Raw genomic sequence first — 230,686 nt, forward strand, 5'->3', positions numbered from 1 at the left:
GCGTATAGCTTGCAAAATAGTTCTCTAGTGCCTCTATTTCTCGTTTATTGCGGATAGAGCGCATTGTATGAAGGAAAGTGCGTCGTGTTTCCCTCCAACTACGTTTGCCGTAAATCTTACGACCTCGCTGCCATTGTGTTTCTAAATATCCCATCTCAAACTCCTATCCACTAAAAAACTACCAAACCTTATCATTACTTATCAGTGGAGTGTAAATTATCTATAATCGTAACTAATTCATCTGCCACACGATCAACAATGAATCGCTGTTCCACAACTTGTCGTGCCTTTGTGATGATATTTGGCAAGTTTACAGCATCACTCATCACATGTTCCATAGCTTGTTGTAAGCTGTGTTCATTCAGCGGATCTACAATAAATCCAGATTCACCATCGTCTATGATTTCTCGTTGAGCCCCAGAGCCACTTGTAATGACTGGTACACCGCAATACATAGCCTCACAAATAACGAGACCAAATGCTTCACGCGTTATCGTTGGCAATAGTAAGCAATCTATGGATCTATATAAACCTTCAATATCTCGTGTAAAGCCTATAAATTCAACGTAAGAATGCATTTGATGTGCATGTATATAATCTTTTAATTTCTTAATTTGATCCTCTGTACCAGCCCCCGATATAATCAATCGAACATCGGGATTGTTTTGATGAATCTGTTCCAGAGCACTTAAAATCAGATACAAACCTTTCCGTTCTGTTATACGCGCACTATATCCAAAGGTTCTAACCTTATATTTCATGGGAACAGCATCCGAAAAGGACTGGAATCGGTTCGGATCAATACCATTATATACAACATGGTATTTGCTAGTATCCTTAATAGCAGGCGTCATAAGATCGTCATAAACAAGTTTAGACACACAAACGAAGGCATCTACTTGTGCATTGATCCATCTATGATATATATCTGTTTTACCAGGTACAAGATTATGCTTTATAAACACCAATTTAGCACCTGTTAACTGCTTAAGAGCAATACAGAATAAGATATATTTACCAGAGTGGCATACAATCGTATTAATCCCCTGTTCTTTCATCTGTTTAGCCACGGCATTAACAGATAAAAAACCCTTCAAGGTATAGAGATTGGCAGTCATCACATGGCCCACTTGGGCATACCGAGATTGCATATCTTCATTCGATTGGTCCACTAAGATATACGCAGTCCTATGTCGTTGTTGTAATTGCTTACAAATATCATATACATATTGTTCACCGCCACCCCAAATTTTGGCGCCTACAACATTGATTATAGACATAGGTTCCTCCTATCATACACATATAGTAGCATCTATTGATGTATACGAAATACTGATTACATATACATCAATAGACTATTATCATTTAATTATACTATGACTTATTCATGCTGTCTTCGTGATTAATGAGCCACATAGTCAACATTGTCCAATCTCGCGCATCGTCCTCATGATTATTAATAGGGCGAATTGGCTCAACCGGTTTATAGGACGGTATGTTGCTTTCACCATAATCCATACGAACATCGCCCATCATATGAGGCGTAATCCATTGATATGGTGTAACTAATGTATCTGGCTGTTCATCAAACAAGGACGGTACGATGGAATAATATTCGAAACCCTTTGGCGCAATGGCTTCAATAATGGTAGGCATGAGGCTCATATGCGTGCCAATTGGCGCCGTAATCATATCCTTGGTGAAAGCAGGGTGTTGTAACAGCCCTACCGTACAGAATGTATCGCGCAAGGTATAGTCTCGTTGAATTAAGGATGTATTATTCAAAGAGCCAAATAGATTAGAGTGGTCACCGGTGACAACGAATAAACTATCAGGAAATGCCTCTTTCATAGCATTAACAAAGTTAAAAATCGCCTTATCACTATAGCGATAGGTAGCCAATTCCTTATTGCGTTTCTTGTTGGATTTTAAATCATCTCCAAGGTTTGGCATAACCTGTTCAGGATCATAATCTAATAAGGAATCCTCCATTTTATAAGGACCATGATTGGATGTAGTATAAATAAAATGGAATGTAGGATGTTCTAAAGATTTGATTTCCTTTTCAATATGTTCTAAAAATACATGGTCATAAACGCCTACCCAAGTCTTAGGGGCATCAGGGCCACAAAAAACAGAAGCACTTTCTACACGGTCAAATCCTTGAGCCTTACCAAAGTGATTAAAGTTACCATACGATGCATTACCACCATACCAGTAAATCGTATCATAACCTAATCGCTTCATTTGAGATACCAAAGAAGTCGGCAATGGTTCATGCCAGAAGGATTCCCGTTCATTGATTTCCATGCCCGCATCATAGACACCAGATAACAGACTCACAATGGATGGACGAGATACATTACCGGCAGGCAAGAAATTAGGTACTTGCGCCGTATGTGGATTATCTTTAAAATCCCATAAACCAGGACATATATTGAGATCCTTATAAGGTTCATCGAGAGACCATTGTGGAATACTTTCACCAACAACAAAGAATATATGTTGTGGTTTATCAATACGAGGACCTGATGCAACGCGTTTGAATGCATGAAGCGGTGTATTCAAATCCTGCCAAGAATCTTTATATTCCTTAGGAACAATACGGTGAATCGCGTCATCAATGTCCTCAGCAGATGCGGTATATTCATCACGAAGTGGATGTTTTAGCACCGTTTCTAAGGCACATAAATCTGGCACTGTAGCACGAGCAAAGAATATATCCTCTTTTACCACTGTAGGAATCGTATCCCATTCTGGTTTATCATCATGAGATAAAGTTCCACCATAGCGGAACCAATAAAACCCCAAAACGGAAGCAGCCACAAGACCTATATTCCAAGCTACAGTAGACCAAGTTCCTTCAATAGTTGGATAGGGTATAGATGGCAAGGATAAGAAGAAATCCCCCATGTACCAGGATATAAACGTAATAGGAATCAATCCTAAAATGACGAGAATTCCTCGATCTTGATTAAAGAATACATCAATCAAATTACGTTTCTCTGCATGATTTCCATAATGAACCATATAGTTATACGTATCATGGAAATGCTTATAAAAAATCATTTTTCCTGCAAAAGCTACGTAAAGTATGCAGGAATAAATAGTTAATCCCACTAACCGTACAGTATCTTCTATTTGGTGATATCCATCAAATAATAATGCAGGAAGCGTCACCAATACTAAGGGTAGTAAGAATACATAAGCATCAAAATCCATGCCCCACCAAAAGCCATAACGCAATGAACCTAATACAGATTTCCAGCGTCCCTTCCATGTAGGGTAAGGATTATATACAATCATGAATATGATTCGAAAGATGGTGCTCAATATAGGAGCCCAAAGCATTAGTTTTATATTTTGTTGTAGGGATAGAAAAAATTGTTCACTCATTCATACTTCCATATCTACTTCAAGAACAATAATTCCCCATAGCAATCTACTATACTAAATTACTGATTATAATTGCCCATTAGATTTGTTTAAATAATATAATTTTACATATTTCGTCATGGTGTACATCATATGGTAAATAGATAATAGAAAACCTATTTTTCCATCTAATATGCCACCTTGCAAAATATATATCTTAAAAAATGCCCATGTTGGACGCAATATAATATCCCCTAAAAAACTACAAGATTTCCCTTGTTCCTTGTACTTGTTGGCCGCTGCTGTAGTGTATTTATTGAACTTTTCAAAGAACTGATGCCAGTTATCATAAGTGTAATGGTACAATTTGCCTTCTAATGTAGCTTGTGGATAGGGACTGATAAAAGCTTCATGAACAGCACCTTCTACAGTTGCACCCTCTCGAGGCATCAATCGTAACACCTTATCAGGTCTCACCACACCATGGGTTGCCTGATTGTGATGGAATAGATTATATCTTCGTAACCAATAGGCCTTTGGCTCTCCTTTTATAGATTCTTGGATTGATTTTGCTAATTGAGGAGATACACGCTCATCCGAATCTATAAATAGAATCCATTCAGAATGTGCTTGAGATATACCAAATCTTCGTTGTTGTGACCAATCTCCATTCAGAGGATGTGGTATAACTTTAGCCCCCAAGTTAGTAGCAAGAGGTACTGTTTGATCTGTACTTCCATCATCAATAACTAATATTTCATCAGCAAATTGAATACTTTTAATACAATCTACAATATGTTTTTCTTCGTTGCGAGCTAAGATAATAGCCGTCACAGTGCTCATAGATCATCCTTTAACTTACAAATCCCGTTAATTTACTATGTAGGTAATATGGTAGATACAAATATGATATCTACCATATGTATCGTATACAAAAATTATTTAATACTATCTCCGTGCTTGATACGCCATGCCGCTAGTTCGCGCATGTTCTTAATCACATCACCATAGGCTTGAGGCATATTTGTGCCTTGTTCCATAAGTTTTCCACTGTTATCTAGATATAGTCTATGGTTAAAGACAAATTCCTCTTGTGTAAACAAGCTTGGCACCATCGCTTCATAGGTTTGACCAGGACGACCTACAAGTTCTGCCAAGGTTGGAATGATTTGAATGCTCATGCCAAAAGCGTTTGGAGCGAGCCAATCTTTATGAATGCCGCGACCGTAGAAGATAATCGGAATCGTAGACGCCACATTAGGACTTACTTCACGAGCAAAGGTAAATCGTTCGCTATGGTCACCAGTGATGACAAAGAGCGCAGACGGATCTGCTTTTTCTTCCCTAGCGATATATTCGCCCATCACGTGGTCTGCGTACCAAATATGACCCATTTCGTTCAATTGCTTTTCAGTTTCTGCAATTGTATCAGGCAAATGGCCTTTTACCTTATTCACATCATAGCCTTCTTTAGCGACATTGACGCTATATGGAGGATGATTAGAGGTTGTCATGATGACATTGAGGATTTTTTCCCCTCTATGTTGATCCATGTACGCGGAAATGGCTTTAAACATATCCTTATCCGCTACACCCCATGCATTGCCTTCTTCGCTTGGCATTTCAGACGCATCATGGAATTCATCAAAACCTTGAGACAAGACGAAGTTCTTCACATTTTGCCATGTACTAAATCCGCCGTACCAGAATACAGTTTTATAGCCTAGCTTTTTCATAACAGAACCAATGCCTAAGCCATACGGTTGTTTGAAACTTTCACCTTCGTAATTAGGATATAGACCTGTGTCAGGCATACCTGTTAGTAAACCATTGATAGCAGGCATCGTGCCTGTACCTTGGGCAAGAGCGAGCTGCGTGCTCATCGCTTGAGGACTGGCAGCGTATTTACGACCTTGTTCAACGAGGTACGCACCAGGTTCATTGTATTCAGCGAGGAATGGCCACAAACCATAGGATTCACCGAGAACGATATTGATGGACTGTGGTTGCTCCGCTAAACGCTCTGTCGTAATAGTTCTTGTGAAAGAACCATCAAAATCCTTACCATTAAATGTACCACCAATGGCACTGATTTTTTCACTCAATTCTTGAGGGGTTAAGTTGATAACCTCTAACTCCTCCGCGCGTTTTGCAATACTTTTAACACGATAAAGAGCCTGCACATCGTCGAGAATAGTTTCATTTAATAGATTAGAACTGAGGCGTGCCGCACTTTCCCAGTTGATAGAATTTGTATAGTTAAAAGCACCACCAAATCTAAAGAATAGACCTAATATACCAATAACTACAGTCAATCCAATGCCTGTAATCCATTGTGTTTTCTTAGTCTTTGGATACCAAGTAGGACAAACTAATTGAGTATCAACGTAATCACTATATTTCTTTGTACCCCACGCCAAGAATTTAACGAGGAAATAACAAAGGGCTGCGCTCAACACAACGGCTCCAACGATGTACATGAGGGCGTTATATTCATTAATCGCCGTATTTACAATGGCGCTGATATCATCATTTTTACCATTGATGAGCATCGCATTATAAGAAGAATTAAAAATCTTATAGAACGGAATGCGTCCCAAAAATAAAAATGTTAACAATACAGTGGCAATAGAATACACAACCTGTTTAATGCGCAAGGATGGCCATTTAGGTACAAAGGTATGTACCAATGTGCCTCCTAAAAAGCCTAGTAAACACAAAGAACCGACGGTCTTGAGACTCAATCTAAAGCCTAGCCATAAGGACGTAAGGATATTCTCCATCGTCACAGATGCTAGTTGTGATTGAAATACTGCAAGAAACACGATTCTAAATGCAGTCAATAAAGCAGAGAAAAAGATAAACACCTTAATCTCTGTTCGTATGCCTTCAAATAATCGTTGCCATCGGTTCATCATTAACCCCTAACTGTTGTATCTTATAACTCTAACTATTAACCTAACACTACATAACTATCAACTATCTTGGATATTTCTTACATTTAGGCCCCTTACATCGTTTGCATTTACCGCATCCGCGGTCGATAGTCCCAGCACTTGCCGATTTCTTAGCACTAGTACTCTCCTTGGCCCCCTGTTCATAGGCCTTACTATTCCATACGGAAACTATCGTTTTTGCTTTTTTTCGGATCCATCCTTTTTGGATTTTTTATCCTTTTTCTTGTCTTTATTCTTATCTTTTTTACTGAAAGTATCGCCTAAAAAGACTGTTTTTAACTTATCATTTAAAACCTTAAGCTTCTTTTCAGCCTTGTCTTTCTTTTTCTTTAACTTATCTTCGGATTTAGAATGTTTGTCTTCCTTAGACTTTTTATGTTTTTTGTCCTTTTTATCCTCTTTAGACTTTTTATCATCTTTGGACTTTTTATCATCTTTGGACTTCTTGTCACCCTTAGATTTCTTATCTTCTTTGAATTTTTTATAATCCTTAGATTTTTTAGATGTATCGTCAGTTCCATTGATACGCGCCCATTCATCATCTACGCGTTTCAATTGCTTTTTAAGAAGCTTTTCCATCTTCTTATTGGCTTTATCTGAATCTAAGCCAGACTTACCGAATAATAAAGCATTTACTGCTGTATATGGATCAATAGAGGACATATCATTTTCATTTATATCATCTTTTCTACTAGATGCATCCTTATTTATATGGGATGTTTCTGTATCTTTAGATTTTGAAAGTAATACTGAGTTTTCCGCATCAAATGGATTTTCTTCATCTAAGTGATGGACTTCTAAGCTTTCCACGCCATCTAGTGGATTTACATCCATATGCTCTACAATGTCTTCATCAAGGTCCGATATCTCATGTTGGGAGCTTTCACCAGATCCTGTAAAAAGACCGCCCATAGAATGCAATTCGTTCAATTTAATATGGTTCATGCCCACTGTAGAATCATGCTGCACAGGAATATCCGATAATTGGACCTGTTCCATAGCGTATACATCATTATTATGACTAGCACCCTTGCCAAGATAAGATCCATCAGAAATGATGATATTCTCTTTATCGTCGCCTAATACATTGCCAAACAAATCCTCTTCAAGAGAATCATAGGTATGCAACATGGACATCCGTTTTTGAACCTCTTCAATTTGATTCCACAAATCAACAAGAGAAGATGTATAGTATATGCGTTCCTTAACCTCTAAATAAGCTTGATAAACAATAGCCAATTCAGTTTCATTGAGTCCCTCTTCGGCACCAATTTCTTCAATCATTTGTTGAATTTGTTGATCTCGATCATATCGTTTAATTAAGGCCTTGCGAATACGTTCAATCAATGCTGTATCGATGATTTCCACGGGTACCTCCATTCTTCAATACACTCAGCCCTATCCACTATATTAGTGCATACGAATCAATGTATAGAACCATAAAAAATAATTTGATTTTATAATCTCTAATATATTATTATAGCAGAATTTATAGGCTTTTTCCTTAATAATATGGGTGAAAGTTCCTTAAAAATAGAATAAAACCTCAATTTGAATTATGTCCTAGTCGTACAAATGTAAAACTGCAAATACAATTATTCAAAATGAGGTTTCTTATATAGCTTATTGTATTAAATTTTTGTGCTGAAAATGTATATAAAATGACATATTTTTATATAAAAATATGCATAAAATCTAATGTATCAAATAGTATATATCAAATCCTAAAATAGATTTACTGAATATACTAAAATTCGTTCTTTCTCATCATTTTCTTCAAAGAGATCACTACAATCAATGGGTTCTTCTTGTTCTAATCGCACATGATTATTCAAGAAGTTTTCTACCTCTTCGTTAACATAGTAGAAAAAAAGCTTAATCTCCCGAGGATGATGGTACAAGGAATCAAAGATATTCCCTAAGACGCGCTTAATCGTATGGAGCGCAAAGGGATTAAAGAAAAAGCATCGATCTGCTTGAGCTGGCAATTCATAGAGCGCCGCATCACCGTGCACAAAACTCACACGATTGCGCGCTGCTGGGCTTTCACCATTGATCAAAGCCTTTTTATATAATCGTTCATCGTATTCGATGCCGATGGAATGACAGCCCGTTTGGTAAGCCATAAAAATGCTAACACGGCCCTTGCCACTGCCATAGTCGATGAGGGTATGTTTCTTGCGAATATGACCACTATTCGCCAAGCGCTCTAGGACGCAATAATCAGTCGGCTCATACGGATGATGCTCCGTATCAGACCGACTATCGTCACGGCCTGCTGTCTTTATTTGTAAAACCTGTTCCCATTCCTGTTCACTTGTCATATGTAGTTCCTATTAATATAATTATCTATCTTATATAAGCCATACTATTGGTAATGACTAGTCATATCTTATATATTATATGTATCTAGTATTATTTACAAATAATAGTAAATTGTGTAATATAATAATAGATAAAGGAAATAAATATTTTGTAAGCATTTTAATGCATGCAAAACAAAAGAGGAGGGTGGCAGCCCTCCTCTTTTTGTGCTATGTGCTTGTTACAGTCTGGGGCGGTAACACCTATAGTATATAACAAAAGTACCCTTTTGGGTGCTTTCATTGTATACAAACATTTATTGATGCCAATATGGTATACTAAAGAGTAAGATTTCTATTTTTCTCATGTGCAGAATTATATAAAAAGGAGTATTTACTTACATGGACAGTGATCTGACCTTAGATTTTATAATTATCGTCGTATTAATCATCGCCAATGGCTTGTTCTCTATGACGGAATTGGCCATCGTCAATGCGAAGAAACGAAAATTAGAGGAAATGGCCGAAGCAGGCAACGAGCGTGCTAAAAAGGCCTTTGAATTAGCAGAAAATCCAAACGAGATGTTCTCTACTATTCAAATCGGTATTACCCTCGTCGGCGTTTTAACTGGTTTGTACTCTGGTGCGACCTTCTCTGGTCCTCTAGAGGAAGTATTGGTAGCTAATATTCCTAGCATCGCTCCATATGCAGCTTCTTTGAGTTCTTTCCTCATCGTTGCAATTATCACCTATTTATCCCTCGTTATTGGCGAGCTCGTGCCGAAACGTTTGGCCTTAAATAGTCCTGAAAGCATCGCCGTAGTAGTGGCAAAACCAATTTATTGGCTGTCTGTAGCCTTAAAACCAATCGTTAGCTTCCTCGGCGTTTCTACAGAATTCCTCTTAAAATTACTAGGCGTGACTGTGAAAGAAGAGGCTCCTGTTACAGAGTCCGAAATCAACAAGATGCTCACCGAAGGTGTTGCTATGGGTGCGTATGAAGAAGAAGAACCTATCCTCGTAGAAAATATCTTTCATCTAGCAGACATGAATGCTGGAGACATCATGACACCTCGTACACAGCTCAAATGGATTGACCTTAATGGCACAGAGGACGAAATTATGGAAGTCCTCAAAAATGCTAACCATTACCGCATTCCTGTAGGTACCGATTCCTTGGACGAACTAAAGGGTCTCGTAACTGTATCTGACGTATTGGTACAGATCATGCAACGTCCTAGCGAACGCTCTATTCATGATATTATTGAATCTTGTTTGAAAGAACCATTACTCATTCCAGAATCCATTACGCTCATGAAATTATTGAATGTACTCCGTACAGAAGGCGTTCATGAAACGATCGTTCTCGACGAGTACGGCGGTTTCAGCGGTCTTGTAACCTTACATGACATTATGGAAGAAATTGTAGGTCTCATGCCTTCTGGTGAAGAAGAAATCAAGGAAGAAGAAAATAAAATCGTCGAACGTGAAGACGGTTCCTGGCTTGTAGATGGCCTTCTCGACGTAGACGAATTTAAAGAATTCTTCCACATCGATGAAGAATTACCAGGCGAAGAAAAAGACTTGTACAAAACAATGGGCGGTCTATTAAATGTTCTCTTTGGCCGCATTCCAAAAGAATTAGACAAAGCAAAATGGAATGGATATACCTTTGAAGTTGTAGATATGGATAACACCCGTATCGATAAGATTCTTGTAACCTATGAAGAACCTATCGTAGTACAAGAAACAGAAGAAAAAGACTAATACCTACTAATCTATAAATTTGTGAGTATTGTAAATTTTTAAAGAGTGAGTTCTCCTATGGAGGACTCACTTTTTATATATACCCCTAGCCGTTTATATATAAATATAGTATTATTAAATTGTATAAAATATATAATTAGACCTAATAGCGCTATTATCTAAAATAACTCTAATAGCTAAATTAGATCTACTTTCATAAAATATATCGTCCTATGATTACTAATGTGTAGTTCTGTGTCATAGGGCTTATGTGTGGTATAAAGGAGAGATTCTATGAATCAAAAAGTCATAGCAACCATAGGAGCCCTCTTAATAGGGACTGCTATAATCAGTGGTTGCGGATCTGAAAAACAATCTGAGGATACTAGCCTCAAGGTGCGCACCATCACCATCGGTGAAGAATCTGGTACTACTAGTGCTGGCTATGCAGGCACTATCCATAATAAAACGGAAACAAACTTAGCCTTTCAAATCGGAGGACGCGTCATCAATAAATTCGTCAATGTCGGTGACGCTGTACAAGCAGGGCAAGTGATTGCTCAAATCAATGGTTCTGATACGGCGGCGCAGGTGCAAAATGCTGAAGGGGCCGTAAAAGCGGCTCAATCAGCATTCGAGTTAGCAGAAACGAATGCCAACCGATACCGCGAGCTTTATGCACAACAAGCGATCAGTAAATTGCAGCTAGACCAAGCGGAAAACCAATTGAATGCGGCCTCTGCTCAACTACAACAAGCACAGGCAAGCCTCAATTTAAGCAGCAATCAAAATAGCTATACTAATTTGACCGCCCCTGATACAGGTATTATCACAGCTTTTAATATTGAAACAGGACAAGTTGTAGCAGCCGGTCAAAACGTTGGCACCTTAGCGGCTGGTCACGAACCAGAAGCAGTCATTGCCCTTCCTGAACAAGAATTGGCAAAGGTTCATGTGGGAAGTCCTGCCAATATTACATTTTGGGCTCTACCAGATATAACCGTTCAAGGTGTAGTCCGTGAAATTTCACCAGTTCCTGACCCTGTAGCGAGAACGTATACCGTAAAAATTGCATTACAAAATGCACCTAAAGAGGTACAACTAGGCATGACGGTCAATGTTAATTTATCTACTACAGATAATACTAATATTTCTATTCCATTGACGGCTCTTGTAAAAGATTCTAATGGCAATAATGCAGTGTATATTATCCGAGATAAGAAGGCTCATCTCGTTCCTATTAAGACTGGTGAGTTTGGTAAGAATTCAGTCATTGTTACATCTGGTTTAGCTAAGGGCGACATTGTCATCACCGCAGGCACTCAACAATTACAAGAAGGGACGGCGGTTAGTCAATGAAACAATTTAACTTAGCCGAATGGGCCCTCAAACACAAGTCCATTATCTACTACTTCATAGCTGTGCTACTCACCTTTGGTATCTTCTCATACAACCATATGGGACGTATGGAAGATCCAGACTTTACGATGCGCACCATGGTTGTCGGCGTTGCTTGGCCCGGGGCTTCCCCACAAGAAATGTCGGATCAGGTAACAGACAAATTAGAAGAAAAACTGCGCGATCTTCCGGGCGTAGATTATACGAAATCTTTCACAGATGGCAGCAAATCAGTCATTTATATTAATCTGAAAGAAAATCTACCATCTGACAAAATCCGTCCCGCTTGGGAAGAAGCACGGAACATGATCAACGACGAATGGAAATCTCTCCCACAAGGTGTTCAAGGGCCGACTATCAACGATAGATTCGATGATGTATACGGTATTATCTACGCCATAAGTGGCGATGAATTCTCCTATGAAGAAAAGCGACAACAAGCGGAAGACTTAAAACGTCAGCTTTTATCTGTTCCTAATGTAAAAAAAATCAGCCTCATTGGGGTTCAACAGCAAACTCTTAATGTAACGATTAATAAGGATAAATTAGCATCCTATAAAATCAGTACACAACAGCTATTAACAGCTATCAAACAACAAAGTATGATGGTTCCAGCTGGTATGATTACGACGGATACAAATAATGTATATCTCCGCGTTAACGGCCTATTCGATAGTCCGCAAGCCGTGCAAGATATGCCGATTCGCATCAACAATCAAACCTTGCGCTTAGGCGACATGGCTGATGTAACCATGACCTACCAAGACCCTAGCAACCCTCAGTTCTACTATGAAGGTAAGCCAGCTATAGGCATTGCCATCTCCATGGATGCAGGGGCTAACAATGTAGAGTTTGGTGAAGCTATCGACAAAAAGCTAGCAGAGTTGAAAAAAACCATACCTGCAGGTCTCGAACTCGATCAAGTATCTAATCAGCCTCATATCGTTAAGGAATCCATTGGCGACTTCTCCCAATCCTTATTTGAAGCCATCGCCATCGTATTGCTTGTAAGCTTTGCATCTCTTGGCTTGCGAACAGGATTAGTTGTAGCTCTTACCATTCCAGTCGTTGTATCTACAACATTTATTTTGATGTATGAAAGCGGCATTTATTTACACAAGGTTAGCCTGGGTGCCCTCATCTTGGCACTGGGCCTTCTCGTAGATGATGCCATCATCGTTGTAGAAATGATGAGCGTTAAGCTCGAAGAAGGTTGGGGTCACTTTAGATCTGCTACCTTTGCTTACCAATCGACAGCATTCCCTATGCTATCTGGTACGCTCATTACCTGCGCTGGATTCTTGCCATTAGCATTAGCACAAGGTATGGTAGCAGAGTTTACAAAATCTCTATCTATTGTTGTATTTATGGCTCTCATCCTATCTTGGTTCGCCTCTGTTCTCGTCAGCCCTGTTCTCGGCTATAAAATCATCGAAAACAAGGCTCCAAAACCTGAATCAGAATGGACTAAACGAGACCATATCATGCACAATCTCAGTGTTACATTCTATGATAAATTTGAAAGACTATTACATTGGGCCTTAGGTCATCATAAGGTAGTATTACTCATCACCTTAGGTGCCTTTGTGTTATCGCTACTTTCACTACCATTGATCAAGCAGGAATTTTTCCCATCATCAACACGTAATGAAATTATAGTATCCATGCAGTTTCCACAAAGCTCATCCATCGAGTACACTGCTAACCAAGCAAAACTCATCGATGAACATTTACAAGGTGACGAACGTATTGCAACATTCACATCCTATATTGGACAAGGTTCACCTCGTTTCGTCCTTACATTAGAACCTGAATTGCAACGAGACAATTTCTTACAATATGTAATCGTTACAAAATCCTTAGAGGATCGAGATAAACTATATAATGAATTAACATCGTATTTAAATACAGAATTCCCATCAGCTCTTGTAAATGCTCAGTTTGTACAAATTGGTCCACCTTCTAAATATCCAGTCATGCTCCGCGTTTCTGGACCTGATCAAAAGGTGGTAAAAGAAATCGCCAATAAGGTAAAAGACAAGATGCAAGGCGACAAGGATTTGCATAACATAGCCTTTGACTGGCCAGATACAGAACCAGTAGCAAATATTCACATCGATCCTAACAAGGCTCGCCTACTCGGCATCGATAGCTATGCTGTATCCTTACACTTGCAAAGTTTATTATCTGGCACTAAATCTGGGGAATATTACGAAGGTAATCAAACAATTCCTGTTACATTCCGTTTAGGAGATAATGAGCAACACAACTTAAGTGCTCTATCCTCCTTACCGATTCAAACAGGCAATGGTTCCTACGTACCACTTAGCCAAATTGCAACTATCACTATGACGCAAGAGGATGGTATTATCTGGCATCGAAATATGATGCCAACTATTAGCATTCACGCCAATGTAAAAGCCGGTGTTTTAGGCAATGCGAAAACAAAAGAGGTTTATAAATCCTTACAAGACATTCGCGATTCCTTGCCTACAGGATATACCATTGAACTTGATGGAGCCGCTGAAAAGAGCGTCACAGCCGTACAAAATCTAGCAACACCAATGCCAATTATGCTCTTTGTGATCATGACAATCCTCATGTTCCAATTGAAGCGTATTGCCCTTATGTTCATGGCTTTGCTCACAGCACCTCTCGGATTAATCGGCGTCGTATTGGCTCTGAATATTACGAGAACACCATTAGGCTTTATGGCTATTCTAGGTATCATCGCCCTTTCGGGTATGATCATCCGTAACTCCATTATCTTGTTAGACCAAATTGAAATCCACAAAGCAGAAGGACAAAAACCACTTGAAGCGATTATCAATTCCGCTACACTTCGTTTCCGCCCTATCATGCTCACCGCTATCGCAGCGATTTTGGGCATGATTCCTCTTATGGGATCTGTATTCTGGAGCCCACTTGCCATCGCCTTTAGCGGCGGCTTACTAGTGGCAACGGTACTCACACTCATCGTATTGCCAGTTATGTACGCAAGCTGGTATAAGATAAAATAATGACAAATATTTCTAAATTTGTAAAAGCTAGTATATACTAGTAATTTTATTTACTTAGCAAAAATCCCCTAATCTTTGTAAAAGCTATATGGCTTACACATTGATTAGGGGATTTCTTTTATTACCTATTAAACTACTACAGCTGTGCCATTGCATGTAATCATAAGCATGCCATTTTGTGCACCTACTGTGCTATATTGGAAGGATACTCCAATAATAGCATTAGCACCCAATTTAGAAGCTCGTTGAGACATTTCATCAAGAGCTGCTTGGCGCGTACTCATCAAAGAATCTTCATAGCTGCCGCTACGGCCACCAACGATGTCGCGAATGCCAGACATAAAATCTTTCACAAAGTTACGACCTTCTACGACCTCACCAAATACGATACCTTTATACTCTTGAACTGGTTTGTTTTCAATATGCATAGTTGTAGTAATAATCATAATTGTATCCTCTCTAATTGACTACAATATATTTTGATTTATTATAGCAAGGCTTTCACAGAAATACAATAAAAAAAAAGACCTGTTCACTACATTCATAATGAACAGGTCTAATTATATGTTTTTATCGATCAAAATCGCGGTCTAGATTAACTTCTTTCAATGGAACAAGTTTTGTTTTCTTGATGTATTTGTAACCTAAGTATACTGCGAAGAAGATTGGCAATCCGATATACGCAACGGATACGCCATACCAGTCGATTGTATCGCCTGTGAAAGCGGAGTAGTTTTGACCAGCAATGATGATGACGCAAAGAATGAACGCCAAGATTGGGCCAATTGGGAACAACCACGCTTTGTAAGGTAATTCTTTAAGATCTCTACCTTGTGCAATGAAGGCACGGCGGAAACGATAGTGAGAAACAGCGATACCAACCCATGCGATGAAACCGCAAAGACCGGAAATATTAACAATCCAAGTATATGCAGTACCTTCGCCGATGAAGCTTGTAAGGAATGCAAATAAACCGATTGCTGTAGTTAAGATTAACGCTGGTACTGGAACACCACGTTTATTAAGCTTACCGAAGATTTTTGGTGCTTGTCCTTCTTTAGCAAGTGCGTACAGCATACGCGTAGAAGAATAGAGACCAGAGTTACCAGCACTGAGTACTGCCGTTAAGATGATAGCATTGATAAAGCTAGCAGCAAAGGCAAAACCAAAGCGGTCGAATACGAGTGTAAATGGAGAAATAGATACATTCTCTACACTAGAATTCAATAGGTTTGGATCAGTGTACGGAATTAAGAAACCGATAACTATGAAAGCACCGATATAGAACAATAGAATACGCCAGAAGATTGTATTAATCGCTTTTGGCACGTTCTTTTCAGGGTCTTCTGCTTCACCAGCGGCTACGCCGATAAGTTCAGTACCTTGGAAGGAGAAACCAGCCACCATGAAGATAGCGAGGATAGATTCCCAACCACCTACGAATGGTGCTTCCCCTACTGTCCAGTTCGCAAATCCTGGAGATGTGCCTCCAATGCCAAAGATGAGCATAAAGCCACAGAATAGGAATACGAATACAGTAATAACCTTGATGCTAGAGAATACATATTCACTTTCACCAAAGGAGCGAGTCGATAAATAGTTCAAGCCGAATAAAACGAGCAAGAACAGAGCAGACCATACAATGGCAGGCACATCAGGGAACCAATATTTCATGATGAGTGCCCCTGCTAAAACTTCAGCAGCCAATGTAATAGCCCAGTTAAACCAGTAGTTCCAACCTAAGGCAAAACCAAAGGCAGGGTCTACATAGCGTTTTGCATAAGTCCCGAAGGAACCTGGAATCGGCAAGTACGTCGCCATTTCACCAAGAGATGTCATGAGGAAGTACACCATGATACCGATGAGGCCGTAAGCTACAAGCGCACCACCAGGGCCTGCTGTACTTACAACTTCACCACCAGCTACGAATAAGCCGGTACCGATAGCGCCACCTAAAGCGATCATATTCATATGACGCGCCTTTAGGGAACGTTTTAAATGTTGATCTTTATTAGAGGTAAACTCTACATTATTGTTTTCAGCCATGGGTCACCTCTTACAAATCTAGATTACGCACGTATTTTGCGTTATCTTCAATAAATTTACGACGAGGTTCTACCTTATCGCCCATAAGAACTGTAAAGATTTTGTCAGCTTCGATGGAATCTTCTAAGCTAACTTGTAAAATCGTACGGTTTTCAGGGTTCATTGTAGTTTCCCATAATTGTTCAGGATTCATTTCACCTAAACCTTTGTAACGTTGGATTGTAATACCATCGCGGCCTACTTCATCAAGTTTAGCTGTAAGCTCTGCATCAGAGTATACATACCAGTGAGATTTACCCTTCTTGATTTGGTACAACGGTGGTTGTGCAATGTAAATATGACCTTCCTCTACCAATGGTTTCATATAGCGGTAGAAGAATGTTAATAACAAGGTACGGATATGAGCACCGTCAACGTCCGCATCTGTCATAATAATAATCTTGTTATAACGAGATTTTGTAATATCAAATTCTTCACCAATGCCAGTACCGAAAGCAGTAATCATGGAACGAATTTCGTTATTCGCTAAAATCTTATCAAGGCGCGCTTTTTCTACGTTAAGGATTTTACCACGCAATGGCAAAATCGCTTGGTAACGACGGTCACGACCTTGTTTTGCAGAACCGCCCGCAGAATCACCTTCGACTAGATAAATTTCAGTCATAGATGTATCTTTTTCAGAGCAATCTGCCAATTTACCAGGAAGGCTAGATACTTCCAACGCATTTTTACGTCGAGTTAAGTCGCGGGCTTTACGAGCGGCCTCACGAGCACGGCTTGCCATTGTTGCTTTTTCGATGATTTTCTTCGCATCTTGAGGATGTTCTTCGAAGAATGTTCTAAGACCTTCAGATACGATAACATCTGTAATACCTTTAACTTCGCTATTGCCAAGTTTAGTTTTTGTTTGGCCTTCAAATTGAGGTTCCAATACTTTTACAGATACAACAGCTGTCAAACCTTCACGTACGTCTTCACCGGAAAGGTTGGACTCATTTTCCTTGATCAAACCAGCTTTACGGCCATAATCATTGAGGGTACGAGTCAAAGCAGCACGGAAACCAGAAAGGTGAGTACCACCATCAATAGTATTAATGTTATTTACAAAGGATAACAAGTTTTCGCTGTAGCTATCGTTATATTGCAATGCTACGTCTACAACTACGTCGTCTTTTGTGTTTTCAATGTAAATTACAGTTGGGTTTACTACTTCTTTATTTTCGTTCAAGAAGGTAATGAAAGAACTCAAACCACCTTCGTAGTGGAAGCTTTCAACACGAGGTTCCTCTTGGCGCAAATCGCTCAATGTAATGCGAAGGCCTTTATTAAGGAATGCCAATTCTTGTAAACGAATTTTCAATGTATCAAAGTTGAATACAGTAGTTTCAAAGATTTCAGCATCTGGCTTGAAGATAACAGTAGTACCAGTACCTTCTGCTTTACCGATTTCGTGCAACTCGGAAGTTTTATGACCACGAGCAAAGGAAATCTCTTGAACGATACCATTTTGAGATACTTGAACCTTAGTCCATTCACTCAATGCATTTACTACGGAAATACCTACGCCGTGAAGGCCACCAGAAACCTTGTAGCCGCCACCGCCAAATTTACCGCCAGCATGCAATTTTGTTAATACTAACTCTACCGCAGACATACCGGATTCATGCATCCCTGTAGGGATACCACGACCATCATCGACAACAGTAATGCTGTTATCTTTATTAATGGATACTTCGATATGTGTAGCATAACCTGCGAGCGCTTCGTCAACAGAGTTATCTACTACTTCATAAACGAGGTGATGTAAACCGCGAATGGACGTACTACCAATGTACATACCAGGGCGTTTACGTACCGCGTCAAGACCCTCGAGAACCTGTATATTCTGAGCGCCATAATTTTCTTCAGGCATGAAACAAACTCCTCCTAACAATCTATCACACTGTACTGGATTGAAATTTGGTACAACACATGTACAGAATAAATCTTATCTCTTTATTATACTATAAAACTCGTCAATTCGTCTCATTAAAGTCTTAATACTAATACCAGATCCATAAACGCAATCATCAGTGACCACATAGGTCTTGATCTGCTCCTCTGGTACCATGGCGATATACTCTAAGCTTTCATAGTGATGAATAGGACTTTTATGGGATTTTCCGCCCTTGGCATGCACCATGGTAATGATGGATTCGATAGGCACGGAAACGGTATCCCCAATATGAACGTACATAGGAATGCCCCCTCTACTTTTCTAATGTCCCATTTAATGAATCAATTTTCCGCTGTTCTTCTTCAGCAAGGAACTTTGATCGATATTTATTGCACAAATTAATAACGTGCTGATCCGTTAGCTCATCAGGCTTCTTATGAGTGATAAGCATAGCCACCATATACATATGACGGCGATTGATAGATCCTTTGTAAATTTTATCTAAGTAAAAGTATATGCACTCCCTCATGGCTTCTGCAAAATCTGGGAAGGTACATTGTATAAACTGCTGACAGTCACTGTATTTAAAATATGGATACTTTCTAATAACAGACTTAATTTCTTTAATATGAGCGCGATGTAATTCATATTCACAGGTCGGACAGATTTCTTTTTTAGATTCCATATGCATGCCGCATCGCTTACAACGATGATACCCATGCTGCTCTAAATAGATTTCACGCTTTCGAGCCGTAATTTGTACTTTTCTGAAAGCAGCTCGTAATTCTTCATTATCTGTTTTCTCTAATGATTTATCGATGGCTTCTACATCTTCTTTTGAAAGTACGATATCTGCGAAATTAATACGTTTTGTAATAATCTGTTCATCAGGCAATGAAATAGATGTATCAGTATTTGCTTTCACATAACTCTGACGTTTCATAATAAAGCGAATATCTGTGATGACCTCTTGATGGTAATACTTGTTTATGGCCTCGATGATACGCCGTTTTTGCATCTGTAATTCTTGCATCCACATGGAATTATCTGCACTGATAACCATATCTGGAGGCTTGATAGACACAATTTTCGTATGGTCCGCAATGACATCGCCCACTACATGACGCCACTTGTGAACGAGGGTATTTAATTTATATTGTTCTAGTAAATTCAGTTCTGATAAGGCCTTTGGTAAACAAAGATCAAGGCTGTCCATACTGAACCGTTCCCCCTTCACAAGAAATAAATTGTACGGATTTCAAATCTTTAAAATCGTGAATATCTGTAGTAGTAATAAATGTTTGAATACGTTTATGAATAAACTGCAATAAATTCGCTCGTCTCGACTCATCAAGTTCGCTCAATACATCGTCTAGTAAAAGAACTGGATATTCCCCAACCTCGGACTTAATAAACTCAAGCTCACTCAACTTTAAGGACAATACAGCTGTTCGTTGCTGACCTTGAGATCCAAATTTCTTTAAATCCATCGCATCGGAAAAGAATCGTAAATCATCACGATGAGGACCTACGCTAGTGGTCATCCGATGACGATCCTGCGGCAACGCTGCTTTGATGCGCTCGTAAAAGCCTTCCTTTGTATATTCTAACGAACCATTATCCATGTAAGGCTGTTCATAACCAATGGTTAAATTTTCGAGACCACCTGTTAGTTTACGATTCATCAAATCGATGAGAAGGTTGATTTTCTTCAAGCTTTCTAACCGTTTCTTTACGATAAAACTCGCCATATCGGCTAATTGCAAATCCCATTCTTCAAGAGGAATGTTCTGCTTACCTCTATATTCTTTAAGGATCGCATTCCGCTGCTGTAATAACCGATTATACTGCATCAACTGATGATAATAGGTAGCGCTAGTCTGAGAGATTTCCATATCGAGAAAACGTCTACGTCCTGACGGTGTGCCCTTGATGAGCTGTAAATCTTCTGGACAGAAGATAACTGTATTTAATGTACCAATCAATTCTTTTTGAGATATTTTCGTATCGTTTAAGCGAATATCCTTAGGACCTTGGCGGAATAACTTAATATTTACCTTTTGTGGCGTATCCTTTTTCTCGAACTTTACAACAATGCCTGTTTCTTCGGCATTGAACATGAGCATATCTGACGTATCATTGGTCCGATGGCTTTTACCAATGGTCCCCACATAAATCGATTCAAGGATATTCGTCTTACCAGCCCCATTGGTGCCATGCAAAACGATAATCTCCGGATTGAATTGAATCGTTACATCCTTGTAATTACGAAACTGGAATAATTGCAGTGAGTCAATTCTCACCGATTATGCCTCCTCTTGAGTAATTACGAGATCTACATCGAGACCTTCACAAGAAATCACGTCCCCAACGCGACACTTCTTGCGCTTCTCTGTCACAACTTGACCATTCAAAGTAAGGATGCCTTCATCGATAAAGGATTTGATTTGACCACCTGTTTCGATAATGCCTTCTAACTTCAACAACTGATCAATTTGAATGTACTCCGTATGAATGGGTACCTGCTGTTGCTCTTTCATAAAGTCCTCCTATAGTGGACAAATTATAACTATGTGGGAATTAGGTAACGATGACTTTTAATCATTATTACCTAATAAAAATATGTATATTAATTCATTAAGCATTAGTACGAACTGGTGTTACTACGTATGTATAGTTCGGATTATTGTCTTGGCGAATGACAACTGGACCGTTTTGTTTTAAGAACAAATGAATGTTATCGCCTGTGCTGTGGCGCAAGATGTCAGAGATATAGCGACCATTGAAGGAGATTGTGAAAGGTGTACCTTTAAATTCAACAGCTACGTCTTCTTTAGCCATGCCGATTTCAGTATTTTGAGTAGACAATGTTACATTGCTTTCAGACCAATCATAACGAATTACGTTATAGCTGATGTCTTTAGCTAATAAGGATACGCGGTCAACAGCACCAGCGAATTCGCGGCGGTCGATAACAGCGCTAGAATCGAATTGGGAAGGAATAACCTTTTCATATTCAGGATATGTGCCTTCGATCAAACGAGAAATAATGTAAATAGATTCAAAGTTGAACACGATTTGTGTGCGGTTCCAAATGATGTTGATCATCGCTGGATTATCTGTTGGTAACAAACGAGATACTTCAGCCAACGTTTTTGTAGGAATGATAGCGCGCATTGGCGTAGTTGCTGGTTCATCAATGGTAATTTTCTTAACAGCCATGCGGTGTGTATCAGTAGCAACCATTGTTACTTCGTTTTCTTTAATTTCAAGAAGAGCACCAGTAAATACAGGGCGGTCTTCGTCTGTTGCAGCTGCGTAGTTTGTTAAATCGATGAGTTCTTTCATAGCAAAGCTATCGATGTTCACATGATCTTGGTCATGTATTTGTTCAACCAAGGAGAAATCATCTGGATGTAATGTTACGAGGTTAAATTCAGAAGAACCAGATGTGATTGTTAAAGAATTGCCATCTTCTGGTTTGTAAAGCTCGATTGTATCACCAGGTAATTTGCGAATTAATTCTTGGAAGTAGCGGGAACCTACAACTAATGTGCCAGGTTCTTTAATGTCGCCGTCGATAGTTAAACGAATACCAAGTTCAAAATCGTTACCTTGCAATTCTACTTGACCATTTTTTGTTGTCATGTAGATAGCGCCTGGTAAATTGGAACTTGTTTTATTTTGAGATACCTTTTGCAATACGTTGATTGCTTTTTGGAGATTTGCTTTTGGGAATGTAATATGCATTTATAACTCCTTTATGATTTCCATATAATGTAGAAGCACTAATAACTTCTCGTCTTGTTTGTAATTTTCTATGTTTGCTATCGTAGATGCTCTATAGATATTCTACGATAGATCTGTTTCTACTGGTTTTTTGATTGTTTGTTAGTTTTAGTAGTAGTAATAGTAGGGGCCTGTTCATATGTGTAAAAGTGAATTGGCGCTACTAACTGTGCGATTTCTCGGTTGTGTATAACTATGTTGATAGTTTGTAACTACTTATCCACATATTCACAGTAGAGTGCGGTTTTTAGGATATCCACAAAGTTACGCACAATATATCCACAGAGTTATCCACAGGTTGTTAATTTCTGTTTAATTTCAGAAATCATGTTCTTAGTTTCTTCGTTTCGTTCAATTTCCTTCGTAATTTTATCGTACGCATGGAGAATTGTCGTATGGTCACGAGAGAAGGCTGTTGCGATTTGCGGATAACTTTCATTGATCATATCACGGCATAAATACATGGCAATTTGCCGTGGGAATGCGAACTGTGCCTTACGCTTCTTACCGAGCAAGTCTTGCTTTTTAATATTGAAATAAGAACTTACAAAATTCTGGATGCTTTCAATAGTGACCATGTTCACCTCTTCGGTGTGAACGAGGCCAGCCAAGGCTTGTTTAGTGTATTCTAGGTCGATAGATTCGAGACGTTGATCGATGGATGCGGTACCGATTAATTTGGTGAAAGCACCTTGCAATACGCGGACATTTTCACTAAATTGTAACGCCACGTAGTTGATGGAGTCATTATCGATGCGGATAATGCGATTTTTCTTATATTCTCGTTCCAGCAAAGATCTAAAGATGGCAATGCGTGTTTCTAAATCTGGATTTTCCATGGTAGCAATGTAGCCAGCTTGGAAACGAGAACGAAGACGGTCTTCAAATTGCTCCATATCATTTGGCATCGTATCAGAGGTGAGGACGATTTGCTTGTTGTTATTTAATAACTCATTAAACGTATTAAATAGTTCAGTTTTTGTACTTTCACGACTTTCAAGGAACTGAATATCGTCAATCATGAGCACGTCGATATTGCGGAACGTGTTGCGGAATAATTTACCTTGGTTACGTTGCAATGTTTCGACGAAAATGTTCATAAAGTTTTCGCTCGTAATGGACATAACCTTCATGTGTGGATGATTTTCCTTGATAGCATTGCCGATAGCGTGCATCAAATGCGTTTTACCTAGACCTGATGGACCGTAGATAAAGAGCGGATTATAGTCGCCGCCTGGGAACTCAGCTACATTTTGAGCCGCCCCAAATGGAATGCGGTTTGCGTTGCCTGTAACGTAGTTATCAAAACGGTACGCTGGATTAAGGTTAGATAAGGATAAATCTACAGGTACATTATCAGATTGTAATGTAGGTGTTGTTGTTTCAGTCGTTTTAGTAGGCGCTACCATTGGTTCATCTGGAATATTCACAGGCACTGGTGCGCGGTCGATATAGACAGGCTCTTGATACACCGGTGTGTAAAACTCATCTTGTTGAGCTTTTTCCTCTACCACAGGCGGTAATGGCATCGGTGGAGCTACTACAGGTGCATCATCGATGAGATTTTCATCAACAAAGGTAGTATCTACACTCTCTTGATTGAAATCGAATAACACCATATCCCGATGGGAACCGATAACCGTAGTAATCGCATCCTGTAAAGCCTTGCTGATCTGTGGCTGCTGATCGATTAAGTTTTTAACAAATGTTTGCATGACCCCAATATGGATCGAATGACTGTCGAGAGACATGGGAATCAACGATGACGTGACGCGCAAGTACAACGCGTCAGGCAAATGTTGCATGTTCTTTTTCGCCTCTTGCAATATATGTTCCCATATATTATTCAAATCAAATGATTGCATGACGTGCCTCTTGTGTATAACTATTGCGATAAATGTGTATAACTTTAGGAATAATGTGTATAACTATTGTGAAAGCTGTGGAAAAACCTGTTATTCCTGTGAATAACCTGTGCACAACTTGTGAATAAGTGAAAACAAAATTCTCTTCCAACCAGATAATAACTGACTTTATAGATTACACAGGTCAAAAGAGAAAAAATGTGGATAACCTTAAAAGTTATCCAACAAAAACTTATAAAAATATATACTTTTTCCTAATTTCAAGTATGATTGTACCAAAAAATAAGTAATTTGTCATTCAATCTGTGGATAACTTTTATAAACTGTTTGTAATGTATATTTTAAATTTCTTTGGGTATATCTATTACTTTTGGGGGAGGACTGAAAACTACTTTTATGGAATTACAATTTGTATATGAACCATTTTTAACTAAGTAACGATGATTTATAAATCTAATTTTGATCCATCAATTTTTATATTTGTTTCTAGATTACTTTTAGGAAGGAATTGATACTAATTTTCTCGCTCCATTCTGACGCAAGTCGCTTAAAAATTAGTATCAATCCCCTTTCTAACAATAAAAGATAACCATGTTAATAAATAATAATTGTGGAAAAGTAATCTAGAAACTATCCAATCATCGTTAACAAACAATAAACTTCTGTTCATAAAACAAATTGTAATTTCATATGGCGTAGAGGGAAAAGGGAGAAAACCACATCTATTCCCTTTCACCTTAAGTAGAGATCAAAACGTAAATTTTCCAATATATAAAAATATTAGAGTTGTGAGTTCTTGTATTGCTAATAATTGATGTTACGTTTACATCGTGTAGTGGTGTGTAAGGTGAGATTAGGATTTACTTAGGGAGGGAATATAGGGTCCTTTTGAGCGACTTTACGTGTCGTATGGAGCGATGAAGGAGTCCTATATTCCTCCCCCTGGAAACGTAACATCAATTATAGGATGAAATGAGTGATAGAATTATTATAGAAATACAAGAACTCACAAGCAGAATGCCTTTATTATATTGACAAATTTACGTTTTAACTCTATAATTACCCTGTTATGGTATAAGTAAAACAATACAAAATGACGAGGAGGTGTTTTACTAATGAAACGTACTTACCAACCAAATACTCTTTGGAGAAAACGTACCCATGGTTTCCGTGAACGCATGAAAACTATCGGTGGCCGTCTCGTTTTAAAAAGAAGACGTGCAAAAGGCAGAAAACGCTTATCTGCATAATATAATAGCTGTTAGGCAGGAGAAAAAACTTGGCGCTGCTGCCAAGTTTTTCTATTCTTAGGACTTAAGGACAATGCATATGGATTATTGCCTCGAAAAAGCAAGACGACTGACGCACAATAATGAATATCGCCTTGTGTATAAGCACGGTAAATACGAAGTAGGCCGTATGTGTGTACTCTATCGTATGCCCGTGGCGAAGCAATCTACGCGCATTGGTTTTGTAACCGGCAAAAAGGTTGGTTGTGCTGTTGAGCGCAACCGAGCTAGACGGCTTATGAAAGAGGTGTATCGCCTCAATCAACATTCCATACGCGAAGGGTATCATATCGTAATTGTTGGACGTGGCCCTCTGAAAAACGCTACCTACGAAAAAGCGGAAAAGGAAATTTTGTATCTCTTGCGAAAAAGCAAATTGTTGATACAAAATGATAAATAGGACCACAAGTTAGAGGCTTTGGTCCTTTTTTGTGTATATGGAGGTTTCCATGAAACGCTGTATAACTACGCTTTTACGACTTTTAATTAGGTTCTATCAGCTTGCCATATCTCCCTTAAAACCTGGATGTTGCCGTTATTATCCGACATGTTCCACATATACTCTACAGGCCATCGAAAAATATGGTCCTTTGAAAGGTAGCTGGATGGGTTTAAAACGCATTCTTCGCTGCCATCCTTTCCACAAGGGTGGCTACGATCCAGTGCCATAATCTATTTTTGATTAGGCTGGTTTTGCGTTCTGTGAAAGCAACTTTCACAAAAAACATCTAGCATAGTTTTGGAAATACCTGAGCATCTGTATGGATGAAATTTAGACCATACCATAACGATATATAGATGCGCAAAGGACGGTTTCGGACTGTAAGAAAAAGGAGAAACAATGGAATTCTTAAGTAGTATATTCCACCCTATCGTTGAATTGATGACTACATTGGTAACTTATGCGTTCCAATTAACTCAAATGGTAGGCTATCCAAGCTACGGTGTGGCTATTATCCTTTTAACAATCGTTATTAAAGCGGTTTTGGCACCACTTACTGTAAAACAAATCAAATCCATGAAGGCTATGCAAGAGTTACAGCCTCGCATGAAAGAATTGCAAGATAAATACAAAAACGATCCTGCAAAACTGCAAGCGGAAATGGGTGCATTGTACAAAGAAATGGGCGTTAACCCATTGGCTGGTTGTTTGCCTCTATTGGTGCAAATGCCATTCTTGATCGCTATCTTCTACGCTTTACAAGGCTATCCATACGATCAAAACTATGTACAATTCTTATGGCTTCCTAGTCTTGGGGAACCAGATCCAATGTATATTTTGCCAGTATTGAGTGCATTATCTACATGGATTATGTCCAAGCAAACTAGTAGCGGTGCAACTGGTGCTGCTGCGCAACAACAAAAGATTATGACAATCTTTATGCCTTTATTCATTGGTTACATCTCCCTTAACTTCCCATCTGGCTTAGTTATTTACTGGATCGTATCCAATGTATTCCAATTTGTGCAACAACATTTCATTTACAAAAGCTTAGAAGCTAAGAAATAGGAGACACTATGGAATTTATCGATGTATCTGCTAAAACCATTGAAGATGCCATTGCCAAAGGCGTAGCTCAATTGGCTGCAGAAGGCCAAGAATTGGTAGAAACTAAAGTATTGGAACAACCTTCTAATGGCTTCTTGGGCATTGGTCGTAAACCAGCAGTTGTTCGCTTATTCTTCACATCTGTAGCTAAAACTGCTACTCAAGAAGAAGTAGCTCATGTAGAAGAACAATCTGTAGCTGTTGCTTCCAAGCCGGTAGCAACAAGTGAAATAGAAGTACAAGATGCAGTAGTTGAAACTTCTGAAGGTGATGTTGTAGAAAAACCTTCTAAAAAGGAACTTTCAAAAGAAGATCAACAAGAAATTGCTGAAAAAGGTAAACAATTCCTCGATGATATGTTTACACAAATGGGCCTCACTGTAGTTATCGAAAAAATGATGACTAAAGATAAGATTACATTCCAAGTACACGGCGAAGATTTAGGTATTTTGATCGGTAAACATGGTCAAACATTGGATGCTATTCAATACTTAACAAATCTCGTGGCTCACAAGGATGTATCTGGCCACTGCCACATCGTTGTAGATGTGGAAAATTATCGTTCTCGTCGAGAAGAAACATTGGTGAATCTCGCGAAACGCTTGGCTTCTAAGGTGAAACGCAACCGTCAAAAGGTTTCCTTAGAACCGATGAATGCTTTTGAACGTAAAATCATTCATACTGCCCTTCAAGGGGATAAAAACGTTGTTACTAACAGTGAAGGGGACGAACCGTTCCGTCACGTTGTGATTACGTACAAAAAATAATATAGTGGTGCAGCTTTCAAGTGACTGAATTCTCGGTTGCTTGAGGGCTGCTCCCTTTATTCTTTAGGTTATGGTGAAAGCTAACCTAAGTTAATCTTCGCATGCAAAGATTAGTTTAGTTTAACTTTCACAGGCGAAGAACATATACAAAAGCAAATACTAGATAATGGAAATACGGAGATATGTATGTATATAGATGATACAATAGCGGCCATTGCGACGCCGCCCGGCATAGGCGGGGTTGGTATTATTCGGGTCAGCGGCAAGGATAGTTTTCCTATTGTAAATAGCCTGTTCAAGAGCGCTGGCACCGTTCCTTTGATGGACCGCCAAAATAGAACGATACAATACGGGACCATTGTGGACCCTGCAACGAACAAGACCATCGACGAGGTTCTTGTGTTATTAATGAAAGGCCCTCATTCCTACACGGCAGAGGATGTGGTAGAAATTCAGTGTCACGGCGGTATTGTGCCAGTTCGACAAATCTTGAAATTGCTCGTAAATCACGATGTACGCATGGCTGAGGCCGGCGAATTTACGAAGCGTGCCTTTATGAACGGACGTATCGACCTCACTCAAGCAGAGGCGATCATTGATATTATTGAAGCAAAAACAGAGGACTCCCTCTCCCTCGCTGTATCCCAGCTGGACGGTACAGTTTCGTCCTTTGTAAAAGATGTGCGTGAACAGCTCATCGCCATGATTGCTCATTTAGAGGTAACTATCGACTATCCAGAAGAGGATATTGAGGATGTAACGAGCCAAGAGGTTCGGGATCAGCTAGAGCCTATTTTGAAAGCTATGGATAATTTGTTGTCCACAGCGAACACAGGTCGCCTTATTCGCGACGGTATTACGACGGTTATTGTAGGCCGCCCAAATGCAGGTAAATCGAGCCTTATGAACGCTCTCTTGCGCGAAAACCGTGCTATCGTAACGGATATTCCGGGGACGACGCGGGATAGTATTGAAGAATATATGACCGTAGAAGGCATTTCTTTGCGCCTCATCGATACGGCAGGTATTCGTGATACACAAGATACGGTAGAAGCCCTCGGCGTGGAGCGTGCTCGTGATTATATCAACAAAGCAGACATCGTGCTCTGTGTTATCGACGGGTCTACTCCATTACTCCCTGAAGAAATCGAAATTTTGACCTCTGTTAGCGGTTTGAACACTATCGTACTCCTCAATAAGTCCGATGTGGCACAAGTCGTTACAGACGAAAATATTAAAGAACACGGTAACTTTACAGCTATTGAACGAATCAGTGCTAAAGAAGGTGAAGGCTCTGCAGTTCTTTCCAAATGGGTGCAAGAACTCGTCTACGGCGGTCGCGTAAAACAAGACAATAGCGCTATGATCAGTAACGTGCGCCACATTAGCCTCATGGAACAAGCAAAGGCACAAGTCGAAGAAGCCCTCTCCTCCATCGACATGGGCATGCCAGTAGACTTTGTAGCTACCGATTTGCGCAGCGCCTGGGAACTACTTGGGGACATCACAGGCGATACCATCCGTGAAAGCATGATCGACGAACTATTCAGTAGATTTTGCCTTGGTAAGTGATTTAAACTTTCACAATAAGATAAGTAACAAATATAAGGAATTCAATTGATATGTACACAGTAGATAATTATGATGTCATTGTCATCGGTGGTGGTCATGCTGGTTGTGAGGCGGCCCTTGCCGCTGCCCGCATGGGTCATCGCACGTTGATGGCGACCATCAGTTTAGATAACATTGCGCTTATGCCATGTAATCCTGCCGTTGGCGGTCCTGGTAAAAGCCATCTTGTTTATGAACTTGACGCTTTAGGCGGTCAAATGGGTATTAACGCAGATGCTACGGCTATTCAAATGCGTATGCTCAATATGGGTAAAGGCCCTGCCGTGCATTCCTTGCGCTGCCAATCTGATAAAATCAAATACCAACATTTGATGAAACAAACCATTGAAAATACAGAGAACCTCAATGTTAAGCAAATCATGGTAACAGAGCTTAAGGTTGAGGATGGCAAGGTAACAGGTATTGTTACAGAACTTGGCGAATTCTATGGCGCTAAGGCTGTTATTCTTTGTACAGGTACCTACTTGAAAGGTAAAATCCTCATCGGCGATATCGATTATGTAGGTGGCCCAAATGGTCAACGCGTAGCAGAACATTTCTCTCAATCTTTACTCGACAATGGTATTGAGTTGATGCGCTTTAAGACTGGTACGCCAGCCCGTGTAGATAAACGCACACTTAACCTTGAAAATATGGAGGTTCAAGAAGGCGATACACATCATCACTCCTTCTCCTTTATGGATGAATGGATCAATCGCAATGAAGACGTATGTTGGTTGACCTATACTAACAAAGAAACGCACGAAATCATTACGAGCAATATTCACCGTGCCCCTATGTATAGCGGTAAAATCGAAGGTGTAGGCCCTCGTTACTGCCCTTCTATCGAAGATAAAGTAGTGCGCTTTGCCGATAAAGAACGTCATCAATTATTCGTAGAACCAGAAGGTACTAGCACAAACGAAATGTACGTGCAAGGCATGAGTACGTCTCTTCCAATGGACGTACAATATGCATTCCTTCGCACCATTCCAGGCCTTGAAAATGTTGAAATCATGCGCCCTGCCTATGCTATTGAATACGATTGCTTAAACCCAACACAATTAACACCAGCCCTTCAAGTAAAACATATTGAAGGCCTCTACTCTGCTGGTCAAGCTAATGGTACATCTGGCTATGAAGAAGCCGCTGCACAAGGTCTAATGGCTGGTATTAATGCTGCTTTATGGCTTGAAGGTAAAGAACCGTTTATCCTTGCTCGCTCCGAAGCCTACATCGGTGTTCTCATCGATGATCTTGTAACAAAAGGTACAAACGAACCGTACCGCATGATGACAAGCCGTAGCGAATATCGTCTATTGCTTCGTCAAGACAATGCAGATATGCGTCTTACTGAAAAAGGGCGTGAAATCGGTCTTGTAAAAGATGATCGTTGGGCTAAATTTACAGCTAAGAAAGCTGCTATCGAAGAAGCTATGGACATGTTGCGAAATACACCTGTAAATCCATCTAAGGAAACACAAGCCTTGCTTGAAAGCTTAGGTACAGCACCTATTAGAACAGGTATACATGCTTATGATTTAGTAAAACGTAATGAACTTTCCTATGCTATCGTAGCGGATGCATTTGGTTTGAAACGCTATACACCTGACGTTGAAGAAGCTGTCGATATCTCCATTACCTACGAAGGTTATATTAAAAAACAAATGGACCAAGTCGATAAAGTTCGCAAACTAGAAGAAAAAATTCTTCCAAAAGAATGGGATTACACACAAATTAAAGGTATCTCCCTTGAAGCTCAACAAAAGCTCAATAAAATCCGCCCTCACTCCATCGGCCAAGCAAGCCGTATCTCTGGCGTATCCCCGGCGGACGTGTCTGTTCTGTTGATTCAACTAGAACAATACAATAGAAGTAAATAAAATATGTGATTGCATACAAAAAGCTAGTTAATCTTATGATTAACTAGCTTTTTTTGTAAATGTATGTATATTTATATGAATATTTATAAAATCCTTATTATTCTATCTATAAAATATGTACACTAGAGAAGTACATTAAGTGTACATTCAGAATAGACAAAATATTCTATAAGTGAAGAAAAGTTCATGGTAATAAATTAGAAATAAACTATGAAATTTGTTTGATGAAAAGATGTATAAGGAAACTGAAAATAGATGTGGTAAAAGGTTAACAAAATAGGTTTACAATTATTGATCGATTGGATGGTAAAGAAATTTTGATTTACATTGAAATAGGATAGTGATTTGGAAATTTAACAAAAGGTTGAAAAAGCAGGTTAAAAAGATGGACCGATTTCTCAATTAATTATTTTAAATGATAATATAGGTATAGTATTTCTTCATTACCCTATTTTATGTTATGTAGTTTATATATTTTTGTTTATAAATGAGAATTAATTGAGAATATGCTATAATATAAAGAAAAATGACTTAAATATTTCGCTTATATGGTCGTTTTATTAGTTTTCGTATATAAATTTATATAAAATAGATTAAAAGCGCCGTATAACGCAAATTTTTGAGTTTTATAGCATCTGAAAATCGAAATACTATTTTGATATCTCATATATCGTTAAATACATAGTTTTGCCTATATGATGTGTCATATGACATGAGTTTTGTTACATATATGTGGATTACTTTTACTATTATATAAATATCAAATAATTTATTAGGAGTACTTATGAAAGAGAAATACGATGTGCCTATCGCACCGGAGTCTGAATTTGTTTCATACATGATGGAGCAAATGAGCCAATTTGGTTTGCCTTGTACGGAAGAGCAAGCGAAGGACTTTTATGTGTATTATGCGCGCATGATTGAAACAAATAAATATCTCAACCTCACCGGTATTACAGATATGAAAGAGGTCGTTGTTAAGCACATGATCGACTCCCTCTCCTGCTACGATCCAAATATTATTAAATCCGGCATGTCCATCATCGATGTTGGTACTGGCGCAGGTTTTCCTGGAATTCCATTGGCTATATATGACCGTAGCCTCAAGGTTACGCTGTTTGACTCTTTAAAAAAACGTCTTACCTTCCTCGAGTCTGTTATGGATGAGCTTCAATTGACGAACTGTACTACCTTACATGGTCGTGCAGAGGATCTTAGTCATCAAGACTATCGTGAAAGCTTCGATATTGCTACGAGCCGTGCAGTGGCACGTTTACCTATTCTTCTAGAATGGACTGTTCCCTATGTTAAAGAAGGCGGTTACGTAATTGCTTTAAAAGGCGCTATATACGAAGAAGAAGTGGGAGAATCTAACAAAGCGCTCAGTACATTGAAAGCTAATATTGAAGAAGTACGAACCGTTACTCTACCGACCTTAGATGATAAACGAGCAATCCTGTACATCAAAAAAACAGGTAAAACACCAAAACAATACCCACGTAAACCAAAAGAGATTAAAGACAAGCCATTGGTATAACAAAAAAGAGGATGCAAATCTTAGATTTGCATCCTCTTTCTTTTTTCCTAGCCTATTAAATGATGTCGTTTACAACAAAATTATATATTTCGTTCACTATATAAGTCGGATATGAAGATAAATAGAACACCTTTCCCTAAGGCCGACTTAGTTCACTATGGAGGTCGTGGGAAAGGTGTTCTATGTTAATCTCAGAATGACCTATACGTGGTCGATGATATGTAATGTTGTATCGATATCATTTAAAGGCATAATATGTACGCCTGCAGCGATTTTTTTGATTTGTTCCAAGGTTTCAATAGCGATTTCTGTACCCGCTTCTTTTCCGCCCTTTTCTACACGGTCTAGGATTTCTTGTGTAAGGTTAATCCCAGGCACTTTTTCATGTAAATATGTAGCCATTTTGAAGCTTTTAAGTGGAATTAAACCAAGCATGATAGGCACATCAAATTCGGACATTTTGTCGATGTAACGTTTTGCTTGTTCTAAATCGTAAATTGGTTGTGTTTGTACGAAGTGCGCACCATTTTTAATTTTAGCTGCCAATTTTTGACGTTCAATTTCTAAGTCTGGCGCACCAGGATTGCCAGTAGCGCCGATGTAGAAGTTTGTAGGCTCATCTAAATCATTACCTGCCAAGTCCTTACCAGCATTTAATGTTTTAGCGATATTGAGCAAGCCCATACAGTCTACTTCAAATACGGATTGTGCAAATGGGTGGTCCCCATTATCTGGTTTGTCACCAGTAAGGGTTAAGATGTTATTTACGCCAAGTGCTGCAGCGCCTAGTAATTCGGATTGTAAGCCTATGATGTTACGGTCGCGGCATGTAAGGTGGAAGATAGTTTCGATGTCTTTATTATGTTGTAACAAATAGGACAAGGAAATTGGGCTCATACGCATTTTAGACATAGGGCTATCAGCGATATTAATAGCGTCAACCTTCCCTTTTAAACGGGCTGCTTGATCAAATACTTTTTGAGCAGAACTACTTTTCGGTGGGTCTAATTCAACAGTGATGGTGAACTTCCCTTGTTGATGTTTCTCTCTTAGGGTCATCATGTACCTCTTATCTATTCTTATAGTGAAAGCTTAATTCCTTAGATGTATTACGTGATTTGTAATATCTATAACGTTCATTTAAGAACGTTTATTTAAGATGGGCTTTCACTATATTTATGAGTAATGAAAGTAAAAAATTATTTCTCTAAAGTTTCAAAGTAATCGTTAGCGTGGTTAACGGCTGCGATACCGTCTTTAGCGTAGATATCTGCGCCCGCTTGGTCTGCGTAGTCTTGAGATACTACGGCGCCACCTACCATAACCTTAGTGTTAAGGCCTGCGGCACGGATTGCAGCGATTGTGTTGTCGATTTGAGGCATTGTTGTGGTCATCAAGGAACAGATACCAACGAGAGCCGCTTTGTTGTCTTTAATCGCTTGAACGATGACTTCTGGGTCAACGTCTTTGCCGAGGTCGACGATTTTATAACCATTGTTTTCAAGCAAGGCCGCTACGATATTTTTACCTAAATCGTGGATGTCACCTTTAACAGTAGCTACAACGACTGTACCTTTATCTAGACTTTCACTAGCAGGAATAATTTCTTTAATGGTGTTGAAAGCAGCCTGCATTGTTTCAGCAGCAAGCATTACTTGTGGCAAGAATAATTTACCAGAACCGAACTTGTCCCCTACTACGTTCATCGCTTCAGATAAACCTTTTTTAGTAAGGTCTAATGGATCAATACCATCGGCTAATGCTTTTTTAACAAGATCTATAATCGCCTCTTTTTCCCCTTGCTCTACGCAAGCGCGGATATTAGCGAGTGGATCATTACTGTCGAAAGATTTCTTTTCAGGACCTTTTGGAGCAGCGTTACCAGGAGCACTTGTTTCGTCTTCGTAGCCGTATTCTTTGATGAATTGAGCAGAACCTGGATCCCAACCTAATAATGTAGTGCTTGAAACAAACGCTTTTTTCGCTGGATAGTTTAGAGGGTTCATAATAGGTGTAGTTAAGCCACATGCTAAAGCCATTGTTAAGAATTGACCGTTCAAGTAAGGGCGTTGTGGCATACCGAAGGAGATGTTGGACAAGCCCATTACTGTTGGGAAGCCAAATTTCTCTTTATATAACTGTAATGTACGCAATGTTTGGCGTGCACTATCTTCACCGCTAGCAAGTGTTAACACTAATGGATCAAGTAATAAGTCATGAGGTTGAAGACCATAGCCGTAAGCACGATTTACGATACTTTCAGCTAAAGCAACGCGGTCTTCTGCTTTTTCAGGTAAGTCGCCACTGCAGATTGGCAAGCAAAGCAAAGCAGCACCATAACGTTTAGCTAATGGCATAACGTGTGTGATGGACTCCTCTTCCCCATTTACGGAGTTGATAAGAGCACGACCTGGGTAGTTTTTAAGGGCTACTTCCATAGCTGCTGGATCCAATGTATCGATAGATAATGGAGTTTCAACAAGCATAGATAATTCGAAGATAGCACGCTCCATCAATGGAGTTTGGTCCATGCCAGCTACGCCCATGTTTACGTCGAGGATATCGGCACCTGCTTCTACTTGGTCTAACGCATCGCGTTTTACACGGATGAAAGAGCCATCGCGTAATTCTTGAGCCAGAACTTTACGACCTGTAGGATTGATACGTTCACCGATGATAAGAGGTTTTGTATTGTGACCTAACTCTATCAATTTAGTACGGCTTGTAATGATTGTTTTAGGTTCAATATGAGCACGTTCTTTAGGTGTATGTGCTTTTACAGCGTCGGAAATAGATTGGATATGAGCTGGTGTTGTACCACAGCAACCACCCACATAGCTTGCACCTGCATCTACGATTGGAATCATCAATGGACCCATTTCTTCTGCTGTAAGTGGGAATACAGTTTGTTTGTTAATTAATTGAGGCATGCCTGCATTTGGTTGACAGCTAATTGGCAAGTTTGTAACGCTAGCGATTTCCTCAATAAGTGGTGTAATTTGTTCAGGTCCAAGGGAACAGTTGATACCGATGATATCTGCACCCATTGCTTCTACGATAGTAGTTGCTACTGCAGGTGGTGTACCTGTAATAGTACGACCGTCTTCACTGAAAGAAAATTGACAGATGATTTGTACATCTTCTTTTGTCTTCCTTGCTGCTTCACGAGCGTCAAGAGATGCTAATAAAGCGGCACGCATTTCTTGTACGTCAATGATAGTTTCAATGATAATGAAATCTACGCCACCTTCAATCAATGCATCTGCTTGTTCACGGTACGTGTCATAAATAGAATCAAAGCTCATATTGCCTAATGGTTGTAAGAAACGACCTGTAGGACCCATAGAACCAGCTACACGGGCAGATGGTTTAACCTCTGCAATAGCTTCTTTTGCTACTTTTACAGCTGCAATATTGATTTCTCTTACGCGATCTTGTAAGTCGTAATCTTCTAACTTAAGACCACAAGCACCGAATGTATTTGTAGTAATAACATCACTGCCATGTTGTAAGTATTGAGCGTGAATATTCTTTACTACTTCTGGTTTTTCTACGTTAAATAATTCTGGACAATAGCCCTCTTCCAAGCCTGCAGCTTGAAGCATTGTGCCCATAGCACCGTCAAATATATACATAAAAATCTTCCTTTATCATCCTAAATTTTAAAATGTTTCACGTGAAACATTATTCTGTTGGTTGGCCTTTCATGGCGATACCAGAGGCTTCAGCTGTCGTTTTACTACAGCCCTCTTCTCCTTCATTATTAGTGGTTACAGATGCCTTTTCTGGTAATTTACGAGATGCACAATCCTTTTGGGAACAAGATGTGCAACCACGCTTTGTATTGATATCTTCATTAGCTGGCATTAAACCAATGATAGCTGTTACCGACTTACGTGGGAATAATAAATAATTTTCTGTAACTTGTAAGCCAATCATCTCTGTTTTAATGATTTTAGCTAATTGTGGCTGAATTTCTAGTGGCCAGTTACCATAACCAGGGCTAAAGCGCCATGTTGGTTTATAACCTTGCTTTTTAGCGATGGTATTGATAACTTCGTTAACTTGATCAGCTACTTGTTCTACTGCTGTAGTAGCCGCTGCATCAAGCAATAAACCTACAGTGTAATTACCTTGTTTAAAAAGCTGTTCACTGCGAATTTCTACATCTTCACCTACTGTTACGCCTAATACATAGACCTTTGTAGATTTTTCTAAGTGTTTTTCGATGATTGAACCTTCAATTTTAAGCGGTGGATTGCTTAAAATTGTCTTTGTTTCTGCATCATAATCATATTCTTGATATACACCTTTAGGTGTAGCTAATAATTGGATTTCCTTACATGCTTCGTCTACATATTGTTGTGGAAAATCCTCAGCGTGACGAAGTCCTGCGTATCGTTTTACTTCTGCTTTATCGATGGCAGGAAGCATTCCGTTATAGATTGGCATGGAAACGCCTCCTCTTCAAAAATAAAAAGCTCTGCGTATCCGTAGAGCGTGTGTGCTTACTATTATTTATATATTTAGATCATGTAATATAATCAATTTAACTATATTAAAGATAATCAATCTAATTACTATCTAGTTAATAGTATATAGATATGATGAAAGCCTGTCAAAGTATATAGGGCCTGTATTCTCATATAATTTAGTGGTGTGTTGATATAACTTAAAGCTATATCAAAATATATTTTAATCCTAAAAGTTATCATTGGTAATGTTATAGATAATTTAGAATGTTAGGATACTTAATATTACTGTAGTTTTATATTAACTTGTTTCACGTGAAACAGTCTTATTACTTTGTCTATAAATTTTGCTCAATATATTAAATTTTATTTTAGTAGTAAATTTTGATTAATAATTGTAATCTTAATAATGCTTTGTAATGAATTGTTTTTCTAAATGATTTATTTTTACTGACTAAATTATTTTCATTGGTCTAATTTTGATTTCTAATTAATTGTTTTAGATAAATTTTGAATGAAAAAATTTTTGTGTAAATTTGGATGATTGGTATATGTTTATATACCAAAGTGATTTTTTCACTATAAAATTTTTAGTATTAAAACTATATGTTAAGGGAGTAAATTTTAGTATTTATTTTTTATTAATTATAAATGTTTCACGTGAAACATTTACGTATATGTTTTAAATCAAAATTTTATTATGAAAAAGTAAAGATAATTTGTTTCACGTGAAACAATTAAAATTCTTATAGTAGTTTTTGAGAAATACAAAATAAGGTTTAAAAATAAGATTTAATCATATTATTTGCTAATATGTAAATGTGTGTATTATTAAATAATGTAGTTAGTGAATAAAATATAGATATTTTTCTGGAATTTGATTTGTAATTACCGTAATTATCGTTGTTTTATGTTATAATTAAAAAGAAATATTTTGAACGAACATGTGAGGTGAATTAAGTGGGCAAAGTGATAGCTATTACTAATCAAAAAGGCGGTGTTGGTAAGACGACGACATCCGTGAATTTGAGTGCTTGTTTGGCTGATGCTGGTAAAAAAGTATTGCTTGTTGATTTAGATCCACAAGGTAATGCTAGCTCTGGTTTAGGTATTGAAAAAGATGATTTAGAACTCTGTGTACACGATGTTCTAATCGATGGTGAACCTATTGCTGATATTGTTCAGCCTACAATGCTTAAAAAGCTATTTGTAGCGCCTGCAACAATTCAATTAGCTGGTGCAGAAGTGGAACTCGTTTCAGTTGTTTCACGTGAAACAATGTTGAAAAAAGCTTTGGCACCAGTACGTGACGAATACGATTTTATCATTATTGACTGTCCGCCATCCCTTGGTTTGCTAACATTAAATGCCTTTACAGCGGCAGATAGTGTACTAATTCCGATTCAAAGTGAATTCTATGCATTAGAAGGGGTTAGTCAATTAGTAAAAACTATAACAATTGTGCAACAAACATCTAATAAAGATCTTGAAATTGAAGGTGTGTTGTTGACTATGTTTGATGGTCGTACAAATTTATCTATTCAAGTTGCTGATGAAGTGAAAAAATTCTTTGGCAATAAAGTATATAAGACTATTATTCCACGTAATGTACGTCTTAGCGAAGCTCCAAGTTATGGTGAACCTATTATCGTATATGATCCAAAATCTAAAGGGGCAGACGTATATACTAAACTAGCTAAAGAAGTGATTAAAGCTTCAAAAGATAAATAGTTTAATAGTTCAATAGATAGCTAATTGTTTAGTTAAATAGATAGATAGCTAGTTGTTTAGTTAAATAGTTAAAATGACTAGACTAATACCTGGTCTATTAAATAAATGAGTGCTATAAATTGATATATAATCGCATATGTAAGGTGAGAGAGGTTAGTTATGCCTAGAGACGTAAAAAGTAAGAAAAGTAAATCATCCGGCTTGGGGAAGGGCCTTGGAAATTTAATGAAGGTAGATACGGTAGAGTCTGTATTGCCTGAAAAGGAGATTCATGAACTACCAATCTCCGAGTTAGTTCCTAATGCAGATCAACCTCGTAAAAGTTTTGATGAAGATAGTTTAGCAACATTAGCTGAATCTATTAAAAATCTTGGTATTTTTCAACCAATTGTAGTACGTAAACAAAAGAATAAATATCAAATTGTAGCTGGTGAACGTCGTTACCGTGCTGCTATCATTGCAGGCCTTGAGACTGTACCAGTTATTGTAAAGAAATATAATACAGAAGAGATGACAGAAGTGGCCCTCGTTGAAAATCTACAACGTGAAGGATTGGATCCAATTGAAGAAGCTTTGGCATACCAAGGTTTAATGGATACGTATAAACAAACTCAAGAAATGATTTCTGCTCGCCTAGGTCGTAGTCGTTCTTATATTGCAAATATGGTTCGTTTGTTAAAATTATGTGATTCTGTACAAAAAGATCTCATCGAAGGTGACTTAACAGTAGGTCAAGCGCGTCCATTGTTGGCATTGCGTAGTGCAGCGCAACAAATTGAAGCTGCTGAACGTATTAAAGAGGGCGACTTAAGTGCTCGTCAAGCAGAGGCCCTTGTGAAGTCTATGCAAAATAAGACACCTAAAGCGAAGGCTGCTAAGCCGCAAAGTACTGCAGAGGTACGTGCTCTTATGGACCGTTTAAAACTAAGCTTAGGATCTCCTGTAAATATTAAATTCCGTGCTGGTAAAAAGGTTCAAGGTAAGATTGAAATTGCTTTCTCCTCTGAAGCAGAATTAGAACGTCTCATTGCTTTTATGGATGGTCAAGATAATACAGACGATACTGAAACAGTAGAATTTAGAGTATAATTGATATACTTAAATTCGAATCGAATTATGTGAATTTAGTAATGACAAATAGATAACAATTCTGTATAATATAAATACAATTTACAATCCACGGTGAAAGCGTAGTCTACGGACTGCGCTTTTACTGTATATAAGGTATTTTATTGAGTTATAATAATATTGTAAGATAACTTAGAGATCATAATACATGTTGTAAGATGATTAACTATATTTTGTAAGAAATACAAATGTTAAGTAACAAGGATAGACAATGGAACAAACACCTAAAGCAAACCGCGTTCATATAGGCTTTTTTGGTCGTTGTAACGCTGGTAAGTCTACATTGATTAATATGTTAACAGATCAGCCTGTATCCCTTGTATCTGAGGTGGCAGGAACAACGACAGATCCAGTGAGCAAATCCATGGAGATTTTGCCATTAGGTCCTGTGGTGATTACCGATACAGCTGGTATAGACGATACAACTGAATTAGGTATATTGCGGATGGAGAAAACAGAAGAGGTTGTGAAAAAGATCAATCTTGCTGTTTATGTGCTTCGTACCGATGAAGAACCAACTACTGATGATATGCATTGGTTAGGCCTATTAAAACAAAATAATGTGCCTATTGCATTATTTATAAATGAAATCAATGCAGAAATTGACAAAGAAAATAATAAAGAAAATAACATAGAAAATAAAACAGATGCATCTACTTATGTAGAAACTCATAAGGGATTATCTGAATTAGTTACTGTCATTGGTTCAGCTGATTTTACATCTAAAGCTAAACGTTTAGAATTACTTGATCTCTTGGGTGGGTTAACACCACTTGATGTAGAAGGGGATCAAACTCTATTACAAGGCCTAGTAGAAGAGGGGGATACTATAATTCTTGTATGTCCTATCGACAGTGCAGCACCAAAGGGCCGCCTTATTTTGCCACAAGTTCAAACGATTCGTGAAATATTGGATTATAAAGGCTTAGCGTTAGTGTGCCAAACAGAAGAATTACCTGCTATGATTAATTCTCTTAAATATCCACCCAAGATGGTTATCTGTGACTCGCAAGCTTTTGATCGCGTCGATGAGTTAACACCTGATACAATTCCGTTGACATCATTCTCTATTTTGATGGCCCGTTTTAAGGGCAAATTACAAGATTTAGTAGCTGGTGTAGAAGCGATTAAAAATTTGAAATCAGGTTCTAAGGTGCTTATCAGTGAAGGTTGTACACATCGCCGCCAATGTGATGATATTGGTACTGTAAAGATTCCTAACCTTCTTAAGAAGCAAGGCCATACAGATTTACAGCTAGAATTTACTAGTGGAGGCGCATTCCCAAAAGAGGTATCCCAGTATGATTTAATCATCCATTGTGGTGCTTGTATGCTCACACGCCGCGAGGTGTTACGACGCATTGAATGTGCCGTTGTACAAGGCACACCAATCGTAAATTACGGTGTACTCATAGCGGCTCTACATGGTATACTAGAACGAGCGATAAGCCCATTTATTGACGAAATAAAAGAGTAGGTATAATTAATCTATCATTACACATATTAAATTAAATTGTATGCAGTCATTTAACTTTCACAATAAGAATGGTATAATTAAGTGTTGGAGTTTGAATGATTGTATAGGAAGGAATATACATGTTCGAATCGATTCAACCGTGGATTGGCATGGCGACCATCGTCCTTGTAATAGCGTTGTTAGTGTATTGTGTAATCTTGCACATTCGCTTAGGGAGCCTTAAAAAGAAATATGATTTCTTTATGCAAGGGGACAATGGTGCGAGCCTAGAACGTAAATTATCTGTAGAGGTTAGCGAAATTCGCGATGCTGCTAAGGGTCTTGAGACTATGATGACCGAGCAAGCGGCAATCCGCAATATTCAAAGCAATACGATACAAAAAATTGGCTTTGTTAAATATAATGCCTTTGAAAATATCGGTAATGATTTGTCTTTTGCGCTTACATTGCTTGATGGCAATAATAACGGTATCTGTATCTCCAGTATTTACGGTCGTAGCGAATCCCGTATTTTTAGTAAACCTATTGTGAAAGGTAAAAGTCTCGTAAGTCTTTCACAAGAAGAATTAGAGAGTTTGAACGAAGCGTTGGGCGAGCGCACCAATGAGGAAGCGTTAACGAGCGCCATCGTTTCTAAATAAGGAAGGTTTGTATTGAAAGTACCGGCATTTATTTCAAACAAAGTTGAAAGAAATGGTGACAACTGCATATTGACATTAACAACCAAGCAAGCGAAGGTTGCAGCTATTGTAAGCTCTATCATAATTATCGCCGCATTGGTTCTCGGTATTTGGGGCATCGTGCGCCAAGCTGAGGTTGTACAATTACGTCAACAGACACAATTACAATCTGAACAGCTAAAATTGTTACAACAAAAGACAGATGTTTTAGATAAGAAAATTCAAAATTTAAATCAAATTAGCGAAGAAAACAAGCAAATGCTGAAGGGCGCTGAATCTGGCACACCATCTCAAGGTGGCGGGGACGGTAGCGACCCAAAGCAGCCAGCCGCTGATGAAAGCGAAGTAAAGACGCTAACAGCGGCACAACTATCAGCTCGTCTGTCCAAAATGGACAAGGACGCACAAAAATTGCTAGTTAGCTTCTATACAATGCGTAATATCCTTCGTGATGGTGGGGCGCAAGACCTTATGGCTATGCAATCTATTAACTTCTCTGCTGGCTCTGGTGGTGTTACGAATAATACTACACCAAGTATCTGGCCGAGCAAGGGCGTTATTACCTCCCCATTTGGTAGCCGTGTGGACCCTGTAACGGGCGCTATCGGTGCATTCCACGAAGGGGTAGATATTGCGGATGACTATGGTACACCAATTGTAGCTACTGCTGCGGGCGTTGTAACCTTTGCAGGTTATACAGAAGGCGGTTATGGTAACCTCGTTGAAATCGACCACGGCAACGGTTTCGTAACCCGTTATGGCCATAATAGTGCTGTATTGGTAACCGTAGGTATGAGCGTAAAACAAGGTCAAACAATTGCCTTGATGGGTAGTACTGGTAAAAGTACAGGTGCCCACGTTCACTATGAGGTACGCCTCAATGGATCTCCTACTGATCCTATGATTTTCTTACCAATTAGCAACTAAAATAAAACATAATTCATAGAACAAAGAACTTGTTATGCGTGCAAATGCACTAATAGCAAGTTCTTTTTCTTTATTTTTGCATATATATATTGTAAAATAAAAGTATATGAACGGAGGTATATCTATGAAGGCCTATGTACAAGTTTATACCGGCGAAGGCAAGGGCAAAACGACCGCTGCTATCGGTCTAGCTATCCGTGCCATCGGTGCTGGCAAGAAAGTCCTCTTTTTGCAATTTATGAAATCTAAAGTATATAGTGAACATACTATTTTACCTACCTTACAGAATTTAACCTTAGAAACCGTGGGTAAGCCATTCTTTATCATCAAAGAAGGGATGAAAAGCAAGGATGAACTCGCTAAATGGGGCGATGAAGTCGTTGTCTTTGAATCCGGTAATCCACCAAAGGATTATGTAGCGCTCATCGAAAAAGGATACGAACGTGCACTAGCTGCTATCAGCAGTGGGGAGTACGATCTCGTCGTTCTTGATGAATATAACATGGCGCTCTTCTTTGAACTCATTACATGGGATAAAACAAAAGCTTTGCTCGATGCTCGTAATCCGGAAACGGAACTTGTATTTACGGGCCGTGGGGCTCCTCAAGAATTAATCGACGAGGCAGACCTTGTAACGGAAATGAAAGAGGTTAAACATTACTACCTTCAAGGCGTAATGGCTCGAAAAGGTATTGAAAACTAATCATAGGTACACCTAAGGAGGTGATGTGGTTGAGTACAGTGGCTATTGTGGCTCTCGTTATTGTGGCCATCATTGCAGCACTCATCTTGATTATCCTACTGACACCAATCACATATAGCATCGAAGTTGACGGACGCTCGCCATATCGAGGCGAGGTGCGTGTCAAATGGCTGTGGCGTGTATTTTCACTGCATCTAGCGTATTTACAGGACAAACCATTTTTTAAGGAATTATATATTTTGGGCATGCTCAAGATTGGTCCTGTGAAAGACTATGAAGAATGGCTTGAAAATCGCGTTGACGAAGAATACCAAAAAGTTGTGGACGAAGACGATGATATGTCACAAGCAGAGGCCTTTGCTAAGGCGATGCAAGGGGGCGGACAAGGCCCTTCTGCAAGCTCTAGTGGCACTAGCTTTGACGATTTGAAGAGCTCTCATCGTTCTGACGCTACCTTTGGTGATGAAGAATCACCAGGGGCTGGTAGATCTGAAAATCCAAATGAACGCATTGAACGTCCTGAACAAGCTTCTAAGGATATGGATGCACAGGCTCGTGCTGATCGGTATGACTCAATTCAGCAAGATCCAACATCCCATATTAAAAGCGATGACGAAACAGTGAGCCGCGTTACTTTCAACAGTGACGGTTCCATTAAGGAAAAGGTATTTACGAAGGTGAAAGACCTCAAAACGACGGTTAAACATCGTTTTGAAAAACCAGATCCAAACGATCCGGTAGCATCATTCAAGTCTAAAATTCCTACATTCTGGTTCATGAAACATGTACAAAATACAGAATTATGGCACCAGCTATTCCTTGTTTCGAAGCGATGCTATGACCACTCTAAACCACGCGACGTGGCCATAGAAGGTCGATTTGGTATTGGTGACCCATATCGTATGGGGATTATCGCATCTATGCTGTACAGTATTTGGCCTGAGCAAGCTGAGAACATCGAGCTCGATTATGTAAATTGGGTCGGTGAAGGTAGTGGTCATATTAAAGGGCGCATCATTTTAGCTGTCATGGCTTGGCATGGTACAAGATTCTTGCTATCTAAACCAATGCGTTCCCTATTGGGTGAAAGCGCTCGCGTCTTCTGGGTTAAACGGAAGGAAGCTAAGCAGTTAGAAAAGCTGAAAGCCGAACAAGGTCAAACAGCGTAAGGATATATTAAGTCAACTAAGTAAATGAGCTGTATTAAGACAATATATAAGGTCTACAAATAATGTATATGTCATATAGAAGTAAATACATAGTATAAAAACCTAAGTATTGAACGTACAGCAATGATACTTTCACAAAAAGCGGAGGTACTGTGATGGAAAACAGTAATGTAAAAGAGAATTTGGAAGTCCTATTCGAGAAATTCAAAAATATGATTAAGGTGGAAACTGTAGTAGGCGAAGCTGTGCAAATCGGTGATACTACACTTGTTCCATTCGTAGACGTAACATTTGGTTTTGGTACTGGTACAAACCACAACACTGCTAACAAAAACCACGAATGTGGCGGCGGTGGCGGCGGTGCCAAAATGGAACCAAGCGCTATCCTCGTTATTAAAGGCGAACGCATTGAGTTGTTCAACATTAAAGGCAACCCTTATAGCAGCAGCTTTGATCGTCTTATCGGTTTGGTGCCTGACCTCGTGTCCAAATTGAAATCCGATAAATACATTTATTTGAACGATGAACAATAATTCGACGTCGAATTATAAATAATAGGTGAAAGCCGTAATACCCACATGTGTGCTCTGAATATGTCCGTAGCGACTGTAATTTTAGCTTCAGGGTATGCTTGTGGGTATTATTTTAACTTCTATAGACTTTCATAAGCATTTCATAGGGCTTTATTATGCTATGTAACATAGTCTTGTGAAAGTTAGAGAGATTTGTTATAGTAAAAATAGTACACTATTGGATTGTATAGTGACACTTTTAATCGAGGAGGATTTCAGATGAAATTATCTAAAAAATTAACTACCCTAGCTATCGTTGGTGCTATGTCTGCTACTGCTGCAGTAGCAAGTGCTGCTAACATTGGCTTAGTAAATATGAGCCAAGTAGTAAATAGCTACCCTGGCTATGGTGCATTAGATATGAAAATGCAACAAGTAGACGCTCAATACCGTCCACAAATTGAGAAAAAAGTACAAGAAATTGAAAAAATTCAAGATCAAACTCAAGCAGAAGCTGAATTTAATAAATCCGTAGCTCCATTGCTTCAAAAAGAAAACGATGAAATCAACAAAATTGCTCAACCTATGATGCAAGCAATTCACAATGCAGTTGAAAGCATTCGTGTTGAGAAAAAAATGGATGTAGTATTAGATGATCCATACACAATTCGTGCAGCTGACGCTAACAGCAAAATCGAGAACATTACTAACGAAGTAATTAGCCGTCTTAAAAAATAATACGACTAAACATGACCCCTTATCTAATCTCGGATAAGGGGTTTTTGATTTAAAGGACTTTTATAGTAAGATAGAGAAATATATTAACAGAAGTAGTCTGTATAGAGATAACATATGGTAAGCATTATATAGGTGTTTCTTTAAAATAGATTAGCTTATTTCAACTAAGGAGTGAGATCTAATGAAAGATTTTAAAGCATTAGCCACAGAGCGGTATTCAGTACGAAAATTTGATACGAAGCCCGTTGAGCAAGAGAAGTTAGATATCTTGTTAGAGGCAGTGAGATTAGCACCTACGGCTCATAATTATCAGCCGCAACGCTTACTTGTGTTGAATACGACAGATAGTCTTAATAAATTAAAAGATTGCACTAATGGCCACTTCAATGCACCGTTGGCAATTATTGTTTGTTATGATAATACAGTGAGTTAGAAACGGGAATATGATGATGCGGATATGGGTGTAGTAGACGCTAGTATTGTAGGTTCTCATCTCATGTTTACTGTGGCGGATATAGGTTTAGGAACAACTTGGATTGCTCATTTTGATCCTGCTAAGGTACGAGCAGCCTATGCATTGCCAGATCATATCATTCCTGTAGCGATATTCCCAATCGGTTATCCTCATCCCGATTGCGTACCTGCACCAGGTCATACAAAACGCTTTGATGTAAGTGACTTTACAATCTATAATTCCTTTTAAGTGATGCGGCATTGTTTTAGTGCCCTAATCATTTATATAATGTATTATTAAGAATAGAGTATATTAGAGAGAGAGAATATGTTAAAAAATTTAGTAAAAAAATTCTTTGGATCACAAGAAGCGGTGTCTACAGGTGCTGAGACATCAAATGTTTTATCTTTATATGCACTACAACATGCTGAGCATTTTAAATCTATCTCATCAACTGACGAATCAGAGATGTTTATTGATTTAAATTCCGTACGAAGTGTGGAGCATAATCCTCCAAACTATACCTTGCTATTTAATATATATCTTGTTGAATATAAAAAGAAACATACTATTGAGTGGGTTGTTACGGCAGACTATGATTATGAGTATTCTGTTAGTTCGATTGTGAAAAAGGAAAACCTAAAAGACTGTTCTCGTGAGCAGGCTAAACCAATTATTGTTAAGCATAAAGAACAAGAATCTGGTATAAAAGGGATTGCTCGAGCGACTAAGTATTATGATTTTGATGGTAACTTAGAAACAGATCTTAAGGCTATGAATGTGAATGTTAAGCATGAAGGTGCCTTTGAGTACGGCGACCCATTTTATACAGCGGCGCACTATGCATTTGATAGGGCGTATCATGTGTTCTTCTAACTGAAAGATACCGATTAGAGAATACATAGATTAGATAGTACATAGTTTAGATAATACATATAAAAAGGACAGTTGATCAACTCAACTGTCCTTTAGTGTTTTATTCAGGTTTATGGATAAGGTTTACTACGAATTCGCTGTCTTCAACGAGTGTTGCTTGGATGTAGTTGTCGCCGTTGAATTCCAATACTTGGCCTGGTACAAGTACGTGTTCTTCAGTTTCGTTAAGGAACACTTGTACTTTACCTTTTACTACTGTAAAGATTACGTTTGCTTCTGGGTGATTGTGTTTTTCAACTTGTTCACCAGCTTTTCCGCCTTTTTTAACGATTACATAGTTAGGACCTTGGAATAATAAACCTAATTCTTGATTAACTGTGCCTGCCATAATAGACCTCCTAATTCTAGCTTTTTATGTTTTGAAAGCTGACGCTATCACTTAATTAAATTAATTTGTGTAATTACCTTATATTTACATTATAAATGATATTACTTATCAATGCTGTGCCTATAGCTACAGTTTTGTAAAAATATATAGAAAATTTCAGATATGAAAAAACGAACGTAAAATTTTACGTTCGCTTTTTGTCCGTTTTCGTTCGTTTATAGTCTCTAAACAAACGGAATGTTATGTATTTATTATTTATTTTTTCTTGATTGTATATAAACGTGTGCCGTTTTCTTCAGTCGTTACAAGTTCAAAGTTAGGATCTACCGCTTTTACAAAGGCTTCGAACCATGTTTGGTAAGCTACAGCCATGAATTTAGGGTCAACGCCCGCTGTACGCCAGTAGCCTACTTGTAATCTGTGGTCACCAACCCATGTGAACTCATCTGGGCTTTCAGAAACCACTTGGTCACCGCCATCGCAAGGCATGCCATTTACGTAGAAGTTTTGCAACGCATTGTAAATCGCTGGAGCAGTGTGTTCCTCAAGATTGTCTTGAGCCACAACGCCACATGCTTGACCTTGTACTGCGAATGCATCAAGAATAGCTGTTACTACATGTACTGCTTCGTCGCCAGAGTTAGTATCAAGCAAATCTCTGATGAAAGCTGCTTCGCGAACAGATGCGATGTTGATTTGGTTAGCCAACCAACCATGGATATTGCCGTGGTCGATGATGTTTTCCAGTGGAATGCTTGGATTGATTGGTTCTCCGTATGTATCTACGGAGATAGAGTGCAATTCCTCTGCCAAATCATCAACAACTTTAGTTGTTTTTTCTAAAATCAAGTTTTCACGCTCAACGAGCAATTGAATTTTACGATATAACCAGTAATGGATGTGACCTAAGAATGCGGACATATTAAGCTCCTTTTCGTGCTGTTTCTAATTTTTGAACTAAATCGTATACATTAACACCGTGAATTTCTGCAGCTTGCCATAATGGCTCAGCTGTAGAAGATGGGCAACCAAGGCAACCCATACCGATGCTTTGTAACACAGGCACGACATTTGGATATGTATCTACGATATCGCGAATGATTGTGTCTGGTGTAATAGGGGCACCTGCTTCGAGGCGTGGTGCTTCTGGTTCAGGGTCATTGCCATGACCAGGTAAGAACACAGCTGGTTCATCGGATTTGCTTTCAGCTGGAGCACCTTCAAGGTCGCCCAATACAGCTGCTTTGAAAGCCTCTAAACCAATGCGGTCGATGAATTCGCCCATGCGCTCGATTTGTGCGTTTTCTTTATAGTATGCAATGATACGATCTACTAATGCAAGAGCTTCTTTTTCAGTTGCTACCTCTGCGATGAGGTCACCAATGCGTGGATGAGCACCGCCGCTACCGCCAGCGTAAACATTCCAGCCCTCTACCGTACCGATAATACCAACATCTTTCATGCGGCTTTCAGTACAAGAGTTAATACAACCGGCCACGCCGATTTTCATTTTACTTGGCATTTCTTGAGATAAATATTTGCGTTCAAGTTGCATACCTAGATGTACGCTGTCTTGTTTAGCACGTTTACAGAATGTAGTGCCAGGACAAATTTTTACGCTACGCACGCGGTTAGAAACCATGTACGCTGGCTCCATGCCGAGCATTTCCCAAGCTTTATCTACGTCTTCTGCTTTCAAATTGGTAATCATAATGCGTTGGCTGCCAGTCAATTTAAGAACGGCACCGAACTCATTGGCTACGTCGATATATTTTTGTAATTGTTCTGGTTGAATGAAACCTGCAGGAATGCGAGGTGTAATTGCATAACGGCGTTGGCCGTTTTTAATGCGTTGTAAATTTGCTGCAATTTGTGCCATGTTAAATCCTTTCTCGAGCCCTCTCTGCGGAGAATAGTGGCTAAAACTACTTAGTTAATCTATGTGATTCTTTATATATAATCTTTACACGCCATTGGGTTTTGTGAAAGCTTCGCACGTATACGAACAGCGTGATGAGATCAACTAGGCGATGCCTCATCAAAACCCGGCGTAACGATCAGTACGGGTATTAAATACTGACCTGATGTTCCTAGTATAAACTATTTTAACACGTAATAATGTAACCTAAGCTACAAAAATGAAAAATTTCAATATTAATTATTAATAGCATAAATGATTTTTGATACTACATAGTGTTATTAAATTTACCCAATTGGTAAATTATTTATTTACATTTGTATTTGTAGAGGTATAATAGAATTAACCTACTAGGTAAATTATTATAAATGGCCATTTATATTGTATCAACCATTCACTATGATTTGAGAGAGTCGGTGACATATTGGATATACGATATAAGAATAATAAGTTAGAAACAGTTTGTACAGATGCAAACTTTGCTAGGCGGGAATATGGGCGTGAGATGGCACGTAAAATTCATTTAAGAATTGATCAACTTCGTTTTGCTACATCTATTCAGGATTTGATTTTAAATGGTGTAGGTCGGTGTCATAAGTTGGTTGGGGATCGCAAAACTCAATATGCCATGGATTTAGTACACCCTTATAGACTTATTTTTATACATGTTGATGGAATGTTTCACGTAGTGGAGATTCAAGAAATTATTGATTATCATTAGTATAGGAGATATACATATGAAGATATATGAGAGTAAAACTTTTATTGCTATACCGCCTGGAATGACAATAAAAGAGGTTTTAGAAGATAGACATATGTCCCAAAAAGAATTAGCTACACGAATGGATATGAGTGAGAAACACATTAGTAAGCTCATTAATGGAGAGGTGCCACTAACGCAGGATGTGGCAATGCGTCTTGAACGGGTATTTGGTGTAGAGGCAAGTTTTTGGAATGGATTAGAAGCTAATTACAGAGAAAAGATATTAAAAGTAGAGTACGAAAACTCTATTGATGAAGAAATTAACTTTGCGAAACCTTTTGGTTATGCCAAGCTTGCACGTTTGGGTATCGTGCCAGAAACAAAAAAGGCAGCTGAGCAGGTCAATAATCTACAAAAGTTTTTTGAGGTAGCTTCTTTAAAACATGTGGCTGATGAAATGATTATGCCCTTAGTATATGAAAATATTAAGGATATGGAGCCTGATAAAAAGAGTGCGATTTATACATTGGTACAAATCACGAAAGGGAGGGCACGCTTTGTAGAGGTAAATCCCTACGATGCAGAGTTACTAGAAAAATTTATACCAAAAATTAAGGCTCTATCTAGTGAACCTTTAATTGCTGTGAAAGAGCCGCTCAAGGACATGTTAGCAGCATGTGGTGTGATTATTGTGTATTTGCCAATTATTGATAACATAACCTCCACATGTATTACATATTCCAAAGGAAACTCCATTGTTCTTGGTATACCAACGGAAGATTCTGATGCTTTTTGGACGTTATTAGGAGAAGCTTTACATAATTTGTTAGAACGAGATTATCCACGTAGTAGTCGCAAATACCGTAATAATGACCCTGTAACTGTAGTGAATTATTAATTCATTTTTGTAAATAGTTAAGGTGTAACTCTTAGGTTTTTCTTAGATATTACTTTTTAGGCTTTTCCTAGGTTTTTCATCATACAAGTTATAAGGACTTTAATACTACAATCTGTAAGGACTTTCAAAGTACAATCAGTAAGGATTTTCAAAGTACAATCCGTAAGACTCTCATCCTGTAACAAAATAGCGTATAATAGACACATAGAATATTCTTGATATAGGAGTACCAATGAAAGTCCTTTACGATACAATTTTAAAAGCAAAATATACAGGTCGTCCGAACCGTTTTGTGGTGACCTTAGATTTAAATGGTGAAAGCGTGCTCGCTCATTTGCCCAATCCTGGTCGCATGTGGGAGCTCTTGTTCACCGGTGTAACGATGTACATCGTGCCTCACGATAAGCCTGATGCAAAAACGAAATATCGCGTGGTCGGCATCGAGCGCGATGGCGTCGTGATTATGCTCGACACAAACTATAGTAATGATGTAGCGCAGCATTTGATCGAAAATAAACTCATCCCTGGATGGGAGGAGTGGCGTGTTGTGAGACGGGAGTATACGGTTAAACTACATGGCACATCATCACGGTTTGACTTACTCCTTACCAATGATAAAGGCCATGAGTTCCTGTTAGAGGTTAAGTCTTGTACGCTATTCTCCAAGACTGGTGCCATGTTCCCTGATGCGATTACAGAACGTGGGCGCAAGCATTTATTACATTTGAAAGAATTGCAAAATGAAGGGTACCACACAGGTGTTTTATTCCTCGTACAATGGGATAGGGCGCAGTGGTTCTTGCCAGACTACCATACTGATTTGGAGTTTGCTAAAACCTTTAAAGAGGTCGCAACTTCTTTAGATTGGAAAGCCGTTGCTGTAGCGTGGGATGAGACTTTTACCATGCCTACTGTAACCCACGAATGTTCTTATCCGAGTAGCATTCTCGATACAGAGGCTCACGATAGCGGCGTGTACGTAATGGTTATGCATCTCGACCATGATTTAGACCTTGAGATTGGATCTAAAGGGATGATGCATTTCAAGGCGGGGTACTATATGTACGTCGGCTCTGCGAAGGCGAATTTAACGAAACGCATTGAGCGCCATAAACGAAAACGTAAGAAAATGCACTGGCATCTAGATTACTTCCGCGGTCACTGTGAAATGATCGGAGGTCTGCCAATTCGAACTAGCTGGGCTGATGCGGAATGTGCTCTCGCTGATGCGGTCCGCGGCGTTGCCGAATGGGACGTGCCTAAATTTGGATCCTCTGACTGTGACTGTAAAAGCCACCTATTTGGGATGACGGAAAATCCGATACATAATAAGGAATTTATGGATGTAATAGAGAACTATCGAATGAATAAATTGGATGCGCTAGTTAAGTGATTGTTGTTAATGGCGAATAACCGAAAATAGTATGGATGGGGCCCGAATACAAATATGCTAGATTGTTAAAAAAGGGATTCCCTTATCTCTTCGCTCCATAGTGACCTAAGTCGCTCATCAATAAGGGAAGCCCTTTTTTATTACGTTATATGTGAGTCCGTCCCATCCATACCTATGTTTTCTATTAACTAGTTGCTTCAACTATTAACAACAAAAGCACTTTTCCTTTCGCATGGGGCGAGGTCCCTGATGGGGAAAGGGTGTGAAGTAGAGTATCAACAATCAGCTGATGTTATCAATGATTGTGTCTGCATATTTGATATGAATACTTGATACAAATGGGGAAAAGAGAGAGGTGTGGTTGTGTATGCCTGTGTTTGTTAGGTTTGTGTTGTTGGTTTTTGTGTGTGTTTGTAGTGTTGTATTGGGTGGTTGTACTTCTTCGCGGTTAACGACGCTCGATGCTGAGCCGTATACGCCGGATGATGTAAAGGCAATGGTTGAGAAGCATTTTGCGTCGTATCATCCGCGTCTAGTGTTGCAGGCTTCTGAGGTTGTTACTACAAAGCCTTATAAGCACTATGAATATACGTTTTTTGATGAGAATAATGGCATTGTCTTTACTGCGCGTGCTTCTGTTGAGGTTCCTCAGTTGCCTATTCCTGGTGGTCAACGGGTTACGAACGCAGAGTATAGGTATGCAGAGGCTTATTTAGATCGCTTGAATAGTGAGGTAGCACTGCTTGCTGCAAAGTATAGATTTCAGGTAGCTAATGATGAGGAGCGTAAGGCGCTCATCAGTGCTAAACTCATGCGTCCAGAGGGCAATAGTACAGCGCCTTTGTTTGATGAAGGGGATTTTGTATTTCTTAATCAAACATCTAATGGTGCTGGTGTAGTGGGTATGTTAAGAGACATATATTCTCTATATAAACCTAATGGTGACGAGACCTTAGTAAGTAGCGTGTATGGCCGTAAGGTTAGCTTTTACTATTTACCAAATGGTGAAACAGACAAGAGCAAGGCTCTGTACCTAATAAGTTTTAAAATTAGAGGGCGGGAAGATTGGCGAGATACCTTAATGAGTGGTGTTGGTTATCAAGATAAGAGTTCTGAGCAGATTGAACGAGACATAATTACCGTTGTTGATCGGGAAATACAACAGGCTGTGCGAGGAAAATAGGTCAGGGAGAGGTGTATCTATGAAGCAGTTGATTAGGTATATATCATTAGTTGTTGTGTGTATTTGTACATTTTTATTGAGCGGTTGTTCTTTTGTGTGGACGACGGAGAATGGTGATCCTGCGACGCCAGAGGATATCAAGGCTAGTGTGGAAAAGGAGTTTGCTGTTGTTCATCCTAATCTTGTTCTCCAGTCCTCTGTAGTGGAACAGGAAAAACCGTTCCAGCGGAATGTGTATGTCTTTTATGATGAAAGCAACGGTTTTTCTTTCACTACGAATTCTGTGGTGCAACGCCCAACCTTACCGGTTCCAGGTGGTGAAAGATACACGAATGCTAATTTTGCCTATTCACAAGAGTATTTAATTCATTTGAACGCTGCTTTGGTGGAACGTGCTAAGCAACATGGCCTGCGAATGGCGACATATGAGGAAGTTTTAAAGCTAAAGAAATCTGAAGCAACACGTGTAGCAGGTACTAATCAGATACCTCTATTTAGATCCAATGAAATTATCTTTGTAGATAAGTCTGTAACGGGTGAAGATATTCTAACCTTTATGAAATCCATATATAGCGAATATAAACCGCAAGATAATCCAGCACTGTTACATCCTCGCGCTGATAGACACGTTGGCATTTACTATTTGCCAAAGGGGGAAGAGGACAAAACGAAAGCCCAGTATTTGATCGGCTTTAGGTATATGGCAAGAAATGATTGGAAAGAAACCATGCTAACAGGCATAGGCAGTACTGGTAAAGATACTTCGGCTGTAGAACGAGACTTTGTTAAGATCTTGGACCATATGATATTACATGCAGCTCATTAAATAAGAAGCTGAAATAGCTTATAAGTATTAAATAAAATAAGATATAAATATAGAGGGGGGATTATATGACATCTTTAGAAAATGCGATTACAGGAAATGTTATTGTATATCAAGCAGAGAATGAATCTGTTTCTACGAATGTACTATTTAAAGATGAAACATTTTGGATGACACAAAAAGATATGGCAAAACTATTTGATGTCAATGTTCCTGCTATTAGTAAGCATCTGAAGAATATATTTGAAAGTGGAGAACTAGTTATATCAGCAGTTATTTCCAAAATGGAAACAACTGCTGAAGATGGTAAAATTTATCAAACTAATTTTTATAATCTCGATGCTATTATTGCGGTAGGTTATCGAGTGAATAGTAAAAAGGCAACTCAATTCCGGATTTGGGCAACAGGCGTTTTACGGGAATATATTATCAAAGGATTTGCTCTTGATGATAATATGTTAAAAAATGGACGTACTTTTGGGCAAGATTATTTTAAAGAATTGTTACGAAGAGTCCGTTCAATTCGTGCTAGTGAACGTCGTATATATCAACAAGTGACAGATATATTTGCTGCGTGTGCAATCGATTATGATGCACAATCACCTATTACTAGAGAATTTTTTGGAACGATACAGAATAAGTTTCATTATGCTATTACTGGTCAAACTGCTGCAGAGATCATTCATAGTCATGCAGATGCTACAAAGGATCATATGGGATTGACTACGTGGGAATCTGGACCGGAAGGGCGGATTTATAAAAAAGATGTAATTGTAGCCAAAAATTATTTATCCGTTGAAGAAATTGAACAACTTGAGCGAACGATATCCTCATTTTTTGATTATATAGAACGTATCATCGAACGTCGTGAAACATTTACTATGAAAGCGTTTATTGAAAGTGTAGATAAGTTTTTAGACTTTAATGAGTATCAAATCCTAACAAACAAAGGACTTATTTCTATGACACAAGCACAGAAGAAAGCTGTTAGTGAATATAAAACGTTTAATACACAACAGAAAGTAATTTCTGATTTTGATAAGTTTGTGAAAGAACATAGTTAATAATAAAGGGTTTATAGCGTTTAGCCCTTAAAAATGCTATAATATTATGATGTATTATAATCAGTGTTAGTAAAATGAGGTGAGATTGTGGCAGACCAACAATGGTCCCACGGGAATATTCATCCCGTTCAGATTGATAAAGAAATGAAGAACGCTTATATCGATTATGCGATGTCCGTAATCGTAATGCGTGCTCTTCCAGATGTGCGTGATGGCTTGAAACCAGTTCATCGTCGTATTTTGTACGCGATGCACGAAACAGGCATGACGCCTAATAAACCGTACAAGAAATCCGCTCGTATCGTCGGTGACGTACTCGGTAAGTATCATCCACATGGTGATAGATCCGTTTACGACGCGACTGTACGTTTGGCGCAAGATTTCAATACACGCTACCTCTTGGTAGACGGCCACGGTAACTTTGGTTCTATCGACGGCGATAGTGCCGCTGCGATGCGTTATACCGAAGTACGTATGGCAAAAATTACTCAAGAAATGCTCGCTGATATCGACAAGGAAACTGTTGATTTCATGCCGAACTATGATGAAAGCTTGCAAGAACCAACAGTATTGCCAGCGAAGATCCCAAATCTTCTCATCAATGGTTCCAGCGGTATTGCCGTAGGGATGGCGACAAATATTCCACCGCACAACCTTAACGAAGTATGTAATGGCCTTACTATGCTCATCGATAACCCAGATGTAACTGTGGAAGAATTGATGACACAAATCAAAGGTCCAGACTTCCCGACAGGGGCGCTCATTTTGGGCCGGGAAGGCATTAAAAAAGCGTACTCTACAGGTCGTGGTAGCGTAAAAATGCGTGCTCGAGCAACCATTGAAGAAATGGCGAAGGGCAAGCATAAAATCGTAGTGACTGAGATTCCATACCAAGTTAACAAGGCTCGCGTTATCGAAACGATTGCAAACTTGAGCCGTGACAAGGTTATCGATGGCATCACAGCACTTCGCGACGAATCTGACCGTCAAGGTATGCGTATCGTTATCGAATTGCGCGCTGATGTGCAACCAGATATCGTACTTAACAAATTATATAAACACACTCAACTTCAAGAATCTTTCGGCGTGATTATGCTAGCTCTCGTGGATGGTCATCCTCGCGTATTGAATTTGAAAGAAGTATTGGGTTACTACTTAGATCACCGCCTCGATGTTATCGTACGCCGTACTCAATTCGAGCTTAACAAAGCCGAAGCGCGTGCTCACATCTTGGAAGGCTTGTTAATCGCTCTCGACCACATCGATGAAGTTATCGCTACAATCCGCAGTTCCCAAACTGACGAAATCGCACGTAACGCATTGATGCAAAAATTCGGGCTTTCAGAAAAACAAGCAGTAGCCATCCTCGACATGCGTCTACGCCGTTTAACAGGCTTGGAACGCGAAAAAATCGAAGAAGAATACAAGGAATTGTTGGCATTGATCGAAGATTTGAAAGCTATCTTGGCTAGCGAAGCGCGTCAACGTCAAATCATCAAAGAAGAACTAGAAGATATGAAGAAGAAATACGGCGATCCTCGTCGTTCTGAAATCACAATCGATACGTCCGACCTTGATGTAGAAGACCTCATCGCTGACGAAGAGATGGTTATTACCTTGACTAAACAAGGTTATATCAAACGCATGAACGCGAACGTATATCGCAACCAACATAAAGGTGGCGCTGGCGTTATCGGCATGAAGACTAAGGAAGATGATTATGTAACGCAAATTATGCATGTTCGTACGCATAATACATTGTTGTTCTTCACGTCCACTGGCCGTACATACCGCCTCAAAGCATACGAAGTGCCAGAAGCAGGTTCCCGCAACTCTCGCGGTACTGCTATGGTTAACGTATTGCCACTTGCTGTAGGCGAATCTGTTACAACTATGATCGACCTTGAACGTATCCATGAGGATGTAAACTTATTCATGGTTACTGAGTTCGGCGTTGTAAAACGTACAGCTATCGAAGAATATCGCAACATCCGTCGTTCTGGTCTCAATGCTATCAACCTCGACGAAGGGGATCGCTTGATTTCCGTTAGCGTAACGACTGGCAACCAAGATATCTTGATTGGTACTAAATTGGGTATCGCTATTCGTTTCAGTGAAAGCGATGTTCGTCTCATGAAACGTGCGGCTCACGGTGTACGCGGTATTAAACTCAATACTGGCGACGTAGTGGTAGGTGCAGGTGTTCTTAATGCTGATGAAAGCGAAGCTCAAGTGTTTACGATCTCCGAAGAAGGTTTCGGTAAACGCAATGATGCGGAAGCTTATACATTGCAAAAACGCGGTGGTAAAGGTTCTAAGAACTTCAAGATTACGAACAAAACAGGGGACGTAGTATCCGTAGAGGTTGTTCATAACGATGACGAAATCATGCTTATCTCTGAACAAGGTAAGATTATTCGCTTCAACATGAACGATATTGCTGTTAAAAAAGGCAAAGCTATTTCTGGTGTGAAAACACAAAACCTCGACGAAGGTGATAAAGTAGCTAGCATTGCAGTTATTCCAAGTTCTGAAATCGAAGAAGACGGAACTGAAGAATAATAAGCCGAAGAACATTAAGCTCATAAGTTCATAAGCTAACGAGCTAAACAAGCTATAAGCTAATGAGCTAGAGCATACTATAAGTCATATAATTATGTAATTAAGATACAAATATGTAAGTAACTATGGGCGGCCATCTTAGATGGTCGTCTCTAGCGTTAAGGAGTTAGAAATGAAAAAATGGTTAGCTGCCTTGTTAGCAGCAGGGGTTTTATTTGTAGGTGGCTTTGGTCAAGCGAGTGCCGCTGATTGGTATTATATCGATGCTGATGCTGACGATGCAGCATGGTTTATCGACAACTCTTCTGTATATAAAACAGATGATGCGGCAACAGTACTTGTTAAAATTAACAATGTAGAAGGCTTCACATACATCTACACAGTACGTATCGATCGTAAAGAAAAAACATGGACAGAACTTGATACAACAGTATACAGTGCTGCAGGTGTAGCATTGTTGTCCAGTAAAGAAGCACAAAAACCTACGAAAATTGAAGAAGATACCATGGGCGCGGAAGTTATGCAGGCCCTATGGGGAAAATAATATATACCTTTAATACGTAAGTAACGTAGCCCTTCATCAAAAAGCCTCCAAAGCGAGCTAAGTCGTTTTTTGATTGAAGGGCTACGTTTTCTTTATGTAAAGCCATATTAGTATTTTCCTCATAGGGGCCTTGCTAGACGTTCCTAGAGGAATAAGCTGAGTCGTTTTCAGAATAGTTCGGGGCTTTCTGTTTTCTTACTAATCTAACAGGGCGAATATCAGCCTTCAAATCCATTGGATTATTTAAAGCCTATAGGGGCATCGCTAGACGTTTCTTAGGGGTTCTATATAATTTATGCATTTAATAGAGTTTTTATTAGTAATATGCAATTATGGTGTTATAATGAAGGCGTAGGGAATTTATGGTATGCAGATTGTATAGTTATTTGAATTTTATAGTCAGGAGAGAATAGTTATGAAGAAATGGTTTGCTTGTTTAGCAGTAGCCGGTTTGTTATTTAGCGTTGGTGTGGGCGTGTCTCATGCTGAAAGTTGGTATGCATTAGAAACAGATCAAGCCGGTCGTACTGGTTACATCGATAATGATTCTGTTAATAAAAATGATGCTCAAGCTACATTGCGTTTGAAGATTGTAGATCCTAATGGAGATCACTCCATTTATACAATGACATTCAATCGCGCTGATAAAACAGTGCAGCTCATTGATGTTACAACATATAACCCACAAGGCTATATGATTGGCTCTGAAACATTAGCAAATACAAAAGTACAAATACAAGAAGGAAGTAACCTAGATCACGTGTATCACTTGATTTGGTAAATTGTCTTTCATAAAATATTTAGTTTCATCGAATATACTAGATTTCGTATTCTTGTATTTAAATCGAGAGGTAAACATATGAAAAAAACATTGGCAGCTGTTTTGGCAGCAGGCGCTTTATTGATTGGTGGCATCGGTAGTGTTGATGCAGCAAATTGGTATACTGTTGGTACTGATAGCAATGGCATCACTTGGTCCATCGATAACGATTCTGTTAAAAAAGATGACAAAAAAGCAACTTTGGACATCAAAGCTATGGACTACGAAGGTTACCACTACATCGTAACTGAAGAGTTCAACCACAAAAAACGCGAAGTAAAAGACGTTAAGGTTACTCTTTACAATCCAAAAGGCGAAGTAGTAAAACAAGAACAACCTAGCAAATCTACTCGTAAGGTTGAACAAGGTACTCCTGCATACGCTGTATACACACTTATCTGGGGTGACAAATAATCTGATCCTCCGAGGGTTATGATTTTTGGTGAAAGCCTACATACGCACGTTCTCATTTGAGGGCGTGCGTTTTTTATTTACCTTTAATTCCCTAAAATTTGGTGAATTATTTATTCATTCGTGGTACAATGGGAATATTATTACGCATTTTTGTAAGTTGTGTCTTATTGAAATATGCTTACGCACAATGTTATGCAGAATGCCATGCGCAATATTATGTCATCTAGAGAGGGTTGATTGATCATAATTTTACGCAAAAGTGTGACATTTCTACATAGTATAAACTTTCACTATAGCGTATACTAAAGGTAAGATGTGGAAGTACGCCTTGAGCACAGTGCTCTGTAGTTTGGCCTATTTCTTTTAAAGGTTTGCTAGTTTTAGTTTGTTAGAGGAGGTCCTCATGTCTCAATACGAATTTATCGATAAACGCGTGCCGATTGCGCTCGACAATCCATCCATTTATCACGACATTTCTAAGTGTAAAAACTGTACGTTATGCCGTCGCGCTTGTGCGGACGTAATGAGCGTACTCGACTACTACGATCTCGATGCAAATGGCGACGTGCCTGTATGTATCCACTGTGGTCAATGTGCGGCTGCATGTCCATTCGACTCCATGCATGCTAAATCCGAGCTTGAAAAGGTGAAAGCAGCTCTTGCAGATCCTGAGAAAATCGTTGTTATTCAAACAGCTCCAGCTGTTCGTGTAGCTATCGGCGAAGGCTTCGGTTACGAACCAGGTACATTCCTTGAAGGTAAAATGGTTGGTGCATTGCGTGCATTAGGTGCAGACTATGTAGTAGACACTAACTTTGGTGCGGACTTAACTATCATGGAAGAAGCATCTGAGCTTGTAGAACGCCTTAAAAATGGTGGTCAAATTCCTCAGTTCACAAGCTGTTGCCCAGCGTGGGTGCGCTTTGCGGAAATCTACTTCCCTGAATTGATTCCTAATTTGTCTTCCACACGTTCTTGTATCGCTATGGAAGCAGCTATGATTAAAACTTACTTTGCTGAGAAAAAAGGCATTAATCCTAGCAATATCGTATCTGTATCTGTAAACCCTTGTACTGCTAAAAAAGCAGAAACAAAACGGGAAGAAGAAAATGCAGCGGCTCGTTATCACAATGACGAATCCCTTGGCATGGATACAGATATTTCCATTACCACACGTGAGTTCATCCGTTGGATTCAAGAGGAAAACCTAGACTTCAATGCTATTGAAGAATCCCAATTCGATGACTTAATCGGTATGGAAACTGGGGCCTCCATCATCTTCGGTAACACTGGCGGTGTTATGGAAGCAGCTATGCGTACAGCATACAAGCTTATCACTGATAAAGAGCCACCTCCATATGCTTTGACACACCTCGAAGACGTTCGTGGTATGGAAGGCGTTAAAGAAGCCACTGTTCAATTAGGTGATGCTGTAACCTTGTCTGTTGCTGTAGTGCATGGCGGTAAAAACACACGTGACTTCCTTAATGCCTTGAAAGATAGCGATAAACACTATGACTTCATCGAAGTTATGGCTTGCCCAGGTGGCTGTATTGGTGGCGGCGGTCAACCGCGCACTAAATTGCCTCAAGCTGTGAAAACTAAGGAAGCTCGTATTGGCGGTCTTTACGAAGCTGATGCGAACTACAAATGGGTTGCTTCCTATGAAAACCCAGAAATCCAAGCATTGTACAAAGATTTCTTAGGCGAACCATTGGGCCATAAGGCACACGAATTATTGCACACACATTACACAGACCGCAGTGCTGTTCTTGGTGATCGCAAAGACGTAACACCTGAAACATGCCCAACATCCCCTAAATATAAGGGCTAATCGTATTACCATGTAGCTAATTCGATCAGTACGAGTCGGTTCGAATGTAATCTGCCGATACGTACATCTATTCGAATGTAATCAGTCGATACGTACATCTATACATTGGCGTGATTAGACTGGTATATGGGTAACTAACTGAACATACATAAATCCTACGGGTCATGAGTGACTTGATACTTGTGTAGATATTGACTACTGAGTGTCAGCTTACATGCGATTCGTAGGATTTTTATATTTATCCTTCTTATAGTTTTGTATATGTTATATGTATGGATCTCATAAGGCACTAGATTGTGACTGTATGTACTATCATAATGATTTCATATCAATGGATTGTTTTGTATAGTAATTGTTACTGTTACTTTATAACTTTATTATGATAAATTAGTATAGAAAATTAGCTTTCACATGAGGAAAAGATGAATTATATAGTGTATAATATATAGAGAAGTAATGTGTAAGAGAGTTCAGCAAGGAGTTTTGTGGAGAGATGAACTTGTTTTTACGGCGTGCCTTATGTGGCATAGCCTTGATAGTCGCCGCCATCGGTACTGCGGGATGCCAACATGAGAGTCAGGCAGAGCAGGAAGAGGTACGAACTGTATCGTATCGGGCCGTCATGGAATCAGACAAATCTGTCCCTGAGAAGGTGAACACCTGGCTTGGGGCTATGTCTCAAGAGGACAAGATAGGCCAGCTGATGATGATTAGCCTTCACGGCAGCACGGTAGGACAGTCCCAAAAGGACGTCATCAGGAAATATCGTGTGAGCGGCGTTATGCTAACAAATGAAAATCTAAATAATAAAAACCAAGTGAAAGCTTTCACCAGCGATATCATGCAAACGGCCACAACGGCGAGTATGGTAACGCCATACATCGGCATCAATCGGGATAAGGTGTTGCGTACGAATGAAAGTTTCTTGCGCTTGCCAGAGCCAAATCGTTGGGGCCAACTACCGATGGAACGGATCATCAATTTAGTGACTCGATCGGCGATCGAAATGCGGGATATGGGCTTTAACCTCATTGTGGGACCAAATGCAAACCTAGGGGTACCGAATGTGTCCTATACATCTGACCCTACGTGGGCAGGGCATATGGATTTGGCCATGGCGGAGCGTTACCAAATCAACCACATGTGGTTTGGCTATAACTACTTCCCAACAGTGAGCCTTGGTGATGCATCCTTTGAGACCGCTAACGATGCGAAGGCCTATTTGAACAACAACGATGTGTCCGTATTTAAACGCCTCATTACACAGACGACAGCGAATACGTACATGCTCGTCATAAGCCATGTACAAATCCCTGCCATCGATAATGAACACCTAGCGAGTAACTCGAAAGCAATTATAACAGACTGGCTACGACACGAGCTAGGCTATAACGGCGTGGTTATGACCGACCGTGTCGATGTAGGGGCCTTGCAAGCAAACCAAAAGATAGGAGACTTTGCAGTTAACTCCATCGTAGCAGGCAGTGACCTCGTCCTTCTTGATGCGGATACGGGGCACATCGATGAAGTCCATCGCGCACTTACGCAAGCAGTGGCGAATGGAACCATTTCAAATGACCGACTCAATGATGCGGTTAAGCATATTTTGCTTATGAAGATGCAAACTCAAATGCAACAATAAAGAAATAACTACAACAATAAAGAAACAACTATAACAATAAAGAAACGACTCTATAAATATCCTTATTATATACGAATCATATGACGTGCTATACCTTATGGTAGGCACGTCTTTTTATATGTGTTGATTATGGAAAAAAATTATATACGGAATATTGTATGTTGGCGTGATGAGGATAGACCTATAAGAATATAGTAAATATAAGGGCTTTTACAATCGAATGAGTAAAAAGTAAACCATTAAATAAGTATATTTTATGCGTAAAAAATTTAACATAATAAAAAGTCATGTTAATAATATGAAAATAAGTTTATATTTGTTTTAAATTTATGATATAATAATCTCCATAGAATGTTGGAGGTGAGAGTATATGAATTTTGTGGGACGTGCTGAAATTATTGAGAGTATCCAGTCCCGTATTGCGATGAATCAAATGAGTTTGTGTGTTGTGTACGGTCCGCATCGCAGTGGCAAATCCTATGTGGCTTCCCAGCTTGTACGACGTCATAAGGCGTTATACTTGGCAGGTCGCATGGCTAATGAAGCAATCCATGTAGCCGATATGAATCGAGCTCTTGAGGCACGTTTTGTTCCTACTGATGTGCAGAACAAATTTGAACCAATTACAAGTTTACAAGAGGCTTTTGAGGGCCTCTTTGAAGATAGTGTGAAAACGCCTCAGACTGTGGTGATTGATGATTACCCTTCCTTGGTAGAGGCTGTACCACAGTTTCCTATTTATTTACGTGATTTGTTAGATACCTATAAAGAAACGAGCCATTTGAACATCATTTTGATGGCGAATGGATTAGAGCAACTCGATGGCCGTATCATTGGTGAGCGTAGCTTAATAGGCTCTTATGTATCAGAATACTTCGAGGTGAAACCGTTCTCCTTGGTCGATATGAAATCCTTGGGGCTTCACTATGCGAAGGATGACTTGCGTACCGTATTCGCCGTAACAGGTGGTTTGCCTGCGTATGTGCATTACTTTGATAATGGTGAAAGCATCGATACGAATATCATTAATTTGTTCTTCTCTGTATCGGGTGCCCTATTTGAAGAAACACAACATATCTTACATCGAGATATGAAAAATATAACAGGTGCTAACGCTATTCTATCCGGCCTTGCTACCCTTGAAAGACCATACTACGTGGAGCTTTTACAAGCTAGCCAAATTAAAAGTGGCACCTTTACATCTCGTTTAAATGACTTAATGGCGATGGGTCTAGTAGGTCGCATCCAAGCGAATAGCCGTGGACCTGCGAAATACGCAGACTACCACTTCACAAATAGCATGTTCCATTTCTGGTACCGCTATGTGTATAAATACTGGGGCGACATCGTGCGTGGCAACGGTGCAGACGTGTACCAAACCTACGTAAAACCACAACTGAAAGACTTTGTGGAAGCTTCCTGTATTGCAATTTAATCAGATAATTTAAATATAAGATACTCGTACTGTTTTATTGTTAGCGATTATTTTTATTTTCTGCAATTACCTATTAATGTGTATAGTATGGTATTTCAGAGATAGAAATTAATGCTAGATTATAATAGAATATGACGGAATTCTAAGGAATTGCTAATTTGTCAAAATCCCCTTTTCACGCTATTGTGTAGATAAGCGCTATGCCATGGCAGGAAAGGGGATTTATGTTATACAAAAACGAAGAACCGTTAGTACAACGAACCTGTATTAAAACTGCAAGCTTACAATCGGAGATATTAGTTACTAGAAAATCAGTATCTGAAAAAGCACAATCTAAAAAAGGACAATCTAAAAAAGCACAATCTGAGGAGCTATTACCTGCGGAAAAAACTTCTAGCGAAGTACTTTCTAAGGAACTAAAGTACAAGGTTCCAGAGGAGTTGAAATTACAGACCCTCATTTGTGGGCATCAGGTATTAACATCCTTATCGGATAAAAGCCTTGTGTCGATTTGTCAAAATCCGAACATGCGAATTCAGACCGTTGGATATCAGCCGTGGTCTGTTGATGAGCTGCGCCATGATGCGGCACAAATAGAGCTCTGTCGCAGGTATCGACCACTCATCTTGCACTATACGAATCGGACTGGGAACCGCGAGTTTAGGGAAGATCTAGAGAGCTATCTATGGGCTATACTTTTAGAATCCATTTATAGCTTTGACCTGAAAGGGGCTGTACCGTTCCCTGGCTTTGTGAAAGCTGGTATTAGATATGGTTATATGCGGTATTGGAAACGAGAACGGTTACGTAATCATCGTGAGATTCACATTCCAGACCGCATCACCGAAGATGGAGAAGTCACGTTTGGTATGGATATCTTCTCGTCTGGAGAAAATATAGCGGACATGATTATGACTGCCGATGAAGAACAACGACTACGTGCTCGTCTTGTATGGGCTCTAGGCAGATTATCTCAAGATCAACAAGACCTATTGCGTCGTGTATACGGTGAATGTAAAAGTCTCGTATCCGTTAGTGAAGAGCTGAACTGTAGTCGCCAAGCTATCCAAAGACGTCATGAACGAGCCCTTCGGAAGCTGCGCAGATACCTAACGACGGACTTTAAGAAACTACGAGTACACTAGATACGAATACAATAGGGCTATACATTCACTAGAGATATACACGTATTAGAGTTATATACATATGAGATTCTTAGAACTCTGAATCGATTAGAATATGTAGTGTAAACATATGAATATTAGTCTATTAGAGTCTAGTTCGTATTAAATAATATGTGTTAATATAATTTAATTTCTTATTTATATTCTGATTTTCGTATAATTACGTTAATCTCTATTTACAGATATACATAAAATATGCAATTCTCAATTTAAATGAGAAAATAATGACACATATAAGTAATCATTAGTTTTACAAGATCTTAAAGTCTTTAATTTTACATAAATTTCTATAGTTTTGTGTATATATTTACAAATTATACAGACTGATATACAATTAAATCAACAGCAGATTAAAGCATGCGAATCTGCTTTCACAGAACACGTGTTCATTGTATTGTTGAAGGGAATGTTCCTAATTAGAGTGGAGAGAATTCCTATGATAACACATGATGAATTAACAGATATGATGGCCGCTCGGCTATCTAAGGGAGAGGATTTGGATTTGATCTATACGAATCCAAAGAACCATATTGTTTGTTTTATTCCTACTTATGAGCCTGGTGGTGGTGACAGTACGAAGTGCTATTTCGTAGATGGCCGTGAAGAACTGGTCTGTCTGCCGATGCGCACCATTACGCGAGAGTTGGCGCTACAGGAAGGGTTGAGGCCCAATTATATTATGACCAGCGACGGTCGGCGTAGTAGCTATACATCGCCTAAGACCTATGGTCCGCATCTAACCTTTGCCCATATCAAATGTCGGCGCCCTATTGGCAAAGACGTGGTGTACGGCCTCTTTAACGTGGCTATACCTTATGAATATATCGTTACGGAAGGTCCGGAACCTGATACGAGCTATATTCACGTGGGGAACTTCGCACCGATTCTGGTGTATCAATCCCCGCGTCACGTCAAACACAAACTGAACGAAGCCATGCTAGAACACTGCAACTACGTGCGCAAAATGCTAGCCCGCATCAAACTCAGCCAAAACCCACAAGTCGTGGCCGAACTATTTATCGCCTGGAGAGACTTAACGAGATAAGGATTAGTTAGGTGGTGAAAGTAGGGTTAAGAGGGGAGAGAAAAGGAGGAACTATAGGGAGAAAAATATAATACGGAAAATAAGGTGATCATAAATACACAAGACGTTTCAAACACTTGATTATATTCCAAGAAGAACCACCCCTGATTGGGGTGGTTTTATTTTGTTATTATTAATCTAAAAATCCATTATTATACTAAATAATAACTATCCATTAAAAATCTGTGCATATTTAATAATTATTAAAGGTATTTATAATGAATTAATTGAATTTTGACATCAAAAATCCGATAATATAATTAATAATGAAAAAAGTGTGAAGTTGTTGTAGTCGTTTGTGTAAGGGGTTTTATTGTGGGCTTTTTTAGATTTAGACGATCTATAAAGATTGCACCAGGAATTAAAATTAACCTTAATAAGAAAAGTACTAGCCTTACTATTGGTCGTAGAGGAATTCATACGACAATAAATGGATCCGGCGTTCGGAATACTATAGGGCTTCCAGGTAGTGGTCTTTCCTATACCTCATATCAAAAGTTTGATAATAATTCAGTTAATACAGGAATTCCTTATATACGTGTCTGTCCTAATTGTGGGCATAATATGAGAAAAGCTTGGATAAACTGTCCTAAATGTAGTTTTAATTTATTATCTTTATATAGTAAAACAGAAGCTAATATATCTGAAAACTCTAATGGAGAAGATGTAAAACAAAGCAATATGGATTTAAACACTGCAGAAAATCCTAGTAAAACTGAGACTGGATGTGGTTGTTTAATCATTATTTTTGTAGTTTTTGTTATTTATAGGCTTTTAAGTTGATTATATATTCATAGTTATAAAAAGTGAGGGTTATTATGAAAAAGTCTAAAAAAGCGTGGTTAACATTTGTCACTGTTAGTTCTTGGGTATTAGCGCAATTGGGGTTGCCTACTGCTGCACAAGCTTGGGCACCTTATTCCGATGATTTGCAAACTCTTGATCGTAATGGTGCAGTCAATCTTAATAAGTTTAAAGGAACTACGTTTAAGTCGAAAGATAGTTTACCCCAAAAACAAATATTTGATAGTATTGATGGTATTTTTTCTAATGATTTAGTGGAAATGGCACATTATAGTCATAGATCTCATTCTTCCCATAGATCTCATTATTCTCACTACTCTAGTTCTTATGGTCGTGGAGGATATTCTGGTGGATATTCGAGTGGTTCCTCAAGTTCTTCAGATGAAGACTATGTTGCACCTGCACAACCTACAGATGTTCTCCCAATTGCAGATATACAAAAACAACTTAATGATTTAGGGTATTCTGTTGGAATTGTAGATGGTCAAAAAGGGCCTAATACTGTTCAAGCTATTAAGAATTTCCAAATAGAATATGGGTTACCTGTATCTGGTATTGTGGATTGGCAAACAGAGGCATATTTAAATAGTACTAATATTAATATTGTTCGGGCTGGATTACAACGACATGGTTATAAGTTCTCATCTGGTAGTGGTCGTACACAAGATGTTGTTGCAGCTATATATGATTTCCAAGCTAGACATGGATTACCACAAAATGGTCGTATATATTTAAAAATGAAACAAGCCTTGGGTGTTTAGTATGGCAAATTATTTTATTAGAAAAGAAAATGATTTCATTTATTTTGTTGAATTGAAGAAAGAGTTTTATGAACCTAAAGCTGTTATGTATGCAGCGAATATGTTTACAGATCAGTGCCATATTAAAGTTGATGAAGTAGACTTTGATACTGTTGGTGTTTGGTTTAAGTTAAAATTAGAGGCTGATAAAGACAAGTTGGAAAAGTTAATAGGTGACTTTTGTAATGAAGCATTAAAAAAGCAGGTTCAAATTGACTTAGATGATAGATTCGGTAAACTTAGAGAGATTATTTATCATAAAGCTTTTGATAAAGCAGGAGGGATAGACTAGTGTCAGCACTTCCTGAATTACATTATTTGCCATTTGGATTTACAGAGTTATCAAATGGGATAATGGTCTTAGTTAATCAAGGTGGAGAACATTTATTTATAAATTGTGATGACTTCAATCATATATTAGATAACGATATTGATAGAGAATCAGACTTTTATTTTGCGTTAAAGGATAAACAGTTTTTAGCAGATGATCACGACCTTGAGATTCAACTTGATGTATTAGCTAACCAATTAAAAAGCAGAAAAGCATATTTAGATGATTTTACATCATTACATATGATTGTTGTAACAGCACGGTGTAATTTTAACTGTCGATACTGTCATGCTAGTAGTGCAAATGAAAAAGAGCACGATTTAGATTTAGACTGGTCTACTGCAAAGTATATTGTGAATAAGATTTTTGAATCTCCATCCCCAATTATTAAAATAGAGTTTCAAGGCGGTGAACCCCTATTAAATTGGTCTATAATTAAAGATATTGTAGAATATGCAGAGATAGTAAACCGGATTGCTAAGAGACGATTAGAATTTGTTATTTGTACTAATTTAACACTGGTTACTAAAGATATTTTAGAATATTGTAAAAGTCATAAGATTGCAATCTCGACATCTCTTGATGGAAATCAGGAGATACAAAACTATAATCGTAAGCCACGAGGTCCTATTGATGGGTATAAGGTGTTTGAAGAAAAATTAGCTCTGACTAGGTCTGTTCTAGGTCAAGATGGTGCATCACCATTGTTAACTGTTAGTAAGACTAATTTAAATAGTTTGCCTCTTGTTGTTGATGAATATATTAAACATGATTTTCATGGAATTTTTATTCGTGCTTTAAATCCTTATGGTAACGCTGTAGATAATGTAAATACATTAGGCTATTCAACAGAAGAGTTTCTCAAAGCTTATAAGAATGTTTTGAACTATATTATTCAAAAAAATATAGAAGGGTATCATTTTATTGAGTATTATGCAGCATTATTATTACAACGTATTTTGACACCTTTTAGTACTGGATTTGTCGATTTGCAATCTCCGTGTGGCAATATCATAAGTGGTGTTATTTACGATTATAATGGCTATGTTTATGCCTCGGACGAAGGGCGCATGTTAGCACGACGAGGAGACAAACGGTTCTGTTTAGGTCATGTGAAAGCTAATACTTGGAATGAGCTCTTTAAAGGTGATATTGCTAAAGAGGTTGTTAAAGCATCCTGTGTTGAATGTTTACCTGAATGCGCAACCTGTGCATATCAATTGTACTGTGGTGCAGATCCTGTACGATATTATGCGGAAAATGGGACTCTTGAAGGGCATCGGCCAAGTAGTAGTTTCTGTCAAAAAACTAAAGGTGCTTTAGACTATATTTTCTACTTACTAAGTTTAAACGATGATAGAATTAATAAAGTCTTTTGGTCGTGGATTAATTATTGAGGTTGATAATGTTAAGTACAAAAATTGAAGGCATTAATATCGAACAACCCTATATAGGTAAAGTGTATATAGAAAATGATTTGATTATTTGTAAGAATAGTCAGCTTACAGTAACACTTTCACCAAATGACTTTCTTAATTATGAATCAGGCGATATTGTCTCTATTATGCCAGATGGGATTGTTTCTGTTTTATATCGTACTAGTTGGCAAGATTTAACACTTTTTATTACAAATCAATGTAATAGTGCTTGTATTATGTGTCCTCAAGTCTGTGATAATTCTGGTCATTTTCTAGATATGAATTTACAAATACTTGAATTAAGACCCGAGAATGTAAAGCATATAGGTATTACTGGTGGAGAACCTACTGTTTTTCCTGATGTAGTTGTTGAGTTGCTAGAACAGGTCCATAATATTTATCCAGATACTCCAGTCTCTTTTTTAACTAATGGTCGTGCATTTAAAAATATGAAATTAGTTGAAAGAATTACGAGCATTGGTCATTTTAAATTACTTTTTTGTATTCCTTTGTATGCAGCAAATTATGATCAGCATGACTATATTGTTGGTAGTAATGGCGCATTTGTAGATACGATTAAAGGGATTTTTAATTTATATAGAATGCGGCAGTTAGTAGAGATTAGAACAGTTTTATTCAGTAAAACTATGGGTAATATTAAGCTACTAGCTGATTATATAGCTAGGAACTTACCATTTGTACGACATGTTGCTATTATGGGCATGGAATATAGTGGATATGCAGCGAAAAATAGCGAGGAATTTTGGATCGATCCTTTTGATTATAAAGATACACTTGATTCTGCGGTATTATCATTACATAGACGAGGTATGATGACATCAATTTATAACATACCTTTATGTTTGCTGACAGAACGTGTACGATTTTTAGCAAGAGATAGTATCTCTGCTTGGAAAAAGACATATCCTGTTAGTTGCAATACTTGTAGTGTAAAAGAACAATGCTGTGGTATTTTTGAAACATCTATCAATATAAGTGAGCATATTATGCCTTTGTAAAGATATAAGTATTGAAGTTTTGTTAAATTAGGTGAAGTTTATGAAAATTAAATCAATTTTTGTTTTAACTTAGTTATGCAAAATATTTAAGACATAAAAGTAAGGAACCTACTTAGTTAATGTAAGTAGGTTCCTTACTTTTATGTAGTTTTGAGTGTAGTATACAGTTTTATTTGTATGTATTATAGACTTTAAATTTTAAAAACGATATGAGTTCATTATAACTACACGTATAATAGCTTAAATATAAACCGTATGAGAATAAAATTATTGTTTTAATTAAGAGGAGATTTAGTAGTGGATTGGATTGTTGGACATCTCGAATCAATAATTGGTATGTTAGTTACAGGGATAGTTAGTATATTCGCCATGTATAAAGCTAATAACCAGAATTATCAGTTAGCTTTTTATCAAAAGGTAATCGACAAAAGATTAAAGGCCTATGAATTGGTTGAAGAACTATTAGAGAAGCTTGATATCTTTGATGCAACGACAGAACAAATGTACTATATCTCTAATCCTATATTAATAAGAGATTTAATACCTTACTTTTCTTCTGTAATGAAAATGAGAATATGGTTGAGTAAGGGAATATTTGATTATCTTAATTTATTAAATTCATTACTAGTCAGCTATTTATATTATATAAATGGAAATAAAAAGGATAAGCTGATAATATTTTTAGAGGATTTTAAGGAATTAATAAAGCCGTTAGATTCTAAATTTGAGAAGGCTTTTAGCAAGGCTGATAATGATGAGACTATACGACTTTTAGTTCAGCATCTTTTTTATTATCAATTCAACAATTACAATTGTCGTTGATAGAGGACTATAGTAATCTTCATAAAGCTCCTAAGTTTTTTAAGTGTCAAAGAAAAGCATATTTAAAGAATGATCATAGAGAATTAAAAATAAAACTGAACAATGAAGAAAACTATAAGAATTAGGTATTTAGAATGAACGTAAAGAATATCGAGAATACTGATTATGAGCTTTAGACCAATCTAATATATTTATTTACCGCTTAGAATTGATTCTAGGCGGTATTTTATTTTAGGTGAAAGAATAAATTAAGATATTTATTTTATAACTATTTACCGCTTGTTTTAGATGAAAAAAATATGAAAAAGTACTATAATTAATTTATTATACTCGTATTTTTATTAGTTGTGTGAGGAGTTATTCATGAAATATTGGGAGTTCCCGGGTGGATTTGGTCTTACACCTACCGGGTCTAATGGTGCAGGGATAGAAACATTCTTAGATAATATTCCTATGTCATTAACTCGTGAGGTTTTACAAAACTCTATTGATGCTCATCAAAAAGGTCTTGATGCGCCTGTTCGTGTTGAGTTTAAATTTGAAACGATTCAGGCAAAAGAAATTTTAGGTGAAAATGAATTAATAAATGATATTTTGCCTAAAGCTGAACGTTTTTGGAAAGAGAAGAATAATGCAGATACATTGCATTATTTAGAGACCTTTAAGTCGGTATTAACTAGTGAGACTATCGATATGCTAGTTATTAGTGACTATAATACAACAGGTTTAAATAATAAGAATTTCGCTTCCCTTATTGAAGGTGATGCGTATTCTGAAAAAAACGATGAAACATCTGCAGGGAGTAAAGGTATTGGTAAGGCAGCACCATTTGCTGCATCCAATTTGCGTACAGTCTTTTATAATAGTAAGTCTACTAATGATGGAAATAAATTTGCAGGCGTTATCAATTTTGTATCTTATCGTGATGATGAGAAAGTCTCTTTTGATGGATCTACGGCTAGTTATATTACACAATCACGAGGACGTTTGTCTAATGATATCGAGGTACCAGTGAGATTTACGCAGAATCGACAAGAGTATGGTACAGACTTGTTTGTAATGGGTTTAAAGAAGATAGAGAATTGGAAGGAAAAAATTATTTTAGCGGTCCTCAATAATTTTCTTGTAGCTCTTCAGAATAATAAACTTGAAGTTATTGTTGGTGATGAAAAAATTAATCAACTGACATTATCAGACTATTTGAAGTCTATTAAAGAGACCTTAAAAATTGGTGAATATAATCTTTCTACGGATGAAAGAAATACTTTCTACAATACGTACTCTTATTATTTAGCGCTTTCATCTGAGCATAAAAAAATCTTTACTATTCCTGAAGAATGGATAGAAGAGTATTCATTCATAGAAGATACTGATAATGCCAATTTATATTTAGTGTTAGATGAAGAACATCCTACAAGACGAGTTCTTCAAACTAGACGAAGTGGTATGACTATATTTGAAAGAAATCGTATTAATGGGTCCATTCCATTCTCAGGTGTTTTCTATGCTACAGGTCATAAATTAAACGTTTTCTTGAAAAAGTTAGAAAATGTTAATCATGATAATTGGAGTACAGATCGAGAAGATGATAGTAATCGAAAAAAATCGGAGCAATTCTTAAAGGCCTTATATCATTGGTATAAAGCAAAAGTTGAAGAATGTTTTGGTGGTGAAGATGGAGAAGCTATTAAAGCTTTTGGCTTAAATGATTTGCTGCCTATGATGGCACCTAAAGATGGGGATGCCGATAAGACTGAAGATAGTGGTATTACTTCACGAGTTAGTAATGTTGCAATTAAAGAGAAAGCCTCTAAGCCGAGTGTCACTGATGAGGATTCAGAGTCTAAAACATTAGACCGTATTATGACTGAAATTGAGTTAGGAGATGGTGATTCTACAGGTTCCGGTAGCGAACGTAAAGGTGAAGGTGGAGGAAATTCTTCTGATAACCAATATGGTCATGGTGAGGATGAGCCAGGCGAACAAGGTGAAGTGGATGGTGGAGATTCTAGTGTAAGTGTTAAATTTACTGAAGTAAATAATCCAGATTATTTAAAGATGAAGATTATTGATGTAGATTCTGACAATGGAATGTACCGATTAATTGGTATTACGACTAAACGTAAGAATCGCTTAGGTTTTTCCTTCCAATCTATTGGTGAGAATGGAGTTGCCTATAATAAGACTATAAAAGAAGTAAGCTCAAATAGTGGAAATCTAGTTAAATTACATGGTTCTAAAAAGTTTAGTGTAGAAGACTTAGAAATCAATAAACGATTTGTTATAGATTTTACTATCGAAGATCGTATGCGTGTGAAGATGAAAGGGGTTACATATGAACTTAAAGGCTGATTTATTTCCATATCCTGTTTTAACCCCTGAGTTAGATGATTATCTCGATAATAATAGTTTTGATGCTCAAATTAATGTGAACCCTGAAAGTTCAGGTGTTATTTCTGTTGCCGCTAGTTTTAAACTTGATAATCAAGGCTTAAAAAAATTGGTGGACTCTGGTAATGCTCGTTATGCACTTCATGTGGAAGGTGTAGCTAGTAGTTATCGTAAATTATGGATTAATAATGAGGATCAAACTTTCATAAGAAATACTATATTTGAAGAGGATATTCGTAAAAAGCTACAAATCAATGCTATGGTTATTGCTAATGCGGATATTGATAACTATTCAAATATTAACTTCAATGATCTATATTATGATGAAGACTATGCGGTTACAAATTTAAAAAAAGGTGATATTTTAGCTTTTTTACCTACTAAAGAAGTTGTAATAGATCTTGAGTCTGGTCGTAGTGGAACTGAGTCTATATTCACTGTAGCACCTCATAACGAGCCATATATGAATGTAGAGCTGAGCGGAGATACTATTGTTTTAAATCTTCCTACAGAGGTATTTTCTATATATAAACATTGTGGAAATAGCATTCAATCTAAAGAATATTTTATTTCACTCTTCTTTATTCCTGCATTAACCTTTGTGTTATCAGAAATTAAGAATAAGAATGTATCAGAAGATTTGGATTGGTATCAATCTATAGATGCCCTATTAACGCAAGAAAGAATTAATCTAAATAATGAAAGTACATTAGCTATAGCTCAGCGGTTGTTGAATTGTCCGTTGATCAAAAGTGTGCATGATAAGTTTGCTGGAGACGAAGTAAATGACTAGATATATTAAATATGTAACGGATGAATTTCTAAAAGAGTTTAAAAATGAATTCCTTGTAAAGTATGCGCACCTTTATAAAAGTAATGATATAGATAAATTAAAAGCTATTTTTTCTGATCCTAATCATGTTATAGAGACAAGTATCGAGTACGAGTATGAACCATTGGAGGTTGAACCTAAGGAATATGATGCGGACATTGTAAGACGTAATATTAGACGTGTATGGGAAAGCCTTAAGGTATTAACTCCAGTTCAAGCTGAAATGGAGAAAATTTGGGTTGCATTAGCCCATACAGATTATCTCGATTATCAGATTGGAATTTTTAATAGCCAAATTGTTAATCCTGATAAGAAAAAGCGTGAAGAATCTAGTTTGAAGTCACGTACTATTTTTGTTAATGGTGCAAAACGATCTTTAGCTATACATAATCTTGCGATTTTATGGTGGTTGGCATATTACTTTAGAGATGATCAAAATATAGAGGCTCCATATCATTTAATAGACTTTTTTGTGTCTACTCCATATCGTGGTAATGCGGTAGCTCTTTTATCTAGTAATATTATTTCTAATAAAGAAATTGCATTAGGTATTTTGGAAGCCGTAAAAGTTCTTGTAGAAGAAAAGGGTATGGTGGTAAACCGGTACTCTTATTCTGAAGCCGGTAAAATCTTAAACGAGGTCGGTGGTGTTAGAATTTTAGACACTCTCACCCGTGAAGAAGTTAAAGCCATTCTAATTAAAAACCTTCCTAATTCACAAAAGATTACATTTAATATCAATATTAAATCTAGTAATAATTTATTAGTAGCAAATAACTCTATATTCTAATTTAATAAAGATATAGGTGGAGTAAAAAATTTTTACCGTTGATGAGATTTAGCGCTAACTTGTTTATATTAAGGACAGAGATAAAAATTTGCTAAGGGTTTTAGTATTAATATTTGATTGGAGGAGTATATATGTCAACATCTATTCAGGTTAATAAACAAAGTGTAACTGAGCTCTTTGAGAGCGCTAAAAAAAAGCCATTTCTTATTCCAGAATATCAAAGACCATATGCATGGGAAGAGGAACAGGTAGATACTTTGTTTGAAGATATTTGGGACTATTCTTTAAATTATAATAACAATATGAATGATAATTATTTTTTAGGAAGTGTAGTTTCATTTGATAATGAATCTGGTAATCAAGAAATCATAGATGGGCAACAACGTATCACTACATTATTTCTTTTATTGAGAGCTATCTTACATAAGTTAGAATCTATGTCTTCTGGAAAAGAAGTTACATTTTTAACGAGTCGTGTAAGCTCTTTAATTTGGACAACAGACCCTTTAACTGGTGAAGCAGATACTAAGAGTGTATTATTAAAATCAAATGTAATTAATAATTTAGGAAATCAGATACTTCAAGATATACTAATAACAGGAATCACTATTGATGGCAATAAGGATAATTATAGCAAGAATTATAATTATTTTTTACAAAAAATAGAAGGTAAGTCTACGCAAGAGCCTTTCAAAATTTTCAACTTTATAGTGGCATTATTAGATGGATGTATATTATTGCCAATAAAAGCAAACTCTCAAGATACAGCATTAACGATATTTTCTACACTGAATGACCGAGGTTTAGCTCTTTCTGATGTAGATATTTTTAAGGCGCAAATGTATAATAATTTACCTAGTCAAGCGAGAAGTCATTTTATCACTAATTGGCAAAATTTAATTGAGTTAGCTGATCAAGGGGGAGAAAATATTCAAAATCTATTCTATTATTATATGTTTTACTTAAGAGCTAAAGATGATGATAAAAAGACAACTACACCTGGTTTAAGGAAGTATTTAGGACAGAATAAGTTTAAGGCTATTAAGTCGCCAGTTATTATGGATGAACTTAAATTGATCGGTGAGTTTTGGTCTGCCTTAAAGGGGCCTAATCAATCTATTGTATGGGCTAATAATAAAGAGATAAAAAAATTTATAGATGTATTACGTTCATATCCTAATGATTTTTGGAAATATCCAGTTGTAATTTTCTATTTGAAATATCATAAGGATATAGATTTTGTTAATAAATTCAAAGTATTTTTGAAAAAACTATCGGTAGATGCAATAATGCCTTATATACTAACACCAACAGCTAATGCGATTAAGCCAGCTATATTGAAGTTAAATTCAAGTATTATTCATGACGCAAAACCTAAGTTTGAATTTAAAGTTAATATGTCTGATGTAAAAGCCCGTTATAAGGACTTACCTAACAATGCAGTTTCATTAATTTTAAAGTTATTAGTTTATCGTAAGCAAGATGAACTTTTGCCAGAAAAATGGCATATCGAGCATATTTTTCCTAAGAAGTATGACTCTCAATATTTTAATAGTAGTATAGAGAGCTATATAGAAATGATAGGCAATAAAATCCCTCTTGAATCTAAACTCAATATTCGTGCAAGTAATAATTTCTTTATAGAAAAGCGAAAAGAGTATGCGAAATCTAAGATTAAAGTTGTTAATGAGCTAGGGAATAGTCATAGCTCGTGGGCTCAAGCTGAAATAGAGTCTAGAACGGATCGGATAGCAAACACTATTAGTGATCTTCAGAAGGATTTTACTTTAGAATATGAGCAAACAGTATTTTAATTAAATATTGATTCTACATGGAATTATAGTAAAACAAAATAAAAATATAGTTAACGTTATTGATAAGTTCGTGTAGAGTCATTCCACGAAAATATATACCTTTTAAACTTAAGGTTATGGTATTGATTAAATTTCTAATTCACAGAAATTCTTAGAGAACCTTCCTCGAGTCGTTAGAGTACAATAAAGTTACAGGTGAACTTGTTGTACCTGGATTATTTTAAAGTAAAGTTGTTTTAAAATTTACTTATGCTTTTTCTATAAAGTTTTATACCGCTTAGCTTAAAGGCTAAGCGGTATTTTTATATTAAAATTAAAATTTCGGATTTTACATGCGTAACATTTGCCCCATCTCTCTTGTTATAGTATAGGTGTAGAGTTATCGTTTATCCTAGTTTGTTGTTGAGTGAGGTGGCATATATGGACGTCTTAGTTAGACCTCAGCTTAATAGTGTTGTTCAGTCATATATAGGTAAGCAACTCATGATAGTTGTGCCTAGCCAGTGCGTAAAGCAAGGGGCTGATACGGAGGAGCGAACCAATCATTTAGCTATTAATAGTCAAAAGATATGTCGATTAGGTGCTAACAATCAAGCGGTGTTGGGATTGCCTTATTCCTACACAACAGGCCGTGATTGGAATCGTCATCGTATTCGTGGGCTAGTCGGTGATGAAGCTTTGGGAATGGAGCTCATTTGTTGGAGTCCTGATAGATTAGAGGACTTGCAAGAGGTGGCAGCGTGGTATGTGCAAAAACATGATGTTAAACAGGTCTTGTTTATTTCCTTAAAGGGGAAAGCTAAAATTTGGAATTATGAGAATAATCGGATTACTGGTCATATTAGATTAGGTTTATTCCAAGCTGAGCATATAGAAACGTACGGACAGACATTAGTGGACGATTCACATAGTACAGATCAGGTATATGTGTGTCAGTCCATAGAGGATGAGTATCGTCAAGTTCGTGCACCTAATTGTGGCCGTAGCAATCTAGAGGACTTCGGTCAGCTTTCTAATCATTTAGGAGCAGATCATATTCTCTTCGTTCCAGCTATTAATCATCAGGTAGAGAGCCGTACAATGCAGCAGTATCTTGCTTTTCTTGATGTGCCTTATGATAAGGTTAATCATTTCTTTTCCTCGAATGATAGTGCATTATATTACGTTCTTTACGTTCGTCATTGTAAGTTAAAGCTAGTACTCGATGTATTACAGTTGTTGGTTGATGATAGGGATAGAAAACCACTACTATACGTAACACCAGAAGGTAACCTCTATAAATTACGACGTGATATGAGCATATTACAAAGCTGTGGAGCATTCTCTAGAGCGTCTTATGAAGCAATATTTACCGAGTCATATAAAACAATCCTAGAAATACAATTAGATACGGATTTTCAATATCATCGACCTAATATGTTCACTAGAATGGGCGGGGCGATGGTGCTGGGGCAGTTAAGTGATTAATTATTCTTTCATTACAAGTACAATTGCTATCTAGATTATTCACTAATTTATGTTAAATAGGCATTGATGAACTAGATAGCTATTAGATTAGTCAGTAATAGGCTTGGATTACAATTTAACCTATTTTGAATAATTGATAATTTAATACACGAATAAATAAGGGCTTTACCCCAATGGATGGGGTAAAGCCCTTATTATATGCCTATATTATTATGGTTCCTATATTACTAGCAAGTTTTAATGTTACAATAGCTATAGATTACGTATCGTTCTTAGTGTATACATAGTTTTATAGTAAAAGGATGTTGTATGTATAATGTAACAATTACGACGACAGGCATATTCGATGAAATTCGACCATCATTGTTCCCTCTTGTAGAGGGCAAGGAAGGGATTACGTTCATAAATGCTTTGGAGTATAGTACGGATGATATTTTGCCTTTTGAAGAGGGCGATGATATTACAGATAATGGTCTTGAGATTGAGTTAGAGCATGAACGAATTCGCTCCTTTGTGGCGGCTCTTTGTGCAGAACATGGTAAACCGTATAACGAATTACGAGATGAGTTCGTAAAGGCTTTGCCTGAGTTTATGCTGGATGGTACCTATAAAGGTGAAGAGCTACTTTCAACCAAGAGAAGAGGGAGTTACAATGTCCATGTCTTGTACAAGAGCGAGCGTGGACGGGATTTACTATTCCAACGCAATTATGGTGATATAAATGGGCTTCTTTACTTATCTGACCATATGGTGGGATATTTAATAGAGTCTTTATATGGTAGGAGCGGCATTTTTGGAATGGCAGCAGGAGCACAGCGTATTACCACTCCTTTGCGATGTTATACCATTCATCAAGCAATAAATCGCGTTGATAGATATTATTTACCTGAGTCGATTGCAGTTCAAGCCTTAGATAATACATATTCTATGGATGAATCGAATCGGTCTGAGTTCCTGCTGATTGCTGATGCACTAGGAGCTTATATGGTGCAGGCTATGCATGGTCAGACAGAATCTGAACAGCTAGATACATTGTCCAAGGATCCATTTTTCCGCAAAGTTTGTGAACCTGTTCATCGATTTTATAGGAATTTGACCAATGATGCCATCATTTCTGTATATGATGAAAGCAATGACTGGACTGATAGCTTGTTACATGATTATATATATAATCTATATGATAGATTCAGTGAGGGGATAGACTACTGGGAAGAAGGAAATGAAGGTGTACTTGGTTACGTAAGGCATCGTATACTGAGTCCTTTGGCGGATGATCTTATTAGAGAACTATCTCAAGAAAAGCTACGCGTCGATTTATATCCTGGTTTTGATAAAGCTAGAGCGTATTTTGATTTCTTGGTGCCTTATACTAGCCATGCAAAGAAAATGCTTATACACATAGGCGTTAAAGAAGATGATGATTATCCTGATAATATAACTAATGCTGAGAATATCGGTGTAGATCTATTGTCTCATAAAGGTGCTCAGTTAACGGTATTGGAACGTATATATTGCCTTCTAGATGGTTGTTATGAGGCTGTTCGACGATACCAGAATTATGAAGTACTAGTTTCTATCGTCGATGCTTTGGATGCAGCTATCGGTGAGGTAGATATCGAATCTCCTGACTCTTGGCAGGCTGAATATGTGCAGAGAGTATCTCGCCTATCTAAATGGTATCGCATGTTAGGTCATGCTTTCATCGGCAATGATACCTATCAGAATCTATTGGAAGAACTCATTGCCGCGCAGAAACAAACGCCATTGGTTCATGAGCCGTATTTCAATAACTATATTTGTGATGTAAGCTGTCAGGACAATGTCTTTAATCTTGAATGCTTGCAGTACTTATTATTGCATCATGATATTGAAATAGGTGATTGTGAAAGCTTTGAACAGCGTATTCAGTCTATTGATCATCCGTATTTCAAGATGCCTTTTAAGGCATATGGGCAAATACACAACTTGCTAGATATAGAAACTAAACTCAATAGTAATGATATTGTATATTTCTTAGTTCTTTTGAAATCAATTCATCGTTTCTACCTAGATCAATTAGACCGAAATCTATGGAATGAATTGCTCCGATTATGGTCTATGTATGGTAAACGAAATTTCCAAGACTATTACGCAGAATGCTTATGTGCTAAGTATATGGCTGTGCTTGCTATGTACATGGGAGATAGAGAGGTGGCAGAACGAATCAAGCAAGATTTACACACCAGCTTTGAGAGGGCAAGACATTGGCGTGAGCCTGTACCAAGTGATTATAGTTGGTCCACTTTTGCTTTCTATACGATGGCTCAAATCGACGAAGCCCTTGGTCATCTAGATTCAGCGCAAGAGTACTATGATAAAGCCTATATTACACATGCCTATACACAAGATTGTTGGGCTTACTATGAAAGTAAATGTAACAGCCTCTGGAACGGAACTCAGTCATCAATAACTGAAACAAAACTTACAGCAGCTAGTAGTCAACCTGTCGTAGTCGTGACGAAGCCTAATTTTGAGTCTATTATACAAGAAAATAAAGGGACATTCTCCACCATTGGTGAATATAAAGAATTTTTCCATACACATATGATTTGTCTATATATGTAAGTATATGTAAGGTAATAAAAAGACGCTCTTTTAGGGGAGCGTCTTTTTATTATTAAAATGAATAAATAATGAAAGTTTATCAAAGTTAATCATTGAAATAAAAATAAGCTAAGCTTATAATTGTAGTATATTGTGAAATACTAGGTTAGTATTGTTTTTTGTATATTTATAGGTAGTTAGACCATACTATAAGGGATTGTATGGCTAATGTTTTACTATGAATTCAGGGGAGTAATTATGAATAAGAAGTTGTTAGTGTTAGCTGGGATTATGTCTGTATTGTGTGCAAATGGTTTAACGGTCCATGCGGATTCTACTGTTTCCACGAATAGTGAAAATTTGTTAGTTAATAGGAGTACGAATGCAGATGGTTCTACGAATTATGAAATTTCGATGACGAATTATCCTACATACCAAGGGACGTTTATAGGTTCTGGTGGTGATATTAACCATGGTATTCGCATCGAATCTGATGGTATATCTATTAGTGATACGGTAGAAGAGAATGCTGGCCATCCTGATGATCGTCATTCGCGCATTGGTGCGGGTTACTTTGATATGTATAACGGCACTCATGAGCTCGTTTGGTTAGAGGATTATGGTTTGGCCATCCTCGATCGAAAAGAAAATAAATACATGGCTCAGATGGAGCCTAAAACTTTTACCATGAGCAATGTACAAAGTGGTGATAAGTCTGAGCTCAGTACAGATGGCACGAAGATTGTGCACTATGATAATGAGAACAGCACTGAATACAATACGAATTATGGTTATAACGGGGTGACCATCACGACTACCGATGGGGACCATGATAATGAGAAAACGGTGTCTCTTACTAACAAAGGCCTAGATAATGGGAATAATAAAATCGTAAATGTGTCTAAGGGTGAGGTTTCCAAGACGTCTACTGACGCTATCAACGGTAGTCAGTTGCACGAGGTGAAAACGCAGGTCGATAACAATACGAATCGCATTTCCACGCTTGAAAATAACACGGTTAACATTGGTGACAAGGTGCTTAATAACGCCAAGTCCTATACGGATCGTCAGGTGTCCAAGGTGGGCGCTGCCTCTGCTGCCTTGGCGGGGCTTCATTATCTGGACTACAATCCAAACGATAAATGGTCCTTTGCCACTAGCTTGGGCCACTATAAACACTCCACGGCTGGCGCTATCGGTGCGTCCTATCAGCCAAACGAAAATTCCATGGTTCACGCTGGCGTTACCCTTGGTGGTGAAAGCATGTTTAACATCGGTGCTTCTTTCAAAGTGGGGGAACAAGATCCGACACTTAAAACAAGCCGCTTTGAAATGGCTAAACAGATTAAAGACCTACAAGCCGACAATGCATCACTGCGCGCAGACAACGACGAACTACGCGCTGAAGTAAACGAAATTAAAGCAGCGTTACAAAAATTACAGTAATTGTAGTATTTATAATAGTCACATAAGTTATATAATAGCTAAGCTTTACGCTTGGACCATACATAGGCACGTTCTCGAGGATATAGTATACTTATACTAATGAGAGAACGTGCCTATTATTGTTTGAGAGGTGTTGTATGAAACTAAAAAGTACTTTGTTGAGTTTGGCTGTGGTAGTAGCTTTCACTATGCCTATTGATGCGGCGCGATATACTGTGCCTGAAGGACAGCCGCCTGTACCAGGGGCCGACGCTAGTATTCCGGATACTGCATATCAGAACTATCGTTATGGTGAAGCTCTGAATGCTAATGCGAGTGCAATTATTTTAGCGCGCAAGCACATATATGAAATGTTAGATAAGCAGGTTCAAGAGAATAAAAGGAATGTAGAAGACGCAGAACGTTGGAAAAAAGCACATGATAAATCTATGGATATATCTTCTCATGAATCTACGGTTATCTTGCTGCACGAAGGTGAGCATCGGGCTAAAATGACAGTGCCTATTGGTGTTACTGGAAGTTTTTATAAGGAATCTCATAAGAAGGATGGGATAGCTTCTTTTGCCGGTGAAAACAGTGCTATTACTGGGCTTGTTAGTTCTAGTGAAAGCTTTGTAGATGATGCAGCTTATAAATCGGCTAAACAAAAGGGTGCGTTTAATTATCCTGGTATTACGAAAGGGTATTGGAGTATAACAGATAAATATTATGGTGAGAATACGCCTTTAATGTTGGCTGCTGTTACGTTTGATAAACAACCAAACCACAATTATGTGGCAGCGCTTGGCCATATAAATCACCCAATTACTACTAAGGTAGAGAGTACAATGGCTAATTTTGTAATACCATCACTACAGCCAATAGATGATGTAGATCGTACAAGTGATGCTGTTACATGGGGGAATGTAACCTATCGTTTGCCTAAGGGTATGCAGTTACAATCAGAAATGAAAGAGGGGCCACATGCAGAAGGTCGTGTATATGAGGGACCAGAAATGAGGTTGGTTGTAACAAGAGGTCCTATACAGAGAAAAGATCATCCAATGGTTGCATATCCTAAACGTGTTTTTAACGATATTCTTTATAGATCCTCTAAATTATTGTTACAAAATGTACCAATCCAATCTGCGATGGTGTTGAATAATGGTATTCCTACATATATCATGGATCAATACAACCCTGGTAAGCTATCACGTATACTCCATTTGATACAAGATGATGAATACTCATATGTTATGGTATTGTCGTATAAAGATGGTAAAACTAAATACAATCATCTAAAGTTACGCAATATGATGGAATATTTAGACTTTAAAAATGCTAACGACCTAAGAAGTAAGATAGAAAAGAAGACAAAGAAATAAGCAAAAGACCGTACCAAAAGGTACGGTCTTTATAGGATTGCCTTTGGGGCATTAATAGCGCTTATTTGTCTCACAAAAGACAAATAGCCCTTCATTTCCACTAATCCGGAGATTAGTATAAAACGAAAAGGCCATTTCTCAAAATCTTATGTTTTCCGAGATGAGCCTGACGTAGCTACTCGTCTGGCTATCTATTTATATTATAGTAAGGTTATGATATATCGTCAAATTATGATGAATACCTGTATAGCACACAATTTGATGATGCCGTTGTAAAATAAGAGACTTATAGCGCTTATTTGTCTAGAAATAGCAAAATAGCCCTTCGTTTCTTCGGAAATTAGATAAAACGAAAAGGCCATTTCTACATGTTTATATGTTATTAGAGATGAGCCTGACGCAACTACTCGTCTGACTATCTACTTATATTATAGGGATAAAGATATATATCGTCAAATGGAGATAAACCTTATAAATATCAATTAGAAGTAACTCATATATACTAAATTATAAAATTATTAATAATAGGCACGACCTTATTTGCATAGTATACTTATGCTAATAAGGTTGTGCTTATTTTGTTGTAATGTGAGAGAAGAAAAAGAGAGGGTTTTATGTTACGTAAAAGTGTAATTATGATGGCACTAGCTACTGCTTTCACCATAAATGTAAGTGCAGTACAGATCGAAGTGCCAGCCGGACAGCCGCCTATGCCTGGAGCAGATGCGAGCATTCCTGCCAATGCGTATGAGAATTATCGTCATATTAATGAGGTAGCGGAGAAAAAAGCAGAGTCATTTAGTCAATTTATAAAATCAAAGCCTACAAATCCTCCATCTTCCTTCGATAAGCTAAATTCGGAACATCCTGGTTTTGCTAAGGTTTTGGAGCTTGCAGATTATTCGCAGTCTACAGTTGTATTGATTCATGAAGGGGATAAGAATATTAGATTATCCGTTCCAAATGTTAGCTTCCGTGGTGATGTTGTAGAAGCAGAGGCTGGGAAAGGGCCGTTATTTGCCGTTCAAAGTCTCAGTACATTTTTAGTAGTAGGACCACCTCATGGGAAAGAGCTTAGTAAATATGCTGAAGGTGAAGGAAAATATAATTATCCAGGGTTGAGGAATGCATCTTGGAAGTTTATGTCAAACAATTCTCGCATAATGTATACGGAATTTACTCTGAATGATACAAAGACAACGTATGGAATTACCTATGGTGGCTGGGTTAATACAGAAGATCCATATCAAAACAAAGCACCTGAGGTGGTGATGAGTAATTATATTATTCCATCCATAGAGTCTTTATCTAGCTTGGATAATTATAGCCAAATTGAGCATTGGGGCAATTATAGCTATCGTATTCCTAAAACGGCTAAATTAATCAGTGAAACCGTTGAGGATGGAGCATATGATGTGAGACTATATGAAGATACAGGAGCTAAAATACGGATAATACGTAGCTCAATCAAGGACAAAAAGAAAGATGTAACGATTATTAAGATTCCAATACTATATTTTTTATATAAATATGGTGACTTAGAAACACCTGCACAATACGCAGTAGTATGGAATAATGGGATTGCAGGTTCTTTGATTGATTCCTATAAGCCTAATCGTGAATCCTATCTCCGTCATGTTGTGAGAGATTCTGTTTACGTTTACAGCTATCGTATTAATTATGATGAAAGTAAAACGTCTTATACACATAAACAGCTAAGAGATATGATCGAATACGTAGGCTTTGATGATGCGGCAAAGTTACGAAAAGAGTCACAATGGCGGGAAGAAGAGGCATATAAGGAGAGGCTTGAAAATAGCTCAATCTTTATTCCATGGTATATGGAATGGGTTAAGCTGTTAAGTAAATAAGCTGTATTTGACTATTTAGTTTGAGAGAGGTTTTATGGTTCAACGTATTTTAATGCTAGCCCTTGTGTTGCTAGCTTTCACCATGCCTACAGAGGCAATTACCTATCAAGAGTTGAAGACGTCACCACAGTTCAAGTTGGTTCATACTCGATCGATGAATGGTTCTATGGAGAGTGGTCGCTTGTATATCTATTTGAACACGTATTCCATTGAGGCTCTTCGCTATGCACCGCCACAGTATTCTTTGCGCGGGACCTACTATGTTGTGATGGATACGTCTTATCAATCTACTATCGATGAGAGACAGCTCACCGTGGATTATGATACTAACTATTCGTTAGCAACCCTTATTCATTCGTCTCGTATAATGAATCCGAGCCCATCTATGATGGCTTTGATTGAGGCTAGTGAAAGTAAGTCTGGTTTAGCTATGACAGAGGTAGATGTGGCGAAGTATACCTTTGATGGGGCGACGAAGCCAATGCATTATGTGAATGATACGCGTAAGTTCCCACTTAATCGTAATAACACTATTATGTATGATATAGCGGATGCTATGTTTATGTCCGTGTATCAACAGCATTTTGATGATATTGTGGTACAGTGAGGTGGACGATGAAACGCATGTATTTACTTTCACTATGGTTATTAGCCTGCCTCGTATTGCCCATGAAAGGGCAAGCCGTATCACAAGCTGAGTTATTAAATCCGGGTCGATATCTACATGTCAACTCTAGCGTTGACTCTGGTCGTGGTGACGGCAAATACTTGGATCTCAGTTCTATTAAAGCTATAGATGCACCCGATGGTCATCGACGTGTAGAAGCGACTATTTATGTGTTAATGCCTGCATCAAATCTTATTCAAGGTATTAACCTGCAATATGATTATGATTTAGAGCGATCTTTGCGTCGTTTGGTTACTGTTCATGAAAAAGGCTTACAACAAGGGGCTAACACGCCGTATATTTCTATTTGGCGTGCAAAACAGGAAAACTCTGGTATTATAGGGACCGTTAACGGTGGTATGGCTTTTAATAATGAAGGTAGAACACGGCGACAACGACTTCAAAAAGAACACTTAGAAGCAATGATATTACCGCCTGAATTTGGCATGGAACGATATACAATAGCAAATATAATCTATCAAAAGGCCTATGGAGTGGCCTATGATGATGAGCGGTGATAGGTTATGAAGAGTACTAGAATGGTTAGAACAGAGAATAGAATTAAATTGATGATTAAACTTATTTTAGGTCTCTTGTTAAAGTTTGTCCTTTTACTTATTTGGGGAGTCTCTCTTTGGGTCTTTTATAAGTTACTGTACGATCGATATGTATTAGAAGCGTACCCATTAGGGAATTATCTTCCCCTATTGATATTTACCTTTGGGAATATTTGGATTTTGCCGTGGCTCATTTTGTGGTGTAAAAAACTATATCCAGCATTTGATAAACCTACTGTGTACTATAGAGTAAAAGCTTGGTTCATTTCTTTAAAAGAACGATCCCATGTAGGGGTGCTAATCTTTTATAGCATAGAGTTTCTTATAAAATTATGTTTGCTAATCTATGGCACTATTATAATGCTAGCTTGTATTATTATAGGACCAGTGCTATTGGCAATCATTAGCATGATATGTCATCAGCTTTTAGATAATATTATATAAAATTACTAGTTTGAGTTGTTTACAAGAATGTTTAGGAGAGAGGCTATGAAAAGGAAACTTATAGTTATGGGGTTTGTTATAGGTCTGCAATTGGTAAGTAGCTATAATTATGTGACAGATGCAAGTTGGCTGAGCAAAACTTGGGACCGTCTTGAAACAAATGCAGCAAAACAGTCTTATGATTGGCCAAAAACTGAGCAATACACTCATTATGCGGGTGGACAAATTGTAGGGGATACCTTGCCAGAAGAGGATATGATGATTCTTGGGGTTTCTTTAGGCAATACATTTGATAGCGTGAAAGCTAGTCTAGGTCAACCAACTAAAGAGACGAGTAGAGGAATTACTTATGGTGGTGTTACATTTGGAAATTTAAAAATGGATGGTGTAGGGCCAATTGTTACATATATGATGATCGAAAATCGTGATGCCGCTACACATAGAGGCATTGCCGTAGGTGATTCTATGCGAAAAGTTCTCAATGTATATGGTAGACCTGATTTAGTGGATTCTAATAATCGATGGTTTTATGGGAAATATCGCTATCGGACTGATATTATGCATGGTATACAATTTGAACAAAAAGGCGATAAAGTAAGTAAAATCATAATTTATAAGTAATTACATTTTTACTACCTATGAAAAAAGCCGAGCTTTTAATTCTTTGAATTAGCTCGGCTTTTATTAGTTTAAGCTAGTTATTTGAACTTAGTTTTGCTTCTCTTAAATTGAGTTGGGATTAAATTCATAAAGTTCTCATCTGATGTGAACGCTATGCTATAATTAGATTATGCTTATATGTTTTGATAAAGGGGAAGTAAAGAATGAATAAATTTAAAGTGCGGAGTGGTGTATTAGAAAAAATTATGCAAGAGAAATTCTTGTCTGTTCTTGAGCTATCTAAAATAAGTGGTCTCAGTCGGCCGAGTTTATACAGTATTATTAATGAAAAAGTATCTTATGTTCGAGTGGCAAATTGTAAGAAATTAGCAGAAGCACTAAAGGTTTCTGTCGAAGATATTTTTTATGTAGAAAATAGTAATAGATAATGTTATAGGGGAAATTAGTAGTTTATTTGATAGGGGTAAAGGCATATGAATTATTGGATAGTAAGTGCTGATTTAAAAAAGTGGAAAGCTGAATTTGCAATGACTGATCCAAGTTTTCAAACATGGATAGATTGGAAAGAACCGATTAATTACAGTTGTTATTCTAAATCTAAGAAGCCTAAATTAAAAGGTAATGTTAAAAATCTTGCTGTAGGAGATGTTGTTTTAATTTACGCTAAGGGGAAAGAGGTTATTGGTGAAGGGGAGATTGCTAGTATAGCTAACAATCAAAACTCTATAGCCCCGGGAGATTATGTGACTATTACACCTCATGTGGTCTTTAATGCTCCTATCAAAATTGAGGATATCATAGGTAATAGGTCAGAAAAATCCTTTCAGAATGGATTTGGTGAGATTAATAAAACTGAGTATAAGAATTATAAAAGAGCTATGGCACTTTCAGGGGCTAAGGTAGTAAGTAATTTTAACAAAAGTAATCTTTATGACTCTGTTTACCTGCCTAAAGTTACTATTGATAAAATATTAAACTTGTTGAACCGAAAAAAGAATATTATTTTGCAAGGACCACCTGGGGTTGGGAAAACATATCTTGCAAAAAAAATTATAGAGTATCTTACAGATAAAAATAATTTTACTTTTGTTCAGTTTCATCAAAGTTATTCTTATGAAGATTTTATAATGGGGTATAAACCAACTGAATCTGGTGGATTTGCATTGCAAGAGGGTAAGTTTTATGTTGCTTGTAATGAGGCAAAGAAACTGCAAAAGATAGAAGGTAAGAATACCGCCCCATATGTGTTTGTGATTGATGAAATCAATAGGGGGAATATTAGTAAAGTTTTTGGCGAGCTATTAATGTTAATAGAAAATAACTATCGTGAAACATCTATTACACTTGCCAATCAGAAGGAGTTTTACGTTCCTAATAATTTATATCTTATTGGTTTAATGAATACAGCTGATAGGAGTTTAGCAATGATAGATTATGCATTGCGTCGTAGATTTAGTTTTGTAACAATTGCTCCTGTTTTTGAGGGGCTAGAAACCAGTGATTTTGGAAATTGGGATACCTATGATAAAGGTGATGATAAGCAGAAAAAATTTGCGCAGTTTCTTAAGTCAGAACAACTGGATACAGGTTATGCTAAAAAGTTAATTAAAGAGATTATAAGTTTAAATCATACGATAAAAGAGGAGTTAGGCGAAGGTTTTGTAATAGGACATAGTTATTTCTGTAATCTTGCAGATGATAATATTCCTGTTTCTAAAAATCGCTTAGAGGAGGTTATTGAATTTGATATTGCTCCATTATTAGAGGAATACTGGTTTGATAATCTTGAAAGGGCTAACGAACTAAAGGATGGTTTGCTTAATGCTTTGAAATAGGTGCAATATGTATCTTTATAAAACTATACCTATAAAAAATGTGTTTTATATGCTCTCATATATTAGTAATTTGAGGTTTGATGCTACAATTCAAGGTGACTTTACTAAATCTGACAAGACCTTATTTGAACTTTATATTGATTTATTTTGTAATGAATTGAAACAATTAGTACAATCAGGATTATACAAAGATTATATTAATTATGATGATGTGATATATACTGTTCGTGGCCATATTGAGATGAGTGAAACCGCACGATTGAAAAGTCGAGGAAGCAATGCAGTTGCTTGTAATTTTGACGAGTTTATTACTGATTCTTCATTTAATTCTATCGTCAAATCGGTTATTGAGCTGTTGCTTTTTAGAAGTGGTAAGTTAGTCACACTAAACCAGAAGAAAAAGCTACATCTTTGGGGATGCTATTTTGGAGATATTTCGTCTTTATCGTTACAAGCAGTAGATTGGAGTAGCATAGTTTATAATCGACAAAATATTAGATATCGAATGATATTATTTTTGTGTCAATTAATTGTAGAGTGTCTATTATTTAGCACAGATAAAGATGAGTTTGATTTGCCTTTTATTAATCAGGTTCTTTTATATAATATTTTTGAAAAGTTTGTATATCAATATTGTAAAGCATATTGTAAAAGTACATATAATAATGTCTATATCTCACACGAACCGATGAATTGGTGCTCTGAAAATTTAGGTCCTTTAATGCCTAGAATGCAACCAGATATTTTAATATATAGTGATGATAAAGCATTGATTATAGATACAAAGTTTTATGAGCAAATATTAGTTTCTCGAAATAGTACTAGTAAAAAAACCTATAGATCTAGTCATTTGTATCAGATTTTTACTTATATTATGCACTATAGTTATAATAATCCTCACCTAGATACTAGTGGGCTGCTATTGTATGCAGGAACAGAAATGGAGTCGCAATCAGAATATAGGCTGCAAACTCACAAAGTTTGTAATAAAAGTCTTGATGTAGAAATCTTAGATCTTTCTGTAGATATACCTAAGATTAAAGAGCAGTTAAATCTAATGATACAGCGTTATTTCTCGTAATAAAAAGTTTTTGTATCCTTTTATTGTTTAAAATCGGATATATATATAATAGGCACAGTCTTATTTGCATAGTATACTTATGCTAATAAGGTTGTGCTTATTTTATGTTGTAAATTTAGAGAGGTTTTTTATGTTGCGTAAAAGTATAATCGTGATGGTATTAGCAGCTGCTTTCACCATAAATGTAAGCGCTGTACAAATCGAAGTTCCAGCCGGACAGCCACCTATGCCAGGTGCTGATGCGAGTATTCCTGCCAATGCATATGAGAATTATCGGGCAGGTAGCTTGAGTAATGTGGGGGCTAGTGATGTTATAAAATTACATTCTGAATCTGATAAGCGTATGGAAATGTATAGAACTGACTGGGGACTAACACAAGATGAAGTCAATCAGATAGCAAGCGATTCTGAAAAGATGATGGATTTACTTGTTAATGAGTCTGCAGTTGTGTTGTTGCATGATGATCGTAATAATATCCGAGCATCTGTACCTGGACTACTATTAGCAAGTAAATATTATCCAAAACGCAGTGATGGTGAACGGTTATCTATTGTAAGAGAGAATTCCATGTTTTTTGCAATCGGCACGAAGCCGAATTATGATGATGCTTTACGTAAAATAAAATCAGAGCGAAAAGGGGAATTCATATATCCTGGTATTTCACATGGCAAATGGGCTATTGAAACAGAGTCTTTTGGCGAAAATACGCCTGCTATGGTTGCCGTAGTTGGTTTAGATAATCAGCCAAATCAAGAATATATGATAGGCCTTAGCTACAAAAATTAGCCCGTTACCGACAAGCTTGAGCGTGTTATGAGTAATTATGTAATTCCGTCGATTCACTCTTTAGATGATATGGATCAGTATAGTGAAAGTATCAACTGGGATAATCTCCTGTATCGCATTCCTAAAGGCCTTAAACTAACAGCACAGAAGTCATTAAAGGACTCTGCCGAAATAAGGGACTATCGTGGATTAGGTATGCGACTTATTGTGGCTAAGAAGCCTGTAAAAGTAGATGATAAATATATGTATTCTTTTATTAACGAAATTTCAGAAGTAAAGCCAGAAAGTCAAAATATAGGTGATGTACCTATCCAATCAGCATCTGTTTGGAATAATGGTGTTCCTAGTTTTTTGGTAGATAACTATCAACCAGGCAAAAAGTCTTTAATGCATCGGTTTTTACGAGATGACAAGAATGTATATATTATGAGTTTAGTTTATACTGATGGAGCTATACCATATTCTCATATTCAGCTGCGTAATACAGTAGAATATTCTGACTTTGCAAATATTGAAACATTGAGAAATAAGGTAATCCGCATTCAAAGTCAAGAAAGAATGTAATACGAAAATTATTTTCATATTAGTGAAAATGCCTAAAAAGAAACTTGATGCGGATCCAAGCTTTAATCCGTGGTATATGAAATGGATTGAAATATTAACTCAATAAGAACTTTAGTGTTAAAGTTTTTATGGTGTTAGATAGGAGAGAGGCAATGAGTAAACTCAAGTACATCAAAATTATATTAGTGCTTTTGCTTAAGGCTTATCTTGTTTATCTATGGATTAACTGTGTAGAGACTTTTACTCAGCTACTCTATTATATTTATGCATTGAAAGTATCTTCATTGGAGCAGTTCGGCCTATTTCTATTCTTTCTCTTTGGTAATATATGTTGTATTCTGTGGCTTGTTTTATGGTGTAAGCGATTACCGCCAGCTTTTAACAAACCAAAAATATATTATACAATTAAAGACTGGATACGATCCAAGAAACAAGAAGCACCTATCTATAAAGTCCTATTTGGCAGTTTATTGCTTTTGCTAAAGCTATGTCTTGTAGTGTATATCTTAATTGCTGTCTCTACTGTTTTAAGCATTCCATTGATAGATTATTAGTCTATTTCAAAATTTAAACACACTAAAAAACCGAGCTACTTTGTTTTAGTAGCTCGGTTTCTGTTTGCATAGTATACTTATGCTAATAAGACTGTGTTTATTTATTTTGTAAAAGTTTAGAAAGATAAGAGGTTATATGTTACATCGATTTTTAATAACTCTAGGGCTTATGCTGGTTTTCACCATCCCAGCTCAAGCAATCACGATTGAGAAGCTCACGTCTCAGCCGCAGTTTAAGCAGGTATCTCAGTTTGTATCGGATATTCCTAATATAGACGAGCGTGGCGCGTCCTATATTGACGTGAATACGGTGAAAGTAATCGGTTTTGAGCCGCCTATTTATACAATCAAGGCGACGGTATATAAAGCGTATCAGTGGAATGATGAGAAGGTGATTACCGTTAAGGACATGACTTTCACCTATGATAGTAGCAATTCAGCAGCTAGTAAGGTCTATCGGGCGCAACAGCAAGGGAAAACGGCGATTAATACTGATGCGGGTGCGAATATGGATATGAATGAAGATATGTGGTCTAATCCAGGTATTATGCGCGATGAAGAGGAAATCAGTCGCTTTGGCTTTGATGGAACGCCTCGGCCTATCAATCGTGGTGCCTTTCTGCGCAGACCCGTTGTGAAAGATTCTCTAAATAAAGAGTTTTACGATATCGCTGATGCAGTGTATTATGAAGTATATAAGGAACATTTTGATGAGGTTATTGTTAATTAAATTCTATGTTCGGAGGTTATTATGAAAGCATTTGAAACAAAAGATTATAAGGCGTTTACCATGTTTGAGGAACGTTGGGCTCTTGTTACAGCGGGTACGCTTGATGATTTTAATACGTGTACAGTTAGTTGGGGCAGTATGGGTAACATGTGGGGCATGCTTGGCAATGATATATCTACCGTGACTGTGTACATTCATCCAGCTCGCTATACTCAAGAATTCATGGCGAAATACGATACTTTTACAGTTAGCTTATTCCCTAACAGCCAGCGTAAGGCTCTTGGCTATTTAGGCTCTCATTCTGGTCGCGATGAAGATAAGGTTGCCAATTCTGGTTTAACACCAGTGGCAGTCGGTGATGGAGTGACCTTCAAAGAAGCAGATTTAACATTTGTATGTAAAAAGTTATATGAACACCAATTCGATGAAGCTCATTTGGCAGATAAAATAAAGGAATATTATGCAGCAAACCCTACTGCCTATACTCAAGCTGGCAAAGATCGCTGGGAACCGCACTATATGTACATCGGCGAAGTAGTTGAGGCTATAGAGAAGTAGACAATCTATTTAATACACAAAAAAGGCAGCCCTTAGGAGCTGCCTTTTTTGCATTGTTTATCAAAAGAAAGTGAGACGGTATTTACTACCTGTATTTATAATAACATAGGTCATGGGCATAAAATGCCACATAATATTGATACAAATTCTTAGTTTTAATTTTAGTTCTTTATTTTGGTTTTATGTTACTTTGTATGCCGCATTTTTTTTAAGGGATTTATCAAAATAAGTCATAATTTTGATGAAAAATTAGTATATATGAGTCAATAGTGAGGAATAGCTTATATAGTGGGTTCCTTCAGTGAGAACTACTATAAATTGTATATTTTAGCAAAATTTTGTGAATTTTAACCCCACAAAAAGGCCAAAATCTGATATAATAATAGTATAGAAATCGATGTATAAAAGGACTAAAAATTGTGTGTGAATTGATGTTTTTAGACTCACCTTTGGACCTAAAAATATCCGTAGTTCTTATAGTTAAATCGATGCGATCGGAACGTTGTATATATGAAACGACTACGCAGATGCGTAGTTTTCTTATTTTGTGTTTGGTATAGGTAGTCCCATGAGTGTAGTAAAGCCCTTATTATGGCTATTAGAACCGTATATCGTATATAAAGCCTATTTGTGGGCCCTCCGCTTTATAGCACATCCAGTGACGTGGGAAGGCGAAATAGATTTATTTTCCTTGACCTTAACGGTGCTACTCATCCTTGATGCGGTGGCATTGCCATTGGTGATTTTATATTGCCCTGGGTTGAACCATGGCAAGCGCGTTCCTGATTGGATTCGCCGCTTAGGTACGCCTATCTACATCATTCACAATTGGCTTGATGGCAAGGTTGGCGGTGGTACATCTACGCCGATTGTATGGTTACGCAGAACCTTACATTCCCTATTGTTATTTATCTATTTGCTAATCCCGCTCTACGTAGGTGGTCATCTCGTGATGGGCCTCGTAGTGGCTCTCATGTATGATGTCCTCGTGTGGGCACATGGAGGTGTGTGATGGCGACTTGCGAGTGGCCTACTACGCCTTTGTATCAGGCCTATCACGATCATGAGTGGGGGCGGCCTATTCATGATGATCGGTTGCAGTTTGAACATCTCTGTCTTGAAAGTCTCCAATGTGGCCTCAGCTGGCTTACGATTTTGAATAAACGAGATATTATCCGAGGCTGCTTTGATCATTTTGATATTGATACGGTTGCTAGTTATGGTGAAAGCGACGTAGAGCGAATCTTGCAGACCGAGGGTATGCTCAAGTCTCGACCTAAAATTGAGGCTATCATCAATAATGCTTCTGTTTTTAAAGATATTCAAGATGAATTTGGTTCGTTTTGCAACTATATCTGGGCTTTCACAGACAATAAAACTATTATTTATGAAAGTCACCCTGATGGAAATATACCTGCGAAGAATGGCTTGTCCACGCGGATTAGTAAGGACCTAAAGAAACGAGGTTTTAAGTTTGTAGGCCCTGTTACCATCTATTCCCACCTGCAAGCTAGTGGTCTCATCAACGATCATGGCAAGGACTGTCCTTGTTTTGACGATATTAATGCAAATGCTGATATTATTCGACTACCTGTGGATGGTGAGAATTAATATAGTTCTTATTATTCTGTATTTAGCGTTATATTTCTTTACTTGCTTTTCAATGTCTGTTGTAACGTATTCATATAATGATTAGTTAACAATAGTTTTTATACATAATTCATTTTACAAAGTTGAATTTGTGTTAAACCGCACCTTAAGGTGTATACTATAGTCGATGGAAAGATAGCGTTCCATCATATGTCGGCCCGCTTTATATACAAACACATATATTCTCTCTCTCCAAAGCGGGTCTCTCATATACTTCTCTCTCAAAGCTATAAACACGACATAAAGCCTCTATCCTTTACTGGATAGGGGCTTTTTGCTATATATCGGAATGTTAGATTGTATGTCACGACAAATTGATTTATTTCGATATAGTTGATATACTGATGATGAAATAAGCATTTACTTTCACAATTTAGAAAGGAAGATATATGATTGGTTTGGGCACGGCCATTAACATTGGCCTCATCATAGCCGGCAGCTTGTGCGGCCTCGCATTTGGTCGGTTTATGAAAGAAAATTTGAAACAGACGCTCATGATGGTGAGCGGCATTATCGTTCTCCTTCTTGGGATGAGCGGCGCCATGCAGTATATGCTAGTTATTGTAAACGGCACGCTGCAAACGACGGGGCCTATGCTCATGATTATTAGCATGGTGGCAGGCGCTGTAATTGGCGAGCTTATCGACCTTAACCGTTGGATTACTGTTTTTGGTGACTGGGTGAAAGCAAAAACTGGTAACACTGGTGATCCGCAGTTTACGCACGCTTTTATTACAGCATCCCTTACATTTACAGTGGGGGCCATGGGCGTACTAGGCTCTATTCAAGACGGCTTGACGGGTAACTATCAAACGCTATTGTTGAAAGGCATCCTCGACGGCATCATCGTTATGGTTATGATGTCCTCTATGGGCAAGGGCGCATTGTTCTCCTTTATTCCTGTAGGAATTACCCAATGGATTATTACAGCTATGGCTCACATCGCTGCGCCTCTAATGACGCCGAGTGCTATCGATAACCTGTCCTACGTGGGATCTATTCTGATCTTCTGTGTCGGTATTGACCTCATCTGGCCTGGTAAAATCCGTATTGCCAACCTGTTGCCAGCCATCTTTGTGGCTATGGGGCTTACATTTTTGCTGTAAATAAGTGTATATCATCTGAATTTCCTCAGTTAGGATATCAGTTATATTATATTTACTAAGCTATATTAGCTCTTTATTTGCTATAACTTACTACATCTTATGAGACCTATATTCTCTAACCGTTTCGCATTGATTTATATGTGAAACAGTAGGGAGTATAGGTCTTTTTTTGTTATAAAACTAGGTTATTAATATTTTGTATTATTTCTTTTGAGTTCCCGTAAGATCTTTTTATATTTCTGATTATAAACTTATATTACAATCAGTTACGTTCCGAAATAGGTGACCAATAGAGTCAGACCAACAGTAGGATTTGACTGATATCTTAGAGAAATCTTTTACCGAAATCATTTATAGAATAATGTTATTCCACAATATACTCGTTTTACAGGTATATATTATTGAAATATACCTGTTTAACAGGTATAATCAAAGGAGAGATTCTATGATTATCGGATTTAAGGATAAAGAAACAGAACGCATTTTTTATCGTGGATACTCACGACGTTTACCGACTCAGATTCAAAAAATAGTATTATTAAAATTACGTATGTTACATGCTTGTCGGACTATAGATGATTTTATGGTTCCACCTGGTAATCGTTTTGAGTTTTTACAAGGTGATCGACTTGGGCAATGTAGTATTCGTATTAATAAGAAATATAGAATATGTTTTTGTATAGATGAAGATTTTAATTTATATGATGTGGAAATTGTAGATTATCATTAAGGAGATAAAAGTATGAAGGAACTAATCCCAGTACCTAAAATGAGTGAGGTTCTACATGAAGAATTTATGCAACCATTGGGGCTAAGTGCGTACCGTGTTGCGAAGGATATTATGGTTCCTGTATCACGAATACAAGAAATTCTTCAAGATAAACGAAAAATTACGGCAGATACAGATTTACGATTGTGTAAATATTTTGGCATGTCTAAAGGGTTTTTCTTAAGATTGCAGATGGATTTAGATTTGCTTGAAGCAGAGGATACAGAGGGATTACAAACTGATTTAAAAAATATTATATGTATTACAACTCAATCTATTACTGATTGATAATTTTCGATATATTTGGTACACTTAATCTATAAATAAATCGTTATAACATTATGTATTACTATAAGGAGACGCTATGTTATTCGTTGAATATCCTAAATGCACAACATGCAAAAAAGCAAAGAAATTCTTAGATGATCATAATATTAAATACACAGATCGTGATATTAAATCTGAAAACCCTACAGCAGAAGAAATCGCAGCTTGGTATCCACAATCTGGTAAAGATTTGAAAGCATTCTTTAATACTTCTGGTATGATTTATCGTGAACAACAATTGAAGGATAAATTGCCAAACCTTAGTGAAGAAGAAAAACTAGCTTTATTAGCATCCAATGGTATGCTTGTAAAACGTCCTATCTTGGTTCTTGAAGACAAAGTTCTAGTGGGCTTTAAAGAAGCAGAATGGATTGAGGCGTTGAAGCTCTAATTTTATAACTTGGGTCAAAGCCCCCTATCTCTAAAAGCCTCCATAGCGAGCTAAGTCATTTTTAGAGATAGGGGCTTTTCTTTTTATATGAAATTAGCATCTTCAACTAGGGCCTATTGAAGAGTTTCCAAAGCGAGCTAAGTCGTTTTTAGGGACCTGTTCTTTCTACATCTAATAAAGAAATAAGAGCTTTCAACTAGAGCTTTAAAGGGAGAGGTCATTTTTATGATTTTACTCTTTTCCTATTTTGTAATGGAAATGCAGTTCTTTATTATTTATCAAAAAAATTAATTTGTATATAGTTTGTATGTTTTGTATAATATTTACATTGTAGATATACCCCTATGGGTACATAGAGGCTACATTACCTCAGGTATATACAGTTTACATTACCTTAGGTACAAAGTGTTTTAAATTACTTTAGGCACAGAGAGTTTCAAATTGCTTAAGGTATAAAGAGTTTTAATTATTATTGTGTTGTTTTGTGTTTTATTTCCGGAGTAAGCAAGGCCGGTTCTAGTGTATAGAGAGGTCCATATGAAGTTTTTACAGTCTTTATCAGCGCAGGTGTCGCTATTTACGCAAGGTGCTATTTTGGCACTAGGTGTTGTATTTATCCTATTAGATGTAATCACAGAGGTGCTAAATCCCGTAATTGACTTGGCGTGGGTAACGGTTCTAGTTTGTGGTTTACCACTATTTATTAACAGTGTTCAAAGTATTTGGGAGCGTTTAGAGATCCATGCTAATTTCCTCATTGTAGTGGCCATGGTGGCGCTCATTTCCATTGGCGATTATCATACGGCGGCCTATGTGGGGCTCATCGTACAGGCTGGTTTCTTCTTGGAGCAGCTTATTACGGGTGAGTCACATTACACTGTAGATAATGATATGCTTCCTATGATGCCATCTCAACTGGTGGCATTGCGTCAGGGTATTAACAATTATTCGTCCGTCATTGTTGTAGCTGTATTGCTATTGTCTATGGGTTCCTTTGCATTGACACAGGATTTCATACATACTGTAACCTTGTTATTGGTGCTATGCCCATGTTCTTTGGAACTTATTTTAGTAGCGCTCATGATGGGATCTCTTGTGGATGATTCATCTCCTGTATCGGAGCTTTCAAAAGTAACAAAGCAGTCTCATTTAGGTCTACTCATCGTGTCCATTGTGTTCCACGTTGCTATCATTGGTGCTGGTGTATTTGGTCTTATCGATCCTGTTACGGCCGTTGCATTGCACGGTTTGGCACGACTTGGTCTCGTGTATAATTTGAAAGTTTTAAATGGTTCTTTGTGTGTAGCATAGAATTTAGTACAGTATATATTTTAAGACATAATAAAATCCCCTAGTAAATAATATGTGTCCAGGAAAATAGGTACATATTATACTAGGGGATTTTTATGTTCATACAACAGCTAGCTGTAGATTATTCTTTTGCTTGGGATTTATCACCAAGTGTGAGAAGTAGGAATACGATAGCGAGGATACATGCACCAACGAGGGCCACGAAGCCGCCATCCCAACCATAGAGGTCAACCATGAGACCCATGAACGCACCAGCACCAGCGGAACCGATGAGGTAACCAAGAAGGCCTGTAAGACCAGTAGCGCCACCTGTTGCTACACGTGGTACCATGTCTGCTGCTTGAAGGCCGATCATCATAACAGGACCGTAGATGAGGAAGCCGATAGCGATAAGTGCTAAGTTATCGATAAGGATATTGCCTGCTGGGTTGAACCAGTAAACAAGGATTGCCAAGATAACGAATAGCATGAAGCAGATCGTAGCTGGAGCGCGACGGCCGCGGAATACGCGGTCACTCAAATAGCCGCTTACGAGCATGCCTGGAATACCAGCCCATTCGTATAAGAAGTAAGCCCAACGGGAACCTTCTTTTGTAAAGCCTTTTACAGCAGTCAAATAAGTAGGCGCCCAGCTTACTACGCCGTAACGGATGAAGTATACAAAGATATTTGCAATTGCAAGATACCATAAGTATTTGTTATGCAAAATATATTTGTAGAATATTTCTTTGAAAGTAGTTTTATTTTCATCTTTTACTTCAGTTGCTACTGTTTCGTGTTTATATTCCTCGATAGGTGGCAAGCCACAAGATTGAGGTGTATCTTTTAACAAGAAGAATGTAACTACAGCTAAAACGATAGAAATAAGAGCAGGGAAGAAGAAAATACTATGCCATGTACCAAATAGATAGATACCTAACGTAGCGAGAGGTGCGATGATACCGCCACCAAGATTGTGGGATACGTTCCACCAAGACCACCAAGCACCGCGTTCAGAACGGGAGAACCAAGTTACCATATTTTTCGCATATGGAGGATAGCCCATACCTTGGAACCAACCATTTAAGAAGGCAAGTACGCACATGATAGGAATACTGCTTAAAACACCAGGTAAGGTGCCGAATAATAACATAACTAAAGCACTGAGCAATAGACCTACTGTGGAGAAGTATTTTGGGTTAGAGCGGTCAGACGCATTACCCATGACAAATTTACTTATGCCGTACGCTACGGATAAGAGGGTCATGACAATACCAAGATCCGCTTTAGTGTAGCCGTACTCAGCAATCATGTACGGAACAGCCAAACTAAAGTTTTGGCGGATCAAATAGAATGTAGCATAACCAATAAAAGTACCTGCAAAGACTTCTTTGCGAAGACGTTTGTAGGTGGAATCGATTTGCCCCTCTGGTAATCGTTCAGTATGAGGAGCTGGAGAGAAAATCGACATCATCACACATCCTTTCTACAAAATGCCATTGTAATCATACCATGTATGACCAAAAGTCGACTATATTTTATTTTTAATTATGATAAATAGTTATTTTAGTGCACCATTATGGGACAAGCGCATAGGTTGTTAGACATTAAAATATCTTCTATTTAAAAATCCATTTGATTATCAAGATTTATGAACGATGCGCCAGCCCTTAAGAAATTTGATGTAGGTATCGACATGGGCGGTGTAGGCAGTGATATTGCTGTAGAAGCAGCAGATATCGTTCTTGTAAAAGCAGCTCGTAAACGCGTGTTTGAAGGGTAATTAAAATTCATCCACTGATTTGATTGATAAGGCGTCATGAGCTAAAACGTAATATAATCAATAAAATAGCGCTATCAATTCTGATAACAACTCTGTATGAGTAGTGGAATTGATAGCGCTTTTATTTTGCTTTATTGTGTATATGCGAAGCTCTTGATGTTACATTAATCTACATATGTCACTTTGTAGCCTTTTGGCTCAATTTCACGGCGGTTAAGGCCGTTTGGTAAGTCTGGATAGCCGATAGCCAAGCTAGCGTAGACTTTTTCGTCTTCTCCAAGACCTAGCTCACGCATTTTAGCTTGGATGCGTTCGTTGTCTTGAAGATGGCGGATTTGGTTAACCCAGCAGCTGCCAAGGTCGAGCTCGTTGCAAGCAAGCATCATGTTTTGCATTGCACATGACACGTCAGCAAAGTTGTTGGCATAACTTGGTTTGCTAGCCAATACGATAAGTACAGGCGCGCCATAGTTAAATACAAACTTGCCTTCTGCGGACATTTTGATGATATTCACCATGTAAGGTAATGTATTTTCTGTAATCGGCATTTTGCCGTATTCCTCTTGAACGAGTGTTACTAACTCATTGAGTACATCTTGGTTCGTAATGACCATGAAATGTGTCAATTGTGTATTACCGCCAGATGGAGCACGGCGACCAGCATCGAGGACTTGATCGATAAGTTCTCGAGTTAATTGATCAGCTTTAAATTTACGCGTACTATGACGTGTTTTGATACATTCTAAGGTGTTCATATAGTCCTCCTATTATTAATCTGCTTTATATATTATTTCTTTTATTATACTATATGACATAAATCTAGAAAGAAATTTAGAATGAGCTTTAGAAAGAAATTTAGAATGACATTTAGAAAGATCTCTAGAAGGGATATGCTAAACGTCTTGAAGAAGCGATGTCCGCATGTGGTATTGAATTCTAATATAAAAAAATTTATTAATAGGTTCACAGTTTTATGGTGTGATTTCTGCCCATAAATTCTATAGATTTACTCATTTTTTTAATAAAAAAGAAAAAATATATTAATTAATTGACAAATTTAAAAATATCTGAACAAAGTAGGTTTTTTACGTTGACTGCTTGCTGTAGAATTGTGTACAATTAATTTGTAGATTATTGTGTGCATATGGAGGTAGAATATGGCAGAAATTGGCGTACTCGAAGGTTACAAACATAAAGAAGACGTACCTGATGCAGAGTACATGAGATTAGAAAACCAATTGAGCTTCCCACTTTATGTAGTGGCGAAGGAAATTGTTAATGCATATCGCAGTCACTTAGATCCGTTAAATTTGACATATACTCAATACATCGTAATGATGGCATTGTGGCAATATGGTGATTTGTCCGTTAAAGAACTAGGCCAAGTATTGCGCCTTGATTCTGGTACATTAACACCACTTTTAAAGAAATTAGAAGCAAAAGCATTCTTAAAGCGTAAGCGCAGCCGTCAAGATGAACGGGTAGTAATGGTAACCCTTACTGATACAGGTAAAGCATTACGTGATGAAGCAGTTCATATACCACGTCGCTTGTCTGAAGCTGCAGGCCCGATTTTTGACGTTGAAGAAACACGTCAAATGCGTATGTTGCTTAACAAATTGTTAGAAGCAATCGATAACGCAAATGCTAGAACAGTAGAAAATAGTAAGCGCTAATGTAGCGTACTCTAGTAAGATCTCATATGCATACATTCTGTAATTTAATATATCTAATATTTTCATAAAATGTGATATACTATACATATAACGTATTGTGCTGAGGTCATGTGAGAGCATGACCTGTCGTGAGATGCCGAAAGGCAAAAAGGAGAGCATTATGAATAAAAATTTATTAGGTGCATTTGTATTAGCCGGTACATTATTAGTTGGTGGCGTTGCTAATGCAGCAAACTGGAATGGTTTAGCTAACTATCCAGAGGTTCCAAACAGTGCAAATGGTTCTGAAACATACTTCTTCGATAAAGCATCCCAATTCAGTGGTATTGATAGTAGCCGTAACTATGTATTCGGCATCAATGTAGTGAACATGCATAATAACCAATATGGTGAAGCTACATTGTTCAAATACATTGTTCATCCAAGTTTGCATACTGTATATCGTTTCGCTCCAGATGGTCAAGCTTACCAAATCACTCCTGGTTCCAATGAATACAATATGTTCTTGGCTGCTTGGAAAGAAGTATACGGTACTGACTTCTCTTTCCCAGCTTTATAATTTGATGGCGCAAGCCGTAATAATTACATAACTATTGCTGGTGAAAGCTCCTTTGGACTTTCACCAGTGTTGTTTATGGAGGTTTCCTATGTCTAAATCTGAATTTGCTCAAGCTTATACGGAGCGCATGTTCCCTGATATTGCGGCCCCTGCAGGTTATATTGATCCTGAGTTTGAAGTTTTATTTGATAATTTTGCATTCGATGAAGTTATCACTGAAGAGGGGCGTAATGTGCCTGCCAAGGATCGCTTCTTGGCTATCCTTGCTACATTAGTAGGGGCATCTGCTGTGGATGAATATGCGTTGATGCTACCGGCAGCACTTAACTTTGGCTTGATTCCCGATGAAGTAATCGAGCTTATTTATCAAGCTGTGCCATATCTTGGCATTGGTCGTGTGCGTCCATTCTTTAAGGTTACAAATAAGATTTTTGACTATCGAGGGGAAACTGTTGCGGATCCATCTCGCAGTACAATTACTGCTGCATCTCGTCTTGAAAAGGGCGTAGAAAAACAGGTGGAAATTTTTGGTGAATCTGTGCGTCATTCTTACGAAGAAGGCCCTGAAGATACACGTCACATCAAAAAGTGGCTTGCTAATATGTTTGGCGACTATTACACGCGTAAAGGCTTGAGCGTGGCTCACCGCGAAATGATTACCTTTTGCTTCTTGGCCGCTCAAGGTGGCTGTGAACCTCAGCTCAAGGCTCACGTAGAAGGGAACTTGAACGTAGGGAACAGCAAACAATATTTGATTAATATCGCCTCCCAATGCGTGCCGTACATCGGTTATCCACGCACCTTGAATGCCCTTCGTTGCATTCAAGACGGCTACACCGCATGGGAAGCTAAACAATAAAGGAGTTTTATGTTTGATTTAAATCCGATACAGATATTAGCTAGTATTCCTGCTATTATCATCGTTTTTTCTGTCTTTGGATATGCAGAGGCCAAGGTAGCTACCTGGTTTGGCGATCCAACACCTCGGATGGCGGGGCGCCTTACATTATCTCCTTTGGCACACCTTGATTTAATAGGTACAATCTGTATCATTCTAGTTGGCTTTGGCTGGCCTAAAGGGATGGCTATTAATCCGTCTTATTTTAAAGACCCACGCCGTGATATGAGCCTACTTGCTTTTGCAGGTCCTATAGCAGGCCTGATTACAGGGTTCGTATTTACTTTCATATACGTACTTTTGGGTAATTTGAATCTTATGCAGTCCCCGGGTTTACCGATGGTTATGCAATACATTATTTTGTATAGCATCGGCCTTTCTATTTTCTGCTTAATTCCATTCCCACCATTACCTGGTTTTAATATCATTTTGCCGTGGCTACCGACAGAATGGCAAATTAAATATTACCAATTAGGGATGATTAACTTGATTTTCTTTATCATCCTTATTAATACACCGATTATTTCTATGGTAATCCGCCCATTGCAACAAACAATTTTCAAAATTTACTTTGCAATCATTGGGACGATTTTATAAATATATTTGGTGAAAGCCTCTACTGTATAGGTGATAAATCTATGGTAGAGGCTTTTTTGTGTTATAAGTATGAACAAAATTATGGTTATATTTATATTAAAAACTATCGATATAGTTCTTAATATATGATATACTGTGTTTAGAAATCGTAAATTTTCGATGTATTAATATTACAGTGTATTATTAGATACTATGGATAGAGTAAATTGATTCACGATATCGATATGTAAATCAATACACTAAATCGATACGTTAATCGATATATTAAACTAATATAGTATATAGATATTCAAGTGAATAGAAGAGGAATATATATGGATTTTGAAGAAAATCAAGTGCCAGAGGCGATTCTGGACAAGCTTACAAAGGTGTGTACATGCCGTAGCATTACACGTAAAACGATTAAAGAAGCCATTTTGAATGGTGCTCATACATTTCCTGAGGTAAAAGAAGCAACTCGTGCTGGTACAGGTGCTTGCGGTGGTAAAGGCTGTGGCCCTCGCATCGTAAAGCTCTTAGCTGAAATGAAAGAACAAGGCAAAATTTAAGTTAACTATTTAGCTATTTAACTTAAATATTTAACTCAAACATATAACTTATATAAAGACTATTACTTCAAACCAATACGGTATATATTCGTAGGTTTTGGGTGGTAGTCTTTTTTCTGTTTTGGGGAATAGTCTTTTTTGGCGCTCCCAATTCACCAGATGTTTTGGCGATGTTGGGGTTGTCTTTATTATTTGATATACTATACATAATACTTTTTAAAGATTTTGGAGGTATATATGTTTCGACGTATCGTAGCAGCTACGATGATTGGCGCATTGGCGCTTACAACGGGCTGCGGTTTACATAATCCATTTACTTCTAAGGCGGAGCCTGTAACCTATGAGTCCGTGGAGCAGAGCGAGCTTTCACCAGAGGAAAAGGTGGACAAATTAGTGGCTAATATGTCCGATGCAGATAAGGTAGGCCAATTGTTGATGATTGGCATTCACGGCAAGACCTTGAATGATGATGCGAAGTTTATGCTCAATGAGTACCGCGTGGGCGGCATCATCTTGTTTGACCGCAATATGGAGTCCAAGGATCAAGTGAAATCGCTCATTACAGATATTAATAAAACTGGTAAAAGCGCCGGTTTAACACCATTGTTCATCGGCATCGACCAAGAGGGGGGCGCGGTGGCGCGCATGGAGGATCAGCTCATCAAGGTTCCTCCTGCAGAAGAATTAGGTAAAGAACCTATTGAACAAGCGGTATCCTTGGCAAAACAGTCTGGTACGGAACTAAAGGACTTGGGATTCAACATTAACTTTGCTCCTGTAGCAGACTTGGACTTAACCTATGGCCGTTCCTTTAGCACAAATCCTGATGAGGTCGTACGTTATGCTAGCGCTGTAGGTAAGGCTTATGATGAAGCTGGTTTATGGTATTCCTATAAGCATTTCCCAGGCATTGGTAAAACAGATGTAGACTTACATGCGGATACCAGTGTTGTGCCAGTGTCTAAAGAGACTTTGTTGAATGAAGATACGAAGGTATTTGTAGACCTCATTAAGCAGTCTAAACCGAATACCTATGCAATTATGGTGTCCCATGCCATGTATCCTCAAATCGATCCAGATCATCCATCTAGTTTGTCTAAAGCGATTATTACTGATTGGTTGCGCAAGGATATGGGCTATAACGGCGTTGTCGTAACAGACGATATGGACATGGGCGCTCTTGCAAAACACTACACCTTCGGCGATATGGCGGTTCAATCTATCTTGGCTGGTAGCGATATCTTGCTCGTATGCCATGAGTACGAACACATGCAAGAGGCGTATAATGGCCTTATGAAAGCTGTAAAAGATGGTCGCATCTCTAAAGAACGACTCGATGAATCTGTTAAACGAATCTTGCTTATGAAAATGAGCAGAGGTATGTAAGACTGAGATAATCTTGTATTCTACATTCTGTATAAAAATATATAGTGTATACATAAAGAACTATCAAGGATTTTAATAAACCGATAGAGAATTAATAAGTAAAGTGATTCTCTGTCGGTTTATTTTTTTGTATAGTTTGTTTTGTTAGGAGTGAATTATATGGCTCGCAGAATTATGTTGAACGGTACATCCTATTTTGGACAAGGGGCAATTCAGGAGATTGTGAACGAAATTAAGAATCGCCATTTCAAAAAAGCCCTCGTTACATCTACGCCAGATTTATTTGAATTTAAAGTGGCTACTAAGGTAACAGATTTACTTGATGCGGCAGGCATCGATTATGAAATTTATGATGGCATTAAACCAAATCCTACTATCGAAAACGTAACGGCTGGCGTTGATGCTTGTAAAGCAGCTGGCGCCGATGTTATCGTTGCTGTTGGTGGCGGTAGCCCAATCGATACAAGTAAGGCGATTGCTACTATTATTACGAACCCTGAGTTTAGTGATGTGCGCAGCCTTGAAGGGTTAGCGCCTACTCAGAACCCATGCTTGCCAATCATCGCTGTTACTACTACATCTGGTACGGCTGCAGAGGTTACTATCAACTACGTTATTACAGACGTTGAAAAGAACCGCAAATTCGTTTGCGTTGACCCTCATGACATCCCAATCGTAGCTATCGTAGATCCTGATATGTCCGCATCTATGCCGACAGGCCTTTGTGCGGCAACAGGTATGGATGCTCTCGTGCATGCTGTAGAAGGGTATATCACAAAAGGTGCGTGGGAACTAACTGATATGCTTCATTTGAAAGCTATTGAAATCATCGGTCGCTCCTTGCGCAGTGCTGTAGCTGGTGACTTCGGAGGCCGTGAAGCTATGTCCTTAGGTCAATACATTGCAGGCATGGGCTTCTCTAACGTTGGCCTCGGCATCGTTCACTCCATGGCACATCCATTGAGTGCGGTGTACGATATCCCTCATGGCAAGGCTTGTGCCATGCTTTTAACAGCAGTATTGAAATTCAACGCTCCTGCAACAGGCGAAAAATATCGTGAAATCGCTCGCGTTATGGGCGTTCCTGATGTAGATGGAATGAATCAAGAAACATATCGTCAAGCTGCTATCGACGTAATTCAAAAATTAGCTGATGATGTAGGCATTCCTAAATCCCTTAGCGAAGCAGGCGTAAAACGTGAAGACATTCCATTCCTCGCTGAATCTGCTTTCAACGATGCATGTACACCTGGTAATCCACGAGATGTGTCTTTGGAAGAAATTATTGGTATCTATGAATCCATATTCTAAGGAAGTAAGAGCTTGATGATATATAGTATTTTATGGCCTGAATGATTTAAGACTATAACATCATATTGATACATGATTTGTAGGTCTAAATAATTTCCTGGTCTAAATGATGCAAAGCTCTAGCCCTGAGGGTTTTACATCTTTAGTGCCTTTACATATTTCAGATGCCTCCGAATATGTAAAGAAAATACATTTATACACTTGCTTAACAAAACTAGCCGTCTCATTGTAGAGGTGGCTAGTTTTGCGTTTGTATTGTTGTCTTGTAATTAGATAACTGACGTTGTATGTAATCGTTTCTTGAAAATGATGGTTTACATAAGTATACTAAGGATATGAATACATAGTTTATGCACGAGTGTTTAAATTTTGGCTAATGCTAAGGAGGAATGGTATGAAGCTATGGAAATTTAATAAGCGCAGTTCTACCTTAGCAGATATGTCCATGAACCGTATGTTGTTAACGGAGCTCATTGCAAAGGGCGCTCTTGTGGGCGTGATTGCAGGCTTTTGTGGTGCTACGTACCGTTATTTAATCCTTGAGTCAGAGCATATTCGTTGGCATTTGATGGATGGCATTACCATGGAATGGGCCATAGGCTGGCTAATAGTGATGGTTATCTTTGCCTTTATCGTCGACAGATTGCTCGCATGGGCCCCATTATCGGGGGGCTCGGGTATTCCTCAAATTGAAGGGGAAATGTTGGGCCTCTTTGATATGAAACCGTATCGGACGTTGGTGTCGAAGATGATTGGTGGCGTATTGACTGGTTTTGCCGGCTTTTCAGTAGGCCGTGAAGGGCCAGCCGTACAAATCGGCGGCTCTGCCGGTAAAATTGTATCCTATTGGATGAATTCAGGGTTGCGTGAGCAGCGCATCTTGACTTCTGCTGGCGCAGGGGCGGGCTTAACGGCTGCCTTTAGTGCGCCCGTATCGGGGGCAATGTTCGTCTTTGAAGAGGTTCATAAAAGTTTTTATCCTTACCTTGTTGTGCCAACCTTTGTGGCCACATTAATTTCTAACTATATTACAGTTAGTATCTTTGGCCTCGATCCCGCTCTTGGGTTTTCAGTAACTTCAGGTGTACCTCTTGAGTACTTTCCAGTGCTTCTTATGGTTGGGCTTATCATGGGGCTCTGTGGGGTGCTCTTCTGCCGCATGATCTTTGCGTTCAAGAAATTCTTTGAGTGGCTTAAATGCTCTCGGTTCTTGAAATTAGCCCTCACCTTTGTGACTGTGGCCATCATCGGCTATGACTCGCAACTTCTTTTAGGTGGTGGCAATGATCTGGTAGGACAGCTAGCCTTTCAATCGCATGGCGTATTGCTCTTGGGTGGTATCGTACTAGGTAAGATTTTACTTACCACCTTCTGCTATGGCAGTGGTGCTCAAGGGGGCATCTTTTTGCCTATGCTCGTTATTGGGGCCTCTGCAGGTGCCTTCTGTGAAAGCGTACTTTCAACGTTAGGCATTATTTCTCCTGATTTTGTACCACAATTCGTTATTTGTGCCATGGGTGGCATGTTAGCAGCTGCGATGAGAACTCCGATTTTGGCGATATTACTCGTCCTTGAAATGACGAATAGCTTCTCCAATATTTATGCCATCGGTATTGTTACACTTGTGGCATACCTTGTGGCAGAGCTTTTAAAAGAACCACCGATTTACGATTCCTTATTACAAGCCATGAGTGGGCAAAGCCATCTAGAATCTGTACAAACCTTCTTCCAAACTAAGGTGCCTGTTGTGGCAAACTATACAGAGGTGCAGTTACAAGACTTGGCATTGCCAGATGGTACATTAATCGTAAGTATTCGTCGCAATGGAACATACATTGTACCTCTTGGGGATGTGAAGCTTGAACCAGGTGATGAACTACAAGTTTCGTGTGAACGAGGTCGATTAAAAGCAGCGAAAGACTTTTTCCAATCGAATGAGTTATAGAAAAGAGATATCTCCAATCTAAGTAAAGGGAGGCCTTATTATGCTGGATAATATTATAGTATTTTATATATTCTTTACCATAGTCGGCTTTTTAGCGGCTATGCTAGGCACCATCATTGGTGCCGGAGGGGGCCTTGTGTTCGTTCCTCTCTTCATGTACTGGTTCCCTGAGTGGTCTCCATCCATGATTGTAGGGACATCGCTCTTTTCCGTTATGTGTAACGCCGTTTCTGGATCTATTGCGTATATTAAGCAGAAAAAGGTGCTTATCAGTGCAGCCATTGTCTTTAGTTTAGCTACCTTACCAGGAGCTATTTTAGGGGCTCAAATGTCTGGTTGGTTTTCTGGACAGGGCTTTATGTTTGCCTTTGGGTGCTTTATGCTATGCGCTTCTGGTTTGATTGGGTTTAAAAATTTCCGTAAAGGGGAACGAAAGGAAGAAAGCCTTACCCTTGATCAGCTAACATACAGTAAGCCTATCGGTATTAGCATTAGCTTTTTTGTAGGTTTTATCTCCAGTATCTTTGGTATTGGTGGTGGCCTTATTCATGTGCCGGCCTTAATTTATCTCATGGGGTTTCCTACCCATATGGCTACAGCTACAAGCCAATCCATTCTTGCTGTATCTACAATGATAGGCGTTATAACCCATTTATTGGAAAATCATATCGTATTTAGTATTGCTATTCCTACTAGTATTGGCGCTATCTTTGGGGCCCAAGTAGGGGCGCGAATTGCTAAACGGTTGAAAGCAAAATCTATCCTTGCCCTTATGAGCGTTGCAGTCTTTGCACTAGCTGTACGTCTTATTCTTAAGTCTGGTATTTTGGGATAATATGGCTTCTCTGATGATCAATAGAAATTCGAATGCTATACTTCTTATGTTCTAGTTAGTATGAACCGATAGATTTGATATGTTTACTATAAGCCCTCTAGTGGTTGCTCGAAAGAGTTATATCGCTAGAGGGCTTTTTATGTGAAAGTGAACGATTATTAGTAGGTGAATCTAAAAGTTATGATTAAAAGTCATACTTAAATATAAATGAGAACGATAAAATTGAAATAAATGGAAATATACAGTTTTATGTATAATTTATGTAAACTATTTCCTATAGAATTATATACACGATACATCAAGTTTTATGGGTAATTTGGCGTTCATTTATTATAGAGTTCTTTAATTACTAAGTAAACAAAATAGTTTTATTTTAATATGTGAAAAAATGAGTACATGATAATGCCACTGAGATGCACTTTCAAGTAAAGAAATAAAAAAGCCATGAATATCGAGAATTATTAGGAGACATATAATTTATGCATAATTATAGTAGTGAGAATGAGAACGGCGTATACTAAATATAAGACAAATTCCTTAAGAGAGGATAGGAGGATATACAAGTGAGTACGCTTATAAAAGATTATGAACGTTTTGCCAAGGAGGCAAAAGAGATTTGCAAAGATCGTGTCTATACTGATCATTTACGTCGTTATGCATATGGTGTTGACGCGTCCTGTTATAGCTATTTACCAAAGGTTGTTGTAAAGGCTGAGGATGAACGGGAAGTAAGACGCCTTATTCGTTTGTGCCAACAATGTGGTACACCATTTACATTCCGTGCAGCTGGTTCTTCTTTGTCTGGTCAATGTTCCAGTGAAGACGTGCTCATCGTATGTAATGATGGCTTCAAAAAAATGGAAGTTATCGACGATGGCAAGGCTTTAAAATGCGAATGTGGTGTTATTGGTTCCGATGCGAACGATTTATTGAAACCTTATAACCGTAAAATCGGTCCAGATCCTGCTACACTTGCAACAGCATTAGTAGGCGGTATTTTGAACAATAACTCCTCTGGTATGTGCTGTGGTACGGCTCAAAACTCCTATAAAACAATCCGTTCCATCCGCGTTGTATTACTAGATGGTACTGTTCTCGATACATCCGACAAAAAATCTATTGAACAATTCCTTCGTGAAAAACCTCAAATGGTTGAAGATATCTTGCAATTGCGCAAAGAAATCTTGGCTGATGAAGAATTGACTCATTTGATTCATCACAAATACAAAATCAAAAATACTACAGGCTATGGCTTGAACTCCCTTGTTGATTTCGAAGATATTATCGACATCATCAATCACTTGTTCATCGGTTCTGAAGGTACATTGGGCTTCGTATCTGAAATCGTGTACAACACTGTTGAAGACGTACCTCATAAGGGTTGCGGTCTTATGTTCTTCAGCACATTGAACGATGCATCTCTTGCGGTTGTAGCCTTGGCTAATATGGGACGTGAAAAGGTTGTTGCTGCTGAAATGATGGACTATCAATCCTTAAAAGCAGTTCAAACTCTTGAAAATGTACCTGACTTCGTTCGTGAAGTACCAGAAGGTACAAGTGCAATCTTGTTCCAAACTGAAAGCTATTCCAAAGAAACTGTAGATGAAAACTTAGCTTTCATTAAAGAACAATTGAAAGATATCCCAACAGCTATCCCAAGTCTTTATTCTCAAGATCCTAAAGAATACGATTCCTGGTGGGCAATCCGTAAAGGTATCTTGCCTATCGTTGGTGGTCAACGTAGAAAAGGTACTACTGTTATTACCGAAGACGTTTGCTTCCAAATTGAAGACTTTACTAAAGGCATTGAAATGCTTACAGAATTATTCCACAAATACGATTTCGTTGACGGTGGTGTAATCTTCGGTCATGCTTTGTCTGGTAACGTTCACTTTAACATTACACCTGACTTTAGCGACCCTAAAGATACTAAGAACTTCGGCGATTTGGTAAAAGAAATGTCCGAACGCGTATCTGGTTTCGGTGGCTCTTTGAAAGCCGAACATGGTACAGGCCGCATGGTAGCACCGTTTGTTGAAATGGAATGGGGCCGTAAAGCATACGAAATCAATCGTCGTATCAAAGCTATCTTTGACCCTGAACGCATCTTGAATCCAGATGTTATGATCACTGATGATCCAGATGTGTACAAGAAAAATCTTAAAGCTCAATGCGTTATCGACGATGCTTTCACAATCTGTATGGAATGCGGTTTCTGTGAAAAACATTGTCCAAGCCGTAATTTAACATTGACTCCACGTCAACGTATCGCATTGTTGCGTGAAACTAAACGCCTTGAAAACGAAGGCAACTTCACATTGGCATCTGAACTTAGAAAAGGCTACGAATACTTCGGCGTAGATACTTGTGCTGCTTGCTCCATGTGTAAAGGTCTTTGCCCACTCAGCATCGATACTGCACAAATCGCATTGTCCATGCGCCGTATCGACCCACCTGCACCAGAATTGGCTAAGAAAATCTACGATAACTTCTCCACAACACTTCAAATGTGTCGTGCTGGCGTAAGTCTTGAAGGCATTGCTGGTTCCATCATTACACAAAAAGCAATTTCTAAGATTACTGAAGGTTTACATGGCGTAACAGGTGTTACACCATATGTTCCTAAAACAACTCCTAAGGCTAATCGCTACAAATTGAAAAACCGCATCAAACCAACTAACTTTGAAAAGGTTGTATACTTCAGTACATGTGCTAACCGCGCATTCAAACCTAACCAAGGTTATGACGATGATCGCAGCTTGCAACAAGTTGTAGAAAGCCTCTGCAACAAAGCTCATATCGATATTATCTATCCAGAACATATCGAAAACCTCTGCTGTGGCTTGAGCTTTGAAAACTACGATGACGTTCATGAACGGGCTGTAAAAGATTTGCACGATGCATTGATGAAAGCATCTCAAAATGGTAAATATCCAATCGTGATCGACCATAGCGCATGCTTCAACCATGCTTTCAAACATATGCCAGACTTAGAAATCAACGATATTTCTGAATTCTTGTGCAAATACGTAGTACCTCATCTCGACATTGAAAAATGCGATGAACGCGTTATCGTACATAAACAATGTAAGATTAAATCTTTGAACAAATCTCAATACATTGAAGACTTGGCTCGTCTCTGCACAGACCATGTATTCAATATCAAATCCTTCGCATGCGATGGCTTTGCTGGTCAAAAAGGTTTCTTCACACCAGAACTTAATAAATCTGCCACAAAAGACCTTGCAGGTGAAATTGCTGAATACGGCGCAACACTAGGCGTAAGCTCCAGTTCTACATGTGAAATTGGTCTTGGTGAAAACGGTGGTATCCCATTCGTAGGCGTTGCATTCCTATTAGACCGTTGCTCTAAAGCTAAAAAATAAGATTTATAACATTACCTACCATATAACGAAAAAGGACGAGTTACGGCTCGTCCTTTTTTGTATATAGTTTTGGTATAATTGTAATGGTAATTAAAAAACTATGTGCTAGTATTTAATGAATTATATGATAGTGCTATATAATGTAATGATAGTAAATAGTCGATTATGTAATTGTATTAAATGGCTAATATAGAGGTATTGTATGAAATATATTCTATTATGTATTTGTTTGCTTAGCTTATTAGGGTGTGGCACAGATACTAAGACTCAGCAAGATACTAAACCTACAACAACAGCTAACGAACAAGCTAAAACAGAGCAAGATGCTCGTGTTATGGCCGCTAAGCAAGCTCTATCCTCTGGTGATTATGCGAAAGCTATCGAGGAGGCAACAGCTTCTATTAAGGATAATCCAAATAATACAGACGCTTATTCGGTTCGTGGCTTTGCTACGGCTTTAAATGGAGATACTACTAAAGGTTTAGCAGATACTAAAAAGGCTTATGATTTAGACCCAAATAATGTAGCGAATTACTACAATATGGCTATGGTGTACAAGTTGCAAGGTCAATTAAATGAGTCTAAACAATGGTTTGAAAAGGTATTAGAAAAGGACTCTAGCAACACTTGGTCTGTATATGGTATTGCTACCATTTATGCAGACCAAGGGGATGATACTAAGGCCCTTGATTGGCTTGAAAAAGCAATTAAAATTGATCCATCTGTGAAAGCCGTAGCCGCTGAACAAGACCATTTCGAACGCTTTCACAATAATGCGCGATTTAAAACATTAGTAGGCTTATAGATATGGATGTAAAACAGATGATTCGCCTTGTTATAAAGGTAGTAGGATTTATATATTGGTTTGTTTTTCTATACCTTGGTGGTCTAATGGTCGTAGACTGGGCAGGGTTTATGTCCCAACATAATATAGAAACACCTCTCTTCCTTACATATTTAGTGTTTGTAGGTTGTTTTGTAACGCCGTATATTATGCTGTACTGGACGAAGCTGAATCCTAATGCGAAAGCTCCATTTTGGGTGCGCCATCTCTCCGAATATATGGCGCGATTAGAAGATCGTCATAGTATATGGTTTGATGTATTATATGTACTAAAATTATTGCTCTATTTCGTAATAATCCTGTGGATGCTTTGTATCATATTACTCACCTTAGCAGTTATTGCGTGGACAGTAGTTCTAATTTTGCTAAGCAATTGATGATGTAAATTTACATTGTTTTCTCCACCAATGCTTCTTGTAAAAGCTGAGAAAAATTAATCCCCTTAGCTAGTGCTCTATCGTTAAGCCAAGCAGGAATGGTTAAGGTTTTTTTTACGGACTTACTATTTTTAGCTAAATCTATATCTGTTTGTACTAGCGTAGGATAGGTTGTATCCGTACAAGGTAAGTCGCGAATAGATGTAGGGGTTGGTAAACTTTCTCCATCTTCTAAGGCTCCTAAAATATACAGTTTCATTGCCTCTTGTGCATTAGTTACAAGCTCTGTTAGTGTTGAGCCCGTACTACTTGTATATTCTAAGTCTGGAAACTCAGCCCAGAAACCATCAGCGTCATCATGGATTATAGCAGGGTATATAAATTTCATAGGTCCTCCTTATTTTAGTCCTGTTCGTTTTAGAATAGCATGTAATAAATCTGTAGGAACATCTTTTCCATGTACGGCAATGACTTCCACTTGATCATCTTTTTTCAAACGATGATGACTACCGCGTTGCCGTACATCCTTCCAACCATTTTGTAGAAGTAGTTTAAGCAAATCTTTGTCCTTCATAGGCTCTCCTTTTATAGTAACACGTATATACGTATAAAACAATCAACAGGAGTATTACTTATCTCATCTGTAGTCTAGCACCGTTTTTAGCTATATAGTGGTGACCATTGGTCACCTAGGTTCCTATTAGTCACTTGACAAACTAGATGTATGATTTATACGCATTAATTCTATTTATATAAGTCACATTAGTATATAATTAAGGTATATAAATCGGGTTGTATATTGATGAAAGGAGAGAATTCATCATGAAACCATTGGGGAAACGGATTGCAATGGCTGTGGTGTGTACGGCCACATTGACATCTCCCTTGTTGTTGAGCGGTTGTAGTATGTCAGAACTATGGCAAGGTACTGAACAGAGTCGCAAGGAAATTGCGCAACGGTCTGAGCAAGATCAGGTGCAGTTATTTAATCAATATGTGAAAGCTGTAAGCCGATTTAATCGCATGGTTGTAATGTTTGATTATGCGAATACTCCAACGGTTAACGAGTTAAAAGCTGGGCAGCATTTAACTGTATTTAATACACCAAACTTTAAGCAACTACAAAAAGAATTAGAAGAGGCTAAGCAAGCAGGTATTCCTTATGATGAAATGAAGGAGCCTTTAGATAAGCTGCTTTCAAAATTGAACGAAATTACACCGGTAGCAGAAGAGCTTGATGCATACTATAAATCTAAAGGGTATACCACAGATAACTATGCTAAGGAGCAACTATTAGGTCCTAAATATGTTCAGCTGTATGAACAATTTATTCCTATTTATGCTGACTTTGATAATATTATGCATAAAATCAATACGGATCGATTACAACAACGGTTACAACAATTGCGCGATGCAGGTAAGAAAAATGCAGCCGCTGCACAAGAGGTTTCTTTGCGACTTACTGCAGTCTTAGAAAAGCTAGATAGCGAAAAACAACCAGATGTAAATGCTATCAATCAAGAATTGCAAGCCATTGGTGATTTAGCAAATGGTATTTCTAGCCCTACGTATGACTCTGTTAAGACCTCTGTAAACTCTACGATTGGTGCCATTCGTACCTATATGGGATCCAAACAAGATAATGATTATAAACATATGGTTGAGGCCTATAACCGTTTTATCTCCAATATGAATACAACCAATATGAATGAATTGGATCAATAAGCAAGCTAGAAGAATAGTGTGATAAATTAATAGGCATATATAAGATATAAAAAGAAAGCTGTATCGAATGAGGATATCATTTGATACAGCTTTTTTTATGTTTATAGCCTAGTTAGAACAAAAGTTATTGGTAGTTTATTATATTTTCCTTATGGTTGTAATTCGATTGGATAGGGAGAATAGCACGAGAGCTACCCAGATACAGCCAAAAGCGATGAGTTGGGCTGTGCCAAAGCTTTCACCAAAGTAGAAGATAGCCAAGAAAAAGCCCATAGTTGGAGATAGGTATTGTAAGAATCCTAGCACGTTAAGTGGCAATAAACGAGCCCCATAGGAAAAAAGGATAAGGGGCACAGATGTAGTAAGACCTGAACAAACGAGGAGTAGACCGGTGGGGGTCATGGTTTCAATAAAAGACCATGATGTAGTATCTACTGTTAGCACATACCATAGAGCTATAGGTGTAATAAGCCACGCTTCCATCGCAATACTCGAAAATGGATGGATGGTGAGACGTTTTTTGATAGCCCCATAGAGACTAAAAGTTACGGCTAGTACAATGGAAATAATCGGTAGCGATCCTAGCTCATAGGTCATGATAGATACACCCAGTACGGCGATGGCGATGCTTAATTTTTGTGACCATAGCAAGGCTTCTTTATAGATGACGATACCTAGCAATACATTGAGTAGTGGATTGATATAGTATCCGAGGCTAGTATCGAGAACGTGTTGGTTGGTAACAGCCCAAATATAAGTGAACCAATTGACGCTAATAAGGGCAGCCGCCAATAATAATAGGCCGAACTGTGAAAGATGTGTGCGCAAGTGTTGAATATCGATGCGCAGTTGTTGGCGGCCCATAGCAAGGATGATGAAGATCATCCAAACACCAGACCAGATGATGCGGTGTGATAATACTGAAAAGGAAGAAACTTGATTAAGTAGTGCCCAATATAGGGGGAGTAAGCCCCAAATTAAGCAGCACAGTAAGGTGGTACTGAGCCCTTTTTTGTTTATATCATTCATAATGCAACCTCCTCTTATTGATAGCATTATTATATCATGCTGATAGCTGATAGCTGATAGCTGATAGCTGATAGCTGATAGCTGATAGGGCGTAGGTAGGGGTGAATTTGCTATTCAATGGTCAATTAAAATACATGCATGCATTTAAGTTATTTTATATATGCATTAGTTATAACTTGAAATTTGTTACTTATGATTAACTGTTATGTTCATTGACTTTGTGCATAATCTTACACTATATTGGACTTAGAACAACGAATATAGAGAATAGGTGTCGCAAGACTTAATAGAGAAATCGGTAGAAGCCGATGCGGTCCCGCCACTGTAAGGACGAGCCTGCTTTCATTCATGTCACTGGAGAAATCTGGGAAGGCGAAAGCGAGGCGATGAGCCCGAGCCAGGAGAACTGCCTATTTGATAATCACCGTTATGTACCTACGAGCGATAGGAAGGGGATTGAGGTATGCTGGTTTCAGTGTTTTTTGGCGTACCTTTCAATAAGAAACCTTACGTGTCACTTTTGGGTGGCACTTTTTTTGTTGCCCTTGAAAGTGGCTGTTAAGCATATGAATCAGGCTTCATAATTATAGAATTAATGGACACAGATTTGAGGTTGTTGTGATCCAAATACAGGAAAGCTCGTGTGATGTATATGCATAACAATTCGCAGGTACGGTGCGCTGTTTCTCGGTATGGTTTCGAGTTGAAAAGGAGGCACATATATGTCTGACAAAAAGACTTCGAAGGACGCAGAACGCGATCTATTGGCACCTGTATCCTTTGACGAATTTGAGAAACCTACGTATGAACAATGGCAGGCTGAAGTTGAAAAGGCGTTAAAAGGTGGGGACTTCCACAAGAAGATGTTCACTAAAACCTATGAAGGTATTACGTTGCAGCCAATTTACACACCTGCACTGCATGGGGAAAAGATTCCAAAAGGCATATACCCTGGGGCAGGCGAGTTCCTACGTGGCACTAAGGCAAGTGGTTATATTAAAGAGTCTTGGGGCGTATCCCAGTACGTAGACGATTCCTTGCCTAAAGATGCTAACCATGCAAGTTTATACGAAATTGTAAAAGGCGGCACCATCCACAACATCCGTCTTGATGAAGCGACACGCCATGATCAAGATGTGCAAGTAGGCGCATCCGTTGGCGTTGGCGGTACATCCTTGTCCACCATGGATGACTGCAAACAATTGATCGAGCGTTTCAATCTTAAAGAAAATCCTTTATATATTGAAACAGGCGCTTCTGCGGCGATCTTGCTTGGTATGTTGGCAGCCACTGTGAAAGGCTCTAAAAAACAAACAACTGACTTAAAAGGTCTTGTTGGTGCAGACCCTGTGGGCGTTTGGGCTAAAGACGGTGCATTGCATATTTCCTTAGATACAGCTTTTGATGAAATGGCACATACTGTTGTATGGGCTAAAGAACAAGCTCCAGAGCTTAAAACAGTGCTCGTGTCTGGTGATGTGTACGCTAATGGCGGCGCTAACGATGTACAGGAAGTGGCTTACGCATTGGCAACGGCTGTTTGCTACGTGCGTCAACTGGCACAGCGCAACATCGATATTCACACCATCGCTCAGAGCATGATGTTCACATTCTCCATGGGCGCAAATTTCTTTATGGAAATCGCTAAATTGCGTGCGTTGCGCGTACTTTGGGCTCGCATCATGGAAGCGTTCGGCGCTGAAGAAGCAGATCGTGCAGTTCATGTACACGGCAGAACATCGGCTTTCACAAAAACTGTATACGACCCATATGTAAACTTGTTGCGCAATACGACACAAGCATTCTCTGGCGTTGTAGGCGGTTTGAACAGCCTTGAAGTATCTCCGTTTGACCAACCAATTCGCAAAGCGGATGATTTCTCTCGCCGTATTGCCCGCAATATCCAAGTTATGTTGCAAACTGAATTTGAGTTGCGCCAACCTGTGGACCCTGTAGGCGGTTCCTGGTACGTGGAAACATTAGCTGCTGAACTATGCGAAAAAATCTGGTCTGAGTTCCAAACAATCGAGTCTAAAGGTGGCATCATTGCCGCATTGAAAGAAGGCTATCCTCAAGCTCAAGTGAAAGCCATCCTCGATGAACGCTTTAAAAACCTTGCATTCCGTAAGGACGTAGCAGTTGGTAACAATATGTATGCGAATATGACAGAAGAGTTACTTGATCCTAAACCAGAAAATCAAGAAACATTGTGTCAAAAACGAGCTGCTCAAATTGATGAGTACTTGGCAGGTGCAGAGGCTGATGCGGTTGTAAAAGCACAGGCTACTCTAGAAGCAAGTACAACAGAACCAGGTGCGTTGATTGGTCTTATTGAGCTTGGGGCATTACAAAAATTGACAATCCGCCAAATCCGTAAGGCTTTAGATGCAGGCGATATTTCTTCTGAAACAATCGAAGCAATTATTGCACATCGCTGGACTGAACAATTCGAAGCCCTCCGTATGCGCACGGAATCGTATAAACAACGTACGAAAGATAATGTGAAGGTGTTCTTGGCTAATATGGGCCCAATCCCTCAACATAAACCTCGTGCGGACTTCTCCACAGGCTTCTTCGAAGTAGGTGCTTTTGAAGTGATTAAAAATGACGGCCATGAAACTACGGCTGATGCGGCGAAGGCTGCTCGTGAAAGTGGTGCTGATGTTGTGGTTATCTGTTCCACAGATGATACATATCCTGAGTTAGTACCACCACTCGCTAAAGAGTTGAAAGAAACTATGCCGAATGTAACAGTTATTTTGGCAGGGGCGCCTCCTAAGGACCTTGAGCCTGTATACCGTGAAGCTGGCGTAGACGACTTCATTTCCGTTCGTGCAAATTGCTACGAAATCTTACATACGTTACAAGATAAGAAAGGGATGTGAGCTCATGTTTAAAAATCCAGACTTCTCCTCTCTTGGCTTGGGATCTCAGTCGCCGACATCTCGCGATGCATGGCTTGCTGAACTTCAAAAAGAAACAGGAAAAAGCTTTGAAGATTTATATAATACAACAATGGAGCAAATCCAACTAAAACCTCTCTATACAGAGATGGATTATGAAGGGATGACACACCTTGACTATATGGCTGGTGTACCTCCATTCTTGCGTGGACCTTATTCCACAATGTACGTAACTCGTCCTTGGACAGTACGTCAGTATGCTGGTTTCTCCACAGCAGAAGAATCCAATGCGTTTTACCGTCGTAACTTGGCAGCGGGCCAAAAAGGTTTATCTATCGCCTTTGACCTTGCCACACATCGTGGTTACGACTCCGACCATCCTCGCGTAGTAGGTGACGTTGGTAAAGCGGGTGTTGCGGTAGATTCCATCCTCGATATGGAAATTCTATTCTCCGGTATCCCTCTCGACCAAATGTCCGTATCCATGACAATGAACGGCGCCGTATTGCCTGTTATGGCGTTCTACATCCTAGCAGGTGAAGAACAGGGCGTTGATAAAAAGGTTATGGCTGGTACGATCCAAAATGATATCTTGAAAGAGTTCATGGTACGTAATACCTATATTTACCCTCCAGCTACGTCCATGCGTATCATCGGCGATATCTTTGCGTACACATCCCAGTACATGCCTAAGTTCAACAGTATCTCCATTTCTGGCTACCATATGCAAGAAGCGGGCGCTACTGCGGACATCGAATTAGGTTACACATTGGCTGATGGTCTCGAATATATCCGTACCGGTGTAAACGCAGGCCTTCACGTAGATAAATTCGCACCACGGTTGTCCTTCTTCTGGGCAATCGGTAAAAACTACTTCATGGAAGTGGCAAAAATGCGTGCGGCACGTATGTTGTGGGCTAAGATTATCAACAGCTTCGGCTCTGAAAATCCTAAATCCATGGCACTTCGTACACATAGCCAAACATCTGGTTGGTCTTTAACAGAACAAGATCCATTCAACAACGTAGCTCGTACATGTATGGAAGCGATGGGTGCTGCTTTGGGCCATACGCAATCCCTACATACAAATGCGCTTGACGAAGCCATTGCGTTGCCTACGGACTTCTCTGCACGTATTGCACGTAATACTCAGCTTTACATCCAAGACGAAACTAAAGTATGTAAAGTTATCGATCCATGGGGTGGTTCCTACTATGTAGAAGCGTTGACTGATGAATTGATCCGTCGCGCTTGGGGCCATATCCAAGAAATCGAATCCCTTGGTGGTATGGCGAAAGCGATTGACACAGGTCTTCCTAAGATGCGTATCGAAGAAGCTGCGGCTCGTCGCCAAGCTCGTATCGACTCTGGTCGTGAAGCGATCATCGGTATCAACAAATATCGTCTAGATAAAGAAGATCCATTAGATATCCTCGACGTAGATAACACGGCTGTAAGGGAAGCGCAAATTCGCCGTCTCGAACAATTGCGTGCTAACCGTGACGAAGACAAGGTTCAATCCTGTCTTGAAGCGATTACAAATGCTACAGAATCTGGAGAAGGCAACTTGCTTGCCCTTGCACTTGAAGCCGCTCGTGCTCGTGCATCCTTGGGCGAAATTTCCTTCGCTGTTGAAAAGGTATGCGGTCGTCATAAAGCGGTTATCCGCTCTATTTCTGGCGTATACTCCAGCGAATATGAAGATGATGATGTAATCAAAGAAGTACGTCAAATGGCGGATGATTTCGAAGAACTCGAAGGTCGTCGCCCTCGTATCATGATTGCTAAGATGGGCCAAGACGGTCATGACCGCGGTGCCAAAGTTATCGCTACATCCTTCGCGGATATGGGCTTTGACGTAGATATTGGACCATTGTTCCAAACTCCAGAAGAAACAGCACAAGATGCGGTGGACAATGACGTTCACATCGTCGGCTTCAGTTCGCTTGCGGCAGGTCACAAAACATTGTTACCTCAACTTGTAGAAGAACTCAACAAGCGAGGTCGTGGAGATATTTTAGTTGCCATCGGCGGCGTAATCCCTGCTCAGGACTATGAGTTCCTACGCGAACATGGCGCAGTGGCTATCTTTGGCCCTGGTACAGTTTTGCCAGTAGCGGCGAAAAAATTACTAGAAACATTGACTAGTCACGTTCAAGACGAGTCTCATGACTGATAACAAACGGCCTACTCCGGATGAATTGCGCAATACACAGGATGCTACTTTTACCACTGGTGAAGGTAAGGCGCCAGAATTAGGTGTAAAAAACGCAAACGCCGAGGGTAGTACGTATCGTCCGGACTGGGTGCCAGAAGATGCGAAGAAAGATGATACCTTTGCGTGTCACGTGATGAAAGGCGTCAAGGAAATGCACGATGGCCTCTTGTCTAGCTCCGCTCATCTGGCTCCGTCGGTACGTCCCGTACAGCGGCGAAAGAAATTAACTGTCGCTGATTATGTACGCGGTATCGAGCAGGGGGACCGCGTTATACTTTCACGGGCTATTACATTAGTAGAAAGTAATAATAAGGAACACTTTAAATTAGCTCAACAAGTATTACAGGCTATATTGCCTCGTACGGGCAAGGCGTTGCGCATCGGTATTACCGGTGTGCCTGGGGCCGGTAAAAGTACATTTATTGAAGCCTTTGGTAACATGCTCATTGAAGCTGGTTACAAGGTTGCCGTACTCGCCGTAGACCCTACGAGTCAAGTCACAAAAGGCAGTATTTTGGGCGATAAAACGCGGATGGAAACATTGACGAAACATCCTGAAGCCTATATCCGTCCATCGCCTGCTGGTGGTACACTAGGCGGTGTGGCTCGTAAAAGTAGAGAAACGATGCTACTTTGCGAGGCTGCTGGGTACGATATTATTCTCGTCGAAACCGTAGGGGTTGGGCAAAGCGAGGTTACTGTGCGCTCCATGGTAGACTTCTTTATGCTCATCGTCTTAACTGGTGCAGGCGACGAATTGCAAGGCATCAAAAAAGGTGTTATGGAGCTGGCTGATGCTATTGTGGTCAACAAGGCTGATGGGGACAACCTCAAGCGTGCTCTCATCGCTCGTAGCGATTACGATCGTATGTTACATTACATTCGTCCCGCTACGGAAAAATGGAAGACCCAAGCCTACACATGTTCAGCAGTTACAAAGGATGGCCTCGATGAATTGTGGGATGTAATCCAAGAATTTGCTGAACAAGGTAAAGAGAATGGGGTATTCTTAAAACGCCGTCAAGAACAATCCCTCCGTTGGGTACGCGATATGATTGACGAACACTTGCACAACCTATTCTTTAACAATGTAGTCATTCAAGGTCGTATGGGCGAAGTCGAAGCAGCTGTTTTAGACGGTGAAATGAGCGAATCTCAAGCCGTTGAAGAATTAATTGGAGTTTTTGACAAGTCCATTAAATAAGTAGATAGCTATATACCTATTTGATAAGATGGCATAACTTATCTATTAAGACACTCCGATTAGCTATCATACTGACTTAGATATATAAGATGTATCTATCCATAAAAGGCATAGTATCAAAACTGCTGTTGGTGAAACAAGTAGTAAGATGCTGTGCCTTTTTCTATGCCGATGAAATCGTATTCATGAAATAAATTTCATATATTTATACTTAATACTTTCATATATATCATATATGATATATAATTTAATCATAGATTGTTACTTGTGTGTAATTAAAAAGAGAGGGTCATTATGAAACCACTAGTAAAGAAAATGCTAACAGTAGTATTGTGCGCATCAACTCTAACAGCACCATTATTCTTGACAGGATGTAGTGTTTCTAAGGTTGCCAATAGCGTACAACAAGGTGTTCAAAAGAAATCACAAGATGACGTTAAAGTGTTTAACAACTACATTAAAGCCGTTGGCGATTTTAACAGTCATACAGTGCGCTTTGGCTATGCTATCGGTCCAGACATTCAAAAACTAAGAGAAGGTCAACATTTAACAAGCTTTATGTCACCACATTTTGATTCTTTACAAAAGAACTTACAAGCCGCTAAAGATGCTGGCGTGCCATATGATGATATGAAAGAACCTTTAGATAATGTATTGGCTGTATTAAAGGATATTGTACCAGTAGCCAGTGAATTGGATACGTACTACCAAACTAATTCATATCAAGCAGATAATTATGCTAAGGAACAACAATTAGGACCTAAATACGTTCAATTATATGATCAGTTCTATGCAGCGTATAATCAACTAGACGCAGTAATTCACAAACACAACACAGAAAATCAACAAGAACAGTTGAAAGAACTTAAAGAGTCTGGCAAGAAAAATGCAGCGGCAGCTCAAGAAGTTCATTTACGTTTAACTGCTTTATTGGATGGCTTTGAAGAGGGTAAACAAATTGATGTAAATGCAGCTAACCAAGAGTTACAAGGCATCATGGACGTATCTAATAGTATTACTAGTTCGGAATATAACAGCACTAAGAATTCATTAAATACAGCTATTGGTAGAATTCGTACATTCTTAGGTGACCAAACAAATGACCATTATAATGATATGGTTGAATCCTATAATCGCTTCATTGGCAGTATGAATCGTTTGGATATGAACAAACTTGATAAATAATATCTAATGGTATATACCGTTTCGTATAATGTTAGAGAGGATCTTAAAATGAGTAAAAAAATGTTGTTACCCGTTGGCGTAGTTGTTTTAATCATAGGTGTTATTATCTTATTGTTGAATCCAGATCCAGCTGCAACAAATTTAGAAATTGCAAGAAATGCTACTAATGCACGAGAGGCAGCTAAAGCAATTTCTTCTAACAATCAAACTTATGCTTGGATGTATTCCATCGGCATGTTCTGTAGTGGCTTTGGCTTGTCCTTAACAATCGGTGGCATACTTGTAAAATTCCTTAAAAAAGACTAATAAATCATACGAATGTAATGGTTATGCTATGGTTATGCTATGGTTAAATCATGACGGAATTTAGGCTTGGCAAAGGAAAAATAGAAGTAGAGTAGAAGCAGAATAAAAGCAAAATAAAAGCAAAATAAAAGTAAACTTAAAGGCTATACTAATATGTGTATCATCATTAGTATAGCCTTTTTTTGTCTCATACATATTTTTGGATGCCTTAAAACATGATATAATAAAGGTTATTGGGGCCTAGAGGGTAAAGGCTTTTGGAGGTTAGTATGAGTAGCATAGCGCATTTATTTGTAGCTGGTGGATTTGTTATGTATCCGCTAGTAATTTTTTTGCTCTTTGCATTGATGATTGGCATTGAGCGTATCATTTTATATCGTAAGTTTACAAAGGACTTGCGTCGTTTTAATAAGGTGTTAGAGAAGAATCAATCTTGGGTCATGTTACCAAGTGTTCTGGAACGCGACACAGAGGAGCTTGGCTCCTTATTTGCTCGCGCTATGCGCAGTGCAAAGAACTATAATGGTCTAGAAAACCGTTTGCAAGACGTAGTATCTTACGCCGATGAGCGTTTAAAACGCGGCCTTAGCTGGCTCAGCATGATTGTAACGATGGCACCGTTATTGGGCCTATTGGGTACAGTGCTGGGTATGATTCGCGCCTTTGCTGTCGTAGGTGGCGATATTGGTGCGCCTACCATCATTACAGGCGGTGTATCCGAAGCCTTGGTAGCAACAGCGACAGGCCTTACAGTAGCAATTATTGCGCTCGGCTTTCACAGTTACTGTGCAGCAAAGGTAAACGATTCTATTACTACATTAGAGCATGAGTGCGGCAACATCCTCGATGCGTACAACGAGGAACATGATATATGAGACGACGCACATTAGGGGTTAAAAAAGAACCGACAATCATGATTATCCCTATGATCGATATCGTATTTTTCTTATTGGTATTCTTCATGGTTGGCACGCTGTACATGAATACAGAGCAACAAATTCCGCTCAATTTGCCATCTGCATCGACATCTACAGCAAAATCTATTGAGCCTATTACAATTACGCTCACCACAACGCACACGCTATATATCGACAATCAGGAAATCTCTTCTGACCGCTTGGCTGAAGAGGTACAATCTATCGTGAAGCAGGCACCTCGACAAGCTTTTGTCATTCGCGCATCTAAGGATGTTTACTATAGCGAGGTTATCGCCCTATTGGACATGCTCAAGGTGAATGGTGCTAAATATATTAGCGTTGCCACAGAACGGAAGTGATTCTATGTTTGAATCGCATTATTTGAAACCGTTTATTGTGTCCTTGGGGATTACGACTATGCTGATTTCTGGTATGGGCCTTTCTTTGCGGGGAATGGCAGGTACAGGTGCCGCCCATGATGCGGCGGAAATTAGCTTTAATTTGCCTGATGATGGTGAAAGCGATACAGGGGTTGAAGCTGTTGATACTGAACCGAAACCAGCGGAAAAACCTATGGAAAAGCCACAGGATGTAACTCCAGAAGGTGCGGCACTTAAGGCGAATTCCTCGGTGGATGAACGCAAGCAAGAGGATGAACGTAATAAAGCGTTAAGTGAAAGTACAGCCGCATCTACTGTGCGCCGAGAATGGGCCGTTCCAAAGGCTATTGAATCGGAAACGAGTAGCAGTGAACAAGCGGTAGTTACACACGGGGCTGATTCTAAGGATGGAAAATCCTCCAAGAATAATAAAGCGCCTATCGGTAAAAATATAACATCAGATCCGAATGCAACTGAAAATGGGTTGCCTGAATCTAGTGATTTATCCTTCTTATCTGATTTAGCATTGAGTCTATTGACGCCAGGGCAACAAGCGCTTTTACAAAAACCCGATATTAATCCTCATGACTATTTGCGGACTGTGCAAGAACAGGGACGAGCATCTGCCGTAACAGGCAAGGTGGTAGTACGAGTTAACTTTGATGTTAACGGTAATGTCATCGTTGGCGAACATACGCCACTGATTGTGGACGATGTACCACCAGCTGTACGAGACGAAGCGCTACGTATCATCAAAAGCAGTGGATCTATCGTTAATCGACGGGGTGAACCTGTTTACTTAGCAGTTCCCATTATTCTAGGACAATAAAGAGGCATATCTCATACAAATGTATGTAAGATATGCCTCTTTTGTTATGCGTGTTATTTTTGTTTTGCTATTTTATTTTACAGAATAATTTTGAGTTCCTATACGTATGTTATTTATGTAGTATTAAGTATTTGTTAGTCTTGATTAATAAGCATTGTCTTAGTGGAGTTGAATACCGCAAGGTATACGATGGCGCCACCGATAAATAATGTGATTTGCATAGGTGCACTAAATTGATCCACACGCCATAAAGCGAAAGCGTAGAAGAACATAGTCACTAGCATGATGAGGAATGCAATGATAACGCGTACATTGGTGTTAACAGCTAAGGATGTAGTGATGCGAGATTTGTTGAGTATCACATAAATTAAGGACACAATGATATCTGCTGTAAAGATGGAGAATACATAGTTGAGATCAAACTCTCCAAATAGAACTACAGCCAAGCCGATAAAGCTGAGTCCAAAGAATAAGCGTAATAGTATACCTATAGTATTTGATTCGTTGCGCTGTGCACGACGCTCTTTGCGATTTAAATTTGCCATGAAAGCCTCCCCATAACGGACATAGTTGTCTTACTATTATCATAAAGCTCAGTTATAAATAAGCTATTCTTCATAATAGGTTTAGTCTGTATGTTTATTATATATCACAATGTACAGCTATGATACAGTATTAATAAATTTATTTATTGCTATATTGCTATATTGCTATATTGCTATATAAAGGTATAAAGAGAGAGTATGATTCAAGTTCTTCTAACCTACATCGTTAATGTTATTATTGTATTTATCTTTTTCCCAATTTTAGAGTCTGTAGTTCAATATATATATCCTTTTTCTTGGGCTTGGCTGATGAAACCGCTACAATTAGCGGATAAGCTAGAGGTGTATATTGTTATAGCCGTTGCTTTACCTATTATTGTGGCTATTGGATTGTTTTTGCCTCCTTTTAGCTGGATTGCTCATGCCATGCAAGGTGAAAGAAAACCAACAGCGGAAGAATCGGCCTATCTGGAACCATTATTTGAAAAACTATGTAGCTATAGTGGGGTAAAACGTGATTCACTTACGGTACGTATGCGTAACGATGAGGATATCAATGCCTTTGCTTCTGGAATCAATCATATTACCATATATACAGGGGCCTTGCGAGCGTTAAGTGAGGATCAATTGGTAGGCGTTTTGGCTCATGAATTAGGCCATTTACGTCATCGCGACACCATCTATTTAACAATAACCTATGCTATGGATCGACTAGGGCAATTGATTTTAAATTTTGTCATATTGCTGAATTTTGCTCTAAATATACTGGCGATTATCCCCATTGTTAACATTGTAGTTCGCATTATTCAATTAGCCCTTATCATTATGATTACGGCAGTGGAATATATATTACAGTTACCAAAGTGGATTACCTATTATTTTGATAGCCGTCGTCGTGAGTATGCTGCTGATGCGTACGCTGTATCGATTGGCTTGGGCCGAGAATTGCGGGATGGACTCGTTTCATTGGGCCTTGCAACTGACCAAATTGGCATCCTTGAAAATGGAGAATTATATGATCGTGAAAGTACGGGATTTTTTAGTCGGTTGTTTATTACCCATCCAAAAATGATTAAACGAATTCAGCGCATCGATGAAGGTGTAGAGGTATACGAGCTGAAAGAAAGTCTTATGTGGAACCGACTGTTAAGGAAGTAGGCACCCATATCACATAGAGGCAAAATAGAATCCTTACTATAGAGGCTTTTACCTGTAAATACGAACGATTAGCAAATTTAATATAATTATCATTCGGAATATTTAGCTCCATTCATTGAATGGAGCTTTCACATATGGTACAATTATCCTATAAGAAATCTAGCTTTTATCATGCAAAGGAGACATCATGATACCACGTTATACACGAGAAGAAATGGGCCATATTTGGAGCGAGCGCAACGAGTTCGATACAATGTTATTAGTAGAAACATTGGCATCCGAGGCGCAAGCTGAGTTAGGTGTTATCCCTAAAGAAGCGGCTAAAGCCATTCGCGAAAAGGGCAATTTCGACGTTGAGCGCATTCATGAAATCGAAAAGGAAACAAACCACGATATCATTTCCTTCGTAACAGCAGTAGGCGAATATGTAGGTCCTGAAGCGGCTAAATACATTCACCTTGGCCTTACATCTACTGACGTTAAAGATACAGCGCTTGGTTACATGATGAAACAAGCATGCGATATCTTGATTGAAGACTTGAAACGTTTGCATGAAGTATTGCGTCGCCGTGCAGCTGAATTCAAATATACACCTATGATTGGTCGTACTCATGGCATTCACGGAGAACCAACTACATTTGGCTTGAAATTAGCATTGTGGATGGCCGAAGTAGAACGCGACATCGAACGCATGGAACATGCTCGTAAAAGCGTAGCTGTTGGTAAATTATCTGGTGCAGTTGGTACATACTCCAACATCGATCCATTCGTAGAACAATATGTATGCGAAAAATTAGGCCTTGAACCTGTAAAAATCGCTACGCAAGTCGTACAACGTGACCGCCACGCTGAATTATTGTCTACTATCGCTGTTGTAGGCGGTACATTGGATAAAATTGCGTTGGAAATCCGTCATTTGCAACGTACTGAAGTGCGCGAAGCAGAAGAATATTTCAGCCCTAAACAAAAGGGGTCCTCTGCGATGCCACATAAACGCAACCCTATCACTTGTGAAAGAATCTGCGGCATGGCGCGCTTGCTTCGCGGTTATGCTCAATCTGCTTACGAAGACCAAGCTTTGTGGCATGAACGCGACATTTCCCATAGCTCTGTAGAACGTGTTATCTTACCGGATGCAACAATTGCATTGAACTACATGCTTCACCTTACAATCCGTACCATCGATAAATTGTTAGTATATCCTGAAACAATGCTTAAAAACCTTAACCTTACAGGCGGCCTTGTATTTAGCCAAACAATTTTGACTCACCTTGTAGACAAAGGTGCAGTGCGTGACGAAGCATACCGTTGGGTTCAAAAATATGCTATGGAACGCTGGCTTGAAGGCAAAGATTTCGCGACAGGTCTTAAATCTGATGAAAACATCAAGAAATATATGACTGCTGAAGAAATCGATGCATGCTTCGATCCGCATAAATTATTGAAACATGTTGATACAATCATGGCTCGCTTTGGCCTATAATTGTAGGGTGCTTCCCATATAACATATGAAAGACTAGGGTAGGTATAGACCAACAAGCCTATGGCACATGCATTAGGTGTTGGCTATATCTGCTCTTTTTATTTTGGACATAATTTGTTATTTACACTATTTCGGGCATAAACATAAGCTAGTTCCCTAGTAAGCATCTCTGTATCTTAGGGAAAGTTAGCTGTTGTATTAGGAGGTTATATGAAACGTATTATACGAAAGTACGGACCGCCCATTTTTCATTGTATTAATGATTTTGGTCAAGGTTCGTTGGCCGCATTGATTCCGTTTTTTATTGCTAACTTTGGCCTTAATTACTATCAATCGGCGACCATTATTTTCTGTAACACCGTGGTGGCCTCTATTGCGCAGCCTGCATTGGGCTACGTGGCCGATCGGTGGCGCGTACCTTGGTTCATTCCTGCCGGCTTTACGGTGACTCTCGTGTCCATTAGTTCTATGGCACTAGCTACGAGCTATGAAATGATTCTCGCCCTGTCACTTTTAGCTGGCGTAGGGGCCGCACTATTCCATCCTGAGGCGGCGCTCCTTGTGAAGCGTACGCAATCTCATGAAATTGGTAGTGCTATGGGGCGCTTTGCGGTAGGTGGCAGCGCTGGCTTTGCACTGGGGCCGCTTCTTGCTGGTGGTGTGTACATCTTTGGCGGTCATTTTCTTTGGCTATTCACGGTGATTGCTTTGATTGGCGTATTACTTTATGTGTATGCCTTTACAGACTCTAGGGATACCGATGCGATTGGTGAAAGTAAAAATTCTGATAAATCTACCAGTGCGGGTATAAATGATTGGGCGAGCTTTGGTAAGCTGTTCTTTGTCATAGCTTCTCGATCTATCCTATTCTCTGTGCTATCTATCTTTATTCCTATCTTGTACATTACCGTTATTAACGGTGAAGCTAGCGCCTCTAGCTTGGCTCTAACCATGTACTTTGCAATGGGCGCAGTCCTTACCTATATGGGCGGGGCTTTATCCGATAAATTAGGATTCCTGAAAACGGTGCGCTTAGGTAATCTTATCTTCTTGCCATCCGTTTTAGTATTTATCTTTGTACCAAATATATGGGGCTTTTTCGGTGCTATGATACCGATGGCCTTTGGCGTATTCTCACAATATGGACCAATCACCGTACTCGGTCAAAAATACCTTGCTAAAAATGCAGGATTTGCATCGGGAATTACCTTAGGCCTAGGCATTACTTTAGGTGGCCTTGTAGCTCCGTATATAGGCCATTTAGCTGATATCTATGGTGTGCAAACAGCTTTGATGACATTGATACCTGTAGGACTTATGGGGCTCCTCATGAGCCTGTGTCTTAAAGAACCAAAATAGTGCTAGTACAATAAAAAGAATAAAAATGTAGAGATTTCGACTAACTAAAATAGAATATTTTGATTAGATAAAATGTCAATATATGGGAGGTGACTAATGGTCACCTCCCATTTGTTTACTTTCGAAGGTTAGATATTTATATTGGTTATAGTAAGACTTTGACTTTCAATATCTTTACTAGATATATGTTTTAACATATAATTTAAGTGAAGATTTCTTCTAGTATTAGGAGGAATATGATGGATACATTTTCTGTAGTCTTTTATGAAACTCTAAGTGGAGAAAAGCCAGCAAAAGTATTCTTAAATGAGCTTTCAGATAAGCAACGAGCTAAAACAATTCGAGATCTAAAGATACTTGAATTATATGGCAATCGCTTGAGAGAGACTCAGTCTAAACATTTAGAAGATGGTATTTATGAGTTGCGAACGAAGCAAGGTTCAAATATTTCTCGGATCTTATATTTTTTCTTTGTAGGCAGACGAATTGTATTAACAAATGGTTTTGTAAAGAAGTCTATGAAAACACCTAAAAGTGCAATTGAACTAGCTGTTAAATATAAACGTGATTATATTGAGAGGTATACATAATATGGAAACGTTAGATCAATATTTAGAGAAACAATTAAAAAATCCGAAGTTTAAAAAAGAGTGGGATGAGTTAGAGGATGAATATCAAATCATTCAAAATATTGTAGAGGCTCGTCTCGCAGCTCACATGACTCAGATGCAGTTATCTGAATTAACAGGTATTACCCAGTCTGATATTAGTAAGATTGAAAATGGTAATGGAAATCCTTCTTTGAAAACTTTGCAGAAAATAGCGCGTGCTTTTGGGAAGAAACTAAAGATTGAATTTGTATAAATACTTTCACAGAGTCCGAACATTGTTGTATAATGTTAGTGAATTATTTAGACTTTCACATGGAGGATATAGATATGGCAACAAGTATGGTTATCGGCACTCAATGGGGTGACGAGGGTAAAGGTAAGATCGTTGACTGGATCGCGGAACGTGCGGACGTTGTAGTGCGTAGCCAAGGTGGTAATAACGCAGGTCATACTGTTGTAGTAGATGACAAAGCATTTGCGCTTCGCCTTTTACCAAGTGGTATTTTGTATGATAACAAGCAAAATATCGTTGGTACTGGTGTTGTAATTGACCCTAAAGTATTGTTACAAGAAATTGAAGGCCTTGAAAAACAAGGTAAATCTGCAAAATCCCTTCATATTTCTGATCGTGCACATGTTATTATGCCATATCATATCGCTTTAGATAATGCAGAGGAAGCATCTAAAGGGGATGCTAAAATCGGTACTACCAAAAACGGTATCGGTCCGTGCTATGCTGATAAAATTAATCGTATTGGCATCCGTATTTGCGATTTGTATGATTTGGATACATTCAAACAAAAATTAGCATACAATGTAGAATTCAAAAACAAAATGCTTACTAAGGTCTATGATGCAGAACCTGTTAACTATGATGAAATCTTAGCGGATTACATCAAATATGCTGAAGCATTGAAACCATATGTAACAGATACTAATATTGCTGTTCTTAAAGCAGTTCAAGAGGATAAAAAGGTATTGTTCGAAGGAGCGCAAGCTACTATGCTTGACCTTGATCATGGTACATATCCATTCGTAACATCCTCTCATCCAATCGCAGGTGGTGCCTCCACAGGCGCTGGTATTGGTCCAAACTACTTGAAAAATATCTTCGGTGTAGTAAAAGCTTACGCAACACGCGTTGGTGCAGGTCCATTCCCTACAGAGCTTCTTGATGAAACTGGCGATAACCTTCGTGAGCTTGGTCATGAGTTCGGTACTGTGACTGGTCGTCCTCGTCGTTGCGGCTGGTTAGACCTTATGGTTGTAAAATACGCTGCAGGTCTTAACAGCCTTGATTACCTTGCAATCACTCGTTTGGATATTCTTGATACTTTTAAAGAATTAAAAATCTGCGTAGGTTACAAATTGAATGGTAAAGACGTAGAAGGCTTCCCAGCTAACTTGAAAGATCTTGAAGCGTGCGAAGCTGTTTACGAAACATTACCAGGCTGGGAAACTGATATCTCTGGTATCCGTAAATACGAAGACCTTCCTGAAAATGCTCGCAAATATGTAGAACGCATTGCAGAAGTAACAGGCGTACCTTTGGGTATCGTATCTGTTGGTCCTAACCGTAATCAAACTATCGACTTAGTAAACGTATTCTAAGCTATACTAATTTGATATAGTACAAATGATTGCATTCGATAGCATCGATGTAGTGGTATAATTTCTAAAATTTTACTGCTATACAATCGATTTATAGAATTATACAGATGAGGCTCCTCTAAGAGGAGCCTTTTGTAATGAAATGAATTAGACTACAAAAAAAGTATAATATATCTAATCCTTTCGGTTGCTAATATGGTGCGGTATATCGAAGTATGCTATAAGGTTATCGTAAAAGGTGTATATCGAAAATTCTATAGAAAAATATTGCATAAAATCTTTATATATACGGTTTGATGTATAACTAAATAAATCTATGAGATGAAAATTTATTTAAAATATTCATGATATACAAACTATGACGTGATTAAATCAGTTTATAATGTGGTAAAAATTACTCATCTATATGAAAATGGTATTCACAATAAATTATTAAGATACAAATATAAAGAAAAAAATAGATTTACATTAAGAAATAGTATATAATAGAGTGAAGAAAGTAGATTGATATTTTTTGATACGGATTTGAGGAGTTAAAGATATGGTTGAAGTTTCTTATGAACGTTTAGCTACGATTTTTAAGGCATTAAGCGATGAAACAAGATTACACATCATCGATATGTTGTCTTGCAATGAATTATGTGCAGCTGATATTTTAGCTAGCTTCAATTTGTCTCAATCTACGTTGAGCTACCACATGAAAATCTTAATTGATGCAGGTGTAGTTAACTCTCAACGTAATGGCTTATGGACTCGTTATTCCATTAATGAAGCTACATTTGGCGATATTTTAGAGATCATCCCTCAATTATATAAATCTAAGGATGAGTGTATTTGCGCACAAATTAAATACTGCCGTATTTCTGAGCACGAAAAAGAAGCGTAACAATGAGACGATGGATTATGCATGTTGATATGGATGCATTTTTCGCGTCCATCGAACAATTGGATCATCCAGAATATAAAGGCCACCCCGTAATTGTGGGTGGTCTTTCTTCACGTGGTGTCGTTGCTACTTGTTCCTATGAGGCGCGCAAATATGGTGTTCATTCCGCCATGCCTATTTCACGGGCTAAGAAACTTTGTCCCGATGGTATCTACGTATATCCTCGGATGGACCGTTATAAAGAGGTATCCCAGCAGATTTTTTCTATTATGAGAGAATTCACTCCTTACATTGAGCCTCTATCTATCGACGAAGCCTTCCTCGAGGTGAGCGGTATGTCTACTATGTACAGTGGCCCTAAAGCGCTTGGCCGTGCTATTAAAGACCGTGTATTTGAAAAAACTGGACTCATCATCTCTGCAGGCTTAGCACCGAACAAATTCCTTGCTAAACTAGCTTCCGATTTAGATAAACCAGATGGCCTTGTAGTCATACCTTACGGCCGTGAAAAAGAAATCTTAGCTCCGTTACCGATTAAACGCATTTGGGGCGTAGGTCCTCGTACGGAGAAAATCTTGAAAACAGGGGGCTTTCACTTGATGCGTCATATTCAAGCGTTGCCTGATGAAAGCAGTTTAATTCCCCTCGTAGGCAACCAGGCGCGCCGCATATGGGAACTAGCGAATGGGATTGACGATAGACCGGTGGAAACAGATCGTAAAATACAGTCTATCGGAGCTGAAGAAACCTACGAAGAAGATTTAACGGATGGCAGTGCTATAGAACTAGAGTTTAGATACTTTGCGAACCGCTTATCAAAACGATTAAGAAAACGGAACCTCTTAGGTCACACCGTGTCTATTAAGGTTCGTTACGATGATTTCACCACCGTATCCCGCCAAAAGCGGTTAGATACGCCATCGGACCATGAGCATGTGTTCTTTGAAACGGCTTTGCTCTTATGGAACAAACTGATGCAAGATAAGACCAGTAAAAAACGGAAAGGCACAAAGAAAGACATTGAAGTGTTAGGAGCTACTACGAAGGTTAAATCTACAAATTTAAAATCTATTAATTCAAACTATAGTAGTTCAAACTATGGTGGTTCTAGTGAGATTGCCTTTATGGATCCTCCGGGTCCTATCCGTTTATTAGGCCTTACCGTGAGTGGTCTCGATGAAGAGGTGCCTATGCAAGATAGTCTTTTCGAATCACCTAAAAATGAGACTGAAAATAAACTAGCTGGTGTATTGGATTCCTTAGAGTCTAAGTTTGGTGAGACAGCTGTTATGAGTGGGGCTCTATGGCAGCGCTTTCACGGAGACAATGGAACGCGTAGAAAACGATCGGAACTCAAGTCTGCAGTAGATGCTCGTGGAGATGCATCGTCTAATCCGGCAGATGATACACGGCCTAATACAGTGGATGATACAGCCACCAATGAGGACGCACAAGCTACTGAGCCGAAGGCCCCTAAAAAATTCTGATGAACTCATATTGAATACTTTCACTAAAGTATTTGTTCATGTTACAATATGAATATAGTGTTAATAAATTACCGCAAGAGAGGTATAGATATGAGTTTATTTCGTGTAGCCATTCATTATGGCATCAACAGCAATGGTTTCTTGTCCTATGACACAGAAACAAAAACAGTGTCCGTAGATTTACCTGAACAAGAGTGGGCTGATAAGGTTATCGCTTACTTGAACAATGAACATGCCATCGAGCATGCTACAGGTCTTGATACATATGAACGATTGAATGTAAAACCATTAGAATCTTTGGATAATCTCAAATTAGCTTTAACACGCATGTGGGAAGCTATTGACGTACAAGTCGACTGGAGCCGTCCAGCGTAAGCAAAACGACATAAACAAAATGCACCTTGTATCCTAATATCGTAGGAACAAGGTGTTTTTTTGTCTTATTTTGGTAGATTCATATGCAATAGATTAACCTAGTTAATCATAAGAAATAGTGATCCACTAGTCAGATATAATACGTGGGTTCTCAATTTCTCGCTTTAAATGATAGAGTGTATACACGATTTATACAGAATTAGTATTGTTTTGTTTTAAAAGATATGATAAACTAAAAACAGATTAATAAATAATGATTATCCGCTAGTAATTATCTTCTAATAATCATTATTTTCATTAAGATGATATGAAGTATTAAATTATGTAAAGACAATTATTATTTTTTTTCTAAGTAGGAGACAATAATATGAGTGATGAAAAAAAACTAACGACAGCTTTTGGCGCTCCTGTACCGGAGAATCGTAATTCTGCAACAGCAGGCAAACGTGGTCCTGTATTGATGCAAGATGTTTGGTTGATGGAGAAATTAGGCCATTTTGCGCGTGAAGTAATTCCTGAACGCCGCATGCACGCAAAAGGGTCTGGTGCATTTGGTACTTTCAAAGTAACAAATGATATTACTAAATATACAAAAGCAAAACTTTTCTCTGAAGTAGGCAAGGAAACACCAGTATTTGTACGTTTCTCCACAGTTGCAGGCGAACGTGGTGCCGCTGATGCAGAGCGCGATATTCGTGGTTTTGCTGTAAAATTCTATACAGAAGAAGGTAACTGGGACCTCGCAGGTAACAACACACCAGTATTTTTCATCCGCGATCCATTGCAATTCCCTGATTTGAACCGCGCTGTAAAACGCAATCCGAAAACAAACCTTCGCGATGCAACAGCAAACTGGGACTTCTGGTCTAGCTTGCCAGAAGCCATTCACCAAGTAACAATTGTAATGAGTGATCGTGGTATTCCTAAATCCTACCGCACAATGCACGGTTTTGGTAGCCATACATACAGTCTCATCAATGAAAACGATGAACGCGTATGGGTTAAATTCCACTGGGTTTGCCAACAACCGATTGAAAACCTCTCCAATGCTGAGGCGGCTGAGCTTGTGGCTAATGACCGTGAAAGCCATCAACGCGACCTATTTGATGCTATTGAACGCGGTGATTTCCCTAAATGGAAATTATGTATCCAAGTGATGACAGAAGAGCAAGCTAACAACATGCCATACAATCCATTTGACTTAACAAAAGTATGGTACCACGATGAATTCCCATTGATCGAAGTAGGTGTAATGGAGCTTAATCGCAATCCAGAAAACTACTTCCAAGATGTAGAACAATCTGCATTTGCACCTTCTACCATTGTTCCAGGTATTTCTTTCTCTCCTGATAGAATGCTTCAAGGTCGTTTGTTCTCCTATGCCGATGCACAACGTTACCGCCTAGGTGTTAACTACCATCAAATTCCTGTTAATGCACCTAAATGTCCTGTAAACAGCTACCATCGTGATGGCCAAGGTCGTGTGGATGGTAACCATGGCTCTACAATTGGCTATGCACCTAACAGCTTCGGCGAATGGGCTGAACAACCTCAATTCAAAAACCCTGGCCTAGACGTATCTGGTGCAGCATACCAATACGACTTCTACGAAGACGATTCTGACTTCTACACACAACCAGGTAAGTTGTTCCGTCTCATGAGCCCTGAACAACAACAAATCTTGTTCGAAAATACAGCAGCGGCTATGGATGGCGTACCTGATTTCATTAAAGAACGCCATGCAAAACATTGCTACCAATGCGATCCAGCTTATGGTGAAGGCGTTGCTAAAGCATTGGGTATGAACATCGATTTCAGTGACGTAAAATAAATAGTACTATAGATGCTATTTACATAATATAGATACTCTATCTGAATAATACAAACAATTAAAAGAACTTCCTTAAATTAAGACGAAGCCCCTCCTTGCTATGTAACTCATAGTAAGGAGGGGCTTTTGTCGTGGTGAGTGCATTTAAATATCGCTAATCAAATTTCTTATTAGTTAAGTCCTGGTACATAAGCTTAGCAATTTCATACTGTGGATTGCCGGCTTGCAATTGGTGGGATGGTAGTTTGAATACAGCTTCAGTTCTTTCCTCTTTCTTGATATCGATGCCTTTTACATCTTCGGACCGACTTATGGAAATGGTATGTGTTGTTGGATTTATGAAGTATGCATTTACATCGATGCTGAAAGCTTTGTTTTCGTCTTTTCTCATGATTACACGTAGAATCATAGCTGAAATAGCAGTAGTGCCATCTTTTTCACCTAATAGCTGCTTAGATGTATAGTCCACATAATCTGCATAGACATAAATATCGCCTGGCTTTGCATTGTCATAATCTTGTGTATAAGCCTCTACTAAACGCAAATCGAGTTGTCTGCCGAATGGTCTAGAGAACATTTCACTTTGTAATACGCGTGTTTCACTAACAGGTGGATAGGACGGTATTGGTGTTAAACCTTTTATCATATCTGTGCGTGTTTCATCTTTTCTTTTAGCCTGACGTTCTGCAGTAACCTTATCTAAGCGTTTACGCTCCCTTAACATGGCCTTCTCTTGTTCTTCTTTTGTCTTGTATGTTTTTACAGCTACGACACGGTTGCCAGCCATAGTTACTGTTGAATAGATAGGCTTACCGTTGGTAGGTTTTCCCTTAGAAGCATTAAGCGTAGATTGTACCATAGCTGGTGTTGCGCTCTCGATAGATTTTTTTAACTCTGGAAGATTGGAGTAATCCATCTCAATCACTGCAGAGTCTGTACTTTCAGTTGGCTGGATAGGTGTAGCCCCATACGCAGATGATATAGCCAATATAGCTAATAGTGAACTGGTAATAATCGAACGTTTACATAGTTTCATTACATATACCTCTTTTTATAAGAAATCTCTAATACTATCAACAATCGTATTATAGCATGGTTCTCGTATAGATAGATTTAAACATAATCTGATAGGATATAAATTTATAGAGGACTTTAGCATAACCATGTAGAATTACATTGTGTATTGTATTTATACAGATAGCAAATGTGGTTAGGAGGCAATTATGAAACGTAGTAGTTTGGCATGGTATGTAGCGGTGGCTTGTCTTGGTGGTAGCCTTTGTGTCGGTCCTGTAGTACAGGCGGATTCTCCGACGACGGTGAAAGCAAGTAGCGTCGTTCCTAGTGCTGTTACAACTCAGGACGAGCAGGCAGCACTTAAGCAAAAGCAGCAGTACCAAGCTGACACAGAGACGATGGGCCTGTTATGGATGCGCAGCTCTGCTGAGTACAGAGCGTTAGCTTATCAGGGGTATAATGTGGCGCTGAATATTGTTAAAATGGCTGTTGCTGATCCTTCTCATCAGAGAAAGCCTTTAGCTATCGTTCTTGATGCAGATGAAACAGTAGTGGATAATACTAAACTGATGGGTGAAAGCATCGCTAACGGCAATGGTCGATTCGATGCTCCTTGGTGGCGCGCGGCAGTTCATAAAGGCGAATCTCGTGCTATGCCAGGTGCGGTCGAATTTTTAAATGAAGTACATAAACAAGGTGTAGAAATCTTCTACGTATCAAACCGTTACGCCCCAGTAAACCTTGATGTAACGATACAAAACTTTAAAGAACTAGGCTTCCCATCCGTTGATAAAGACCATGTACTACTATTCGAAAAAGACTCTGACAAACAACCTCGCTTTGATGCGATTGCTAAAAAATATGCTATTGTTCTATTCATGGGCGATAACGCTGGTGATTTCCAGATTGGCACAAAAGGTAAGACACTAGCTGAAAGAAATGGCATCATCGATGCTCATAAAGAAGACTTTGGTACTACCTTTGTAGTATTCCCAAACCCTGCTTACGGATCTTGGGTAAGTGCATTAGCTAAAGGCTACCAAAACCTCAGCCCAGAAGAACAAAAACAAGTAAATAATCAATACCTACAACAATAAGGACGCCTTGCGTATACTTTATTAAAAACGATATAATAAAGTATACATGCGTCTATAGCTCAGTAGGATAGAGCAGCAGTTTCCTAAACTGCGTGTCACTGGTTCGATTCCGGTTAGGCGCACCAGTATAGAAAAGAAGGCATACAGCTTTTATAAGCAGTATGCCTTCTTTTTTGTATTATCTTGCAATTCTTATGAGCTAGAATTATAATATTAGGGTAATATTCATATTTTATTCATATTTTGACAATGAATAGTGTATAGAGGGGTACAATAAGATTCAAGTTCCATTAGATAGGTTTGAATCTTTTTTTAGGTTTATTGTTTGTGTTGTCTTAAAAGGGGGAAAACACATGAAAAAAGAATTGCTGTTAACAGCCATGATCACTGCAACTATAACTACAACAGGGTTTGCAGCATCCAATTTAGATATTAGTGCTACAACTGCTGCGCCATTAAGTATGCAAAATTCTATTGCTTATGGTGGAAATAACAAAGTTGAGAATGGTATGTTCTCCCCTGTAAATAATATATTGCTCGGTGGTGACAACAATACAGTTCGACCTTCTGCTTCGAATAGTATCACTTCTGGTATGAATAATACTGCATCTGGTCCGGGCAGTATCGTAGCAGGTTGGTATAATACAAACTCTGCTACTCACAGCTTGGTAGTAGGTACTAGCAATACTGTTGGTGGTACTAATAATATCGTAGGCGGCTTTGGCCATGCCAATAATGACAATGCGATTAACTCTTTATTAGTTGGTTCATATAATAGTATTGACGGACATGACTCTGTGGCTTTAGGTAAGAATAATACCATTAAAGGAAATAATGCTTTAGTAGGTGGTACTGGTGCTAAGGTTCAAGGTAATAATTCCATCGCCTTTGGTGATACTGCTAAAGCAACATACGATGATGCATATGCAATTGGTCGTAAAGCAGAAGCAACTGCTCAAAATACAGTTGCTATTGGTAATAATGCAAAGGCTAATAACGCAATGGGAACTGCGATTGGCTATAGTGCAAAGGCAAAAAATGACTATGCTACCGCAGTAGGTTATATGAATACTGCATCTGGTAATCAAAGTTCTGCTTTGGGATATGAAAATGAAGCAGTTGGTCATAACGCATCTGCATTAGGTTCTAACAATACTACTAGTGCTGATTATAGTAATGCTATTGGTTATAAAAATACGGCTTCAAATTCACAAGCTACAGCAGTTGGTGTTCAAAATACAGCTTCTGGTGATTCAGCTTTTGCAGCTGGCACCTTATCTAGTGCAACTAAAAAAGACTCCGTAGCTATTGGTCATACTGCTAATGCAACTGGTGAATACACTGTGGCTATTGGTTCTAATGCAACAGCTATCATTGATAATTCTGTAGCTCTTGGTAACAATGCAAAAACAAATGATGTAGTTGGTACTGCTTCTATTGCAATTAACGGTGAAACACATATTTTTGCTGGTGGTACTCCAGTAGGCACTGTATCTGTTGGTGATACTGGTAAAGAAAGAACTATTACCAACGTAGCAGCTGGTCGTATCGATGCAACTTCTACTGATGCTATTAACGGTAGTCAATTAAATGCGGTTATTAATTCTTTGAATTTCCCTACCGTAGTTAATGGTGATAACACAACAGTGTCTGAATCTGTTAATATTAATGGCGGCAAAGAATTTAAAGTTGATGTTAATAAAAATTTAACAAATATGAATTCTGCTGTATTTAAAGATACTTCCACTAGCTGGAGCGATTTTAAACATTTGGCTGAAATCCCTACAATGAGTCATTTGGATAAGCGTGGTGAAACTAAGCTTGATGGCAGTGTTATTGAACTCCACAATACAGCTGTAAACGGAGAACCTGAACAATTAACTGCTATTAATGGTAAGAAAATTACATTTAGTAGAGCTGGTGATTATAAGACAGATGTAGACGTTGATGGTATTTTTACAATACACCACGATCAAGGTATGAATGCATACGCTGGTGGTATTGATGTATGGGGATATAAAGATAATGATGACACTACCGAATTAAAAGAAATGACATTCTCTGTTAGTAACGTTAATGTTGGTGGTCAACAAATTCATGGTGTTACTGCTGGTACAGAAGACACTGATGCTGTCAATGTATCTCAATTGAAAGAAGTTAAACAACTTACTGTCGATAATAAAAAAGCTATCGAAAATCATGAGGGTCGTATCGGTGATTTAGAAAATAAAGTTATTGATGTTGGTCATGATACTTTGAATCAAGCTAATAACTACACTGACTCTCAAGTAGCTAAGGTGGGTGCAGCTTCTGCAGCACTAGCTGGCTTGCATCCATTAGATTTTGATAAACATGACAAATGGTCTTACTCCGTTGGCTTTGGTAATTATAAAAATGCTAATGCCGCGGCCTTAGGTGCATTCTATCGTCCTAATAAAAATACAATGTTTAATGCTGCTACTACCGTTGGTAATGGCCGTAATACAATCAGCTTAGGTGCTAATTTCAAATTTGGTAAAAGCTCTGAAGAGGTAACTACTGAAGATGCGGCACAACTCAAGAAAGACATGAAAGATCTATCTGAAAAGTATAATGAATTAGCACAAAAATATAATGAATTGGCAGCTAAATTAGAATCTAAATAAATTAGAAGCTAAATAAGAATCTAAATAAGAATCTAAATAGTGTGATTAATACCCCTACAAGACGTATCTTGTAGGGGTATTTTTTTTTTCTATTAAATATGAAAGTACAGTGTCTATATAATATGTATTTCTTTTAAATGTAAAAGTACGGTGCTTTTATTATAAGTATTCCTTAATAATGATATAATTAAGATACATATTCAGTTACATATTACAGGTAAGCGATGGTATATAGTGGAGAGTGTATATGAGCTTTTACAATTGGATTCAAGAAAAACTGTTTGATAATTACGAAGAATGGCGTATGAAGAGCTCTAATTATAATCGGAATGGTTTTAACATAGTCGGAATAGATAATACACTGCAGGCTATGCGTGATGGTTATTTTATGTACGTGGAGCTATATCCACCTCATGCCATCGATGGATGTACAGCTATGAAAGCACGTGTAGGTAAAACGCAGGATGCAGTAGATTTATTCTTAGATATAGATGGTAAGACCTATCGTATGGCTGATGTAAGTTATCCTGATGCAGTGAAGATGATGCGGGCTTTTGTGAAAAAACGCAGAGTACCTGATTGTAGTTTGTGTGTAGAAGTAGCGTATCTAGATATAGAGCAGATGAAATCGACATTTACAGAGCTGGCAACGTTGTTGCTAGGCAATGTTAAACAAGCTAACTCTTTTATGACTAAGGCAAAGTTAAACTCCATGGAAGACTTAGAAGATAGCTGGTGGAACCTCTATGAGAAACTACAGTCTAAAGGTCGCGCTGTAGAGCTATCTTTAAAAATTGAATTAGAGGATTTTATTTATCATGTGCAGAAGTTAATACGTAACAAGTCTTTAGATACTAGCGAAAATCTAACTATTGATACAGCAGGATTAGATGAAGAACAATGTATTATGGACTGGTGTGCACATGTTAATGCCACATGGAAAACGCATAAGTTAGTAGATATGGACATAGGAACAGATAGCTTTGTGCTCATAGTGCTTTCATATGAGGAATTCAAAACAGCCCAAGAACTAGCGAAAGAATTATTACATAGAATCGATGTAGCTGAACGCTCATGATATAACAGAAATTATGATGAGTAGCGTGATTATAATGTAGGAGAGAATCATATGAGTATTGTACGTTTACCAGAATATGAAGCCGAGTTTGAGCCGGAAGTGTTTGAGATTTATGCATTGCCGCGCAGTGATGCGAATGGGGCGAGTCCTTATTTAGAGAAGTACCATAGACCATTAGTGTCCACCGATGCTATCCTAGATACTCGAACTGGCGTGCTTGACCGTAGCGAAGGCATTTTGACGTGGATTATTGAGGGCCTTGATGATAGATGGGGTTATTCTTTTGAGCCGCACGGTGTCTATAAACTGTTAGTTAAGAAAGCAAAACGATTAGAGGACTTGGGCTATATGCGCCCGGCTTGGAATAATCGCTATTATGTGCTTGAGGTGTTAGAGGAACATGCCAAACATAGCGAGTTAGAGGCGTTGTCGGCGTATTTGAAAACCCCTAAATACCTTCATACTGACAGGGGTGACTTCCTGTTAAATCGAGAGTATCAATATTACACAGCGAGAATTGATAATTATGCATTCACCCTTGATGTAGACGAGGGTTCTGATGAAAGCTGCACCGTAGCGTTGGCGGTTTTCAATAAAATCGATAATTTCAAAGAATTTGAACAACGAATTAGCGCATACATTAGTGAACACTTACTAGACCTCGCTAATTATTGGCTCGATAACGACGACCAAGATCCGATTACAGCAGACATATTTGCCAAACGTATTACTATGGGCGAATTGGTGTTTCGCAACGATGGCACCATAGAGGTCTATTATGACGACGATGATATTTTCTGGGGACACTGCATCATAGCCAATATTGATGCGGATGGAAACCCTGTTAGTGCGGATATTGCAGGATAATGAACTAGTGGAGAGAGACGATGGAAAATCTGTATAAAGAATTAAGAAGCTTTTTTGCCAATGATATTGATCTAACTGATTTATTTGATTCCGAAGCTATCATCTGGATTGACTGGCGCGAGTATGACGAAGATGTGGTGAACTATTTCAATGATATGATGGCTGAGCCTATCGATATTAAAACGGTTAGTAATGGCAAGGCTTATGGTGATGATATTGTGTTACAAAAAGGCGATAAAGAGCTGCAAATTCCTTACGGTGATGAGCAAGATCGAGATGTGACCATCAAATATTTCAACGATTTCGTTCAGCCTGATTATGAGGTGCGTTGGTTTGCTGAAAGCCTTGGAAACGATACGCTCGGCTTTACCGTGCTTTCAGGGGCAGAATGGGCTAATTTAAAAGATGAATTTGGTGCAGATACAGTTCGTTACTATTTCGAGCCTATCAATCTTGAAAGTAACATGTTTAATCTCGACATGGATGAAGTTTCTGCATTATTAGAATTACGAGAAAATAATAGATGAAATAGAGAGATGAGAGAATCAATAAGAGGGAAGAATATGGATTATTTAAAACTATTGTGTGAAGATTCTAACTTGGCAGCAGATTTTGATATGCTGTTTGATTTCTGCCTATTAGACGGGTTGGAAGAACGTGATACTGCTGAAGGGCGATGCACATTCTCTTTACCCGGCAAAGCCTTTGCTCGTGATGGTGCCGGTGGCGAATATCATCAATTAGAGGATGGCTCTATCGGGTATATGAGTAGCGAAGGAGAATGTGGTCGCATAGCTGAAAGTGTAGATGATTTAATTCATTTATTGGTATATAGCATTTGCTGGCATGATTATTGTGACGCTAGCCAATATACGGACATATCTACTCTCGAAGCCTATGCCGATGAGCGTCATGATGAAATTGCTTCTTATACAGAAATGGATGTATGGGAAACCGTTGTTCAGGCACTAAGCATGCCTTTAGAAGCAAATGTGGCTGCTGAATTGCAAAAGTTCTATGATGCGGCACATCGAGAACCTTTATATACAAGTTATTTCCATGAAGATGATGGAACTGTTACAGAATCACAAAATCTATTTTTCTAGACGTATTGTTTAAAAGGAGAATTATATGGCTATTGATGGAGTAAAAATCATAGATAGTGATGATGGCCATGATATTTATAATTTAATTGTTGAGCGCTATAGAGATGGCACTAGTATTGATACCATTGTTTCAGAAATTTTGGCTGAAGAGCAGAATTTTTGTACTGACGAATTCTATACAGAAATTTATTGGACTGCCGTAGCCTATTCGCTGTGGAAGATAGGTCATCTGCCACAGGATATCAAAGAGAAAGCCTTAGATATAATTGGGAAGGGCGCTCATGAGTTTTGGCTAGAAATTGATAGTAAGGCGCTCAAACAGCGTCAAAAGGTGTTAGATAGATTAGCTGTACAGCTACAAAGTGAAAATCCAAAACCGCTTAAGGTTCGTAAATCTAAAACAAAGCGAGAACCTCATTTTAAGGTGGGCGATGTGTTAGCAGTTAAGTTTGAAAACGAGTATGGAGCTGTTTTTGTATCTGACGTGGATCAATCACCGCGGAAAATCGAGTACCATTTGGCCTGTACGAGACTTTTACAAAAAGAAAAACCTACAATGGAGCAGTTTTTAAATAGTAAAATCGCCTGCCGCAAAGACAATACTAATTTCGGTATCGATACCGACTGTTGGTTTAATCATAAAGACCTAGGCCTATTGCTAGACCATTTAGAAATCATTGGGGCTGTTGAACTATATCCGTGTAAATTGTGGACACTAGCACCAAGAGGCACGTTGGAAGATATCTATGAGGAGATTACAGATGAGCCAAGAATAGGTAGACTTCACCTGATAGATACTTATGAATTGGTGAAAGAGGTTATTCAGAAATAATCATCGGGAGAATGCGTTACTATAAAGGTGTAAATTTAATGGATACTGTGACGAAACAATATATAGAAACTGTAAAAGTCAGTGATATACCCTGGCATCGGTTGACCACAAGTTATGGTCGTGCCACAGATTTTCCTGATTATCTTGCGGTGTTGTGGGATATGAAGGACGTTGATGCAATTGATGCGGCAGGTGAAGAGCTGGCCCAAAACATTGAGCATCAATCGACTTTATGGCATGCTACACCATTTGCTATGGTTTTCTTGCTTCGTATTTTTAAGAAAGCCTTAGAAGAGAGAACTCAGAATGAAGTAGCTCATTATTTAGTAGAACAATTGGTAGATTTATTTACTGTGATTGCTGAGTGTATCAGAGATGGTCTTATGCTAGAACATGCAGATCCACTACCAAGTTTTGCGGATATGCTCAACGAAGAATATCTTTGGTCTGAAGAGTACGATGAAGACGAAGATATTCTCAGATATGAGGAAGAAGAAGTATTTCCGGATGACCTATTCTTTAGTTTCTACTACTATTCTTCACAAGTGCTTCTATTATGTAAGCCATTGTTAGACAAAAATAACAAATATGAGGTTACATTGCTAGAATTGTTGACAGAGATTGAGAACTAACTATCAGTGGAGGCTCCGAATTATTCGGCATTTATGGAGATTATAGATTCCTAAGTAACTATGTAAGTTTTAGATTACTGAGTATCTAGGGAGGTTTTAGATTATGGGACTTATTGCAAATTATAATTGTGTAAGTGATAAAAATTTAAAAGAGCTCAAGGGTTTAGGCTCATCAGAGGAAGATCTTTTTGAAACCGTTGAAGAGTGGAGTGATGAGGACGAGTTATTGCTCGACATCGATAAGATGTGGGATGTCCTTCACTTTGTGCTTACTGGTGTGAGTACTGATCATAGAATAGACGATAATCCACTTAGTCAAGCTGTGCTTGGTGTAACGCCGATTGAGGACTTATCAGAGTATATGGCTTATACGGAACATTCCAAAATAGCTGATATCGTGACGGCTCTAGAGCAGTTTGATATAGAACAAGCACTGGAATCTTTCGATATGAAAGCCTGCAAAGAAGCAGAACTATACCCAAAAATTTGGGATTATGATGAGGAAGAAGAGGAAATCAAAGATGAAATTCTCCACGATTTCGAGCAGATGAAAGTGTTCTATAAAAAAGTGCTAGACACAAAGGGTCATGCAATAGTTACGATTTGTTAAGACGCGTACGTGTATGGCGTAGATAAGGAATACAAAATGGCTGCATTAAATGAAAAGCAGATCAGAGATGGCTTTAATTATTTCTATAGGGATGAGGAGCATCCAAAGTCTGTAGTAGAAGTCTCTGAATATGATGGCGAAGATAAATTAATTATTAATTGCACACAGTTAGATGAAGGGTATTCTGCTAAAGATAAGAAACGCATTTTACAGGAGTGGTGTGATTTTTTAGTTGAACATCCAGATACTTTTACAGAGCTCATGTTTTGTACAAGAATGCCACAGGAGTTATTTGATGCGGTGTGTGCCCAACGGAGACTCAAAAATTTACATATAAAATGGGGCGTTTATCCAGATATTTCAAAATTAGAGAACTTACAAGAACTAGAATATCTACACATTGGGTCCGGAAGAAGTGTATCGAGCTTAGAGCCTATTTCAAGATTAGTAAATTTAGTAGCGCTGTCGATTGAAAACTTTCAACAAATTGATGATTATACGCCATTAGCTAATCTAAAACATCTTGAAAGTCTTGCCTTAGAAGGTGACTTCGCTGCTCCTAAAATTCTTAAGGTTCAATCCTTAGAATTTCTACGCCATATGAAACAGTTGCGCTTTTTTAGCTTTTTAACGGCAAAGGTGATAGATAAAGACTACTCTCCCATTTTAGAACTTAATAATCTAGAACATCTTACGTTAAAATCTTGTAAAGAGGTTAAGCAGTTGTATCCTCAATTCGTTAAACTACCAAAATTAAAATATGGCACAGTTTTAGAACGACCAGAATTATATGAGAAATAAGGCTTGAGATATAAGTCATGAGCTATAACTTATAAGACATAAAAGGGAGTAATCATAATGGATAAAGCGCGTAAAAAGGAATTATTGAAAGACTATAAAGCTAAAGAAAAACAGAATTTTAAAGATAGCTTACCTATGGACGAAGAGTTGTTTTGGAATCTCTTTGACTATGTAGATGAGAAATTAGAGACAAATGATGGTTGCGATCATAGTTTGACTTTCACTAGAGAATTCTTAGAAAAACAAAAGGTAGATGTGGAAAGCGTACTAGACTGGATTGTCAACGAAGGTGGTGGTTGTGACTGCGAGGTTCTCTATAATGTAGAAGAGAGATTTGAAGAGTAATATCTATGTAATTGGGAAGGTTTTCGTATACAGTTTGTTTTTGACTTAGCGCAAACTGTAAGCAGTCTAATGTAAATTTATTTGTGATTTTGGTAACCAAGTAATCTTTGGTAAAAAATCATAGTATACTAGAAATGTTAAATACTTCTGGCGATATTAGCAATTTTGTCTAAGAAACGCCGACGTTTTTCGTCCGAACTGTTTTCTGTGCCCGCCAACTGGGTATGTGTAACAGGTTTAATGCCACAGGATTTCAGAACCTGATTTTTTAATACCTTGCCATAGTCCTGAATAAACGGCGTCAAAAAGACGGGAGTGTTATGTGTGGTGATAATCCAGGCTGATTTCCCTTGTAAATGACCTATAAGGCCTCTTTTACCATAGGAATAGGCAAAGCCCGCTGTAAATACGCGATCGATAAAGCCTTTAAGTACAGCCGGCATACCGCCCCACCAAATAGGGTAGATAAAGATGATATGGTCCGCCCAAGTAATCAAATTACGATACTTTTCCATGTCCGGCACAGTGCTTAAATCTCGACGTTTGTGCATGTCATCGAATCGCAATACGGGATCGAATGGCTCCTCATATAGATCCAAAGTGTTCACATTATGCTCTTTTGAAAGATTCTGTTGCACTACTTTCAGAATAGCGCTATTAAAACTCTGATGATTAGGATAGGTGTAAATGATTAAAATGTTCATGGCTAGTTCCTTTCTAATTAATTATCGTTGCTTGAGAGAATCTGTATAATAAAATGGTATCTATATTAAGTTAAAGTCTAGTGAAGAGCATCTATTTTGAAAGTAAATGATGATAGAATTTACTAAGGATGTATTGTTAATTCCTTCTATTTGCAGGTGTTACCATAAAAGTTTATAGTATAGGCATGTGATGGATATAATCACATGTCTATTTTTTATAAGGAGGACGCTATGCAACACGTTCAAACCCGCAGTACTACGTCCGCGTTAGTACTCACAGCCGTATTGATTGCCCTCGCAACACTGTTTACCATGTACACGAAAATTCCAGTACCTGGCATTCGCGGCTATTTCAATGTTGGAGATGTCGTTATTATGACGTCAGCTCTATTATTAGGTCGAAAATATGGCGCCTATATTGGTGCTATCGGCCCAGCGTTAGCTGATTTATTCCTCGGCTACGCAGTCTTTGTACCAATCACCTTTGTGGTGAAAGGCATTGAAGGCTATCTTGTCGGTACTGTCTATAACCATAAGACAACTACCTCTGCCTTGGTGGCAACCATTGTAGGTGGCATTACCATCGTAGCAGGCTATTTTATCGCCGAATACTTTGTATTCGATCCAGGCGTAGCCATTGCTGGTATTGTAACTAATACTATTCAAGCCGTTATGAGCGTTATTATTAGCATGATTCTCTATGCTATCTTGCGTAAACGCCTTAGGTAGTAAATTGACAGTCTCTAGAATTCAGACTATACTATAAGTACAAAAGAGCCAGTTAACGTGTTCTAGGCGTTAGGCTCATCAAAGAATGTTGAATTTGATAAACCTAACGTGTCTAAGTATTGCAGTACTTAGTCGCGTTAGGTTTATTTTTTTACTTAATTTGTATTAATATTATTTATTGAATAAAACATAAGTTCGATATATAATGTGATTAAGGTAGTCGACGAGGTTGGGTAGCCCTTTTTCTTTGAAGGGGGTGAAGCCTATGAGTGCCTACGAAATCATTATGATTGTCCTTGGGATTTTAACTGTAGTTATTTCCTTTGGAGCATTGATAGTGCTGATTTGTCGTAATAACGACAAATAGCCCTTCGTTACCAACTGGTAGCTGAAAACGAAAGGCCATTTCTACATGTTTTATAATGTTTTGGGATGAGCCTAACGGAAGCACTCGTTGGCTATCTCTTTATTACATTATAATAAGATTGGTGTATATCGTCAATCTCATTATAATGTAATGTACATTGAGGAATTCCATCGGAACCCCTCTCTTTTTATTGCAGTTCACTCTTTAATTCAGGATATTCCTTTCTTCAAAAACCGCTTTTACTGTAAATAGTGCATTCAGTACGCGTGGGAATCCCGCATAGGGGGTGCAATGTGTGCAGACCTCTACGATTTGTTCTGGTGCGATACCGACATTGAGTGCCGCGTTGGTATGTACTTTCAGCTGTGCCTCGCAACCGCCTAGCGTTAAAAGGGACGCGAGTGTAATCAGTTCTCGTTCCTTGAAATCCAGATTGGGGCGTGTGTAGATGTCGCCGAATATCTCGACCAATAAATCGGCTATGGCCGGTGAAATTTCTTGAATTGTGTTATACACCTCCTCGCCGTGCATCCCGTCAATCTGTTTCAATGTGTTCATACCGATGTTAAAACGTGTTTCTTTCATAATTATTACCTCCGTCTAGACGTATGATATATGCTCGAGTATACTTGAGGTCAAGGTGGTGAAAGTATGAAAATCGGTGAATTTTCAAAATTGGTGGGACTGTCCATTTCCACATTGCGATATTACGAGGATCAAGGGTTCCTGCACATCGAGCGACAGAACGGCATTCGCAATTACCATGCGGAGGATGTGGGCTTTGTGCAGTTTATTAAACGCTTGAAAGATATGGGAATGCCGCTTGCGAATATCAAGAAATATGCGGATTTGCGGTATGCCGGAGCTCATACGGTTCATGAAAGAATGACACTGTTGCAAGAACACTATCGATTTATTGATGCTGAAATCAAACGATTGGAAGGTTATAGGAATAATCTAGAAGATAAATTGAAGTTGTATGAAACTGTAATAAAGAAAAATGAGATTGATTAGGTTCTTTATTGTAGATATTATATAGTCTTTGTATCAATAGGGAGCCAATGGTCATTATATCAATATAGAGCTCGACTTCTAAGGTATGGTATAATACTTTCATTATGTAGTGAGAAAAGGAGATCTAAATGGCAAATTTACCTAACTGCCCTAAGTGCGGCGACGAGTACACATACGAAGATGGTCATATGTTTATCTGCCCTATGTGTGGCAATGAATGGACAGAAGCTGACGCGCAAGCTGCAGCTGAAGCAGGTATCATTCGCGATGCTAACGGCAACGAGCTAGCTGATGGCGATACAGTTGTTGTTGTAAAAGACCTCAAAGTAAAAGGTGCGGGCATCTTGAAACAAGGTACGCGCGTAAAAAATATTCGCCTCATCACTGGTGCCAGCGATGGCCACGATATCGATTGCAAAATCGATGGTTTCGGTGCGATGGCATTGAAATCTGAAATGGTTAAAAAAATCTAATATAAGGAATCCCTACCGATATATCCGGTAGGGATTTTTTCATATCATAAATGGTATAATCAACGTATACTGCGTGTAGTGTGAGAGTATTTAGGCGAGAGGAAACTATGTTAAAACGTGTTGTGTTACTAGCCGTATTGGCGTCTATGATGGGGACGGTTAGTTCTTTGGGGGCTGATTTAAAGCCTACAGATGAGCCTAAGAAAAAATAAAGGAGCACTTATGGAATCTACAAAAGATTTAGAGAAATACACTTACGACCTACTGGCGGAGCGTGGCGTTACGGTAGAGGATATTGCAGAGCTCGTTTTATACGTTCAAAAACCGTATATGCCGAATTTAAAGATTGAAGAGTGCCGTGAACATGTGGCATCCGTGCTTTCAAAACGAGAGGTACACAATGCGATAATTACGGGCATTGAGCTCGACAAGTTAACGGAACAAAATAAACTATCTCAGCCGTTGCAACGCATTGTGGCTAATGATGAAAGCCTCTATGGCATCGATGAAATTCTAGCCTTTTCCATCGTTAATCTGTATGGTTCTATTGGCTTTACGAACTATGGCTATTTAGATAAGGTGAAGCCGGGTATTATCAAAAAGCTAGATAGTAAAGAGGGCGGTCACTGTAATACATTCCTCGATGATCTCGTAGGTGCCGTGGCAGCCGCTGCAGCAGGAAAGCTAGCTCATAATGAGCCACACCGCGTACGTCATGCGTTAGCTGAGGAAAAAGAATAAATGACTGCTATTGATGTTATCTAGAATTAATAGTATAACTAGTAGTGTAGTGAATAATTAATGTATTCTTTGTAGACTATATACAGGAGGAACTATGCAAAAGGTTCTGGTTGTTATCGATATGCAAAACGATTTTGTAGATGGTGCCCTTGGTTCAACGCAAGCACAGATGATTGTAGATAATGTGCGCAAAAAGATTGAAAGCTTTGATGGACCTATTATTTTCACCCGCGATACGCATGGTATAGATTATCTTGAGCGCCAAGAGGGGAAAATGTTACCAGTGCCGCACTGCGTGAAAAACACAGAAGGCTGGCATATTGTGAAAGGTTTAATCGAAGCTGCAGAAGGGCGTCCTATCATGAGCCCTGTATCCTTCGTAGATAAGCCGAACTTTGGGTCCTTTGAACTACTATCTCGTTTAGAAGGTATGAACTCGGTAAATCCAATTGAGTCTATTACACTTGTTGGCTTATGTACAGATATTTGCGTTGTTTCTAATGCGATTATATTGAAAGCCGGCTTACCAGAAATTCCTGTTTACGTAGATTCTAGCTGCTGTGCTGGCGTTACGGAAGAATCCCATCAAGCAGCATTAACAACAATGAAAATGTGCCAATGTATCGTTGAATAATTATCTTGTTATCACTATAGTAGATTGAATTACATCGGTGTATAGTGATTAACATATACTATTGATGCATAGTAAACATATAGCATTGAGTATTAGAATTTTATATTGCTAAACGAACCCAAAGGCTATAGGTTATCCTATAGCCTTTTTTATGGTCGTTTACATTGACGATTTTCTATATAATGTGTACAATAAATAAAGAATGATAATTCATATCAATAATAAATAACTGATGCAGGTGCATCGAAACGCTTTCACAAGAACGATACGTACTGATACATATCGTTCCATGTCCTAAATTTAAGGAGGACTATTATGAAACCTTTCGAACTCGCACCATTACCATATGCTTACGATTATCTTGAGCCTGTTATCGATGCAGAAACAATGAAATTACATCATGACAAGCATCATCAAGCGTATGTTAATAATTTGAATGCTGCTATCGCGAAATATCCTGATCTAGCCTATGGCTGCGTAGACTGCATCCTTGGAGATATCGCTAATGTGCCAGAGGACATCCGCCAAGCTGTTATCAACAATGGTGGCGGTCATAAGAACCACACCATGTTCTGGGAAATCATGACAAAACCAGATACGTCTAAATTGGAAGGCCCTTTGAAAGAGGCTATCGACGCTGAACTTGGTGGCTATGATGCCTTTGTTGAAAGCTTCTCCGTTGCGGCAGCTACACGTTTTGGCTCCGGTTGGGCTTGGCTAGTAGTTAATAAGGACGGCAAACTAGAAGTAACATCTACTGCGAACCAAGATAACCCTCTTTTGGAAGGTAAAACTGCTATTCTTTGCTTAGACGTTTGGGAACATGCATACTACTTGCACTACCAAAACCGTCGTCCAGACTATATCAAGGAATTCTTCCGCGTTATTAACTGGGACAAAGTATCTGAAAACTACGAAAAAGCCTTGAAACCACACCATCAATAAGATAGCTTTTAACACTGTATATCTCTCAAACTAGTTGATCTCAGAAATATATAAATCTCTCATTTTACTAACTCTCTTAAAACTACGACCCCTTTAGAGCCTTAAATCATTTACATTAGGCACATAATTTAATAGATAACGGATAGTTCATATATTCTCCTCTATACTTGACTGGAGATGTATTATCTATCCGTTATTTTTATATAAAAATGTTGATATTTTTAGAAAGAACTTTCAAAAGTATAGCCATGGATACAGATTTTATAATCGATATCGTTTATCATAGGGTCATAGATTATGTTAGATAAACCTTTCACAGTATATATTGCCTTGTATACACAGTAGTACGTATAGAGGGCTACTCACATAAGTAATAAACAATATTTTTGACACGAGGGGATCAAAATGGAAAAGAAATTAGATTTGTCCAAATCCGTATATGATTTGGTAACAGAATATCCTGAAGTAATAGATATTATGAAGGGTTTAGGGTTCAGCGAAATCACTAATAAGGTGATGTTGAACTCTGTTGGTAAAATCATGACCATCCCGAAAGGGGCTAAAATGAAGGGCGTATCCATGATCGATATCGTGAGCGCATTCATGAAAGCTGGTTTTACCTTAGAAGGTGAAATGCCAAATCTACACGGTGATGAAGCAGCAGCTGCTAAGGATACTCCTGTAGAGACTGCGGCTACTCAAGTAGAGGAGCCTAAAGCTAGCCAAAATACAGAAACTAATGAAGACGATACTGTTACAGATAGCGAACGTGTAGAACAATTGAAAGGTTTCTTGAAACGGTTAGGTACTGGTGAAGAGCTTGGTGCTGTTCGTGAAGACTTTGCGAGCCAATTCAAACATGTTGAGGCTAGTGAAATCATGAAAGCTGAACAAGGTCTTATGCGTGAAGGTACACCTCTAGAAGAGGTACAACAATTATGTGACCTTCACTCTGCGTTGTTCCATGGTTCCACCATTCATGAACAAATGGATGCAGAACATGCTAAAGTAGAAGCGGTTCTAGAAGCTCAAGAAAAGAGCAAGAGCGTTGTGGGGTTGGTAGAAACTGCAGGTCATCCGTTAAACCGATTAACAGAAGAAAATAAAGCGCTCGATGAGTTGATTGAGGCTATTCGTCCAAAAGTAGCAGACAAAACTGCCACTTATGATGATGTGAATACAGTGCGTCAACTATCTGTTCACTATGCTAAAAAAGGCGATTTATTATATCCAAAATTGAAAGTGGATTATGCAATCGGTGGTCCATCCATGGTTATGTGGACTGTTGATGGCGATATTCGCGACCAATTAGGTGATTTAGCAAAATCTAGCCAAAGTGTAGATGATTGGTATAGACGTTTTGATGAGCTTCTTACACGTGCTCAAGAAATGATCTACAAAGAACAAAATATCTTGTTCCCAATCTGTGCAGAAAACTTCAGCAAAGAAGATTGGTATCAAATTTACAAAGATACAGCACAGTATGAAGATATCTTTGGTGTAACACGCATTGCTTGGCCAGAAGCTGATGCCGCATTAGCTGCGCAAACTACAAAACCAAGTGATGATAATAATGCTATCGGTTTAATTGGTGGTACTTTAACTGTAGACCAACTAGATGCTATGCTCAATACAATGCCAATGGAGGTAACCTTCGTTGACCATGAAGATATTAACCGTTACTTCAACGATGGTGAAAAGGTATTTAAACGTCCTACTACAGCTATCGGTCGTGATGTGTACTCCTGCCATCCGCCAAAGGTAGAACCAATTGTACGCGGTATCATTGATTCTTTCCGTAAAGGTGACCGCGATAATGTGGCAGTATGGCTTGAAAAACAAGGTCGTCCATTCTATGTAAACTACATGGCTGTACGCGATCAAAACAATAACTATATTGGTACATTAGAACTCGTACAAGACATGCAATTTGCAAAGGAACATTTCGATAGAATTAAATAAAAACTAGTGTAATACTAGTAGTGTGATACAGTGAAACTTTGATACAAAAAGGCTGCTCTAACATTGAATGATGCTAGAGCAGCCTCTTTTATTTGTACGAAATGAATTCTCTAATATGATTAATGTATTTCCTGAATTAATGTATTTTTGATAAGAGGTACCCATTAAGGGTGTACGTACTTGATAATATTATGGGTAGCAGTCTTAATATTTTCAAGGCTAGTAGCCAAGTTTAGGCGTACAAAGGTGGCGTAGTTTTTGCCCCCAAACCATTCGCCAAAGTTTGGTGCAATGCAGCATTTATTTTCGAATAAGTCGTGCATATCTTCAGCCTTAACATAGGCACCAAAATCAATCCATGCTAAATAGGTGCCGTCCATAGGGCTGATGCGGATTTGTGGTAATGCCGTACAAAGCTCTCGGCACAGATATTCATAATTTTCACGTATAACAGCCAGTACATCTGTGAGCCATGCCTCCGACTCTGGATGTGTGTAGGCTACAGTGATGGCCGTTTCAGCAATAACATCGGAGTCCGTATGGTATACATGGGCTTTATAGAAGTTGAATTGGTCTCTCAGCTTTTCGTTTGGAATGATAACCTCTGCATGATGCAAACTAGCCATATTAAACGATTTGGACAGGGACGACATAGCAATAATGTTATCCGCATAGGCACCGCTAGCTACTGTTAGAGCCGATGTAAATGGTGTTGAACCTGTGATGAGATCCTGATGGATTTCGTCGCTGATGATGAGCACATTATGCTGCTTACAGATATTGAATAATCGATCCATTTCTGTTTCAGTCCATACGTGACCTACAGGATTATGAGGATTGCAGAGAATGAACAGTTTAACATCGTGCTTGGTAATCGCCGTTTCAAAGGCCTCGTAATCTACGGTGTAGCGATTATCGTCACTGCGTTTCATAGGAATAGCGATGATCTGACGCTGTGCATCGCTAGCGCTCGTATCAAAGGCGCCGTACACAGGACTTAGAACGGCAATGGCATCATTTGGTTTTGTGAAAGTCCCAATACACCACATAATGCCTGTAATGACATTCGGAGCGCTGGTGAGCCAGTCTTTAGAAAGTATACAGTTGTGGCGCCGCTTATACCAATCTATGACTGCTTCAAGATACTTGGGATTTGTCATGGTATAGCCTAAAGGTTGGGCTTTTACATAGGTACAAATAGCCTCTTGTATGCACTGAGGTGGCATAAAATCCATATCTGCTACCCATAGGGGTAATAAATCGGTGCGGCAAAATTTTAAGTGCTCGCCGTCCCATTTACGGGAGTGCGACCCACGGCGATCGATATAGTATGTTTCAGTAAAGTCTATTGTGCTCATAGTAAACCTCTATACATGTATGTTAATGTGGTGGAAATTAATTACTCTATCTACTATCAGTATACATGCATGGATATATATGTAAATATACCCTTAAGAATGGCTGTTACAGTATCTTCTGTTTCTATGCAATCCTTGCATGAATAGGGCCTATATTGGTATACAAAAGGTGCTATATTTGCTTGACTGTTGGGACTTTCACAATTTAGAATATACTATAGAATAGTGTGTGTCTGACCAGTGACCACACGACTATCGAATGGTTACAAAAGATAAATCTTAGCAGCATGTGGCGGCATCCCTATGTGAGAGGGCTCATCGGATTGCTCAGGTACATGCAACGCTGTATAAGTATAGTACTGGATCCTTGTTAGGAGGCATGTGCCATGAGTAACGAATTAAAACCACTACATTTTGATGCGGATTATACAATGGAGGAAGCGCTCGCTGAGGCGAAACGTTGTCTGAATTGTCCAAAACCATTGTGCCGTATGGGTTGCCCTATTGAAAACGAAATCCCTCGTTTTATCCAAGCTATTGCGCACGGTAACTTCGGTTTAGCCAACGATATCTTGGCAGAACGTACCAATTTGCCATCCATTTGTGGTCGCGTATGTCCGCGCGAAAACCAATGCGAAGGTAACTGTATCATGAATAAGGCGAAAAAACCGCCTATCAATATCGGTAAATTGGAACGCTTTGCTGCTGATTTTGAAAGCATCAATGAACTTCGCAAACCTAAGAAAATCAAGCAAGATCTTGGTAAGGTTGCCGTTGTAGGTTCCGGTCCTGCAGGCTTGTCCGTAGCCGGCGATATCGCTAAACTTGGCTATGATGTAACTGTATTTGAAGGTCAATCTGAACCAGGTGGTGTACTCTTATTCGGTATTCCTGAGTTCCGTTTGTCTAAATCTGTTGTACGTCGTGAAATCGCTCGTCTTGAAGGCTTAGGGGTTAAATTCGTATGTAATACATTTATCGGTCAAGATAAAACATTGGATGAACTCTTCGCTGAAGGCTTTGATACCATCTTTATCGGTACTGGTACTCATATTCCTCAAGAAGTACGTATGGAAAATGATGAAGTGCACGGTGTATTCCAAGCGATGTACTTGTTGACTAATGTACAATTAGTAGAAAATGGCGAGCTTGACAAGGATCAAATTCCTGTTAAAAAAGGGGACCGTGTTATCATCATTGGCGGCGGTAACGTAGCGATGGATGCGGCTCGTACATGCGTACGTTTAGGCTGTGAATCCGTAACAGTAGCATATCGTCGTAGCCAAGAACAAATGCCAGCACTATTGTCTGAATACGAAGAAGCACGTGCTGAAGGCGTTCAATTTCAATGGTTCGCTTCTCCAGTAGGTGTAGAAGGTAAAGACAAGGTAGAAGGCTTCAAATATGAAGTGATGGCTCTCAACGAAGATGGCGCAGGTATTCACGGCACAGGTAACTTCCAAGTAATGCCTGTAGATAAAATCATTATTGCTGCTGGACACAAACCAAATGCACGTCTTATCGGCGAAGGTAATAACCTAAAGGTAGACGAAAAAGGCTATATCATTACATCTGAAGATCCATATGGCATGACTAATCGCGCTGGCGTCTTTGCTGGCGGTGACGTTGTACATAAACCAGCTACAGTAGTACTCGCTATGCGGGAAGCTAAAAAAGCTGTTGACGGCATGGTTAAATACATGGAAATCAAAAAAGCTCAAGAAAGTGCTAATCAATAATCTTATAGAGATAATCAAAGGGGATTATACTTAGTATAGTCCCCTTTTACTATAAGGATTTGATAATTATATTGTTTTAATAGTGTTTTATTATTGGTTTCAGTTTACGGTCAAAGTAGAGGGGCATGTATATATGTACCTATTATGATGTAGGCTAATCCAGTGTAATATTAGAATTCAAATTTGTGTTTCCTGTATAGATAATGTATAGAAATTACGATAAATGCTTATAAAACCTGAGGTTATTGAGTGTAATACCTGTATTTTTAGTCTTAATTACCTCTAGATATACTAAAATTCCACGTATTGATGAAATCGCACATAATTTAATAGTCGTAGAAAAAAGCCTTAATAGAACTAATGTGAATATTAGTTTTTATTAAGGCTTTTACGTTATCGCTTTTCAACTGCTACTAGTCACGGCCTTGGGCTAGACGTATAGTAAAGGCATAACCATGTGTTGAGTGTGAAAGTAGATAGAGGTTGCTATGAATCCTATCCTATGTTGTCGTGATATACAGGTTCGACAAGAAGTTCACAAGCTAGGAGTATTAATTTTACTTTGGCGTAGACAATTGGGCATGACACAGTATCAATTAGCAGATAAATCAGGTCTAGCTCAATCTTATATAAGTGATCTTGAAAGTGGTGCTATTGATCCGCGATGGTCCACAATTTATAGGGTTGTATCTGGATTAGGACAAATGAGCGTACAAGATTTTCTAAATGGTCCACAAACCATTAGAAGCCTAAGGATTCATTGATAATAATAATCTCCATGGTTTGCATGTTACGCTGCGGATGCATAACTGCGTTGATTGTTGTTTTTGTATTTGCCATGATTTCTCCTGAAGGGATGTTTGGAATTAGAAGTTAATGTTTCGATTAGTAGTGTTTTCTATTTACTATTGTATCGTTTTATAGAACTAGAGTTCAATGGAAGCTATTTATCTTCCTTGGTATAAGAACGAATAGAGGTGAAGTATTACAATTTATTAGATTAATTATAGGAATAAAATCCAAATTATATATCTATAGAATAAAACTTTGGAATGAAATCCAACTTTATGGTAATATTAATATAAAGTTGGAATGGAATCCAAGTTTTGTAGGCGGTCGATATGATGACTGATTTTAACCGTAATTGGGTTCCATCTATGAGCACGTACATAGATGAGGGGGCCCTTATGAAATTGATTCAGCGCCATGGGTATATAGAGTTTTTGCGACGGAATCGTGAACGGTCTATTATTAAAGTCGTTTCTGGCATACGTCGTTGTGGTAAATCCACATTGTTTCGTCTCTTTAAGGATGAGCTACTAGCAGAGGGCGTAAAACCGGAACAGATTATTTCTATAAATTTTGAGGAGTTAGAATACGAACCTTTACGAGACTATCATAGGCTGTATCAATATATATTAAATCAAATGCAGCCTAATCAAATGAACTATATTTTTCTTGATGAGATTCAACATGTAGATCAATTTCATCGTGTTGTAGATAGCTTATTTGTAAAAGAGAACACGGATATTTATATTACCGGTTCAAATGCATATTTTATGTCTTCTGATATTGCTACATTATTGACTGGTCGATATGTAGAAATTCAGATGTTACCATTGTCCTTTGCTGAATTTTACTATAGCAAATATGAAGAGCAGCAGTATTCCCTGATTCCTGCCTACGAGGAGTATCTTCGTGAAAGTTCCTTCCCTTATACTCAGCAATTAGGGGGAGAAGATTTTGATATTCAAGAATATCTTCGCGGTTTATATAACACCTTGTTGTTACATGATGTTGTGGCTCGATTAAAGATTAATGATGTTACAATGTTACAAGATATTGTGCGATATATTATGGCCAATGTAGGTAGCTTACTTTCACCAAATAAAATAGCTAAATCTCTTGTTAGTGCTGGCCGAAAGATTGATAATAAAACGGTAGAACGATATCTACAAGGGTTACAAGATAGTTTGTTATTATACAAGGTGAATCGCTATGATGTACGAGGTAAAGAATTACTACGCATTAATGCGAAATATTATAGTGTTGATGCAACCTTGAGGAATTTGATTGTTGGCAATACAGGCCGCGATACAGGTCATATATTAGAAAATATTGTTTTTCTAGAACTCATACGTCGTGGATATGCTGTATATGTAGGTCAGCTAGCTAAAGGTGAGATTGATTTTGTCGCAGAAAAAGCCGGCATTACTGAATACTATCAGGTTAGTGAAACTGTGCTCGATCCAAATACGTTAAACCGTGAACTGGCGCCTCTTGAGGCTATTAATGACCAATATCCTAAGTTTTTGCTCACCTTAGATGAATTAAATAAAAATGCAAATTATGACGGAATTCAACAACGAAATGTTTTAGAATGGTTGTTAGAGAGCTGTTAACTTGCTATAATAATAGTATTGATATGGCATAAGCCAATGTTAAGGAGGCAAAAATCGTGGATTTAATTCAAAAATTAAAAGACCAAGTAAAACCATTAGGTAAAAAAATCGTGTTGCCAGAATACAAAGATGAACGCGTATTGAAAGCAACTGAAATCATTTTGAAAGAAGGTTTCGTAACACCTGTATTAGTAGGTAACCCAGCTGAAATCGCAGAAGCTGCTAAAGCTGTTGGCGTATCCGTAGAAGGTGCTGAAATCATCGATCCAGCTAACTACGATCGTTACCAAGAAATGGTTGATACATTCGTAGAATTGCGCGCTAAAAAAGGTATGACTCCTGAAAAAGCTGACGCAACTATGAAAGGTGACTGCTTATTCTTCGGCGCTATGCTTGTTCGTCTTGGCGCAGTAGATGGTATGGTTGCTGGTTCCGGTTGCCCAACTGCAAACGTATTGCGCGCTGCATTACAAGTTGTAGGTACTAAACCAGGCCTTAAAACTGTATCTTCTTCCATGTTCATGTTCACAAGCAAAAAAGAATATGGCGACGACGGTATGCTCGTATTCTCCGACTGCGGCGTATTGCCTAACCCAACTAGCGAACAATTGGCTGATATCGCAGAATCCACTGTAGAAAAAGCTCGCAAGGTTGTTGGCATGGCTGACCCTCGCGTATCCATGTTATCCTTCTCCACAAAAGGTTCCGCTTCCACTCCAGAAGTAGACAAAGTGGTTGAAGCTGTTAACATCTTGAAAGAACGCAACGTTGACTTCAAATTCGATGGCGAATTACAATTGGACGCTTCCATCGTTCCTTCCGTAGCAGAAAAGAAAGCTCCTGGTTCCAATGTAGCTGGTAAAGCTAACATTTTGATCTTCCCTGATCTTCAAGCTGCTAACATTGGTTACAAATTGGTACAACGTTTCTCTGGTGCGGACGCTCTTGGCCCATTGATTCAAGGGTTGGCTAAACCAGTTCATGACCTTTCCCGTGGTTGCTCTGCTCAAGACGTTGTAGACGTTGCGGCTATCGCTGCTGTTGAAAGCATCTAATAGTTACTCACACAATTATATATAAACATATGTAATATATATTTTGATATGCTGAAAGCTGGCTCTATGGGGCCAGCTTTTTGTATGTTCAATATATATCCATATATTTTATATTCATTACTTTATGTTATTTTCTACAACCTTATCATTGTTGTCATGTTACTTTCCAATTCGTAGCCATTGCGACAGACAGAATCCATGGTTGATCGTATAGTATAACTATAAGAATATAGATCGGCGTAAACCGTTGGAGGTGTATTTTATGAGTTTTGGAACTATTAATAAATCCATGACCGTAGCTGATGCGGTTAAAGTAAATCCAGAGTTAATGGATGTATTAGCAAAAGATGGAATTGATTTTTGCTGTGGTGGTGGACATCCTTTAGCAGAGGCTATTGCAGAAACAGGTAAAGATGTGGATGCATACATTGCTATGTTAAATGATGTACAAGTTGCTCAGAAATCTTCTCGTGCAGAGGTGCTTAGTTATTCTAAAGACCAATTGATTGACTACATTGTTCATACCTATCATCGAGAACAATTGAATATGATTGATGAAATTGACCAAGGATTGGCAAAACTACTAAATGTACATTATGACCATCATGGTGAGGAATTGACAAAGATTTATCAAACCTTTTTGCAACTCAAATCTGCTCTTGTACCTCATTTCCGGCATGAAGAACATGTAGACTTTCCTGAGTTTAAAGCGGGTAAACCAATAGACTTTGATGAACTTCGGGCTGAACACGAAGCTGCAGGTGTACTTTTGGAATCCTTAAGTGCATTGACCAACCAGTACACAGCACCAGCAGATGGCTGTGCTACTTATGTCTATGTATTTAAGACCATGAAAGCCTTAGAAGAAGGTCTTCATGAACATATTTTCTTAGAAAATTCTGTTTTGTTTGACATGAAGTAGATTATAATATCATCTGTATAACGACAAGGCTCTATTGCAAAATGGACCCTTGTATGTAGTAAAGGCACCAATCGAATGGTTGGTGTCTTTTGTTTTCTTAAAAATTATGAGTTTGTAGCTATATTATGGTGAAATATGCGGTTTGCGTAAATACATATAGAAGGTGTATGATTGAATTAATTATATTTGATTAATATATTTAATCAATGTTTAAGTAAATGCACTTGATATGTATAAGTGTAGTTGTGTTTAGAGTCGTGAAAAGGAGAGGGCTATGATTTCTGTATTCGACACACATCCCGTTGTTTTTGAAAGTAATGATCGTACTTTAACAATTAGTTACAATGGTGTACTTTGCAAAAATGCAAATGGACAGGTTATAACTGACATTGATTTTGAAGATGTAAATGAGCTATATCTTACTAGATATCTAAATTCAAACGGTAATTATACTATTCTCTTTAGAGACCACAATTGGAAAAATATAGAAGGCCAAGATTTAGATACTGATCGTACAGAATCTAATACGGGTCATAATATTCGTGAAACAAAAGCTATTCTTACAGCCTTTGCTCGAAATAAATTGACCGCTGATTTTCCTGCAAATTTAGATACTCTTCAATTGCCACTGGATTCTTCCTTTATGGGTAAACGAGAAATTACCATTAAGAACGGTGTTATCTCAAATGGTAAAGTGGATATCCCTATTAATGAAATCCGTCGTGTAGTATGTGCATCTAATGGTACGATTAGTAAATTGCTAGTATACAAGGAAGAAAAGCCTAGCTCTTTCCTTAAAAAGATCTTTGATTCTCCTGATATGAAAATCACATTGAATGCCATTACGTTGCCGTTATTGGAAGCCATTGTAACGCGCAATACAGGTCATGGCATTGACTTCAGTCGTGGTAATGGCTTTGATCAAAAAGATTCCAACTATATCATCATTCGCTATCTTGACTCTGGTTACTTCCTTGAGAAAGACGGTACAGCACCTACAGAATGGCAGAAAACTGCTGCTGAAACAACAGCTAAATTTGGCTATGATGTGAAAACATTGTTATAATATTGGATACTTCGATATAGTATAGTCATGAGGTGATAACACCTTGGATATTAAGACATGTAGAATTTTAAATGATAATAATATCTATTGTATGAATATTTTAGGAGACGTATCATGACTGTATATAATTATTCCTTACTCAATAAAGTTGGTGAAGAGCAAAGCTTAAAAGATTTTGAAGGTAAAGTGCTTATCATTGTTAATACGGCTAGTAAATGTGGTTTTACTCATCAATATGAAGCCTTAGAGGCTCTTTATAAGAAATATAATGATCAAGGATTAGAGATTATTGCTGTTCCATCTAACCAATTTGGGGAAGAAGAACCTGGTTCTAATAGTGAAATCCAATCCTTCTGTAAGTTAAATTACGGTGTTACCTTCCCTGTGATGGGAAAAGCAGATGTGCGTGACGAAAGTGCACTAGAACTTTTTAAATATATGATTAAAGAGCAACCGTTCCAAGGTTTCCCACCGAGTGATAAGACGGAAATGCTTACAGATTATCTTAATGGTATTGACCCTAATTATCTTAATGATGATGAAGTAAAGTGGAACTTTACTAAATTTGTCATAGACCGTCAAGGTAAGGTGGTAGGGCGCTTTGAACCTGTTGTAAAACCGGCTGAAATGGAAACCTTCATCAAAGAACTGCTATAATTTAATCAAGAAAAAACCATCCAGATCAGTTAAAACTAGATCTTGAAACATAATAAACAGTAAAAAACTGCTTGTACTTATTGTACAAGCAGTTTTTATATAGCTTAGTTTTGTACGGCTGTAAAGCGTTGACGACCAAATTTGTGGTTGTTGATTTCATCCACTAGAATTTGTGCGAATGTAGCATATGAGATATAAGGTTTGCCTTCTTTGTTCAAGATAACATTTTCATTACCTAATACATAGTCATTAGATTCAGGGCCTTCTGCATCTAAGATTGGTGGTGGGGTAAACATTGTCCAGTCTACATTGCTGAATTTACGCAAGATATCGTCAGACTTACCATGAGTTTTTGAACGAACTAAGAATTTTGTAACGCATCTTTTACGATGGTTCGGATGCCTTCAATAGCACCTTCACGGCGAACAACACCTGTTACTTAATGACCTGCTTTGAGGGCTTTTTCTACTATACGATGACCTGCTTTACCATTTGCACCGATTACTAAAATATTCATGATGATTCTCCTTTTTGTGAAAGTCTCTTTTATTGAGAGCATAGTTTTTTGTGATGGAGTAAAGTTATTTTCTAGATACAGGTTAGTAAAGTTTACTCCGTAGTTGTTATTGTGTTCAGCTGATGACCTCATTATATAGTTGTGCAAATATTTTGAGTAGTAGAATTATTTTAGATAGGTACTATCAAAAGTGATAGAATTATGATTATTATTGATTAAAATTTTTTCAAAAAGTTTTGTACCCTAAAAAACAATACTATAAAATGCTTGCGATATGATAAATTTGTGATATGATTTGAACTACATTAGAAAGACATATTTCTAATCCTGAAATGGAGATAGTAGTATAGCTATACATGGTTGAGCTTAGCAATAGAGGTTTAGCCTTGTTATAAAAAGCTACTTAAGCTATATAGAGAAGGAGAACTATAATGGCAGAGCAACTCGTAAATGTTCATGATTTAGTGGGCCGCTGTCCTTTTGCAACGAGTCAAAAGTTATTAGCCGGTAAATGGTCTTTATTGATCATGCATGAATTGGTCGAAGGACCTGTGCGTTTCCGTGAGTTAGAACGACGCTTACATCCTATTACTCAAGCTACATTAACAAGAGCGTTACGTCAGATGGAAAATGATGGTCTAGTACATCGTGAAGTTTATGGTACTATTCCGCCAAAGGTTGAGTACAGCCTTACTGAAGTGGGAGCGGGGTTTAAGACTGTTCTAGCATCCCTTGAAACATGGGGAAACCAATATATTGACTATATGAAAGCCGCTGGCCGCATGTAAGAAATGCCAGCGGCATTTCTGCCCTTATTATGATTATAAACATGGGGCACTATATATTTGATAAGGCTTTAAAAAGCCTATATATATATCATGAATAGCTATTTGTTTATGTCATGTATTAAGAAAAATATGGTATAATAAACAATACGAATGATATAAATTCTCAATAAATGAGAGGTATTGATAATAATGTTGAATGTTACTTTTTTAGCGCATAGCGGCTTCCTCGTAGATGACGGTAAGCGTTGCTATGTGTTTGATTATTATAAAGATCCTAATAATATAGTTTGGCAATTAGCTAAACGAGGTCGTGAGCTTTGGTTCTTTGTGAGCCACACTCATGGTGATCACTTTAATCCGTCTATTACGGAGTTTGATGGTCCTCAAACTCGTTATATTTGCCATCAAGATGTACCGTTAGAGGGCAAGGTGAAGAAATGTATTACCATGCGCCCTGGCCAAGATGCTAACCTTGATGATGTAGGCATCCATATGTATGGCAGCACCGATGAAGGCGGCTCTTTCTATGTAAAGACAAATACGGCAAATATCGATTCTGATTCTATCTTCCATGCAGGTGACCTCAACTGGTGGCATTGGCTTGGTGATACTCCGGAGAATAATGCTGATGCAAAACGCATGGCATGGCGTGAGTTTAAGGAATTAGACGGCTTATCTGTAGACGTGGCGATGTTCCCGGTAGATAATCGTCTAGAAGATGCTATGGAGTGGGGCAGTATTGAGTTCTTGCGCCGAGTAGAGGTAAAAAAAGCCTTTATTCCTATGCATCTAAATGGTCCATTATGGACACCATCCGTGTATTTTAAAGCACTCTTTGGCGATGTTCCTGTATGGGAGCCTCAAAAAGATGGCGATGAATGCACATTCTAAATATACTTTCACAAGTTGTAGTTCGTGAAAGTTCGTGACCTATATGGTCACTACGTTATATGGGGAGAGTCTATATACGTAATTCAGTAAGTTAGGATCAAGTGATGATGAAAACTAAACCAGTGGCAACCACCCTATTGGTTGTCATGGCTATTATATTTTTAATTTCATATCCACAACGGCAAGATATGTTTTGGGCGTTTATTATGCACGTATCTGGGGCGGCTATGATCGGTGGCTTGGCGGACTGGTATGCGGTAACGGCACTCTTTACGAAGCCCTTAGGCGTTCCTTTTAAGACGGCCATTTTACCGCGCAGCAAGGAGCGACTCATTCAAATGGGACGCACCATGCTCAGTGAAGAGTTGTTGCGCGTGCCACAGATGTATTATGCTATAAAAAAAGAACGCGTCATGGTCCGTATTATCGAATACGGCATGAGTGATGTAGGACAAGGTCAGATTAAAGAAATCTTGTACGGTGTAGGTAATCAAGTCTTAGCCCATATGGATATTGAGCCTATGCGTCAAGAAATTAACAAGGCTGTTTATAAAGGCGTTACGAACTGGAAGGCGACGCCTCTCGTTATCTTGTTTGGCCGCTGCATGCTAGAACGCCAAACAGCAAGTGTTTTCTGGCTCTACTTTAACCGTACCTGTCAGCGTGTTATCGCATCAAATCAGGTATATCCTTATTTGTATCGCGTCATGCTGGACATTATGAAAACCTATACGAAGGATTCCTTCTTCCGCGAACTGGCTATTGCCTTTGGTGGGGACGGGCTTTCACCAGAACGATTGGTGGAAACGGTGCAGAAAAAGGCTGTTCAATTCCTCAAGGAAAACGAGTCCATCGATTCTGCGCTAGGTCGCTACGTATGGGGCCAAGCGATTCGATTCTTCAATAATTTGGAAACAAATAAGGAATGGCAAGCATTTATCGAAGAACATAAAGACCAATGGATCCGAATGGTTCTCGAAGAATGGGAAGGCAAGCTCATCGACGGCGATACTGTAGACTGGAATCGCCTCATGGACATCGTTATGGACCGCTTTAATGTGCTCGGTACGGAAATCTTGCTAAATCCAGACAAGCAGGCGCCTTTTGAACGGTTCTTCTTGCTTCGCAGTATTCCGTGGTTACAAAAATTAAATCCACTCATCGATAGAGTAGTAGGGCAGGAATTGTCACGTTATTCACCAGATGAAATCACCCAAATCGTGCGAGGTAAAATGTACTACGACCTCCAAATGGTTCGTATTAATGGTTCTCTTGTAGGGGCTGTCCTAGGCGGCATCTTCTACGGCTTGACCATTTTTGTAGAGGGGGTGCTCAAATGATTAGATATTTGAAATCCCTCACCCTGCGGCAGCGCGCAAACGGTATTCTTGGTTTGACTGCTCTATTGTACTGTTTTGCTTTCGTAGGTCAATTTTTCTTTGGTTCTGAAAGCTGGTACCAGCCGCTTTACTGGGCGGTGCAGTCTGCCCTTATCGGCAGCGTGGCCGACTGGTTTGCCGTAACTGCTTTGTTCCGTAAACCATTAGGTTTTCCATACCATACAGCGCTCATTCCAAGAAATAAAGATCGCCTTATCAATGGTGTTATTAAGCTGGTTGAGACAAAGATGCTTACCAAGGATCGTTGTAAGGTATTGTTAAATAATGTGGAATTTGTCCCATTATTTGAAAAATTCTTGCTATCACCTGAAGGGCAACGGGCAGCGCGTCTCGTTATCCATCAAGGTTTGCATCTATTATGGAAATCTCAAACGAGCGAGGAATGGGCACAGTGGGGGGCAAAACGCATTCGCGGTTTGCTAGAGAAGCATTCCCTTGTACCTGTGCTAAAACACGTTTTGCTCGATTTATGTGAACATAATCGCTACGAAGGCATGGTTGTACAAGTGTTGAACGTAGTTCAAGAACGTATTAACCATCCAGCTATGGTGACATGGCTTACAGCGGTTGTAGCAGAAGAGGCTCATAAGAAAAAGAGAAAAGGCTTCTGGTCTGATTTCCTTATCTCCATGTCTGAAGCGACCGATGTGGTAAACTACCATGAGCTAGCACAGGCTATCGTTCAAGAGGCCTATGCTATGCTTGAAAACTGGAAGCGCCCAAATAGTCCTGAACGGACTGCATGGCTTCGCCAATGGGTAGATCCGATTCGAAATATTGAAGATAATCGCGAAGTTTGTAATGCCCTTGATGAAGCGTGGGAACGTTGGATTCGCGAACAAGACTGGGAATCTGTCATTGAAAACCATTTATGCCCGTATGTAGAAGAACTATTACTCGTAGGGGACGAAAATGGGGAGACACCAGCTCAAGTATTAGTTAATATCGCTCTAGAATTGTGGACCGTATACGGTCAATCTGAAGACCTTAGAAACCGTATTGAAGTTACATTACACGATATAGGTGTCTATGTCCTTGAACAAGGCTATGACCTCATTGAAACGATTATCCGCCAAGTGCTCGGCGGCCTTAGCACAGAGAAGTTTATTTACTTCATCGAATCTAAGGTAGAGGACGACCTTAGCTGGATTCGTATCAACGGTGCTATCGTTGGTGCTGTAGCGGGTCTTGTTGTATGGACCTTCCTAGAATACGTTTATATGCCGCTATGGCAACAATTCATAGGCTAAACAATTCAAGGTTAAATACTATAAACGCTACATAATACAAAAACGCTACATAATACAAAAACGCTACATAATACAAAAACGCTACATAATACAAAAACGCTACATAATACAAAAAAAACGCTAGCAACGAGACGATGTCTCTGTGCTAGCGTTTTGTTATATGTATGTAAGCTTTAGCTTATTCTTCAATTCTATTGTATGGCAATCGAACTGTAAATGTAGTTCTTACTTGTGGCTCACTAGCGGCCGTTACTGTGCCGTGGTGCAAGTTAATAACTTTATTTACAAAGTACAGGCCAAGGCCGATACCGTGGTTGGATTTCTTGTTCCGAGATTGCTCTGTTTGATACATTCGATCCCAAATATGCTCGAGGTTTTCCGGCTCGATACCGATGCCGTTATCTGTTACCGTGATAATCAGTTCACCACCTGCAAGCTTAGCTGAAATGTCGATAGTGGAGTTCGTAAACTTGATAGCATTATCTACTAAGTTTGTAATAGCTCGACGCAAGGATACTTCATGAGCTGTCATACGTAGATTTGGCTCAATGTGAGATGTTATGGTGATTTGCTTTTCTGTATTTTCTGCACAAAGCCGTGTATAGTCATGTACCATATTCGTTAACATCAACGACACATCTACAGGCGATAAGTTAAGGTCATGTGCATTTTCAAGGCGTGCTACATCGAGCAGTTGGCTTACGAGGTTTGTCATAAACTTGGCTTGTTCCAAGATATGTGTCAGACCTTCACGTAAATCATCCTCTGTACGACCGTATTTTAAAGCAAACTCACTTTCTGCTTTAATAACCGCAATCGGTGTGCGTAATTCGTGGGATACGTCAGAACTAAATTGCTTCTCCCGATTGGAAGAGTCTTCAAGGCCTGAAAGCATGCGGTTAAATGTGGTAGTGAGCTCGTATATTTCATCCCGTGCTGTACGGGATGGAATATCAATACGGCGACTTAAGTCATTATTCTTACCGATAACCTTAGCTGTTTTCGTCAAGGTTCGGACCGGCTTGAGGCCTTTTTTGATGAATAGATAACCGCCTAATGATGAAATCAACAAGAATATGATATCACCTAATAATAAACTATATAAAAGGTTTTCTGTTTTTTTAGAGGCCGTTTTTACCTTTGTAACGGCGCGCAAAATACCACGATAATTTGGTTCGTTAACCGGTGTATCGTAGTAGTAGAAGGTATCATCACCAACAGCGATTTCTCCAACCTGACCCAAGGATAGGACTGTTTGATTAGGGAAGCCATCTGGTAGCGCACCTTTAATGATATAGCCGTCCTGGGTTGATACAAAGAAGAATGTGTTATCTTGGTACGGCTTAAATTTGCGGATATCCGTAGCCATGATCATTGCTTGCTGCTGTAAGCGCTCGCGAACTTCTTTGTTATCGGATTCGTGCGTATATGCATAAATCCATGCGGATGCAACCATCAAAATGATAAGCAAGAAGATGGTATACCAAGACATGATTTTAAAAGTTAGGGGCAGCCGATTAAATAAATCGGTAGCTGCCCCAGACATGGTATCTAGATCTCGGTGAGGATCATTAGTTTTCTGTTTTGAGGACATACCCTACTCCACGAACTGTTTGAATGAGTTTTACATTCTCGTCAGTATCGATCTTTTTACGTAAATCTTTGATGTATACATCGATAAGATTAGAGTAGCTTTCATAATCGTATTCCCAAACGTGATCAAGAATTTGTTGACGGGATAATACGATGTTTTCGTTACTTGCTAAATAGTATAAGAGGTCGAATTCTTTTGCAGTCAATGTGATTGTTTCGCCGTCCCGTTTAACAGTACGTTGAGGCACATTGATAGTAAGAGGACCAACATGGATATCATTTTGTGCATGACGTGCGTTACGGCGAGCCAATGCATAGATACGAGCAGTTAACTCTTCAAGATCAAATGGTTTTACAAGGTAATCATCAGCACCTGTGTTGAGACCTGTAACTTTATCTTGTAAGGAATCTTTTGCAGTTAAAAGCAATACAGGTGTTGTATTACCATCGTTACGCATTTGAGCAAGAGCACTAATACCATCGAGGATTGGCATCATGATATCCATAACGATAACGTCATAGCTGGATGTGTTTACATAATCAATCGCTTGTTGACCGTTGAAGCATGTATCAACCGTCATATTCTCTGCACGTAAATATTTGGCGGTAATGCCATTTAGCATTTCTTCGTCTTCTACAAGTAAAATTTTCATTCTCTGTTCTCCTTATGTATGAGTTAAAAATATAGCTCTCCAACTACATTAATATAGTCATTATATATATAAGCTTTCTTTTTTGTGAAAGCCACAACACCATATAAGGGTGACTATATATATATAATATTATATAACTTATTTATCTATTATCATACCTTATACAACAGGAATGAGCAAAAGATGAATGTATATGCGAGTTTATAAGCACCTTCTTCATGTTTTTAAAGCCAAAAGACGGGAAAAACTTGAAACTTAATGAATTCTGCTAATGAATGAAGATGAACTATATCGAAGATTGCCGTATGCGCATAGATAGACCTGATTTTACCAATTTTGGCGAGTGTGAAAGAAATCACTAGAAAAACTTGTGATAATAATTATCAGAGAGATAAATACCAATGATAGTCGTAGAAATTTAATGATTTTCGATGGTTAAAATCGAGGTAGTTTTGGTAGGAATTTAACGGATATTAATTATTATGAATGATTTCGATATTGAACAAACACAGTATTTATAGGGCTAGTTGATGTATTGTAAGAAATAAAAATATACAAAAATTTCGGAACCGAATTACTTTCGTAATATCCTTAACTTCTTGTATGAAATATTCATAAATCTATTTTAAATGTTCATAAGTAAACAAGAAAAACATTAAGTGAAATAAATTATCAATTAGATTAATCGAAATTAATTATGCATAATAGGGTTTAGACATCATACAAAATGCTCTCTATAATTATAGGTAAAGAAATAAGAAGAATCGCATAAGTATGAGGTTTTTCTTGAAAGAAAAATGATTAGGTTATCAAAAATTTTTATAAGTTTTTGAAATGAGATAGTCTAACAAGTTTTCTTATTAATAGGTAGTTATGAGGAGGTCATTATGGAACAGTTTGATGTTCTAGTAGTAGGTAGCGGTGGCGCTGGTCAACGCGCGGCTCTTGAAGTTGGTCGTCGCAAAGGCTTAAATGTAGCTCTTATTACTAAAATTTTCCCAACCCGCTCTGCAACAGCAATGGCGCAAGGCGGTGTAAATGCTTGTTTGAATAACGTAGCAGCTGAAGACACAATCGAAACACATACTTTCGACACAGTAAAAGGTTCTGACTATCTTGGCGACCAAGATGCAATCGAATTCTTCTGCTCTCGTTGTCCAGAAGGCGTACTTGAAATGGACCACATGGGTGCTCCATTCTCTCGTACAGAGCAAAACAAAATTGCTCAACGTAACTTTGGTGGTCAATCTTATCCACGTACTTGCTACTCTGCGGATAAAACTGGTCACATAATTTTGCATACTACTTATGAACAATGCTTGAAAGAAGGCGTACACTTCTTACAAGAATGGTACCTTTTAGATCTTGTTAAATCTGCAGAAGGTCATGTTGGTGGCGCTGTAGTTTGGAACATGAAAGAAGGTCGTGTAGAACAAATTAAAGCGAAAGCTGTTATCTTGTCTACTGGTGGTGCAGGTCGTATTTTCTGGACTCGTACTACAAACCCATTCCTTTCCACAGGCGATGGTATGGCAGCAGCATTCCGCGCTGGTAATGCATTGAAAGATATGGAAATGATCCAATTCCATCCAACTGGTCTTGGTCGTACTGGTATCTTGATGTCTGAAGCGGTTCGTGGTGAAGGTGGCTACCTTCTTAACTCTGAAGGCGAACGTTTCATGAAAAAATATGCGCCTAATAAAATGGAATTAGCATCCCGTGACGTTGTAGCGAAAGCAATCGAAGATGAAATTGCTGCAGGTCGTGGTTTCGGTTCTGGTCTTAACGCATATGTAGTAGCTGACCTTCGTCACTTAGGCCCTGAAGTTATCATTGAAAAACTTCATGGTATCCGTGACTTGGCTATGACTTTCGAACATTGCGATCCATTAGTACAACCAGTACCTATTCGTCCTACATGTCACTATACAATGGGCGGTATCGACGTAGTTGATTACAAAACTTGTGCATGTGAATTGCCTGGTTTGTTCTCCTCCGGCGAAGCTTCTTGTATCTCCATCCACGGTGCTAACCGTTTAGGTGGTAACTCCTTGGCAGACGGCGTAGTATTCGGTAAAGTATCCGGTGCTGGCGCAGCTGACTATGCTGAAACACATGAACAACCTAACGTAGATGCAGAATTAGCTGCAGCTGCAAAAGCTTGGGAAGCTAAATTCACTGAAGTAACATCTCGTGAAGGCGGTCGTCCTGTAGTTGAAATCCGCGATGCATTGGCTGATGCAATGTGGAACAAAGTAGGTATCTTCCGTAATGAAGATGGTATTACTGAAGCATTAAAAGAAATCGATCAATTGATCGAAGATTACAAAACTTGTTATGTAGGTGACCCTGAACGTACTTACAACATGGCATTCGTTAACTATTGTGAAATCGGTTCCATGTTAACAGTAGCTAAAGCTATTGCTATGGGCGCTTTACACCGTCGTGAATCTCGTGGTGCTCATATCCGTGAAGACCATCCAAAACGTAATGATGAAAGATACTTAAAACACTCTTTGATCAAATTGGGTGCTAACGGCGAGTACGAATTGACTGAACGCGACGTAGTGTTCACTAAATACGAACCACAAGAAAGGAAGTACTAAGATGAGACAAATCACCTACCATATTCACCGTTACCAACAAGGTCGCGCGTTTGTACAGACTTTCAAATTTGACTATGAAGCTGACCGTACAATTCTTTGGGGCCTTCAAAAAATTAAAGATACTCAAGATCCAACTTTAACATTCTTGGCAGCTTGCCGTTCCGCAGTTTGCGGCGCTTGCTCCATTCGCGTAAATGGCGAAGCAATGCTTGGTTGCGAAGCTAAAATCGACGAATTAACAGAACGTTATGGTACTGATGAATTGACAATTGCACCAATCGGCAACTTCCGCGTTATCCGTGACTTAGTTGTTGACTGGGAAGCAAAAGTTGATCGTTTGAAAACAGTTGCTCCTTGGATCTTCCTTAAAGCAGAATTCAACGAAGGTGACAAAATCGTTCGCCAAACTCCAGCTGACTTCAAAAAATTCGTTGCTGGTACAGAATGTATCCTTTGTGGTTGCTGCGCATCTGAATGTAACAAATTGACTGCACGTCAAGATGACTTCTTAGAACCATATGTATTCACAAAAGCTAACCGTTTCGTATTGGATAGCCGTGATGATGCACCTATGGCTCACATTCAACCTGCATTCGACAACGGTCTTTGGAAATGCGTTCACTGCATGAACTGTATCTCCCGTTGTCCTAAACACTTAAAACCTGCTCAAGATATTTCCAACTTGCGTAAAGAAGCTACAAAAGCTGGTCTTACTAACAGCAAAGGCGTTCGCCATGCAGTTGCTTTCAAAGACGATCTCTACAAAACTGGTCGCTTGAAAGAAGTTTCTATGAGCTTGAAATCTGATGGTGTTGTTGATTCCGCTAAACAAGCATTCTATGCTTTACGTTTGTGGAAACACAGCAAAATCAATCCATTCGAACTTGTAGTACCTCAAAAACCTGTAAATGGTATTGATGGTGTTCGCAGACTTATGAAAGCAGCTGAGGAGGTAAGCAAATAATGAAATACGCATTTTTCCCAGGTTGCGTTCTTGAAAGCGCTGCCAAAGAAGACTACTTAGCAACAGTTGCTGTAGCTAAAAAATTAGGCATCGAGTTGGAAGAGCTTGACGGTTGGACTTGCTGCGGCGCGTCCCACGTTCAAGACATCGCTCCAGAAATTACACTTGCCACAAATGCTCGTAACATTGCATTGGCAGAAGAAAAAGGTTTGAACCTTTTAACTGTATGTAACACTTGTACTTTGATGCTTCGTGAAGCTAAAAACGAGCTTGATAAAAACGAAAAAGAAAAGAACGAAGTTAACAAAAAATTAGCTCAAATCGGTAAACAATACCGTGGTACAACTGATATCACTCATTTCTTATGGGTATTGATCCGCGATTACGGTTTGGACAAATTGAAAGCTAAAGTTGTTAAACCTTTAACTGGTTTACGTGTAGCTGAATACTATGGTTGCCATATTCTTCGTCCTCAAACTGAATTGGGCTTTGAAGATTATCAAATGCCTACATCCTTAGCGGATTTGATTTCTGCTATCGGCGCTACACCAATCGACTTCTCCCGTAAACTTGATTGCTGCGGTTTCCATGCTGTATACCCTGCACATGATTCCGTAATGCAAATGACTGGCTCCATCAACAAAGATGCAGCTACAGAAGGCGCAGATTGTGTAGTAACTCCTTGCCCACTTTGCCAAATGCAACTTGATATGTTCCAAAAAGAAGCAAAAGAAGTTGTTGGCGGTGGCAAAGATATGCCAATCTTGCACATGTCCCAATTAGTGGGTCTTGCTCTTGGTATTTCCCCTGAAGAAATGGGCATGCCTAAACGTCACTTAACTGACACTGCAGCAGTGACTAAATTCGTTGGTTAATTCGTTTGATTTAGACATGACCTCAGTTGGTCCTCGTATTGTCTTAAATCTAAACCTATTATCATAATTACCAGAAGAACCCCCTAGCTTAGGCTAGGGGGTTTTTCTTTTGTGGACTAAAGCTAAGATGGGTTGTTTGATATTAACATGAAGAGTTTGTCGATAATACAGTGTTTATCTGTATTGGTGAAGTGAATTCTCTTTGATATGAGATGATAATTGTAGTATAATAAATACATTAATTGTATACATTTAAATGAGTAATAGATAATACGTTATTACTCATAAATTATTTTAATACTATATGTTTTGAGGAATATAACAATAAGAGGGTAAATTATTATATTAGATTTTTTTGAAATATATAGCTGAGGGACACTAGTGTTGTAGAGTGTTATACACAGGGAGGCTATAATGAATGATATGTTATTAGAATATATTGATCGCATAATCGATGAAGAGAAAGACCATCGTGTTTTTCCTGTAGAGTTTAATGATAAAACCTATTATGTAAAACAAGATATCGGTAATCACCGCTCTAGTTGGATTAAACCAGCTCCTAGAGCTTCTTTTGATTATGAGTTTTATAAAATTTCCTTCGTAAATACTCAGTTGCCTGTAGCACCAGTGATTGCTGGTTTTAGAGAGCATTATTTCGTTACAGAAGGGTCTGGTAAAACATTAACTTATTATAGTGAATTGCCAGCGCAACATCCTGATGATGATAGCTTACAAGATATGGTCACTCATATCTTCTATAGCTTTGGTAAAACATTGGGGCAACTTCATGACTATGGTTTGTCCCATGGCCGTCCTGCCATGCGAGATATCACCTATGATCCAGATACTGATAAGGTTACTTTATTAGATTGGGAAAATGGTCGTCGTTGGCCTGAATTTACACCGCAAGGTTGGGATTTACTCATCTTTGTGCATAGCTATTTGCGTGAAGATAATCTACCGATTTCTTACCTATACGCTATGATGAATGGCTATAGTTCGGCTCGTACGGCGCGCGATACGGTGTTACATGTAAAAGAAATTTTACGTAAACATGAATATCTCTTTAAATTCTGTCGCTTATTAAACCCGCTACACTTTGTAGATACTGAAGCAGCTGTAAAAGCACATGACTTTATGCTAGCCTTGAAAACTGAATAGTATTTATCTATTGAGCATAGACCTTAATAATGGATTATAGTACTTTATAGATTTTCATTGCCCTTTATGGGCTTATGTAGACCTTTACGGTTGTTAGTTAATTTGTATAGCTAATGACTTGTAAGGGTCTTTTTCTGTATTTATGACAAGTTTATAGCGTGTATGCTCCTGTATTGTTTGTTAGATTTATATAAATACTGTAAGAAGTATAGATTTAGAGTTGTTGTTCTCTGACTTTCACAATGATTACCGTAATTACTTTAGAGGGGGTTGTCGAAGGAGGACCTCAGGAATATAAGAGGGTGAAAGGAGGTGATACGATGGCTAACATTAAACGCACTAAATTGGTGTTGCGTTTTAACATCGGCACCGAAGATGCGCCGAAGTACAAAGACGTAACCTATACACGTGTTGCAGAAGAAGCGTCCGACGATAATGTAAAAACCGTTGGTAATGCGCTGGCAGCATTGTATGACCACAGCTTGTCCGACGTGGTCCGCGTCAATGAAGTATCTTTAGGACATTAATTGAATCTCATCTATTCGTTTTTTAGGTGATCCAAACACATCCTTATTGTCAGTCTTTATATCCTCGCATAGTCGTAACAGGATATAGAGATTGCAAACCCACACATTCCCATCCTTATTGATATGAATTGTAGATAGATATATTTAATCTAAGTGTAATTTATGTAATTACAGAATTGCAGAGTTACAGAAATCATCCTATTCTATCTAAATTCGAGAACTTGTTTATGATACGTGAAAGGAGGCGCCCACATGGCGGAAAAACGCGTTGTATATCTTACATTTTCTACGGTCGGTGGTAAAAGCACATCAGTCACAATTAGTGCTCCTCGTGCTGGAATTACTTTACAAGATGCTAAAACAGCGGCTAATGCGCTAGTAGCTAACAAAGTAATCCTTGGTTCTGGTGATGCAGAACTTGCTGCATTTACTACGGCTCGTGAAGTAACAACTCAAACTACTGAATTGCAATAATCGTATACAGTTAAATGGTAAAAAGGCTTTCACCTGTGGTGAGGGCCTTTTTATTATGGTAAAATATAAGATATACCGAATAGGTATGGTAATGATGAAAATACTATGCCCAAAAATTTGTGCATAATGGACCCGGATGGTGATTAAAAAGGGGTAAAACAGTGGAATATATTATTTCATTTATGGAAACGTATGGCTATGGAGCCATGTTTATTGCAATGGTTTTGGAAAATGCTAACATTCCTATTCCTAGTGAAATCGTCTTAGGTTTTGCAGGATATCTGATTGCTCAGGGCATATTTGATTTACATACGACTATGGTTGTAGGTATTTTAGCAGGGATTGTAGGCTCTATATTATCCTACTGGATGGGTGAGTATGGCGGACGTCCATTTCTTTTGAAATACGGTAAATACATATTCTTTAATGAATATAAATTTGAACTCGCTGAAAAGATGTTTAATAAGTATGGTGGCGCCGCGGTGTTCTTTGGCCGTTTGTTGCCAGGTGTTCGTACATTTATTTCTTTCCCAGCTGGCATGGCTCGTTATCCTATGTGGCATTTTGTCATTTGGACTGTACTAGGCACGATTCCTTGGACAATCCTTCTTGTTTACTTGGGTAAAGTGCTCGGTGAAAATTGGAAGGATCTTATCCAATACAATCATGAATTCTTGATTGTTATGATTGTTGTATTCGTTATTATAGCGGCTGTATTGGGCTTTAAATACTATCGCAATCGCCGATAAGGAGGCCCTTATGAAACTTTCACGATTAACGCCAGTCGTATTTATTGTATGGCTTGTTTTTTATCTGTTTGGCAATAATATGTTGCCTGTTACGGATCCGGTGGAATCTAACTATGCGTTAACTGCTAAGGAAATGGTTCTCTCCGGAGATTGGTTGTCACCTCAAATTTACGGCACCTATTGGTACGATAAACCGATTATGATTTATTGGCTCATTGCCCTTGGATTTAAAATCTTTGGTATCGCTGATTGGGTGGTTCGTTTACCAAGTGCTATCTTTGGTGCTTTATCTGTAGCGACTATGTACCAATCGATGCGTACTATGAGCGGCAAGTGGGCCCTAGGCTTAATTGGGGCCGGTGTTCTTGGTACATCCCTCATGTTCTGGACCGTAGCTCATGGAGTTATTACGGACATGGTGCTACTTTATACGACGATCATGGTCATGATTTATTCCTATAAGGGGATGGTGGAACAGAAACCACATGCTATGATTGTGGCCTATATCTTTGCAGCCCTCGGGGTGCTCACAAAGGGGCCTGTAGCACTTGTCTTGCCGGGGATGATTTTACTTGTCTTTGCCGGTATCAATCGTTCTTGGTCGATGGTGAAAGCTATCTTTGATTGGCGTGGCATTCTTGCCTTTTGTGTAGTCTGCTTGCCGTGGTATGTGTATATGTACAGCGTTCACGGGCAAGATTTTATCAATGGCTTTTTAGGGCTTCACAATGTAACACGGGCCACGCAATCTGAGCATCCGGAAGATAATGTATGGTGGTATTATATCGCCATCTTCTTAGGGGCTTCTTTGCCGTGGACTGGTGCCGTTATTTACGGTATGATTGATGGTTTTAAACAACGACATACTGGCTTTATCTATAACATGACTTGGGGCGTAGGTATCCTTTTATTCTATACCTTAATGGCTACAAAATATCCTTTATATACATTTGTGAGCTTAGTTCCCTTTAGTGCTATCGGCGCTATGGGCGTTATGAAGATTATACGTAAAGGTAAATCTAGAGCGGTTAAATGGGTCATTATGGGACCTACCTTACTCTTATGGATTGCTTATGTAGCGGGATCATTCTTTGCTCCATGGGGCTTTTATTTCTTGCTCTATGTTGTGGCGGCCGTAGCCGTACTCTTGTTATTCCACGCATGGTATACGAAAAAAGGGTATCGCCTTGTTAGTATCATTGTTCTAGGTACGATGGTTATTTCTTCCATTGTTGTGGTAGAAGGGTTAGAACCATTTGTAAAGCAGCGTAGTAATATCGATGTAGTACCTGTGGTAGATTCCTATGATGGGGATATCTATTACTACAACGGGTACAGTACATCTGCTGTATACTATACAGGTCATAAGATTATTAAAATCAACGGTGATGAAAGTCGCTGGGATGATCGAGATAAATTGAAAAAACGCAGTGCTGAATGGTCAAAGAAATATCTTATGGAACAAGTTAATGAAGAGGAATTTAACAAGATAATCGCCTCTGGTAAACCTCTAATGCTCATCGTTCCAAAAGGTGAAATCAAGCACTTCCGTCAGTCTACAATCTATCCAAATGTATCTGAGTCTAGCGAAGCTGGTACAGCTGAGGTATATGTATTGAATAAAAAGACTATATTCAAGTAAGTTTAACAAGAAAGTCTAACAAGTAAATAACGACTAGTAGATAGGTAGCATCCTTTGGGTGCTACCTATTTTTTGTATATAGATGACTGTATGTATGATGTATCTAAATGATTGTAGTTTGTGATAAGTCAAAAGTGGTTGGAGAGATTGAATGGATTATTGATATATATATATATATTTGATCCTAGGTATTCTGGCTTATATTGATGTATTTCGTACTCAAATAATAATACCTACAATATTGCTATGTTTTATTGACATAATTAATACATATTGATATAGTAGGGTATAAATGAGTTTAGAAGACAAGGTGTTCTAGAACCAGACTTCATCTAGGTTTTAGAAAAGTGTGAAAAATGACATGTGTCAAAAACGCCCCTTGTTATGAGGTAGAAAGAGGGGAAGTTATGAAGAAGACCTGGTATCTAATCATCGGAGTGGTTCTCTTGGTTATTGGCTGCATAGCCTATGGTTATCATGAACACCATAAACCAAAGACGGCTCAAGAATTAAAGACTGTACGCGTAGCCTATTTACCAATTACCCATGCATTGCCGGTATTCGCTACAAAAGAATTAGAAACGGCAGATGGTCCTGTACATGTAGAGCTTGTTAAATATGGATCTTGGCCAGAGCTCATGGATGCGTTAAATACTGGTAAGGTAGATGCCGCAGCTGTTCTTGTTGAACTTGGCGTAAAGGCTCGTGAACAAGGTATTGATGTCCGTGCTGCTGCACTTGGTCATACAGAGGGTAATATTATCATCGTAAATAAGGATATTAACTCCGTTCAAGACTTAAAAGGCAAATCCTTTGCTATCCCTCATAAACAATCTACTCAAAAAATTCTCGTGGATTGCATGCTTGAAGAAGCGGGTCTTTCTGAAAAAGATGTACAAATCGTAGAAATGAGCCCTCCAGAAATGCCTTCTGCTCTATCGGTAGGACAAATTGCTGGGTATAGTGTAGCCGAACCATTTGGCTCTCTAGCCATTGAAATGGGAACTGGGAAGGTCTTCGAAGATCCTGACCATCTCTGGCATGATAATATTTGCTGTGCTCTTGTGTTTAATGGTCAATTCGTCGATGAACATCATGACTTGGCAAAAGCTTTCACAAAAGCCTATCTTGATGCAGGTAAATACCTAGATGAGCATCCAAAGGCACAAGAAGAGATTTCCTTAAAGTACATGAAGTTTAATGACCCAGTTATTGAACGTTCCCTCAAAGTGATTGGGTTTAAAGATTTAGCCCTTACAGAGGACCGTTATAATGCGCTTGTGCATCACATGACACATATTGATTTAATCAAAAAAGTGCCGGCCTATTCAGAGTTTGTAGATCAATCATTGTTACCATAGGAGGGGGACCATGAAGAAATATACATATGTGCCAGGTTCATTTATCGCAGCTTGGCTAATTTGGGAGTTAATCGTTTGCCTCGGCGGTTTTAATGAAGCGCTATTGCCAACGCCGTATAAGGTGTTGGTCGGATTTGGTGAACTCATTGGAGACGGTGTCCTCTTTAAGGATATTGCAGATAGTTTAGTACGGTTCTTCATCGGTTACATCATTTCTGTTGTGGCTGGTGTATTCTTCGGCCTTATCTTGGGGTGGTATAAGGGGATTTGGAACTACATCAATCCAATCGTTCAAGTCATTCGACCAATTTCTCCTGTGGCGTGGTTGCCCTTTATCGTTCTCTTCTTCGGTATCGGACAAGCACCAGCTATCGTTATCATCTTTATCGCAGCATTCTTCCCGGTGCTATTGTCCACCGTGTCTGCTATTCAAAATATTGACCCTGTGTACATCAAGGTAGCGCGCAACTTTGGTATTAAACAGCCAGAACTGTTATTTAAAATCGTATTACCTGCCGTATTCCCAGGCATTGCATCGGGTCTTCACATCGCTCTCGGTACAGCGTGGATTTTCCTTGTAACAGGGGAAATGGTAGGCTCTCAAACGGGCCTTGGGTTCCTCATTATTGATATGAGAAATAACTTGCGTAACGATCTCTTGATGGTAGCCATTTTAACCATCGGTTTCGTTGGGCTTTTACTCGATTGGGGCGTGTCCCTCATCGAAAAATGGATTTACAAACGTTGGGGTATTGAGAAATAGGAGGTGGCCTCATGGGTTACATTTCGGTGCGCAATGCACACAAGGAATTTATGAAAGATGGGGAACCACTCACCATTCTTGAAGATATTAACTTAGATATTGAAAAGGGCGAGTTTATTTGCCTTCTAGGCCCTTCTGGTTCTGGTAAAAGTACGCTATTAAATGCTATAGCTGGCTTTGAGCTCGTTACATCTGGTTCCATTACGATCGATGGTGAAGAGGTAAAAGCCCCTCAACTCAGATATGTAACGGTATTTCAAAACTATGGCTTGTTGCCGTGGCGTACAGTGGAAAGCAATATCGAGCTAGGTCTTGAAAGTAAAAAGGTGCCTAAAGAAGAGCGCCCTGCTATCATCGACAAATACGTTAAAATGGTAGGCCTCGATCACGCTCGCAATCGCTATCCTGCAGAACTATCTGGGGGCATGCAACAACGTGTATCCATTGCTCGTGCACTAGCGGTTGATCCTGATATTATCTTCATGGACGAACCACTAGGTGCCCTTGATGCGTTGACACGCATCAACTTGCAAGATGAAATCTCTCGCATCTGCCGTGAAGAAGGTAAAACAGTTGTATTCGTTACTCACGACATTGAAGAAGCCGTAGTCCTTGCGGATCGCGTTGTAGTACTAGCCGCAAATCCAGGTCGAGTACAAACTATCATCCCTGTAAACATCATAGATAGAACAGACCGTACATCGCCAAACTTTGTTAATATTCGGAACCACATCTTCGAACAATTCCAACTGGCAAAAGAAGACAAAATCGAGTTCTATATTTAGTTATATATGCCTTAACGAAACACCCAAGGAGTTTTACACTCTTGGGTGTTTTATAATAGACAAAACTCTAAAATAATGTATACTATAAGTAGCTAAAAGAGTAAGGAGTTCCATTAGTGTACACCTTAAAAGAACCACCCAAGTATTTCGACGTCCTTGGGTGGTTCTTTGTTTATCTGATTACGGAGATAACCCGATGCTCATCACCATTTAAAATACCTATCGAGCAATTTACAAGTGTAGTAGCTAATTACATTTGTCATAATAGGTAATATAAAGAGTAAGAAGATTTCTTCCATAGTGTCACCTCCTTACTGCACCGTACTTCTCGGATTAGAGATGGTGACATCTTGATTGTAGTACATATAACTATATATTTCTTATGCAATTCGTGTAATTATCATGTATAGTAGATATATATCGGTAATAACCTATGAAATTTAAATTGGAGGCTGTATGTCTTTATTTGAGTTAGAGAAGACCTTGTCTTTTGATGAATATATAAGATCCTTTGATACAGAGCGTGTAGAGAAGGTACGCGGTTTTGTAGATTGGCTCTCCCAGTATTCGGGGAGTCTTGTCCATAATCCGTGGGGTGAGGTAAATCCTGATTTAGAGATTGTCACAAAGGGCTTTGATGCGGCACAGGTGCGCCGAGATAATTTAGTAGCTTATTTATTGCCCCGCTTAGGTCGAGCTAAGGTCTTTGTAGTGGCTGAGGCTGTAGGCTATCAAGGGGGACGCTTCACAGGTATTGCCATAACTTGTGAAAGAATGTTGTTAGATAAGCACAAAACCATTCGTGCGAAGGCTGTAACGCCTATTCAGATGGAACGTACTAGTTCACCTACTAGCTCTTTGCTAAAAGGAACACAGCAAAAGGATGGTTTTAATGAACCTACTGATACTGTGGTGTGGAGTGCTATTATTGAAAAGGGCATCGATTCTTATGACACATTGTTGTGGAATATATTCCCCTTCCACCCGCATAAGGAAGGAAATCCACTGACGAATCGGACGCCTACGGATAAAGAGCAACAATTAGGTTGGGCCTATACAAAACGCTTGTTAGATTTACATCTCGAGCTAGGTGGTGTAGAACCTCTTATGCTCGCTGTAGGTCAAAAGTCTGCTGATACGATGGGCAAATTTGGCCTGTCTGCTATTGGCTTGCGCCATCCAGCGAACGGTGGAGCTAATCTATATCGCCAAGGCTTTGCTGAGGCCGTTGAGGCGTACTTAAAATAGTTCGGTACATAATGGTAGAATAGTAAGAAATAGATATAAAAGAATGTAGCTATATGTATCTTTTTTAGTTACGTGGTTAAGCACCAATTATCTTGAGAGCTTAAGCGTGCATTTTAGAAATTGAGAGAGAATTTTATAGATTAAGAGTGCCTTTTATAGAGTATTGGAGAGAAGTTTATGAAACGTTATTGTGATGCTTGCCGTCATTATTGTGATGAGGCGGCTATGTTTTGCCCTACCTGTGGGCAGTATACAGTAGCAACAGAGGTGGAGCGTATCGCACCAGAAGGCGATGTAATCTATCCTTTCGCCCATTACCAAATGAGTTATAAAGATACATTCCTCTATGTAATGGGGAAAAAGTTCATGGATACGGATGGGCGTGCCTCTCGTAGAGAGTTTTTCCAATTTCTGTTGTTGTGGCATATTGCTATTATTGGCTTGTTAGCGATGTTTTATGGCTTGACAACCATATTCCATACGGGACCGTATCTAATCGGATTGGCAGGTCTTATCGTTGCCATACTCAGCTTAGTATCCTTGATGCCTTTGGCTGCGTTATCTGTACGACGCCTCCATGATACTGGTAAAAGCAGTGCTACCTTGTTGTTGTTTCTTATTCCCTTTGTAGGGCCTTTGATCTTATTAGGTTTGTTATGTGTAAAAGGACAGCCACAGGATAATCAATATGGCAGCGCATTGCAACATATCGTCATAGATAAGCGTTTGGCATCTATTATGAAAGTATCTCCTACGAGTAGTGCTTTAACTACACGTGTTCTTGTGGTATTGCTTGTTGTTGTAATCTGTGTATTTGGCGCATCTTTACGTGCGATGGGACCAGCTAATGAGGTATTCCCTGACGGATGGTTTACAAACTCTATCGTTGGTGCTGGTAGTGTGGAAGCATCGCGTGCTTCTGTACAGAATTATTTTGATTCTGTAAATAATAAGGACTATGATAAGGCTTTCACCTATATCATGAGCCAAACTAGTACAAATCCAGTGGAAAAGCAAAAATGGCTAGAGTCCATGAAACAGGCACCAAAGGTGGATGTAGTATCCTTAGGTGTTACACGGGTGAGTCGCACAGGAGATTTGAAGCGCATTGTCTTTGATGCAAACCTACAAACCACAAAGGTTGGCGCCGGTGTTGTAGAATCAACGCCGATGAAGCGCTATATTTCTGTCATTGAAGAGAATGGTGTGTGGCGTATCGAAGGATTTTACAAAACTATGCCAGATGATGACAAATAGAATATGATATATCTAAATAGCGTTAACATGGGGGCTACCCTCTTTTGTTAACGCTATTTTTATGTTACAATAGACATAACGTATGAAAGCGAGGCTTTCATCAAAATCGATCGGATTATATTGTAAAGATTATTAGATTGGAACGAAGAGAACGTACCCGTCGCGGCTGACATGTCTAATGATGGCAATATACTCATTTGCTATGGCAAATGGTCACAACAACACTAGGAACGGCAAAAATTGATAGCGCATTTTTGCGCCTATTTGACGAGACGCTAGTATTTTAGCGCCTTTTTCTTTGTGTGGCCTCCATAGCATAGATCAATTCAAGTGATAGGTGAGAAAAGAAACTATGTTAAATAAAATAATGAACAAAATTTTAGGAGGAACTGTGAATACAACAGATAATCAGGTTACTGCACAAGTGAAAGCAGAACCAATAGTAGCAAAACCTGCTACTCGTACAGCTGCGGCTGAAGGCGAACATAAACAGACTCGCCGCCGCACTAATACACGTCGCCCTGCTGGCGAAGGTCGTACTCGTCAACATGCAGCTGGTGAAGGTGAAGGCACAACACGCCAACGCCGTACAAATACTCGTACAAATGCAAATAGTGGTCGTACAAATACGACACGCCGTACAAATACACGTCGTAATGCTGAGCAAGGTGAAGGTCAAGAACGTACAGAACGTAAACCTCGTCAAACTCGTGCACCACGTGGTGAACGTAGTGAAAATACGCGTAATACGCGCTCTAACAATGGTCGCAATAGTCAAAACCGTAACAACAACCGTCCAAATAATCGCTCCACAAACCGCAACAATCAAGAGGCTCCTGTGGAATTAGTAGGTCGTACACCAAATGGCGCTAATAAGGGTAAATTCCAAATCATTCCTCTTGGCGGTCTTGGTGAAATCGGTAAAAACATGACCATCTTCCAATATGAGGACGAAATCATCGTTCTCGACTCTGGTCTTGCGTTCCCTAGCGAAGATATGCTTGGCGTAGATATCGTTATTCCTGATATGAGCTATATCATCGAGAATAAGGATCGCGTGAAAGCTGTCGTAATTACCCATGGTCACGAGGACCATATCGGTTCCTTGGCATACCTTATGAAAGAAATTAACTGTCCAGTATATGCAACAAATCTCGTTTGTGGCTTAATCGAAGGCAAGTTTAAAGAACATAAGGTATCTCCAAAATGTCTTCGTACCGTTGCTGCAGGCGATGAAGTTCAAATTGGTCAAGTGAAGGTTGGTTTTATCCAAACAAACCACTCCATTCCTGACTCCTGCGCTGTGTACTTCGATACACCAATCGGTACTGTACTTCATACAGGTGACTTTAAAATCGACCAAACACCAGTTGATGGCCGTTTGATGGATATGCACAAATTTGCTGAGCTCGGTAATAAAGGGGTATTAGCCTTGATGTCCGACTCTACAAACGTTGAAAAACCAGGTACTACAGGTTCTGAAAGTTCCGTAGGTCCTGCTATTAAACAAGCTGTTGGAGAAGCAAAAGGCCGCGTTGTGTTAGCTACATTTGCATCTAACGTATCTCGTATCCAACAAGCTATTGATGCGGCAGTAATGTTCAATCGTAAGGTTGTCGTTATGGGCCGCAGTATGGTAAATGTTACAGAAATCGCTCAAGAACGCGGTTATTTGAACATTCCACCAAATACAATCATCGACGTAGATGTAATGCACAACTACACAGATGACCAAATCATGATCTTAACAACTGGTTCTCAAGGTGAACCGATGGCAGGCTTGTCCCGTATGGCTACAAGCAACCACCGCACTGTAGAGTTGGCACCGAATGATACAGTTATCATCTCTGCTACACCAATCCCAGGTAACGAAGGTGCTGTAGGTAGAACCATCGATAACTTGCTTCGTCTAGGTTGTCATGTAGTCTACGGTAAAGACCGTGGTATCCACGTATCTGGTCATGCGAGCCAAGAAGAGCTTAAAACGATGCTCAATCTTGTTCGTCCAGAATACTTCATTCCAGTTCATGGTGAGTACCGCATGTTGCGCCGTCATGGTGAACTTGGCGTTGCTATGGGCGTAGATCCTAAGAAAGTCCTTATCGGCGACAATGGTCAAATCTTTGAATTTGATAAAGATGGTGGCCGTAAAGGTGGCCGTGTACAAGCTGGTGCTATCTTCGTTGATGGCCTTGGCGTTGGCGATGTAGGTAACATCGTTATCCGTGACCGTCAACAATTGGCACAAGAAGGTATGGTTATCGTTGTAATGGCGATGGATAAAGCTTCTGGTACAATCGTAGCTGGGCCAGACCTCGTATCTCGTGGCTTCGTATACGTACGCGATGCAGAAGAACTCATGCTTGCTGCAGAACGTAGGGTAGAACAAGTTCTTGAAGATTGTGAAGTACAACGCATTAAAGATTGGACTACTATTAAGCAAAACGTACGTGACGCATTGGGTAAATTCTTCTACGATAAAACTCGCCGTCGCCCTATGATTTTGCCGATTATTCAAGACGTATAATCACATATGATACACAAAAGTACCGCACCCTATGGTGTGGTACTTTTAACATTTTAAAAAGGACCTATGGAATCTACTATAAATAGCGGTGTCATCGCATTTATCTACTATATAGGGTATTTGAAGTTACCTTTTTAAACTGTTATAATTAAAAGATACCAATTAATCTATCTTCTTATATAGAATGGAGATTTATGAAACAAACAAATACAAGAGCGATGGTAGAAACTGCATTTGTATCGGCTATCGTTGTTATGTTAACTCTAATAGGAACGACCGTACCATTCCTTAGCTTGCTAGCGACCTTAGTTGCACCTGCAGGGATTGCACTCATTGGTATCCGCTGGGGCAGCCGATATAGCTGTGCCGCATCAGCAGTGGCATTTGTACTCGTATCCTTATTAGTAGGCCCATTAATGGCGCTTGCGACCATTTTGACATACTCCTTGCCAAGTATTTTTCTCGGTGAGGCTTTCAGAGCAAATTGGCCCTTGGGTAAACTTATCGTTATACCAGCCATAGCGCTTACAGTGACGAGTCTTGTGGGGATTTTAATCTCTGCAGGTGTTACATCCTTTGATTTGACTCAGATTAATCATATGATTGATGTAGACCTTAAAAATGCGCTTATTGAGTCTATTAAGCAACAGCCTATGACACAAGAACAAATGGATGCCTATATTAATCGTATCGATCTTGCTATACAACAAGCGAAGCGGATGATTTTGGCATACTGGTTTGGAGCTAATACGGTTGTTATTTATATTCTTGCTAAACTTGTTACATATATTGGGCGCCGTACCAACAGTGTGGTGCGCACATTGCCTCCGATGGATACTTGGCGCATGCCGATTTGGGGTGCTGGCGTATTAGCCGTAGGTATTATCCTTGCTTATGGCGGTCAGTACTTGGGCTATGCTAATGGTATTCTTTCAGATATAGGCCTTAATATTGCTTTGTTGGGTGGCATGATATGTGGTCTCAATGGTATTACATGCTTGTTATCCATTATGAAGTCTTATAACTTGGTAGGCATCTTTAAGTTTGCTATCATAGGCTTCCTGTATGTGATGAGTCCAATGGCACTCGTTATATATGGTATTTTAGATATGTTTTTAGATATGCGAGCACGTTTCCAAAAACGTAGCTTGTAATAGGAAGGAGGCCGTTATGAAATCCTTTCAACGGAAATGGGAAGGTTTAGAAGTTACCATTATTACCGTTATCATATTGTTGTTATTATTGCTGGCCTATTTGAACTGGGCCATTGCAGTTTTAGCATTAATTATCGTAGTAGCGGCATATTTGGTTAACTACAATACCCTTCATAACCGGCGTCGTTTAGCAAGGGAACAGTTTGGGGCGATGATGAAAAACGTCACACAAGCTTCTAACTTTGCTTTACAAAACTTGCCAATGGGCATTGTTCTTGTTAATAAACAAGGCACCTTGGTATGGAATAATAGTGTTTTTGCAGACTGGGTTACAGTAGACTGGAATAAACTTCAAAAAATGTCAGCTCTATTGCCTGGCTTCCGTATCGATAAAATCTGGGGCAAATCCGGATATATGACGGAGAAATATGATGAAAGATATTTCCAAATCATCTATAAATTCATCGATCCTCGTGATACGCGACCAGATATCAATAGCGAAGATGAATTGGCCGAACATGCAGTCATGGCTCTGTACTTTAAGGACATTACGGCTCTCGAAAAGGCCCGTATTAAAGCTGAAGAAGATCAACCTGTGTGGGGCATGATTCAAATCGATAATCTCGAAGAATTGACAAAAGGTCTTAGTGATCGCGAGTATACTAGCGTTTGGACCGATATTAATAACATTATTATGGATGAAATTGATAGACAAGAAGGCTTCATTCGTAACTTCCAAGATGATATGTATACCTTTGCTATTTCTCGTGGTGCACTTCATGCGATGGAGGAAAATGGATTTAAAATTCTTGAGAAAATCCGTAAATTGCCTTCTCCCCGTCAGGTGCCAGCTACGATTTCTATTGGTATTAGTGAGAACGTAGGCTCTGTAAAAGAGGTATCAAGCCGAGCTCGTGCTGCTCTAGATATTGCATTAGGTCGCGGTGGTGACCAAGTGTGTATTATGGATGGTGAAAGCACCCGCTTCTTTGGCGGTAATACAGCTGGCGTTGAGAAGAATACTCGTGTTCGTGCTCGTGTTGTATCACAAGCCTTACATGAGCTTATGCTTGATTCCGATAAAATCCTTGTGATGGGTCATAAGCGTGAAGATTATGATGCGTTAGGTGGTATTATCGGTGTTGTAGCTATTGCACGTACCTTGGGTAAAGAATTACGCATCGTACTTTCAAAGGAAACGAGCGCCATTGATAAAATGGTAACTGTTCTGAAAGAAGATGAGTTCTGGACAGAACATATCATCACCCCTGAAGCGGCAAAAGCTTGGGTAGACGCTAATACGCTCACTATTGTATGTGATACACATCGCCAAGAAATGGTAGCAGCTCAAGAGGCTCTTGAAATTTCTGAACGACGCATCGTTATCGATCATCACCGCCGTGCAGCGGACTTTGTAGAAAATCCATTACTTACTTATTTGGAACCTACTGCATCGTCCACATCTGAGCTTGTTACAGAGCTTGTACAATACGCAGGTGGTGGCGTAAAACTTTCAAAGGCAGAAGCTACAGGTATTTATGCTGGTATTGTGCTTGATACGAAGAACTTTTATCAACAAACTGGTGCCCGTACATTTGAAGCTGCTGCATTCTTGCGCCGTGCAGGGGCAGATATTGAACGGGTTAAACAATTATTTATTGAAACCTTCGATTCTGTTCAATTGCGTGCTAAAATGGTATTTGAAGCCAATCGTACCGAAGGAATTGCTATTTCTGTAGCCCCTGAAGGTTTGAAGGATATGATGGCATTAGCTGCACAAAGTGCGGATATGCTCATCAGCAATGAAGATATTGAAGCAGCCTTTGTACTGTATTCTTTGAATGACGGTGGTATCGGCGTTAGTGCTCGATCCAAAGGCAAGGTAAATGTACAGGTTGTAATGGAAGCCTTGGGTGGCGGTGGTCACAGAACCGTGGCTGGTGCCCAATTACAAGGTATGACGATAGAGGAAGCGAAGAAGGCTATTTTAGACCATGCTCTTGAAGCCCTTCATTCCGCAGAGAAAGAGGAGGAAGAACAATGAAAGTAGTATTGTTAGAAGACGTTAAAAAGGTTGGTAAAAAAGGCGAAATCGTTGAAGTTAGCGATGCATATGGCCGTAATGTATTAATCAAAAAAGGTCTTGGCCTTGAAGGTACAGCAACTAACGTAAATAATGCGAAACAAAAGCAAGAATCCATCGCTCACAATAAAGCGGTTGCCAATGACGAGGCTAAAATCTTGGCAGCTCAATTGACTAAGGTTGAAGTAACTGTAAAAGTTCGCATGGGTGAAGAAGGTCGTGTATTCGGTTCCGTTACTGCAAAAGATATTTCCGATGCAGCTAAAGCGCAATACAAAGTAGATATCGATAAAAAGAAAATCGAAATCAAAGAACCATTGAAAACATTAGGCGTACATGATGTACTCGTTCGTGTTCATCCTGAAATTACAAGTACTATCAAGGTTAACGTAGTAGCTGAATAATAGTGTTCACCATGCTCTTTGAGTATGGTGAATTCTTTTATCCATAGTGGTTTTATAAAGGGGATTATCATGGATGTACGCATTCCACCGCATAATTTAGATGCGGAAAAAGCCGTTTTGGGGGCTTTATTAACGAATGGATCCAACTCGGGTGCCGTTGTCGATACAGTGACGAGTATTCTAAAATCTGAAGACTTTTACCGCGATGCGCATCGTATTATTTATGATGCTATCTTAGAAATCGTGCATGCTAACAAGACGGCGGACTTTATCACTGTTGGTGAAGAGTTAGACCGTCGTAAGCGTCTCGATGCGGTAGGCGGTCTTGCATATATTACATCTTTGGCTAATGAATCGGTGTCCTACAATGTAGAGGAACATGCGAAAATCATTAGTGAGAAAGCTCAGTTGCGCCGCCTTATCGATGCAGGGAATAAAATCGTAGGCATGACGTACGCTGGCGAAGATGAGCCAACGGCTATCCTTAACAAGGCGGAACAAATGGTATTGGACGTAAGTGGTCAAACACAGTCCGAATCATCATTTGCTCCTATTGGGGAGGTTGTGTTATCTAACTTAGATAAATTAAATGCATTGCAACAGCATGATGGCGCTATTACAGGTGTTCCAACAGGCTTTAAAGATGTGGACCATGTCTTCAATGGTCTGCAGAAATCTGACCTCATCCTCGTAGCAGCCCGTCCTGCGATGGGGAAAACGGCTTTTACCTTGAACATTGCTCAAAATGTAACGATGTTGTACGACAAGACGGTAGCGTTCTTCTCCCTAGAAATGGGAAAGGAACAGCTCGTTGGTCGTATTCTATCCTCCGTGGCAGGTGTGAGCTCTGAAAAATTGCGCCGTGCGAATATGGACCCTACTGACTGGGAAAAGGTTATCGCTGCAGCGGATCGCATGAGCAAATCTAAGCTCTTTATTGATGATACGCCGGGTCTTACTGTACAAGATATGCGCTCTAAATTGCGCCGTCTTAAGGTGAAACATGGTCTTGATCTCGTTATCGTTGACTATATTCAGTTGATGCAAGGCCGCAACTCCGGCAAGGGTAGCGAGAACCGTCAACAAGAGGTATCTGAAATCTCTCGTAACCTTAAATTGATCGCTCGTGAGTTTAATGTGCCACTCATCGCCTTATCTCAGTTGTCTCGTAGTGTTGAAAGCAGACCAGATAAACGGCCTGTACTATCTGACCTTCGTGAATCTGGTTCTCTTGAACAAGATGCGGATATCGTTATCTTCTTGTACCGCGATAAATATTACGATGAAAACTCCGAAAAAGGGGACAACGCAGAAGTCCTCATTCGTAAGCACCGTAATGGTTCCGTCGGTACCGTGGAACTCCAATTCATTGGGGAATTAACACAATTTAGAGACGTGGAATTCCGAGACATGGGGCCGGAACAATAATGAAAACTATCGTGGGTGTGCCTATATTGATGGGGCCCCGTGACATAGCTACATTTTAATTAAAAAGAAAGGACTATACTTCTTTGCTCCTCGTGACCTGATGTCGCTGCATAAGTATAGTCCTTTCTTTTTATCACTGTACATATGAAGGTGTCCCATCAATATAGTGGCACTAGATAGTTTTCGTTGTATTGTTGGAAGAACTGGAAATAGAAGTCCTAAAGAAACTATATTGAATTAAGTTATACATGCACTTAAGAGTACCTACTATTAGATTTGATATCTAATAGTAGGTACTTTTTCATTTTTATGTCCAAAATTTGCCGCTATAATAACAAACATATGTTTGAAAATACTCTGTGTTTTTGTTATACTAATCATAGAAATTATTCTTCTTGTAATTCTTATAAACTTCAGGTATTTAGCGGTTTGAGGAGGTGTTTGTATGGGTTCAGCTGATACGGATCGAATGTATATGTGCATTGATTTGAAGAGTTTTTACGCGTCTGTAGAGTGTGCCTATTTGGGGCTGGATCCGTTTACGACGCCTTTGGTGGTGGCCGATGGGTCTCGTGGCAAAGGGGCTATTACATTGGCCATTTCACCGGCCTTAAAAAAGCTAGGTGTTAAGAATCGCAGTCGTCTTTTTGAGATCCCTCCGCACATTGAGTATTTGACGGTGAAGCCTCATATGAAACGGTATATGCAGGCGTCTGCTGAGATTTACGGGACTTTGCTCAAGTATGTGGCTCCTGAGGATGTACATGTATACTCTATCGATGAGTATTTTATCGATATTACGCCTTACTTACCGCTCTACAAGAAAACGCCTCGAGAGCTAGCGCAGATGCTACTTGATGCGGTGTTAGAGGCGACCAAGATTTATGCCACTGTTGGGATTGGAACAAACTTGTTCCTTGCCAAGATTGCTCTCGATATTCTCGCAAAACATGCGCCTGATTTTATAGGATATCTTGATGAAAGTCTCTTTAAAGAGAAAATTTGGTATCATCAGCCCTTGACCGACATTTGGCAGATTGGTAAGGGCATAGCCAACCGCTTACATAAATATGGAGCTTATGATTTGCATGGTATTACCATGGTTCCAGAGGCTAAGCTATATAAGGAGTTTGGCGTTAACGCAGAGCTCATTATTGATCATGCTTGGGGCCGTGAGCCGTGTACGATTGCAGATATTCATGCGTATCGTCCTATTAAGCATTCTATCTCGCATAGCCAGATTTTGTTGCGTAACTATACTTACGAAGAGGCATACGTGCCTATGCGGGAAATGGTGGAGTCCTTGGTACTAGAGCTTTTACAAATCAAAGGGGTTACGAACCATATTCATGTTCATATTGGTTATGCAGATGATATGGTGCGCTCTACTGGAGGTTCTAAAAAGCTTAAACAGTACACTGATTCATTGCAAGCATTAACGACGGCAGTAATTAAATTATATGAACAACATTGCTATAAAAATGAACTTATACGGCGTATAGGTGTAAGCTTTGAGGATTTAGTCAATCGCTCTGCTATACCTCAGGAGATAGATTTATTTAGCTCTCTTGCGACGGAGGAAGAGGAAAAGGAGCGGCAAGTACATGAGGCGATGTTATCTATCAAGGAGCAGTTCGGTAAAAATGCTATTTTACGTGCCTCTAGCTTGCAAGATGAAGGGACAATGCGCTTTAGAAATACCTTGGTAGGTGGCCATAATGGGGAATAAATAGTGTAATGGATACAATGGCAATTGAACGAAGAACAGCAATTGAAAATAGATTAGCCGCATAAGGGGAGGTATATATTAATGAAACATCGTATGTCTCGTTTACAACGGGCGAAACAATTTATGCCCTTTGCGGCATTGAAGGGATTTGAAGTATTACTGGCAGCTGTGGCACGGCCTAAAGAGAATCGTGTAGAGCTATCGGAGGATCAAATAGAGGAATTAAACCGTACTATACAATCCTTGGTGGAAGGGGATTTTGTACGGGTGCTTTATTATACAGGTTATTGTTATACGGAATTAGTAGGGACTATCGAGGCGATAGGTAAACCTGCACATAGTCTATCTATTGAGGGCGTAGCCATTGCTTTTAAAGATATAAAGGAAATTAATCTTTTTGAATAAGAACCTTTGAAGAGTTGATAATAATAACACTAATGTAATTGGTAAAGTAATCAAATAAAGAAACTCAGGAAAGTAAATTGTAAAGTGAAGAAAAATAGATTTGGCCTATACTCATGTATGATGAGTATAGGCTATTTTACTATTGTTTATTATCATACATATTTTGATAATTCTTCTTGACATACACCATATCTTCTATTAAAATAAACATATGAACAGATATTCATATAAATAAAAATATCTGATGAAAAATGTTTAGGAACATATATAACAAGATATGAAACAAGATATGTCTAATAAGTATTAGAAAAATATTACCTATTAACTTACAATACAGGATAGAAGCTTTCACTATTATCAAAGGAGATATCATGGAAGAAACATTATTGCTGAAGGATTTGAACTGTGCGAACTGTGCAGCAAAAATTGAAGATCGTATCCGTAAAATGGATGTGGTAGAGACTGCAAACTTTACAATTGCTACGCATCAATTAAAATTAACCGGCTCCTGGGAAGATCGAGAAGCTCTTAAACGTGACATTCAAGAGATTTGTGATGCTATTGAAGAGGGCGTAACAGTAGCTGATTACGAGCGTAAATCTAAAGCGGCTATGGATGACCATGGTCATGATCACGACCACGGCAGTGATGCAGTAACAATTGCAGTTATCGTGGCAGGCCTATTGTTCATGGCTTACGAAGCATTGACTACAGTTGTTCCGTCCATCGGTTTACCAGAGTCTATCGAAACTCCAATTTACTATATTGCCTATATTCTCCTTGCGTTCCCAGTATTGCGTATCGCAGGTCGTAATATTTTAAAGGGCCAAGTATTTGACGAGAACTTCTTGATGTCTATCGCGACATTGGGAGCTATCGCTATCGATGCATTGCCTGAGGCTGTAGGCGTTATCTTGTTCTACCGTATCGGTGAGTTCTTTGAACATAAAGCTACAGATCGCAGTCGTACTGAAATCATGAACGCTGTTGATATGCGTCCACAAGAGGTACGCGTAGTAGATACATGCTGCGGTGGTGAAATCGTAGTTATGGCTCCTGAAAAGGTTGAGGTAGGCTGGACTATCGAGGTTCGCCCTGGCGATTTGATTCCTCTAGACGGCACAGTGCTTGAAGGCGAAACTCGCGTTAACACGGCACCTGTAACAGGTGAACCTGTACCGGTTCGCGCTGTACCTGGCACACAACTCATGTCTGGTTGCATCAATGAATCTGGTCGCATTACAATGCGCGTTGATAAGGTTCTTGAAGAATCTATGGTTACTAAAATCCTTGATGCTGTTGAAAATGCTGCATCCTCTAAACCTAAAATCGACCGTTTTATCACGCGTTTTGCTCGCGTATACACACCAATCGTTGTAGCTCTTTCCTTAGCGGTTGCTATCATCCCATCCCTTATTACTGGTGAATGGCATAAATGGATCTACACAGCCTTAACATTCCTAGTTATTTCTTGCCCATGTGCATTGGTGCTCAGCGTGCCACTTGCATTCTTCTCCGGTATCGGCAATGCATCTAAACACGGTATCTTGCTTAAAGGTGGTCGCGTTATCGAGGCGTTGGCTAATGTGAAAGCAGTAGCTCTTGATAAAACTGGTACTATTACATCTGGTGAATTTAAAGTACAAAACGTAGAAACTGTAGGCTCTCATGTGAGCAATACTCAATTGTTGTCCATGGCGGCAGCTATCGAAGCCGTTTCTACACATCCAATCGCAACAAGCATCGTGTCTGAAGCAAAGGCACAAGGCATTACTGTAGAGCCTTCCGACTTCGTTCAAGAGTTGGCAGGCGAAGGTATGGTGGGTATGACTGATGGTCAACAAGTTCTCGTTGGTAACCGTCGTCTTATGGAGCGCTATGCGGTTCAAGGCTATCCAATAGAATCTGCTGAATACGGTACAGAAGTTCTTGTTGCAGAAGGTAATGTATACCTTGGGCGCATCATCATCGCCGATGAAGCGCGTCCTGATTCTGCAGAGGCTATCGCTGATCTTAATGGTCAAGATATTAAAACTGTTATGCTTACAGGTGATGCTGAAGCAAGTGCAAATTACATCGCTAAAGAAACTGGCGTAAGTGCTGTTCGCGCTCAATTGTTGCCACAAGATAAATTGTCCGTAGTACAAGATATTCGCTCTGAATATGGTCCAACTATGTTCGTAGGGGACGGTATCAACGATGCTCCAGTACTTGCAGGTGCTGATGTTGGTGGTGCGATGGGTAGCGGTGCCGATGCGGCTATCGAAGCGGCAGACGTTGTATTCATGCGTCCGTCCTTGACTGCTATTGCACATATCCTTGACTTGTCCAAAGCGACATTACGTGTAGCATGGCAAAACGTAGTGTTCGCTATTGCTGTAAAAATCCTTATCATGGCACTTGGTCTCATGGGCTATGCATCCATGTGGTGGGCCGTATTTGGTGATACTGGCGTATCCATCCTTTGTATTTTGAACTCTATTCGCATCTTGCGTCGCAATTAGGTGAAAGCAGAGTTTATAGCTCTATAAAGGAACGAAATAAATTACATTATCCTGATCTGAATGATTAGGGCTGATATAAATAACCTCTAGGTTAGTAACTGGCTAACTTAGAGGTTATTTTATTGTGTGGATTAAACATTTACGATGCTTTTGTTATATACATTTGTACATTATAAATAGACATAAAGCTGTTTATGTATGTACTAGATACACAAAACTTTCACAATAGAATTGAATAATAGCTATAAAATAGTATATAATTTATTAGATGATTACTATAAGTTCGTTGGAAGGAGGGATAGCATGATTACGGTGTATAAACATATAGAAGAAGAGTTAGTTTCCGATAGCACTGTATCAGATGCCACAAAAGGTTCTTGGGTAAATTTGGTGAACCCAGACCCCGATGAGTTATCCCTTATCAATATTTTGACGGAGATCCCAACGGACGTTTTAAAGACCGCTCTCGATATGGAAGAACGTTCTCACGTGGAGTTAGAGGATAACTACATCTTTATCGTTATTAATATTCCGGTTATCCGCGGTAACGATATGTATGATACAGTACCGCTTGGTATCTTCTTGACGCCAGACTTCTTTATCACCATCTGCTTAGAAGAGTCTGAAGTATTGTATCCTTTCATTTCCAATCAGATTTCTACGTTCTATACATACAAAAAGACGCGTTTCTTGTTCCAAATCTTGTATCGCACAGCAACTATGTTCTTGCGCTACTTGCAACAAATCAACCGCCGTACTGACGATATTGAAGTCCAATTGCGTCATACTACAAAGAATAAAGACTTCTTCCAATTGTTGGAATTACAGAAATCCATGACATACTTTACATCTGCATTGCGCACGAATGGTACCGTTATGGAACGTCTATTGCGCTTGCGTGGTCATAGTTCCTATAAACATCTTCTCAAGATGTACGAAGAGGATGAGGACTTACTAGAGGACGTTATCATCGAGAATAAACAGGCCATCGAGATGGTTGAAATGTACTCCAATATCTTGATGAACATGATGAACGCCTTCACATCCATTATTTCTAACAACCTTAACTTGGTTATGAAAATGTTGGCGACCCTTACTATTGCTATGGCGGTGCCAACAATTGTATTTAGCTTGTGGGGAACAAATGTGCCATTGCCATTCCAAGAGGATCCAGAGGGATTCTATGAGGTTATAGGTGTTGCATTAGTATTCTCTATTATTGCCATTATCGGTATGTGGAAAAAAGACTTATTCTAATCACTAAATACACATGAAAAAAGCTGGCTGTGAGCCAGCTTTTTTGTTTGCTTACCTATTACGTTATTGCTTATTATTAGGCCAATCTGATATAATAGTACCGTTATGGAGAGGTGTCCGAGTGGTTTAAGGAGCTGGTCTTGAAAACCAGTGACTCCGCAAGGGGCCGTGGGTTCGAATCCCACCCTCTCCGCCATATTTAGAAAGCCCTCTAGGTTATATGCCTAGAGGGCTTTTTATTGCAATTAAAGGAGTAAAAAAAATTACTTATAATGGAAGAACTGTTTGCCAATAACCTTAAGCTTTTGCATTTACTCATTTAAACATTTGTAAAATGTGGAAAGGCCAGGCTCCTCGAGGTTATAATGGAGAAAGATAGAATTGTACCATATATCTGGTAAAGATTCAGGTCCTTTACTAGATATAAGATCAGGTTTACATGATAAAATTACTAAGTAGTTACATTTCTTTGTTACAAAAAGTTTTCGTAGAGATAAAACCCAAGCTCCAGCGTACGATAAATTTCGTGAGGCTTATTGGAAAAACGTATACAGGATTATATTGAAAGTTGTAAAACCCCCTCATATTGAAAGGACTAATCATGAATGAATTATCAAGCATAGAAAAAAATTTAAACATCTTATTGCCTCAGTCATATAAAAATACCCTTGATAAATTCAAGTTGTTTATGGAAATAGAATTTAAAGATTATGAAATTGATTTATTTAATAATAATTTATTATTTGAAGAGTTGAATTCTTTTCCAAACTGGAATTATATGGAATATTTAGTTGAAATAAATAAGAAAAAACAAAAGGCAGAAAATATTGTAGAAAGGCATGACTCCACAGACTTTGTAGACTCTGAACGCGTAAAGAAAGGTTTTATGTTTGGGTCTTCTTCAGATGGGGGATGTTTATATTTCGATTTAAATGACAATCTATCAATATGGGAATATTGGCTAGATGATGGAAGTATTGGAAAAGTAGCAGATACTTTTGATGAAATTCTTGAATATGGAAAAATTATAGATTTTGAGTAAACGTAAGTTGTATCGAGATTTTATAATCTCATAAGGTCCCTTGAAATACAACTTTCAGTCGACCTTACAGATTCCTGAGGGTGTAGTTTTCAAAGATGTAGATGGTAACAAATCTAAAAATGGTAAGCTACCTAGAGGTTGTTAATCTAAGAAGGATAAATTATGTATTTAGATCAAGTAAATTATGAATTGAACAAAAAAATCAATGATTTTGTATGTAACTCAAATGACGTGCCCACACCGGAAGAAAGAATTGATATTCTAAAGCAGGCATGGGAGCTTTTACCCAAACCAGCCACTCAATTCGTTGAACCTACTTCGGCAATTGCTAGTGGTATTTCAGGAAGCTATAAAAAATTAGGTGATTATCCCAAAGCTCTTGAGTGGATACTTATTGCGCTTGAGGCTAGAAAAACGGTGCCTGATGGCAGTATATTTCTATGGGCAGGTATTATCTATTACGAACTAGGTGATATGGAAAATGCCTATAAATATTTTGACCTAACTTATAATGAGCTACGTTACACACCTTTCTCTATGGAAGACAAAAAATATTGGCAATTTTATAAGCAACGTAAAGAAGAATTAAATCCTAAGAAAAAAAACAAAAAGTAAGATTCGATATTTTCAGACGACCTTTTTTGTACTGTACTTAACCGCCGCTACGCCTACGACCCGGATGTAGTATAACTAGAGGGAAATATACTATGAAATATCATATTGAAGATTTAAAAGACCAATTACATAACCATAACTGGATTGTTTTAAAAGAATCAGAAGGAAATGATTTAGATATATCAGAATATTGGACTATTCGTCATAGATACCAACCAAACAAAACTTGTACTCTAGCTTTTGAAGGAATGGATGATTTGGAAGTTTTACCAATCGAAAAAAGTTATGCATGTTTTTTATCTGAAGAGCCAGCTATATCATTATACTTTTCTAAGAGCATTAAGTTATGGAAGAGAGATTTAAATACATTCATTTTAAATCTGAATTCTTTTATAATTTGCTGATTTTAAATCCTTCAAACTATATAAAGCTAATCAAAATCTAAATAATTGTAAATGTTTCTAGCAAGCGTAGGTTGGGTCAAGACCCAACAAAATATCAAGGTTGTCTGAAATAACCTTCAGACGACCTTGCCCTATACGCTTACCCTTACCTGCTTCGTCTACAACGAAAACGGCCTCGAAGAGGAAACTGGATTCGTTTGGGACGGCAGATATATCTATATCAACACCGACCAAGACAGCTACGGACCGCTGGCGCAGGTACGCAACTGGACCAACGAAGACGGAGAAAGCCGCCAACAAACCCACTACTACCACGGCGACCAAATCGGCATCCCACGCGAGATGGCCGATAAGGACGGCAATTTACTGTGGTTCGGCAACTATACCGGCTGGGGTCGTCTGAAAGAGAAAACCAAGGTAACGGATAGCTCATATCATCCCTTTCGCCTGTAAAACCAGAATGCCGACCGCGAGACGGGGTTGCATTACAACTTCTTTAGGTATTATGAGCTTGACGTGGGTCGGTTTGTGAATCAGGACCCGATCGAGTTGTTGGTTGGGGATAATCTGTATCAGTTTGCACCTAATATACAGGCTTGGGTTGACCCTCTAGGACTAGCTAATTTCTTTGATATAGCTACCTATGGGAGTCTTAATAGTATAAAGCTCAAAGAAAACGTTTAAGAAATGAATCCAAGAAATTTCTTAGAAAATTGAAAAAAGCAGGTAAGAAATGCCCTTAAATTTTTAGGAGAATTTAAATGAAAATAAATGGATACGTTAATTTTAACTTTCTAGATAGTAAACCCAATAAAAATAATATATTAGTTGGGCTAGATTTAGACTATTCAAATAAAGTGATAGCGCCAGATGGTCATGAGTTAGCATTGATTGCTTTTATTCCAATTGAAAATTTATTGACTATTGCACCTCAATTTAAAACAGATTTTCAGGATAAGGAATATAAAGATAAAGTAATTTACGTTTTTTCTTATTATGATAAAGAAGATTATTTTCTTGACTACATTACTGAAATTGACGATGCTATTCAAGGATACACGAAAGTTATCATCGGAGATAAAAATCAGTTCAAGTTTAACATAGATAAATTTTATCCAATTAATCCTATTGAGAATTTAGATGAAATGAGTTTTTTAGGAGGACAACCTGAATATTTACAACAAGAGAGTGATGATTTTCTAGAAAAATATATTTTCATAGGTCAAATCTTAGGAATGGATCTACCTGAAAAAGTAAATGAAATTTTTTATCTAACTGAGAACATAGGATATATTTTTATAAATCGAGATCTATCTGATGGATTATTCTTCGTACAGACGACTTAAACAAAACTAAAAAGGATTGAAAATTATGAATGAAAGTATTGAAACAGTATTAAATAGTTTTCTGATGGAAATGTATAAATGGGAAGACAATGCTAATAAGCATATAACGAGAAAATCATTGAAATAGAAGAAAAAAGTAGCTCTATAACTGTAAAAAGTGATGTGCTTTACGCTGGAATGGAAGCACAAAGACTTTATAAATTCAAAAAACAGGCAGGTCTTTGGAAATTAGATAATGTAAAAGAATTTGATAGTTATGATGAGAAATGGCATTCTATACATATCTAAATTAATGTAATTAGCAAACTGTAGCCCGTACGAAATCTCCGATCCTGACTTAGGGTATGAGCGGTACGCACGAATCTTTGGCACAGGTCCACAACCGGACCAACGAAGACAGAGAAAGCCGCCAACAGACCCACTACTTCCACTGCGACCAAATCGGCATCCCAAGAGAGATGAGACTCCGATAGAATGGGGAATAATTCATTCATCCAAAAAAAGAAGCCCATATTGTTCCTGCATTGCCTGATATAACATAAATTCTATATTTTATTTGAGAAATTAATTATGAGAAAACAAGAAATTATTTTAAGTATGCAAATGGCTTTTCTTGGGGCAATTTGTAACAAAGTCAGACTTATTGCATTTGATATGACCGAAGAATTATTTGCTCTTTATGTATATATTGATTCACCACTGACAGATGATGAGTATGAAGCAATAGATCGTGCGGTTACAGATGTATTGGCTGATTTTCCAAATTTTCTATATGAAAAAATATATATTATTGAAAATAATGATAATATTCTTTCATTAAATATATATAAAGGATGTTTTTTTATGCGATTTGAAAATCAATTTGATTAAATAACGCGTTGTAAAAAACAGCTTCTTTGGGAACTCCATTTTCACGAAATGCCAATATGGCAGATTCAGAAGTGTTAATTAAGGAAAGTATTCCTGTAAATGTTGCCATACCTTAAAATGTAGAAAGTAAGACATGAACAAAAGCAATCTAATTTTATTAATTAAAAATCAAATGTCAGATAAACAAAAAAATGAAAATGCTTTACATTTAAATACACTTTTACTAAGCTCAATAGAAAATCCTAGTATAGATAATGATTGTTTCATAGAATTATTTAGCTATTATTCTAACCTATCCCAAGGAGAAGTAAGTGAACTATTTGATTTACTACAATCTTTAACCAAAAATGAAATCAATATAATTCATGATTTTTTAGAATATATTTCCAAGTTTATCAAAGACTTAGGACTATGTTGTGAATTTGAAAACTTTCTAACGGAAGTAAAATATATACAAGAAAGAAATTATCTGGAGGAAAAAATTGGGCATACTTTTCCAGTTTTCAAAGTTGATAAAAATAACATCATAAGTTTTGATGATAGTGATAACTCTTATATATTTTCTATAATGCAACTATCTACTAAAACTTGGATTGAGATAACATACGATGATTTTCTCTCAATACTTGAATCACTAGAGTGGCAAGCTTTTACTAATAAGGCTTTATTATATTTTACTCCTTGCTGTTTAAAATATATTTTTTCTAATTTATCTAAATTTCATTTATATGGTTACGTTGTTGACTTTTTATATATTGCTCTAAGAAATCAAAGTACGATATTTAACACTACTCAAATCAACTTAATTATTGATTTTTTAAAATTAATCCAAAATTTTAACCAGGAAATTAGTGTTGAAACACAAAAAAAAATAACAAGTACGATCCAACTCTATTTATAACTTCCGGGTCGTAAAGGGGTAAAGAGCCGCACCGCTACCAAACCTGCCTGGCCGATGCGCCATTCTTCCTGGGTTAAAATCCGCAAATGCTATATCGTGCGTACCGGCGACATGTTTCATATGAACGGCAAGTTCAGTAAAAGACTCCCCACTAAAACCTAGCTATCCTGTAAGGCTTCAGTGGGGGCCGGTCGTCTGAAAAAGGAAACATTACAAAAAAGTGTTTCCATCCCTGCTGTTGCGAGATACACAGCATTGATTAAAAGATATACAACCAGACCTTATAGATTGGTGGTAATAAAAATGATATCAAATGACATTCAAGAATTACTTAAAAATATTACAAAGTCTCTGATTAAAATCGAAACAAAAGAATTAGATGCTTTAATTTCTAGACAGTCAATCCATATAGATAATATTGATTTTCACAGATACGAAATAACCCATAGGAAAATTGAAAGTCTCAAATTTTCTTTCTGTTCATTTCGTGGTGCTTTCATAAGCTATAGTTCCTTTACTAATTGTAATTTTATTAATTGTTCTTTTATTACGGCAATAGTTTGTAATACAAAATTTACTAATTGTACATTTATTAATTGTGTATTCAGATCAATGCATATGCAAGATAATTTAATATCTAACTGCTCTTTTCAAAACTGTTATATAGAAGATAATATATTTTCTACAAATAAAACATAACTTATGACAATGTTGAATAAGGCATCCGGGCAGCAGGTGGGAAAATTCCCATGCCTTATTGAATTACAAAAAGGAACTTTAAAAAATGGTAAGAAAAAAACAGAAATGGCAGGTAGGCGATTATTTTGGCATTCCCATAGAAGATGATTTTTTAGCTGTTGGACAGATTCTTGGAAAATATGATTGGATAGGTGTAGCCTGCTTAATTACCAAAATGAAAATTTCCTCAAAAAACCTTCCTTTATATGAAGATATAAAAATAGATAAAAACGATATTATTGCTGCTATGTTTATTACTGAAGAATCGTTAGATAAAGGATTCTGGCCAATTATTCAACAAGGTATAGTAAATAAAAATATACTGAAACAATATTTTCCTAATATTGATTTAATTGAACAAGGAAATATTATTGGTATTAATACCGAAGGTTCAGCTATTATTGATGATTTTATTAAAGCTTATTTTAGTCTAGCACCTTGGGATGACTGGCATGACCCCGAATACCTTGATAAACTTCTTATTTCTCCAGACAAAAAACCTGAAAATCTCATCTATAAAAACAAATGATCTGTTCCAACTCAAAGCTTGTCCTGAAAGTAAAATGCTTCGTACTCTTGACTGAAGCGGAAGCCTTAAGAAAATGTGAAGAACGAAGAAATTTACAATGTCTAAATTCTAATAGACAGGAGGCCGTCTGATATTCAGATGGCCTTTACATTATAAATTAGCTATATACTATGAGTTGAAGGCATTATGCCGCTGGTATGGAGCCACAGCTATTTTTCTGATCAAGACCCGATTAGGTTGCTATATCTGACTCAAGAGGATATTATTTTTTCAAAGACAAAGAAATAAATATTGATCATGAAACTATTCGTTATTTGGAGGAATTAATGTATGATTCTATAAAGAATATTACTAAAGTTTAACTTAAGAAAGTGTGAATTGTTACATCAAGATCCTACAATAGGTAGTAAGGTTATTTAAGGTAATTAAAATGAAAAAGCTTTTTTTTAATCTAGAAGTAATTGATGGTTATCCTCCAGTATCTATGGAAAGCGTTTGGGCAGAAGTGACTGAGGAAGGCTATTTTAAAATAAATAATATTCCTTTTTATAGCAAAGAAGTCTCTTTTGGTGATATTGTTAGCGGAATACAAACGGAAGAAAATTACTTATTATATGATAAAACTATAATTCATAGTAAAAATAGTACATTGCGGATTGTTTTCTTTAATGAAAATCAGAAATTTAAAGATAAAATATTAACTAAACTAAAAGATCTTGGATGTGAGTTTGAAACATTTAATGTAAATTTCTATGCAATAAACATACCAATTCAAGTTGATATAGAAGAAATATATATTTTCTTAGATGAGTTTGTGGACACTGACGATTTAGATTATGACACAGGGTATTTAGCACAATAATTTGTGCAAGCTATAACTTACGTAATATCGTAATATGTAGAATAACCGGACTAACGAAGAAGGCGAAAGCTGCTAACAAACCCACTACTTCCACTTCGACCAAATCGGCATCCAAAGAATGATGACTTATGGGGACGGTTTATTAACCAGGACCCGATTGGGTTGGCTGTTCAAGATAAACTCGAAGAACTAAAAAGAAAACTCTCAAAGAGAGATCTAAAAGATAGAGAAGAAGCTTTTAAGAAAGCTAAAAATTTTATAGAAAATGGAAACAGTTGCAATGGATTAGATGCCCCTATATCAAAAACTTTCATGGTAAAAGGAACTAAACATGATGAATAAATATGAAAAATGGTATGAGAATATTGATGAATATAGTAAATTAGAACAGTATATTGAAAATATATTTGTAAAATTACTTAATATAAATTCAATCAATAGAGAAAAATGGATTTTTCCATACTTCAAAACTACGTATTCTGATGGCACATCATTTATGGATGGGAATCCCATTTTTTCAGCACGAGCTCCCAATGAAAAAAAAATTATAAAAATCATTGTAGATGATAATTATGATGCTATATATGATTTTAATAGTTCATTTGATGAAAATTTACTGTATACAGTGATAGTTCCTATTAAATTAATTGATAATATAGATGTTTTAATAACAAGTTTTCTACTATCAGAATAGCAAGCCGTAGCCCTTATGAAACCCTCGATCACAACAGAGAGTACGTTTGGAGCTCACGTAAGCAGTTTCCAATTTTCAGACGGTCTCGAAGAAGAAACCGGATTCGTTTAGGACGGCAGCCAACTTCCACTTCGACCAAATCGGCATCCCAAGAGAGATGACCGATAAAGACGCCAACCTCTTGTGGTTCTGCAAAGACACCGCATGGAAAAATCACTATAAATGTAAAAGTTATCTAACATAATGGAGATAAATATGCCCTTCCTGAAAATTCCCTATAGAGATTATCCTAAAGAAGGATTGTTCAAAAAACTTTATCGAGAAAATATCTATAAAATAGAGGAATTTAAAGATGAATTTAAGTATTACGAATATACCCCAATAGAGAAAATTATTATTGATGAACATAATTTAGTACCATTTATCTTTTTTTCACCAGAAGGAATAAATTATTTAATGCCTAAAATTATTGATAGCATCAGTAATGGCATTAGAAATGATGATATTCCAGTAAATATAGAAGAATTTATTATAAATATACCTACCGCAGAAAACATCATTCATGCTTTAAATCTCTTAAAAAAAGATGAGCTTATAATTCTAAAAAAGTATTTAGAAAAAATATTATTTAGGGACTCATCAAATTTGATACAGCAAATAGGTGAACATTATTTATTTAGAAGTATTGAATATCTCGAAAAGTTAATAAATAATTCCTAAATCTACTTATTATTTTGTTAATCGAATACATAAGCCAAGGTTTCTAGAAAAGTAGCCGTAGGTTGGTTAAAAATCTAACGATCTTGCAAGGTCGTCTGAAATACATTTTCAGGTAACCTGAAGCAGAAGGAGCAAATCCTCTAGGACAACAACTTGCTAATGAATTAAATACTACAGTTAAAGCGCCAAATGAATACCTTTGGTTTTCAAGTAACGTGAAATTAACACCTTTAATACCATGTAAACAACATCCAGAAAGAAATGAAAAAATGACTAACTTCATATCAACAGGTAGTACTTATTGGCTTTCAGATGAAGAAATTCATATTCTCGAAGAGAACGCCACTAATGGAGATAAAAATTCAGCATTCAAATTATATCAATATCATATGTTTGTATCTTTAGATCAAGATTTGGAATTTAAATGGCTAGAAATCGCGGCAGAAAATGGACATCCAATTGCCCAATCCAATTTAGCTGATTTATTTTTCACACAAAACAATAAAGAAAAAGCCATATTTTGGGCTAAAAAGGCACATAGAAATGGTGCCACAATACCAGAAGAATTAAAAATACTAATAAATATCAGTTAAATAATAAGTTTGAGCAGATTATCGTTACGAATCTGATGCGGATCTGTTTGTGAATCAGGATCCGATTGGGTTGTTGGGTGGGGAAAATTAGTATGCTTTTGCGCCGAATTACAATTTATAGTGCATTCAGAAGAGGTTCAAAAAGTTAAATCGAAAAAATTAAAAGAAAGGGAAAGTTTTAGAAATGCCTAAGTTAAAAATTTTTCTTGAAACTCCTTTAGACTTTCAAGAAAAAATTTTTTTGACAAATGGGAAGTCAGTTACCTTGATTTGATGGAAGTTAATCAAGGTTCTCCCTTAGTTGGAAGTTTGTCCATTAACGGTCAAGTTATTATTCAAGAACAGGGTTTTGGAGGGCCGTTGTTATATTTCAATAGAAAAATATATATTCCAGTTTTCATTAGACGATTTTTGGTTGTTGGATTTAGGCTTGCAATATTAAATTTAGATGATTTATCCATTGAGTATATTGGTGGTATCGAAGACTTGATTTATCTGAAAGAGATAAAAGATAATAGAATTTATTTCTATACAGATATCTATAAAAGCACAGAAAAGAATTTAACTTTAAATTAACAAATATATCTCAAGAATATGCTGTAAACAGCATAGCCAAAGAACTTCCATGTTAATTAAATTTAAAGAATTTATTCAAAAGCATTGGATAAGTATTTTAATTTCTTGGTTTTTCATTTGGTTATGGATGGCTTATTATTGCCTTTTGGGTAAAAATATTAGTTATTTTAAAAAAATAGGAAATTAAGTATAACAAAGCTCAAACAGATAGATACATGAGTAGCAATTAACTAGAATTGGTGGTAAGTTTTTGGAAAATACGGATCACGTAGTAAATGTGCATAGAAACTGATTGATAACAAAAATTTATAAAAGGAAAATTAAAATAAGTATTTTAAGTAATTATATAATTCAAGATTTGATCCAGAATGTATCTAAAGGAGTTACAGAGACATTTAAATTTGTATCAGAAAGATATAATTCTAATGATGTTTTTGCCTATACATTATATATTGATGACTATTGTTCATATCTGGGGTGGGCTGCTAACACTATTTCTCATTACAAAGAATTAAAGAAGAATCTGCCAGTTGAAGAACATTCTTTTGTAAAATGGTATTATTCAGAATTTGAAATAGGCACAGGTGAAGTCCCCGAAGAAATTGATAAAATATTTAACCAAAATATTCAAGAAATTTTAGATAATATTCAAAAAATATTAGATGAAGATTTTGAAGTTGTTCAAGCAAATGTATATGATGCTATTATCGAAGGATTTAAATTAGCATTAACTGAGATGGATAAAAATAAGATAAAAAATATAATATTTTATGTTTCTCTTGCAGATAGTGATAATGCTGAAATTATGGAAAATTATTCTGCTGAGCAATTGAATTCATATGAAAAGTTCATTACGTTCAAAAACAGATTTCAAAGCAAGTCGTAGCCAGTACGAAACCGCCAATCCTGACGTAGGGCGTGCGGTACGCACGTAGCTTCTGTTTTTCAGACGACCTCACTATCCTCTTTAAGGTCGTCTGAAATATGGGTTCTTTAACAATCTCGTTACCAGTCAGTTACAATATGTAGTTTCTCGAGGAGCATTATAATATTATGGAAATTAAAAAAGAGTCTAACGACTATATTATTAAATTAAACAACCATGAAGTTTTAGTTTTTTTTGAATGGCTTGTTAAGTTCGTTGAAAATAATGTAATTATTGATGAAGCTGAGAAAAAAATACTATATGACTTGGAATGCTTATTAGAATCCACATTAGAAGAACCTTTTATGGAGAATTATAAAGATCTAATACAAATAGCTAAAAAATCTATTAACAATAATTAGCAAGCTGTAGATTGGGACGAGCTTCAACAAATTGGTTAAGGCGGAAATCTTCAAAAAAGAAGGTACAAAAGAAATTTGGGCCTACACCTACGATGCCTTGGACAGAAGGATAGGCAAAGGTTGTCTGAAAGATGGAGAAGTTTCAGGAATGTCATTCCCGCATGATTTAAGCGGGAGCTGCCAGAAAACCCACTACTTCCACTGCGATCAAGTCGGTATACCGCGCGAGATGACCGACATCCACGGCAATCTCTTATGGTACGGTGAATACACCGCCTGGGGCCGTCTGAAAAAGGACGATCGGGCTTACAAGAACGCGCATCAGTCGTTTAGATTGCAGAACCAATACTTCGATGAAGAGACGGGGCTTCATTACAACCTGATGCGCTATTACGAACCTGAGGCCGGGCGGTTTGTGAACCAGGATCCAATTGGATTGATGGATGGGGACAACCTTTATCAGTTTGCAAAAAAACACAAGCATGGGTTGATTTACTAGGTTTATCTCCTACTCCTGGTGCATGCAATACCCCATGTTCTAGAGAAGACATTATTGAGTACACTAAACTTAGGTAGGAAAACGTAAAAATGATATTAAAAGTATTGTCTCTGATGCGAGAGTTGGAATAAGAGGTAGTACCGCTTCATGGAAAAGTAGTTAAAAGGGTACGAACTGGAGTCCATCTTCAGATATTGATGCTTTTATTGCTACTGATATGCTAACAAAAGGAGCAATGGGAAAAGATTTGCCTAGTGAATTAAAGAATATAGAATCAGACATAAACAAAGCATTAAAAGAAAAATACCCTAACAATGGAAAAGGAAATGACTTATTTTCATTTAAGGTTCAGAAATCACGATTCCCTGAAAATGCTCAGCGGTTTGCTGAGAAAATCATACTTATATTTTAAGGAAGAAATATAATGAAATTACCTTATAAACCACAAGATATTAGAAATTTTTTTGCTTATTCATATGAGTTTATTGATTGTCTTTATTTTATGAGAAACCCTTATGAAATAATAGAAAATTATATAGAGTATGAAAAATTTATTATTGAAAGAATAAAAAATATTAGAATATTAGATAATTTTCATTTTGAATTATCTGATACTGACTCCTACGCTATACAAGCAATGTGGATACCACCTTTTGCTATTGTTGGTATTCTAGTAAATGGATTAATTCAGTTTGAAAATAAACAGGGAATTTATTTTTCAATTAATGAACAGGAACAGTGTGATTTAGATATTCAAACTGATAAACGCTGGACAATGGGTCTTGTACTGTTTCATGTAAAAAATATTAAAAGCGGAGAGTCTTTAATATTGTCTCCATTTCAATTATCTATTCCTGATTATGGACTTGAATGAAGTAGTCATAGTAGCTATCGCAAGGTGCGGGGTTGCCTGGTGGACAAACACAAAAATATATTAATGACTTAGAAAGGTTAATAAGACAATGAACCGGGAGCAATTTATAAAAAGGATTAATATAGTTTTAGTCGAAATTGATAAAATGATTAATAATTGTGATGAATACAGTTATACAAATAAACAGCAGTTGATTTCTATAAAAAATGAACTATATGACATGATTAATTATCTAAATTCAGAAAGTATTTTTCAACCAAAAAAAGGAAAAGAATCTTTATTGTCTCGGATAGTAATTGATTCTTGGCCATTTAATAATGAGGTTGGTAAACTCCTTGTAGAAATAGAAGAAGATTTCAATTCTTTGACAAGAAAAAATATAAAAATGTCTAAGTTAAAAATTTTGAATGAAACTCCTTTAGACTTTCAAGAAAATTTTTTGTTTGACAAATGGGAAGTCAGTTACCTTGATTTGATGGAAGTAAATCAAGGATCTCCCTTAGTTGGAAGTCTGTCCATTAATGGTCAAGTTATTATTAAAGAACAGGGATTTGGAGGGCCTTTGTTGTATTACAATAGAAAAATATATATTCCAGTTTTCATTAGACGATTTTGCGTTGTTGGATTTAGGCTTGCAACACTAAATTTAGATGATTTATCAATTGAGTATATTGGGGGTATAGAAGACTTGGTTTATCTGAAAGAGATAAAAGATAATAGGATTTATTTCTATACAGACATATATAAAAGTACAGAAAAGAATTTATCTTTATATGAACAAATATAACTCAAGAATATGCTGTAAACATCATAGCCAAAGGACTTCCATGTTAATTTATTTCATTTAGAATTAGAAAGAAAAATTAGTAAACGTAATGTAAAAGCAGTGAAAAAATGTTAACGATATAGTATTGAAGGAAATATCTTTCTATCAAAATATTTATGGAGTATACTTTTATGTTCAAATCAAAATTATTTCCCAAGGATTTTTTTAATCTATGTATTAAGCGTAAAGTAGAAATTAAAAAGTTAGATAAACTTCCCAAGCTAGATAATAACTATTTGTTATTTATTACTAAGTATCAGGAGGTAGAGATAATACCTGATATTTCTCTTTTTAATTATGAAGAAGCTTTAAATGAAAATAGATACTTAGAGTGTAATTATCCAGAAATATCAAAGTGTTTTTGGAGTATTGGACAAGCAGGACAGGGAGATGGATGGTTTTTAAATAAAATAGATAATACCATTTTTCATTATAATCATGATACTGGAGAATATAACAAATCTGGATTTACTAATTTAGGGATAGATTTCTCACAATTTATCCAGTTGGCTTTGTTACACCGAGATTTAGAACACCTATTAGATAAAGGAGAGACACTTACGGATAATGTAAAAACTGAGTTTATAAATTCAGTAAATAGTATAAGTAATAATTTGTTTAATGTTTATCCATTTAAATATTTTTAATTGGAATATTCAATAAATTTATTAAGCAAGCCGTAGCCCTCTCAAAACCTTCAGTCCTGATGTAGGGAGTGTGTAGTACGCATGCGGTTTCTGTTTTTAGACGGCCTCGAAGAGGAAACCAAGGTAACGGATAGTGCATATCACCCCTTCCGATTGCAAAACCAGTATTATGATTCTGAAACAGGGTTGCATTACAACTTCTTCAGGTATTATAAGCCTGATGCGGGGCGGTTTGTAAACCAGGAGCCTATTGGATTGATGGGTGGAGAGAATCTTTATTGGTTTGCGCCTAATGGGCAAGATTGCCTAGATCCTTTAGGTTTGGATAAATGATGTGAAAATAGCAAAGTTAAAACAGAACCAAACACAGCATTTTTTTGGTCAGGTAGAACAGATGGTATTGATGGACAACATATTGCTGCCGATATTGCCAAATCTAATGGAGGAACAACATCAACCCGCTTTGAAGAACAATCCTAATATAGATCCTAAAACAAAGATTTCAACTGTTATATTTCAAAGGTAATTACTATGGATGATTTTGTAATTGAAAAAATTTCAAGAGGTATGTTAATTGTTTCTTTAAATGGACATGAAATTTCATTTGAAGGAGAAATGTACTTTCCAAATAATGAGTTTCACTTTTCCCTATATGCGAAAACAGCAAAATTTACTAAGACCAACCAAATTTTAAGCAAGGAAGAGTTAGATAATATTTTAGAACATTTAAAAAAAGAATTTATTTTAAAAAATAGAGTATTAGACATAATTTTCTAAATTTAATTATCAACTGTAAAGTAGCCCGAGCAAGCCGTAGACCACATGAAACTTCCAATCCCGACGTAAGGTGTGCGGTATGCACACACACGGGTTCTGCCTTTTAGACGACCCCACCCCCAACAGCATGCAGGCTACGCTTGCTGATGCGGGGCGGTTTGTGAATCAGGATCCGATTGGGTTGATAGGTGGGGCGAATCTGTATGCGTTTGCGCCTAATACAAATAAGTGGCTTGATGTCCTAGGTTTAAATAAAAATCTGCCCACACCATACCCTATGAGAGCCTTACCTCCTGGTTCTAATCAAAAGCCTTATACCATATATAAGGTACTGAAACCAATTAACAATGTAGCTGCATGTGAAATTATGCCGTGGTTCGGAGAGATTGGATTAGGGACACAGTATGAATTGCCAAAATCTGTTAAATCATATATAGAAGCTGGGCATCTAGAAGAGGTGAAAATAGGAAAATGTTAAAAATTAATGAATTGAATTCATATCTTAAAAGTAAAGGAGTACCAGAAGATAGTTACTCGATCAATGAAGTAAATGATGAATCACTATGTATTATTGAAGAAAATAAAAAATGGCATATATTCTATTCTGAAAGAGGATTGAGAACCGAAGAATATTGTTGCCAAGATGAACATTCGGCAATTCTATATTATATAAATCGGTTATCAAAAATGTTAAAAATTTCTTTTGAATGAAAAAAGTAAACCGTCAACAAACTCACTCCTTCCACTGCGACCAAATCGGCATACCGCGCGAGATGACCGACATTCACGACAATCTCTTATGGTACGGCGAATACACCGCTTAGAGTCGTCTGAAAAAGGACGAGCGGGTTTATAAGAACGTACACCAGCTGTTCAGACTTCAAAACCAATACTTTGATGAAAAGACGGGGCTGCATTACAAGCTGATGCGGTATTACGAGCTTGAGGCCGGGCGGTTTGTGAATCAGGATCCGATTGGGTTACTTGGAGATTTCGTCATTCCCGGCATTTGAAAGATAGGTGTAACAGGAAAAAATAATATGGTAAATGATAGAATTTCAAGTTTTGTCGCTTTTTTAGAATGTAAAGATCTATCAATCAATGATTTATTGGAGAAACTACTACATTCTAATAGTATTATTCAATATGAAGCAGCAAAAAGACTACAATTTTTTCAGTATAAAGAGATTATTGATATAATCAGAAATAATCTCTTAACAAGTCGATATAGTAAACATAGAGAAATTGCAAATTTTATCTTGGGACAAATACAAGAAAAACTTAGCACCACGGAATTGAAAGAGATTTTCTCCATATTAATTCACTCTATTCAAAATGATAAAAGTATTAAAGTAAAATCATCTGCAATATCTTCCTTAGGACATCTATTTAGAAAATATAATCTAGGAGAAGAAGAATTTCGTACTGTGGAAAATAATATTAGTTCTATTTGGAATATGAATAGATATTCTATAATTATTTCTATTGCATTTAGTTCCGCATATTTCCCAAAAAGAAATTATATAAAAGAATATCTAATAAAAAATCTAAACAGCAAACATCACAAAATTATCTCATGGATATTATATGGATTGAAAGAAAAACATTATAAATCAGAATCAATTGAAAATTTACTAATACATAAACTAAGCCAATTTGGTGAAAAATCCTATATTTACAATGAAATTATTGCATTTTTAATTTCAATTAATTCTGAAAAAGTTATCCCTTATGTTAAAAAGACACTATTCACTCAAAGTAAAATTGATGATGAAATTTATACTGAACTTAAAAATAATCTGTCGGATGAATTTGCAGGATTGAGAAAAAAATTATTAGAAAAATTTAAATAGTTTCTTGTCGTCCGGCTCAACCGCAAGTCTGCCTTCGTCCTTAAAGCGAGTAAGATTAACCGCACCACCGTCGACGAATCTGTCCTACCCGGCCGCCGCCTGCAAAACCAGTATGCCGACCTCGAGACGGGGCTGCATTACAACTTCTTCAGCTACTATGAGCCTGACTACGGAAGATTCAACAATCAGGATCCGATTGGGTTGGAGTGCTAATAATGGTTTATGGGGGGGAAAGGATTAAGAATTTTTTTGAAAAATTTACTCACGGTGGTAAAAAATCTGTTGGTGGAAATTGATGAAATAGATTGATAGTTCATTATGTTAAATGAACATTATTTATATAAACAAGAAAGGCTATTATATGATTGAAACAACTAAAGATATGATTTCTGTGTGGATGGGAACATCTTTAAAAACATCTGATGAATTTAATAAATATACAGATGGAATGGAGGACTCCGATTCTCATTGTCCAGCTTTTGCAGATTTTGGAGTTTCATTTATTGATTCTGATTTTTTTGTGGCATTCCAGACAGATGATGGAGAAATTGTGCCAGTTGAAGTGTTAGCAGAAGAAGTTGGAGCGCACTCCAATAAAGTTATAAAAGATATTGTTAAAGTAGCAAAAGAGAAAGGAATAAATGAAGGCAATTCTTTATACTATTATTCTAATGCAATATTTTATGAAGAAAATCCAGGTAGACTTTACAATGATTTAAAGTTTATAGGAACTTTCAAAGATCCAAGAAAAAAATTCGCTAGTGATAGTGAAATGATCCAAAACGCACCCACTTCGTCTGCGACCAAATCGGCATACCGCGCGAGATGCCGACATTCATGGTAATATATTCCAAAAAAATCATGGAGTAACTCAGTAACCTCATGTTATTAATGCGCATGGCCACCATATTATTTTTAAAGGATCATTTGAACACTCTCCTAGTATGAACATAGCATTTATTCGTTCAAGAGGCATAGCAAACAAATATGATACCCCATTAAACTATGATATTAAAAACATTAATGTTAATAGAGACTGATTGGTGTCAAAATGTCTATGAAAGGAAAATCAAAATGAATATTTTAAGTAATTCTATAATTGAAGATTTAATTCAGAATGTATATAAAGGAGTTACAGAGACATTTAACTATGTATTAGAGAAATATAATTCTAATGATGTTTTTGCTTACTCATTATATATTGATGACTATTGTTCATATCTAGGCTGGGCTGCTAATACTATTTCTCACTACGAAATAGAAAAACTAAACTACCCAAAAGAAGAACATCCTTTTATTAAATGGTATTACCCTCAATTTGCAATAGGGCTTGGCGAGGTTCCTGAGAAAATAGATAGTATATTCAATAATGAGATTCAAAATATTCTTAATGACACAAATACATTAATATCAGAAGATAATTTTGAGCAATATCAGGCGGAAGTATATGATTCAATTATAGAAGGATTTAAAAAAGCGATAGCAAGTGTAGATAAGGAAAAAATAAAAAATATAATATTTTTTGTATCTATTGCAGATAGTGATAATGCTGAAATTATGGAAAATTATTCTGCTGAGCAATTGAATTCATATGAAAAGTTCATTACGTTCAAAAATAGATTTCAAAGCAAGCCGTAGCCTGCATAAAACCTTCACTTCAGTCCTGACGTAGAGCATGCGGTACGCACGTACGCGGTTTCGCCTATCGAAGCCCCATCAAAAGTAAGTCCTACTGGTAGGGCTGTAATGCGGCGCACAAAATCGAAGTAGATATGATAGGGATAAACCAATTGGACCTAGACCAAAATCTGATTATGGTCATGATTGACATAGAAAATTTACATTTAATATCGTTTAACTTTATTGAGGAGTTGTATGCTATGAATTTAGATGCAGTTAACCCAGAATTAGAATCAAAAATTAATGATTTAGTTTGCGAAGCTTATAATAAATCTTTTTTGGAACAAGAAAAATTACTAAAAGAAGCATTTGAGCTAATACCCAAGCCAGTAACTCAATGGGCGCATCCAACTACAATGGTTGCGATTGCATTATTCGACTTATATTATAAAAATCAGAAATATGAACAGGCTGAAGAATGGCTGACTATTGCTTTAAGTGTTGCTGATTTAGGAACAACTAATGCAGGAACATATCTATTAGGCGGTCTTTTTTATTATGATATTGAAAAATATGATGATGCTTATAAATATTTCGATATTGCTTATAATGATGCCGGGTATTATCCATTTAGCATAGAAGACAAAAAATATTGGGAATTTTATAAGCAACGTAAAGAAGAATTAAATCCTAAGAAAAAAAATAAAAAGTAAGATTCGATATTTTCAGACGACCTCTACCAAATTGCCGCCCCCGACAGCGGCGTACGGCTGCTGGTTGCCAAAGTCGATTCTGGCAAACGGCGATTTGACCGCCGTTTATGGACGTGACGGCAAAAACTAGCGATTTCGCCTACCGCAACCATATCATGGTCGATTACAGGCATAAGCGCGACGGGGTGTACGAGATTTACAAGAAAGGTTTAAAAAACGTTTGAGTAAGTCCATATCTGTTGGACGATGTTCATCTACCAACTCGCCCAAACGATTAGATTAGGAGAATATTATGAAAAAATTACTAGTATGGGGATATGCTCTACAAAGTATGGATAAAGCAGAAAAAATGGGGTTGCCACGAGTAAGTAGTGGAGCTGTGGGTATATCAGAGAAGTTTAACCCTAAGAAAACGCATCCTGATTTTGACTTTCCCTGGAGTTGGTTCGTAAAGGGGCAAGAAATTCCTCCAATGCCTGAAGAGGTTTATGTCTGCTTAAAGAAAGCAAGAGGTGTTATTTTTGATTTTCTTCCATATAATGATTTCTTTATCATGTCAGCGCGTTTTTTGGAATTTATAAAAAAATATGGGTTTGATCATAATTTTGGAATGAGTAAAGCAATTATTGTCAATACAAAAGGCGAGCTATTGACGAATGAAATCTATTATTTGGTAAGAATAGTTGATTGGGAAATTGAGGATGAAATTATTTATCCTGATCTAGGAATGGATGAAGAAGGTTTTTCGCTAGAGGCATATACTAATTCAGATAAGGATATTTTGTTGTCTTCCAATTATAATTATTCAAGAGCATTTATGGTGTCAGATAATTTAAAAGACAAAATATTGGAAAACTTTTCTTTGCCTTTTCTTTATTCTTTGGAAGAGTGGAAGGAATTGAACAATTTAGACAGCTTTTGGGATTAATATAAATCAAAAAAGTGTTGGATGAACTTTTTTCCATCCTAACATCTACTCCCTCTCTCGTGGGAGAAGCAATTACTAAATCTACTCGGTGGTCTGGTCGTCAAACGCATCATAAAATTCCGGTAGAGATGTTTAATAATTCTTCACTGTTACAACGGCTAGAAAAACAAGGATTATTTAAACTTAATGGAAAAGGTAACGGAATTATGTTACCGGAATCTCTATCTAAAGAGACTACCCGTTCTAAACATAAGGGCTATCATAGAGGATATAACCAAGCAATTATGGAAATAGTAGATAATATTGATAAAAATTCTAAATGTGATAGAGAAAAGGCTAGAAAAATTCAATCATTACAATCCAAAATTCATAAGGCACTTAAGTCAGGAAGTATGTCTTTATATAAACCGACAACAAAACAAGACTGGATTAATTACTTAACATAATAAGGGGTAGCATTATGAATATAATATTAGGATTTATAAAAAATAATTTATTAGAAGTATCAGGTAATTTTCAAAACAGCCGATGGAAAATTATTCAAGATATTTCAGTAGCACAAAGATATGCATATCAACAGTATGATTTAGAGACTGTTTGGGCGGATTCGCGCGAATCAAACTCACTAATTTTAAAGCTATCTACAGATGAAGATGACAATTTTTGGGATGAATATGCTGTTCCTGCAATTGAAAAGAAATTAAATTCCTTGAACTTAGAGGAGGGATTAAAGGATAGTTTATTTAGTGATATAGATGCTGATTTATTTAATTGTTATTTAAATAACAAATATAAGAAAAATCATCCTTTTTGGAATATGATAGAAGATGCTTATTTTAAAGGGTTTTGGCCTTGTGGATGGGAAGGTAAATATCCTGAGGGGAAGCTTGTCGTTTTTAAATTAAACAAGCACTAAGTCAAAGTTACAAGTATTTCAAAGAACTAGGAGCACTTTAAAATGAATAAACGTGAATTAGAAGCCTTATATACTTTAAATGATCCTGCTACTAGCCAAGCTATAAAAATGTTACCTCCAGAGTGGCATAGTTTATATCCTTCATATCTTCAATTTTTAGAACTAAGCAATGGATTATTTGGAGATGAGATAACCCTTTTGGAGGCCGAGGAGATCCAACAAAGGAATATTGACTATGAAGTAAAAGAATATTTGCCGAATTTTCTTATGATTGGAGATAATGGTGGAGGGGTTGCCATTCTGATGGATAATAAAAATCAAAATATTTTTGCTGTCGGCATGGGAGTAATGAGTGAAGACTCCTTAGAAAAAATATCATCTTCTTTAGAAGACTTTCTATTAGTAAAAAAAGGAATGTTTAATTATTTAGAAAGCTAGTTCTAGCCCGCGCACCCCAAAAACACAGGTTGGGTACCCCCAAGCAGCCATAGCCTGCATAAATTTCCAAATTTACAGGCACTTAAAAAGCCCGCCAACAAGCCCACTACTACCCAAATGGAAGAAAATCTTATTCAAAAAAGAAATAATGGGAATGGTGCATTTTCTTGGAAGCCCTACAAAGATAATGTAACCGAGCAACATAGGAAATAGTATCATGACAACTTTAGAAGATAAAATCTTTACTTTAAAACAGAATCATTTAATGAAAAAAATGAAAGAAATTCATTTTTTAAATCATTTAATTTCAGATTCTGAAAAAATTATTCCATATCCACTCTCATGTGAAATAATAAATCGTACTTTTACCTCCTATAGAAATATAGAATTATTAAAAGAAAAATTTAGTTTACCGATAAAAAATGAAATATTAAATTCTTTTGGATCAGAGGAAAATGATATTGCTTATGTATACTTTTATGGAGGAATAAATGATTCAGCTGAAATACCAATAGAATTATTCCCCTTGTTTATTATCAAAATAAAAAATATTAGCAATTGGCTAGAATTAATAAACAAACCTAATTTTTATTGCTTAAAATTATTTAGTAATAAAATAGATAAAGTTATCGATATATCTCTACTCGACAATGAGGAAGATGTGTTATCTATTTCTATTGGAGTGAACGCAAATAAATAAACTATTCCAGTAGAAGCAATTCTTTACCTTGTATAACTTAAAGGAGTTTCCCATGAAAGAATTGTTAGAAAAACTTGAAAATAATAGGTTTATTTATAAGGTAAGAATGGATCTTGAATTCGATGTAAAGGACTATCAAGAATTATTAAAAATTTTAAATGAAATAAAGCATTATACTCATAATCATGATCTAATTGAAAAAAGACTAGCGTCTATTTTATATGAAATACCGAAATTAACACATATTTGGTATCTCAATTTAAAAGACGATCCAAATAAAAATGAATCTTCTATTGTTAATCAACTTGAAGAAGCATGGATAGAGTTAGATTCAATAATTGGAGAAGAAATTCTTGGTCAAGGACAATAAATTCCTCTTAACAAACACAGATTGTGGCTCGAATAATAAGTTACATGTTTAGCAAAACCTTAATAAAACATTAAGGTCGTTTGAAAAAAATATTTTCAGATGACCTTGATACTATGACTAACAACTATCTCAATACTATAAACGGATAAAACAAAAGTACTTTGTAAAAGACATATTGATCCAAAAGGGACAGGATATGGAAAATATCCACATATAAATATTAGATGTCTGGATGGAAAACAAGTGCGTATTAATATTAGAGGAAAATAGATGTGTTAAATTTAACTAATTTACAAACAAAAGGATATGATGAATTTATTAAAATTGATGGAGAAGTTTTTTATCAAGTATTTGCTATTAAGAAAAGTAATGGAATTTATATTACATATTACTATACGGTACCCAAAAATAAATTGGATCAGGCTGAAGATTATGAGATAGAAGAAGTCAACGAATTTAATGAATTTGAATTAGCTATAAAGCATATTCAATCAAAAGGAGCAAATCTTTCAAGATTTAATGTATTTAAAGGTAACAAACCTCTTTAAGACTATTTTTATCCAAAAAATACTGACAAAGATATGCCTGGGAAAATGTCGGTCAGCTATCAGCAATGAAACTAGCCTGATGCGGGTCGGTTTGTGAATCAGGATCCGATCCACATGCGTTTAAAAGTTGATTATGTTGGTAAACGAACCGTATCTCATTATGATGTTTATAAACAAAATAAAACTGGAGAACTTTTATTAAGAAGAAAAATTCTTCTGAATTTATTAGAACAGGAATTGGTTGCGATGATGCGGGACAATTTAATTGAAGTAACATTTTATATGGAATCAAATGATTATATTAACATGAGAGAAATAGACAAAATACTTAATATTAAAAATGCCGAGTTTTATAGTAAGGGAGATTTATTTACCTCACCAAACAAAAAGGTTCAATTTATAATTGAACACTCTTACTATTCTTTTGGTATAGATAAAGAGGAAAATTTAAATGAGAAAATTAATAAAATTATACAAAAAATAGAAGACATAAAGAAAAATTTAAGCTATATATTTAAAAAATATGAACTAAATAAAGAGCTTATAATTTACAGCTGGGCCAACGATGAGGCTACTCGTGAATATAAAATCTCCTTAAATCAAATGCAAGTATTATCTGAGTTAGGTATAGAATTAAAAATCATTCATTATAATTTTTAGTAAGCGTGGGCTTGGTCGAGTTCCACCAAATATCAAGAGTATCTAAAATCAATTTTCAGACGATCTTTTTCTTATCCTATGCCTTCCTCACTTGCTTCAACTACAATGAAAACAACCAAATCAGCCTCTACAACGAAGTCATTACCGACATCGAGTACGATGATTCCAATTCCGATGCAGAGTACAAACAGCAAGCTGTAGCCTGAACAAAAACTTTCAGTCCTAAGGAGTATTTTATGAAAATCAAAGAATTAATTGAAAAATTAGAACAAAAAAGTAGCCATCAATTTTTGAAAGCAGTATCAAAACCAGAATTTACTTTTTCTTTGCCAAAAGATTTAGAATTCTTTTATGAAAATTATGAATATGCTATTCTCAATATTGATACTTCTTGTGAGATAAGAATCAGTTCACTTTCAGAATTGCAACCAACAAACCAAATTCTATATCCAGCTGATGATGTTATTTGGGAGGAGTTGGCAGATGATATCAGTAATGATTGGTTCATGATTGCATCTTCACAAGAGCTAAGTCAATATATCAGTATAGACTTAAACAAAAAAAGATTTGGTTTTTGTTATGATAGTTTTATAGAAACTCATGCTACACCTGATGAGTCTCCCATTATTGCTAAGTCATTTACAGAACTACTGGAGAAATTGGTTTCCAATGAAAAAGAATGGTTTTGGTTAGATTCTTCATTTCAAAGCTATGGTGATGCTTATGAAGATGAATGAGTAAGTTGTAGCCCTTATGAAACCCTCGATCACAACAAAGCGTACGTTTGGAGCGCACGTAAGTAGTTTTTAAATTTCAACCCTAGGAAGGATTTAATCCATGATTAAAAATTTAAAAATTAATGACGGTAAAGCTACTGCTTTAATATCTTTATCGCCTAGTGATATGCAACCGTATGATATACCCATTTTTATTGATGATGAATCAGGAGATATACAAAGAGAAAGCCAAATTTATCCAATTCTTGATAGGGTAGAAAGCTTTTTTAAACGAATAAACATTGATGATTTAATAAGAGACATTTCAATAGAGATTAATCAAGCTTGTTATGAGCAAAGTGATTATGAACCAACAAAATTAGATAATAAAGAATTAGCAAATGATTTAAAAATTGTCAATATTACAGCATATTTTGATGATTTAGTATTTATATACCATTCTGGTTCGTTTCTTCCTGATATGGAAATATCTGCTCAAATAACTTATGAAGGTGAATTAGAAAATTTGGAAATATATGATAAATAGCAAGCTGTAGCTCGCATGAAACCTTAAATCTTGACATAGGGCGGCACGCGGTTTCTGTTTTCAGACGGCCTCGAAGAGGAAATCGGATTCGTTTGGGACGGTAGCCATTTGCTGCAGGAAGTTCACCCAGACGGCAGGTATACATATATCTACACCGACCAAGAATCCTACGAACCGCTGGCGCAAGTCCGCAATTGGACAACCGAAGAAGGCGAAAGCCAACAACAAACCCACTACTTCCACTGCGACCAAATTGGCATACCGAGAGAGATGACTGATGATGAAGGCACCTGGTTTGATTCGGGGATTATTACGTCTGGGGCAAACTGAAGAATGAAACTAACATATCCGGAATTGCTCACCAACCCTTTCGCATACAAAAACAGAACGCTGACCGTGAGACGGGGCTGCACTATAACTTTTTCAGGTATTATGAGCCGGAATGTGGAAGATTTATCAACCAAGATCCGATTGGATTGGCTGGTGGTAGTAACCTCTATTGGGCTTTACAAAACAGTCAAATGTGGGCTGACCCATTAGGGTTAAGTTCTAAAAAATCGCCTGGAACATGTAATGATCCATGTGCAGGACAAGATCCTGCCGGTGAAGCGGCTGGCTGGCAAGGAAGTAAGGACTATCCAGGTGTGGATAATTGGAAAAATGTTGTCCTAGAAAAAGGGACAATATTGTTTACACTGTATCCACATGGGCCGGCAGGTATGGCTTCTGCCCCTGGGAATTATTTTGTTCGAGGATACGCTGTACGTTCTGCAAGAGGAAATGCCAGAGCATTTAACGATTCTGTACAGGTGAGACATAGTGGAAATGCTACTGCCGCACGTGACATGAGAAAACAATTACATATATTTGTAGTAGAAGAAGATATTTGCGTAGGAAAATCAAAAGCAAAAGCAAATAAAAAATATGGCGATGGGGGAGCAACCCAATATTATATTCGAGATATGGATAAACCGAAATTAACAAGTACTGGCAACCTTCGATCTTTCAGGAGGTAAAATTACATATGAATCAAATTAAATTATTTATACAACAAAAAAACATTGTCATCAATAATCTCTCCTTAAACTTTAATGATATTAAAGAGATTAAAGAAAAAACTAAATTAATAAATTTTAAAAATATACAAGAAGGTATTTATTTATTTCAAGAAAATATTTATTACCTTGGAGAAGAAGGAAAAATATTTATCGACATATACAAAAAGGAAATTGATATCTTATTTAATGACTATTTTTATTTAACTAAAAACATCTTAGAATCAAAAATTATTCAAAATTTTCTTAATTTATATCCTCCTTTAAAATCATATTGTGTACTAAAAAGTGCTCCAGTACTCGAATTTAAAGGCCCTGAATTGGCATGGAAT

General features: G+C 38.0%; 229 protein-coding genes, 2 tRNA genes, 5 pseudogenes and 1 riboswitch (2 of these 237 only partly in view). Of the genes and pseudogenes, 201 read left to right on the top strand and 35 right to left on the bottom strand.

Annotated elements, in window-relative coordinates; translation table 11 throughout:
- The 7 genes from ACWTVK_RS04020 to ACWTVK_RS04050 all read right to left on the bottom strand — a co-directional run.
- Nucleotides 1-154, bottom strand: partial view of a VirK/YbjX family protein gene (locus ACWTVK_RS04020; protein WP_456046017.1) — the start only. The gene continues 791 nt to the left of window position 1, outside the view; the window shows 154 of its 945 coding nt (coding positions 1-154); its start codon is at nucleotides 152-154; the stop codon falls past the left edge of the window.
- Nucleotides 155-194: 40 nt separating this feature from the next.
- On the bottom strand, nucleotides 195-1,280 hold the full coding sequence (locus tag ACWTVK_RS04025; protein ID WP_456046018.1) for a glycosyltransferase family 4 protein: 1,086 nt from the start codon (nucleotides 1,278-1,280) through the stop codon (nucleotides 195-197).
- Between the two features lie 94 nt (nucleotides 1,281-1,374).
- Nucleotides 1,375-3,396, bottom strand: coding sequence for an LTA synthase family protein (locus ACWTVK_RS04030; protein WP_456046019.1), 2,022 nt, complete (start codon nucleotides 3,394-3,396; stop codon nucleotides 1,375-1,377).
- Between the two features lie 66 nt (nucleotides 3,397-3,462).
- A complete protein-coding gene (locus ACWTVK_RS04035) occupies nucleotides 3,463-4,218 on the bottom strand; it encodes a glycosyltransferase family 2 protein (protein WP_308522942.1) in 756 nt (251 codons plus the stop codon).
- Nucleotides 4,219-4,313: 95 nt separating this feature from the next.
- Nucleotides 4,314-6,293: an LTA synthase family protein gene (locus tag ACWTVK_RS04040; protein ID WP_456046020.1), complete on the bottom strand. Its 1,980-nt coding sequence runs from the start codon at nucleotides 6,291-6,293 to the stop codon at nucleotides 4,314-4,316.
- A 207-nt stretch (nucleotides 6,294-6,500) separates the two neighbouring features.
- Nucleotides 6,501-7,700: a transcriptional regulator gene (locus tag ACWTVK_RS04045; RefSeq protein WP_456046021.1), complete on the bottom strand. Its 1,200-nt coding sequence runs from the start codon at nucleotides 7,698-7,700 to the stop codon at nucleotides 6,501-6,503.
- 356 nt (nucleotides 7,701-8,056) lie between these two features.
- Nucleotides 8,057-8,656, bottom strand: a complete 600-nt coding sequence (locus tag ACWTVK_RS04050; protein WP_456046022.1) for an SAM-dependent methyltransferase — start codon at nucleotides 8,654-8,656, stop codon at nucleotides 8,057-8,059.
- 381 nt (nucleotides 8,657-9,037) lie between these two features.
- On the opposite strand from ACWTVK_RS04050, the gene ACWTVK_RS04055 reads away from it, so the two are divergent.
- The 3 genes from ACWTVK_RS04055 to ACWTVK_RS04065 all read left to right on the top strand — a co-directional run bounded on the left by ACWTVK_RS04055 (nucleotide 9,038) and on the right by ACWTVK_RS04065 (nucleotide 14,799).
- Nucleotides 9,038-10,402, top strand: coding sequence for a hemolysin family protein (locus ACWTVK_RS04055; RefSeq protein ID WP_456046023.1), 1,365 nt, complete (start codon nucleotides 9,038-9,040; stop codon nucleotides 10,400-10,402).
- Nucleotides 10,403-10,675: 273 nt separating this feature from the next.
- A complete protein-coding gene (locus ACWTVK_RS04060; protein WP_456046024.1) occupies nucleotides 10,676-11,740 on the top strand; it encodes an efflux RND transporter periplasmic adaptor subunit in 1,065 nt (354 codons plus the stop codon).
- The gene (locus tag ACWTVK_RS04065; protein ID WP_456046025.1) at nucleotides 11,737-14,799 is read left to right on the top strand and encodes an efflux RND transporter permease subunit; all 3,063 of its coding nucleotides are present in this window, start codon (nucleotides 11,737-11,739) and stop codon (nucleotides 14,797-14,799) included. The genes ACWTVK_RS04060 and ACWTVK_RS04065 overlap by 4 nt, the downstream gene beginning before the upstream one ends.
- A 128-nt stretch (nucleotides 14,800-14,927) precedes the next feature.
- On the opposite strand, the gene ACWTVK_RS04070 is transcribed toward ACWTVK_RS04065, so the two are convergent.
- The 9 genes from ACWTVK_RS04070 to dnaA all read right to left on the bottom strand — a co-directional run bounded on the left by ACWTVK_RS04070 (nucleotide 14,928) and on the right by dnaA (nucleotide 24,435).
- On the bottom strand, nucleotides 14,928-15,245 hold the full coding sequence (locus tag ACWTVK_RS04070; RefSeq protein ID WP_456046026.1) for a YbjQ family protein: 318 nt from the start codon (nucleotides 15,243-15,245) through the stop codon (nucleotides 14,928-14,930).
- Nucleotides 15,246-15,369: 124 nt separating this feature from the next.
- Entirely contained in the window at nucleotides 15,370-16,845 is a 1,476-nt protein-coding gene (locus ACWTVK_RS04075; protein WP_303940099.1) for an amino acid permease, read from the bottom strand.
- 10 nt (nucleotides 16,846-16,855) lie between these two features.
- Complete coding sequence (gene gyrB / locus ACWTVK_RS04080; protein WP_257846742.1) at nucleotides 16,856-18,757, bottom strand: DNA topoisomerase (ATP-hydrolyzing) subunit B; 1,902 nt, start codon at nucleotides 18,755-18,757, stop codon at nucleotides 16,856-16,858.
- 75 nt (nucleotides 18,758-18,832) lie between these two features.
- Complete coding sequence (locus tag ACWTVK_RS04085; protein WP_105098632.1) at nucleotides 18,833-19,081, bottom strand: DUF370 domain-containing protein; 249 nt, start codon at nucleotides 19,079-19,081, stop codon at nucleotides 18,833-18,835.
- Between the two features lie 13 nt (nucleotides 19,082-19,094).
- Nucleotides 19,095-19,997, bottom strand: coding sequence for a DUF721 domain-containing protein (locus ACWTVK_RS04090; RefSeq protein ID WP_456046027.1), 903 nt, complete (start codon nucleotides 19,995-19,997; stop codon nucleotides 19,095-19,097).
- Nucleotides 19,984-21,084 (bottom strand): DNA replication/repair protein RecF, encoded by a 1,101-nt coding sequence (gene recF / locus ACWTVK_RS04095; protein ID WP_456046028.1) that lies wholly within the window; start codon nucleotides 21,082-21,084, stop codon nucleotides 19,984-19,986. Before recF ends, ACWTVK_RS04090 begins: the two co-directional genes overlap by 14 nt.
- A gap of 3 nt (nucleotides 21,085-21,087) precedes the next feature.
- Nucleotides 21,088-21,321 (bottom strand): RNA-binding S4 domain-containing protein, encoded by a 234-nt coding sequence (locus ACWTVK_RS04100; RefSeq protein ID WP_004692943.1) that lies wholly within the window; start codon nucleotides 21,319-21,321, stop codon nucleotides 21,088-21,090.
- Between the two features lie 97 nt (nucleotides 21,322-21,418).
- Complete coding sequence (gene dnaN, locus ACWTVK_RS04105; protein WP_004698016.1) at nucleotides 21,419-22,531, bottom strand: DNA polymerase III subunit beta; 1,113 nt, start codon at nucleotides 22,529-22,531, stop codon at nucleotides 21,419-21,421.
- Between the two features lie 326 nt (nucleotides 22,532-22,857).
- The gene (gene dnaA / locus ACWTVK_RS04110; protein ID WP_456046029.1) at nucleotides 22,858-24,435 is read right to left on the bottom strand and encodes a chromosomal replication initiator protein DnaA; all 1,578 of its coding nucleotides are present in this window, start codon (nucleotides 24,433-24,435) and stop codon (nucleotides 22,858-22,860) included.
- 1,115 nt (nucleotides 24,436-25,550) lie between these two features.
- Here dnaA and rpmH point away from each other — a divergent pair.
- The 8 genes from rpmH to rsmG all read left to right on the top strand — a co-directional run bounded on the left by rpmH (nucleotide 25,551) and on the right by rsmG (nucleotide 33,071).
- The gene (rpmH, locus tag ACWTVK_RS04115; protein WP_004692946.1) at nucleotides 25,551-25,685 is read left to right on the top strand and encodes a 50S ribosomal protein L34; all 135 of its coding nucleotides are present in this window, start codon (nucleotides 25,551-25,553) and stop codon (nucleotides 25,683-25,685) included.
- A 79-nt stretch (nucleotides 25,686-25,764) separates the two neighbouring features.
- Nucleotides 25,765-26,124: a ribonuclease P protein component gene (rnpA, locus tag ACWTVK_RS04120; protein WP_119206595.1), complete on the top strand. Its 360-nt coding sequence runs from the start codon at nucleotides 25,765-25,767 to the stop codon at nucleotides 26,122-26,124.
- A 49-nt stretch (nucleotides 26,125-26,173) separates the two neighbouring features.
- Nucleotides 26,174-26,395, top strand: coding sequence for a membrane protein insertion efficiency factor YidD (gene yidD / locus ACWTVK_RS04125; RefSeq protein WP_072270728.1), 222 nt, complete (start codon nucleotides 26,174-26,176; stop codon nucleotides 26,393-26,395).
- Between the two features lie 170 nt (nucleotides 26,396-26,565).
- On the top strand, nucleotides 26,566-27,234 hold the full coding sequence (locus tag ACWTVK_RS04130) for a YidC/Oxa1 family membrane protein insertase (RefSeq protein ID WP_024066050.1): 669 nt from the start codon (nucleotides 26,566-26,568) through the stop codon (nucleotides 27,232-27,234).
- 8 nt (nucleotides 27,235-27,242) lie between these two features.
- On the top strand, nucleotides 27,243-28,040 hold the full coding sequence (jag, locus tag ACWTVK_RS04135) for an RNA-binding cell elongation regulator Jag/EloR (protein WP_456046030.1): 798 nt from the start codon (nucleotides 27,243-27,245) through the stop codon (nucleotides 28,038-28,040).
- A 186-nt stretch (nucleotides 28,041-28,226) separates the two neighbouring features.
- Entirely contained in the window at nucleotides 28,227-29,612 is a 1,386-nt protein-coding gene (gene mnmE / locus ACWTVK_RS04140) for a tRNA uridine-5-carboxymethylaminomethyl(34) synthesis GTPase MnmE (protein WP_456046031.1), read from the top strand.
- Nucleotides 29,613-29,662: 50 nt separating this feature from the next.
- Nucleotides 29,663-31,534 carry a tRNA uridine-5-carboxymethylaminomethyl(34) synthesis enzyme MnmG gene (gene mnmG / locus ACWTVK_RS04145; RefSeq protein WP_456046032.1) on the top strand — a complete coding sequence of 624 codons (1,872 nt, stop codon included), beginning with the start codon at nucleotides 29,663-29,665 and terminating at the stop codon, nucleotides 31,532-31,534.
- 784 nt (nucleotides 31,535-32,318) lie between these two features.
- A complete protein-coding gene (gene rsmG / locus ACWTVK_RS04150) occupies nucleotides 32,319-33,071 on the top strand; it encodes a 16S rRNA (guanine(527)-N(7))-methyltransferase RsmG (protein ID WP_456046033.1) in 753 nt (250 codons plus the stop codon).
- A gap of 201 nt (nucleotides 33,072-33,272) precedes the next feature.
- On the opposite strand, the gene ACWTVK_RS04155 is transcribed toward rsmG, so the two are convergent.
- The 3 genes from ACWTVK_RS04155 to ACWTVK_RS04165 form a co-directional block, all read right to left on the bottom strand.
- The gene (locus tag ACWTVK_RS04155; RefSeq protein ID WP_129823757.1) at nucleotides 33,273-34,130 is read right to left on the bottom strand and encodes a methylenetetrahydrofolate reductase; all 858 of its coding nucleotides are present in this window, start codon (nucleotides 34,128-34,130) and stop codon (nucleotides 33,273-33,275) included.
- A 140-nt stretch (nucleotides 34,131-34,270) separates the two neighbouring features.
- Nucleotides 34,271-36,706 carry a homocysteine S-methyltransferase family protein gene (locus ACWTVK_RS04160; protein WP_456046034.1) on the bottom strand — a complete coding sequence of 812 codons (2,436 nt, stop codon included), beginning with the start codon at nucleotides 36,704-36,706 and terminating at the stop codon, nucleotides 34,271-34,273.
- A gap of 49 nt (nucleotides 36,707-36,755) precedes the next feature.
- Complete coding sequence (locus ACWTVK_RS04165) at nucleotides 36,756-37,523, bottom strand: methionine synthase (protein ID WP_303938093.1); 768 nt, start codon at nucleotides 37,521-37,523, stop codon at nucleotides 36,756-36,758.
- Between the two features lie 980 nt (nucleotides 37,524-38,503).
- On the opposite strand from ACWTVK_RS04165, the gene ACWTVK_RS04170 reads away from it, so the two are divergent.
- The 12 genes and pseudogenes from ACWTVK_RS04170 (at nucleotide 38,504) to ACWTVK_RS04225 (ending at nucleotide 47,938) form a co-directional block, all read left to right on the top strand.
- On the top strand, nucleotides 38,504-39,274 hold the full coding sequence (locus ACWTVK_RS04170; protein WP_119207074.1) for a ParA family protein: 771 nt from the start codon (nucleotides 38,504-38,506) through the stop codon (nucleotides 39,272-39,274).
- A gap of 159 nt (nucleotides 39,275-39,433) precedes the next feature.
- Complete coding sequence (locus ACWTVK_RS04175) at nucleotides 39,434-40,363, top strand: ParB/RepB/Spo0J family partition protein (RefSeq protein ID WP_456046035.1); 930 nt, start codon at nucleotides 39,434-39,436, stop codon at nucleotides 40,361-40,363.
- A gap of 250 nt (nucleotides 40,364-40,613) precedes the next feature.
- Nucleotides 40,614-41,879 carry a [FeFe] hydrogenase H-cluster maturation GTPase HydF gene (hydF, locus tag ACWTVK_RS04180; protein WP_456046036.1) on the top strand — a complete coding sequence of 422 codons (1,266 nt, stop codon included), beginning with the start codon at nucleotides 40,614-40,616 and terminating at the stop codon, nucleotides 41,877-41,879.
- A gap of 119 nt (nucleotides 41,880-41,998) precedes the next feature.
- The gene (locus tag ACWTVK_RS04185; protein WP_105086124.1) at nucleotides 41,999-42,520 is read left to right on the top strand and encodes a DUF4446 family protein; all 522 of its coding nucleotides are present in this window, start codon (nucleotides 41,999-42,001) and stop codon (nucleotides 42,518-42,520) included.
- Nucleotides 42,521-42,532: 12 nt separating this feature from the next.
- Complete coding sequence (locus tag ACWTVK_RS04190; protein ID WP_213467422.1) at nucleotides 42,533-43,486, top strand: M23 family metallopeptidase; 954 nt, start codon at nucleotides 42,533-42,535, stop codon at nucleotides 43,484-43,486.
- A 124-nt stretch (nucleotides 43,487-43,610) separates the two neighbouring features.
- Entirely contained in the window at nucleotides 43,611-44,189 is a 579-nt protein-coding gene (locus ACWTVK_RS04195; protein WP_295209359.1) for a cob(I)yrinic acid a,c-diamide adenosyltransferase, read from the top strand.
- 29 nt (nucleotides 44,190-44,218) lie between these two features.
- Nucleotides 44,219-45,358 (top strand): hypothetical protein, encoded by a 1,140-nt coding sequence (locus tag ACWTVK_RS04200; protein ID WP_456046292.1) that lies wholly within the window; start codon nucleotides 44,219-44,221, stop codon nucleotides 45,356-45,358.
- 155 nt (nucleotides 45,359-45,513) lie between these two features.
- A complete protein-coding gene (locus ACWTVK_RS04205; protein WP_005384862.1) occupies nucleotides 45,514-45,891 on the top strand; it encodes a GerW family sporulation protein in 378 nt (125 codons plus the stop codon).
- 258 nt (nucleotides 45,892-46,149) lie between these two features.
- On the top strand, nucleotides 46,150-46,608 hold the full coding sequence (locus tag ACWTVK_RS04210; RefSeq protein ID WP_119207078.1) for an OmpH family outer membrane protein: 459 nt from the start codon (nucleotides 46,150-46,152) through the stop codon (nucleotides 46,606-46,608).
- A 181-nt stretch (nucleotides 46,609-46,789) separates the two neighbouring features.
- Complete coding sequence (locus tag ACWTVK_RS04215) at nucleotides 46,790-47,041, top strand: nitroreductase family protein (protein ID WP_456046037.1); 252 nt, start codon at nucleotides 46,790-46,792, stop codon at nucleotides 47,039-47,041.
- 15 nt (nucleotides 47,042-47,056) lie between these two features.
- A pseudogene (locus ACWTVK_RS04220) lies at nucleotides 47,057-47,311 on the top strand (nitroreductase family protein); the annotation flags it as partial.
- 78 nt (nucleotides 47,312-47,389) lie between these two features.
- A complete protein-coding gene (locus ACWTVK_RS04225; protein ID WP_456046038.1) occupies nucleotides 47,390-47,938 on the top strand; it encodes a hypothetical protein in 549 nt (182 codons plus the stop codon).
- Between the two features lie 100 nt (nucleotides 47,939-48,038).
- Here ACWTVK_RS04225 and ACWTVK_RS04230 read toward each other — a convergent pair whose 3' ends face one another.
- The 3 genes from ACWTVK_RS04230 to ACWTVK_RS04240 form a co-directional block, all read right to left on the bottom strand.
- On the bottom strand, nucleotides 48,039-48,326 hold the full coding sequence (locus ACWTVK_RS04230) for a cupin domain-containing protein (protein WP_009351598.1): 288 nt from the start codon (nucleotides 48,324-48,326) through the stop codon (nucleotides 48,039-48,041).
- A 255-nt stretch (nucleotides 48,327-48,581) separates the two neighbouring features.
- Nucleotides 48,582-49,247, bottom strand: a complete 666-nt coding sequence (locus ACWTVK_RS04235) for a hypothetical protein (RefSeq protein ID WP_303939887.1) — start codon at nucleotides 49,245-49,247, stop codon at nucleotides 48,582-48,584.
- 1 nt (nucleotide 49,248) lies between these two features.
- Nucleotides 49,249-50,205, bottom strand: coding sequence for a DUF1858 domain-containing protein (locus ACWTVK_RS04240; RefSeq protein ID WP_105086119.1), 957 nt, complete (start codon nucleotides 50,203-50,205; stop codon nucleotides 49,249-49,251).
- A gap of 544 nt (nucleotides 50,206-50,749) precedes the next feature.
- On the opposite strand from ACWTVK_RS04240, the gene ACWTVK_RS04245 reads away from it, so the two are divergent.
- The 46 genes and pseudogenes from ACWTVK_RS04245 (at nucleotide 50,750) to ACWTVK_RS04470 (ending at nucleotide 101,531) form a co-directional block, all read left to right on the top strand.
- Nucleotides 50,750-50,965 (top strand): type II toxin-antitoxin system RelE/ParE family toxin, encoded by a 216-nt coding sequence (locus ACWTVK_RS04245; protein WP_456046039.1) that lies wholly within the window; start codon nucleotides 50,750-50,752, stop codon nucleotides 50,963-50,965.
- A 61-nt stretch (nucleotides 50,966-51,026) separates the two neighbouring features.
- Nucleotides 51,027-51,845 (top strand): HigA family addiction module antitoxin, encoded by an 819-nt coding sequence (locus ACWTVK_RS04250; RefSeq protein ID WP_456046293.1) that lies wholly within the window; start codon nucleotides 51,027-51,029, stop codon nucleotides 51,843-51,845.
- A gap of 232 nt (nucleotides 51,846-52,077) precedes the next feature.
- Nucleotides 52,078-53,238: a DNA/RNA nuclease SfsA gene (sfsA, locus tag ACWTVK_RS04255; RefSeq protein ID WP_456046040.1), complete on the top strand. Its 1,161-nt coding sequence runs from the start codon at nucleotides 52,078-52,080 to the stop codon at nucleotides 53,236-53,238.
- Nucleotides 53,239-53,605: 367 nt separating this feature from the next.
- Nucleotides 53,606-54,421: a hypothetical protein gene (locus ACWTVK_RS04260; protein ID WP_303881036.1), complete on the top strand. Its 816-nt coding sequence runs from the start codon at nucleotides 53,606-53,608 to the stop codon at nucleotides 54,419-54,421.
- A 19-nt stretch (nucleotides 54,422-54,440) separates the two neighbouring features.
- Complete coding sequence (locus ACWTVK_RS04265) at nucleotides 54,441-55,247, top strand: hypothetical protein (protein WP_274204405.1); 807 nt, start codon at nucleotides 54,441-54,443, stop codon at nucleotides 55,245-55,247.
- A gap of 65 nt (nucleotides 55,248-55,312) precedes the next feature.
- Entirely contained in the window at nucleotides 55,313-56,308 is a 996-nt protein-coding gene (locus tag ACWTVK_RS04270) for a virulence RhuM family protein (RefSeq protein ID WP_314097122.1), read from the top strand.
- Nucleotides 56,309-56,395: 87 nt separating this feature from the next.
- Entirely contained in the window at nucleotides 56,396-58,870 is a 2,475-nt protein-coding gene (gyrA, locus tag ACWTVK_RS04275) for a DNA gyrase subunit A (RefSeq protein WP_456046041.1), read from the top strand.
- A 172-nt stretch (nucleotides 58,871-59,042) separates the two neighbouring features.
- Complete coding sequence (locus ACWTVK_RS04280; protein WP_456046042.1) at nucleotides 59,043-59,414, top strand: hypothetical protein; 372 nt, start codon at nucleotides 59,043-59,045, stop codon at nucleotides 59,412-59,414.
- Nucleotides 59,415-59,829: 415 nt separating this feature from the next.
- Nucleotides 59,830-60,195, top strand: coding sequence for a hypothetical protein (locus ACWTVK_RS04285; RefSeq protein WP_456046043.1), 366 nt, complete (start codon nucleotides 59,830-59,832; stop codon nucleotides 60,193-60,195).
- 78 nt (nucleotides 60,196-60,273) lie between these two features.
- A complete protein-coding gene (locus ACWTVK_RS04290) occupies nucleotides 60,274-60,648 on the top strand; it encodes a hypothetical protein (RefSeq protein WP_156719506.1) in 375 nt (124 codons plus the stop codon).
- 403 nt (nucleotides 60,649-61,051) lie between these two features.
- Nucleotides 61,052-62,482: a [FeFe] hydrogenase, group A gene (locus ACWTVK_RS04295; RefSeq protein WP_456046044.1), complete on the top strand. Its 1,431-nt coding sequence runs from the start codon at nucleotides 61,052-61,054 to the stop codon at nucleotides 62,480-62,482.
- A gap of 493 nt (nucleotides 62,483-62,975) precedes the next feature.
- Entirely contained in the window at nucleotides 62,976-64,124 is a 1,149-nt protein-coding gene (locus tag ACWTVK_RS04300; RefSeq protein ID WP_456046045.1) for a glycoside hydrolase family 3 N-terminal domain-containing protein, read from the top strand.
- Between the two features lie 370 nt (nucleotides 64,125-64,494).
- Nucleotides 64,495-65,559 (top strand): AAA family ATPase, encoded by a 1,065-nt coding sequence (locus ACWTVK_RS04305; RefSeq protein WP_456046046.1) that lies wholly within the window; start codon nucleotides 64,495-64,497, stop codon nucleotides 65,557-65,559.
- Between the two features lie 224 nt (nucleotides 65,560-65,783).
- Nucleotides 65,784-66,704, top strand: a complete 921-nt coding sequence (locus ACWTVK_RS04310) for a sigma-70 family RNA polymerase sigma factor (RefSeq protein WP_456046047.1) — start codon at nucleotides 65,784-65,786, stop codon at nucleotides 66,702-66,704.
- Between the two features lie 475 nt (nucleotides 66,705-67,179).
- On the top strand, nucleotides 67,180-67,788 hold the full coding sequence (locus tag ACWTVK_RS04315; protein WP_227283516.1) for a hypothetical protein: 609 nt from the start codon (nucleotides 67,180-67,182) through the stop codon (nucleotides 67,786-67,788).
- Nucleotides 67,789-68,142: 354 nt separating this feature from the next.
- Nucleotides 68,143-68,610 carry a DUF4236 domain-containing protein gene (locus tag ACWTVK_RS04320; RefSeq protein ID WP_308522665.1) on the top strand — a complete coding sequence of 156 codons (468 nt, stop codon included), beginning with the start codon at nucleotides 68,143-68,145 and terminating at the stop codon, nucleotides 68,608-68,610.
- A gap of 35 nt (nucleotides 68,611-68,645) precedes the next feature.
- Entirely contained in the window at nucleotides 68,646-69,392 is a 747-nt protein-coding gene (locus ACWTVK_RS04325; protein WP_456046048.1) for a peptidoglycan-binding domain-containing protein, read from the top strand.
- Between the two features lies 1 nt (nucleotide 69,393).
- Complete coding sequence (locus tag ACWTVK_RS04330; protein WP_308522667.1) at nucleotides 69,394-69,723, top strand: His-Xaa-Ser system protein HsxD; 330 nt, start codon at nucleotides 69,394-69,396, stop codon at nucleotides 69,721-69,723.
- A complete protein-coding gene (hxsB, locus tag ACWTVK_RS04335) occupies nucleotides 69,723-71,159 on the top strand; it encodes a His-Xaa-Ser system radical SAM maturase HxsB (RefSeq protein WP_456046049.1) in 1,437 nt (478 codons plus the stop codon). Before ACWTVK_RS04330 ends, hxsB begins: the two co-directional genes overlap by 1 nt.
- Nucleotides 71,160-71,167: 8 nt before the next feature.
- Nucleotides 71,168-72,199, top strand: coding sequence for a His-Xaa-Ser system radical SAM maturase HxsC (hxsC, locus tag ACWTVK_RS04340; RefSeq protein ID WP_308522669.1), 1,032 nt, complete (start codon nucleotides 71,168-71,170; stop codon nucleotides 72,197-72,199).
- Between the two features lie 297 nt (nucleotides 72,200-72,496).
- Nucleotides 72,497-73,021, top strand: coding sequence for a hypothetical protein (locus tag ACWTVK_RS04345; RefSeq protein WP_456046050.1), 525 nt, complete (start codon nucleotides 72,497-72,499; stop codon nucleotides 73,019-73,021).
- Between the two features lie 363 nt (nucleotides 73,022-73,384).
- Nucleotides 73,385-75,373: a hypothetical protein gene (locus tag ACWTVK_RS04350; protein WP_308522671.1), complete on the top strand. Its 1,989-nt coding sequence runs from the start codon at nucleotides 73,385-73,387 to the stop codon at nucleotides 75,371-75,373.
- The gene (locus ACWTVK_RS04355; RefSeq protein ID WP_308522672.1) at nucleotides 75,357-76,205 is read left to right on the top strand and encodes a hypothetical protein; all 849 of its coding nucleotides are present in this window, start codon (nucleotides 75,357-75,359) and stop codon (nucleotides 76,203-76,205) included. The genes ACWTVK_RS04350 and ACWTVK_RS04355 overlap by 17 nt, the downstream gene beginning before the upstream one ends.
- A complete protein-coding gene (locus ACWTVK_RS04360) occupies nucleotides 76,198-77,034 on the top strand; it encodes a DUF6339 family protein (RefSeq protein ID WP_308522673.1) in 837 nt (278 codons plus the stop codon). Before ACWTVK_RS04355 ends, ACWTVK_RS04360 begins: the two co-directional genes overlap by 8 nt.
- Before the next feature lie 131 nt (nucleotides 77,035-77,165).
- Entirely contained in the window at nucleotides 77,166-78,848 is a 1,683-nt protein-coding gene (locus tag ACWTVK_RS04365) for a DUF262 domain-containing protein (protein WP_456046051.1), read from the top strand.
- Nucleotides 78,849-79,268: 420 nt separating this feature from the next.
- Nucleotides 79,269-80,315 carry a hypothetical protein gene (locus ACWTVK_RS04370; RefSeq protein ID WP_456046052.1) on the top strand — a complete coding sequence of 349 codons (1,047 nt, stop codon included), beginning with the start codon at nucleotides 79,269-79,271 and terminating at the stop codon, nucleotides 80,313-80,315.
- Nucleotides 80,316-80,624: 309 nt separating this feature from the next.
- Nucleotides 80,625-82,919 (top strand): hypothetical protein, encoded by a 2,295-nt coding sequence (locus tag ACWTVK_RS04375; protein WP_456046053.1) that lies wholly within the window; start codon nucleotides 80,625-80,627, stop codon nucleotides 82,917-82,919.
- A 237-nt stretch (nucleotides 82,920-83,156) separates the two neighbouring features.
- On the top strand, nucleotides 83,157-84,344 hold the full coding sequence (locus ACWTVK_RS04380) for a YadA-like family protein (RefSeq protein WP_456046054.1): 1,188 nt from the start codon (nucleotides 83,157-83,159) through the stop codon (nucleotides 84,342-84,344).
- 137 nt (nucleotides 84,345-84,481) lie between these two features.
- Nucleotides 84,482-85,708 carry a hypothetical protein gene (locus ACWTVK_RS04385; protein ID WP_456046055.1) on the top strand — a complete coding sequence of 409 codons (1,227 nt, stop codon included), beginning with the start codon at nucleotides 84,482-84,484 and terminating at the stop codon, nucleotides 85,706-85,708.
- Between the two features lie 614 nt (nucleotides 85,709-86,322).
- On the top strand, nucleotides 86,323-87,579 hold the full coding sequence (locus ACWTVK_RS04390) for a hypothetical protein (RefSeq protein WP_456046056.1): 1,257 nt from the start codon (nucleotides 86,323-86,325) through the stop codon (nucleotides 87,577-87,579).
- Nucleotides 87,580-87,613: 34 nt separating this feature from the next.
- Nucleotides 87,614-88,186: a hypothetical protein gene (locus tag ACWTVK_RS04395; RefSeq protein WP_456046057.1), complete on the top strand. Its 573-nt coding sequence runs from the start codon at nucleotides 87,614-87,616 to the stop codon at nucleotides 88,184-88,186.
- 8 nt (nucleotides 88,187-88,194) lie between these two features.
- Complete coding sequence (locus tag ACWTVK_RS04400; protein ID WP_456046058.1) at nucleotides 88,195-88,764, top strand: hypothetical protein; 570 nt, start codon at nucleotides 88,195-88,197, stop codon at nucleotides 88,762-88,764.
- Between the two features lie 528 nt (nucleotides 88,765-89,292).
- A complete protein-coding gene (locus ACWTVK_RS04405) occupies nucleotides 89,293-89,868 on the top strand; it encodes a TonB-dependent receptor (protein ID WP_303939800.1) in 576 nt (191 codons plus the stop codon).
- Between the two features lie 203 nt (nucleotides 89,869-90,071).
- Nucleotides 90,072-90,296 (top strand): helix-turn-helix domain-containing protein, encoded by a 225-nt coding sequence (locus tag ACWTVK_RS04410; protein ID WP_303939799.1) that lies wholly within the window; start codon nucleotides 90,072-90,074, stop codon nucleotides 90,294-90,296.
- A gap of 45 nt (nucleotides 90,297-90,341) precedes the next feature.
- The gene (locus ACWTVK_RS04415; protein WP_456046059.1) at nucleotides 90,342-91,703 is read left to right on the top strand and encodes an AAA family ATPase; all 1,362 of its coding nucleotides are present in this window, start codon (nucleotides 90,342-90,344) and stop codon (nucleotides 91,701-91,703) included.
- Between the two features lie 7 nt (nucleotides 91,704-91,710).
- On the top strand, nucleotides 91,711-92,784 hold the full coding sequence (locus tag ACWTVK_RS04420; protein ID WP_456046060.1) for a 5-methylcytosine restriction system specificity protein McrC: 1,074 nt from the start codon (nucleotides 91,711-91,713) through the stop codon (nucleotides 92,782-92,784).
- Between the two features lie 130 nt (nucleotides 92,785-92,914).
- A pseudogene (locus ACWTVK_RS04425) lies at nucleotides 92,915-94,135 on the top strand (hypothetical protein).
- 723 nt (nucleotides 94,136-94,858) lie between these two features.
- The gene (locus ACWTVK_RS04430; RefSeq protein WP_456046061.1) at nucleotides 94,859-95,419 is read left to right on the top strand and encodes a hypothetical protein; all 561 of its coding nucleotides are present in this window, start codon (nucleotides 94,859-94,861) and stop codon (nucleotides 95,417-95,419) included.
- A gap of 21 nt (nucleotides 95,420-95,440) precedes the next feature.
- Nucleotides 95,441-95,977, top strand: a complete 537-nt coding sequence (locus ACWTVK_RS04435) for a flavin reductase (RefSeq protein ID WP_456046062.1) — start codon at nucleotides 95,441-95,443, stop codon at nucleotides 95,975-95,977.
- Between the two features lie 568 nt (nucleotides 95,978-96,545).
- Nucleotides 96,546-96,989, top strand: a complete 444-nt coding sequence (locus tag ACWTVK_RS04440; protein WP_456046063.1) for a hypothetical protein — start codon at nucleotides 96,546-96,548, stop codon at nucleotides 96,987-96,989.
- On the top strand, nucleotides 96,989-97,588 hold the full coding sequence (locus ACWTVK_RS04445) for a DNA-3-methyladenine glycosylase I (RefSeq protein WP_456046064.1): 600 nt from the start codon (nucleotides 96,989-96,991) through the stop codon (nucleotides 97,586-97,588). The genes ACWTVK_RS04440 and ACWTVK_RS04445 overlap by 1 nt, the downstream gene beginning before the upstream one ends.
- Before the next feature lie 428 nt (nucleotides 97,589-98,016).
- On the top strand, nucleotides 98,017-98,733 hold the full coding sequence (locus tag ACWTVK_RS04450; RefSeq protein WP_456046065.1) for a DUF554 domain-containing protein: 717 nt from the start codon (nucleotides 98,017-98,019) through the stop codon (nucleotides 98,731-98,733).
- 445 nt (nucleotides 98,734-99,178) lie between these two features.
- The gene (locus tag ACWTVK_RS04455) at nucleotides 99,179-99,463 is read left to right on the top strand and encodes a type II toxin-antitoxin system RelE/ParE family toxin (RefSeq protein ID WP_456046066.1); all 285 of its coding nucleotides are present in this window, start codon (nucleotides 99,179-99,181) and stop codon (nucleotides 99,461-99,463) included.
- Between the two features lie 12 nt (nucleotides 99,464-99,475).
- Nucleotides 99,476-99,790, top strand: a complete 315-nt coding sequence (locus tag ACWTVK_RS04460) for a HigA family addiction module antitoxin (RefSeq protein ID WP_303940569.1) — start codon at nucleotides 99,476-99,478, stop codon at nucleotides 99,788-99,790.
- A 76-nt stretch (nucleotides 99,791-99,866) separates the two neighbouring features.
- Nucleotides 99,867-100,220, top strand: a complete 354-nt coding sequence (locus ACWTVK_RS04465; protein WP_005384960.1) for a Spx/MgsR family RNA polymerase-binding regulatory protein — start codon at nucleotides 99,867-99,869, stop codon at nucleotides 100,218-100,220.
- Nucleotides 100,221-100,757: 537 nt separating this feature from the next.
- Complete coding sequence (locus ACWTVK_RS04470) at nucleotides 100,758-101,531, top strand: hypothetical protein (protein ID WP_456046067.1); 774 nt, start codon at nucleotides 100,758-100,760, stop codon at nucleotides 101,529-101,531.
- Between the two features lie 121 nt (nucleotides 101,532-101,652).
- On the opposite strand, the gene pgtP is transcribed toward ACWTVK_RS04470, so the two are convergent.
- Nucleotides 101,653-102,981 carry a phosphoglycerate transporter protein PgtP gene (gene pgtP, locus ACWTVK_RS04475; protein ID WP_456046294.1) on the bottom strand — a complete coding sequence of 443 codons (1,329 nt, stop codon included), beginning with the start codon at nucleotides 102,979-102,981 and terminating at the stop codon, nucleotides 101,653-101,655.
- 180 nt (nucleotides 102,982-103,161) lie between these two features.
- On the opposite strand from pgtP, the gene ACWTVK_RS04480 reads away from it, so the two are divergent.
- The gene (locus ACWTVK_RS04480; RefSeq protein WP_255403492.1) at nucleotides 103,162-103,293 is read left to right on the top strand and encodes a hypothetical protein; all 132 of its coding nucleotides are present in this window, start codon (nucleotides 103,162-103,164) and stop codon (nucleotides 103,291-103,293) included.
- A gap of 164 nt (nucleotides 103,294-103,457) precedes the next feature.
- Here ACWTVK_RS04480 and ACWTVK_RS04485 read toward each other — a convergent pair whose 3' ends face one another.
- Entirely contained in the window at nucleotides 103,458-104,048 is a 591-nt protein-coding gene (locus tag ACWTVK_RS04485) for a nitroreductase (RefSeq protein WP_105086077.1), read from the bottom strand.
- Between the two features lie 402 nt (nucleotides 104,049-104,450).
- Between ACWTVK_RS04485 and ACWTVK_RS04490 the strand changes: the two genes are divergently transcribed.
- From ACWTVK_RS04490 to ACWTVK_RS04545, 12 genes are all read left to right on the top strand, one after another.
- A complete protein-coding gene (locus tag ACWTVK_RS04490) occupies nucleotides 104,451-104,969 on the top strand; it encodes a MarR family winged helix-turn-helix transcriptional regulator (RefSeq protein ID WP_456046068.1) in 519 nt (172 codons plus the stop codon).
- A 160-nt stretch (nucleotides 104,970-105,129) separates the two neighbouring features.
- On the top strand, nucleotides 105,130-105,528 hold the full coding sequence (locus tag ACWTVK_RS04495; RefSeq protein ID WP_303940584.1) for a hypothetical protein: 399 nt from the start codon (nucleotides 105,130-105,132) through the stop codon (nucleotides 105,526-105,528).
- Between the two features lie 88 nt (nucleotides 105,529-105,616).
- The gene (locus ACWTVK_RS04500) at nucleotides 105,617-106,387 is read left to right on the top strand and encodes a carboxymuconolactone decarboxylase family protein (protein WP_105093746.1); all 771 of its coding nucleotides are present in this window, start codon (nucleotides 105,617-105,619) and stop codon (nucleotides 106,385-106,387) included.
- Nucleotides 106,388-106,396: 9 nt separating this feature from the next.
- Nucleotides 106,397-107,023, top strand: coding sequence for a site-2 protease family protein (locus ACWTVK_RS04505; RefSeq protein WP_024047872.1), 627 nt, complete (start codon nucleotides 106,397-106,399; stop codon nucleotides 107,021-107,023).
- Nucleotides 107,024-107,337: 314 nt separating this feature from the next.
- A complete protein-coding gene (locus ACWTVK_RS04510) occupies nucleotides 107,338-107,571 on the top strand; it encodes a (2Fe-2S)-binding protein (protein WP_024047871.1) in 234 nt (77 codons plus the stop codon).
- A gap of 237 nt (nucleotides 107,572-107,808) precedes the next feature.
- Nucleotides 107,809-108,957 carry a glycoside hydrolase family 3 N-terminal domain-containing protein gene (locus ACWTVK_RS04515; protein WP_456046069.1) on the top strand — a complete coding sequence of 383 codons (1,149 nt, stop codon included), beginning with the start codon at nucleotides 107,809-107,811 and terminating at the stop codon, nucleotides 108,955-108,957.
- A 159-nt stretch (nucleotides 108,958-109,116) separates the two neighbouring features.
- On the top strand, nucleotides 109,117-110,268 hold the full coding sequence (fucO, locus tag ACWTVK_RS04520) for a lactaldehyde reductase (protein ID WP_456046070.1): 1,152 nt from the start codon (nucleotides 109,117-109,119) through the stop codon (nucleotides 110,266-110,268).
- 394 nt (nucleotides 110,269-110,662) lie between these two features.
- Nucleotides 110,663-112,213: a ClC family H(+)/Cl(-) exchange transporter gene (locus tag ACWTVK_RS04525; protein WP_456046071.1), complete on the top strand. Its 1,551-nt coding sequence runs from the start codon at nucleotides 110,663-110,665 to the stop codon at nucleotides 112,211-112,213.
- A gap of 40 nt (nucleotides 112,214-112,253) precedes the next feature.
- Entirely contained in the window at nucleotides 112,254-113,048 is a 795-nt protein-coding gene (locus ACWTVK_RS04530) for a sulfite exporter TauE/SafE family protein (protein ID WP_303940296.1), read from the top strand.
- Between the two features lie 563 nt (nucleotides 113,049-113,611).
- The gene (locus ACWTVK_RS04535) at nucleotides 113,612-116,434 is read left to right on the top strand and encodes an FAD-binding and (Fe-S)-binding domain-containing protein (RefSeq protein ID WP_456046072.1); all 2,823 of its coding nucleotides are present in this window, start codon (nucleotides 113,612-113,614) and stop codon (nucleotides 116,432-116,434) included.
- A gap of 202 nt (nucleotides 116,435-116,636) precedes the next feature.
- On the top strand, nucleotides 116,637-117,239 hold the full coding sequence (locus tag ACWTVK_RS04540) for a tetratricopeptide repeat protein (RefSeq protein ID WP_456046073.1): 603 nt from the start codon (nucleotides 116,637-116,639) through the stop codon (nucleotides 117,237-117,239).
- Between the two features lie 2 nt (nucleotides 117,240-117,241).
- Nucleotides 117,242-117,655, top strand: a complete 414-nt coding sequence (locus ACWTVK_RS04545; RefSeq protein WP_456046074.1) for a hypothetical protein — start codon at nucleotides 117,242-117,244, stop codon at nucleotides 117,653-117,655.
- A 10-nt stretch (nucleotides 117,656-117,665) separates the two neighbouring features.
- On the opposite strand, the gene ACWTVK_RS04550 is transcribed toward ACWTVK_RS04545, so the two are convergent.
- Both ACWTVK_RS04550 and ACWTVK_RS04555 read right to left on the bottom strand, forming a co-directional pair.
- Entirely contained in the window at nucleotides 117,666-118,043 is a 378-nt protein-coding gene (locus ACWTVK_RS04550) for a type II toxin-antitoxin system HicB family antitoxin (protein WP_456046075.1), read from the bottom strand.
- 9 nt (nucleotides 118,044-118,052) lie between these two features.
- Complete coding sequence (locus ACWTVK_RS04555; RefSeq protein ID WP_456046076.1) at nucleotides 118,053-118,229, bottom strand: type II toxin-antitoxin system HicA family toxin; 177 nt, start codon at nucleotides 118,227-118,229, stop codon at nucleotides 118,053-118,055.
- A gap of 248 nt (nucleotides 118,230-118,477) precedes the next feature.
- Between ACWTVK_RS04555 and ACWTVK_RS04560 the strand changes: the two genes are divergently transcribed.
- On the top strand, nucleotides 118,478-119,380 hold the full coding sequence (locus ACWTVK_RS04560) for a DUF3829 domain-containing protein (protein WP_456046077.1): 903 nt from the start codon (nucleotides 118,478-118,480) through the stop codon (nucleotides 119,378-119,380).
- A gap of 138 nt (nucleotides 119,381-119,518) precedes the next feature.
- On the opposite strand, the gene rarD is transcribed toward ACWTVK_RS04560, so the two are convergent.
- A complete protein-coding gene (gene rarD, locus ACWTVK_RS04565; protein ID WP_456046078.1) occupies nucleotides 119,519-120,409 on the bottom strand; it encodes an EamA family transporter RarD in 891 nt (296 codons plus the stop codon).
- Nucleotides 120,410-120,661: 252 nt separating this feature from the next.
- Nucleotides 120,662-120,837: riboswitch (cobalamin riboswitch) on the top strand.
- A gap of 294 nt (nucleotides 120,838-121,131) precedes the next feature.
- Here rarD and ACWTVK_RS04570 point away from each other — a divergent pair.
- The 8 genes from ACWTVK_RS04570 to ACWTVK_RS04605 all read left to right on the top strand — a co-directional run bounded on the left by ACWTVK_RS04570 (nucleotide 121,132) and on the right by ACWTVK_RS04605 (nucleotide 130,351).
- Entirely contained in the window at nucleotides 121,132-123,294 is a 2,163-nt protein-coding gene (locus ACWTVK_RS04570; RefSeq protein ID WP_456046079.1) for a methylmalonyl-CoA mutase family protein, read from the top strand.
- A gap of 4 nt (nucleotides 123,295-123,298) precedes the next feature.
- Nucleotides 123,299-125,488, top strand: a complete 2,190-nt coding sequence (gene scpA, locus ACWTVK_RS04575; RefSeq protein ID WP_456046080.1) for a methylmalonyl-CoA mutase — start codon at nucleotides 123,299-123,301, stop codon at nucleotides 125,486-125,488.
- Nucleotides 125,481-126,734 carry a methylmalonyl Co-A mutase-associated GTPase MeaB gene (meaB, locus tag ACWTVK_RS04580; protein ID WP_456046081.1) on the top strand — a complete coding sequence of 418 codons (1,254 nt, stop codon included), beginning with the start codon at nucleotides 125,481-125,483 and terminating at the stop codon, nucleotides 126,732-126,734. The genes scpA and meaB overlap by 8 nt, the downstream gene beginning before the upstream one ends.
- Before the next feature lie 294 nt (nucleotides 126,735-127,028).
- Nucleotides 127,029-127,919 (top strand): DUF3829 domain-containing protein, encoded by an 891-nt coding sequence (locus ACWTVK_RS04585; RefSeq protein WP_456046082.1) that lies wholly within the window; start codon nucleotides 127,029-127,031, stop codon nucleotides 127,917-127,919.
- A gap of 48 nt (nucleotides 127,920-127,967) precedes the next feature.
- Complete coding sequence (locus ACWTVK_RS04590; protein ID WP_156719867.1) at nucleotides 127,968-128,225, top strand: hypothetical protein; 258 nt, start codon at nucleotides 127,968-127,970, stop codon at nucleotides 128,223-128,225.
- A 269-nt stretch (nucleotides 128,226-128,494) separates the two neighbouring features.
- The gene (locus tag ACWTVK_RS04595) at nucleotides 128,495-129,100 is read left to right on the top strand and encodes a MotA/TolQ/ExbB proton channel family protein (RefSeq protein WP_024066612.1); all 606 of its coding nucleotides are present in this window, start codon (nucleotides 128,495-128,497) and stop codon (nucleotides 129,098-129,100) included.
- Entirely contained in the window at nucleotides 129,097-129,501 is a 405-nt protein-coding gene (locus tag ACWTVK_RS04600; RefSeq protein ID WP_009352440.1) for an ExbD/TolR family protein, read from the top strand. The genes ACWTVK_RS04595 and ACWTVK_RS04600 overlap by 4 nt, the downstream gene beginning before the upstream one ends.
- Nucleotides 129,502-129,505: 4 nt before the next feature.
- The gene (locus ACWTVK_RS04605; protein ID WP_456046084.1) at nucleotides 129,506-130,351 is read left to right on the top strand and encodes a hypothetical protein; all 846 of its coding nucleotides are present in this window, start codon (nucleotides 129,506-129,508) and stop codon (nucleotides 130,349-130,351) included.
- 134 nt (nucleotides 130,352-130,485) lie between these two features.
- On the opposite strand, the gene ACWTVK_RS04610 is transcribed toward ACWTVK_RS04605, so the two are convergent.
- Nucleotides 130,486-130,896 (bottom strand): CAAX protease, encoded by a 411-nt coding sequence (locus ACWTVK_RS04610; protein ID WP_302207758.1) that lies wholly within the window; start codon nucleotides 130,894-130,896, stop codon nucleotides 130,486-130,488.
- A 198-nt stretch (nucleotides 130,897-131,094) separates the two neighbouring features.
- On the opposite strand from ACWTVK_RS04610, the gene ACWTVK_RS04615 reads away from it, so the two are divergent.
- The 10 genes from ACWTVK_RS04615 (at nucleotide 131,095) to ACWTVK_RS04660 (ending at nucleotide 141,697) form a co-directional block, all read left to right on the top strand.
- Nucleotides 131,095-132,054: a M48 family metalloprotease gene (locus ACWTVK_RS04615; RefSeq protein WP_456046085.1), complete on the top strand. Its 960-nt coding sequence runs from the start codon at nucleotides 131,095-131,097 to the stop codon at nucleotides 132,052-132,054.
- Between the two features lie 187 nt (nucleotides 132,055-132,241).
- On the top strand, nucleotides 132,242-133,537 hold the full coding sequence (gene purB / locus ACWTVK_RS04620) for an adenylosuccinate lyase (protein WP_005385009.1): 1,296 nt from the start codon (nucleotides 132,242-132,244) through the stop codon (nucleotides 133,535-133,537).
- Between the two features lie 210 nt (nucleotides 133,538-133,747).
- A complete protein-coding gene (locus tag ACWTVK_RS04625; RefSeq protein ID WP_456046086.1) occupies nucleotides 133,748-134,896 on the top strand; it encodes an MFS transporter in 1,149 nt (382 codons plus the stop codon).
- A gap of 236 nt (nucleotides 134,897-135,132) precedes the next feature.
- Nucleotides 135,133-135,486: a type II toxin-antitoxin system RelE/ParE family toxin gene (locus ACWTVK_RS04630; RefSeq protein ID WP_456046087.1), complete on the top strand. Its 354-nt coding sequence runs from the start codon at nucleotides 135,133-135,135 to the stop codon at nucleotides 135,484-135,486.
- Between the two features lies 1 nt (nucleotide 135,487).
- Complete coding sequence (locus tag ACWTVK_RS04635; RefSeq protein ID WP_119209202.1) at nucleotides 135,488-135,760, top strand: helix-turn-helix domain-containing protein; 273 nt, start codon at nucleotides 135,488-135,490, stop codon at nucleotides 135,758-135,760.
- A gap of 74 nt (nucleotides 135,761-135,834) precedes the next feature.
- A complete protein-coding gene (locus ACWTVK_RS04640) occupies nucleotides 135,835-137,118 on the top strand; it encodes an adenylosuccinate synthase (RefSeq protein WP_119209203.1) in 1,284 nt (427 codons plus the stop codon).
- A 541-nt stretch (nucleotides 137,119-137,659) separates the two neighbouring features.
- Nucleotides 137,660-138,004, top strand: a complete 345-nt coding sequence (locus ACWTVK_RS04645) for an ArsR/SmtB family transcription factor (protein ID WP_009352539.1) — start codon at nucleotides 137,660-137,662, stop codon at nucleotides 138,002-138,004.
- A 2-nt stretch (nucleotides 138,005-138,006) separates the two neighbouring features.
- A complete protein-coding gene (dinB, locus tag ACWTVK_RS04650; RefSeq protein ID WP_456046089.1) occupies nucleotides 138,007-139,491 on the top strand; it encodes a DNA polymerase IV in 1,485 nt (494 codons plus the stop codon).
- Between the two features lie 90 nt (nucleotides 139,492-139,581).
- A complete protein-coding gene (locus ACWTVK_RS04655) occupies nucleotides 139,582-139,866 on the top strand; it encodes a hypothetical protein (protein ID WP_105086046.1) in 285 nt (94 codons plus the stop codon).
- A 367-nt stretch (nucleotides 139,867-140,233) separates the two neighbouring features.
- Nucleotides 140,234-141,697 carry a catalase gene (locus tag ACWTVK_RS04660; RefSeq protein WP_456046090.1) on the top strand — a complete coding sequence of 488 codons (1,464 nt, stop codon included), beginning with the start codon at nucleotides 140,234-140,236 and terminating at the stop codon, nucleotides 141,695-141,697.
- Between the two features lie 154 nt (nucleotides 141,698-141,851).
- Here the strand turns inward: ACWTVK_RS04660 and ACWTVK_RS04665 are convergent, their stop codons facing one another.
- Nucleotides 141,852-142,733: a hypothetical protein gene (locus ACWTVK_RS04665; protein ID WP_456046091.1), complete on the bottom strand. Its 882-nt coding sequence runs from the start codon at nucleotides 142,731-142,733 to the stop codon at nucleotides 141,852-141,854.
- A 187-nt stretch (nucleotides 142,734-142,920) separates the two neighbouring features.
- Between ACWTVK_RS04665 and ACWTVK_RS04670 the strand changes: the two genes are divergently transcribed.
- The 12 genes from ACWTVK_RS04670 to ACWTVK_RS04725 all read left to right on the top strand — a co-directional run bounded on the left by ACWTVK_RS04670 (nucleotide 142,921) and on the right by ACWTVK_RS04725 (nucleotide 152,727).
- Entirely contained in the window at nucleotides 142,921-143,811 is an 891-nt protein-coding gene (locus tag ACWTVK_RS04670; RefSeq protein ID WP_456046092.1) for a 5'-nucleotidase, lipoprotein e(P4) family, read from the top strand.
- Between the two features lie 48 nt (nucleotides 143,812-143,859).
- Nucleotides 143,860-143,936, top strand: a tRNA-Arg gene (locus ACWTVK_RS04675).
- Between the two features lie 228 nt (nucleotides 143,937-144,164).
- Nucleotides 144,165-146,456, top strand: coding sequence for a YadA-like family protein (locus ACWTVK_RS04680; protein WP_456046093.1), 2,292 nt, complete (start codon nucleotides 144,165-144,167; stop codon nucleotides 146,454-146,456).
- Between the two features lie 247 nt (nucleotides 146,457-146,703).
- Complete coding sequence (locus ACWTVK_RS04685; protein ID WP_456046094.1) at nucleotides 146,704-147,534, top strand: DUF6630 family protein; 831 nt, start codon at nucleotides 146,704-146,706, stop codon at nucleotides 147,532-147,534.
- Nucleotides 147,535-147,585: 51 nt separating this feature from the next.
- Nucleotides 147,586-148,401, top strand: coding sequence for a DUF2262 domain-containing protein (locus tag ACWTVK_RS04690; protein WP_456046095.1), 816 nt, complete (start codon nucleotides 147,586-147,588; stop codon nucleotides 148,399-148,401).
- Between the two features lie 20 nt (nucleotides 148,402-148,421).
- Nucleotides 148,422-148,928 (top strand): hypothetical protein, encoded by a 507-nt coding sequence (locus ACWTVK_RS04695; protein ID WP_456046096.1) that lies wholly within the window; start codon nucleotides 148,422-148,424, stop codon nucleotides 148,926-148,928.
- A gap of 36 nt (nucleotides 148,929-148,964) precedes the next feature.
- Nucleotides 148,965-149,507, top strand: a complete 543-nt coding sequence (locus ACWTVK_RS04700; RefSeq protein ID WP_456046097.1) for a hypothetical protein — start codon at nucleotides 148,965-148,967, stop codon at nucleotides 149,505-149,507.
- 25 nt (nucleotides 149,508-149,532) lie between these two features.
- Nucleotides 149,533-150,339 (top strand): hypothetical protein, encoded by an 807-nt coding sequence (locus tag ACWTVK_RS04705; RefSeq protein WP_456046098.1) that lies wholly within the window; start codon nucleotides 149,533-149,535, stop codon nucleotides 150,337-150,339.
- A gap of 38 nt (nucleotides 150,340-150,377) precedes the next feature.
- The gene (locus ACWTVK_RS04710) at nucleotides 150,378-150,971 is read left to right on the top strand and encodes a hypothetical protein (protein WP_456046099.1); all 594 of its coding nucleotides are present in this window, start codon (nucleotides 150,378-150,380) and stop codon (nucleotides 150,969-150,971) included.
- Nucleotides 150,972-151,074: 103 nt separating this feature from the next.
- Complete coding sequence (locus tag ACWTVK_RS04715; RefSeq protein ID WP_456046100.1) at nucleotides 151,075-151,581, top strand: YfbM family protein; 507 nt, start codon at nucleotides 151,075-151,077, stop codon at nucleotides 151,579-151,581.
- 36 nt (nucleotides 151,582-151,617) lie between these two features.
- Nucleotides 151,618-152,382: a leucine-rich repeat domain-containing protein gene (locus tag ACWTVK_RS04720; protein ID WP_456046101.1), complete on the top strand. Its 765-nt coding sequence runs from the start codon at nucleotides 151,618-151,620 to the stop codon at nucleotides 152,380-152,382.
- A gap of 57 nt (nucleotides 152,383-152,439) precedes the next feature.
- Entirely contained in the window at nucleotides 152,440-152,727 is a 288-nt protein-coding gene (locus ACWTVK_RS04725) for a DUF2695 domain-containing protein (protein WP_298709265.1), read from the top strand.
- Nucleotides 152,728-152,864: 137 nt separating this feature from the next.
- Here the strand turns inward: ACWTVK_RS04725 and ACWTVK_RS04730 are convergent, their stop codons facing one another.
- Nucleotides 152,865-153,431, bottom strand: coding sequence for an NAD(P)H-dependent oxidoreductase (locus tag ACWTVK_RS04730; protein ID WP_273299002.1), 567 nt, complete (start codon nucleotides 153,429-153,431; stop codon nucleotides 152,865-152,867).
- Between the two features lie 231 nt (nucleotides 153,432-153,662).
- On the opposite strand from ACWTVK_RS04730, the gene ACWTVK_RS04735 reads away from it, so the two are divergent.
- On the top strand, nucleotides 153,663-154,160 hold the full coding sequence (locus tag ACWTVK_RS04735) for an ECF transporter S component (RefSeq protein ID WP_303938511.1): 498 nt from the start codon (nucleotides 153,663-153,665) through the stop codon (nucleotides 154,158-154,160).
- Nucleotides 154,161-154,731: 571 nt separating this feature from the next.
- On the opposite strand, the gene ACWTVK_RS04740 is transcribed toward ACWTVK_RS04735, so the two are convergent.
- On the bottom strand, nucleotides 154,732-155,112 hold the full coding sequence (locus tag ACWTVK_RS04740; RefSeq protein ID WP_456046102.1) for a carboxymuconolactone decarboxylase family protein: 381 nt from the start codon (nucleotides 155,110-155,112) through the stop codon (nucleotides 154,732-154,734).
- A gap of 66 nt (nucleotides 155,113-155,178) precedes the next feature.
- Between ACWTVK_RS04740 and ACWTVK_RS04745 the strand changes: the two genes are divergently transcribed.
- From ACWTVK_RS04745 to ACWTVK_RS04770, 6 genes are all read left to right on the top strand, one after another.
- On the top strand, nucleotides 155,179-155,541 hold the full coding sequence (locus tag ACWTVK_RS04745) for a MerR family transcriptional regulator (protein WP_456046103.1): 363 nt from the start codon (nucleotides 155,179-155,181) through the stop codon (nucleotides 155,539-155,541).
- A 128-nt stretch (nucleotides 155,542-155,669) separates the two neighbouring features.
- Nucleotides 155,670-156,014 (top strand): zinc ribbon domain-containing protein YjdM, encoded by a 345-nt coding sequence (locus ACWTVK_RS04750; protein WP_456046104.1) that lies wholly within the window; start codon nucleotides 155,670-155,672, stop codon nucleotides 156,012-156,014.
- A gap of 222 nt (nucleotides 156,015-156,236) precedes the next feature.
- Complete coding sequence (locus ACWTVK_RS04755; protein WP_456046105.1) at nucleotides 156,237-156,755, top strand: phosphatidylglycerophosphatase A family protein; 519 nt, start codon at nucleotides 156,237-156,239, stop codon at nucleotides 156,753-156,755.
- A gap of 94 nt (nucleotides 156,756-156,849) precedes the next feature.
- Nucleotides 156,850-157,389: a cysteine hydrolase family protein gene (locus ACWTVK_RS04760; protein WP_298709251.1), complete on the top strand. Its 540-nt coding sequence runs from the start codon at nucleotides 156,850-156,852 to the stop codon at nucleotides 157,387-157,389.
- Nucleotides 157,390-157,704: 315 nt separating this feature from the next.
- A complete protein-coding gene (locus ACWTVK_RS04765) occupies nucleotides 157,705-158,334 on the top strand; it encodes a superoxide dismutase (RefSeq protein WP_456046106.1) in 630 nt (209 codons plus the stop codon).
- 405 nt (nucleotides 158,335-158,739) lie between these two features.
- Complete coding sequence (locus ACWTVK_RS04770; RefSeq protein ID WP_456046107.1) at nucleotides 158,740-160,296, top strand: DUF438 domain-containing protein; 1,557 nt, start codon at nucleotides 158,740-158,742, stop codon at nucleotides 160,294-160,296.
- A 164-nt stretch (nucleotides 160,297-160,460) separates the two neighbouring features.
- On the opposite strand, the gene ACWTVK_RS04775 is transcribed toward ACWTVK_RS04770, so the two are convergent.
- Entirely contained in the window at nucleotides 160,461-161,654 is a 1,194-nt protein-coding gene (locus ACWTVK_RS04775) for a MalY/PatB family protein (protein WP_456046108.1), read from the bottom strand.
- A 386-nt stretch (nucleotides 161,655-162,040) separates the two neighbouring features.
- Here ACWTVK_RS04775 and ACWTVK_RS04780 point away from each other — a divergent pair, with 386 nt between their 5' ends.
- The 7 genes from ACWTVK_RS04780 to ACWTVK_RS04810 all read left to right on the top strand — a co-directional run bounded on the left by ACWTVK_RS04780 (nucleotide 162,041) and on the right by ACWTVK_RS04810 (nucleotide 169,495).
- Nucleotides 162,041-163,393, top strand: a complete 1,353-nt coding sequence (locus ACWTVK_RS04780; RefSeq protein ID WP_308522305.1) for an NAD(P)-dependent oxidoreductase — start codon at nucleotides 162,041-162,043, stop codon at nucleotides 163,391-163,393.
- 488 nt (nucleotides 163,394-163,881) lie between these two features.
- The gene (locus ACWTVK_RS04785) at nucleotides 163,882-164,157 is read left to right on the top strand and encodes a helix-turn-helix domain-containing protein (protein WP_060923759.1); all 276 of its coding nucleotides are present in this window, start codon (nucleotides 163,882-163,884) and stop codon (nucleotides 164,155-164,157) included.
- A 423-nt stretch (nucleotides 164,158-164,580) separates the two neighbouring features.
- Nucleotides 164,581-165,795: an ATP-binding protein gene (locus tag ACWTVK_RS04790; RefSeq protein WP_456046109.1), complete on the top strand. Its 1,215-nt coding sequence runs from the start codon at nucleotides 164,581-164,583 to the stop codon at nucleotides 165,793-165,795.
- A gap of 56 nt (nucleotides 165,796-165,851) precedes the next feature.
- Nucleotides 165,852-166,850 carry a phosphate acetyltransferase gene (gene pta / locus ACWTVK_RS04795; RefSeq protein WP_005378201.1) on the top strand — a complete coding sequence of 333 codons (999 nt, stop codon included), beginning with the start codon at nucleotides 165,852-165,854 and terminating at the stop codon, nucleotides 166,848-166,850.
- Between the two features lie 262 nt (nucleotides 166,851-167,112).
- On the top strand, nucleotides 167,113-167,772 hold the full coding sequence (locus tag ACWTVK_RS04800; RefSeq protein WP_298632959.1) for a DUF542 domain-containing protein: 660 nt from the start codon (nucleotides 167,113-167,115) through the stop codon (nucleotides 167,770-167,772).
- A gap of 274 nt (nucleotides 167,773-168,046) precedes the next feature.
- The gene (locus tag ACWTVK_RS04805) at nucleotides 168,047-168,838 is read left to right on the top strand and encodes an HAD hydrolase family protein (protein WP_456046110.1); all 792 of its coding nucleotides are present in this window, start codon (nucleotides 168,047-168,049) and stop codon (nucleotides 168,836-168,838) included.
- A gap of 114 nt (nucleotides 168,839-168,952) precedes the next feature.
- Nucleotides 168,953-169,495 (top strand): glutathione peroxidase, encoded by a 543-nt coding sequence (locus tag ACWTVK_RS04810; RefSeq protein WP_456046111.1) that lies wholly within the window; start codon nucleotides 168,953-168,955, stop codon nucleotides 169,493-169,495.
- A 104-nt stretch (nucleotides 169,496-169,599) separates the two neighbouring features.
- Here the strand turns inward: ACWTVK_RS04810 and ACWTVK_RS04815 are convergent, their stop codons facing one another.
- On the bottom strand, nucleotides 169,600-169,821 hold the full coding sequence (locus ACWTVK_RS04815) for a hypothetical protein (RefSeq protein WP_456046112.1): 222 nt from the start codon (nucleotides 169,819-169,821) through the stop codon (nucleotides 169,600-169,602).
- Nucleotides 169,822-170,443: 622 nt separating this feature from the next.
- On the opposite strand from ACWTVK_RS04815, the gene ACWTVK_RS04820 reads away from it, so the two are divergent.
- The 4 genes from ACWTVK_RS04820 (at nucleotide 170,444) to ACWTVK_RS04835 (ending at nucleotide 174,341) form a co-directional block, all read left to right on the top strand.
- Nucleotides 170,444-170,800: a winged helix-turn-helix transcriptional regulator gene (locus tag ACWTVK_RS04820; protein ID WP_456046113.1), complete on the top strand. Its 357-nt coding sequence runs from the start codon at nucleotides 170,444-170,446 to the stop codon at nucleotides 170,798-170,800.
- 189 nt (nucleotides 170,801-170,989) lie between these two features.
- Nucleotides 170,990-171,691 (top strand): MBL fold metallo-hydrolase, encoded by a 702-nt coding sequence (locus tag ACWTVK_RS04825; protein WP_298632968.1) that lies wholly within the window; start codon nucleotides 170,990-170,992, stop codon nucleotides 171,689-171,691.
- 104 nt (nucleotides 171,692-171,795) lie between these two features.
- A complete protein-coding gene (locus tag ACWTVK_RS04830; RefSeq protein ID WP_456046114.1) occupies nucleotides 171,796-173,031 on the top strand; it encodes a DUF445 family protein in 1,236 nt (411 codons plus the stop codon).
- Nucleotides 173,028-174,341, top strand: coding sequence for a DUF445 domain-containing protein (locus ACWTVK_RS04835; protein WP_456046115.1), 1,314 nt, complete (start codon nucleotides 173,028-173,030; stop codon nucleotides 174,339-174,341). Before ACWTVK_RS04830 ends, ACWTVK_RS04835 begins: the two co-directional genes overlap by 4 nt.
- A 178-nt stretch (nucleotides 174,342-174,519) precedes the next feature.
- On the opposite strand, the gene ACWTVK_RS04840 is transcribed toward ACWTVK_RS04835, so the two are convergent.
- The gene (locus ACWTVK_RS04840; protein ID WP_303940137.1) at nucleotides 174,520-175,935 is read right to left on the bottom strand and encodes a sensor histidine kinase; all 1,416 of its coding nucleotides are present in this window, start codon (nucleotides 175,933-175,935) and stop codon (nucleotides 174,520-174,522) included.
- Complete coding sequence (locus ACWTVK_RS04845; RefSeq protein WP_024066445.1) at nucleotides 175,913-176,587, bottom strand: response regulator transcription factor; 675 nt, start codon at nucleotides 176,585-176,587, stop codon at nucleotides 175,913-175,915. Before ACWTVK_RS04845 ends, ACWTVK_RS04840 begins: the two co-directional genes overlap by 23 nt.
- 887 nt (nucleotides 176,588-177,474) lie before the next feature.
- Here ACWTVK_RS04845 and ACWTVK_RS04850 point away from each other — a divergent pair.
- The 70 genes and pseudogenes from ACWTVK_RS04850 to ACWTVK_RS05195 all read left to right on the top strand — a co-directional run.
- Nucleotides 177,475-179,193 (top strand): FAD-binding protein, encoded by a 1,719-nt coding sequence (locus tag ACWTVK_RS04850; RefSeq protein WP_456046116.1) that lies wholly within the window; start codon nucleotides 177,475-177,477, stop codon nucleotides 179,191-179,193.
- Nucleotide 179,194: 1 nt separating this feature from the next.
- The gene (locus tag ACWTVK_RS04855) at nucleotides 179,195-180,157 is read left to right on the top strand and encodes a succinate dehydrogenase/fumarate reductase iron-sulfur subunit (RefSeq protein WP_005385096.1); all 963 of its coding nucleotides are present in this window, start codon (nucleotides 179,195-179,197) and stop codon (nucleotides 180,155-180,157) included.
- The gene (locus tag ACWTVK_RS04860; RefSeq protein ID WP_060923769.1) at nucleotides 180,157-181,032 is read left to right on the top strand and encodes a CoB--CoM heterodisulfide reductase iron-sulfur subunit B family protein; all 876 of its coding nucleotides are present in this window, start codon (nucleotides 180,157-180,159) and stop codon (nucleotides 181,030-181,032) included. The genes ACWTVK_RS04855 and ACWTVK_RS04860 overlap by 1 nt, the downstream gene beginning before the upstream one ends.
- Before the next feature lie 414 nt (nucleotides 181,033-181,446).
- On the top strand, nucleotides 181,447-182,193 hold the full coding sequence (locus ACWTVK_RS04865) for a hypothetical protein (protein WP_456046117.1): 747 nt from the start codon (nucleotides 181,447-181,449) through the stop codon (nucleotides 182,191-182,193).
- A gap of 320 nt (nucleotides 182,194-182,513) precedes the next feature.
- Entirely contained in the window at nucleotides 182,514-182,720 is a 207-nt protein-coding gene (locus ACWTVK_RS04870) for a DUF1659 domain-containing protein (protein WP_009352393.1), read from the top strand.
- A gap of 252 nt (nucleotides 182,721-182,972) precedes the next feature.
- Nucleotides 182,973-183,194, top strand: a complete 222-nt coding sequence (locus ACWTVK_RS04875) for a DUF2922 domain-containing protein (protein ID WP_009352278.1) — start codon at nucleotides 182,973-182,975, stop codon at nucleotides 183,192-183,194.
- A 161-nt stretch (nucleotides 183,195-183,355) separates the two neighbouring features.
- Complete coding sequence (locus ACWTVK_RS04880; protein WP_456046118.1) at nucleotides 183,356-183,943, top strand: DedA family protein; 588 nt, start codon at nucleotides 183,356-183,358, stop codon at nucleotides 183,941-183,943.
- Nucleotides 183,944-183,953: 10 nt separating this feature from the next.
- On the top strand, nucleotides 183,954-185,585 hold the full coding sequence (locus ACWTVK_RS04885) for an ArnT family glycosyltransferase (protein WP_456046119.1): 1,632 nt from the start codon (nucleotides 183,954-183,956) through the stop codon (nucleotides 185,583-185,585).
- Between the two features lie 407 nt (nucleotides 185,586-185,992).
- On the top strand, nucleotides 185,993-186,946 hold the full coding sequence (locus tag ACWTVK_RS04890) for an ABC transporter substrate-binding protein (protein ID WP_456046120.1): 954 nt from the start codon (nucleotides 185,993-185,995) through the stop codon (nucleotides 186,944-186,946).
- Between the two features lie 10 nt (nucleotides 186,947-186,956).
- Nucleotides 186,957-187,709: an ABC transporter permease gene (locus tag ACWTVK_RS04895; protein WP_005381247.1), complete on the top strand. Its 753-nt coding sequence runs from the start codon at nucleotides 186,957-186,959 to the stop codon at nucleotides 187,707-187,709.
- 11 nt (nucleotides 187,710-187,720) lie between these two features.
- Nucleotides 187,721-188,494: an ABC transporter ATP-binding protein gene (locus ACWTVK_RS04900; RefSeq protein ID WP_105081743.1), complete on the top strand. Its 774-nt coding sequence runs from the start codon at nucleotides 187,721-187,723 to the stop codon at nucleotides 188,492-188,494.
- 456 nt (nucleotides 188,495-188,950) lie between these two features.
- Nucleotides 188,951-189,742 carry a uracil-DNA glycosylase gene (locus tag ACWTVK_RS04905; protein ID WP_456046121.1) on the top strand — a complete coding sequence of 264 codons (792 nt, stop codon included), beginning with the start codon at nucleotides 188,951-188,953 and terminating at the stop codon, nucleotides 189,740-189,742.
- Between the two features lie 177 nt (nucleotides 189,743-189,919).
- Nucleotides 189,920-190,999, top strand: coding sequence for a DUF805 domain-containing protein (locus tag ACWTVK_RS04910; protein ID WP_456046122.1), 1,080 nt, complete (start codon nucleotides 189,920-189,922; stop codon nucleotides 190,997-190,999).
- A 391-nt stretch (nucleotides 191,000-191,390) separates the two neighbouring features.
- Nucleotides 191,391-193,526 carry a ribonuclease J gene (locus ACWTVK_RS04915; RefSeq protein WP_456046123.1) on the top strand — a complete coding sequence of 712 codons (2,136 nt, stop codon included), beginning with the start codon at nucleotides 191,391-191,393 and terminating at the stop codon, nucleotides 193,524-193,526.
- 194 nt (nucleotides 193,527-193,720) lie between these two features.
- Nucleotides 193,721-194,680 (top strand): DUF2232 domain-containing protein, encoded by a 960-nt coding sequence (locus ACWTVK_RS04920; protein ID WP_456046124.1) that lies wholly within the window; start codon nucleotides 193,721-193,723, stop codon nucleotides 194,678-194,680.
- Nucleotides 194,681-194,696: 16 nt separating this feature from the next.
- A complete protein-coding gene (locus ACWTVK_RS04925; RefSeq protein WP_456046125.1) occupies nucleotides 194,697-196,724 on the top strand; it encodes a DHH family phosphoesterase in 2,028 nt (675 codons plus the stop codon).
- A complete protein-coding gene (gene rplI, locus ACWTVK_RS04930) occupies nucleotides 196,721-197,167 on the top strand; it encodes a 50S ribosomal protein L9 (protein WP_004694699.1) in 447 nt (148 codons plus the stop codon). The genes ACWTVK_RS04925 and rplI overlap by 4 nt, the downstream gene beginning before the upstream one ends.
- 69 nt (nucleotides 197,168-197,236) lie before the next feature.
- Nucleotides 197,237-198,595, top strand: coding sequence for a replicative DNA helicase (gene dnaB / locus ACWTVK_RS04935; protein ID WP_456046126.1), 1,359 nt, complete (start codon nucleotides 197,237-197,239; stop codon nucleotides 198,593-198,595).
- Between the two features lie 445 nt (nucleotides 198,596-199,040).
- Nucleotides 199,041-200,324: a Y-family DNA polymerase gene (locus ACWTVK_RS04940; RefSeq protein WP_456046127.1), complete on the top strand. Its 1,284-nt coding sequence runs from the start codon at nucleotides 199,041-199,043 to the stop codon at nucleotides 200,322-200,324.
- An 81-nt stretch (nucleotides 200,325-200,405) separates the two neighbouring features.
- Complete coding sequence (locus ACWTVK_RS04945; RefSeq protein ID WP_303940114.1) at nucleotides 200,406-200,729, top strand: YolD-like family protein; 324 nt, start codon at nucleotides 200,406-200,408, stop codon at nucleotides 200,727-200,729.
- Nucleotides 200,730-201,100: 371 nt separating this feature from the next.
- The gene (locus ACWTVK_RS04950; protein WP_456046128.1) at nucleotides 201,101-203,233 is read left to right on the top strand and encodes a heavy metal translocating P-type ATPase; all 2,133 of its coding nucleotides are present in this window, start codon (nucleotides 201,101-201,103) and stop codon (nucleotides 203,231-203,233) included.
- Between the two features lie 303 nt (nucleotides 203,234-203,536).
- The gene (locus ACWTVK_RS04955) at nucleotides 203,537-204,490 is read left to right on the top strand and encodes a magnesium transporter CorA family protein (protein WP_129823319.1); all 954 of its coding nucleotides are present in this window, start codon (nucleotides 203,537-203,539) and stop codon (nucleotides 204,488-204,490) included.
- 107 nt (nucleotides 204,491-204,597) lie between these two features.
- Nucleotides 204,598-204,686: transfer RNA gene (locus ACWTVK_RS04960), tRNA-Ser, on the top strand.
- Nucleotides 204,687-205,091: 405 nt separating this feature from the next.
- Nucleotides 205,092-205,532: an SMI1/KNR4 family protein gene (locus ACWTVK_RS04965; RefSeq protein WP_456046129.1), complete on the top strand. Its 441-nt coding sequence runs from the start codon at nucleotides 205,092-205,094 to the stop codon at nucleotides 205,530-205,532.
- A 162-nt stretch (nucleotides 205,533-205,694) separates the two neighbouring features.
- Nucleotides 205,695-206,147 (top strand): tetratricopeptide repeat protein, encoded by a 453-nt coding sequence (locus tag ACWTVK_RS04970; RefSeq protein ID WP_456046130.1) that lies wholly within the window; start codon nucleotides 205,695-205,697, stop codon nucleotides 206,145-206,147.
- 92 nt (nucleotides 206,148-206,239) lie between these two features.
- Entirely contained in the window at nucleotides 206,240-206,551 is a 312-nt protein-coding gene (locus tag ACWTVK_RS04975; protein ID WP_278600984.1) for a hypothetical protein, read from the top strand.
- 126 nt (nucleotides 206,552-206,677) lie between these two features.
- The gene (locus ACWTVK_RS04980; protein ID WP_456046131.1) at nucleotides 206,678-207,004 is read left to right on the top strand and encodes an RHS domain-containing protein; all 327 of its coding nucleotides are present in this window, start codon (nucleotides 206,678-206,680) and stop codon (nucleotides 207,002-207,004) included.
- Nucleotides 207,005-207,019: 15 nt separating this feature from the next.
- A pseudogene (locus ACWTVK_RS04985) lies at nucleotides 207,020-207,235 on the top strand (RHS repeat-associated core domain-containing protein); the annotation flags it as partial.
- Between the two features lie 77 nt (nucleotides 207,236-207,312).
- A complete protein-coding gene (locus ACWTVK_RS04990) occupies nucleotides 207,313-207,897 on the top strand; it encodes a hypothetical protein (protein ID WP_456046132.1) in 585 nt (194 codons plus the stop codon).
- A gap of 570 nt (nucleotides 207,898-208,467) precedes the next feature.
- Complete coding sequence (locus tag ACWTVK_RS04995; RefSeq protein WP_456046133.1) at nucleotides 208,468-208,767, top strand: hypothetical protein; 300 nt, start codon at nucleotides 208,468-208,470, stop codon at nucleotides 208,765-208,767.
- Between the two features lie 133 nt (nucleotides 208,768-208,900).
- Entirely contained in the window at nucleotides 208,901-209,668 is a 768-nt protein-coding gene (locus ACWTVK_RS05000) for a hypothetical protein (protein WP_456046134.1), read from the top strand.
- Nucleotides 209,669-209,971: 303 nt separating this feature from the next.
- Nucleotides 209,972-210,367 (top strand): pentapeptide repeat-containing protein, encoded by a 396-nt coding sequence (locus ACWTVK_RS05005; RefSeq protein WP_456046295.1) that lies wholly within the window; start codon nucleotides 209,972-209,974, stop codon nucleotides 210,365-210,367.
- Between the two features lie 85 nt (nucleotides 210,368-210,452).
- On the top strand, nucleotides 210,453-210,935 hold the full coding sequence (locus tag ACWTVK_RS05010; protein ID WP_456046135.1) for a hypothetical protein: 483 nt from the start codon (nucleotides 210,453-210,455) through the stop codon (nucleotides 210,933-210,935).
- A gap of 430 nt (nucleotides 210,936-211,365) precedes the next feature.
- Complete coding sequence (locus ACWTVK_RS05015; protein ID WP_456046136.1) at nucleotides 211,366-211,797, top strand: DUF4265 domain-containing protein; 432 nt, start codon at nucleotides 211,366-211,368, stop codon at nucleotides 211,795-211,797.
- A 162-nt stretch (nucleotides 211,798-211,959) separates the two neighbouring features.
- Nucleotides 211,960-212,139, top strand: coding sequence for a hypothetical protein (locus ACWTVK_RS05020; RefSeq protein WP_456046137.1), 180 nt, complete (start codon nucleotides 211,960-211,962; stop codon nucleotides 212,137-212,139).
- Nucleotides 212,129-212,491 (top strand): hypothetical protein, encoded by a 363-nt coding sequence (locus ACWTVK_RS05025; protein ID WP_456046138.1) that lies wholly within the window; start codon nucleotides 212,129-212,131, stop codon nucleotides 212,489-212,491. Before ACWTVK_RS05020 ends, ACWTVK_RS05025 begins: the two co-directional genes overlap by 11 nt.
- A gap of 136 nt (nucleotides 212,492-212,627) precedes the next feature.
- A pseudogene (locus tag ACWTVK_RS05030) lies at nucleotides 212,628-212,735 on the top strand (hypothetical protein); the annotation flags it as partial.
- 11 nt (nucleotides 212,736-212,746) lie between these two features.
- Complete coding sequence (locus ACWTVK_RS05035; protein ID WP_456046139.1) at nucleotides 212,747-213,211, top strand: hypothetical protein; 465 nt, start codon at nucleotides 212,747-212,749, stop codon at nucleotides 213,209-213,211.
- Between the two features lie 215 nt (nucleotides 213,212-213,426).
- On the top strand, nucleotides 213,427-213,804 hold the full coding sequence (locus ACWTVK_RS05040) for a tetratricopeptide repeat protein (protein ID WP_456046140.1): 378 nt from the start codon (nucleotides 213,427-213,429) through the stop codon (nucleotides 213,802-213,804).
- A 270-nt stretch (nucleotides 213,805-214,074) separates the two neighbouring features.
- Complete coding sequence (locus ACWTVK_RS05045) at nucleotides 214,075-214,380, top strand: hypothetical protein (RefSeq protein WP_456046141.1); 306 nt, start codon at nucleotides 214,075-214,077, stop codon at nucleotides 214,378-214,380.
- 292 nt (nucleotides 214,381-214,672) lie between these two features.
- The gene (locus ACWTVK_RS05050; protein ID WP_456046142.1) at nucleotides 214,673-215,266 is read left to right on the top strand and encodes a DUF4303 domain-containing protein; all 594 of its coding nucleotides are present in this window, start codon (nucleotides 214,673-214,675) and stop codon (nucleotides 215,264-215,266) included.
- A 167-nt stretch (nucleotides 215,267-215,433) separates the two neighbouring features.
- Nucleotides 215,434-215,667, top strand: coding sequence for a hypothetical protein (locus tag ACWTVK_RS05055; protein ID WP_456046143.1), 234 nt, complete (start codon nucleotides 215,434-215,436; stop codon nucleotides 215,665-215,667).
- A gap of 31 nt (nucleotides 215,668-215,698) precedes the next feature.
- Complete coding sequence (locus ACWTVK_RS05060; protein ID WP_456046144.1) at nucleotides 215,699-216,166, top strand: RHS repeat domain-containing protein; 468 nt, start codon at nucleotides 215,699-215,701, stop codon at nucleotides 216,164-216,166.
- A gap of 235 nt (nucleotides 216,167-216,401) precedes the next feature.
- The gene (locus tag ACWTVK_RS05065; protein ID WP_456046145.1) at nucleotides 216,402-216,578 is read left to right on the top strand and encodes a hypothetical protein; all 177 of its coding nucleotides are present in this window, start codon (nucleotides 216,402-216,404) and stop codon (nucleotides 216,576-216,578) included.
- A gap of 12 nt (nucleotides 216,579-216,590) precedes the next feature.
- Nucleotides 216,591-217,040, top strand: a complete 450-nt coding sequence (locus ACWTVK_RS05070; RefSeq protein WP_456046146.1) for a hypothetical protein — start codon at nucleotides 216,591-216,593, stop codon at nucleotides 217,038-217,040.
- Nucleotides 217,041-217,128: 88 nt separating this feature from the next.
- Nucleotides 217,129-217,827 (top strand): hypothetical protein, encoded by a 699-nt coding sequence (locus ACWTVK_RS05075; protein ID WP_456046147.1) that lies wholly within the window; start codon nucleotides 217,129-217,131, stop codon nucleotides 217,825-217,827.
- A gap of 170 nt (nucleotides 217,828-217,997) precedes the next feature.
- On the top strand, nucleotides 217,998-218,513 hold the full coding sequence (locus tag ACWTVK_RS05080) for an SMI1/KNR4 family protein (protein ID WP_456046148.1): 516 nt from the start codon (nucleotides 217,998-218,000) through the stop codon (nucleotides 218,511-218,513).
- Nucleotides 218,514-218,594: 81 nt separating this feature from the next.
- The gene (locus ACWTVK_RS05085) at nucleotides 218,595-218,846 is read left to right on the top strand and encodes an RHS repeat-associated core domain-containing protein (protein ID WP_456046149.1); all 252 of its coding nucleotides are present in this window, start codon (nucleotides 218,595-218,597) and stop codon (nucleotides 218,844-218,846) included.
- 198 nt (nucleotides 218,847-219,044) lie between these two features.
- Complete coding sequence (locus tag ACWTVK_RS05090) at nucleotides 219,045-219,290, top strand: hypothetical protein (RefSeq protein WP_456046150.1); 246 nt, start codon at nucleotides 219,045-219,047, stop codon at nucleotides 219,288-219,290.
- A gap of 160 nt (nucleotides 219,291-219,450) precedes the next feature.
- The gene (locus ACWTVK_RS05095; protein ID WP_456046151.1) at nucleotides 219,451-219,768 is read left to right on the top strand and encodes a glycohydrolase toxin TNT-related protein; all 318 of its coding nucleotides are present in this window, start codon (nucleotides 219,451-219,453) and stop codon (nucleotides 219,766-219,768) included.
- Between the two features lie 229 nt (nucleotides 219,769-219,997).
- Nucleotides 219,998-220,114: an RHS domain-containing protein gene (locus tag ACWTVK_RS05100; protein WP_374041441.1), complete on the top strand. Its 117-nt coding sequence runs from the start codon at nucleotides 219,998-220,000 to the stop codon at nucleotides 220,112-220,114.
- Nucleotides 220,115-220,159: 45 nt separating this feature from the next.
- The gene (locus tag ACWTVK_RS05105) at nucleotides 220,160-220,303 is read left to right on the top strand and encodes an RHS repeat domain-containing protein (protein WP_456046296.1); all 144 of its coding nucleotides are present in this window, start codon (nucleotides 220,160-220,162) and stop codon (nucleotides 220,301-220,303) included.
- Between the two features lie 27 nt (nucleotides 220,304-220,330).
- Nucleotides 220,331-221,143: a hypothetical protein gene (locus ACWTVK_RS05110; RefSeq protein ID WP_456046152.1), complete on the top strand. Its 813-nt coding sequence runs from the start codon at nucleotides 220,331-220,333 to the stop codon at nucleotides 221,141-221,143.
- Nucleotides 221,144-221,242: 99 nt separating this feature from the next.
- Nucleotides 221,243-221,356, top strand: coding sequence for an RHS repeat-associated core domain-containing protein (locus tag ACWTVK_RS05115; protein WP_456046297.1), 114 nt, complete (start codon nucleotides 221,243-221,245; stop codon nucleotides 221,354-221,356).
- Nucleotides 221,357-221,504: 148 nt separating this feature from the next.
- A complete protein-coding gene (locus ACWTVK_RS05120; RefSeq protein WP_456046153.1) occupies nucleotides 221,505-221,987 on the top strand; it encodes an immunity 22 family protein in 483 nt (160 codons plus the stop codon).
- A 230-nt stretch (nucleotides 221,988-222,217) separates the two neighbouring features.
- On the top strand, nucleotides 222,218-222,781 hold the full coding sequence (locus tag ACWTVK_RS05125) for a DUF4303 domain-containing protein (protein WP_456046154.1): 564 nt from the start codon (nucleotides 222,218-222,220) through the stop codon (nucleotides 222,779-222,781).
- A 242-nt stretch (nucleotides 222,782-223,023) separates the two neighbouring features.
- On the top strand, nucleotides 223,024-223,476 hold the full coding sequence (locus tag ACWTVK_RS05130; protein ID WP_456046155.1) for a tetratricopeptide repeat protein: 453 nt from the start codon (nucleotides 223,024-223,026) through the stop codon (nucleotides 223,474-223,476).
- Between the two features lie 292 nt (nucleotides 223,477-223,768).
- On the top strand, nucleotides 223,769-224,404 hold the full coding sequence (locus tag ACWTVK_RS05135) for an Imm43 family immunity protein (RefSeq protein ID WP_456046156.1): 636 nt from the start codon (nucleotides 223,769-223,771) through the stop codon (nucleotides 224,402-224,404).
- Nucleotides 224,405-224,421: 17 nt separating this feature from the next.
- Nucleotides 224,422-224,850: an AHH domain-containing protein gene (locus ACWTVK_RS05140; RefSeq protein WP_456046158.1), complete on the top strand. Its 429-nt coding sequence runs from the start codon at nucleotides 224,422-224,424 to the stop codon at nucleotides 224,848-224,850.
- Nucleotides 224,851-224,864: 14 nt separating this feature from the next.
- Nucleotides 224,865-225,320 carry a hypothetical protein gene (locus tag ACWTVK_RS05145; protein WP_456046159.1) on the top strand — a complete coding sequence of 152 codons (456 nt, stop codon included), beginning with the start codon at nucleotides 224,865-224,867 and terminating at the stop codon, nucleotides 225,318-225,320.
- Nucleotides 225,321-225,362: 42 nt separating this feature from the next.
- Nucleotides 225,363-225,758 (top strand): SMI1/KNR4 family protein, encoded by a 396-nt coding sequence (locus ACWTVK_RS05150; protein ID WP_456046160.1) that lies wholly within the window; start codon nucleotides 225,363-225,365, stop codon nucleotides 225,756-225,758.
- A gap of 217 nt (nucleotides 225,759-225,975) precedes the next feature.
- A complete protein-coding gene (locus ACWTVK_RS05155) occupies nucleotides 225,976-226,458 on the top strand; it encodes a hypothetical protein (RefSeq protein WP_456046161.1) in 483 nt (160 codons plus the stop codon).
- 52 nt (nucleotides 226,459-226,510) lie between these two features.
- The gene (locus tag ACWTVK_RS05160; protein WP_257846849.1) at nucleotides 226,511-226,828 is read left to right on the top strand and encodes a hypothetical protein; all 318 of its coding nucleotides are present in this window, start codon (nucleotides 226,511-226,513) and stop codon (nucleotides 226,826-226,828) included.
- A 272-nt stretch (nucleotides 226,829-227,100) separates the two neighbouring features.
- Nucleotides 227,101-227,376 carry a hypothetical protein gene (locus ACWTVK_RS05165; RefSeq protein ID WP_456046162.1) on the top strand — a complete coding sequence of 92 codons (276 nt, stop codon included), beginning with the start codon at nucleotides 227,101-227,103 and terminating at the stop codon, nucleotides 227,374-227,376.
- Nucleotides 227,377-227,490: 114 nt separating this feature from the next.
- Complete coding sequence (locus ACWTVK_RS05170; RefSeq protein WP_456046163.1) at nucleotides 227,491-228,036, top strand: DUF4279 domain-containing protein; 546 nt, start codon at nucleotides 227,491-227,493, stop codon at nucleotides 228,034-228,036.
- 236 nt (nucleotides 228,037-228,272) lie between these two features.
- Nucleotides 228,273-228,773 carry an SMI1/KNR4 family protein gene (locus ACWTVK_RS05175; RefSeq protein ID WP_456046164.1) on the top strand — a complete coding sequence of 167 codons (501 nt, stop codon included), beginning with the start codon at nucleotides 228,273-228,275 and terminating at the stop codon, nucleotides 228,771-228,773.
- A 100-nt stretch (nucleotides 228,774-228,873) separates the two neighbouring features.
- Nucleotides 228,874-229,299: a hypothetical protein gene (locus tag ACWTVK_RS05180; protein ID WP_456046165.1), complete on the top strand. Its 426-nt coding sequence runs from the start codon at nucleotides 228,874-228,876 to the stop codon at nucleotides 229,297-229,299.
- Between the two features lie 108 nt (nucleotides 229,300-229,407).
- Nucleotides 229,408-229,629 (top strand): RHS domain-containing protein, encoded by a 222-nt coding sequence (locus tag ACWTVK_RS05185; protein ID WP_456046166.1) that lies wholly within the window; start codon nucleotides 229,408-229,410, stop codon nucleotides 229,627-229,629.
- Nucleotides 229,620-230,315, top strand: a pseudogene (locus ACWTVK_RS05190) (RHS repeat-associated core domain-containing protein); the annotation flags it as partial. The gene ACWTVK_RS05185 and the pseudogene ACWTVK_RS05190, both read left to right, overlap by 10 nt.
- Before the next feature lie 8 nt (nucleotides 230,316-230,323).
- Nucleotides 230,324-230,686 carry the 5' portion of a hypothetical protein gene (locus ACWTVK_RS05195; RefSeq protein ID WP_456046167.1) on the top strand. Its footprint extends 60 nt past the window's final position, so only the first 363 of its 423 coding nucleotides appear in the window; the start codon lies at nucleotides 230,324-230,326; its stop codon lies beyond the right edge, outside the window.

Source organism: Veillonella sp. Ser01 (assembly GCF_053850375.1).

What these genes read in the sequence shown, in the direction of transcription:
- ACWTVK_RS04025 (WP_456046018.1), bottom strand. Translation starts at nt 1,280, where the DNA reads ATGTCTATAATCAATGTTGTAGGCGCCAAAATTTGGGGTGGCGGTGAA.
- ACWTVK_RS04030 (WP_456046019.1), bottom strand. Translation starts at nt 3,396, where the DNA reads ATGAGTGAACAATTTTTTCTATCCCTACAACAAAATATAAAACTAATG.
- ACWTVK_RS04035 (WP_308522942.1), bottom strand. Translation starts at nt 4,218, where the DNA reads ATGAGCACTGTGACGGCTATTATCTTAGCTCGCAACGAAGAAAAACAT.
- ACWTVK_RS04040 (WP_456046020.1), bottom strand. Translation starts at nt 6,293, where the DNA reads ATGATGAACCGATGGCAACGATTATTTGAAGGCATACGAACAGAGATT.
- ACWTVK_RS04050 (WP_456046022.1), bottom strand. Translation starts at nt 8,656, where the DNA reads ATGACAAGTGAACAGGAATGGGAACAGGTTTTACAAATAAAGACAGCA.
- ACWTVK_RS04055 (WP_456046023.1), top strand. Translation starts at nt 9,038, where the DNA reads ATGGACAGTGATCTGACCTTAGATTTTATAATTATCGTCGTATTAATC.
- ACWTVK_RS04060 (WP_456046024.1), top strand. Translation starts at nt 10,676, where the DNA reads ATGAATCAAAAAGTCATAGCAACCATAGGAGCCCTCTTAATAGGGACT.
- ACWTVK_RS04065 (WP_456046025.1), top strand. Translation starts at nt 11,737, where the DNA reads ATGAAACAATTTAACTTAGCCGAATGGGCCCTCAAACACAAGTCCATT.
- ACWTVK_RS04070 (WP_456046026.1), bottom strand. Translation starts at nt 15,245, where the DNA reads ATGATTATTACTACAACTATGCATATTGAAAACAAACCAGTTCAAGAG.
- ACWTVK_RS04075 (WP_303940099.1), bottom strand. Translation starts at nt 16,845, where the DNA reads ATGGCTGAAAACAATAATGTAGAGTTTACCTCTAATAAAGATCAACAT.
- gyrB (WP_257846742.1), bottom strand. Translation starts at nt 18,757, where the DNA reads ATGCCTGAAGAAAATTATGGCGCTCAGAATATACAGGTTCTCGAGGGT.
- ACWTVK_RS04085 (WP_105098632.1), bottom strand. Translation starts at nt 19,081, where the DNA reads ATGTACGTTCATATTGGGGATACCGTTTCCGTGCCTATCGAATCCATC.
- ACWTVK_RS04090 (WP_456046027.1), bottom strand. Translation starts at nt 19,997, where the DNA reads ATGGACAGCCTTGATCTTTGTTTACCAAAGGCCTTATCAGAACTGAAT.
- ACWTVK_RS04100 (WP_004692943.1), bottom strand. Translation starts at nt 21,321, where the DNA reads ATGAAAGAGCAACAGCAGGTACCCATTCATACGGAGTACATTCAAATT.
- dnaN (WP_004698016.1), bottom strand. Translation starts at nt 22,531, where the DNA reads ATGCATATTACATTCCCAAAAGCAAATCTCCAAAAAGCAATCAACGTA.
- dnaA (WP_456046029.1), bottom strand. Translation starts at nt 24,435, where the DNA reads ATGCAATCATTTGATTTGAATAATATATGGGAACATATATTGCAAGAG.
- rpmH (WP_004692946.1), top strand. Translation starts at nt 25,551, where the DNA reads ATGAAACGTACTTACCAACCAAATACTCTTTGGAGAAAACGTACCCAT.
- rnpA (WP_119206595.1), top strand. Translation starts at nt 25,765, where the DNA reads ATGGATTATTGCCTCGAAAAAGCAAGACGACTGACGCACAATAATGAA.
- yidD (WP_072270728.1), top strand. Translation starts at nt 26,174, where the DNA reads ATGAAACGCTGTATAACTACGCTTTTACGACTTTTAATTAGGTTCTAT.
- ACWTVK_RS04130 (WP_024066050.1), top strand. Translation starts at nt 26,566, where the DNA reads ATGGAATTCTTAAGTAGTATATTCCACCCTATCGTTGAATTGATGACT.
- jag (WP_456046030.1), top strand. Translation starts at nt 27,243, where the DNA reads ATGGAATTTATCGATGTATCTGCTAAAACCATTGAAGATGCCATTGCC.
- mnmE (WP_456046031.1), top strand. Translation starts at nt 28,227, where the DNA reads ATGTATATAGATGATACAATAGCGGCCATTGCGACGCCGCCCGGCATA.
- mnmG (WP_456046032.1), top strand. Translation starts at nt 29,663, where the DNA reads ATGTACACAGTAGATAATTATGATGTCATTGTCATCGGTGGTGGTCAT.
- rsmG (WP_456046033.1), top strand. Translation starts at nt 32,319, where the DNA reads ATGAAAGAGAAATACGATGTGCCTATCGCACCGGAGTCTGAATTTGTT.
- ACWTVK_RS04155 (WP_129823757.1), bottom strand. Translation starts at nt 34,130, where the DNA reads ATGACCCTAAGAGAGAAACATCAACAAGGGAAGTTCACCATCACTGTT.
- ACWTVK_RS04160 (WP_456046034.1), bottom strand. Translation starts at nt 36,706, where the DNA reads ATGTATATATTTGACGGTGCTATGGGCACAATGCTTCAAGCTGCAGGC.
- ACWTVK_RS04165 (WP_303938093.1), bottom strand. Translation starts at nt 37,523, where the DNA reads ATGCCAATCTATAACGGAATGCTTCCTGCCATCGATAAAGCAGAAGTA.
- ACWTVK_RS04175 (WP_456046035.1), top strand. Translation starts at nt 39,434, where the DNA reads ATGCCTAGAGACGTAAAAAGTAAGAAAAGTAAATCATCCGGCTTGGGG.
- hydF (WP_456046036.1), top strand. Translation starts at nt 40,614, where the DNA reads ATGGAACAAACACCTAAAGCAAACCGCGTTCATATAGGCTTTTTTGGT.
- ACWTVK_RS04185 (WP_105086124.1), top strand. Translation starts at nt 41,999, where the DNA reads ATGTTCGAATCGATTCAACCGTGGATTGGCATGGCGACCATCGTCCTT.
- ACWTVK_RS04195 (WP_295209359.1), top strand. Translation starts at nt 43,611, where the DNA reads ATGAAGGCCTATGTACAAGTTTATACCGGCGAAGGCAAGGGCAAAACG.
- ACWTVK_RS04205 (WP_005384862.1), top strand. Translation starts at nt 45,514, where the DNA reads ATGGAAAACAGTAATGTAAAAGAGAATTTGGAAGTCCTATTCGAGAAA.
- ACWTVK_RS04210 (WP_119207078.1), top strand. Translation starts at nt 46,150, where the DNA reads ATGAAATTATCTAAAAAATTAACTACCCTAGCTATCGTTGGTGCTATG.
- ACWTVK_RS04215 (WP_456046037.1), top strand. Translation starts at nt 46,790, where the DNA reads ATGAAAGATTTTAAAGCATTAGCCACAGAGCGGTATTCAGTACGAAAA.
- ACWTVK_RS04225 (WP_456046038.1), top strand. Translation starts at nt 47,390, where the DNA reads ATGTTAAAAAATTTAGTAAAAAAATTCTTTGGATCACAAGAAGCGGTG.
- ACWTVK_RS04230 (WP_009351598.1), bottom strand. Translation starts at nt 48,326, where the DNA reads ATGGCAGGCACAGTTAATCAAGAATTAGGTTTATTATTCCAAGGTCCT.
- ACWTVK_RS04235 (WP_303939887.1), bottom strand. Translation starts at nt 49,247, where the DNA reads ATGTCCGCATTCTTAGGTCACATCCATTACTGGTTATATCGTAAAATT.
- ACWTVK_RS04240 (WP_105086119.1), bottom strand. Translation starts at nt 50,205, where the DNA reads ATGGCACAAATTGCAGCAAATTTACAACGCATTAAAAACGGCCAACGC.
- ACWTVK_RS04245 (WP_456046039.1), top strand. Translation starts at nt 50,750, where the DNA reads ATGGCACGTAAAATTCATTTAAGAATTGATCAACTTCGTTTTGCTACA.
- ACWTVK_RS04250 (WP_456046293.1), top strand. Translation starts at nt 51,027, where the DNA reads ATGACAATAAAAGAGGTTTTAGAAGATAGACATATGTCCCAAAAAGAA.
- sfsA (WP_456046040.1), top strand. Translation starts at nt 52,078, where the DNA reads ATGAAAGTCCTTTACGATACAATTTTAAAAGCAAAATATACAGGTCGT.
- ACWTVK_RS04260 (WP_303881036.1), top strand. Translation starts at nt 53,606, where the DNA reads ATGCCTGTGTTTGTTAGGTTTGTGTTGTTGGTTTTTGTGTGTGTTTGT.
- ACWTVK_RS04265 (WP_274204405.1), top strand. Translation starts at nt 54,441, where the DNA reads ATGAAGCAGTTGATTAGGTATATATCATTAGTTGTTGTGTGTATTTGT.
- ACWTVK_RS04270 (WP_314097122.1), top strand. Translation starts at nt 55,313, where the DNA reads ATGACATCTTTAGAAAATGCGATTACAGGAAATGTTATTGTATATCAA.
- ACWTVK_RS04280 (WP_456046042.1), top strand. Translation starts at nt 59,043, where the DNA reads ATGAAAAAATGGTTAGCTGCCTTGTTAGCAGCAGGGGTTTTATTTGTA.
- ACWTVK_RS04285 (WP_456046043.1), top strand. Translation starts at nt 59,830, where the DNA reads ATGAAGAAATGGTTTGCTTGTTTAGCAGTAGCCGGTTTGTTATTTAGC.
- ACWTVK_RS04290 (WP_156719506.1), top strand. Translation starts at nt 60,274, where the DNA reads ATGAAAAAAACATTGGCAGCTGTTTTGGCAGCAGGCGCTTTATTGATT.
- ACWTVK_RS04295 (WP_456046044.1), top strand. Translation starts at nt 61,052, where the DNA reads ATGTCTCAATACGAATTTATCGATAAACGCGTGCCGATTGCGCTCGAC.
- ACWTVK_RS04300 (WP_456046045.1), top strand. Translation starts at nt 62,976, where the DNA reads ATGAACTTGTTTTTACGGCGTGCCTTATGTGGCATAGCCTTGATAGTC.
- ACWTVK_RS04305 (WP_456046046.1), top strand. Translation starts at nt 64,495, where the DNA reads ATGAATTTTGTGGGACGTGCTGAAATTATTGAGAGTATCCAGTCCCGT.
- ACWTVK_RS04310 (WP_456046047.1), top strand. Translation starts at nt 65,784, where the DNA reads ATGTTATACAAAAACGAAGAACCGTTAGTACAACGAACCTGTATTAAA.
- ACWTVK_RS04315 (WP_227283516.1), top strand. Translation starts at nt 67,180, where the DNA reads ATGATAACACATGATGAATTAACAGATATGATGGCCGCTCGGCTATCT.
- ACWTVK_RS04325 (WP_456046048.1), top strand. Translation starts at nt 68,646, where the DNA reads ATGAAAAAGTCTAAAAAAGCGTGGTTAACATTTGTCACTGTTAGTTCT.
- ACWTVK_RS04330 (WP_308522667.1), top strand. Translation starts at nt 69,394, where the DNA reads ATGGCAAATTATTTTATTAGAAAAGAAAATGATTTCATTTATTTTGTT.
- hxsC (WP_308522669.1), top strand. Translation starts at nt 71,168, where the DNA reads ATGTTAAGTACAAAAATTGAAGGCATTAATATCGAACAACCCTATATA.
- ACWTVK_RS04350 (WP_308522671.1), top strand. Translation starts at nt 73,385, where the DNA reads ATGAAATATTGGGAGTTCCCGGGTGGATTTGGTCTTACACCTACCGGG.
- ACWTVK_RS04355 (WP_308522672.1), top strand. Translation starts at nt 75,357, where the DNA reads ATGAACTTAAAGGCTGATTTATTTCCATATCCTGTTTTAACCCCTGAG.
- ACWTVK_RS04360 (WP_308522673.1), top strand. Translation starts at nt 76,198, where the DNA reads ATGACTAGATATATTAAATATGTAACGGATGAATTTCTAAAAGAGTTT.
- ACWTVK_RS04365 (WP_456046051.1), top strand. Translation starts at nt 77,166, where the DNA reads ATGTCAACATCTATTCAGGTTAATAAACAAAGTGTAACTGAGCTCTTT.
- ACWTVK_RS04370 (WP_456046052.1), top strand. Translation starts at nt 79,269, where the DNA reads ATGGACGTCTTAGTTAGACCTCAGCTTAATAGTGTTGTTCAGTCATAT.
- ACWTVK_RS04375 (WP_456046053.1), top strand. Translation starts at nt 80,625, where the DNA reads ATGTATAATGTAACAATTACGACGACAGGCATATTCGATGAAATTCGA.
- ACWTVK_RS04380 (WP_456046054.1), top strand. Translation starts at nt 83,157, where the DNA reads ATGAATAAGAAGTTGTTAGTGTTAGCTGGGATTATGTCTGTATTGTGT.
- ACWTVK_RS04385 (WP_456046055.1), top strand. Translation starts at nt 84,482, where the DNA reads ATGAAACTAAAAAGTACTTTGTTGAGTTTGGCTGTGGTAGTAGCTTTC.
- ACWTVK_RS04390 (WP_456046056.1), top strand. Translation starts at nt 86,323, where the DNA reads ATGTTACGTAAAAGTGTAATTATGATGGCACTAGCTACTGCTTTCACC.
- ACWTVK_RS04395 (WP_456046057.1), top strand. Translation starts at nt 87,614, where the DNA reads ATGGTTCAACGTATTTTAATGCTAGCCCTTGTGTTGCTAGCTTTCACC.
- ACWTVK_RS04400 (WP_456046058.1), top strand. Translation starts at nt 88,195, where the DNA reads ATGAAACGCATGTATTTACTTTCACTATGGTTATTAGCCTGCCTCGTA.
- ACWTVK_RS04405 (WP_303939800.1), top strand. Translation starts at nt 89,293, where the DNA reads ATGAAAAGGAAACTTATAGTTATGGGGTTTGTTATAGGTCTGCAATTG.
- ACWTVK_RS04410 (WP_303939799.1), top strand. Translation starts at nt 90,072, where the DNA reads ATGAATAAATTTAAAGTGCGGAGTGGTGTATTAGAAAAAATTATGCAA.
- ACWTVK_RS04415 (WP_456046059.1), top strand. Translation starts at nt 90,342, where the DNA reads ATGAATTATTGGATAGTAAGTGCTGATTTAAAAAAGTGGAAAGCTGAA.
- ACWTVK_RS04420 (WP_456046060.1), top strand. Translation starts at nt 91,711, where the DNA reads ATGTATCTTTATAAAACTATACCTATAAAAAATGTGTTTTATATGCTC.
- ACWTVK_RS04430 (WP_456046061.1), top strand. Translation starts at nt 94,859, where the DNA reads ATGCTGGTTTTCACCATCCCAGCTCAAGCAATCACGATTGAGAAGCTC.
- ACWTVK_RS04435 (WP_456046062.1), top strand. Translation starts at nt 95,441, where the DNA reads ATGAAAGCATTTGAAACAAAAGATTATAAGGCGTTTACCATGTTTGAG.
- ACWTVK_RS04440 (WP_456046063.1), top strand. Translation starts at nt 96,546, where the DNA reads ATGAGTGTAGTAAAGCCCTTATTATGGCTATTAGAACCGTATATCGTA.
- ACWTVK_RS04445 (WP_456046064.1), top strand. Translation starts at nt 96,989, where the DNA reads ATGGCGACTTGCGAGTGGCCTACTACGCCTTTGTATCAGGCCTATCAC.
- ACWTVK_RS04450 (WP_456046065.1), top strand. Translation starts at nt 98,017, where the DNA reads ATGATTGGTTTGGGCACGGCCATTAACATTGGCCTCATCATAGCCGGC.
- ACWTVK_RS04455 (WP_456046066.1), top strand. Translation starts at nt 99,179, where the DNA reads ATGATTATCGGATTTAAGGATAAAGAAACAGAACGCATTTTTTATCGT.
- ACWTVK_RS04460 (WP_303940569.1), top strand. Translation starts at nt 99,476, where the DNA reads ATGAAGGAACTAATCCCAGTACCTAAAATGAGTGAGGTTCTACATGAA.
- ACWTVK_RS04465 (WP_005384960.1), top strand. Translation starts at nt 99,867, where the DNA reads ATGTTATTCGTTGAATATCCTAAATGCACAACATGCAAAAAAGCAAAG.
- ACWTVK_RS04470 (WP_456046067.1), top strand. Translation starts at nt 100,758, where the DNA reads ATGAAGTTTTTACAGTCTTTATCAGCGCAGGTGTCGCTATTTACGCAA.
- pgtP (WP_456046294.1), bottom strand. Translation starts at nt 102,981, where the DNA reads ATGTCGATTTTCTCTCCAGCTCCTCATACTGAACGATTACCAGAGGGG.
- ACWTVK_RS04480 (WP_255403492.1), top strand. Translation starts at nt 103,162, where the DNA reads ATGAACGATGCGCCAGCCCTTAAGAAATTTGATGTAGGTATCGACATG.
- ACWTVK_RS04485 (WP_105086077.1), bottom strand. Translation starts at nt 104,048, where the DNA reads ATGAACACCTTAGAATGTATCAAAACACGTCATAGTACGCGTAAATTT.
- ACWTVK_RS04490 (WP_456046068.1), top strand. Translation starts at nt 104,451, where the DNA reads ATGGCAGAAATTGGCGTACTCGAAGGTTACAAACATAAAGAAGACGTA.
- ACWTVK_RS04495 (WP_303940584.1), top strand. Translation starts at nt 105,130, where the DNA reads ATGAATAAAAATTTATTAGGTGCATTTGTATTAGCCGGTACATTATTA.
- ACWTVK_RS04500 (WP_105093746.1), top strand. Translation starts at nt 105,617, where the DNA reads ATGTCTAAATCTGAATTTGCTCAAGCTTATACGGAGCGCATGTTCCCT.
- ACWTVK_RS04505 (WP_024047872.1), top strand. Translation starts at nt 106,397, where the DNA reads ATGTTTGATTTAAATCCGATACAGATATTAGCTAGTATTCCTGCTATT.
- ACWTVK_RS04510 (WP_024047871.1), top strand. Translation starts at nt 107,338, where the DNA reads ATGGATTTTGAAGAAAATCAAGTGCCAGAGGCGATTCTGGACAAGCTT.
- ACWTVK_RS04515 (WP_456046069.1), top strand. Translation starts at nt 107,809, where the DNA reads ATGTTTCGACGTATCGTAGCAGCTACGATGATTGGCGCATTGGCGCTT.
- fucO (WP_456046070.1), top strand. Translation starts at nt 109,117, where the DNA reads ATGGCTCGCAGAATTATGTTGAACGGTACATCCTATTTTGGACAAGGG.
- ACWTVK_RS04525 (WP_456046071.1), top strand. Translation starts at nt 110,663, where the DNA reads ATGAAGCTATGGAAATTTAATAAGCGCAGTTCTACCTTAGCAGATATG.
- ACWTVK_RS04530 (WP_303940296.1), top strand. Translation starts at nt 112,254, where the DNA reads ATGCTGGATAATATTATAGTATTTTATATATTCTTTACCATAGTCGGC.
- ACWTVK_RS04540 (WP_456046073.1), top strand. Translation starts at nt 116,637, where the DNA reads ATGAAATATATTCTATTATGTATTTGTTTGCTTAGCTTATTAGGGTGT.
- ACWTVK_RS04545 (WP_456046074.1), top strand. Translation starts at nt 117,242, where the DNA reads ATGGATGTAAAACAGATGATTCGCCTTGTTATAAAGGTAGTAGGATTT.
- ACWTVK_RS04550 (WP_456046075.1), bottom strand. Translation starts at nt 118,043, where the DNA reads ATGAAATTTATATACCCTGCTATAATCCATGATGACGCTGATGGTTTC.
- ACWTVK_RS04555 (WP_456046076.1), bottom strand. Translation starts at nt 118,229, where the DNA reads ATGAAGGACAAAGATTTGCTTAAACTACTTCTACAAAATGGTTGGAAG.
- ACWTVK_RS04560 (WP_456046077.1), top strand. Translation starts at nt 118,478, where the DNA reads ATGAAACCATTGGGGAAACGGATTGCAATGGCTGTGGTGTGTACGGCC.
- rarD (WP_456046078.1), bottom strand. Translation starts at nt 120,409, where the DNA reads ATGAATGATATAAACAAAAAAGGGCTCAGTACCACCTTACTGTGCTGC.
- ACWTVK_RS04570 (WP_456046079.1), top strand. Translation starts at nt 121,132, where the DNA reads ATGTCTGACAAAAAGACTTCGAAGGACGCAGAACGCGATCTATTGGCA.
- scpA (WP_456046080.1), top strand. Translation starts at nt 123,299, where the DNA reads ATGTTTAAAAATCCAGACTTCTCCTCTCTTGGCTTGGGATCTCAGTCG.
- meaB (WP_456046081.1), top strand. Translation starts at nt 125,481, where the DNA reads ATGACTGATAACAAACGGCCTACTCCGGATGAATTGCGCAATACACAG.
- ACWTVK_RS04585 (WP_456046082.1), top strand. Translation starts at nt 127,029, where the DNA reads ATGAAACCACTAGTAAAGAAAATGCTAACAGTAGTATTGTGCGCATCA.
- ACWTVK_RS04590 (WP_156719867.1), top strand. Translation starts at nt 127,968, where the DNA reads ATGAGTAAAAAAATGTTGTTACCCGTTGGCGTAGTTGTTTTAATCATA.
- ACWTVK_RS04595 (WP_024066612.1), top strand. Translation starts at nt 128,495, where the DNA reads ATGAGTAGCATAGCGCATTTATTTGTAGCTGGTGGATTTGTTATGTAT.
- ACWTVK_RS04600 (WP_009352440.1), top strand. Translation starts at nt 129,097, where the DNA reads ATGAGACGACGCACATTAGGGGTTAAAAAAGAACCGACAATCATGATT.
- ACWTVK_RS04605 (WP_456046084.1), top strand. Translation starts at nt 129,506, where the DNA reads ATGTTTGAATCGCATTATTTGAAACCGTTTATTGTGTCCTTGGGGATT.
- ACWTVK_RS04610 (WP_302207758.1), bottom strand. Translation starts at nt 130,896, where the DNA reads ATGGCAAATTTAAATCGCAAAGAGCGTCGTGCACAGCGCAACGAATCA.
- ACWTVK_RS04615 (WP_456046085.1), top strand. Translation starts at nt 131,095, where the DNA reads ATGATTCAAGTTCTTCTAACCTACATCGTTAATGTTATTATTGTATTT.
- purB (WP_005385009.1), top strand. Translation starts at nt 132,242, where the DNA reads ATGATACCACGTTATACACGAGAAGAAATGGGCCATATTTGGAGCGAG.
- ACWTVK_RS04625 (WP_456046086.1), top strand. Translation starts at nt 133,748, where the DNA reads ATGAAACGTATTATACGAAAGTACGGACCGCCCATTTTTCATTGTATT.
- ACWTVK_RS04630 (WP_456046087.1), top strand. Translation starts at nt 135,133, where the DNA reads ATGATGGATACATTTTCTGTAGTCTTTTATGAAACTCTAAGTGGAGAA.
- ACWTVK_RS04635 (WP_119209202.1), top strand. Translation starts at nt 135,488, where the DNA reads ATGGAAACGTTAGATCAATATTTAGAGAAACAATTAAAAAATCCGAAG.
- ACWTVK_RS04640 (WP_119209203.1), top strand. Translation starts at nt 135,835, where the DNA reads ATGGCAACAAGTATGGTTATCGGCACTCAATGGGGTGACGAGGGTAAA.
- ACWTVK_RS04645 (WP_009352539.1), top strand. Translation starts at nt 137,660, where the DNA reads ATGGTTGAAGTTTCTTATGAACGTTTAGCTACGATTTTTAAGGCATTA.
- dinB (WP_456046089.1), top strand. Translation starts at nt 138,007, where the DNA reads ATGAGACGATGGATTATGCATGTTGATATGGATGCATTTTTCGCGTCC.
- ACWTVK_RS04655 (WP_105086046.1), top strand. Translation starts at nt 139,582, where the DNA reads ATGAGTTTATTTCGTGTAGCCATTCATTATGGCATCAACAGCAATGGT.
- ACWTVK_RS04660 (WP_456046090.1), top strand. Translation starts at nt 140,234, where the DNA reads ATGAGTGATGAAAAAAAACTAACGACAGCTTTTGGCGCTCCTGTACCG.
- ACWTVK_RS04665 (WP_456046091.1), bottom strand. Translation starts at nt 142,733, where the DNA reads ATGAAACTATGTAAACGTTCGATTATTACCAGTTCACTATTAGCTATA.
- ACWTVK_RS04670 (WP_456046092.1), top strand. Translation starts at nt 142,921, where the DNA reads ATGAAACGTAGTAGTTTGGCATGGTATGTAGCGGTGGCTTGTCTTGGT.
- ACWTVK_RS04680 (WP_456046093.1), top strand. Translation starts at nt 144,165, where the DNA reads ATGAAAAAAGAATTGCTGTTAACAGCCATGATCACTGCAACTATAACT.
- ACWTVK_RS04685 (WP_456046094.1), top strand. Translation starts at nt 146,704, where the DNA reads ATGAGCTTTTACAATTGGATTCAAGAAAAACTGTTTGATAATTACGAA.
- ACWTVK_RS04690 (WP_456046095.1), top strand. Translation starts at nt 147,586, where the DNA reads ATGAGTATTGTACGTTTACCAGAATATGAAGCCGAGTTTGAGCCGGAA.
- ACWTVK_RS04695 (WP_456046096.1), top strand. Translation starts at nt 148,422, where the DNA reads ATGGAAAATCTGTATAAAGAATTAAGAAGCTTTTTTGCCAATGATATT.
- ACWTVK_RS04700 (WP_456046097.1), top strand. Translation starts at nt 148,965, where the DNA reads ATGGATTATTTAAAACTATTGTGTGAAGATTCTAACTTGGCAGCAGAT.
- ACWTVK_RS04705 (WP_456046098.1), top strand. Translation starts at nt 149,533, where the DNA reads ATGGCTATTGATGGAGTAAAAATCATAGATAGTGATGATGGCCATGAT.
- ACWTVK_RS04710 (WP_456046099.1), top strand. Translation starts at nt 150,378, where the DNA reads ATGGATACTGTGACGAAACAATATATAGAAACTGTAAAAGTCAGTGAT.
- ACWTVK_RS04715 (WP_456046100.1), top strand. Translation starts at nt 151,075, where the DNA reads ATGGGACTTATTGCAAATTATAATTGTGTAAGTGATAAAAATTTAAAA.
- ACWTVK_RS04720 (WP_456046101.1), top strand. Translation starts at nt 151,618, where the DNA reads ATGGCTGCATTAAATGAAAAGCAGATCAGAGATGGCTTTAATTATTTC.
- ACWTVK_RS04725 (WP_298709265.1), top strand. Translation starts at nt 152,440, where the DNA reads ATGGATAAAGCGCGTAAAAAGGAATTATTGAAAGACTATAAAGCTAAA.
- ACWTVK_RS04730 (WP_273299002.1), bottom strand. Translation starts at nt 153,431, where the DNA reads ATGAACATTTTAATCATTTACACCTATCCTAATCATCAGAGTTTTAAT.
- ACWTVK_RS04735 (WP_303938511.1), top strand. Translation starts at nt 153,663, where the DNA reads ATGCAACACGTTCAAACCCGCAGTACTACGTCCGCGTTAGTACTCACA.
- ACWTVK_RS04740 (WP_456046102.1), bottom strand. Translation starts at nt 155,112, where the DNA reads ATGAAAGAAACACGTTTTAACATCGGTATGAACACATTGAAACAGATT.
- ACWTVK_RS04745 (WP_456046103.1), top strand. Translation starts at nt 155,179, where the DNA reads ATGAAAATCGGTGAATTTTCAAAATTGGTGGGACTGTCCATTTCCACA.
- ACWTVK_RS04750 (WP_456046104.1), top strand. Translation starts at nt 155,670, where the DNA reads ATGGCAAATTTACCTAACTGCCCTAAGTGCGGCGACGAGTACACATAC.
- ACWTVK_RS04755 (WP_456046105.1), top strand. Translation starts at nt 156,237, where the DNA reads ATGGAATCTACAAAAGATTTAGAGAAATACACTTACGACCTACTGGCG.
- ACWTVK_RS04760 (WP_298709251.1), top strand. Translation starts at nt 156,850, where the DNA reads ATGCAAAAGGTTCTGGTTGTTATCGATATGCAAAACGATTTTGTAGAT.
- ACWTVK_RS04765 (WP_456046106.1), top strand. Translation starts at nt 157,705, where the DNA reads ATGAAACCTTTCGAACTCGCACCATTACCATATGCTTACGATTATCTT.
- ACWTVK_RS04770 (WP_456046107.1), top strand. Translation starts at nt 158,740, where the DNA reads ATGGAAAAGAAATTAGATTTGTCCAAATCCGTATATGATTTGGTAACA.
- ACWTVK_RS04775 (WP_456046108.1), bottom strand. Translation starts at nt 161,654, where the DNA reads ATGAGCACAATAGACTTTACTGAAACATACTATATCGATCGCCGTGGG.
- ACWTVK_RS04780 (WP_308522305.1), top strand. Translation starts at nt 162,041, where the DNA reads ATGAGTAACGAATTAAAACCACTACATTTTGATGCGGATTATACAATG.
- ACWTVK_RS04785 (WP_060923759.1), top strand. Translation starts at nt 163,882, where the DNA reads ATGAATCCTATCCTATGTTGTCGTGATATACAGGTTCGACAAGAAGTT.
- ACWTVK_RS04790 (WP_456046109.1), top strand. Translation starts at nt 164,581, where the DNA reads ATGAAATTGATTCAGCGCCATGGGTATATAGAGTTTTTGCGACGGAAT.
- ACWTVK_RS04800 (WP_298632959.1), top strand. Translation starts at nt 167,113, where the DNA reads ATGAGTTTTGGAACTATTAATAAATCCATGACCGTAGCTGATGCGGTT.
- ACWTVK_RS04805 (WP_456046110.1), top strand. Translation starts at nt 168,047, where the DNA reads ATGATTTCTGTATTCGACACACATCCCGTTGTTTTTGAAAGTAATGAT.
- ACWTVK_RS04810 (WP_456046111.1), top strand. Translation starts at nt 168,953, where the DNA reads ATGACTGTATATAATTATTCCTTACTCAATAAAGTTGGTGAAGAGCAA.
- ACWTVK_RS04820 (WP_456046113.1), top strand. Translation starts at nt 170,444, where the DNA reads ATGGCAGAGCAACTCGTAAATGTTCATGATTTAGTGGGCCGCTGTCCT.
- ACWTVK_RS04825 (WP_298632968.1), top strand. Translation starts at nt 170,990, where the DNA reads ATGTTGAATGTTACTTTTTTAGCGCATAGCGGCTTCCTCGTAGATGAC.
- ACWTVK_RS04830 (WP_456046114.1), top strand. Translation starts at nt 171,796, where the DNA reads ATGATGAAAACTAAACCAGTGGCAACCACCCTATTGGTTGTCATGGCT.
- ACWTVK_RS04835 (WP_456046115.1), top strand. Translation starts at nt 173,028, where the DNA reads ATGATTAGATATTTGAAATCCCTCACCCTGCGGCAGCGCGCAAACGGT.
- ACWTVK_RS04840 (WP_303940137.1), bottom strand. Translation starts at nt 175,935, where the DNA reads ATGTCCTCAAAACAGAAAACTAATGATCCTCACCGAGATCTAGATACC.
- ACWTVK_RS04845 (WP_024066445.1), bottom strand. Translation starts at nt 176,587, where the DNA reads ATGAAAATTTTACTTGTAGAAGACGAAGAAATGCTAAATGGCATTACC.
- ACWTVK_RS04850 (WP_456046116.1), top strand. Translation starts at nt 177,475, where the DNA reads ATGGAACAGTTTGATGTTCTAGTAGTAGGTAGCGGTGGCGCTGGTCAA.
- ACWTVK_RS04855 (WP_005385096.1), top strand. Translation starts at nt 179,195, where the DNA reads ATGAGACAAATCACCTACCATATTCACCGTTACCAACAAGGTCGCGCG.
- ACWTVK_RS04860 (WP_060923769.1), top strand. Translation starts at nt 180,157, where the DNA reads ATGAAATACGCATTTTTCCCAGGTTGCGTTCTTGAAAGCGCTGCCAAA.
- ACWTVK_RS04865 (WP_456046117.1), top strand. Translation starts at nt 181,447, where the DNA reads ATGAATGATATGTTATTAGAATATATTGATCGCATAATCGATGAAGAG.
- ACWTVK_RS04870 (WP_009352393.1), top strand. Translation starts at nt 182,514, where the DNA reads ATGGCTAACATTAAACGCACTAAATTGGTGTTGCGTTTTAACATCGGC.
- ACWTVK_RS04875 (WP_009352278.1), top strand. Translation starts at nt 182,973, where the DNA reads ATGGCGGAAAAACGCGTTGTATATCTTACATTTTCTACGGTCGGTGGT.
- ACWTVK_RS04885 (WP_456046119.1), top strand. Translation starts at nt 183,954, where the DNA reads ATGAAACTTTCACGATTAACGCCAGTCGTATTTATTGTATGGCTTGTT.
- ACWTVK_RS04890 (WP_456046120.1), top strand. Translation starts at nt 185,993, where the DNA reads ATGAAGAAGACCTGGTATCTAATCATCGGAGTGGTTCTCTTGGTTATT.
- ACWTVK_RS04895 (WP_005381247.1), top strand. Translation starts at nt 186,957, where the DNA reads ATGAAGAAATATACATATGTGCCAGGTTCATTTATCGCAGCTTGGCTA.
- ACWTVK_RS04900 (WP_105081743.1), top strand. Translation starts at nt 187,721, where the DNA reads ATGGGTTACATTTCGGTGCGCAATGCACACAAGGAATTTATGAAAGAT.
- ACWTVK_RS04905 (WP_456046121.1), top strand. Translation starts at nt 188,951, where the DNA reads ATGTCTTTATTTGAGTTAGAGAAGACCTTGTCTTTTGATGAATATATA.
- ACWTVK_RS04910 (WP_456046122.1), top strand. Translation starts at nt 189,920, where the DNA reads ATGAAACGTTATTGTGATGCTTGCCGTCATTATTGTGATGAGGCGGCT.
- ACWTVK_RS04920 (WP_456046124.1), top strand. Translation starts at nt 193,721, where the DNA reads ATGAAACAAACAAATACAAGAGCGATGGTAGAAACTGCATTTGTATCG.
- ACWTVK_RS04925 (WP_456046125.1), top strand. Translation starts at nt 194,697, where the DNA reads ATGAAATCCTTTCAACGGAAATGGGAAGGTTTAGAAGTTACCATTATT.
- rplI (WP_004694699.1), top strand. Translation starts at nt 196,721, where the DNA reads ATGAAAGTAGTATTGTTAGAAGACGTTAAAAAGGTTGGTAAAAAAGGC.
- dnaB (WP_456046126.1), top strand. Translation starts at nt 197,237, where the DNA reads ATGGATGTACGCATTCCACCGCATAATTTAGATGCGGAAAAAGCCGTT.
- ACWTVK_RS04940 (WP_456046127.1), top strand. Translation starts at nt 199,041, where the DNA reads ATGGGTTCAGCTGATACGGATCGAATGTATATGTGCATTGATTTGAAG.
- ACWTVK_RS04945 (WP_303940114.1), top strand. Translation starts at nt 200,406, where the DNA reads ATGAAACATCGTATGTCTCGTTTACAACGGGCGAAACAATTTATGCCC.
- ACWTVK_RS04950 (WP_456046128.1), top strand. Translation starts at nt 201,101, where the DNA reads ATGGAAGAAACATTATTGCTGAAGGATTTGAACTGTGCGAACTGTGCA.
- ACWTVK_RS04955 (WP_129823319.1), top strand. Translation starts at nt 203,537, where the DNA reads ATGATTACGGTGTATAAACATATAGAAGAAGAGTTAGTTTCCGATAGC.
- ACWTVK_RS04965 (WP_456046129.1), top strand. Translation starts at nt 205,092, where the DNA reads ATGAATGAATTATCAAGCATAGAAAAAAATTTAAACATCTTATTGCCT.
- ACWTVK_RS04970 (WP_456046130.1), top strand. Translation starts at nt 205,695, where the DNA reads ATGTATTTAGATCAAGTAAATTATGAATTGAACAAAAAAATCAATGAT.
- ACWTVK_RS04975 (WP_278600984.1), top strand. Translation starts at nt 206,240, where the DNA reads ATGAAATATCATATTGAAGATTTAAAAGACCAATTACATAACCATAAC.
- ACWTVK_RS04990 (WP_456046132.1), top strand. Translation starts at nt 207,313, where the DNA reads ATGAAAATAAATGGATACGTTAATTTTAACTTTCTAGATAGTAAACCC.
- ACWTVK_RS04995 (WP_456046133.1), top strand. Translation starts at nt 208,468, where the DNA reads ATGAGAAAACAAGAAATTATTTTAAGTATGCAAATGGCTTTTCTTGGG.
- ACWTVK_RS05000 (WP_456046134.1), top strand. Translation starts at nt 208,901, where the DNA reads ATGAACAAAAGCAATCTAATTTTATTAATTAAAAATCAAATGTCAGAT.
- ACWTVK_RS05005 (WP_456046295.1), top strand. Translation starts at nt 209,972, where the DNA reads ATGATATCAAATGACATTCAAGAATTACTTAAAAATATTACAAAGTCT.
- ACWTVK_RS05010 (WP_456046135.1), top strand. Translation starts at nt 210,453, where the DNA reads ATGGTAAGAAAAAAACAGAAATGGCAGGTAGGCGATTATTTTGGCATT.
- ACWTVK_RS05015 (WP_456046136.1), top strand. Translation starts at nt 211,366, where the DNA reads ATGAAAAAGCTTTTTTTTAATCTAGAAGTAATTGATGGTTATCCTCCA.
- ACWTVK_RS05025 (WP_456046138.1), top strand. Translation starts at nt 212,129, where the DNA reads ATGATGAATAAATATGAAAAATGGTATGAGAATATTGATGAATATAGT.
- ACWTVK_RS05035 (WP_456046139.1), top strand. Translation starts at nt 212,747, where the DNA reads ATGCCCTTCCTGAAAATTCCCTATAGAGATTATCCTAAAGAAGGATTG.
- ACWTVK_RS05055 (WP_456046143.1), top strand. Translation starts at nt 215,434, where the DNA reads ATGGAAATTAAAAAAGAGTCTAACGACTATATTATTAAATTAAACAAC.
- ACWTVK_RS05065 (WP_456046145.1), top strand. Translation starts at nt 216,402, where the DNA reads ATGGGAAAAGATTTGCCTAGTGAATTAAAGAATATAGAATCAGACATA.
- ACWTVK_RS05070 (WP_456046146.1), top strand. Translation starts at nt 216,591, where the DNA reads ATGAAATTACCTTATAAACCACAAGATATTAGAAATTTTTTTGCTTAT.
- ACWTVK_RS05075 (WP_456046147.1), top strand. Translation starts at nt 217,129, where the DNA reads ATGAACCGGGAGCAATTTATAAAAAGGATTAATATAGTTTTAGTCGAA.
- ACWTVK_RS05080 (WP_456046148.1), top strand. Translation starts at nt 217,998, where the DNA reads ATGTTCAAATCAAAATTATTTCCCAAGGATTTTTTTAATCTATGTATT.
- ACWTVK_RS05085 (WP_456046149.1), top strand. Translation starts at nt 218,595, where the DNA reads ATGCGGTTTCTGTTTTTAGACGGCCTCGAAGAGGAAACCAAGGTAACG.
- ACWTVK_RS05090 (WP_456046150.1), top strand. Translation starts at nt 219,045, where the DNA reads ATGGATGATTTTGTAATTGAAAAAATTTCAAGAGGTATGTTAATTGTT.
- ACWTVK_RS05100 (WP_374041441.1), top strand. Translation starts at nt 219,998, where the DNA reads ATGAAAAAAGTAAACCGTCAACAAACTCACTCCTTCCACTGCGACCAA.
- ACWTVK_RS05110 (WP_456046152.1), top strand. Translation starts at nt 220,331, where the DNA reads ATGGTAAATGATAGAATTTCAAGTTTTGTCGCTTTTTTAGAATGTAAA.
- ACWTVK_RS05120 (WP_456046153.1), top strand. Translation starts at nt 221,505, where the DNA reads ATGATTGAAACAACTAAAGATATGATTTCTGTGTGGATGGGAACATCT.
- ACWTVK_RS05125 (WP_456046154.1), top strand. Translation starts at nt 222,218, where the DNA reads ATGAATATTTTAAGTAATTCTATAATTGAAGATTTAATTCAGAATGTA.
- ACWTVK_RS05130 (WP_456046155.1), top strand. Translation starts at nt 223,024, where the DNA reads ATGAATTTAGATGCAGTTAACCCAGAATTAGAATCAAAAATTAATGAT.
- ACWTVK_RS05135 (WP_456046156.1), top strand. Translation starts at nt 223,769, where the DNA reads ATGAAAAAATTACTAGTATGGGGATATGCTCTACAAAGTATGGATAAA.
- ACWTVK_RS05145 (WP_456046159.1), top strand. Translation starts at nt 224,865, where the DNA reads ATGAATATAATATTAGGATTTATAAAAAATAATTTATTAGAAGTATCA.
- ACWTVK_RS05150 (WP_456046160.1), top strand. Translation starts at nt 225,363, where the DNA reads ATGAATAAACGTGAATTAGAAGCCTTATATACTTTAAATGATCCTGCT.
- ACWTVK_RS05155 (WP_456046161.1), top strand. Translation starts at nt 225,976, where the DNA reads ATGACAACTTTAGAAGATAAAATCTTTACTTTAAAACAGAATCATTTA.
- ACWTVK_RS05160 (WP_257846849.1), top strand. Translation starts at nt 226,511, where the DNA reads ATGAAAGAATTGTTAGAAAAACTTGAAAATAATAGGTTTATTTATAAG.
- ACWTVK_RS05170 (WP_456046163.1), top strand. Translation starts at nt 227,491, where the DNA reads ATGCGTTTAAAAGTTGATTATGTTGGTAAACGAACCGTATCTCATTAT.
- ACWTVK_RS05175 (WP_456046164.1), top strand. Translation starts at nt 228,273, where the DNA reads ATGAAAATCAAAGAATTAATTGAAAAATTAGAACAAAAAAGTAGCCAT.
- ACWTVK_RS05180 (WP_456046165.1), top strand. Translation starts at nt 228,874, where the DNA reads ATGATTAAAAATTTAAAAATTAATGACGGTAAAGCTACTGCTTTAATA.